Below are 230,686 nucleotides of genomic sequence, written 5' to 3' on the forward strand. Positions count from 1 at the left end.
ATCTTGACGGTCTGAGTGCTCTTGTCGATGAACACGTCATCGCTTGGCGCCGGGACGGTCACGGTGCCGACGGTGTCACCGGCCTTGATAGTGATGGTGGAACCGTTGTCGAGTTTCAGGGTGACGTCAGTACCCGCTTTGTTAGAAAGCGTGGCGGTGTACGTAATCTGACCGCCTTCATTAACTGCGCTTGGCGCAGTCAGCGTGACGGTGGTGGTGTCAGCAGTACCCGGAGTATCGGTAACGGTGGTGTTTACCGGCGTAGTGCCCGGCACCAGGTTCTCGAAGTGCTCGCCGCCGGTTACCGTTTTGATCGCGGTGGTAACGGTTTGGTCGCCGTTGTAGACATCGTTCGGCGCCACGGTGGTGACGCTGCCGCTCGACTGATTCACACCGATGGTGATGGTTTGGCCGTTATCCAACGTTACGGTCAGCGGGTTGGTGATGTTGGTCACCGGCGCACCGTTTTTATCCACAAGGCTGGCGGTGTAAACGATATTGCCGCCTTCGCCCACAGTGTTGGTCGCGGTCAGGACCACATCGACTTTGTCGATGGTGTCGTTGATCGTGGTGGTCGCGCCGTTGCCTGCAACTTCCAGTTTCTCGAAGTTGCCGCCGGTAGCGTCGGTAATCTTGACGGTCTGGGTGCTCTTGTCGATGAACACGTCATCGCTCGGCGCTGGGACGGTCACAGTGCCGACGGTGTCACCAGCCTTGATGGTAATGCTCGAGCCGTTGTCGAGTTTCAGGGTGACGTCAGTACCTGCTTTGTTAGAAAGCGTGGCGGTGTACGTAATCTGACCACCTTCGTTAACTGCGCTTGGCGCGGTCAGCGTGACGGTGGTGGTGTCTGCAGTGCTCGGAGTATCGGTAACGGTGGTGTTCACCGGCGTAGTACCCGGTACCAGGTTCTCGAAGTGCTCGCCGCCGGTCACAGTTTTGATCGCGGTGGTGACGGTCTGGTCGCCGTTGTAGACGTCGTTTGGAGCGACTACTGAGACAGAACCGCTGGATTGGTTCACGCCAATGGTGATGGTTTGGCCGTTATCCAGGGTGACCGTTAGCGGATTGGTGATGTTGGTCACCGGTGTGCCGTTCTTATCCACAAGGCTGGCGGTGTAGACGATGTTGCCGCCTTCACCGACGGTATTGGTGGCCGTCAGTACCACATCGACTTTGTCGATAGTGTCGTTGATGGTGGTGGTTGCGCCGTTGCCTGCAACTTCCAGTTTCTCGAAGTTGCCGCCGGTGGTGTCGGTGATCTTGACGGTCTGGGTGCTCTTATCGATGAACACGTCATCGCTAGGTGCAGGAACGGTCACGGTACCGACGGTGTCACCGGCCTTGATGGTAATGGTCGAACCGTTGTCGAGTTTCAGAGTGACGTCGGTGCCGGCCTTATTGCTCAAGGTCGCGGTGTAAGTGATCTGACCGCCTTCGTTAACTGCGCTTGGCGCAGTTAGGGTCACGGTGGTGGTATCTGCAGTACCCGGAGTATCGGTAACGGTGGTATTTACCGGCGTAGTACCCGGTACCAGGTTCTCGAAGTGCTCGCCGCCGGTCACAGTTTTGATCGCGGTGGTGACGGTCTGGTCGCCGTTGTAAACATCGTTCGGCGCCACGGCGGTGACGCTGCCGCTGGACTGGTTCACACCAATGGTGATGGTCTGGCCGTTGTCCAAGGTGACCGTCAGCGGATTGGTGATGTTGGTTACTGCCGCGCCGTTTTTATCCACAAGGCTGGCGGTGTAGACGATGTTGCCGCCTTCGCCGACGGTGTTGGTGGCGGTCAGGACCACATCGACCTTGTCGATGGTGTCATTGATGGTCGTTGTGGCGCCGTTACCGGCAACTTCCAGCTTCTCGAAGTTACCGCCTGTGGCGTCAGTGATCTTGACGGTCTGGGTGCTCTTGTCGATGAACACGTCATCGCTCGGTGCTGGGACGGTCACGGTACCGACGGTATCGCCAGCCTTGATGGTAATGGTCGAACCGTTATCCAACTTCAGGGTGACGTCAGTGCCCGCTTTATTCGAAAGCGTCGCGGTGTAGGTAATCTGTCCGCCTTCGTTTGCCTCAGTCGGCGCGGTCAGCGTCACGGTCGTAGTGTCGATCGAGTCCGTAATCGTGGTGACCGCCGGGGCCGTATTCGGCACCAGGCTCTCGAAATTGCCGCCGGTCGCCCCGGTAATGGTGGTGCTGACGGTGCTGCCATTGACGTAGACATCATTCGGCGGGGTGTCGACAACCACGCTGCCAACGGACTCGCCCGCCTTGATGGTGATCACCGAGCCATTGCTCAAAGTGACAGTCACTGGCGTCTGCGCGGGGTTGGTCAAGGTGGCGGTGTAGGTGATCTGGCCGCCTTCGACAACCGTTCCGGTAGCGGTCAGCGAAACGTTAGTGGTGTCGACCGAATCAACAATCGTGGTAACGGCCGGAGTCGTGCTCGGCACCAGATTCTCAAAGTTGCCGCCAGTCGCGCCGGTAATAGTAGTGCTGACGGTAGAACCGTTGTTGTAGACGTCGTTGGCCGGGGTATCGACAACCACAGTGCCAGTGGATTCTCCAGCCTTGATAGTAATCACCGAGCCATTGCTCAAAGTGACAGTCACTGGTGTTTGCGCGGGGTTGGTCAGCGTGGCGGTGTAAGTGATCTGGCCGCCTTCGGTCACGGTCGAGCCGGCCGTCAGGGCGACGGTGGTGGTGTCGACTGAGTCAGTAATCGTAGTAACGGCCGGAGTCGTGCTCGGCACCAGATTCTCAAAATTGCCGCCGGTCGCACCGGTAATAGTAGTGCTGACGGTAGAACCGTTGTTGTAGACGTCGTTAGCCGGGGTATCGACAACCACAGTGCCAGTGGACTCGCCCGCCTTGATGGTAATCACCGAGCCATTGCTCAAAGTGACAGTCACTGGCGTCTGTGCTGGGTTGGTCAACGTGGCGGTGTAGGTGATCTGGCCGCCTTCAGTGACCGTCGAGCCTGCCGTCAGGGCGATGGTGGTGGTGTCGATGGTGTCGGTGACCTGGGTCACTGCCGGCGTGGTATCGATGTTCAGCACCAGGTTGTTGCCGCCGGTGGTACCGGTGACGTTGACGCTGATTTGGCTTGGGTCGATGTACGGGCTGTCGTTCGGGGCCAGGGGCACGTTGACGGTGCCGGTCAGTTGGCCCGACGGGATGGTGATCACTGCACCGTTGGACAACGTGATGTTGAGGTTGCCGATCGGTGCCTGGGTCACGGTGGCGGTGTAGGTCAGTACGCCACCGGCTTCGGTAATGGTCGACGTGGCGCCCAATGTCAGCGTGGCGGTTTGCAGAGTCAGGCCACCGTTATTACCGCCAGGCTGGGCGCCGACGTTCTGGGTCAGTGCCGCGTTGGCCTGGCCCAGGCCCGCGGTCGGGAAGCCGATAGTCGGGTCAACGCGGCCGGCGGTCGCGTCCAGCACGACGAAGCTGTGGCCACCGCCTGCGGCGCCATTACCGGCAGCGGCTGGGCCTGCGGCAGCGGCTTCCAGGTCGGTGGTCGGGTCCGCGCCCGCGACAATGGCTTGTTGCAGCTCGGCAACCGACGGCGCCGCGTTCTCGGCGGCAGCTGCCAGATCGACGGTGGAGTCCGGCAGGTCGGCGCTCCATTGGGTTTCCCGGCCCAGGTCCAGCGTGCGGCCGTCGGCCAGTTCCAGGCTCACAGCGCCCGACATGCCGGTGTCGACCTGGTCGCCCGCAAACAGGCGGTCACCTTCTACTAATACACGCCGCGTTCCTTCCGGAGAAATAACGAAAACTTGACCAACAATGCTTTTGACGATGGCAACAACACTGCTCATTAAAATTTTCTCCGGCGATCCGTTTCTGATGATTTCCATGTGGCCGCTCGAGGGGGAGGGCCAAACAGGAGGGGCGTAGTCTGTAAAGATGGTTTCGTCAAATATTTGGCTAGATTTATTCGCGATCTAGTTTATGCCAAACTATTGACCTTATGACCGCCATCCTAAACAATTGGCCCCGTAATGTCACATTGATATTTATGCGGCGAACCGTCCTACATGTGTGAAGCAGTTCCGCTTTTTGAACTTTCCGACGTACGGTCATTACGGTAGCCATTATCCGACGCAGCGGCCTGAATCGCTGTGATTTGAGACAAGAAGTCCTGGGGAATTTTTTAATGCGTCTGCACCTGTTCAAGGCAATACCGTTCGTTCTCGCCGCCAGTTTCGTACAAGCCCAGACACTGCCCCAAGCCATGCAGCAGGCCTTGGACGTGCACCCGGAAATTCAAGCCGGTGTGAACAGCCGTATCGCCGCTGATTACCAGCTGCGTGCAGCCCAAGGTGGATATCTGCCTCGGGTCGACCTGAACGCCGGTTACGGCCGCGAAGGCACCGATAACTCCACTACTCGCGCCGCCAATGGCCCCAACGGCAACCACTGGGACACCCTCAACCGCGGCGAGTCCAGCCTGCGCCTGCAACAGATGATCTTTGACGGCTTCGCCACTTCCAGCGAAGTCGGTCGCCAGCAAGCCAACGTCAACTCCCGCGCCTACTCCTTGCTCGGTACCTCCGAGCGCACCGGCCTGACCGTTGCCCAGGTGTACCTGGATGTACTGACCCGTCGTGAGTTCGTGCGCCTGGCCGAAGAAAACCTGCGCAACCACGAACGCATCTACGATCAGATCAAACTGCGTACCCAGCGCGGCGTCGGCAACGGCGCCGACCAGGACCAGGCCGAAGCGCGTCTGGCCCAGGCCCGCAACAACCTGATCACCGAGCAGACCAACCTGGCCGACTCCGAGGTCAACTACCTCAGTGCCGTTGGCCAGATGCCCGACCAACTGGAGCGTCCGGCACCGTTCATGGCCATGCTGCCGGCAGACCTGAATGAGGCACGCCGCCAGATGCTCGACAACAGCCCGGTGCTGCGTTCGGCCGAGTCGGATATCTCCGCCGCCGAGAAGCAGTACGAAGCCGCCAAGTCCACCTTCTACCCGCGCTTTGACGCCGAACTTGGCACCAACGCCGACAACAACGTCTCGGGTGACGCCAGCCACAACAACGGTTGGGAAGCCATGGTGCGCATGCGCTTCAACCTGTTTGCCGGCGGCAGCAACAAGGCTGACCTGCAATCCAAGTCGTACCAGGCCAACCAGGCCCTGGATATCCGCAACAACGCCCTGCGCCAGCTCAACGAAGAACTGGGCCTGGCCTGGAACGCCCTGAACAACGCCAACGCGCAGCTGCCCGTGGCCCAGCAGTACGTTGACCACAGCACCCGGGTGCGTACCTCTTATCAGCAGCAGTTTAGCCTCGGCCAACGAACCCTGCTCGATTTGCTCGACAGTGAGAACGAATTATTCACCGCTTCCCGTCGTCTGGAAGAGATCAAGAACATTCAGTTATTTACTCAGTATCGAATCAAGGCGACCATGGGCGAATTGCTCAAGAGCCAGGGAGTGGTCCCACCGATGGCCTCCGTCGTGCAGACCGACGTGAAGCCTAACGTCCAACTGCCTGGGATGAATTGAGTCGTCCCCATAGCCCCATCTGTTAGTCGAGAGTGCACCGCGTGGAATCCGAAGTCAGTCGAGTTCATCTCAACCATGATCCACGCACGCTGCACGACGACCCGTTACTCGACGGGTTGCTTGCGCTCTGCGCCCTGCACCAGAAACCGGCCAGCGCGGCCATGCTCACCACCGGCCTGCCGCTGCCTTCGCAGCGGTTGAGTGCCGAGTTGCTGCCCCGTGCAGCCGCGCGGGCGGGCCTGCAGGGGCGGTTGCTGCAACGCAAGCTGGAACAGATCCCAACGATTGCCCTGCCGGCGTTGCTGCTGCTCAAAGAGGGGCGCAGTGCCGTGCTGGTGGGCTGGCAGGGCGAAGACGAAGCCCGCATCCTGCTCAGCGAAAGCGACGGCGGTGAAGTCATCATCAAGCGCGAGCTACTGGCCGGCGACTATGCCGGCAAGGTTTTCTTCGCCCAACCGCAGCACAAATTCGACGTCAACCACGGCACCCTGATTCCTCGGGCGCGTTCGTGGTTCCGTGACACGCTGATGCGTTCGCGCTGGCTCTACACCGACGCCATTGCCGCCAGCTTCCTGATCAACATCATTGCGATGGCCGCGCCGCTGTTCGTGATGAACGTGTACGACCGCGTGGTGCCGAACCAGGCCACAGCCACCCTGTGGGTGCTGGCAGTGGGCATCTGCGGTGCCTATCTGTTCGACCTGATCCTCAAAAGCCTGCGCAGCCTGTGCCTGGACCTAGCCGGTAAAAAGACCGACCTGATTATCTCGGCCACGCTGTTCGAGCGCATTGTCGGCATGTCCATGAAGTACCGCCCGGCACGGGTCGGCAGCTTCGCGCAGAACATCCACGAGTTTCAGAGCTTGCGCGATTTCCTCGCTTCGTTGACCCTCACCAGCCTGATTGACCTGCCCTTCACTCTGCTGATCTTTCTGGTCATCGCGATTCTCGGCGGGCACCTGGTGTGGATTCCGGTGCTGGCGTTCCCGATTGCCCTGGGCATCGGCTATGCCCTGCAGAAACCGCTCGTCGCGACCATGGAGCGCACCATGGCCCTGGCCGCCGAGCGCCAGTCGAGCCTGATCGAAACCCTCGCCGGACTGGACGCAGTCAAGGTCAATAACGCCGAGAGCGAGCGCCAGTACGGTTGGGAACAGACCATCGGCACCTTGAGCCGCCTTGAACTGCGGGTGAAGTTGCTGTCGGGCCTGTCGATGAACATGACCCTGCTGATCCAGCAACTGGCCGGCGTGATCATGATCGTGTTCGGTGTGTACCAGATCATCGACGGTAACCTGAGCATGGGTGGCCTGATCGCCTGCTACATGCTCAGCGGCCGCGCCTTGAGCCCGTTGGCTTCGCTGTCGGGCCTGCTGACCCGTTACCAGCAAGCCAAGGTCACCATGATGTCCACCGACCAGATGATGGAGCTGCCCCAGGAGCGCAATTTCGAAGAGCGCCCCATGAGCCGCCGCACCCTGCAAGGCGCCATCGAATGCCGGGGACTTAATTTCACTTACCCGAATCAACAGAACGCCGCGCTGAAAAACATCAACCTGGTGATCAAGCCCGGCGAGAAAATCGGCATCATCGGCCGCAGCGGCTCGGGCAAAAGCTCCCTGGCCAAACTGATCGTCGGCCTTTATCAGCCGGACTTCGGTGCCTTGCTGGTGGATGGCGTGGATGTGCGCCAGATCGACGTCAGCGAACTGCGCCACAACATCGGCTACGTGGCCCAGGACATCCAACTGCTCGCCGGTACGCTGCGCGACAACCTGGTGTGCGGTGCACGCTATGTCGAAGACGAAATGGTCCTGCAGGCCGCCGAACTGGCCGGCGTGCATGAGTTCGCCCGCCTGCATCCGCAGGGTTATGAGCTGCAAGTCGGCGAGCGCGGGCAAAACCTTTCCGGCGGCCAGCGCCAGAACGTTGCCCTGGCCCGTGCACTGTTGCTCAACCCGCCCATCCTGCTGCTGGACGAACCCACCAGCGCCATGGACAACACCGGTGAAGAGCGCCTGAAACAGCGCCTGCAAGCCGTGGTGCAAAACAAGACCATCGTGCTGGTCACTCACCGTGCCTCACTGCTCTCGCTGGTGGACCGCCTGCTGGTGGTCGACCGTGGGCAGATCCTCGCAGACGGCCCGAAAGCCGTGGTCATGGAAGCGCTGAAAAAGGGGCAGATCAGTGTTGCTTAACTCCATCAAAAGCGCGGTTGGCCGCTATTTCAAAGGTTCCGATTCGCTGCAGGGTCAGCCCCTGCCCGAAGTCAACAAAGCACTGGTCGAAGATGCGCCGCGGGTTATCCGCCTGACCATCTGGGCGATCATCGCGTTCTTCATCTTTCTGGTGACGTGGGCAGGCTTCTCCAGCATCGACGAAGTCACCCGTGGCGACGGCAAGGCAATCCCCTCGTCCAAGTTGCAGAAAATCCAGAACCTGGAAGGCGGTATCGTCTCCGAGTTGTACGTCAAGGAAGGCCAGGTGGTGGAAGCCGGCGCGCCGTTGATTCGCCTCGATGACACGCGTTTTGTTTCCAATGCCGGTGAAACCGAAGCCCTGCGCCTGGCCATGCAACTGCGCGTCGAGCGCCTGAGTGCCCAGGTGGATGACCGCCCGCTGAACATCCCCGACGATGTGCTCAAGGCCGCGCCCAACCAGGCTGCCAGTGAGCGCTCGTTGTATGACAGCCGCCGCCAGCAGTTGAAGGACGAAGTCGGCGGCTTGCAGGAACAACTGGTGCAACGCCAGCAGGAACTGCGTGAATTCACCTCCAAACAAAGCCAGTACCGCAGCCAGTTGTCCCTGCAACGCCAGGAAATCAACATGTCCGAACCGCTGGTGGCCCAGGGTGCGGTGTCGCCGGTGGAAGTGTTGCGCCTCAAGCGTGCCGAGATGGAAACCCGCGGCCAGTTGGACGCCACTACCCTGGCGATCCCCCGGGCCGAGTCGGCGATCAAGGAAGTACAACGCAAGATCGACGAAACCCGTGGCAAGTTCCGCAGCGAAGCGCTGACCCAGCTCAACGAAGCCCGCACCGAACTGAACAAGGCCGAGTCCACCGGCCGCGCCCTGGAAGACCGGGTCAGCCGCACCCTGGTCACCTCGCCCGTGCGCGGGATCGTCAAGCAATTGCTGGTCAACACCGTCGGCGGCGTGATCCAGCCGGGCAGCGACATGGTAGAGATCGTACCGCTGAACGACACGCTGCTGGTGGAAGCCAAGATCCGCCCGCAAGACATCGCCTTCCTGCACCCGGGGCAGGAAGCGATCGTCAAATTCACCGCCTATGACTACACCATCTACGGCGGCCTGAAAGCCAAGCTCGAACGCATCGGTGCCGACACCATCACCGATGAAGACAAGAAAACCACCTACTACATGATCACCCTGCGCACCGACCGCAGCCACTTGGGAACCGATGAGAAGCCGTTGTTGATCATCCCGGGCATGGTCGCGTCGGTGGACATCATCACCGGCAAGAAGAGCATCCTGAGCTACCTGCTCAAGCCGATCATCAAGGCGCGGGCCGAGGCGTTGCACGAGCGTTGACTTGTATCGCCTGAATGAGCCTCATCGGGAGCAAGCCCCCTCCCACACTTGACCGCGTTCCGGCATAGGAATGCGGTCGAGTGTGGGAGGGGGCTTGCTCCCGATAGGGCCATCAGCCTTCCCACACAACCCCGTACCTAATGCATATAGATATTCTTTAACGGTATTTAATCGCCAGTTCTTATATCTATAAAGTCACTCCCCAGTCCGACCGGGAGTGCCCACATGTCCGCCACCTCTACTGTTCCAACAGCGACCTCAACCGCCCAGCTCTTCGAGATCCGCCCACTCCCTGGCAGCGTCGGCGCCGAGATCATCGGCCTGGACTTGTCGCGCCCGGTCAACGACCAGGACTTCGCCCGCATCCACCGCGCACACCTAGACCACCATGTCGTCGTGTTCCGTGACCAACGCATCACCCCCGAACAACAGATCGCCTTCAGCCGCCGTTTCGGTGTGCTGCAGATCCATGTGCTCAAACAGTTCCTGCTGGCCAATCACCCGGAAATCCTGATCGTCTCCAACATCATCGAAAACGGCCAGTCCATCGGCCTGGGCGATGCGGGTAAGTTCTGGCATTCGGATCTGTCGTACAAGGAACTGCCTAGCCTGGGTTCGATGCTGCACGCCCAGGAGTTGCCGTCCGAAGGCGGCGACACGCTGTTTGCCGACATGCATAAAGCCTGGGACCAACTGCCTGAACATTTGCGCAAAGCGGTGGAGGGCCGCAGCGCCGCTCACTCATACACGGCGCGTTACAGCGAGACCAAATTCGAGGGCAACTGGCGCCCGACCCTGACCCCCGAGCAACTCGCTCAGGTCGCCGAAGTAGTGCACCCCATTGTGCGCACCCACCCGGAAACCGGGCGCAAGGCGTTATTTGTCAGCGAAGGCTTCACCACGCGCATTGTCGACCTGCCGGAAGACGAAAGCCGCGATCTGCTGGCCCAGTTGTACGCCCACAGCGTGCTGCCGCAAAACATCTACCGTCACCAGTGGCAGCCCCACGACATGGTGTTCTGGGACAACCGCTCGTTGATTCACCTCGCCGCCGGCTGCCCGAGCCACCTGCGGCGCAAGCTGTTTCGCACCACTATCCAGGGCGATGCGCCGTTCTGAATCCCATTCCCGGCAAGAGAGATGAAATGAACGCGCCCCTGCAAGGCCACGCGGCCAGCACTCTGAATACGGCTCAACCGTTGTTGGCGGTGGACAACGTCAGCCTCGAATACCGCACGCCCGAGCGTGTGGTGCGTGCCACTCACCAAGTCAGTTTCGAGATTGATCCGGCCGACCGCTACGTGTTGCTCGGCCCATCGGGCTGCGGCAAATCCACGTTGCTCAAGTCCATCGCCGGGTTTATCAAACCCTGTGAAGGCGAGATCCGCCTGCTGGGGCAAAAAGTCGAACAACCAGGCCCGGACCGTATCGTGGTGTTCCAGGAGTTCGACCAACTGCCGCCCTGGAAAACCGTCAAGCAGAACGTGATGTTTCCCTTGCTGGCGTCCAAAACCCTGAAGCGCCGCGACGCTGAAGAACGGGCGCTGCACTACCTCGAAAAAGTCGGCCTCAGTGCGTTCGCCGAGGCTTATCCGCACACCCTGTCCGGTGGCATGAAAGCCCGTGTAGCCATTGCTCGCGCCTTGGCCATGCAGCCGAAAATCCTGCTGATGGACGAACCCTTTGCCGCCCTCGATGCCCTGACCCGCCGCAAGATGCAGGAAGAATTGCTGCAGCTGTGGGAAGAAGTACGCTTTACCCTGCTGTTCGTAACGCACTCCATCGAAGAAGCCTTGGTGGTGGGCAATCGCATTCTGTTGCTGTCGCCCCACCCCGGGCGGGTGCGTGCTGAAGTCCACAGCCATCAATACGACCTGCACAGCCTTGGCGGTGTGGAATTCCAGGCATCGGCGCAGCGCATTCATCGCCTGCTGTTCGACGAAGCGCCTGAAGCCGAGCGCGAGTTGGGTTTCGCCGATATCCGCATCGCTTACTGAAAGGGGCTGCCCCATGCGTCAGGAATTTGAAATCAACCTCGAACCGCTGCTCAGCGTTTCCGTGGAGCGCGAGCTGCCGTTGCGGCAACGCCTGTGGCAACAAGGCTGGCTGCGCAAAGGCTTGATCCTGGTTGTGCTGGCGATCCTCTGGGAAGCCGTCGCGCGTTATCAGAACAACGACCTGTTACTGCCCAGCGTTCTGCAAACGACTCAGGCGCTGTTCGACGGCCTGCTCAGCGGTGAACTGCTGAGTAAGGTCAGCATCTCGCTGGCGGTGTTGATCAAGGGTTACCTGATCGGCATCGTACTGGCGTTTGCCCTGACCACGCTGGCGGTGTCGACCCAGCTGGGTCGCGACCTGCTGAGCACGCTGACCTCGATGTTCAACCCGCTGCCGGCGATTGCGCTGTTGCCGTTGGCGCTGCTGTGGTTCGGCCTGGGGCAGAACAGCTTGATTTTCGTGCTGGTGCATTCGGTGTTGTGGGCCTTGGCGCTGAACACCTATTCCGGTTTTCTCGGTGTCTGCGAAACCCTGCGCATGGCTGGACGCAACTATCGGCTCAAGGGCATGCGCTTCGTGCTGTTCATCCTGATCCCGGCGGCGCTGCCTTCGATCCTGGCCGGCCTGAAGATCGGCTGGGCATTTGCCTGGCGCACCCTGATCGCCGCCGAGCTGGTGTTCGGCGCCACCAGCGGCAAGGGCGGGTTGGGGTGGTATATCTTCCAGAACCGCAATGAGCTGTACACCGACAAGGTGTTTGCAGGGTTGGCCGTGGTGATCTTGATCGGCCTGTTGGTGGAAAACCTGGTGTTCAACACCTTCGAACGGCTTACGGTGAAGCGTTGGGGCATGCAGCGCTCCTGACCCTGCTAGGATTGCACCCCATTCACTCCCCACTGATCACGAGTGCTTGGCATGCAACTACCGGATATGAACCTGCTGGTCGCCCTCGACGCCTTGCTCGACGAGGGCAGCGTAGTGGGTGCCGCTCGCAGGATGAACCTCAGCCCCGCGGCCATGAGCCGTACCCTGACACGTATTCGCGAGGCCGTGGGCGACCCGATTCTGGTGCGCGCCGGACGTGGCCTGGTGCCGACGCCCAAGGCTATTGAGCTGCAAGGCCAGGTGCGCAACGTGGTGGAGCAGGCGGCGCTGCTATTCCGCTCGGCGGATCAAGTGGATTTGAGCACCTTGCGCCGCCGTTTCAGCGTGCGTGCCAATGACTTCTTTATCGGCGTGTATGGCGGTCGGCTGTTCGACACCATGGAACGCATGGCGCCGTTGTGCGAGCTGTGCTTTGTGCCCGAGGGCGACACCGACGACGAAGCGCTACGCGAGGGGCGGCTGGATCTGCGCGTAAGCAACACCATGCCCGCCAGTCCTGAGGTGAAAGTGCAGAACCTGTTCTCCACCACCTTCATCGGCCTGGCGCGGGAAGGTCACCCGCTGTTTGACGAAGAGATCACCGCTGCGCGCTTTGCCAGCTATTCCCACATCAGTATTTCGCGGCGCGGCATCTCCCGTGGCCCGATTGATACGGCGCTGAATGCGCAGGGCCTGGAACGCCGCGTATCGATGATCGCCCCAGGTTTTCATGGGGCCATGTTCATGTTGCCCGATTCTGACCTGATCCTGCCGGTGCCGAAGGAAGCGCTCTACAGCGCCAATCGCTTGAACCTGCCGTTGCGGGCTTTCCCGCTGCCGATCTCCCTGCCGACCTTGGTCTTGGCTCAATCCTGGCACCCTCGCTTCGACAAAGACCCGGCCCACAAATGGCTGCGCGAGACCATGCGCGCGAGTTGCCATGCCACGTGGCTGGAGGCCCAGCCGACCTGATTCCTGAGGCGGGAGGGATAAAACAGTGGCAGGGGGCTCCTGTGGGAGGGGGCTTGCTCCCGATAGGCCGCGCAGCGGCCTCAAAATGGGACTGCTACGCAGTCCATCGGGAGCAAGCCCCCTCTCACATGGATTGCGTCTGACGCACTTATAACCTTCCAACAAGTAACTTTTTGTCATGGATTTGCCTGATTAGACTGCTCCGGTATTTCTAATGCCGAGCTGCCTGTTCATGACTTCCCTCGCTGCCCCCGCTCTCCAGGCCGCAGCCAAACCGACCGCGCTTACGCCACCGGCGTTCGGCCCGCGCATCATCATCGGCCTGGTCGGCGTGCTGCTGGCGGTACTCGTATCTGGTCTCAACGAGATGGTCACCAAGGTTGCCCTCGCCGACATCCGGGGTGCGCTGTACCTCGGCTTTGACGAAGGCACCTGGCTGGTCGCCGCCTACACCGCGACCTCCGTGGCGGCGATGGCCTTTGCGCCTTGGTGCTCGGTGACGTTTTCCCTGCGCCGCTTCACGCTGTGTGCGATCGCTTTGTTTACGGTGCTTGGCATCCTGTGCCCGTTCGCGCCGAACTACGAAAGCCTGCTGGTGCTGCGCACGGTTCAAGGCCTGGCGGGTGGCGCGCTGCCGCCGATGTTGATGACCGTGGCGCTGCGCTTCCTGCCGGCCAACGTCAAGCTGTACGGCTTGGCCGGGTATGCGCTTACCGCCACCTTCGGCCCGAGCCTGGGTACGCCACTGGCGGCGTTGTGGACCGAATACGTCGGCTGGCAATGGGCGTTCTGGCAGATAGTCGCACCGTGCCTGTTGGCCATGGCCGCGGTGGCCTACGGCTTGCCGCAAGATCCGCTACGCCTGGAGCGCTTCAAACAGTTCAACTGGCGCGGCTTGCTGCTGGGGTTCCCGGCGATCTGCATGCTGGTGATCGGCCTGTTGCAGGGCAATCGCCTGGACTGGTTCGAGTCGGGCCTGATCACCTTCCTGTTGAGTGGCGGCAGTCTGTTGCTGGTGCTGTTCATGCTCAATGAATGGTCGCACCCGGTACCGTTTTTCAAGTTGCAGATGCTCGGCCTGCGCAACTTGGCGTTTGCCCTGATCGTGTTGGCTGGCGTGCTGGTGGTGCTGACGTCGGTGATCATTATCCCGTCGAGTTTTCTCGCCCAGGTCCAGGGTTATCGCCCACTGCAAACCGCGCCGGTGATGCTGCTGATGGCACTGCCGCAGTTGATCGCGCTGCCGTTGGTGGCGGCGCTGTGCAACCTGCGCGGGGTCGATTGCCGGTGGGTGCTGGGGATCGGTTTGAGCCTGTTGGTGCTGTGTTGCGTCGGCAGTTCGCACCTGACCTCGGCCTGGGTTCGTGACGATTTCTATGGCTGGTACCTGTTGCAAATCTTCGGTCAGCCGATGGCGGTGCTGCCGCTATTGATGCTTTCCACCGGCAGCATCCAGCCGATGGACGGGCCGTACGCTTCGGCCTGGTTCAACACCATCAAGGGGCTCGCCGCCGTGGTCGCCACCGCCGTGCTGGATACCTTGACCACACAGCGCCTGCATTTTCACTCGACCCTGTTGGTGGACCGCCTGGGCAACTCGCCCCTGGCCGACGGCGACTCACCGGGCCTGGCCCGGCGCCTGCACGAACAGGCCGTGGTGCTCACGTCTTCAGATCTCTACTACGTCATGGCCGCGGTCGCGGTGGCGTTGATCCTGCTGATTTTCTGGATGCCCACGCGGATCTTTCCGCCTCGCGCACCGACCTAGCCCAAAGGACTTCTCATGAAACGCAAAGACAAAATAGCCGTCTCCGTTATTGCGGTGTTCGCCGTGGGTGTGCTGGTTTACCTGGCCGTGCCGCAGCTTCTGGCCAACAAGCGCCAGACCACCAACGACGCTTTCGTCGCCGCCGACTTCACTTTGGTTGCGCCGCGCGTGGCGGGCTTCATCAAGGAAGTGCTGGTGGAAGACAACCAGCGCGTCAAAGCCGGCCAACTGTTGGCGCTGATCGACGACCGCGATTTTCGCGCCGCCGCCCAAGCGGCTGATGCGGATACCTTGGTGGCCCAGGCCCAATTGAAAAATGCCAACGCGACCCTGGAGCGCCAAAGCTCGGTGATCGCCCAGGCCCAGGCTACGGTGGCGGCTGATCGCGCCGAAATGGCCTTCGCCGAACACGAGTTGAATCGCTACAACCACCTTGCTGGTGTCGGCGCAGGCACGGTGCAGAACGCCCAGCAAGCCAAGACCCGCATCGATCAAGCCACCGCGCGTCTGGCCAAAGCCACGGCGGTGTTGGCGGCCGAGCGCAAGCAGGTGGAGATTCTCACCGCTCAGCGTGATGCCGCCGAAGGTGGACTCAAGCGTGCCCAGGCCGCGCTGGAAATGGCCAGTTACCAGCTGTCCTACACCCGCATCGTTGCGCCGGTGGATGGCATGGTCGGCGAGCGTGCGGTACGGGTGGGCGCTTATGTGACGCCGGGCAGCAAGATCCTGGCGGTGGTGCCGTTGGCCGAGGCCTATGTAGTGGCCAATTTCCAGGAGACGCAACTGTCGCATATGCAGGCTGGCCAGGCGGTGCAGGTCAGCGTCGACAGCCTCGACGGCGAGTTGCTCAAGGGGCATCTGGAAAGCCTTGCGCCCGCCACCGGAGTGACCTTTGCCTCGATCAAACCGGATAACGCCACGGGTAATTTCACCAAGGTGGTACAGCGGATTCCGGTAAAGATTGTCCTCGAACCCAACCAGCCGCTGACCGAGCGCCTGCGCGTCGGTATGTCGGTGGAAGCCAGCGTCGACACGCACGCAGTCGCGCAGCCGCGTGAGGTGGCCCAGCAATGAGACAGATGGCCTGGCTTACCTTGAGCCTTATCAGCCTGAGCGCGTGTACCGTTGGCCCGGATTTCCAACGGCCCCAAGGTCCACACGTCACGCAATGGAGCCAACCCCAGGGGCGTCAGGCCGCCAGCCGTGCAGTGACCGACCCGTTGCAGGAGCGCTGGTGGGACGTATTCCACGACGCACAACTGTCGGCGCTGACCCGGCGTGCGCTCACCGACAATCTTGACCTGAAACTGGCCAGCAGCCGTCTGCAACAAAGCCGCGCCGTGCGCCAGGTGACCACCGCTGAGCGTTATCCCAACCTCGTTGCAGCGGGCGGCTATCAGCGCAAACGCAACAGCGGCAAAGGCTTGAGTGACCCGTCCGGCGAGAACGGTCGCGCAGCGTTCAACCAGTGGGATGCGGGCTTCTCCGCCGCTTGGGAGCTGGACTTCTGGGGCCGGGTCAAACGCGAAACCGAAGCTGCCGACGCTACGCTGCAAGTCGCTGAAGACGACCGCCGCGCTGTGCTGCTTTCGGTGCTTGCCGAGACCGCTCAGGACTACATCCAACTGCGTGGCGTACAGAACACCCGCGCCGTCACCGAGCAAAACCTCGACGTCGCTCGCCACAGCCTCAAGCTCTCGCAATTGCGCCTGGCCGATGGTGTGGCCACGGATCTGGATGTCGCCGAAGCCGCTGCCCAGGTAGCGGCCATCGAAGCGCGCCTGCCGGAGTTGCAGCAACGCCAGGACCAGCTGATCAACGCCCTGAGCCTGCTGATGGGCGAGCCGCCACAGGCGCTGCATGCGCAATTGTCAAAGGACGCCGCTGTGCCACAAACCCAGCGGCAGGTCGCTATAGGCCTGCCGTCGGAACTCGCGGAGCGTCGCCCCGATATTCGTCAGGCCGAGGCCCGTTTGCATGCAGCCACCGCCAACATCGGTGTGGCCAAGGGCGACTTCTATCCGCGTATCACCCTGTCCGGCAGTCTCGGTTCGCAGGCCATGCAACTCGCCGATTTCGGCTCCTGGGGCTCTCGCGCGTTTGCCTTCGGTCCGCAGTTGAGCTTGCCGCTGTTCAATGGCGGGCGCCTGCAAGGCATGTTGAATTTGCGCGAAGCCCAGCAGCAGGAAGCGGCGCTGGCGTATCAGCAAACCGTGCTGCGGGCCTGGCACGAAATCGACGACCAGTTGACTCGCTACAACGCCAGCCAACTGCGGCGCGACAGCCTTGCCGAAGCCGTGCGCCAGAACCAGATCGCACTGACCACGGCACAGCAGCAGTACGTTGAAGGCGTGGTGGATTTCGTCAACGTGCTCACCGTGCAAAGCGCTTTGTTGGCGACGCAGGAGCAATGGGTGGAAAGCTCCACCGGCGTGTCGCTGGCGATGGTTGGCTTGTACAAAGCCTTGGGCGGTGGTTGGGAATCGGTGTACCCGCTGCAAACCGCGAAGCGCTGAATCACAAAGAGTTTTGTCAGTCGCGAAATAAGGTGTAATGATAATTGCTCTCAATAGTGTATCTGAGCTTTTCATGGACACCGCGACTGACGGCCAGCACCCGCTTCACCTCCTGTACCGCGATCATCATGGTTGGTTGCAAGGCTGGCTGCGCAAGCGCCTGGGCGACCGCGAGCACGCCGCCGACGTGGCCCAGGACACCTTCCTGCGCCTGCTGGTGTCCGGACGTTTCCCCGGTGACAAGGAGAGCCGCAGTTACCTGGCGCAGATTGCGCGCAACCTGGTGATCGATCAATGGCGGCGCCTGCGCATCGAGCGTGCCTACCTGGAAAGCATTGCGCACCTGCCTGAACCGGAGTCGCCGTCGCTGGAAACTCGCGCGCTGATCCTCGAAACCCTGCTGCAGATCGACGCCATGCTCGACCGCATGCCCGACAATGTGCGCCGGGCGTTCTTGCTGTCGCAATTCGAAGGCTTGAGCTACGCCCAGATTGCTGAGCGCCTGGGGGTTACCGTCAGCTCGGTGCAGAAGTACATGACCCGTGCCATCGTCGCCTGTTACCACGTGGCCTACGCCGAATGAAGCACGACGCGCCCATCGCCCCAGCCATTGTCGAGCAAGCCAGCGAGTGGCTGATGTTGCAATGGGGCGGTGACCTGCAGGGTGAACGGCGCGAGGCGTTTGCCCGATGGCAGGCGGCTGACCCGGAACATCGCCGCGCCTGGCAACGTTTGCAGCAACTGCAGCACACCCTTGGCGCAGTGCCGGCCGAGAGCGCCCGCGCCGTACTGCGCGACACCCCGGACACCCAGCGCCGTGCGGCCCTCAAGCTGCTCGGCCTGCTGCTGGTCGCCGGCGGCAGCGGCTATCTGGTGCAGCGCAGCGAACCCTGGCAAGCGGCTTTCGCCGAGCACCGCACCACCACGGGCGAGATCCGCCGCGTGATCCTCAGCGACGGCACGCGGGTCGACCTCAACAGCGACAGTGCGTTTGACCTGCGCTTCAGCGACAGCGAGCGGCGCCTGCGTCTGATTCGTGGCGAGGTCCTGCTGACCAGCGGTCACGACCCGCTGCGCCCGCTGATCGTGCAAACCCCGGCCGGTGATGTGCAAGCGTTGGGCACGCGTTTTTCCGTGCGCGAATTGCCCGATGGCAGCCGTGTCGATCTCTATGAAGGCCGCGTGCGCGTCAGCCCTTGGAAGGGTGCGGCGGTGCAGATGAATGCCGGTGACAGCCTGTGGTTCAACGAGCGCGAAAGCTCGGCCTTGCCTGCGGTGAATGCTAACGCCAGCAGTTGGACCGAGCATCGTCTGATCGCCGAACGCCAGCCGCTGGGTGAGTTTGTCGCGCAGTTGAGTCGCTATCGGCCGGGCGTGTTGCGTTGTGATCCGAACGTTGCCGATTTGCGGCTGACCGGTGTGTTTCCGCTGCGTAATACCAACGCAATCCTGGCAGCCTTGGAGCGTTCGTTGCCGGTGCGAGTGCAGACGGTGACGCGCTTCTGGGTGACCATCAAGGCCAGGGTCTGAAAATATTCTGGTCAGCGCTTGTCGGTTTGCGCGCCTCGCTCGGGATAGCTCTTGAAAGCCAATCAAGAAGCGTTCTCACGGGGAGTCCAGCCATGCCGCACCACCCAATCCAACCCTTGGCCCGCGCCCTGCGCCGCAGCCTGTTCGTCAGCCTGCTGGCCACGGTGCCCCTGGCGCCAACCCTGGTTCAGGCCCAAGAGGGCAGCGAAGCCCGGCATGCCTATAACATTCCGGCGGGGAGTCTTGATCAGGCGCTTAATCGCTTCGCCAGCGTTTCGGGGATCTTGCTGTCGGTGGACGCTTCGCTCACTCAAGGCAGGCGCAGCGCGGGCCTGCAAGGCCAGTACGCGGTTGCGGATGGGTTGGGGCAATTGTTGGCGGGCAGTGGGTTGGTCGCGGTGCAGTCCCAAGGCAGTTGGTCATTGCAGGCGATTGCCGAAGGCGGCGCGGTGCAGTTGGGCGCTACGCAAATCAGCGGCGAAGCGCAGGAAAGCGCGTGGGGGCGGGTGGACGGCATCGTGGCCACGCGCAGCGCCTCCGGCAGCAAGACGGATTCGGCGCTGGTGGAAATTCCTCAGACCATCAACGTGATCAGCGCCGCCGAAATCAAGGCGCGTGGCTCACAGAGCGTCACCCAGGCATTGCTCTACACCCCGGGCATGAGTGCCGGCGGCTTTGCAGACCGGGTCAAGTTATTCGACGAACCCACTTCCCGCGGTTTTGCTCCCGTGCCGTTGTACCTGGATGGGTTGCACTTGCCCTACGGTGGCGGCAGTACCGGTGGCGCGTTGCAGATCGAGCCCTATGGGTTGGAGCGTATCGAAGTGCTCAAAGGCCCGGCCTCGGTGCTGTATGGGCAGAACCAGCCCGGTGGCATCGTCAACATGGTCAGCAAGCGGCCCAGCGAAACGCTGATTCATCAGATCGTGCTGGAGGCCGGCACGTACGCGCATAAAAGCGCCGCCATCGACCTGAGTGGCCCGCTGGATGAGCAAGGGCAATTCCTCTACCGCCTGACCGGGCTGGCCAATGACGGGCAGGACGAAATCAACTACGTCAAAAACAGACGTCAGTTCATCGCGCCCAGCTTCACCTGGCGCCCCAACGACGACACCCACTTGACCCTGTTCGCCCAGTACCAGAAAGACAAAGGTGTGCCCGAAGCCCAAGGCTTGCCCGCGTCCGGCACGTTGTGGGCCAACCCCAACGGCAAGATCAAGCGCGACCTGTTTCTTGGCGAACCCGGCGTGAACCAATACAACCGCGAGCAGTACGTGCTGGGTTACGAGATCTCCCATCGTCTCAACGACACCTGGACCCTCAAGCAAAATGCACGTTATGCCGAGGTGGACGACCGCTATACCGCGCCACTGCACGGCTACGCCTTCGTTCCCAACCCGGTGACCGGTGTACAGGACCAACGCTATCTGCAACGTTTTGGCGTGGACTGGGCGCAAAACAACAAAGTGTATGGCGTGGACAGCATCGCCCAGGCTGAATTCGACACCGGTGTGTTGGCTCACACCGCTATCGTTGGCCTGGATTACTACCATTCCAACTCGCTATTCCACGGCCTGTATGACCGCAACCCACCGGTCATCGATTTGTTCAAGCCGGTCTATGGCCAGCGCCTGAATTTCGGCCAGCCTTACCGCTGGGATCGCTCCATCACCCAGACCGGCCTGTACGCGCAGGACCAGATCAAGCTGGATAAATGGACGCTGGTGCTGGGCGGGCGCTATGACTGGGCCAATGTGGTGAACAAGGAACCGCTGGCAGATACCCGCTTCGCCAGCAAGGACCAGGCGTTCACTGGTCGTGCCGGGTTGGTGTACCTGTTCGATAACGGCCTGGCGCCCTTCATCAGCTACTCGCAATCCTTCCTGCCACTGGCCGGCACCGACGCCACCGGCAAGCCGTTCGAGCCCTCGACGGGCAACCAATATGAAGTCGGCATGAAATACCAGCCGCCAGGGCAGAAGAGTTTTGTGCAGGTTTCGGTATATCAACTGGATCAGAAAAACGTACTGACCACCAACCCTGTGGACACCACCTTTAGCACCCAAAGCGGTGCCATGCGCTCACGGGGTGTGGAGCTGGAAGCCAAGGCCGCCCTCAGCGACGCCTGGGAAGTCATTGCGTCGGCTGCGCGCAACGACATCAAGTACACCCAGGACAACGACGGCCGCCAAGGTCGCCATCCTGCCGGCATCTCGCCGCTCACTGCGTCGATGTGGGTCAACTACAGCGTACTGGGCGACACGCCCTTGGCCGGCCTCGGCGCGGGCTTGGGCGTACGTTATGCGCGCCAGAGCCTGGGCGATTACTACGAAGGTGCCTTCAGCGTACCTTCATACAGTGTCTACGACGCCAGCCTGAGCTACGACTTGGGGCAGTCACCGCTGCAACTCAAAGGCGTGAAACTGGCGATGAACGTGCAGAACCTCACCAACAAGACCTACGTGTCGCAGTGCACCGGTGACCTGGACTGCTATTACGGTGAAGGGCGCACGGTGGTGTCGAGCCTGACCTACGACTGGTAGACGTGTGCTAGGTCCGCAATAACATAAAGGTGGCGTCATCTTCGGTTGAGTGCCCATCAAGGGTCTGCTCAGCGATAGCCTTGATCTGGTTTTCGACTGACAGCTCTGCCCAGAACCCATCGGTTGCCAGTATCCATGTTGTGTCTTTGATGATCTGCAGGGTTTGAATGTGAGGCTCATGCGCACGACGGTGGCTCATGCAGTTGAGCAGGGTTTTGCGCGCGGGGTTGCTGGCGATGGCTGAGTGGCTCAAATCACCTCTCCAGTTGGGACCACAGTGGGGAGCATTGAGCCAGTTCACCCGCTGATCGTCGTCCAAGTAGCCTATGCAGCAGTCCCCTGCGTGAATGGAAACGGCCGTTTGCCCCACTACCAGTAGCGTCAGGTAACTGGTGGAGGCAAATGGAAAGTCTGGGGAAAGGTTTGAATGCACGTCGTCGAGTAAGGTAAGTGCCAACCGCATTGCCTTGTCAGGACATGATGCGATGGAGGGCGCTGCACGGGTAAAGGACTCAAGAAGGTAGCGGGTCAGTGTTCTCGCCAATTCGCCACTGTTCGGCTTAGAGGAGCCATCGGCGATCACGTAGAGATAAGCGTCCGAGTTCTGTGCTGAGCCGCTGACATCGCAGTTTTCGGCTCTGTCAGCACCTTGACGGCTGAGGCTCAAGTACCGGATCAAGTAGGCACTCCGAATCCAACCAGGGTCGTTAATCGTTCGAGAAGCAACGCCTCTCGATCAGAGTCCTGAGCGGTGCTTTGGATCACGTCCTGAAATGCGGGTAACTTCAGAAACGCCTCAAACTGCTCGCTTACAAAACGGCGCAGTTCGATCGGTGCTCGCGCCACTTCTTGAATGAGTTCTTCCCGACCGTCCAGTAACGCGACGATGTCTTCAATATCATTGGACATCAGCATGTCACCCCGACCTCGTCCTTGATATGCCTGTAGTTTTGCGGCGAGAAACCACGGAGCGGCAAATGTCTTGATGAGTGTTCCGCTGGGGAGTTTGTAGTCGACGGCATTTTCTAATCCGCCGACAAACCAGCTATTGGAAAAGCCCAGTACCTTTTCATCCGTTGGCATGAAGTCGACCTTCAGATGACCTAGTCTCAGGCGGCAGGTGACGGAGTCCTGGCCGGTATTTTTGAAGCCTCGGGGTTTCAAATTTTCTTCCAGGCGATACCAGTCGGCGGTGCCAGTCAGATGAATGACTAGGTCAACATCATCCGTGCCGCGAATTGACTCTAAGGTGTATTCGTCAGTGATAAGCAAGATGGTTGTACATCCACCGACAAACGCTACATGCTCGCGTAGGTCACTGCCCAGCGCATCGGCGACTTCTTCAAGCATTTGCAACATCATTTCCCGGTTCGATGTCACAAGATCCACTCCCGTAGCATGGCGTCAGCGATTTTGGTTTCACGAGGACCACCGATGCGAATGGCGTCCACTAGTGCAAGGAAGTGATAGAGCAATTCATCTTTTTTGACTGCTACCGGTACGGTTTTGAATAAAGGCAGCACTTGCTGCCCTTTCCTCTTCCCGTTGGCGTCGGGCCAGACGGGGATGAGATCACCACCACTCATGATCTTGCCTGCCATTATTGGGGCGGCAAATGCGGTTGGAATGCCACGTACGATAGGGCCTGGCTTGGCGGGAAATACGTAGCGAATTGCATATTTTACGAAGTCCAGTAGAGCGGTGTTTCTGACGGTTGGTTTTCCACTCGATAAGTCGGTGAAGATAAGACCAATCTCCCGGCAGCGATTAAGCGAGTTGGATACTTCGCTCTTGCTCAGTGCGAGGGAAGCCGACAAGGCCCTGACTGAATAGCTTTCAAGGTTGGGTGGAGTAGTGGCGTCTTCGCTGTCCTCCCATCCTTCCCATTTCTCTACAGGTGAAAGTTCGATTTTCTCACTATTTCCTGTAAGGCGCAGATTGAGAACGTGATCCAAGTAGTCTGGGGATGCCTCCGGTGCAAGCAGCATCGCTTCCTCAAAGTCGCGTTTGAGCGTGAACTCTCGCTTCTTGACTCTCTCGCCTCTGGCCTGCAGGTCCAGACTGATCAGCTTGAAGAGTATTACAATGTCTTGACTTTTCATTCATGCTCGCATTCCAGTGTCCACCGTCCATGGACTGTGGACAAAACTTTCATGTGTGCGCTATCCATGTCAAGAAGTTTGTCAATTCCGCAAAAACACCACATACCCTCGAAACCACTCATTCCCTTGCAAATACCCCGGTGCTTCCCATTCCCCGCCTTGAATCAGCCCCACCTTGAACGACAACCCCAATCGATTCATCCGGGGTAAGTACGCTGCGTAATCCGGGATGCTATGGCGGCCCTGATAGGTCTGCACCACCACCTCATCCACCACGCCCTTGAGCTGGGCGATGGCGGCCGGGTCGGCGTTGCTGCTCCAGTCCATCAGGCCGGTGATGCTCAGGCGCAGGTCGGCGGGCAGGCGTTGGCGCAGGTCGCGCAGGAAGGCTGCGTATTCGTGCAGGTATTGGGTGCGGGCGTCGAAGTCGATCTGGATTCCGACCACCGGGTTGCCGGCGTCGCGCCAGCGTTGCACCTGGCCGAACACTTGGGTGTAGATCTGCTCCGGCCAATGCAAGGTGTGGGCACGGTAGACCACCCAGACCTCGCCTTGGGTGAGGCGCGGTACGCTGATGCCCTGGGCGATCAATTGCACGCCGCGCTGTGGCGCGCGGCGGGTGGAGTTGATCTGGCCCTGCAGGATGTACAGGGTTTTGGCCTGCTTGAGCACCGGCTGCGGCGTGACGCCGCTCCATAGCCAGAAGGCGTCATAGTCGCGGGCGTCAACAGCGCCAAAGGCCGGGCTTGCCAACAGCAGCAAGCCGAGCCACAGGTGCTTCACCAGTAGTACTGCAGAGACTTGCCCCACTCGGTGTCGGCAAAGCTGGTTTTGAGCTGGCGGAACCACGCCTTGCGCACGGCAGGTTCAACTTCATTGCCACCGCAGCTGTTATAGCCTGAAGGCGCATAGCAGTTGATGGCGCGGAATAGGGCATAGGCCTTGTCGTTCTTCGGAGCCTTGGCGTTGGCGATGACGAGTTTGTAGCCGTCGAGCCGCGAGAAGGTTTCGCCTTTGAAGTCCGACGCCGTACTGCCCAGGCTGCCGGCGGCGCGGGCTTGTTCCAGCGGCATGCCGTCCAGGCCGTTACGCAGGATGAACTCGCCGAAGCAATTCAGGCCCTGCGGGTTTTTCGCGTCGTTTTGCAAGGTTGCTGCGGTTTGCGCGATGCTCGGGCACGCATAGCCGGATTCGGCTTTGTCCCCGTTCCACTGGAACATTTTCAGGCTCTGGCCTGAGGTATAGACGTAGCCCAGGCTGGTGCCCAGCTTGTCTTCGGGCGCCGGGGCCGGCAGTTGCTTGAAGTCGGCGGCGAAGTCGGCGAACTGGCTGTGCAACAGGTCTTTATAAAGCAGCACGAATTGCGCGGTGTTGCGCTCCACGGGGTCACTGGCCTTGGCCAGTTGTTGGCGCAGCAGGTCCGGCCCGGCCACGTTGCGCAGCAGGATGTAACGCACTTGCTGGGCGCTGATCGGCGAGTCGGCGGCAAACACCTTGGCCAATTGGCCGCTGCGTTCGTAGTTCATGGCCAGGGCCAATTCCAGCTGGTCACGTTGCAGTGGCAGCTTGGCTAGCGGGAGCAATTGCAGCCACAGCGACTCGGCGGCTTTCCAGTCTTTTTTCTCCTCCAGGGCCAATGCGCGCAAGGTCTGTTGGCTGAAGGCGAAATAATCCAGGCTCGACGGCACTTCCTTGGGCAACAGCTTCAAGGCGTTGTCGGGCTGATGCTCGACGTACAGCGCGTAGGCCGCCTGTACGTAGTCGAACTGAGCCGGCTCATTGGCAAACACGCCTTTCTGCCCGTCGAGCTCTTCGCGAGTCAGTTCCGGCGGGGTATGGGCGCGCATCGCCATCAGGTCGGTGACCAACTGAATCATGGGGTTTTGCACGGTGCTGCGATTGACCATCAACAGTTTGAGGTCGGCTTCTTCCACCAGTTCTTCCAGCGACGCGTTGCGCTGTGTATCCGTCGCCTGGGTCAGTTGCCACGCATAGGCCTCGGCCAGTTTGTCGGTATCATCCGCCAGCCAGTACACCCGGCGCAGCAGGCCACGGGCCGAGGTGGCGTAAGCGCCCTGTGGATAAGTTTTCAGGTAACCGAGGAAGCCCTCTTCGGCGTTGCTCAGGGCCGACTTGTCCACACGTTCGAGCTTCGGCATGCCGTATTCGTCGAAGGCCTCGGCCTGTGCCTGGTTCAGCGATGTGCGGGCGGTCATGTACAGCGCGGTTTCTTTCAGCCAGGGCAAGGTGCTGCTGCTGGCAGCGGCAAAACCGCGTTCGGCGTCGCTGAAGCGCCCGCTGTAGAAGTCGGCGGCTGCTTGCAGATAGGTACGCAGCAGTTGGCCTTCGGGCGACTGAATCTGTTGCGGCTCCACGACCTGGCCATTCCAATCGCAGGTGGCGAGCAACTGCACACGGGCTTTGACCAGCACGTCGCGCTCGGCCGCCGGCATGTCGGCCTTGACGACTTGGCCGATAAACGCCGCGGCGCTGTCGTCATCATTGCTGCGGCAACGGCTGCCTTCACCGCTGAGGAAGGCTTGGCCGGCGGCCTTGCTATCGCCGCGCTGGATGCCCAATGGCGCCAGCAGTTCGTCAAGCCCGGGGGCCGAGGAGTCGTCTGCTTCTGCGGGCGGGGTGTCATTGGACGTCAGGCGATACACCGGGAACGGCACCGGACCGAAGCCTTGCTCCAGGTCGGTTTCATTCAGTGCGTTGGGTTTCAGCGGCATCGCCTGTTTGTCTGCCAGTAACAGGCGCAGGTTGACCCGGCTGTCATTGCCCGGGCTCAGGAAGGGCAGGTTGCTGCAGCCTTCAAGGCTGTCGCGTGATACCCGCCAGTCGGGGTAGCACGAATCATCGCCGCTGGCCTGGGCTTGGAAGGAAAGGCCGGCGAGCAACGCCAGACCCAGAGGAGGCAGAAAACCGATGCGCATGACGTGTCCTTTGATCCTGAGTCCTTGGAGGGTCGCAATCATAACGTACGCCTGCGAAGACGTCGGTAGCGCCCTACAATAAATTCAGATTTATCCGTTTTCGGTAGTGGCAATTTGATTTGCCTGCCCTAGACTGCCGACATTATCAGGGAGTAGTTACCGCATGGAGCCGTTACGTAGTTGGGTGTTTGGAGTTTCATGTCTGATGGGCCTGACGCAACTGGCCATGGCGGACGACCCGTTGTTGGATCACCCCCCTGCGGCGGCGACCGGCGCCGACGAGGCGCGTGGCGTGTTGCGTGCCCGCGACCAGGCAATGCTGGCCAGCGAGCTGTCGGGGCGGATCGTCGAGTTGCCCTTCAGCGAGGGCGAATCGTTCAAGAAGGGCGACACTCTGGCACGCTTCGACTGCTCGGCCTACCAGGCCCAGCTCAATGCCGCCCAGGCCGCCAGCCGTGGCGCCGGTGAGGAGCTTGCCCACAACAAACAACTGGCGGCACTCAACTCCGTCGGGCGTTTTGAAGTGGCCCGCGCCGAAGCCAAACTCACCGAGACCCAGGCTCAAACCCAGGTTTATCAAGTACAGGTCAAACGCTGCAGCGTGCTGGCGCCGTATGACGGCCAAGTGGTGCAGCGCAAGGTCCAGCGTTACGAAAGCGTATCGGCCGGGGCGCCGTTGCTGGAGATCGTCGATAACCACAGCCTGGAAATCCACCTGCGGGTGCCGTCGCGCTGGATGGGCAAACTCAAGCCCGGGCAAACCTTCAATTTCACTCCCGACGAAACCGGTCAGGCATTCACGGCCACGGTCAAGCGCCTGGGTGCTCGTATTGATGAAGGCAGCCAGACACTGCTGCTGGTCGCCACCTTGCCGAACGCTTCCGGGCTGCTGGCAGGCATGAGCGGTACTGCCCGCTTTGCGCAATTGCAATGAACGCACCGCTGGCGGGCCACGCCGAGCGCGTGTTTGCGCAGTTTCTCGATCTTGAGCGTCAGATTCGTGCGGCGCGTACCACCGAGCAACTGGCCTACAGCCTGGTCAACGATGGCCAACCACTGTTTGGCTATCGCCATGCCGCCCTGTTGATCGCCGGTAAGGTGCGGGCGGTGACGGCGGTGAGCAGCGTCGATCCCAACGCGCCGTTCGTGGCTTTTGTCGAACAAGCGGTGGCGCAGTTGCACAAGCTGGCGATGAGCCAAACCGCACGGGTGGTGCCGGCTGAGCAATTGAGTGGTGCGGTGCAAGCCGATTGGCAGAGCCTGTCGGCCGGGCATGTGTTCTGGTTGCCGTTGATTGACCCCCAGGGCCGAGTGTTCGGCGGCCTGTGGCTGGCGCGGGACACGCCGTGGAGCCCGGCCGAGCAAGTACTGCTGGCGCAACTGGGCGACACTTGCAGCCATGCCTGGCATGCGTTGCAACCGCGCCAGTCGTGGCGCTTGCGCCTGACCCGCAAACGCCAGATAGCGGCGGTGGTGGCGTTGCTGCTGACGCTGCTGATCCCGGTGCACCAGTCGGTGCTGGCGCCCGCCGAAGTGGTGCCGCTGGCCGGGCAAGTCGTCGCGGCGCCGCTGGATGGGGTGATCGCGGAGTTCCTGGTCAAACCTAACCAGACGGTGAAAACCGGCGACCTGTTGCTGCGCTTTGAAAGCACCACGCTGACGGCCCAGGCCGATGTGGCCGCGCGTGCGCTGGGCGTGGCCGAGGCGGAGCTCAAGGCCAATTCCCAGCGTGCCTTTGCCGATGCCGAGTCCAGCTCGAAGATTGACCTGCTGGCCGCCCGCGTCGAGCAAAAACGTGCTGAACGTGACTATGCACGTGAGCTGCTCAAACGTAGCGAAGTGCGCGCCGAACGCGACGGGATCGCCGTATTCGCAGATGCCGATCGCTGGACCGGTAAACCGGTGCAAACCGGCGAGCGGCTGTTGCAGATCGCCGATCCGGCCCAGGCGGAGTTGCGCATTGAATTGGCGGTGGGTGATGCGATTGCCTTGGCGCCCAATGCCCAGGTCGCGCTGTTTCTCGACAGCGACCCGCTGCAACGTCACCTCGCGACCCTGCAACGGGTCGCCTATGAAGCGCAGCCCACACCGGGTGGGCAGTTGGCCTATCGCCTCGATGCGCAATTCGATGATGCGCCGCCCCGTATCGGCCTGCGCGGTACCGCGAAACTCTATGGAGAGCGGGCGCCGCTGGCCCTGTACCTGCTGCGCCGGCCGCTGGCAGGCTTACGCCAGAGCGTGGGTCTCTGATGAGCCTGCCCAGGCTGCGCGAAGACCTGCAATTGTCCGCCGCCGGCGCCGCGTTGGACGGCTCGCCGCGCTGGACCCTGGCCGACCCGGTACGTGGGCGTTATTTCAAACTTGACGCCAGCGCGATTCGTTTGTTGCGTCACTGGTCGCTGGGCGATCCGGAAAAAGTCCTGCAGGCCGCCAACCGCGAACCGGGTTTGCCCCTGGAGGGGCGCGAAGTGGAGGAGCTGCTGAACTTTTTGCGTGCCCATGACCTGATCGCCGCCTTCGACCCGCAGCAGCGGGCGAGTTACCCCTATAAAGCGGCCGCGCAAAAGCGCAGCCTGTGGCAGGTGTTGCTGCATCAGTACCTGTTTTTCCGCATTCCGTTGTGGCGCCCGGATGCGTTTCTCAACCGTGTATGGCCTTGGCTGGCACGCTTTGGCCCGGGATTGTTGCGTTACGGCTTGCCGATCATCCTGGGCTTGGGCGTGTTTCTGGTCGCACGCGACTGGCAGCGTTTCCTGGCGACCTTCCCGCACCTGTTCAGCCTCGGCGGCGCCCTGGCATTCGGTGTGGCGTTGTTTTTCGCCAAGCTGTGCCATGAATTCGGCCATGCCTTCATGGCCAAGCGCGCCGGGTGCCGGGTGCAGAGCATGGGCGTGGCGTTCATGGTGTTGCTGCCGATGTTCTACACCGATGTGAGCGACGCGTGGCGGGTCAATGATCGCCGTGCGCGGTTGATGATCGGAGCCGGCGGGGTGATGGCCGAGTTGTTGCTGGCGTGCATTGCCCTGCTCGCATGGTCGTTGTTGCCCGACGGTCCGGCGCGCACGGCGGCGTTCATGTTGGCCAGCGCGACTTGGCTGACCACGTTGGCGATCAACCTCAACCCGTTCATGCGCTTTGATGGTTATTTTCTGATCAGTGACTGGTGGGGCGTGGATAACTTGCAAGGCCGCGCTTTTGCACTGTGCCGTTGGCGCCTGCGCGAACTGTTGTTCGGTTATGGCGAGCCGGCGCCGGAGCCGTGGTCGCCGACGATGCAACGACGCTTGCTGGGGTGGGGTTACCTGGCGTGGCTGTGGCGGGCGGCGCTGTTCCTCGGGATTGCGCTGGCGGTGTATCACCTGTTTTTCAAGCTGCTCGGGATCTTCCTGATGCTGGTGGAACTGGTGTGGTTCATCTGCTTGCCGGTCTTCAAGGAGTGGCGCGAATGGTGGAGTCGTCGCACCCAGGCACATGCCCCCCGGGTGTTGCTCAGCAGCCTGGGCCTGCTGTTGCTGCTGCTGGCGCTGGTGGTGCCGTGGCGCAGCGCCGTGGAGTTGCCGGCCATGCTCGAAGCCGGACGTGCCAGCGCATTGCATGCGCCCGTGGCGGCGCGGGTCAAGCAGGTACGGGTGGCCGATGGCGAGGCCGTCACCCAAGGCCAGGTATTGTTCGAGTTGGAGTCGCCGGATCTGGAAGCGCGACAAAGCATCGTGCGCCGTGAAGTGGAGATTCTGCAGTTGCAGATGCGTCGCCAGGCCGGGCGCACTGAAACGGCGGCAGATGCCGGGATCAACGATCAGCGTCTGTCCCAGGCCCTGGCCGAATACCGAGGCCTGGCTGCCCAGCGCGAGCGGTTGCTGTTGCGCGCACCCCATGCAGGCACGGTGCGCGATGTGTTGCCGCAATTGAGCGTGGGCCGTTGGCTGTCGCCCAAGGATTCGCTCGCGCAAGTGGTGGAAGAGGGGGCACGCCTGCGGGGTTACCTGGCCGAGGCAGAGTTGTGGCGGGTAGCCCCGGGCGCCACCGGGCGCTTTATCGCCGATGACCCGATGCATGCCGCTATCCCTGTCGAATTGAGCGATATCGACACCAATGGCGTGGCCTACCTGGACCAGGAGTCACTCACCTCCGACCACCATGGGCCAATCGCCGTACGCCGTGATGAAAACCAGCGCCCGGAGCCGGTCCAGGCCCAGTACGGCGCGCGGTTGAAAAGCGTGCAACCGATCCAAACACCCCGCCAGCCCCTGCGCGGCGTGGTGGTATTGCAAGGGCGCAGTGAGTCGGTGCTGGGCGTCGCCTGGCGTCGGGCGGCAGCGTTGGGGGTGCGAGAAAGCGGGTTCTGACAGGAGTTGAACGATGTTGAACAAGGATGGCGCCCTGGCGCAGGGCTTGGTGGTCCGCCCGTCACGCAGCAGCGATGGGCCGTTTTTGCAGAGCCTCTACCGTTCGGCGCGTGCGGATCTGCAATGGATCGATGGCGAGCAAGCGTTGGTGGAGGCGGTGATTGCCCAGCAGTTCCAGGTGCAGGAACGAGGGATGGACGAGCATTTTCCCGGCGCCCTGCATTATGTGATCGAGAAACTGGCCACGCCCATCGGTGCGTTGAGCGCCGACTTCGGGCCTGCTGAAATCCGTGTGTTGTACCTGGCTTTCGTCCCTACCGCCCGTGGGCAAGGCTTTGGTCGTGCGGTGTTGCAAGGGGTGCAGCAGGCCGCTGCCCAAGTGTGTTGCCCGGTGGCGACGGTGGTGTGGGCGAGTAACCCCCATGCGCGCCAGCATTATCTGGCGCTGGGGTTTGAGGTGGAGGAACAGACACCCGCCGCGCAGCGCCTGGTGTGGTACCCGTCTCAGTTGAAAACGATGCAGAAATAACCGCGCTGGGTGTCGCGGCCCATCGCGGGTTCGCGGGATACGAACACGTTTTCCAGGCAGCTGTCCCCCAGAGGCAGGCGGCAGAGGCCGTCGACGAAATCGGTCGGTACGAGGCTTTCGAGCAACACGCTGAACGCCGTGCGTGAGCCGCCAGGCAAGCTGGCCTTGGGGGCGTGAGTGAGGCGTTGGATCTGGATGGGCAGTGCAGAACCATCGGGCAGGTAAAGCACGCTGGTCTGGTTCAACAAAGGCTGGAAATGATTGAGGGTCATCAGGTTCAGCATAAGGCGGCTCCACTTGGGAAATGCCGAGACCCGTGGGCCTCGGCCAGGGGCTTAGCTGCGGGACGGAAAGATGCCGTTCAGCGCAATGCTGAAGTTGATCACCAGGAACGGGTTCATCGTGGCCATGGCCTGGCCTTGGCCGGCGGGGTCGATGGTGCCGGTCAAGGTGGTACTGACGCCTTTGAGCGTCACCGGGTTGGCGCCCTGTTGGTCCGAGTAGATCGTCGCGCTGCCCGGGCCGGGGCCGGAAGCGCCGATAAACGCGTTGGCGGCAGTGGGGACCGTGACCGGGTTGCTGGTGACACTGGTCAGTTGCACGGTGGTGGTGGAAGTGAAGGCCGCGGTGCCATGTGTGTGGGTCGGCAGGTTGGCCAGGGTGGCGGTGACGTTCTCGACCCCGGCGAACGCGCCGATGACTCGCGGCGACAGGTTCGCGCCGTTGCCTTGGCCGATGGGCAAGCGCCCCTGCAAATCCGGCAGCTTGAAGGACTGCACACCGTCGCCGCCGTACGTGGTGCTGATCAGGGCGAACAGCGCCTGGTACTGGCTGATGGACAAGGTTTGACCGGCGCACAAGGCCCAGTCTCTAGGGGCGAAATTAAACGCGAACGGTTGAATAGTGCCGATGAATACTTCCATGGATCGTTCATCCTTGCTTATGGCTCTATGGGTGTGTGACGCCAATTGATCTGGCGTCATCGCAGAGCGTAGACGCCGCTGATGCGCGGCGCCCGGCGGTCGCGAAACCGCGAGCGAAACCGGGGCTTTTGGCCTAGAGTGGCGCATGTTGACGCAACGGCGGGGTTTGCCCGGGAATCGGGCAGTGTCAGGGGAATTGAGGTGCGACGGTCTGTGGTAGAACAAGACAACAAAGTGGGGGTTTTTCCCGCAGTCAATCGCCTGTCGGCGGCTTGGGAAGGTGCCGGTTGGCTCAGCCGTTTATGGTGGGTGCCGATTCTGGCGCTGGCCATGGCCGTGCGTTTCTATGGCCTCACGGCCTCGGCGATCTGGGGCGACGAAGGATCGAGCCTGTTGCTGAGCGAATACGCCATCGATGACCTGTGGTTTCACGCGGCCCATGATGTGCACCCGCCCTTGTACTTTTTCATGTTGCGCGGCTGGATCGGGCTGTTTGGCGATGGCATCTGGTCGATTCGCGGTATGAGTGCAATCCCCGGCGTGGTCGCGGTGGGCCTGGGGATCTGGCTGACGCGGAAACTGTCCACCCGGCGCGCCGCGATACTGGCGGGGGTGCTGCTGGCGCTGTACCCCACTGCCGTGCGTTACAGCCAGGAAGTGCGCATGTACTCGCTGCTGGCCGTGTGGCTGCTGGCCGCCACGCTGGCGCTGGTGTACTGGGTACGCCGGCCCGAGCGCAGGCGCTACCTGGCGGCCTACGTGCTGCTGATGGTGGCTGGGTTCTATACCCATTACTTCACAGCCTTGTGTGTGCTGGTGCATTGGTCCTACCTGGGGCTGTTGTGCGCGACCCAGGCGCCGGGCCAGCGTCTGATCCTGCGCCCTTCGTGGTGGTGCGCCAATACCCTGATCGTGGCGCTGTACCTGCCCTGGTTGCCGAACCTGCTGGACCTGACCCAACACGTTGAACAGCTCAAGGTCGGCGGCGATATCGGTTGGGAAGACCCGGTCACGCTGATCTCCGTGCCGTCGATGGTCTGGCAGTTCATGCTCCAGGATGAGGGCATCGATTTCTGGAAACCGTTGTTCTGGCTGTTTCCGCTGTTGCTGATTGGCGTCGTGGTTGCGACCGCCTGGCGTGATCGTGAGGCCCATCGGCCGGCGGGCCTGCTGGCGATGTTTTTCCTGCTGCCGCTGTTGCTGGTGTACGCGGTGTCGTTTATTTCCCCGGTCTTTATCGAGCGCTACCTCACGGTGTATGCCCTCGGCTTGCCGATCATGGTGGCCTTGGCCATCGACCGTTTGCCCAAGCGGCTGTCACGTTGGGGCGTCGCGTTCCTGGTGCTGTTTGTCAGCGTGGAACTGCTGGGGGTGAAGAACAACGCCACCGTGGACGAGCATGACCAATTCAACGTGCCGGTGGAGTTCGTCAACCGTAACTATCAGGAAGACGACCGCATCGTTCTCAGTGACATGCTGTGGTACCTCAGCTACGTGTATTACGACCAGACCGACGCCCAACTACAGCTCTACACGCCACCCAAAGCCGACGGTACACCGACTCGGCCGACCGCCTACGGCTTTGGCACCCTGGTGGACCAGGACGGTGGGCGCATTTATCTCGACCGCCTGTCGGCATTGCCGGCGGATACCCGCCGCGTGTGGCTGATCAGCAGTGCCGAGCCGCCGGATGATTTCGCCCCGATACCCGCCGATTGGCGCGAACTCATGCGCCAGGATGGCGGCGGCGCAAGAGCGCGCCTGTTTGTCCTGTGTCGCGGGCCAGAGCCTTCGCAGCCTGAGGGCTGCCGCTAATTGCGAATTGGCATTAAGAAAATGTCTAAATAGTGGCAAATAACCACTAGTGAGCACCGCAATCCTCAGCTACGCTTCGGGCATAAATGGATTTGTCCTACAAAGTGGTGAAAGGATTGCGCTATCACTTTATCTCCGGTCTGCCGCGTTCCGGCTCGACCTTACTTTCTGCGATCCTGCTGCAGAACCCCCGTTTTCGCGCGGGCATGAGCAGCCCCGTAGGGACGCTGTTCAATGGCGTGCTGGCGCAGTGCAGCGCCGGCAGCGAGTTTGGCTCGGTCATTGATCCGGACACCCGCCGTCGCCTGTTGCGCGGCCTGTTTGATGCTTACTACGGCGACAAACCCTCCACCCCCGTGGTGTTCGACACCAACCGCCAGTGGTGCGCGCGCATGCCTGCCTTGCACGACCTGTTCCCCCAGGCCAAGGTCATCGCCTGCGTGCGCAATGTCGCGTGGATCATGGACAGCCTGGAACGCCTTTACCGCGCCAATCCGTTTGAGAACACCAAACTGTTCAACGACGATATCGAGCGCAACACCGTGTACAGCCGCGTCGAAACCCTCGGCCAGCGCAATCGCCTGGTGGGTTATGCCTGGTCGGCCCTCAAAGAGGCTTACTACGGCGAAAACGCCGGTTCCATGCTGATCGTCGACTACGACCTGCTGTCCCAGGCGCCGGAGCGCGTGATGCGGTTGGTCTACGCATTCATCGGCGAGCCGTGGTTCGAGCATGACTTCGACAACCTCAGCTACGACGCACCGGACTTCGACGAGGCGCTGGGCGTCAGAGGGTTGCACCGGGTCAAACCCAAGGTCGCGCTGCAACCTCGGCGTACGATCCTGCCGCCCGACCTCTTCGAGCAGTTCGCGCATATGGATTTCTGGCGGGATGGGAGCCTGAGCGCCGCCAATGTGATTCGCACTAAAGCCGATGCCGTGATCAATTGATCGCGGTTTTTTCATAGCGGGTATCTGCATTCGACAAGCGGGTGAGCAACATGTGGTGGAGCAAAGGTAAGGCACGGCAGGCAACGACAGGCGCCAACACCCTGGCGACGCCGATGATCATGTTCCTGGAGCCGCGCATGTTGTTTGACGGTGCGGTCGCGGCCACCGTAGCCGATGCCGCCCAGGCTGACAGCCACGCCACCGCCGATGCGGCGGCCAAGGCACCGACGGCCGAACATGCCTCCGTCAGTAAAGACACCCATGGCCAAACCGATGCGCCGGCGACACCGGCACCCGTGGCGGTACCGGGGCAGACCGTGGTGTTCGTCGACGCCCGGGTCAAGGACTCCGCCGACCTGCTCAAGGGGGCTGCTCCCGGCACTCAGGTCGTGCAACTGGATGCGAGCAAGGACGGCCTGCAGCAGATGGCCGATTACCTGGGCAGCCATCAGGGCGTGAGTTCGGTGCAGATTATCGCTCACGGCAACACCGGTGATCTGTGGCTGGGCAGTACCTATCTGTCGGCCGACAACGTTGCGGCTCGCAGCGAAGTGTTGGCGCAGATCGGCCAGGACATGAATGTGGGTGGCGACATCCTGATCTATGCCTGCAACACGGCGCAGGGCACCCAGGGGCTGAACTTTGTCGACTCACTCGCGCAATTGACGGGCCGGGATATTGCCGCATCCACCAACCGCACCGGCGGGGGCGGCGACTGGACGCTGGAAATTGCCACCGGCTCCATCGAGAGCCACACCGCGTTGTCGTACCAGGCGATGTCGGCGTACCAGTACGGCTTGGCCACGATTACGGTGACCAACAACGGCGACAGTGGCGCCGGTTCATTGCGCCAAGCCCTGAGCGATTCGGTGACGGGCGATACCGTGACGTTCAACTCAAGCATGACGGTTAACCTGAACTCTCAACTGGTGATCACGAAGAATGTCACGGTTGCGGGTGATTTGAACCACGACGGCGTGGCGGACGTTACCCTCAGCGGGCAGTACAAGACCCAGGTGCTGAGAGTTAATAATGGGGTGACCGCGACACTCGATGGCCTGGTCATCACCCAAGGGCTGGCGGTCGGGAATGGCGCGCAGGCAGGTGTCGACGGCACAGCTGCGATGGGCGGCGGTATCGTCAACTTCGGTAACCTGACCTTGAATAATGTCACGGTGACCAGTAATGCCGCCTCGGGTGGCGGTGGCGGTGGCGGGGTGACCGCGCCTTATGCCGGTGGCCCGGTCGGTGGTGGAGGCGGTGGCGGCGGTGCGCTTGGTGGGCAGGTCGGAGGCCACGGCGGTATCGCCGGCACTGGTACGGGGGTATACGCCGGGACCTCCGGTAGCGCCAACACCGGTGGCACGGGCGGCTCCTATAGCCCTACCTACATGGGCGGCAGGGGTGGCAGCAGCGTGGGTGGCGCAGGCGGTGTGGGCGCCGGTGGCTACAGTAACGGTGGCAGCGGCGGCACGGCGAACAACGGCACTATCAGTATCGGCGGCGGTGGTGGCGGCTCTGGATGGGACAGGCCGGGTCGTGCCGGTGCCTCGGCCAGTGGCGGTATCTACAACGCCACCAGCGGCACCCTGACCGTTGTCGGCACTTCGGTGATTTCCAATAACATCGCGGCCGGTGGCGGCGGCGGCGGCGGTGGAGGGAGTGGTGGCAGTGCCGACCCGGGCGGTGCGGGCGGCAAAGGCGTCGGCGCGATCTGGAACAAAGGCACGCTGTTGATGACCGCCGCCAACTTCGCGGCCCTGAGCGGTAACGTTGGTGGCAGCGGCTCCGGCGGCCAGGCGGCGGGCGGAGGCGGCACGGGCGCTACCGTGGCGGCCACGAACAATATCTTCAATGATGGCGGCACCCTGAACACCGCCTACGCACCAACGCCATCAGCAACCATTGTCGTCACCACCACGGCCCAGCACATTGGCAGCACTTCGTTGGTGACCATTACCTTCAGCCAGGCCGTCACCGGTTTCACCAACGCTGACCTGACCGTGTCGAACGGCACCTTGAGCGCTGTCAGTTCCAGTGATGGCGGCGTCACCTGGACGGCGACGTTCACCCCAAATTCGAGCGTGACCAGCGCGACCAACCATATCGTCCTGGATAATACCGGTGTCACCGGCGTGTCGAATGGCCTGGCGGGCAGCGGGACTTCTACCTCCAATAACTACACCGTCGATACGGTACGGCCGACCGCCACGGTTGCGGTAGCCAGCACGGGTTTGAATATCGGCGGCACCTCCGTGGTGAACATCACCTTCAGCGAAGCGGTCTCCGGCTTCAGCCTGGCCGACATGACGGCCTCCAACGGCACCCTGAGCAACCTGGCCACCAGCGATAACATCCACTGGACAGCGACCCTGACACCGACGGGCGGGATCACCAGTGGTACCAACGTCATTACCCTGGATAACACGCTTTACACCGACGCCTCGACCAATACCGGCACCGGCGTCACCACGTCCAATAACTACAGCGTCGACACCGTGCGCCCCACCGCTAGCATTGTGGTGTCTAACCCAGCGCTGAACATCGGTGGCACTTCTCTTGTGACCATCACTTTCAGCGAAGCCGTCTCCGGCTTTACCAACGCCGACCTGGTCGTCGCCGACGGCACGCTGAGCGCGGTGAGCAGCAGCGATGGCGGCATCACCTGGACCGCCACCCTGACGCCAAGCGCTGGGGTTAGCCATAGCGGTGACGTGATTACCTTGAGTAATACCGGGGTCGCCGACCTGGCAGGCAACGCCGGCAGTGGCACCACCAGTTCCAACGCGTATGCCGTCGACACGCTGCGACCGAATGCGACCATTGTGTTTTCCAACACTACCCTGGCTATCGGTCAGACCTCCCTGGTGACGATTACCTTCAGTGAGGCGGTGAGCGGTTTCACCAACGCCGACCTGACGATCACCAATGGTACCTTGAGCGCTGTCTCCAGCAGTGACGGCGGTGTGACCTGGACCGCCACTTTCACCCCGACAGCCAGTATCACCAGCCCGACCAACCACATCACGCTGGACAAGACGGGCGTGCAGGATCTGGCAGGCAACGCCGGCAGCGGCACGACCAACTCCAATAACGTGGCGATCGACACCCAGCGCCCGACGGCCACGATAGTGGTCGCCAACCCGATATTGGCGATTGGCCAGACTTCGCTGGTTACAGTGACCTTCAGCGAAGCCGTCACGGGTTTCACCAATGCCGACCTGACTATCGCCAACGGCACGCTGAGTGCGGTGAGCAGCAGTGACGGCGGTATTACCTGGACCGCAACGTTCACCCCGTCGGCGAGTACCACCAACGCCACCAACCACATCACCCTGGACAACACCGGCTACAGCGACCAGAGCGGCAACACCGGCACCGGCACGACAGACTCCAATAACTTCGCCATCGACACCCAGCGGCCGACGGCGACTATTGTCATCGCCGACCCGGTGCTGAGCGCCGGTGAAACCACATTGGTGACCATCACATTCAGTGAGGCCGTGAGCGGTTTTACCAACGCTGACCTGACCATCGCCAACGGCACCTTGACGGCGGTGAGCAGCAGCGACGGCGGTATCACCTGGACCGCTACCCTCACGCCGACGGTCGGTGTCAGCGATGCCACCAACGTCATTACCCTGGCCAACTCCGGTGTCGCCGACCTGGCCGGCAACGCGGGCTCGGGCACCACCAGTTCGGCCAACTACACGGTCGACACCGTGCTGCCCACGGCGACCATCGTTGTTGCGGACAGCGCTTTGAAAATTGGCGAAACCTCTGCGGTGACGATCACGTTCAGCGAGGCGGTGACAGGTTTCACCAATGCCGACCTGACGATTGCCAACGGCACCTTGACGGCGGTGAGCAGCAGCGATGGGGGGATCACCTGGACGGCGACCTTCACGCCGAGCAGCGCCATAACCGACGCGACCAACCTGATCACCCTCGACAACAGCGGCGTACGCAACCTTTCGGGCAATGCCGGCAGTGGTACCACCAGCTCCAACAACTACGCCATCGATACCCAGCGCCCAACCGCAACTATCGTGGTGACGGACACCGCCCTGGGTATCGGCCAGACCTCGTTGGTGACGGTGACATTCTCCGAGGCGGTCACCGGCTTTACCAATGCCGACCTGACGATTGCCAATGGCACATTGAGCGCGGTGAGCAGCAGTGATGGTGGCATCACCTGGACCGCGACGCTCACCCCGGCGGCCGGTATCACCGATACCAGCAATGTGATCACCCTGGATAACACCGGCATTGCCGATTTGGCCGGCAACGCCGGCGGCGGCACGACCGACTCCAACAACTACGCCGTCGACAGCCAACGGCCGACCGCGACCATTGTGGTTGCTGATTCGGCGCTGACAGCCGGTGAAACATCACTGGTGACGATCACCTTCAGTGAGGCGGTGACCGGCTTCACCAACAGCGACCTGAGTGTGCCCAATGGCACGCTCAGTGCCGTGAGCAGTACCGATGGCGGCGTGACCTGGACGGCTACCTTCAGCCCGAACGTCGGCACCCGGGACGCCACTAACCTGATCATCCTGGACAATACCGGCATCACCGACCTGGCCGGCAACGCGGGCTCAGGCACCACCAGCTCGGCCAACTTCACCCTCGACACCGTACGGCCGACCGCGACCATCGTGGTGGCGGACAACGCGGTGAAAATCGGTGATACCTCGCTGGTGACCATCACCTTCAGCGAGGCGGTGAGCGGTTTCACCAACGCCGACCTGACCGTTGCCAACGGCACCTTGACGGCGGTGAGCAGCAGCGACGGAGGGATTACCTGGACGGCGACCTTCACGCCTACCAACAACATCACCGACGCCACCAACCTGATCACGCTGGACAACAGCGGCGTGCAGAATGCCTCGGGCAACGTCGGCAGCGGCACCACCGACTCCAACAATTACGCTATCGACACCCAGCGGCCAACGGCGACCATCGTGTTGGCCAACAACAGCTTGAACATCGGCGCCACGTCGTTGGTGACCATCACGTTCAGCGAGGCGGTCAGCGGTTTCAGCAACGCCGACCTGACCGTCGCCGGCGGTACCTTGAGCAACGTGAGCAGTGCCGACGGAGGTATCACCTGGACCGCCAACTTGACGCCCACCCAGGGTGTAAGCCACACGGGTGACGTCATTACGCTGAACAACGCGGGCGTCAACGACCTGGCCGGGAACAGCGGTGCGGGCAGCACGCTGTCGAATGCCTACAACATCGACACCCAGGCGCCCACCGCCACGATCGTGGTCGCCAACCCGACTTTGGCCATTGGCCAGACTTCTGGGGTGACGATAACCTTCAGCGAGGCCGTCAGCGGCTTCGACAACAGCGACTTGAGCGTGCCCAATGGCACTCTGAGTACCGTGAGCAGCGCCGATGGTGGTGTGACTTGGACGGCGACCTTTACCCCTACCAGCAACATCCGCGACACCACTAACCTGATCACCCTGAATAATGCGGGCGTCAGCGACCTGGCCGGCAACGCGGGCTCAGGCATCACCAACTCGGCCAACTTCACCATTGACACCGTACGGCCGACCGCGAGCATCGTGGTGGCGGACAACGCGGTGAAAGTCGGCGATACCTCGTTGGTGACCATCACCTTCAGCGAGGCGGTGAGCGGTTTCACCAACGCCGACCTGACCGTTGCCAACGGCACCTTGACGGCGGTGAGCAGCAGCGACGGAGGGATTACCTGGACGGCGACCTTCACGCCGACCAACAACATCACCGACACCAGCAACCTGATCACGCTGGACAACAGCGGCGTGCAGAATGCCTCGGGCAACGTCGGCAGCGGCACCACCGACTCCAACAATTACGCTATCGACACCCAGCGGCCAACGGCGACCATCGTCGTTGCCAATAACGGCTTGAACATCGGCGCCACGTCGTTGGTGACCATCACGTTCAGCGAGGCGGTCAGCGGTTTCAGCAACGCCGACCTGACCGTCGCCGATGGCACGCTGAGCAACGTGAGCAGTGCCGACGGGGGTATCACCTGGACCGCCATCCTGACACCTGTCGCTGGTGTGACGCATGCTGCAGCCGTCATCACGCTGAACAACACCGGAGTCGATGACCTTGCGGGTAACAGTGGCGCGGGTATTACCCAGTCGAATGCCTATAGCGTCGATACCCAGGCGCCGACCGCCAGCATTGTGCTTGCCAACCCGACGTTGGCCATTGGCCAAACCTCGTTGGTGACCATTACGTTCAGTGAGGCGGTCAGCGGTTTTGACAACAACGACTTGAGCGTCCCTAACGGCACACTGTCGGCGGTGAGCAGTGTGGACGGCGGTATCACCTGGACCGCGACCTTCACCCCGACCAGCAACATTCATGACACCACCAACCTGATCACCCTGAACAACACGGGCGTTACCGACCTGGCCAACAACGCCGGCACAGGTGTCACCCTTTCGGGCAATTTCAGCATTGATACAGTGCGGCCGACGGCGAACATCGTGGTCGACCACAGCGCACTCAAGCAGGGTGAAACGGCTCGAGTCACCATCACCTTCTCCGAGGCGGTCAACGGTTTCACCACTGCCGATCTGAGCGTGGCCAATGGCACCCTGAGCAACCTGGCATCCAGTGATGGCGGTATGACCTGGACGGCGACGTTGACGCCAACGGCCAACATCACCGACACCAGCAACCTGATCACCCTCGACAACAGTGGCGTGCAGAACGCTTCAGGCAACGCGGGCAGCGGCACCACCGATTCCAACAACTACGCCATCGACACCCAGCGTCCCACCGCGACTATTTCCGTGGCCGACAGCGCCCTGAACATCGGGCAAACCACCACGGTGACCATCGCCTTCAGTGAAGCCGTGACGGGCTTCGACCTCTCGCAACTGAGTGTGGCCAATGGCGTGCTGTCCAACCTGGCGAGCCAGGACGGCGGCAAAACCTGGACCGCCACCCTGACGCCGACGGCCGCTATCACCGACGCAACCAACCTGATCGTGCTGGATGCCAGCCAGGTCAACGACGCCGCCGGTAACGCCGGCAGCGGCATTGCGATCTCCAATAACTACGCGATCGATGGCGAACGCCCCACTGCGACCATCAGTATTGCCAACCCAAGCCTGACCGTCGGCCAGACCACTGTCGTGACGTTCACCTTCAGCGAGAAAGTCAGTGGCTTCAGCCTGGATGACCTGAGTGTGGCCAACGGCGCCTTGTCCAACCTGGCGACCAGCGACGGCGGCAAGACCTGGACGGCGACACTGACGCCAACGGCCAATCTCAACGATCCGAGCAACTTCATTACCCTCGATAACCGCCTGGTGAGTGACCTTTCGGGCAACGTGGGCAGTGGTTTTGCCAACTCCAATAACTACGCGATCAATACCGTGGCATTGACTGGCGACCCACTGTTCCGCGTCACCAACCCGGCACCGCCTCAAGGCGCACCGAACGCTCCGTTGCAGCCGAGCGTGTTTGGCGCGCCGCTGGGCAACCTCGGCTCACCTATCGGCTTCCCGCCGTTGTTCGAGCAACGTCAGCTGGGTGCAGGCTTGCCACCGGTCGGCAGCATCTTTATCCACAACGGCGCGCTGGCACCCAGCTATATCGCCCAGGTGTTCGGCACCGATGGTGCCGGTGACGGCAGTGCCAACGGTTTCCTGGGTTTTGGTGGCGGCGATGGTGGGGTATTCGGCTCAAGCACCTTGTCGAGCCTGTTCAGCCATGAAACCCACGGCGATGACAGCACCCTCAAAGCGTTCGACAGCAAACCGATCAACGGCCAGGGCGACCCGGCCCAGGGGCTGCGCGGCGTGTTTGGCGCGCCGAGCCTCGGCCAGCAATTGCAGCAGCTCAAAGACACAGAACAGCGCCAGGTGATGGACCTGGCGCACGCACTGCAACAAGTCGGCATCAGCGAAATGCAGGCTTGAACATACTTAACTCCAGGCGCAGTAACAGGGGCAGTCCAAGGATGAAAACAAGTCATAAGTTGTTCGGCGCCAGCCTGCTGGCGCTGGCGATCAGCGGTTGTGCAGTCACCAGTGAACCGATTGAACGCAGTGTCAGTGAGCAGCGAGCCCGTAGCGATCTGCAAGGTATGTACAAAGGCCAGGAGCCGCTGAATGGCCCGCTTACCCTGCACCAGGCCATGGCCCGTGCGGTTAAGTACAACCTCGAAGGCCGCTTGAAGGTGATGGAAGAGGCGCTGGCCAAACGCCAATCCGACCTCTCCAGCTTCGACATGCTGCCACGCATGGCCTTGTCCGCAGGCTATGCCGGGCGCAACAACACCAACGCCTCCAGCAGCCAGAGTGTGCGCACTGGCACCCAATCCCTGGAGCCGTCGACTTCCCAGGACCGCGACCGCCGCGTAGCCGACCTGACCATGGTGTGGAACGTGCTCGACTTTGGCGTCAGCTATATCAGCGCCAAGCAGCAGGGCGACCAGCGCCTGATCATCCAGGAGCGTCGGCGCAAGGTGATCAACACCATCGTGCAGGATGTGCGCTCGGCCTATTGGCGCGCGGTAGCGGCCGAACGCTTGCTGACCCAGATCGACAGCCTGATGGCACGGGTCGACCAGGCCCAGACCAACAGCCAGAGCATGAGCGAACAGCGTATCGGCGACCCGGTGCAGGCGCTGGGTTACCAGCGCTCGCTGATCGAAGCCACGCGCCAGTTGCAGGAGCAGCGCCGCGCGTTGTCGCTGGCCAAGACCGAACTGGCCACGCTGATCAACCTGCCCATGGGCAGCGAGCTCAAGCTGGCCACACCGGATGACTACAGCGTGCCGCAGTTGAAGGTCAACCTGGCCAGCCTGGAACAGGAAGCCCTGGCCAACCGCCCGGAACTGCGTGAGCAGGACTACCAGACCCGTATCAGCGCCGCCGAAACCCGCAAAGCCATGCTGCGCCTGCTGCCGGGCCTGGAGTTTTCAGCCGGGGGGCATTACGACAGCAACTCGTTCCTGACCGACAACCGCTGGGCTGACTACGGCGCCAAGGTCACCTGGAATCTGTTCAACGTGATCTCCGCACCTGCCGCCATCGATGTGGCCAAGGCCGGTGAGGAAGTCGCCACTGCACGACGCCAGGCCATGTCCATCGCGGTGCTGGCGCAGATCTACGTGGCCAACGCCAACTATCAGGACGCGGTACGCCAGTTCAAGACCAACGAACAGTTGGCCAACATTGATGGGCAAATCCTCACCCAGCTGCGCAACCGACATGAGGCCGCAGGGCTCGGCGAACTTGACCTGATCCAGGGCGAACTCAACACCTTGCAGGCGGACCTGCGTCGCGACCTGGCCTACGCTGACCTGCGCAACGCCTACGGCCAGATCTTCGCCAGCGCCGGGCTTGACCCGCTGCCTGAACAGCTGGACTCCGACCGCGTGCAAACCATCGCTACGGCACTGGCCAGCCGTGAGTCAGCCTGGGCTGCGGGCAACATCACGACGCCGGTGCCGCGTGCCGTCGCCCAGTAACCTGGTGGCGCCGACGGCGAGCATCACGCGCCGTCAACGCGAGGCGCGCAATGGGCATCGCGGTGTGGCGATCTTGCTCACCGGCCTGCCGGCGTCGGGTAAATCCACCCTGGCCCAGGGCCTGCAAGCGGCGCTGTTCGAGCAAGGCAAACAAAGCCTGGTGCTCGACGGCGACGCCTTGCGCGGTGGCCTCAACCAAGACCTGGGCTTTGCCGACAGCGACCGTCTGGAAAACATCCGCCGCGCCAGCGAACTCGCGGCGCTGCTGGTGGACAACGGGCAAATCGTGATCCTTGCGATGATCGCGCCTCTGGCCGAACTGCGTGCGGTGTTTGCCGAACGCCTGGCTGCCGATTATCGGGAAGTCTGGTGCAGCGCCTCGCTGGCGGTGTGCGAAGGGCGTGACCCCAAAGGGCATTACGCCCGTGCACGGCGTGGGGAGTTGCCAGGGTTTACCGGGGTTGGCTCGCCGTACGAACAACCGTTGCACGCCTCGTTGGTATTGGATACCGGCGTGCTGTCGGCGCAACAGTGCGTCGAGCGGCTGTTGGCGTGGCTTGCGCCTGAACTAGACTCTGGGGAATCGTCTTTTTAGGAGGCTCCCATGGAATCGCCAGTGCATAGCTTGCCGTCATTGTTCAAGCAACTTGGGCTGCCGGATGACCCGGTGAGTATCGAGAAATTCGTGGCGGTGCATTCGCCGCTCAAGCGCGACCAGAGACTGGAAGATGCGTTTTTCTGGACCGACAACCAGAAGCAATTTCTGCGCAGCGAAATTCTGGATGACGCGGATTGGGCTGAGGTGGTGGATGAATTGAATCTTCTGCTGCACGGCGGAAGAGGGGTGCAAAAAACTTAGCAAAAACGTGAAAAGTTGAAAAAATCTGATGTGGGTTGAAAAAACTGGCCTGTAATCGTGTAAGTGAACTTTTTCTGAGGTTGATAGCTGTCTTTGCTGCGTTATGGCTATTTCGGCGCGGCGATAATCCAGGCCGCCACCCATCCGCAAATTTGTATCAAAACTTGACGACATTCGAATGATCCACCATATTGATAGTTAGCAAACTAACAGTATGCGAACTATCCAGTGTCCCAAGCCCTCGAACAACTCCAGATGAACCTCAGCAGCAGCATGGTGGTGGGCGCCCGTAATTGGCGCAAAATCTGCCAGACCACGCTGGTGAGCTATGGCATCTCCGAAGCCTGCGCCGTGCCGCTGTTGATGATCGGCCGCCTGGGTGACGGTGTGCATCAGGTCAAAGTCGCCCAGGCCTCCGGTATGGAAAGCCCGTCGTTGGTGCGCCTGCTCGACCAGCTGTGCAGCGGCGGCTATGTGTGCCGTACCGAAGACATTCACGACCGTCGCGCCAAGGCGTTGAGCCTCACCGAGCGTGGCCGTGAGTTGGTGGAAGCCGTGGAAGCGCAACTGGTCCGCCTGCGCCATGACGTACTGGCCGATATTCCCCACAGTGACATGGAAGCCGCGCTGCGAGTGCTGCGTGCCTTTGAGGCGGCGTCGCTTTGAACGGATTTTTTACCGGCATGCCGCCGGCCCGCGATTGGTTCTACGGGGTACGTACGTTCGCGGCATCGATGATCGCGCTGTATATCGCCATGCTCATGCAAATGCCGCGTCCGTATTGGGCGATGGCCACGGTGTATATCGTCTCCAGCCCGTTTGTCGGCCCCACCAGCTCCAAAGCCTTGTACCGCGCCATCGGCACCTTGATGGGGGCCGCGGCGGCCGTGTTTTTTGTGCCGATGTTCGTGCAGTCGCCCTATGTGCTGGTGGTGGTGATTGCACTCTGGACGGGCATTTTGCTGTTCCTGTCCATGCACCTGCGTACCGCGAATAACTATGCGTTGATGCTCGCCGGCTACACCTTGCCGCTGATCGCCTTGCCGGTCGTGGATAACCCGCTGGCGGTGTGGGACGTGGCTGAGGCGCGTACCGAAGAAATCTTCCTCGGTATCGCCGTGGCGGCGGTGGTGGGCGCGATGTTCTGGCCGCGGCGCCTGATGCCGGTGTTCGATGGTTCGGTGGCCAAGTGGTTTGCCGACGCCCAGGTCTATAGCCAGCGTTTTCTGACACGCAACGTGGATCCCGAACAGATCAGTACTTTGCGCAGCGGTATGGTTGCCACCTTCAACACCCTTGAATTGATGATCGGCCAGCTGCCCCACGAAGGCGCGCGGCCGCAGACGGTGCGCAACACCAAGGAGCTGCGTGGGCGCATGATCCACCTGCTGCCGGTGGTGGATGCCCTGGACGATGCGCTGTATGCCATCGAACACCGCGCCTCGGAGTTTCTCGAGCGCCTCACGCCCGTGCTTGAAGCGGCCCGCCAATGGCTGGAAACCACCCAGCAAAGCGCGCCCTTGGAAAGCTGGCGCGCCCTGCGTGATCAGATCGACGCTCAGCAACCCCAGGGCGACGCGCTGGATGACCGGCACTCGTTGTTGTTCTCCAACGCCCTGTATCGTTTGGCCGAGTGGGTCGACCTGTGGCAGGACTGCCGCAGCCTGCAAGCCGCCATCCAGTGCGAAAGCCAGGAGCCCTGGCGCGCCGTGTACCGCCACTGGCGCCTGGGCCGGCTCACGCCGTTTCTCGACCGTGGCCTGATGTTCTACTCGGCGTTCTCCACTGTCACCGCGATCATCGTCGCGTCGGTGCTGTGGATTTTGCTGGGCTGGACCGACGGCGGCAGCGCGGTGATTCTGGCCGCCGTGGCGTGCAGCTTTTTCGCCTCGATGGACGACCCGGCGCCGCAGATCTACCGGTTCTTTTTCTGGACCGCGATGTCGGTGCTGTTCGCCAGCCTCTATTTGTTTCTGGTACTGCCCAACCTGCATGATTTCCCGATGCTGGTGCTGGCGTTTGCCGTGCCATTCATCTGCATCGGCACGCTGACGGTGCAACCGCGTTTCTACCTGGGCATGTTGTTGACGCTGGTGAACACCTCGTCGTTCATCAGCATCCAGGGCGCCTATGATGCAGACTTCCTCAACTTCGCCAACGTCAACCTGGCCGGGCCCGTAGGCCTGCTGTTCGCCTTTGTGTGGACGCTGATCGCACGGCCCTTCGGCGCCGAACTGGCGGCCAAGCGCCTGACCCGTTTCAGCTGGCGCGACATCGTCAGCCTGACCGAGCCTGCGACCCTGGCCGAACACCGGCACATGGCCGTGCAAATGCTCGACCGCCTGATGCAGCACTTGCCGCGCCTGGCCCTGATCAACCAGGACACCGGCACCGCTCTGCGCGATTTGCGCGTGGCCCTCAACCTGCTCGACCTGTTGGCCTACGCGCCGCGTGTCTATGGCGTACCCCGGGTGTTGCTCAACCAGGTGGTGGAAGGCGTGGGCGGTTACTTCAAGGCCTGCCTGAAGGCCGGTGAACGCTTGCCCGCGCCCAGCGGTCTGCTGATGACCCTGGACCGCACGCGCCGCGCCCTCAACGGCCAGGGCCTGCAAGACGAAGACGACACCCGCTTGCATCTGCTGCATGCACTGGCCGGCTTGCGCCTGTCGTTGCTGCCCGGCGTGGAATTTATTGGGGGCAGCGAAATGCAAGCGCCGTTGCCTGATGGAGCGCCTTTATGATCGGTGATCTGGATATCAGCGGGGTGTTCCTGCCCACGCTACTGGTGCTGATGGGCATTACCTATGGGTTGTTCCTAGTGGTGCACGGGCTGTTGAACCGTGTCCACTTTTATCGCCTGGTCTGGCACCGGGCATTGTTCAATGTGGGGCTCTACGCGCTGTTGCTGGGCGCCGTGGACTCACTCAGTCGATACCTGATGACATGAAAAAACCTTTTTTGACCATCGGCCGTGTAGTCCTGACGCTGTTGATCGTATCGTTTGCGGTCGTCGTTGTGTGGCGCATGGTCATGTACTACATGTTTGCGCCCTGGACGCGTGACGGGCATATCCGTGCCGACATCGTGCAGATCGCTCCGGACGTGTCCGGGCTGATCCAGCAAGTCGACGTGCGCGACAACCAACTGGTGACCAAGGGCCAGGTGCTGTTCGCTGTCGACCAGGACCGTTTCAAGTTGGCTCTGCGCCAGGCCCAGGCGGCCGTGGCCGACCGCCAGGAAACCCTGGCCCAGGCCCAGCGCGAGTACAAGCGTAACCGCGGCCTGGGCAACCTGGTGCCGAGCGAGCAACTGGAAGAAAGCCAGTCCCGCGTCGCCCGCGCCCAATCGGCCCTGGCCGAAGCTCAAGTGACCGTGGACGCGGCCCAGCTCAACCTCGACCGCTCGGTGATCCGCAGCCCGGTCGACGGCTACGTCAACGACCGGGCGCCACGCACCCAGGAGTTCGTGACCGCCGGGCGCCCGGTACTGTCGGTGGTGGACAGCAATTCGTTCCACATCGATGGCTATTTCGAAGAGACCAAGCTCGACGGCATCCACGTCGGCATGGGCGTGGATATCCGCGTGATTGGCGACAACGCCCGTCTGCGCGGGCACGTGCAGAGCATTGTTGCCGGGATCGAGGACCGCGACCGCAGCAGCGGCTCCAACCTGCTGCCCAACGTCAACCCGGCGTTCAGCTGGGTGCGCCTGGCCCAGCGGATTCCGGTGCGGATTGCCTTTGATGACGTACCGGCGGATTTCCGCATGATCGCCGGGCGTACGGCCACGGTGTCGATCATCGGTGACAAACCTCAAGACGGAGCCAAGCCATGAAGCAGCTTCTGGCAACCGCTGCGTTGGGGGTGTTGCTGTCGGCCTGCCAAGCGGTAGGCCCGGATTACCAGCTGCCGGAACAATCGGCCGTCAACCGTAGCGACCTGCAAGGACCGCTCGCGGGAGACGGGCACAACGTGGTGTCGGCGCCGGTGCCGGCCGACTGGTGGAAACTCTACAAAGACCCGCGCCTGGATGAGCTGGTGCGTCAGGCCATGGCCTCCAACACCGACTTGCGGGTGGCTGCCGCCAACCTGCAGCGTGCTCGCTACCAGACCCAGGAGGCTGAATCCGCCGGTGGCTGGAATGCCGGGGTCAAGGCCGAGGCACAGCGCTTGCAGGAGTCCGGCGAGGCGTTTCTGCTCCCGGAAAAAGTCCCGGTGTCGAACATCGGCAGCGTCGGTATCACCACCTCGTATCAGTTTGATCTGTTCGGCACTCTGCAACGCGGCATCGAAAGCGCCCAAGCCAGCGCCGACGCGGCCCAAGCCGCCGCCGATATCGCACGCATTACCCTGGTGGCCGACGTGGTGCGTTCCTACACCCAGGTCTGTGCCGCCAACGAAGAGCTGGCGATTGCCAACGAATCTCTCGACCTGCAGGGCCAAAGTACCCAGCTGACCCAGCGCCTGCGCGACGCCGGGCGTGGCGATGAAACCCAGGTGACCCGTTCGCAGACCCAATACAAATCCCTGCGCGCCGACATGCCGCGCTATACCGCGGCGCGGCAGGCGGGCTTGTTCCGCTTGTCGATGTTGCTGGCCAAGCCGGTGGACCAATTGCCGGCCGGCACCGCCACGTGCGCCGAGCTGCCGCACATCGCCCAACTGCTCCCGGTGGGTGACGGCGCCGCGCTGCTCAAGCGTCGCCCGGATGTCCGCCAGGCCGAACGCCAATTGGCCGCCGCCACCGCACGGATCGGCGTGGCCACCGGCGCGCTGTACCCGGACATCAGTATCGGTGCCACCGTGGGCACCGTGGGTATTCTGGATGACCTGGGCACGGCGCCCACCAACCGCTGGGGCTTTGGCCCGCTGATCAGTTGGACGGTACCGACCAACGGCGCGCGGGCGCGCATTCACGAGGCCGAAGCCGCCACCCAGGGCGCTCTTGCGCACTTTGACGGTGTGGTGCTTAACGCCATCCGCGAAACCCAGACCGGCCTGGCGCAATACACGGCGCAGTTGCAACGCCGCGACGCCCTGGCCGATGCCGGCGCGTCGGCCAAGGTGGCTTCGGAGCAGACACACCGCTTCTTCCAGGCCGGTCGTGCATCGTTCCTCGCGGACCTGCAAGCCACCCGTACCTACACCGACGTGCGGGCGCAACTGGCGGCGGCGAACACTCAGGTTGCCATGAGCCAGATCGACCTGTTCCTGGCCTTGGGCGGTGGTTGGGAAAGCGGACGAACGCAAGCGGCGCCAGCCAGCAAACCCTGAGCAAATAGCTATGCTTTGACAGGCGGGCCCCCGTGGTTTTCCAACCAGGGGCGCCCGCGGCTCACTGCTCGCGTTTGCTCATGGGGATTCCAATAATGAAAAACCCTTATGCTCCCGCTTTCTGGTGCGTGCTCTTCGCGCTGGTGCTGTTATCGGCTGCCTATTTCTACGGTGTCATGCTCGCGCATCAACTCGACAAGGCCATGGTGTTCCTCGACAGCGCCTGCCTGGTGATCGGCACCTTGTCCATCGGCGTGGTGGCCTGGGCGTCGTACCAAGGCCAACGGGTGAAGCGAAAACTGCTCGAACAGGGTAAGACCCGCGTGGCGATCTGGGACACCAAAGTCGCCCTGCGCCGCGTCGAAACCGTGTTCGACCGCTATTTCTGGGGCAGCTACTGGCAGCCTGGGCGCACCTTCCAGGAAGTCATGGGCGAACTCACCGGCACACCCCTGGAAAAAAGCCTCGAAGCCCTGAAAAAACAGTGCGTGGTCCTCGACCGGCAGGTCGCCGACGGCAGGCATTGGCTGAAGAACGCCCGGGAACTATCGGACGTGGCCAACCAGATGGCCCGCGAGCGCTACCAGTTGGACTTCTGTGATCCCAAGGTCGACACCCCGGGCAATGCTGTGATCCACCGTGAATTCGAGGTGCTGGTCTACACCTGGACGGCGCGCCTGAAGAGCTTTGATCACCAACTCGATGAGATCGATATGGAGTACTCCTGAACCAAGTGCGGACTTGATCGCTCTGAGAAAACTGGGCCGTGCGCGGCCGCCAGTGCTAATCTTCCCCCGTTTTCGGCGGGCTTGAGCCAACCCCTGCGGGGTTCAAGGAAGACAGCCCACTTCTCACAGGATTTGATCAGGTCACTTCATGAATAAGCCAGCCGTTGTTTTCTTGGGTCTTGTTGTCGCGATCGGTGCCGTCAGTGCAGGCGGTGCCTGGTACACCGGTAAGCAATTGGAGCCGGTGCTGCAAACCGCGATCCAGAACGCCAACAAGGAACTGCAGACCGCCATGGCCGGCGTCGACGGCAACGTGAGCCTGGAGCTGGTGTCGCTGGAGCGCGGCGTGTTCAGCAGCACCGCGCACTACCGCCTCAAGGGGCAGGGCACGGTATTCGGCCAGGACAACCCGAACCCCGAGTTGCTGTTCGTTGACCATATCGAACACGGCCCCCTGCCGTTCTCGCGCCTGGTCACGCTGAAGTGGCTGCCGGTCATGGCGACCAGTCACTACGCTCTGGAAAAGAACGCCACCACTGAAAAATGGTTCGCTGCCAGCAAAGACGTGTCGCCGCTCAAAGGCGTGGCCAATATCGGCTACAGCCGTTCGGTCAGCGGTAACCTCGAGTTGCTGCCGCTGGAGATCAAGGACGATAAATCCTCGGTGAGCTTCTCCGGTGCCAACCTGGACTTCGACAGCACCGCCGAAGGCCAGAAGGTCAAGGCCAACGGCTACATGAACAGCCTCAAGGTCAGCGCCATCGACGGCAATGGCGAGCCGTTCGAAGCCGAGCTGGCCGGCCTGACCGTGGCCAGCAACCTGCAAAAGTCCACCTTCGGCTTCTACACCGGGCAAAACACGGTTGAGTTGACCGACACCAAAGTCACCTTCGGCCCGCAGAAAGCCGTGCTGACCCTCAAGGGCTTCGAGCAGAAAGACACCAGCGAAACCAAGGACAACAACCTGGCCGGCCGTGTCGACTACAAAATCGACGAGATCGGTTACCAGGGCAAACCTGTTGGTTCGGCGGCCATGGCCCTGAGTATGAAGAACGTCGATATCCCGGCGATGCTGGTGCTGACCAAGCTCTACCAGGACAAGATGCAGCCGGTGCAAGCCGCCGCCGCTGCCGGCCAGCCAGTGCCTGAACTGCAGTTGACCGAAGCCGAGCAGACCCTGGCTGAAACCAACGTCAACCAGGTGCTGGCCGCCAAGCCACAACTGGCGGTGGAAAACCTGTCACTGAAAACCACCCACGGCGAAAGCAAATTCAACCTGGTCGTGGACCTGGCCAAACCGGCCTCCATGGAGCTGCCGCCGGTTGAACTGGGCAAGCAGATGGTGGCCTTGCTGGATGCCAACCTGACCCTATCCAAGCCGATGGTGGCGGACGTGGCGGCGTTGCAGGCCCAGGTGGGCGGTGTCACTGACCCGCAAACCATCGAACAGCAATCGCAGATGACGGCCGAAACGGTCAGTGGCGTGGCCGTTGGGTCTCAGTTGGCGACCCTGGTCGGTAGCGACGTAGTCTCCAAGCTGCATTACGCCAACAATGAAGTGACCTTCAACGGCCAGAAGATGACCGTCGAGCAATTCATCGGCTTTGTCATGGCTAAATTCGGCACCGTCAACCGCGCTCAATAACCTTACAGGTTGCGAGCACGGTCAAAAAAATGTGGGAGGGGCGGTGCGACGATTCGACTTGCTCCCGATAGCGGTAGCTCAGCCAGTGCATTGGTGACTGGAGGACCGCTATCGGGAGCAAGCCCCCTCCCACCTGCACGGCTAATTCTGAACAATTGTTCCTGCCAGGTCTTTTCCTTACATTTCTGATGGATAGTTCCTACAGGAAAGCTAGGTCGGGTCACTAGACGCCGACACCCTGATGCAAACTGCTCAGGACCACCTATCGTTGTAGCTTTCCGTGTGTAAGGAAGCTCACGACATGCTGCGAAACCTCCCTCTCAGTGCGCCAGGCCGTCTACGTCTGCTTATCGGCGCCGCTTTGTGCAGCCAGTTGCTCATCCCCGCCTGCGCATTGGCCGATCCGGCCTACGATGCGCTGATCATCCAAGCGCGTAACGGCAACTTCACGCCCGCCCTGACCCAACTGCGCCAACTGCCCGTCGAGCGACAGACGCCGGGGCAGATCAGCGATCACCTGGTCATCGCCGGCTGGGCCGGGCAAGACGCCGAAGTGCTGAAGGTGTACGAAGCCCAAGGCAAACATCGCAACCTGACGACCCAGGCACTGGCCACGGTGGCCCGTACTTATCGCAACCAGAAGCAGTGGCCGCAGGCCCTGGCGGTCTACCAGCAGGCGCTGCTGCGCGAGCCGAATAATGTCGACCTGAAACTGGGCCAGGCCCTGACCCAGGCCGACGCCGGCCAAACCAACGAAGCGCTGTTGCGCACCCGTGCGCTGGTGGCCGCCAAGCCGGATGACGCCAACCGGCGCATGGCCTTGGGCTACGCGCTGACCCGCGCCGGCCTGAACTACGATGCCCTGAATGAATTCGACAAGGCATTCGTGCTCGCAGGTAGCAAGCCTGAGGTGATCCGCGAATACATGGTTGCTCTGCAAAGGGCCCGCTTGCCGGAACCGGCGTTGCGTCTGTCGGCCAAGCATCCGGGGGTGCTGGATGCGGTGACCCAGCGCCGCCTGGAAGGTGATCTCGCCGCCGAGCGCGTGCGGATGGCCGAGTTCGCCACGCGCAGCGAGAAAGAGCGTTATGTGATCGCCGACCGTGCCCTCAACGATTACGACCAACTGCTGGCCCGTTGGACGCCGGACGCCAGTGCCCATGACGATGTGGTGGGCTGGCGCATCGACCGCCTGGGAGCCCTCAAGGCGCGGGCACGCACCGCCGAGGTGATCCGCGAGTACCAAACCCTGCAAGGCGAGGGCGTGCAATTGCCGACGTACGCCATCCGTTGGGTCGCCGCCGCTTACCTCGACCAGCGCCAGCCGGAAAAAGCCGAGCCGCTGTACCGCCAGGCACTGGCTGCGCCGGATGCCGACCCGGCCGACCGTGTCGAAGACAGCACCGCGCTGTTCTACGCCCTGGTGGAAAGTGACAAAGCCCTGGAGGCCCGCGACGTCGCCAACAACCTGGCCAAGAGCCAGAACCCCCGCCAGGAACTCAAAGGCTTGCCCATCGGCAACCCCAACGACAACTGGATGGACGCGCAACAACTGGCCGCCCAGGCCAGCACCTTCACCGGCAACCTGCCGGACAGCGAAGCCGGCCTTGAAGCACTGGTGCAAAAAGCCCCCGGCAACGTCAGCCTGCAGCTGGCCCAAGCCAATATGTACCGTGCCCGCGATTGGCCGCGCCGCGCCGAGGCGGCGCTCAAGGAAACCGAAGCCCAGGCGCCGCGAGATATCGGCTTGGAAGTGTCCCAGGCCTATACCGCCATGGACCTGCAAGAGTGGCGGCAAATGGATGCGCTGACCGACGACGTGCTGGCGCGCAACCCGGACAACCGCCAGGTACAGCGCCTTGACCGTCTGCGTAATGTGCACCACATGGCCGAGCTGCGCGTGGAAGCCTACACCGGCAAAAGCTACGGCGGCGGCAATAATGGCGACGTTGGCGCCGTGAGCGGCAGCCGCGACTGGGGTATTGAAAGCGTGATCTACACGCCGCCCATCGATGAAGATTGGCGCCTGTTCGCAGGGGCCGGCTACGCCACCGCCGACTTCAGCGAAGGCACCGGCCAACACCGTTGGCAACGTGTCGGCGTGGAGCGGCGTACCCGCGACATGACCCTGCAAGCCGAGGTGTCCAACCACTCCTACGGCTTTGGTTCCAAACAAGGCGCGAGCGTGTCGATTGCTCGCGACATCAACGACAACTGGCAATACGGCGGCAGCCTCGGCTACCTCCTGGCCACGACGCCGCTGCGGGCGTTGAATGCCGACATCACCGCCAATGGCGGCAGCGGTTTCATCCGCTGGCGTGCCAACGAAAGCCGTGAGTGGAAGCTGGCCGTGAGCCCGTCCCATTTCAGTGACGGCAACGACCGTCTCGAAGCCTTGCTCACGGGCCGCGAGGGCCTCTACAGCTCGCCCCATGTGCAAGTCGACCTGGGCCTGGAAGTCGGCGCCAGCCATAACACCAAGAGCGACACGGTGTACTTCAACCCCAAGTCGGACTTCACCGTGTTGCCCACGGTCACGGTCAATCATGTGCTCTACCACCGCTATGAAACCCAGTGGAGCCAGCAATTCCAAGTCGGTGTCGGTACCTACAGCCAGCGCGATTATTCCACCGGCGGTATCGGTTTGATCGGCTACGGCCAGCGCCTGCTCTGGAACGATGTGCTGGAGGTCGGTGCCAACCTGAGCCTGATCAGCCGCCCTTACGACGGCGACCGAGAACGCGATCTGCGTCTGCTCGTCGACCTCACTTACCGATTCTAGAAAGAGCCGACCATGACCGTCCTCCGCCATTGCTTGTTGATCCTGGGTGTAATGCTGGCCGGCGCCTGCGCCCAGCAACCCGCGCCCTACACCCCGCCCGCCGAACGGCCGATAGCGCCCAACGAAGCGCCGTGGCCGAAAAACCACTTCCTGGGTATTGCCTACCACGACGTTAACGACCGCGACCCCGACCAGGCCGTGGTGGCGGTGCGTACCGAGCGTTTGATCGAACAATTGGCGTGGTTGCGCGAGAACGGCTATCAGGCGGTTTCCGTCGACCAGATCCTGGCGGCGCGCCGGGGCGGCCCCGAACTGCCGCCCAAGGCTGTCATGCTCAGTTTCGATGATGGTTATTCCAGCTTTTACACGCGGGTCATGCCGATCCTGCGCGCCTACCACTGGCCGGCGTTGCTGGCGCCGGTAGGCTACTGGATTGATACGCCGATGAATCAGCCGGTGGATTTCGCCGGGATGCCACGGCCGCGCGGAGAATTCCTCACCTGGCAGCAAATCCGGGAAGTGTCCCAGTCCGGGCTGGTGGAGATTGCCGCACACACTGACGCCAGCCACACAGGCATATTGGCCAACCCTCAGGGCAACCTGGAGCCGGCCGCGACCAGCTTGCGCTTTGACCCGGCCACGGGCCGCTATGAAACCCAGGCGCAGTTCGATGCGCGGATGCGTGCCGATATCGCCGCCATCTCGAAAAAAATCCAGACCGTCACCGGCAAGGCGCCACGGGTCTGGGTGTGGCCGTACGGTGCGGCCAAGGGCACTACATTGGCGCTCGTCGCAGAGCAGGGTTACCAGATGGCGCTGACCCTGGACGACGGCATCGATGACCTCGGCAAGCTGATGAACAGCCCGCGCTTCCTCGTCGCCTCCGACCCGGATGGCGAACACTTCGCCAACAGCATCGTCGCGGTACAGACCCCGGCGCCGTTGCGCGTGCTGCACGTGGACCTGGATAACGTGTATGACCCGGACCCGGCCCAACAAGCGCGCAACCTCGACCAGTTGGTGCAGCGCGTGGTGGACATGGGTGCGGGCACCGTCTTCCTGCAAGCCTTCGCCGACCCCAAGGGTGACGGCCTGGTGCGTTCGCTGTACTTCCCCAATCGTCACCTTCCGGTCCGTGCCGACCTGTTCAACCGCGTGTCCTGGCAGTTGCATACCCGCGCCCATGCCAGCGTCTATGCGTGGATGCCGGTGCTGAGCTTCGCCCTCGACCCCAAGTTGCCCCGCGTAACGCGTTGGGATCCGCAGACCGGCAAGGTCGGTCTCGACCCGGATCAATACAAACGCCTGTCGCCATTTGATCCCCAGGTGCGCAAGGTCATCGGTGAGCTCTATGAGGACCTGGCACGCAACAGTGCCATCGACGGCGTGCTGTACCACGATGATGCGGTGCTGTCGGATTTCGAAGACGCCAGCCCCGCTGCGCTCAAGACCTATGCCGCCAACGGCTTGCCCGGCAGCATCGCGGCCCTGCGCGCCGACCCTGCGGTGATGCAACGCTGGACCCGCTTCAAGAGCCGCTACCTGATCGACTTTACCAATGAACTGACGGCCAAGGTCCGCGCCATTGGCGGGCCGCAGGTGCTGACCGCGCGCAATATCTTCGCCGAGCCGATGCTTAACCCGCCAAGCGAAGCCTGGTTTGCGCAGAACCTCGACGACTTCCTCCAGACCTATGACTGGACCGCGCCGATGGCCATGCCGTTGATGGAAGGCCAAACGCAGAAAAACTCCAATGCCTGGCTGGAGAAACTGGTTGCCACGGTCAAAGCCCGCCCCGGCGCGCTTGAACGCACGGTGTTCGAGCTGCAAGCCAAAGACTGGCGTACTAAAGAGGCGACCGACATCAACGGTGCGCAAATGGCTGAATGGATGGGGGTACTCAAACGCCAGGGGGTCAAGAGCTTCGGCTATTACCCGGACAACTTCCTGGAAAACTCACCGGCCCTGAAAACCGTGCGTCCGGCCCTTTCCAACCAGTGGAATCCTTGATCATGTTCGACAGAATCCTGGCTTTATTCGTCCTGGCACTGGTATTGGGCGTGCCCCTGGGCTTGATCTTCCTGGTCACCGGGCAGTTCCTGATGGACTTCGTGTTTTTCTACCCGTTGTTCATGTCGGGGCTGTGGATTGCCGGCGGCTTGTACTTCTGGCTGCATTGGGAGCGCCACTGGGCCTGGGAGGAAGACACCCCGGCGCCGACCCTGGTCGGCAACCCGATGATTTCGATCATCGTCCCTTGCTACAACGAGGGCGATAACGCTGCCGAGACCATTTACGCGGCGCTGGACCAGCTGTACCCGAATATCGAAGTGATCGCGGTCAACGACGGCTCTAGCGACAACACCGCCGCCGTGCTTGATGCCCTCGCCCTGGAAAACCCGCGCCTGCGCGTGTTGCACCTGGCGCAGAACCAAGGCAAGGCCGTGGCCCTGCGCATGGGCGCCGTAGCCGCCCGCAGTGAATACCTGGTGTGCATCGACGGCGATGCGTTGCTCGACAAAAACGCTGCCGCCTACATGGTTGCGCCAATGCTCGATAACCCGCGCCTGGGCGCCGTGACCGGCAACCCGCGCATCCGCACACGCTCCACCTTGATTGGTCGGGTGCAGGTGGGCGAGTTCTCTTCGATCATCGGTTTGATCAAGCGTACCCAGCGCGTGTTCGGGCGGATCTTCACGGTGTCGGGGGTAGTGGTGGCGTTCCGTAAAAAGGCGCTGGACCGCATCGACTACTGGAGCACCGACATGATCACCGAGGACATCGATGTCAGTTGGAAGCTGCAGCTCGACCACTGGGCCATCTTCTACGAGCCTCGTGCCCTGTGCTGGATCCTGATGCCTGAAACCGTCGGCGGCCTGTGGAAGCAGCGCTTGCGTTGGGCCCAGGGCGGCGCCGAAGTGCTGTTCAAGAACATCCGTGGCATCTGGCAATGGCGCCATCGTTACCTGTGGCCGCTGCTGTTCGAATACTGCCTGTCCACCGGGTGGGCTTTCACCTTCCTGCTTTCGGTGATTTTCTGGGCCGTGGGTAAATTCATCGTGCTGCCCCCGGCGATTGCCGTGGACTCCCTGGTACCCCCGGCGTTTACCGGCCTGGTGCTGGCGATGGTGTGCCTGATGCAGTTTGCGGTGAGCATCCTGATCGACCGGCGTTATGAAAAAGACCTGTGGAAGACTCTGTTCTGGACCGTGTGGTACCCGATGGTGTTCTGGCTGGTCAGCTTGTTGACCACGCTGGTCAGCTTTCCCAAGGTGTTGTTCAAGCAACACCAGAAACGCGCACGCTGGGTCAGCCCGGATCGCGGTATCAAACCCAGCCCAGAGGAGGCGTGAGCATGAAACTGGTCAGAACCCGGCAAAACGCCGTGATGTGGTTCATCGATGTGCTGCTGACCCTGGCGGCTTGGGCCGGTCTGATCTGGCTGCTGGCGCGTGGCATGAGCGCCATGCTGGAAACCCATGGCGGCCCACGCCTGGAAGCGCCGATCTTCGCCGCACTCAATACCTTGCAGGTGTACCTGTGGATCGCCGTGTTCAACGCGCTGATCCTGATCAGTTGGGCGCGTTACCAACAACGCAAGGGCCGCAAGTTCGCCCAGCGCCGCGCCGAGGCCAATGCCCTGAGCGACAAGCTGCTGAGTGAAAGTTTCAAGTTGGGTGAAGGCGACCTGGAGCAGTTGCGCAAGCCGGGTGTGCTGGTGATCCACAACGACGAAGAGGGTGGCGTGGGGGAAGTGAAGCCCCACGTGTCCCGGGACGTGGAACGCCCGCCACTGACCCTGGTGCCCGGCCAGCCAAAAGACCAAGGCGCCGGTAATATGTAGGAGCGAGCTTGCTCGCGAAAAATGTCAACGATAACGCGTGCTTTCTGAAGGGGCGCGGTGCCTGTGAGTTTCTCGCGAGCAAGCTCGCTCCTACAAAAAAGCGGTGGGGGCAGTCGGTGGATGAATCCGATAAATGGGATCCAATTCACACTATGCCCGCGAACTTTTCCCCAAACCCTCGCACTAACCTAACGCGCCAAGAGCTTAGTGGCCTAATAATGGCAACTAATCGGTTCTTCGCCTTATCGCCATCAAAAAATCAGCCATCTGTCGGAATAATCCTTCACGGTATCGGCATGTTTGTTTTTTGATAGGTTTTAATTGTTATTAATCAATGGGTTGTGAGTTTAGCGCGGGCGAATGTGCAACTAGCCCAGTGTCTTTGAACGCTGGAAGTTCGATGTTAATTTGCCGCCCCTTGATTTTTCGATGGATCGAACATGTCTTTGTTACCACGGACTCGGTATTTACTGTGCACTGTCTTGCTCGCCTACTTGAGCCTGAACAGCGCCACCGCCGCCCCCACGCCGGGCGATCAAGACTTGATCCGTGACCGGCAGAATCGCCTGCTCGAAGAGCAGCAGCGACGCCTTGAAGAACTCAAGGACCTGCCCGGCAAAGAGGCCAAGCCCCAGGCCCCGGCCACGCCTGCGGACACCCGCTGCTTCCCGATCAAAGACATCGAACTCAAGGGCGCCGACAGCCTGTCCGCCAGCGACCGCACGCTGCTGCTCAAACCCTATGTCGGCCAATGCCTGGGCATCTCGCAGCTCAATGAACTGCTCAAGGTCATCACTGACTATTACATCGCCAAAGGCCGCGTCACCAGTCGCGCCTACCTGCCGCAGCAGGACCTCTCCAGCGGCCACCTCCAGGTGTTGGTGGTGGAAGGCAAACTCGAAGCGGTGCGAAGCGCAGACGGCAGCAACGTCACCGACCGCGAACTGGCCATGGCGTTTCCCGGCAAGGTCGGTCAAGCGCTGAACCTGCGCGAAGTCGAGCAATTGGTGGACCAGCTCAACCGTCTGCCGTCGAAGCAGGCGCAAATGGAACTGACCCCCGGCCAGCAGATCGGCGGCAGCGACGTGGTGGTCAAAAACACCCCGCAAAAGCCCTGGCGCGCCAGCCTGTCGCGCAATAACGACGGGCAACGCAGCACCGGTGAACAGCAATGGGGCGCGGGCCTGGAGTGGGACAGCCCGCTGGGCTTGGCCGACCAACTGGTGCTGCGCGGCGGCCACGACGCCATCAGCGACCACCAGAAAACCTCGAAAAACAGCATGCTTTATTACAACGTGCCGTGGGGCTGGTGGAACTTCACTTATACCTACAGCGAGAGCGATTACCGCGCCATTGGCTATTCCGACACCTTCAAGTTCAAGCAGTCGGGCGACAGCCAAAACCACCAATTGCGTGCCGAACGGGTGATCCACCGCGATGACGTCAGCAAGACCTCGCTCAACGTCGGCCTGGCTCACCTGCGCACCAACAACTACATCCTCGATAGCCGTGTCGACGTGAGCAGCAACCGCCTCAGTGAGTTGCAGTTTGGCATCAACCACGGCCGACGCATCGGCAACGCCTTCGTCAACGTCGACCTGGGCGTGCAGAACGGTATCGGCGCCTTTGATGCTCAGCGCGACGACCAGCATCGCGATCAGTTCGGCAACCTCACGCCTACCCCGGATTACCGCAAATACACGGCCACCATCAGCTACTTGCAGCCGTTCAGCCTGTGGGGCGAGTCGTTCAGTTTCACCAGCCTGGCCACCGGGCAGCGCAGTGAAGACGTGCTGTTCTCGCCGCAACGCATCAGCCTCGGCGGCTCGTCGTCGGTGCGCGGTTTCAAGGACCAGCAACTGTCCGGCGACAGCGGCGGCTACTGGCGCAATGAAGTGCGCTGGGCGCGCCCGGTCACCCTGGAATGGTTGCGCCCGGCCTTCGCCGAATACGGCACCAGCCTCGGTTACGACCAGGGCGTGATTCGCAACGACCGATACAACGGCGACAACCACGGCCGCGTCTCAAGCAACTCCGTGGAACTGTTCGCCCGTGGCAAATACGTCAGCACCAGCGTGACGTTTGCCCATTCGTTGGAAAGACCGGGGGTAGTGACCGAGCGCGAAGCGCCGATCTACTTCCGCATGGACTTCTTCCTGTAATTCAACGCCCGTTACATCGAGAATTTGACAATGGATGTTCGCCACTTTGCCTTTCTGGCCCGCCAACCTTCCGCTGCGCTGAAGCCGCGCGATTCGTTCCTTGGCTTGCCCAAGCGCGGCCTGGTGCTGATCCTGGCCAACGCGCTGTTCTGGCAGCCCTTGCTGGCCCAGGCCGAAGGCATTGTGGTCAGTAACCCGGCCACCAGCGTCGGCCAGGCCGGCAATGGCGTGCCCGTGGTGAACATCGCCACGCCCAATGGCGCAGGCTTGTCCCATAACCAATTCAAGGACTACAACGTCGGCCCCAACGGCGTCATCCTCAACAACGCCACCGGCGCGGTGCAAAACACCCAGCTGGGCGGCTACATCGTCGGTAACCCGAACCTCAAGGGCGGCGCGGCGAACGTCATCCTCAACGAAGTCAACGGCGGCAGCCCGAGCCAGTTGCGCGGCTACACCGAAGTGGCGGGGCAGTCGGCCAAAGTCATCGTCGCCAACCCCTATGGCGTCACCTGCAGCGGCTGCGGTTTTATCAACACCCCGAATGTCACGCTGACCACCGGTAAACCGGTGGTCGACGCAAACGGCCAACTGCAGCGTTACCAAGTCGACGGCGGCGCCGTGACTATCGATGGCCAAGGCTTGAACGCCAGCAACGTCGACCGCTTCGAGATCATCACCCGTTCGGCCAAGATCAACGCACAAATCAACGCCCGCGAGCTGGCCGTGGTTGCCGGGCGCAACGACGTCGACGCCCAAAGCCTGAAAGCCACCGCGCGTGCCGACGACGGCAGTGCCAAACCCGAGCTGGCGATTGACTCCTCGGCCCTGGGCGGCATGTATGCCGGCGCGATCAAACTGGTGGGCACCGAGGCCGGCGTGGGCGTGAAGCTCGACGGCACCCTGGCGGCCAGTGGCGGCGATATCCAGCTCGATGCCAATGGGCATTTGAGCCTGGCGCAGGCCGCCGCCAGCGGCGCCGTCAACGTCAAAGCCGCAAGCCTCGACGCCAAGGGGCCGGTGTATGCCGGCACCACCCTGGACGTACAAACCCAAGGCGATCTCACTAACCGTCAAAGCCTGGCCGCCCGCGACCGCATCGCGCTGTCCAGCGGCGGCACCTTGACCAATGGCGACATCATCGAAGCGGGCGTCAACGCCGATAACACCCGCAACGCAACGGGCGATGTGAGCCTGAGCGGCAAGACCGTCAACAACACCGGCACCAGTGTCATCGCCAGCCGCACCTTGAACGTGAATGCCCAAACCCTGAACAACCAGGGCGGCACCCTGAGTGCCAAACAGCACACCCAGATCACCGCCGCCACGCTCGACAACCAGAACAAAGGCCGCATTCTCAGCAATGCCGGCATGACCCTCACGGCTGATCACCTGCAGAACAGCCAAGGTGGGCTGGTCACCAGCAATGGCGCGCTGACTGCATCCGTCGGTGATGTGCAAAACCAGGGCGGTGAAGTCTCCAGCCTGGACACCGCAACGCTGACGGTCGCGACCCTCGATAACGTTGCGGGGCTGGTCACGGCCGGCAAGACGCTGAGCCTGAATATCGGTGCACTCAACAACCAGAACGGGCTGATCACCAGCCAAGGCAACGTCGCCCTCAGCGGGAACAGCCTGGATAACCGCCAGAAAGGTCTGGTCGCGGGTATCGGTGGTGTGCAGTTGAATGTCGTCAATATCTACAACCGCAACGGCGAACTGTCCAGCCGCGCAGGCGTGCAGGTCACCGGCACGCAACTGGATAACAGCGATGGCGGGCTGGTCATTACCGGCGGTGGCGGTGCCGGCCTGAATGTCGATCAGTTGCTCAACGGCAACCAGGGCCTGATCAGCAGCGAAGGGCCGCTGAGCGTCACGGCGCGCACCCTGGACAACAACGGCGGCACGCTGTCCAGCGCCGGCCCGCTGACCCTCAACGCGCTTGGCGCGGTAAGCAACCAGGGCGGGCGCCTGGTGACCGACGCCAGCCTGATCCTCAACAGCGCGAGTCTCGACAACAGCCAAAAAGGCACTCTGAGCGCTCGCCAGGCCGCGCAGATCGGCACCGCCGACCTGAACAACCAGCAAGGCGGCCAGATCACCAGCGCCCAAGCGCTGACCCTGGACCTCAACCGTGGCCAGTTCAACAACCAGGGCGGGCTGATCAACGCGCCGCTGTTGATGCTCAACAACCTCAAGGATGTGCAGAACCAAGGCGGAGAGCTCTCCAGCAGCCAAGCGTTCACACTTACCGCCGACAACCTGGACAACAGCGGCGGCAAGCTGCTGAGCAACACTGCGCTGACCTTGCGCATCGGCCAGGCCCTGGCGAACGTCAAAGGCATGATTGCCGCAGCGTCGGTCGACGCTCACGCCGCCAGCCTCGACAACAGTGGCGGCACGCTCACCAGCCGTGGTGACACCCTGCTCAACATTGATGGCCGCCTGACCAATCGCGACCAGGGCCTGCTCAATGCGGGCACTACTCTGACGCTGAACAGCGCCGCGCTGGACAACCAGGCCGGCTCACTGCTGGGCAGTGCGATTGCCTTGGACTTCGGCAGCGCCACCGGCGACCTGAACAACAGCGGCGGCCTGATCACCACCGCCGGCAACCTGAGCATCAATCATCTGCGCGACCTGACCAACCAGGGCGGCGAACTATCCAGCGCGCAAACCCTGAACCTCAGCGGCCGCACGTTGAACAACAGCAACGGCAAGCTGATCAGCAATAACCTGCTGGTGCTCAATGCCGACAACCTGATCAACCAGAATGGCCTGATGTCCGGCTGGCAGGGCCTGAACGTCAGTGGCGCGAACCTCGACAACCGCAACAGCGGCACCTTGTCGAGCCGTTACGGCGACCTGAATGCCACCTTGACCGCCGGCCTGCTAAATAGCGGGGCCGGTGCGCTGGTCAGCCAGAAAACACTGACCGTGAGCGTCGGCGAACTGGACAACAGCAATAAGGGCGTACTCTCCAGCGCTGCCGGCCAGAACCTCACTGTAGGTGGGTTGTTGAACAACACCCAGGGCGGCGTGATCGACAGCGGCGCAGCCCTGAACCTGAATGCGCAAAACCTGGATAACAGTGCCGGCAGCATCACTGGCGGCACCGCCACCACCCTCGACTTGCTGGCGACTCTGACCAACGCCAATGGCAAGTTGGCCAGCGGTGGCCCGCTGCTGATCCGCCGTGCCGCGCAGGTCAACAACCAGGGCGGCCAGATCGCCAGCCAAGGTCTGTTGACCCTGCTGACCGGCGGCCTGGATAACCGTAACCGTGGCACGCTGGCCGCTAACGACCGCTTGAGCGTCACCGCCAGCGGCCTGGTGCAGAACGGCAACGACGGTTTGATCTACAGCCAGAACGCTGACCTCAAGCTCAGCGCCAACCGGCTGGACAACGCCCAAGGCGCCGTGCAAAGCCAGACCGGCCTGACCCTCGACGTGGCCGACGCCATCGACAATCAGAGCGGCAAACTGATCGCCCAGACCGGCGACCTGAATGTCAACGCCGCTAGCCTCGACAGCCGTGGCGGCACCCTCGCCAGCCTCAAGGCCCTGCTCCAGACCCGCATCGTTGGCGTGCTGCGCAACGGCTATGACCTCAACAACAATCGCCAGGGTGGCGTGATGCAGGGGCAAACCTTGGACCTGCAAGCCGGCGCTGTGGACAACTATGGCGGGCGCATTTCTGCTCAGGGCGGCAACGGCCTGGTCACCACCGGTAATTTCGACAACCGCAACGGCGGGCTCTATGCCAAGGGCCTGATGCGCGTGGTCGGGCATGACTTCGATAACAGCGGCGACAACGACGGCCAGATTGCCGGCCAACAGATCGACCTGGATCTGAGTGGCGCACTCAACAACCGCCTGGGCATCATCGAAAGCGAATCCACCCTCAAGGTGCGCGCCGCCAGCCTCGACAACCAGACCGGGCGCCTGCGTGCACTGGGCACAACGGGCACTACCGAATTCGCCATCGGTGGGCTGTTCGACAACCGCAACGGTGTGCTTGAAACCGCCAACACCAACCTGACCCTCACCGCCGGCAGCTTCCAGAACCTGGGCGGCAACGTACTGCACGTGGGCACCGGCAACTTCGGCATTGCCCCCGCCAACCTCAACGACGTGGGCGGCAGCCTGGTCACGCGGGGTGACCTGACCGTCAGCCAAGGCAAATGGACCAACAGCAGTGTGATCCAGGCCGGGCAACTGACGGTCAACGTTGACACCCTCGACCAGACCGCCACCGGCCAACTGCTCGGCGCCCGACGCTTCATTGGCAGCGGCGCCAACTGGAATACTCAGGGCCTGATCGCCAGCGACGGCACGATCGACCTGACCTTGAGCGGCGCGCTTAACAGCACCGGCCGCATCAGCAGCCTGGGCAACCTGCACCTGAGCGCGGCACAGGCGACCCTGAGTGACACTGCAAGCATTGCCGGCGGCGGCATCACCACCGCCGACATCACTGGCACGCTCAACAACCGCGGGCGCATGACCGCCGCCACCGACCTGGTGCTCAACGCGGGCACGCTCAACAACTACGCGACCCTCGGCAGTGGCCAACGACTGGTCGCCACCACCGGCGCCTTGCTCAACGACCACGGCCTGATCTTCAGCGGCGGCGACATGAGCCTGCGCGTCGACGCGTTGAACAACAGCTACGCCGACCTCTACAGCATGGGCAACCTGAGCGTCGATCGCGACGGCAAGGGCAGCTTGGCCGACAGCATCATCAATAGCTCGTCGAGCATACAGAGTGATGGTGACCTGAGTCTGGCCGCGGCAGTGATGCGAAACGAGCGCGCGGTGCTGACAACCAACGACGGCGGCATCTATACCGCTTCGATCACCGAAATGCCCTGCCGACGTGGCGCCGAGTACGCTGGCGACTGCGAAGGCCCGAAGGTCAACCACTTGTGGGAGGTTGTGCAGCGCGACAAGCTCGAAGTACTCCAGGCCAGTGCGGCATCGCTCATCAGTGCGGGAAAAAACATCACCCTTACCGGCGGCCAGTTGCTTAATTCAAGCAGCAGCATCGGCGCTGCCGGTATGATTAACATCACGGTCAAGAACTTGACCAACACCGGCATCGAGACTGGCGAAACCGAAACCTGGCGCTTGTTCCGCTCCAAGCGCACCCGCGACGCGAGTGACTGGTATGCGTTGGCGGCAGACTTCAACCGCAAGTACTCGGTTGGCGGCGCCGCCTACAACCCCAATGATCTGGGTGGCCTGGAAGCAGCCATGGCCGCTTTCATCGGCACCACTGAACGGGAAAGCGTCTCGCTGCGCCGCGTCACCAAAATTGCTACGGGCGACCAACGTTACGCCGGTATCATCCAAGCCGGCGGCGCGGCCAGTGTAATAACCCAGAACAATATCGATAACACTGTGGTACGTCCGGGCTATACCTATGTGGGTGCGGGCGCCAAAACCGCGACAGATGCCACGGGCGCCAGTGGCGCCGCCGGTTACTCGACCCGCGTCACCCTCAACCAGCAACTGCCGCCTGACCTGGCCCAACAGCAGATCAACCCTTTGAGCCTGCCCGGCTTCACCTTGCCCAGCGGGCAGGGCGGACTGTTCCGCCTCAGTGGCGAAAGCGCCAGCGCACCAGCCAACACCGGCCCGCAAGGTTGGACCCTGGGTGGCGGCAGCGTAGACCGAGCAGCGGTTTCCGGCCCGGTCGTACCTGGCAGCGGCACCTCGGCCGACGGCGTGGTGATCAACCGCGTGCAAGGCCTGCCCGACAGCCAGTTTGTCTCCAACCCACAGAAATACCTGATCGAAACCAACCCACTGCTGACCAACCTCAGCCAGTTTTTAAGCTCCGACTACATGCTGTCCAAACTGGGCTTCGACCCGGACCAGACGCAGAAACGCCTGGGCGACGGGCTGTATGAACAACGGTTGATCCAGCAAGCGGTGATCGCCCGCACCGGCCAGCGCTTCATCGATGGCCAGACCAGCGACGCCTCGATGTTCAAGTACCTGATGGACAACGCCATCGGCAGCAAGCAGGCGCTCAACCTGGCGGTAGGCGTGAGCCTCACCGCCGAGCAAGTCGCGGCCCTGACCCACGACATCGTGTGGATGGAAAACGCCACCGTCGCCGGCCAGCAAGTGCTGGTGCCCGTGCTCTACCTGGCCCAGGCCAACAACCGCCTGGCGCCCAACGGTGCACTGATCTCCGGTAGCGACCTGAGCCTGGTCAGCGGCGCCGACCTCAACAACGTCGGCACCCTGCGCGCCACCAACAACCTCGCCGCCAGCGCTGGGCGCAACATGGTCAACAGCGGCCTGGTGCAAGCCGGCAACCGCCTCGACCTGCTGGCCGGCAACAACCTCACCAACCGCGCCGGCGGCCTTATCGCCGGGCGCGACGTCAGCGTCAGCGCGGTAAATGGCGATGTGCTCAACGAGCGCACCGTCACCAGCCACCAGAGCAGCAGCGGCTACCGCACCGAGCGCACCGACTTCGTCGACAACGCCGCCCGCATCGAAGCCGCTAATAGCCTGACCCTGCAAGCCGGGCGTGACGTCAACAGCACCGGCGGCACCCTCAAAAGCGGCGCCGATACACGGATCCAGGCCGGGCGTGACGTTAACCTGGCCACTGCCGAACAGCGTAAAGCCAACATCGTCAGCACCTACTCGCGCAGCAGCGACGTGGTCCAGTACGCCACCGTGGTAGAGGCGGGGCGCGACTTCCAGATCGTAGCGGCACGGGACATCAGCGCCATTGGCAGCCAGGCGAACGCCACGCGTGATCTGGCGCTGGTGGCTAAGGGCAATGTGAACCTGGCGTCGGCGGCGAATGAACAGCATTCGGCGTTTAATTCGAAGAAGGTCACCAGTGTTGAAGACCATGTTCAGCAGGTATCGACCGTGCTCAAGGCTGGCGGTGACGCCACCCTGAGCGCCGGGCAGAACCTGCAACTGGTGGCCAGCCAAGTGAATGCGGGCAAAGAAGCCTACCTGGTTGCGGGTAACGACCTGGCGCTGAAGGCGGCTGAAAATCAGGACTACAGCTTCTACAGCAAGACCAAGAAGACCTCGTCCGGGAAGAAATTCCGCCTGGATGAGACATCCGCCGTCAACAATGTTGGCAGCCTGGTCAGCGCGGGCACCAACAGCAACATTGTGGCGGGTGCAAACCTGTTGCTGGCCGGCAGTGCCGTCACTGCCGATAAAGGCGCAGCGCAACTGGTCGCGGGCCAGGACGTAAGCATTCTCGCGGTCACCAACTCCGACAGCGCCCGTCATGAACGCAAAGAAAGCAAGAGCAGTTGGGGCGGGTTCAAGTCGAGTAAGGTCGAGGACAAGGTCGACGAGAAGCGCACTACGGCCGTGGGCAGTATGGTGTCTGGCGATACTGTCACTGTCGCCGCCAAGCGCGACGCCATCGTTACGGGGTCATCCCTGGTAAGTACTGGCAACCTCGCCGTAGAGGCCGGTCGCGACCTGACCATTGATGCGGCGAAGAACACCTTTTCCCGTGTCGACATGCACAAGGAAAAGAACCGCGACCTCACGGGCGTGTTGACCGGCAATAAGCTGGGGCTGGATGACATCACCGGCAATCAACACCTTTCTATCAGCAGCCAGAAACACAACGGTACTGCCGATGAGATGACCTTGACCGGTAGCACAGTAGGGTCTAGTGCAGGCAATGTATCGCTGACGGCTGGCCGAGAGTTGACCGTGGTGGCAAGTGATTTGGTGAGTACCAAGAGCATGGCGCTCACAGGTGGCAACGTCACTATCACTTCCGGTACCGAAACGTCGAACCAGACCAGCAAGGACAGCGCCAAAAGCCTGGCGGTTGGCCGTGTGATCGGCGGCATGTTGGTCGATACGGTCAACAGCATTCGCGACGATGTTCGGGCGGCAAAAAATGCCGATGACAGCCGCTTGAAAGCAGTCAAAGGCGCTCAAGCATTGCTTTCGGCTTACAACGCCACGAGTGGCGATGACGGCGCTGCCAACGAGTCGGACGGCAAGCCCGCCAACAGCGGGGGCTCGGTAATCAAAATCGGCACCGAGTTGGCCTCTACTCGCAAGAAAAGCACCAGTGAATACCACGCTGAAACCGCCAAGCAATCCACGCTTAACGGTGGCGGCGGACTGGCGATCATTGCCACTGGGGATGCGGCCAATACGCAAGGCAACCTCCATGTCATCGGCAGCAGTATCAAAGCCGCAGATACGCTCTTGCTAGCGAAAAACAACATCACGCTGGAGAGCGCGCAGGACCGAAAAAACTGGGACAACCAGAACAGCAATAACAAAACGAGCATCGGCGCCAGCTTCAACATTGGTGACCAGAACGGTTTCACCCTCGATCTTGGCGCAAAAATGGCCAAGGGCATGGGCACCGGGCATGAGTTGACCCAGGTCAATACCACCCTAGACACCGGTTCGCTGGTACTTAAAAGCGGGCAGGACACTACGCTGGCCGGCGCCCAGGTACGGGCCGATGTCATCAAGGCCAACATCGGTGGCAACCTGGATATTGCCTCTCGACAGGACGAGGCGAGCCAGAAAAACAAGCAGACCAGTGCCGGTGTCGGCGCCAGCATTTGCGTACCGCCGTTCTGCTGGGGGTCGATGGTTTCTGCCTCGGGCAGCATCGGCGGCAGTAAGATGAATAGCGATTACAAAGCTGTGACTGATCAGAGTGGGCTGTTTGCCGGGAGCGGTGGCTACGACGTCTACGTCGGCAAAAACACCACGTTGCAGGGAGCCGTGATTGCTAGTGAAGCCAGCGCTGATAAAAACATCCTCAGCACTGAACGGTTGATTGTCAGCGATATAAAAAACAAGAGTGATATCAAGAGTCAGGCCGCCAGCCTGAGCCTGTCCTACACCAGCACCAAATGGGACAAGCCGGGAGGTCCGGTCACGCCAGACGACGAGCGTAAGTGGGCGCATACCGAGACTGGCGGTGCGATTCCGCTGCTGCTCAAAGAGTCCGACAGCAGCAAAACCCGCAGTGCGGTGAGCCCTGGCACCATCATCGTTCGCGATGCCGCAGGGACGTACGACGTCATCGGGCTTAATCGTGATACCGCAAACGCCAACCAGCATCTGGACCGCCCGGATGAAAAGGCTATGCAGGAGCGGATCGACCTGATCCAAAGCTCGGCGCAATTGGCGGGCAGCGTGATCAATACGGTCGCCAAAGCCAAGTCGGATGCGGCCAAGGCTCAAGCGAAGAAAGCTGAAGGTGGTACACCTGAGCAAGTGGCCGCCGCCAACCTGGCCTTGGCCGATGCGGCCAGTTGGGGGGTGGGCGGCGATAAACGAATCATGGCGGACATCGCTACAGGCTTGATCGCAGCTGGCTTGGGCGGTACGGGTGCAAGCACCACCATCGGTATTGTTGCGAACACCACGGCCAGCGATACGTTCAGCAAGATTGGTGATTACGCCAACCAAAGAGAGGTTGCGGCGACTAGCTCTTCGGAAAAGGCGGCTTGGGCCGAGGGGGGGGCTGCGCGAGTCTTGCTCCACACCTTGGCAGGCGCTGCCATGGGACTATCGAGTGGCAGTGTGCAGAGCTCCGCGCTCGGTGCGGGCGCTTCTGCCGCCTTGATGCCTATCGTCGCGGACGCGCTGAAAAACACTGTTCACGACCCCCACAACCTAGATGCCATCTCCACGCTGATTGCGGCAGGCGTTGGCGCAGGTGTTGGCTCCGTTGCGGGTGTGGCTGGGGCTGCGGTTGGTGGGAAAAGTGCAGCGAACGTCGATATGTTCAACCGCCAATTGCACCCTGCGGAGGTCATGGCGCTGAAGCAGCAAGTCAGCGCATTGGCCGCCGAGGCCAAAATCACCACAGCCGAGGCTGAGAAGCGCCTGGCCAAGGGGCTCGTGTACTACGTTGATGCTGATTGGAACAAGGTGGTCGCTGCTCATCAGGACCAGCCGGATGCACTGACACTTAAATACCTGGGTATTGCGTTAGCGCCTTTGGGGGACAATTACACTCGTCGCGCTGAGATGGGTGATGTACCGGTTATTGCCGACGCTGGAAGGACTTACACGCCAGACGAAACGGTTCGTTTGCTTCAGGACTATCGACTCAATCTTCCCAGCGAATACAACAACCGGCGTATCAACGAGGAGTACCTGGTCGGGAAATTTGATCCTGTCGTGAGTCAACACGATTTCTATCAGAACAACCTCCGTTATGGTGCATCGCTGGGAGAAACGATAGAAGGTCTGGGAACGGGACTTCCCCAGGGATTGGCTGACGGCGTTGTGAGTACCGGCCAGGGCATCTGGGCGCTCGGCAATGGCCTGATCACTAATTTCCCGGGTGTAAGCTCGCAGATGGCGAATGGGCTAGTGGCCCTGCTATCAGGACGTGGCCAGGAGGCGGATACCGAGAAACAAGCGCAGAGTTTCCTGTATATGCTCCAAGGAAACGAAATTGCCAGTGTCAGGATGGCAGCCAAGAGCTCCACTGAACTCGCATTGGCGATGATTCCCGCAGGTCGAGCGGGTGCGGTTGGAAAAGTAGGGGAGATTGCTAAAGGGGCTGAAGGCGCTGCGGAGGTGGGTGCAAAAGGCGGGTCTTCAGAAACTGTCACTTATTTCAGAGTTGAGGGCGGGGGATCTGGCACTAAGACCAGCCAAAATCGTATTACTGCCAATGAAGATGGGACTATTACCATTAACCCAGGTTGCACAGGGCAACTTTGCGTAAGTGTTGGCAATGCTGATCATTCCACGTACTACTTGACGAACAAACGACCTGATGGTTCCGTAGTGGTTTTTGACATTGATGCTAGCCTTCATAAAGAAATTATGGAAAAAGTAATCCCTCAGCGGCCTGTCGCTGGAATGACGAAGGATCCTAATGCGCCGAAAAGAGTAGACAAAGATCAGCCCGGTTACTCTCTTGAGTTACCTAAAGTTTGGGAGTCGCTTCTCGAAAAGAGCTCGAGTAACGCCCGTATTTATACGCAAGATGAGTTTTTAAAGGAATTCAAGAAATGACGGTGAGTCAGACAGTTTTTGATGATCTTTGGGATGGGGAAAAAAGTGTATGTTTTTTTGTGCATTCTGGAAAATGTTACTGGGTTGTAGATGAGAAATATAATTTTTCTCTTGATGCGGAAAAAGACTACCGTACCTATCTTGAAGATGGTGATATAACCCAAGAGCAATACGAGCAGTCATGTAAGATTTTTAGAGGTGGTATCCTAAAAATGACGGCGGAAAATTTTCCGCAGTACCTGGATATATCGAGTGAAAAAATACTTTCTCCAAACGATTTAGATAACTTTATAGGGGCAGATCCTGAGGTTTTTGAAAAAATTGAATATTATTTTTTAACCGGTGAGGGTTTGACCCCTGCTCTGTATAAACAGGCCAATATCATTCATTCCAGATTTCCTAGGTTCTACATAAACTTTGACAGGAAAATTTTTATGCACATGGATGATGTGCGCGCTCATGAAAGTCTTGCTTATCCAGATTGGACTGCTGAATGCTTTGATTTTAGCTTTCTGATTCCTGCGAGCGAGCGGTATTGGATAGTGGCGGGTAATGACTATTGGAAACTTCGATTTATATGAATGGGGATAGAGAAGAGAAGCGAAACAGGGGTCAGACCCTGAGGGATCCCCACAAATCTACTCCAAGCTCTGCGCTTGATGGTGCACTTGATCACGCAGGGCTTTTTCCAACATTTCCAAGTCTTCTCGCCCACCAAAATCGGTACAACTGCGCCAATATTCCATGCCTAGCCGCCACAATGACAGTACACGTTTCACCTTGAGGTTGTTGCTTTGATAGCGCCGTTCCAAATCACGTTCTCGCGCCTTAAGCCCGGTTAAAAAGAGGAGATAGTTGGCGAGGGCAGCAATCAACAGCAGCGCCTCTATTCGCTTTGGGCACCTGCTTCGATGCAGATTCAAACCCAACCCCAAGTGTTCACTTTTCACATCTCGGAAGCCTTCTTCAGTCTGCATACGCCGCTTATAAATTGCCACGATTTTTGCTGAATTCCACTCGCTTTGCTTCAGATTGCTTGCAAGCAACCACGGCTCTCGCTCTCGACTGGCGGACTGCCGGCTAAGCTTGCTTTTGGCAATTGACCCAGTGACTCGTTGATGTTTACGGCCCTTGGCAGAGTGGCGAACGCAGTACAAATCAATGAAGTGAGGCGCGCTGCGGGTCATCTCGACTCGACCCAGCGACTTGGGCGATGAGGTGGCCAGAGCATACAAATTCTTCACGGGTAACCATTCACTTTCTTCGCGACGATAAAGCTCACGATTACGTATGCGAGCCACGTAATACCAGCCTTGCGCGGCTACAACCTTCATCCATGGTCGCCGGAAGCCTGCATCAGTTACCAAGATTGGGATACAGCCATCAGGCAGCAATTCAGCCAGCGTTTTAATCAGGCGGCTTTGATACTTGTGGCAGCCTTCTCGCTCATGAACACTTTCATAAATAGGAAATGAACGACCTGCCAGCGGGATTGCGGCTCTCAACAAAAAAGCGCAACCAGGGGCATCAATTCGAGACCAATCGACCAAGATCAGCGGATGCTTCAATGAGCCCAGCAACGCTCGTAGCATCACCCAGTAGTACAACGGGCGCTCTAATCTCAGATGCTGATTTCCCAGCAATCGGTCGACGCGCTTGATGGCATGTTTGGGATAGGCCTGACCCGGCATGGAGCGCCCGAGGCCAGTCAGTGTTAGGCGACGGCCCTGCAGTAACGAACTGACACAACTCATCAGCGTTGTCAGGCGGCGAGAATGGATTGAGGGGAGTGCTTGAGCGAGTGCTCTGTGTAAAAATCGGATGGCCTGCATGGTTCGGGATCTTAGTTTTGTGTGGTGCAAACCAAGTTGCCGATCCATGCAGGTCTCTTCAATATTCCAACTTCTTGATTTTCGGTAAGAAAAATCGGGGATCCCTCAGGGTCTGACCCCTATTATCCCCGAAGCCTGGAAAAATCGAGCAGTTACAGAAACTGCAAAATAACACTATGCTCAACCCGGATCGTAAAGAAGTCATACTTTTTGCTCCGAACGTGGTTAAACCGCAGCAGATCAAAGCTTATGAAAATATAGGGGTTAAAGTTATTAATAGCGTCGACGAACTGTTTGAGTATGGTGCTAGAAAAGGAGGGTTGTAGTTGTGAGTGACTCAGCATTAATTATATCGGATGTGGAAATTGATGAAGGCGCGTTTGCTGATTTTCTCCGCTCTATAGGTGGAGTAGTTAGCGCCGGGAAACGTAATCGCGGAATGTTGAGCAGGGGTGACGCAGCTTTGTATGTTTCATTGCTCGCCACCGAAAAATTCATAGAGTTTTATGAGTTGCAAGATATTCTCGATTGGGAGAGTTTGTTAGGTGCCACTCCGAGGGCAATGGTTGAAATACAGTTGGGGCACTCGAAAGGTTCGATGGAAATGTACTTATGGCTGGCGTACGAGTTTGGTAAGAAATGGAATTGTGTTGTTGATGATGTTAGTTCGGTGACTATTAAGTATTCTGAGGTTTGTGAAAGATATAGAAGTTCGATTGTGGAATAGCAAGCGTGGAATAGTGGTCTGCCCCCTCTTTTCTTGGCTGGCTTTTCCCTGTTTTCATATGAGGTCGTGTTTTTTTTGAGTTTTTGATCCCAGCAGGGCCACCCCAGTCCCGCTGTCGCCAAGGAAAAATCCTTTATGAAGAAAGTTGCTTTCATCCTCGCAGCCCTGGCTCTTGCGGGCTGCCACTCCACTGCCCGCGACTCGTCGCCTAGCCTGTTGAAAGATGGCGTGCAGTTGCAGCAGAACAAAGTCGTGGCCGATGCCGAGCACGCGAAGGTGATCATGCGCGCCACCGGTTTTACCTACCCCGTGCAGTTTTCTGTGCGCCGTGGCGGCGATGTCGATCAGCGGCCGGAGATCCTAGGCACGGTGGTGGATTCGGGACGGGGCAAGGTGTTCGGCTGGATTGCCAAGATGAGTGAGGTGGCCAACAGTGCCGCGGTCAAGCGCTTCCCGCAGTTGGAAGTACTGGCTGATCAGGGGCAGACAATCGAGGTGCTGGGCGAGTCGCGGGTGTATGACTCGAATTACTACCGATACGCCGAAAAGATTGTCTACGCCTGCGGCCCGATGAGCTCGGCGTTCAAGCCCCAGAAGCAGAAGGTTTACTTGGTGGAGTTCGTGATCGTCGGCGCGGGCTGTGAGCAGCATGTGTATGACATCACCGACCCCGCACAGCGTATTCTCGTCCCCGCGCCCTAAACGCAAACCGTGTAGAACGGAATAGGGGTCAGACCCTGAGGGATGGGGGGCAGGCCACCTTGGCAACGAAATTTAGGTATTCAATAAATCACCCGTAACCGCTTGATATATGAGCCTAGGAGTCATCTTGAAGATCCTTTTGCTGGCCCTTTTTTCTGCTCTATTACTGAGTGGCTGCGGCTCTGCACGCTATGAAAAACCTATCCCCTACGACCAGGCCACCACTGCACGCATCCGTCTTTTTGGGAATAACGGTTTGCCTGTCGCCATCAACCCCGGACAAGACTGCGCGTCGAGTAAAGAACCTCTTTTTGCCTACGGTGATACCGTTGCGGATAAGGTCAACTCCACCTTGGGGCAACACACCAAGCGAAGTGTCGGAATGCCCGCTTCCTGGAGGAGCGAGCATCTGAGCTATGGCGAGTCTTATGCCGAGTTTGTGATCCCTGCGGGTGTGCCGTCTGTGGTCGTGATGAAGATGGTTGCCGCCGAGGCGTCTTGTGTGCCAGATGCACGTGTATTTGTTCCTGAAGCGGGTAAAGATTATGAGGCGTACCTACAGAGGCAAGACTGGCAGTGCGGTGGCGTGATTCGACTGCTCTCTGGTCTGGAGACGCCTGGTGCTATCGCACACGTTCCGTCGAATAGTTGTGGGAGAAAATAAAGGTAATTGGCGGTTTGGGCCGGCAGCTGCAACGCAGCGCCAAGGTTGTATAGGCGACAGGCCACTTTTACTGCCCAAGCGTGGCCCGCACCTACTTACTGCCTCACCGTTAACAGGGCAACTCGTCAGCCACCCTGTCACGGTCAGTTGGCGCTGTTGAGCCTGCGGCTGATGACATCCAGCAAATCACACCCATCGCGCAGCGGAATGGCCAACAATTGGGCGAAGTCTTGAAGCACCACAGCATCGCTGCTGAGTTGTTCTCGGAAGGCCAGGTTTTCCAGCAGTTGGGTGACGGCGCGAATCCGGCACACGGCGGCGTCGTGGAGGACATCGAGGGGCGCACGGGTGTCAATGAGTAGAGCAGGGACGGTGGAATCATGACCCGTGAGAGGCATGTATTGGTTCATTTTCAGTACTCTGTTAGTGGATTGAGCCACCACTCATTCGTCGCCAAACGAATGGGTGGCAGCTGTACGCAGGTTGGCGAACCGGCAACAGAGTAAACCGGCAGACCCGAAGGTCTCCCGCGTACAGCCGCCATAAAATGCACAGCTTTACGGGTGCAAAAACACCTGCATAGAAGCGGATTGCTTTTGCACTCTGTTGTCAGGTCGCCAAACCTGATCGCCATTTGGGCGACGGCCGGACTATAAGCCCCTCACCCAAACCCACGCAAGGCATCAAAGTCCCGACTCAAGTCCGTCTAGCCCCACTGACTTCAACGCCTCCCGACCTCTGCACACGGGTACAACGCAAATCCCCAGTAGTTTAGGGAATCTTCCTACCGCACAAGGAACCATTTCCTACAAAGCCGGGTCTTTACCCCGCCCACCCGCAACCGGTCGGGCTGCATGGACTGCAGCGTTTTAATTACATTAAGGATTAATGTGAACCTCGCTCCCCCATTCCCTCTTCTGCCACCACCGGCTGCGGTGCGTTTGCTCGCGCCTGCGTTTCAGGAAGGCGCCTGGGGGCATGCATACGGATCAAGTGATCCTTCGCTTAGCACACCTACGGCCGCCGGGCGTATTGGCGGCTTTGACTGTAGTTCATGGAGTTTGAAATGAAGCGTAAGCCGTTCCAGAAAACCCTGTTGGCCCTGATGGTCAGCGCCGGTGCCGCGCATGTTGCTGCGGTGGAGTTCGATGTCAGCACCGGCCAGAACAAATGGAAAGGGCAGGTGTTCAACGAACCGGTCACTTTGGTCGGTTCACGTAACGTGGTGGCTACGCAGCGTTACGTCGATGGGGCCAGTGTTGCCGAGACGGATATTCAGGGCTCGCTGACCAATCGCGCCGATTACACAATCGATGGCAGCGGCCTGAACATCCGCGGGTTTGTGGTGGATGGCGCGCTGGACTCTGACCTCCGGGCCCGAGGCGGTAATATCACGGGCGATGTGCTACAGGCCGGTACGATCCGGTTGACCAACCAGACCTGGGCCGAAGGGTTTGAGGTGGGGCCCGCAACCATCGGCGGCAGTGTGATCAACTCGGGCAATATCATCACCGTCGACGTACCGGGTTCCGGTCCGAATAGCGACGGTGAAGGCATTTACCTCAACGGCACCACCGTAGGCGGCGATGTCGTCAACTCCGGCCTGGTGGACGTGACGTCCTACTACGGCTACGGCTTGATCCTGGACACCCATAACAATATGCCGGTGACCATCGGCGGCAAGATTCTCAACTCGGGGACTATTCGCGTCACGGGTGAAGAGGCGTTGGGCATTGAGGTGGAAACCGATACCAGTGACCTGCGCATTGAAAACAGCGGGTTGGTGACGGTCAATGGTGGCCTTGCCCGAGCGGTGCGATTCGACTCCGGTACTTATGATTATCTGCTCAACAGCGGCACGATCGAAGCCAATGGCGCCAGCGCGGTCGCTGTCAATCTGCGCGGTGCCACCTTCACCCAAAACCCACAGGCGGGCGCACGAGGCATTATCAACCGTGGCCTGATCAAGGCTGACAGCACAGCGATCCTGGTCGACGCGCCGTACCAAACCTCGCCGTTCGAAATCAACCAGCAAGCGGGCGAAATTCGCAGCAACTCCGGCACCGCCATCGATGCCGCCTACCTCGCCACGCTGAACTGGACCGGTGGCCAAATCACCGGCGACCTGCTTAACCTGAATGCTGTGAATATCGGAGGCCAAGCTGATTTCACCGGCAAGCGCATCATCGCGTCGGTCTCGATCAACTCCGGCTCGCTGAACCTTTCGGCGCCCGGTACCACGCTCACCGGTAACCTCAACGTCGCCAGTGGTGCGGGTATCGACATGCGCCTGGCCGACAGCGTAGTGCCGACCACGCCGTACCTGACCGTCAACGGTGCAGCGAATTTTGCCCAGGCTTCGAAGCTGACCGTTAGCGCCAAACCGGGCGACTTCGCCAGCACCAACAGCGGCACGCAGTACACCCTGTTGCAAGCCACCAGCCTGCAAAACAACGGCCTGTCTGTGGCCAGTTCGTCATCGCTGCTGAACGTCCTGAGCTACTCGGCCGACGCGCAAACGGTCAAGGCCGTGGTGGCGGTCAAAGGCAACCAGCAAGTGCAGCAGGAACTCGCGGCGGTGGGCGCCAGCGCCGCGTCAGCGACCGCGGTGAACACCTTCAAGAACGACGTGCTGAGCGGTCTCAATCAGAACGACGCGGTGTTCCAGGCCCTGGCTAACGCCGGCACGGCGCAGCAGCTTGCTCAGGTGAGTGAACAGCTCAAGCCAGACGTCAACCGTGGTGCCCTGGATGTGGCGTTGTCGGGCCAGACTGTCGTCAACAGCGCGATCTTCAACCGCCTCACTGGCCAGCGCGACAGCCATCAAACCGGCGGCGTGTGGGTGCAGGGCCTGAGCAGCAACATGGATCAGGACGGGCGCGGCGGCAACAACGGCTATTCGGCCAACAGCAGCGGCATGGCCGTGGGCGTGGACGGTCGGGTGAATGAAACGACCACCTTGGGCGTGGCCTACAGCTACCTCAATTCCAACATCCATTCGGACCTTGGCAACAAGACCGACGTCGAAGGCCATGCGCTGTCGCTGTATGGCAACTGGGCGCTGCAGAACTGGTTCGTGGACGGCAGCCTCAGCTACGGCCATAACGACAACGACAGTAAACGCCATATCGCCGGCACCACGGCCAAGGGCAGCTACGACAGCAATGTGTTGTCGGCCAGCGTGATCAGCGGCTACAGCTTCAAACCGTCCCAGGCCGTGGTGATCGAGCCACGGGTGGCCGCGCGTTACTCCAACGTGCGCATGGATGGCTATACCGAGAAAGGTTCCTCGGCGGCCCTGAGCACTTCGTCGCAGCGTTATGAAGTGGGCGAGTTGGGTGCGGGCGTGCGCCTGGCCGGCAACTTGCCGATGGGCGCGGGCAACCTGCAGCCGGAAGCAACCTTGATGGCCTACCACGACCTGATGGGCGACCGCGTGGCGCAGACCTCCAGCTTCGTGACTGGCGGTTCGGCGTTCACCGTGACCGGCGCGTCGGTGGCGCGTGACAGCTATGAAGCCAGTGTGGGCGTGAACTACCAGGTGTCGGACTTCACGCTCGGCGCCAGCTACACCCGCCAGGCGCGCAGTGGTTTCGATGCCGACGGCGTGATGCTCAAGGCGCGCTACGCGTTCTAAGGCATACGGCAAAAAAGTGTGGGAGGGGGCTTGCTCCCGATAGCAGTGAACGAGTCAATGATGTGTTGACTGACTCACCGCTATCGGGGGCAAGCCCCCTCCCACATTTGGTTTGTGTGAAGCCGGAACGTTTGGGTCAGAACAACTTGCGCTGCACGGCCTCATCCAGCGTGCTGCGCGTCAACGCGTCCACCACATCGCGGGTGTTCGCCTGGAACGGAATACCCACGATCAGCACCAAGTGCATCCAGGTGCGTACCGACTCGCTCTTCTTGACCCGGCCCAATTCCTTGCCGTCTTTGTCTTTGAACACCGTTTCCAGGGTGAAGGTGTTCTTCGCTGTGGACGGAATGATGAAGAAGGTCGCACCGGTAATGATCGCCGAGGCCATGCTGAACTGTTCGTTGTTGTACAAAGTAGCGTCGGCGTAGATGTCCGAATCGACCTTATCGGTGCTCACCCGTGCAAAGCGGTTGGACTGGCGAAAGCCATCGGCCACTGCCTTTTCCCACAGGGCTGCGGGAGCGCCGGCAGCCGCGTTGGCGGGGCCGCCGTTAGTCTGGAAGAGTGCCGTGGTGCGCAGGTAGGCGCTGGGTTTCTGCGCAGGCGCGTTGGCGGTCGGCGGCCAGGTTTGAACCGGCGGCAGTTCATGTTGCGAGTAAGACACGCAGCCCGTCAGCAAGACTGCCGCGAGTACCAGGCCGAGCTTGATCAATCCTTTCATGGGGGCTTCCTGCAGTTATGGTTTGGCCAGTTTTGCGGTGGCGGTGTCGAGCAGTTGCGCGACCAGTTCGTTCAGTTGCTTGGCGCCCATGGTCGGGGCCCAGTATTCGCGACCGTAAAGGCCCACGTTGCGCTCGAACTTGACCTCTTGTTTGCTGCTGGCCAGCTCCTTGCCGTCACGGTCGACGATCGTCAGGTCGCCGGCCAGGTCGAAGGTGTCGACGTAGATCGGGCCGTTGACCCAGATCCAGATGGTCAGCGTCAGCAATGCGCCGGGCACATACCCTGGGTGCACGCCGCGATGGCCTTTGAGGGAGGTCATGTTGAATTTGAGCGATACATCCTGCTCACCCAGGCGCACCGGGTATTCGGTGACCTGCTTGAAATAACCGGCCGTGCGCACATACTCGTTGAGCTGTAGCGTCAAGGAGTGGCTGATAGCGGTTTTGTTGGCATCGTTGACACCGACGGCGTTGACCGTCACATCAGCGATTTGCGCACTGCGCGGGCTGCTGACGGAAGCCGGGTGCAGCGGGGCGCCAATCGGGCCGGTGACGGTGTAGGACACACAGCCAGTCATCGACAGAACGGCGATCAGGGCCGCAGCCCGCATGAGGATTTTCAACACGCAATATCCCTATAAATGAATAAACCAGGCCAGTGTCTCGACCGATTGGGCGTGAACTTGAGGGGCTTGGATGATTGAGGCGTCAGGTGCCGTACCGTTTCGCGTACGTCAGATTCATGCGTCTGCGGCGATTGCTGGCAGGATGATGGCTTGATGATATCATGCGCATGGCGTGTCTTTAAGCCCTGCCGTTTCAAACACTGCACATTTATGACTGGTGCATGCGGATTAACCCGAACCCTTATTAACTTGCGTCTGACCTTGTGAACGGATCATTCACTCACGAGGTTCAGCCCATGTCCCATCCTCCGCTCTTCTTGCGTCCTACCGCCCAAGGTTTTGCCGTTACCATGCTGGTAGCGCTGGCCGGCTGTGGGGGCCCGTCGTCCACCCAAGTGGCCACGCCGGATGAGTCGGCGCCCATTTCCGAGTTGCAAAGCGTGGCGCCCCAAGGGGCTTTGGCGAAAGCCGCGATTGCGCCCGCACCGATGACTGCGCGCTTGCAGATGCCGGAATCAGCGGCGGTGGACTATCGCAGCGAACCCCGCGAGCAATACGAAAACCTGCCGCAGAACCCGGTGCATCGCGTCGCCGAAACTCCGGTCTCCACCTTCAGCGTGGATGTCGATACCGGCAGCTACGCCAACGTACGACGCTTCCTCAACCAAGGCCGCCTGCCGCCCGAAGGCGCCGTGCGATTGGAGGAAATGCTCAATTACTTCCCCTACAGCTACGCACTGCCCACCGACGGCTCGCCCTTTGGTGTGACCACCGAAGTCGCTGCCACGCCGTGGAACCCGCATACCCAGCTGCTGCGCATTGGCATCAAGGCGTCCGATAAAGCCGTGGCGGAACTGGCGCCCGCCAACTTGGTGTTCCTGGTGGATGTGTCCGGCTCCATGGACCGCCGCGAAGGGTTACCGTTGGTGAAAAGCACGCTGAAATTGCTGGTGGATCAGTTGCGCGAGCAAGACCGCGTGTCGCTGGTGGTCTACGCCGGTGAATCCCGCGTGGTGCTCCAGCCGACGTCGGGTCGTGACAAGGTGAAGATCCGCAACGCCATCGATCAGCTCACCGCCGGCGGCTCCACGGCCGGTGCTTCCGGTATTGAAATGGCCTACCAGATGGCCCGCGAAGGTTTTATCGACAAGGGCATCAACCGCATCCTGCTGGCCACCGACGGCGACTTCAACGTGGGCGTCAGCGACTTCGACAGCCTCAAGCAAATGGCGGTCGAGCAGCGTAAAAGCGGCGTATCACTCACTACCCTCGGCTTCGGTGTAGACAACTACAACGAACACCTGATGGAGCAACTGGCCGACGCGGGCGACGGTAACTATGCGTACATCGACAACCTGCGCGAAGCGCGCAAAGTGTTGGTCGAACAACTCAGTTCGACCCTGGCCGTGGTAGCACGGGATGTGAAATTGCAGGTGGAATTCAACCCCGCCCAGGTCAGCGAATACCGCCTGCTGGGCTATGAAAACCGCACCCTCAAGCGTGAGGATTTCAACAACGACAAGGTCGATGCCGGTGAAATTGGCGCAGGGCACACGGTGACCGCGCTGTACGAAATCGTCCCCAAGGGCGAGAAGGGCTGGCTGGAGCCGTTGCGATACGCCGCTGCGCCTGCGGCCGACGGTCAGTCCACCGAGCTGGCGATGTTACGGGTGCGCTACAAGCCCGCTGCGGGCGGCAACAGCCAGTTGATCGAACGCCCTATCGCCAACCAGCCCACCCCGGCCAGCGACGACCTGCGCTTCTCGGCTGCCGTGGCCGCTTTCGCCCAACAGCTCAAGGGCGATGGCCGCTACACTGGCAGCATGAGTTTGCAGGACACCGCCAAACTGGCCCGCTCGGCTCGCGGCGATGACCCGTTCGGCCTACGCAATGAGTTCGTGCAACTGGTGGAGTTGGCCCAGAACCTCAAACCCTGATCTCGACCCCGTCCAAATCTGGGCGGCATGCCCTAACCTGTAGTGAGCGGGCTTGCCCCGCGCTGGGTGGCGCAGCCGCCCTAACAGGGACGCCGAGGTATTTCAGGAGGACCGAGGTGCCTGGGTTTGGGGCGGCTACGCCACCCGGCGCGGGGCAAGCCCGCTCACTACAGGTGATGTGTTCTGCAACTGGCGTACCGTTAGACCCGCTTCGATTGACAGAAAGGAGTTCGCCCACCCCATGGCCGTTTCACACGACTCACCCAGCGACGAATCGCTGCTGGCCCGTTACCGCGCCGGTGATGCCGCCGCCTTTGAAGGGCTCTATGCGCGGCACCGCCAGGGCCTGTACCGCTTTCTCCTATCCCTGAGCAACAAGGCTGAACTGGCTGAAGAAATCTATCAGGACACCTGGCTCAGCCTGATCCGCAGCACCACCCAACCCCAGGGCCGGGCAAGTTTTCGTACGTGGTTGTTTCAGATCGCCCGTAACCGCCTGATCGACCATTGGCGCAAGCACGGCATCCACAACCCGTTGCACGACAGTTACGATGAACAACTGCACGCCCAGGCCGACGACAGCGCCGGCCCCGAGCAGCAACTAAGCCTGAGCCGCGACCAGGCGCGGCTCGACGCCGCGTTGCAAGACCTGCCCGAAGACCAGCGCGAAGTCTTCCTGCTGCGCCTGCACGGCGACCTTGAAGTGCCGCAAATTGCCGCCCTCACCGGCGCCCCGCTGGAAACCGTAAAAAGCCGCCTGCGTTACGCCCAGCAGAAACTGCGCCGCCTGCTGGCCGAGGAGATACCTGTATGACCGACTCCCGACAGACCCCGGATTCCGACGACCTGCTGATCCAGCATGTGCGTCAACACAGCATTGGCGAGCCGCCTGCGTCGCTGGATGCCTTCATCCTGGCCACCGCGCGCCGCGAGGTGCCTGCGCCCAAGCTCAGCCTGTGGCAGCGCTGGAGCCGTGCCTGCCGTCAGCCGCGTTGGCAAATGGCGTTCGCCACGGTTGCCGGCGTGGCATTGATGCTCGGCGTGGTGATGCGTACCACCGAGCTCGACCTCGATACACAGGGGCCACAGGGCCCACAGGGGCGCCTGGCGGCGCCGGCGGCGCTGTCTGCGCCTGCGCCTATGAGTGCACCGCCCCAGGCCGAGTCTTACAGTGCCCCGCAGCGAAGTGAGGCGTTGCCCCAAGGCAAACTGGCCAAACGAACCGCGCCGCAGCCGCTGGAGCAGGGGCTGCTGGAAGTATTGCGCTTGCGTGCGGCAGGGGACGAAGCGGCTGCGACGGCAAAACTGGCCGAGTTGAAGCAACGCTTTCCCTCGCAAAATATCGAGGAGCAGCTAAAGGCATTGCAGTCTCGATGAGCCTGTGGCGATGGCATCTTCCGCGGCCATCGCCAGCCTCTGGGCAACGGGTCATAAGCATATGAATTTATAATTAGTCGCGGCGCTTACAATTGCTGCTAGTTTAATCAGCGAAAGACGTCATTGTTCCTGCTGGCCAACAGAGCGGGTCATGTTTCATAGGATGAAAAGTTGCATGCGGACTTCAAGGGATTAAAGTCTTCTCAGCATTCGCTACATGGCCACTGGGAAATCGCTCTACCTGTTGAAAGTCCATTCAATTGGATTGATAAACGGTGCCTTACATGACGGCTACGCTAAATGACTCGCTGGCAAACACGGTGGTCTCTGAGATTCAACAACCCCTGGATATTTTCGAGCGTAAAGAATCCAACGTACGCTCTTATTGCCGGGACTTTACCGACACTTTCCATACCGCTGAAGGCTCGACCCTGACCAGTGAACAGGGTCAGGTATTCATCGATTTTTTCAGTGGAGCCGGTGCCCTGAACTACGGGCATAACAACAAGGTGTTAAAGGCTGCGCTGCTGGAGTACATCGCCGACAATGGCATCACCCATGGCCTGGACTTCAAGACCACGGCCAAAAAGGCCTTCCTGACCGCGTTCGAGGAGCACATCCTGGCGCCGCGCAACCTGCGTTACAAGGTGCAGTTTCCTGGGCCAACCGGCACCAACGCGGTGGAGGCGGCCATCAAGCTGGCGCGCAAGTACACCGGGCGCCAGAACGTCGTGGCGTTCACCAACGCGTTCCATGGCATGTCCCTGGGCAGCCTCGCCTTGACCAGCAACCCACGCAAGCGCGCCGGGGCCGGGGTCACCCTGAACAACGTGACGTTCATGCCTTACGACCAGTATTTCGGCGACAACGTGGACACTTCGCACTACCTGGCCAACATGTTGCGCAGCGGCAGTGGTATCGACAAGCCGGCGGCGATCGTGCTGGAAACCGTGCAGGGCGAGGGCGGAGTGAACAGTGCCTCGGCCGCATGGGTGCAGGCTGTACAGCGCATCGCGCAGGCCCACGACATCCTGCTGATCATCGATGACATCCAGGCCGGTTGCGGCCGTACCGGTGACTTTTTCAGCTTTGAAGCCCTGGGGGTCACGCCGGATATCGTGACCTTGTCGAAATCCATCAGTGGCTACGGCTTGCCCATGGCCCTGGTGTTGCTCGCGCCGCATCTGGACGTGTGGGAGCCGGGCGAGCACAACGGTACGTTCCGGGGCAACAACCTGGCCTTCGTCACGGGCAAAGCGGTGATCGAGCACTACTGGGGCGACACCGGTTTTACCCAAGCGTTGAAAGCCAAGGCCGACTTCCTGCAAGCGTCGCTGGCGGCGCTTTCCCAACACTTCGCCGCCAAGGCGCCCAACCGTCTCAAGGGGCGTGGTTTCTTCAGGGGGCTCGAGTTTGAAGACAAGAGCCTGGCGCAACGAATCGCGGCCAAGGCCTACCTGCGTGGGTTGATCATTGAGACGTCGGGCATTGACGATCAGGTGCTCAAATTCCTCCCGGCGCTGACTATCACCCCGGCGCAGATTACCCAGGGCCTGCAGATACTGGAGCAAGCTTTCGCCGAGGTAACCGCGCCATGAGCCAAGCGATTGTTACCCGACATGCGTCCCTGGATGACGCGCAGGCCATCGCGCCGCTGCTGGACAAATACCGTGAGTTCTATGGTGAGGCCCCCGACTTGTCGCGGTCACTGGCCTTTATCCAGCAACGGTTCTTTTTGGGCGAGTCGATCATTATCGTGGCCGAGATAGATAACGAAGTGATCGGTTTTACCCAACTCTTCCCGAGTTTTTCCAGTGTCACGCTGGAGCGTCTCTGGATATTGAATGACTTATATGTAGAAGCTTCCAAGCGCAGTGCGGGAGTTGGGTTGGCCTTGTTGACGGCGGCGCGCAACTTTGCGCTGAGCACTCATGCCAAACAGTTGTTTATTGAAGGCGCCGAAGATAATCCACGGGCCAGAAACTTATATACGCGCTTTGGCTTTATCGAGAACACGGCCTACCACTATTACCATCTTCCACTCGCCCGCGCCCAAGGATAGGAGCTTTCCATGTCAGAGACTATTTACGATATCGTCGGGATCGGCTTCGGCCCCTCAAACCTGGCGCTGGCCATCGCGCTCGAAGAAGCCACCTCACCCTTGACCTACCGCTTCCTGGACGCCAAGCAGGCTCCGGACTGGCAGGATGAGATGTTGCTCAGCGGCTCGGATATCCAGAACAACCCCCTGCGGGATCTGGTGACACCCCGCAACCCACGCAGCCGCTATGGCTTCGTCAATTACCTGAAAGAAACCGGCCGCCTGTTCGACTACCTCAACTTGCCGCTGACCTATCCGCTGCGGCGCGAGTACGCCGAATACATCAAGTGGGTGGCCGGGCATTTTCTGGGCAGTGTCGAATCATCGGCGTTCGCCCGGCGCGTCGAGCCGCTGAACGTCAAAGGCGAGCCCGTGTGGAAGGTCACCTACAATGATCAGCGGGTCATCTACGGGCGCAGCCTGGTGCTGGGCACTGGGCGCACGGCGAACATTCCGGCGGTGTTCGATGGCCTGCCTGGCCCGCAGGTGTTCCACCTTAACCATTACCTGGAACGTATTCATGCCTTGCCGCCGACTGCGCAACGCATCGGCGTGGTGGGCTCCAGCCAGAGCGCGGTGGAAATTGTGCTCGACCTGACCGCCAGGTTTCCGGACAAGGACATCTATTCGTTGCACCGCAGCTTCAGCTTCCGCCTCAAGGACACCAGTCCGTTCAGCGACAAGGTGTATTTTCCGGAGTTCATCGACTATTACTTCAACCTGCCGCCCGAGGCCAAGGCACGGGTGGACAAGCAGCTGCGCGGGACGAACTACAGCTCGGCCGATGAGGATGTGATCAATGCGCTGTATGTGCGCATCCATGAAGAAAAACTGCAGGGCAAACAGCGCATCCACATTCTCAACAATGTTGCCATCGAGCAGGCGTCCATAAGCGCCTCCGGGCAGGTGGAACTGGCGCTCAAGGAGGTCAACCAGCTCACGCACTCGACCCTGGCACTGGACGCCGTGGTGCTCGCCACCGGCTTCAAGGACATCGCCGCCAAGGAAAACGGCGAGCTCTACCCACCGCTGTTGGCGCCTTATCACCGACGGTTTCGCACCGACACCCAGGGTGCGCTGGTGGTCAACCGCGATTACAGCCTGACCGCACTGGACGACTTGCCCGCCGTGTATCTCAACGGGCTGTGCGAAAGCTCCCACGGCCTGGGGGATGCCGGCTCGTTCAGCCTGATCTCCCTGCGGGTCGAGCACATCCTGGCGGCCCTGGAGGAGACGCTGGCGTTGACCGAGGCACCGGCACAAGCGCTGGCTTGATCCAACCCGGCAGCAGCCGTTGCCGGCTGCTGCTTCTTACAAGGAGTTCTCATGTTTACAGCGGCATTGATCTATATCCTGGCGGTGATCAGCCCCGGGCCCAACTTCATCATCGTCAGCCGGTTTTCCTCGCTGGGGTCCGTCTCCACCGGCATCGGCGCAACCTTGGGCATCTGTACCGTCGGCGTGTTCTTCTCGACCATTTCTTTGCTCGGCCTGGCGGCGTTGCTGCATCAGTATCCGGCGTTTTCCAAAGTCGCCACGCTGTGCGGTTCGGCGTACCTGCTGTACATCGCCTACAGCATTATCAAAAGTGTGCTGGCGAAAAACACCGGCACCGCCGAAAGCCCGGCGCCGGGGGTGACCAGTTTTGCCAAGGCTTATCGGGTGGGGGTCATCACCAACATCAGCAATATGAAAACCATCGCCTTCATGATCAGTATCTATGCAGGCTTTCTCTCTTCACCGCGTTCGGACCTGGATAAAGTCCTGGTCGTCATGCTGTGTTCGAGCCTGGAAATCATCTGGTACTCACTGGTGGCGCTGTTGTTCGGCCAAGGCCCGATCAAGGCACTGTTCCTCAAGTACACGCGGCAGATCGACGTCGGGCTGGCGGTCTTTCTCGTCGCGTTTTCACTGAACAACGCCATCCCTGTACTGATTGCCAGTCGATGAGGCTTTGTCATGGAATGGAACGAAGTACTCAGGGATGTAGGTGTGCGCTTCAAATACCGCAGCTGGTTGCTGATCGACCTGTCGCCGGATGAACTGGCCTTGCGCGAACCGCTGGCCACACCGGGCCAGGACTACTCGGGCATGGCCCTGATCCTGGATTGCAGCCTGGAGAGCATGTTCCAGATCGTCGATGGCCTGGGGCCGGGCATCAGCTATGCCGCCTCGCTGCAGGCCAGCAAGCGACCGGTGGTTGCGGTGCCTGCGAGGAGGGCGCACTTCCAGGATTTTCGATGGGCGTGCTGAGCACCCACAAAAAAGCCCCAGGTCTTTCGACCTGGGGCTTTTTCGTTCATATCTGGTGCCCAGCGCGCTTCTAACCTGGATCATAATCGATTGAAAAAACTAGATTATTTCTCCGTCATTGTTCGAAGGGATACTCCTTGGAGTACAGGCTAATCCTGCAGCGGCCACCCGAGGTTGATGAGCTCTGAGGGCTGTTGTAGAAGCAGCGCGTGACGCCTCTCGAAAGCCATTCCTGCCGTGTCTATGACTCTTTCACTTGAATAAGTCGCTTCGCAAAGTTGTATAAAGGCAAGTGGTTGGGGAAAGTAGTTGGCGGAGATTCTGAAATCATGTAGTCCGCTGAGCTGTAAGTGTGAAGGACTATGAGATTTAGCTTTTTGAGTCGCCCCGGATTTTCTAGACACCTTGGAAGCCGCTTTGGACTATCCCCGGCATCGTTTGACATCTCCAACCTATGCATTGCCAATGCGGTTTCACTAAGCGGCTTCGCTTGATCTCTAAACATTTCACGTCCCTGTATGCCCTGGGTTCTAGAGATACCGAAGGAAATACTGGGGGATACACAGAGCTGAAGTATGCGGAGAGATGACTGTAGATAAGCAGAAGCAACAAAGCCCGCACAGGGCGGGCTTTGTGGGGCATTTCGTAGTCATTGGAAGACAACCAGAAACATCATTTTGGTGCCCCGGCGTCGTTTGAACTGGAGGCTTTTGGTGCCGGTTTATAAGGGGCTGGCCGGTAGTGTTTCGGTTAGGCATACACGGTGCAGCGTACTGTTTCTTTTCATGTTCGTTGAGGGCGCTCGATTTAGCCACGATGATGAAGGACCGCGGACGCACCCTGGTAATTCCCCGCACTACGTATCCAACGCTGTTCGTCACAAAAGAAATGGGCTGTGAAGATCGCTTCACCGGGGCTCGCAGGCTTAAGTGTGCGAACCTCAACGACCCTCGACCCACTTCCCGTAAGCGCTCGTCCCCATCTTCTCAAGATCTGGAAAAACACCTGTTTCGACAGATTGGAAAAAGGCGAGGCAATGACTCCAATCAGAGTTGCTGGGCTCCTCCACTACCCAGCAGTCATAACCCAATGACTTCCAGTCAAGGGAAGGGTCCGAGTTGGATGCCCGCAGGAGTTCCTCAGCAATGCATTCTGACCACGCTATTGCCTCCCTCAACGTGGGGGCCGTGACGTAAACGCCGGTGGATGACTCGCAGTCTTCAATGATGCCTTTTTGAAACAACTCCCAGCGTTCGGGCTCGTGGTAAGTGAAGCCTATGAGGAATGTATTCATGTTGAATCCTTGTGGTTCCATCGCCACTAGCATCGCTACCGTGCTTTCGCGGACCTTAGTAATTGGGTGAACCTGGAAATCGCAAGATGTATGTCATCTTGGGTATCTCCGTCCCACTCCTCAACCGTTTCCAACTCGGCTCGTAACCTGGCAATACGCTGTTCGATCTCTGCAATTTCAGAGGCTCCGCATTGCTTAGCGATTGCTTGCCAATCCTCATCAGAGATTTTTTCCTGAACAGATAAGCCCGACTTGGCATTTTCTATCAGCTTCTGAAGGTTACTCATCGGTGGTCTCGGGCAGGTTGTGAAAAAAGTCGCTGGGGACCCTGAGGATATCTTGAGGACACGGGGCATGAAACCCGCGGGATCGAGTTAGTGGGAGGCATTGGAAGTTACTGAAATTTCAATCGTTGAAATTGAAAGGAACTTGAAGAAAAAGGGCCATCGTTACAGCGTCGGTAAAGGTGGCTGTATCTGTTGCTGATAGTGAACACCTGCATAGCGTCAACCATGGTGAGGAGTGTCAGGCCTGCAAGCGTGGTGTCTGATAGGGGCGGCGTTTGATTTCAGTGCGCCTCACTTCCTGTATGCCTCCAGTTATAGGAATGAAAGCAAACACGTGGGCACACAGGCGGGAAGTTATAGGGATAGACAGGGACGTATAGCCAGAAACAAGAAAGCCCGCACGGGGCGGGCTTCTTGGGGTGTTTCGTAGACTGTCTGAGACAGCCCGAGACTGCTATATGGTGCACCCGGCGGGATTCGAACCCACGACCCCTGCCTTCGGAGGGCAGTACTCTATCCAGCTGAGCTACGGATGCTTGTGCGGGCGACATCATACCCATGTCGGCCAGATGCGTCCATGCCGGTGTTTTCACTGGCGATCGTAGGCAGTGTCAGGGCCAAAAGCGGCTATTTGCCATTATCTTTCACAACTCTTCCTACCGTACGTCCCTTTGTTTGCTTTGCTCTTGTGGCTCCAGCACCGCTGTGGCGCCGCAATTCCCTCCCCCCTGGCCAGGTGAACGCATGCATTCCAAAGGAACCGTGATGCTCGATCTCCCGCTGAGACTGACCTTGCTCGCCCGCTCCGATTTATTCCGTGGGCTGCCGGAGCCGCTCTTGTGCTACGTCGCCACCCATATGGTGGAGCGCACGCTGGTTGATCGTGAGCTGCTTTATTTCAAGGATGACGCTCTCGAATTTATTGCGTTGGTGGTGGAGGGCCGGATCTATTCGGTGGTTCACGGGCCGGATGGCCGCGAGCAGATCATCGGCAGCATGGTTGCCGGGCAGGTCGTGGGCGAGACGGCGTTGATCAATGACCATGGTCGTGAGTCTTCGACCTTTGCCGGCGGCCCAACGCGCTTGCTGCAACTGGGGCGTCGACATTTTGCTCCGCTGTTTGAGGAACCGGTGTTTCTGCGGCGTCTGTTGATGCTGATGATGGTGCGCCTGCTGCATGCCATCGAACTGCTCGAATTGGTCTGCCTGCATCGGCTGGAGTCGCGGCTGGCGCGGTTTCTTTTGGCCAATATGGATGAGATCGACCTGGCTCTGGCCATGCCCAGCGTGTCATTGCCCGCCAACCAAGGAGTGTTGGCGGCCATGCTCAATACCAGTCGCCCCAAACTCAATGTGCAACTGCAGTTGTGGCGCCGCAGTGGCCTGATCAGCGGCAGCCTGGAGCGGATGGTGATCAACGACCTGGAGCATTTGCGGCGCAAGGCATCTGCCTTGAATTAGCCCTCGCGGTGTTCCCCAGGTAACAGCGCGCGCCTGTTTGCGCCTCGCACACTGGCCCTTCATCAAGGATGCACAGGAGTGCTTGCGATGGGGATGACTGTTCCGTTCAAGGATCAATGGGTGGCGGATGACCGCTTGTTTGAAGCGAGTTGGCGCGCCGTCCAGGGCGAGTTGAAGCGGCGTGCGCTGCGGCGTGCCAAGGGTAACCGGGATCAGGGCCAGGAATGGTTGTCGGCAACGGCGATCAAGGCCCTGCTGTTTTTTCGGCGCTCGCCTGAGCGTATTCGCGACCCTCAGGGGTTTCTGTTTCTCGTGCTCGACCATGTGTTTCTCGACAGCCTGCGGCGTGGCAAGCGTGAGGGGCAACTGTTCGATGACTCGGTCGATCTTGAGCACGATCACCTGGCCGCGCTCGCAGCCCCCTGCGCCTCGGTGCTGGAGTGGGTGGAGCGTTATGAGCGCCTGGAGCAAGTGACGGCGCATGTGGCGCGCTTGCCTGTCGCACAGCAGCGGTTGTTCGAGATGCGCTTTGTCGATGACCTGCCTTACCCCCAGATCGCCGCTGAACTGCAGGTCAAGCTGCCATTGGTGCGCAAGCGGGTGCAATTGCTGCGCAGCGCTTTGCGCTGAATACCGTTCACAGACATCGGCGTGAGGCGTTCTAGTTTAGGAGCGCGTCACGCCACCCCCACCCCGATCGGGTGAATTCCATCAAGGAGAGATGTATGACAGAGGTCAACAGCCAGATCACCGACGCGGTGACCCAAACCAACGTCAAGGTGGTCGCGGAGGCGCCGGCGCAGGCCATTGCGTCGTTGTATCAGGTGGCTAGCAGTGCAGCAGGCTTGTCGTTGCAGAACGCCGTCAACAGCCAGCAGGCGATGAACCAGATTTCCAACGCGGTGATCTCCAAGGCCGTTGCGTTGATCATGCAGATTGGCGAGAAGGGTTAAACCCTGGGGAGACTTGCCATGTCATGGTTCAGCAGAAAAAAGCCCAGCCCCGCGCCTGAAACACCCGCCGCGCAACCCCCGGCGGCCGCCCCGGCAGCGTCACCCACGCGCTCGATCATGGCGCGCATGAACGAGCATTTGCTCAACCAGGCGAGCACGCCCTCATCTGACAGTACCGCCGCGCTCAACAGCCAGATCGTCCAGGCGGTGCAGTTCACCAATGCGCAGAATTTCGCCTACGCCCCGGCGCAGATCGCCGTGCCGGCCGACATGATGATCAGCCAGGCGGCGGGGTTGGTCGCGCAATCGGCGGCGGGCTATTTCGATGGGGTCAGCAAGATCGCCTTGGCGGCCCAGGCTGTGCTGTTGCAGCAAATGACCGAGAACATCGTCAAGGACAACTTGCCGGCCGCCGCCGAGGATGCCTTGGGCGCATTGGCCACCGACCTGCTGGTGGGCGCGGCCGCCGCCGTGGCTGCCGCAGCCGGTGCGATGGAGGCCGAGGCTGCCAGCGTGGCCATCGACAAGATCGACCAGAGCATCGCCAAGTACGCCGACACCTTGGCCAACCGGGCAGCGCCAGCGGCCTGAACCGAGCACAGCGTTCCGGCGTTCTGCTGGAACGGTGCAACAGCAACTTTTCTTGAGTGAGGAGCGACATCATGGACGTTGGAGATCTTATTTTTTCGGTGAAGCAAGAAGACGACAGTACGACACGGGCCTTTATCAAGGCCGGTCAGTTGGTCAAAGCCAAAGTGTTCTCCCAGGACACGACGTATCTGAATGTGGTTCACCCGGCGATTGCGGTGAGCAAGACGATGGTGATCGAAAGCGTTGGCAGTGGCTTGGCCTTGACTGACGTGAGCCTGGAAAAACCACCTCGCACCGCCATGGTGTTTTCCTGCCGTGACACTGAACTGGGGTTTGCGGCGGCGGTAGCGGCCAAACAGTTCTATTTCGACAAGCTCGGTGGCGAAATTGACGGTCGCTACAGCATGTGGAACGCGATGCTTTCGGCGTTCAAAGCTTGGGAGTCCGATACTTCGCTGCAGGATCGAATCAATGAATCGGTAGCCATTGGCAGCAGTTCCTTTTGCTCACAATTCGCGGCCAACGCTTATGAGGTGGGCAACCTCTACAACGCGGCTAACCTGGTGCCGCCACCGCCTGCCATTTTCAATCGGCGGCCTTCGGCGATTACGCCCGCGGAACTCGCGACGTTCTGTGATTCGTCGCCGCGCTTCTACTTTGCGGGCTTCTGGGAAGACGGTCAGGAGGTGCGGCTTTAGCGGGCCTGCCGCCAGCCCTACATTGCCCAAGGAGACCGACATGGCCCACCCATCCATCCCTTCAGTGCTATCGAGCGATGACCGTCAACGGCTGGAAGCGATGCTGCGAAATCCGCAGATGTTCTCCGGAACACCCCAGGCCATCGTCGATGAAACCCTCAAGCGCGCCACCCAGGTGCTTGAGCAATCGAGGGTCAACGAACAGGCGATCCGCAAGGCCGCCGAGCAAAGTGAAGAGGCGGTACGCCAAGCGTTGAACAGCACGCCTGAGGACAGCGCCGGTCGGGCGCAGCTCAAGCGTGAAGTGAACGCCGAGATCCAGAAGTTGATTGCGCAGATCGAGGCCGCCCTGGCCAAGGCTGCCGGCTCCTGAAACCGCACACTTCACAGCGCCTGTTTCGCAACGTTCATTCATGAACACGGAATGCACCGTGTACTCAATAAGGAAGTTAATCATGGCATTTGTTAACGAACAAATTACCGACGCGGTCACCCAGACCAACGTCAAGGTCGTGGCCGAGTCGCCGGCGATGGCGATGAGCACCATTTATCAATCGATGGCGCAGGCCACGGCGATTCTGTTCCAGAACGCCGTGTCCGCGCAGCAGCAGCAAAACACCCTGGCCCAGGCCGCCACCAACCAGGGCGTGATGCAGATCTACAGCGTCGACACCACGGCGGGTGCGGCGGCTACCGAGAAAGTCGCCCAAGGCGGCGTGTCGGATAACCTCACCAGCCTGTTGACCGTGCTCAAGTCTTTCCAGTCTTAAGCACTGAGCGATAACGGATGTTGTTCTTTCTTAACAAAGGAGTTTCACCCATGAGTACTGTCAGCCCGCAAATCACCGATGCCGTTACCCAGACCAACGTCAAGGTCGTTGCCGAGGCACCGGCGATGGCCATGAGCACGATCTACCAATCGATGGGCCAGGCCACGGCGATTCTGTTCCAAAACTCGGTCTCGGCCCAGCAGCAGCAAAACACCCTGGCCCAGGCCGCCACCAACCAGGGCGTGATGCAGATCTACAGCGTCGACACCACCGCAGGCGCTGCCGCCACCGAGAAAGTCGCCCAGGGCGGCGTGGCCGACAACCTGACCAGCCTGTTGACCATCCTCAAATCGTTCCAGCCTTAAACCGCAACCGCTTCAGGCACCCCCGTCGCCCAACAGGCGCCGGGGGTGTTGTCGTTTGCACGCTTGATCCGAAAGGTGCGGTAAATGCGCGGTTTTCGTTCTTTTTTTCGAAGAGACTATTGCCCTGCCCCCCCATTGATCCTAGGATTCGTTTGAGATTTCAAACGCTCTGTCTCCCGTGCGCTTTCTGATCATCGTGCGCGCTGGGGCTGATTTCCCTGACGGCAGCCCACAAGGCGCCTTTCAACAACTCTAATTCGCTCCGCGTGCGCGCGGTGCTGTTAAGGAAAGCCGACATGCAGCTCAAAGATACCCAGTTGTTCCGCCAGCAAGCCTTTATCGATGGCGCTTGGGTCGATGCGGACAACGGTCAAACCATCAAGGTCAACAACCCGGCCACGGGCGAAATCCTCGGCACCGTGCCGAAGATGGGCGCTGCGGAAACCCGCCGCGCCATCGAAGCCGCCGACAAGGCCCTGCCGGCCTGGCGTGCGCTGACGGCCAAGGAGCGCGCCAACAAGCTGCGCCGTTGGTTCGAGCTGCTGATCGAAAACCAGGACGACCTCGGCCGCCTGATGACCCTCGAACAAGGCAAGCCGCTGGCCGAAGCCAAGGGCGAAATCGCCTACGCCGCGTCCTTTATCGAGTGGTTCGCCGAAGAAGCCAAGCGCATCTACGGTGACGTGATTCCCGGCCACCAGCCCGACAAGCGCCTGATCGTGATCAAGCAGCCGATCGGCGTGACCGCTGCCATCACCCCGTGGAACTTCCCGGCCGCCATGATCACCCGTAAAGCCGGCCCGGCCCTGGCCGCTGGCTGCACCATGGTGATCAAGCCCGCTTCGCAAACCCCGTTCTCGGCCCTGGCCCTGGTTGAGCTGGCGCACCGTGCCGGTATCCCCAAAGGCGTGCTGAGCGTGGTGACCGGCAGCGCCGGCGATATCGGCGGCGAGCTGACCAGCAACCCGATCGTGCGTAAATTGTCCTTCACCGGCTCCACCGAAATCGGTCGCCAGTTGATGGCCGAATGCGCCAAGGACATCAAGAAAGTCTCCCTGGAGCTGGGCGGCAACGCGCCGTTCATCGTGTTTGACGACGCCGACCTGGATAAGGCCGTCGAAGGCGCGATCATCTCCAAGTACCGCAACAACGGCCAGACCTGCGTCTGCGCCAACCGCCTGTACATCCAGGATTCGGTGTACGACGCGTTTGCGGAAAAACTCAAGGTGGCGGTGACCAAGCTCAAGATTGGCAACGGTCTCGAAGAAGGCACCACCACCGGTCCGCTGATTGACGAAAAAGCCGTGGCCAAGGTCCAGGAGCACATTGCCGATGCCCTCGGCAAAGGCGCCAAGCTGCTGGCCGGTGGCAAGGTGATGGAAGGCAACTTCTTCGAGCCGACCATCCTGGTCGATGTGCCGAAAGACGCCGCCGTCGCCAAGGAAGAGACCTTCGGCCCGCTGGCGCCGCTGTTCCGCTTCAAAGACGAAGCCGAAGTGATCGCCATGTCCAACGACACAGAGTTCGGCCTGGCCTCCTACTTCTATGCCCGCGACCTGGGCCGTGTGTTCCGTGTGGCCGAGGCCCTGGAATACGGCATGGTGGGCGTCAACACCGGGTTGATCTCCAACGAAGTGGCACCGTTCGGCGGCATCAAGGCTTCGGGCCTGGGCCGTGAAGGTTCCAAGTATGGGATCGAGGACTACCTGGAAATCAAATACCTCTGCCTGGGCATCTGACCGGCAGGAGCATGCGGTAAACGCAGAGGGCACGAGAGCGCTGACCCTTTGCGTGTTTCACCCCGTTATTCGTAGTGGCCGGGAAAGCTGTGGCAGTCGATCATCGCATGCTGCCGTAGTTGCCTCCCGCCACGTATGCCTTGGACCACGCCACCCGATGAGTGGCGAATGAGGACTTTATGAGCAAGACCAACGCCTCCCTGATGAAACGCCGCGAAGCCGCTGTACCCCGCGGTGTCGGCCAGATTCACCCGATCTTCGCCGAATCCGCGAAGAACGCCAGCGTCACCGACGTTGAAGGTCGCGAGTTTATCGACTTCGCTGGCGGTATCGCCGTGCTGAACACCGGCCACGTGCACCCGAAAATCATCGCGGCCGTGACCGAACAACTGAACAAGCTGACCCACACCTGCTTCCAGGTTCTGGCCTACGAGCCTTACGTGGAACTGTGCGAGAAAGTGAACGCCAAGGTGCCAGGTGATTTCGCCAAGAAAACCCTGCTGGTCACCACCGGTTCCGAAGCCGTCGAGAACGCCGTGAAAATCGCCCGTGCCGCCACCGGCCGTGCCGGCGTGATCGCGTTCACCGGCGCTTACCACGGCCGCACCATGATGACCCTGGGCCTGACCGGCAAAGTGGTGCCTTACTCGGCCGGTATGGGCCTGATGCCAGGCGGCATCTTCCGTGCGTTGTACCCCAATGAGCTGCACGGTGTGAGCATCGATGATTCGATCGCCAGCATCGAACGCATCTTCAAGAACGACGCCGAGCCCCGTGATATCGCGGCCATCATCATTGAGCCGGTGCAGGGCGAAGGCGGCTTCTATGTCGCGCCTAAAGCCTTCATGAAGCGCCTGCGCGAACTGTGCGACAAGCACGGCATCCTGCTGATCGCCGATGAAGTGCAAACCGGTGCCGGGCGTACGGGTACTTTCTTCGCCATGGAACAGATGGGCGTCGCTGCCGACCTGACCACCTTCGCCAAATCCATCGCCGGCGGCTTCCCGTTGGCCGGTGTGTGCGGCAAGGCCGAATACATGGACGCCATCGCTCCGGGTGGCCTGGGCGGCACCTATGCCGGTAGCCCGATCGCTTGCGCCGCGGCCCTGGCCGTGATGGATGTGTTCGAAGAAGAGCACCTGCTGGACCGCTGCAAGGCCGTGGGCGAGCGCCTGGTGACTGGCCTGAAGGCGATTCAAGCCAAGTACCCGGTGATTGGCGACGTGCGTGCCCTGGGCGCGATGATTGCGGTCGAGCTGTTCGAAGATGGCGACAGCCACAAGCCGAACGCCGCCGCCGTGGCTTCGGTGGTGGCCAAGGCGCGTGACAAGGGCTTGATCCTGTTGTCCTGCGGTACCTACGGCAACGTGTTGCGCGTACTGGTGCCGCTGACCTCGCCGGACGAGCAGTTGGACAAAGGCTTGGCAATCATCGAAGAGTGCTTCTCCGAGCTGTAAGCGGACGCTGAACTGTTTGACGGAAAAAACCCGCTTCGGCGGGTTTTTTTACGCCGGTTACCTAACAGACGCCCGAGTTGAAATGTGGGAGGGGGGCTTGCCCTAATATCAGTCAGTTAAGGATTAACGCGGTCACTGTGGGAGGGGGCTTGATCCCGATGGCGGTGTGTCAGTCACGGTTTCTGAACCTGACACACCGCCATCGGGAGCAAGCCCCCTCCCACAATTTATTCATCGTCCGCTTTATCGCTTAACTGACTGGCATTAGGGCTTGCCCCGATAGCGTCGTGTTAGCCAATCATCTGGTGCCTGGCACGCCCTCCGCCGAGCTTCAGCCCGCTACCACGCGGTTCTTGCCCTGGCGTTTGGCTTCGTACATCGCGGCGTCGGCCCGGGCAAACAGGCTGTCCAGGGTCGAGTCGTCTTCGCGCAGGCCGGCCAGGCCCTGGCTGATGGTCACGGTGAACTCACGGCCCTCATAGCTGAAACCCAACGCCTGGATTTCCTTGCCCAGCCGCTCGGCGACCTGCAACGCCATCTCGGGCGCACAACCGGGCAACACTGCGGCGAACTCTTCGCCGCCAATGCGTCCGAACAGATCGCCACGGCGCAATACCCCTCGACCGCTTTCGGCGATGCGCCGCAGTACCTGATCGCCCTCCAGATGGCCGTAGGAGTCGTTGATGTCCTTGAAATCATCGATGTCCAGCAACAGGAAAGCCAGCGGGGTGCCTTGGGCACAGGCGCTGTCGAACGCCTGGTTGGCGCACTCGAAGAAGTGCCGGCGATTGCTGCTCTGGGTCAGCACGTCGGTGGTGGCCAAGCGATGCAGCTCAAGCTCCAGCTGCTTTTTTTCGGTGATGTCCTCGGCTATGCCGACCACGATCACCGGCTTGCCCGGCTCGACCTGTTGGTTGATATAGCACTTGTCGCTCAGCCAGCGGATGTGACCGTCGGCGGTGATGATGCGGTACTCGCGGTCTTCCACGGCGCCTTGTTCGAGCACGCGGGCCAGGCTTTGTTCGGCGTAGTCGAGGTCTTCGGGGTGGACGCTGTTGCGCCATTCGCGGTGGTCGGCCAGCAGCAGGCTGGCGGAGCGACCAAATATCCGTTCATAGGCCGGGCTCACGTACAGCACGCGGCGGCTTTCCCAATCGATGGACCACAGCACGGCATTCACGCTGACCAGCAGCGAGCTGAGCAGCTGTTCGCGCTCACTCAGCCGCTCGACCTCTCCTTGGGCATGCATCAACGCCAACAGGGTTGATGCCGCAGCCGGGCGGGGGTGTTCGGCCGTCGGGGTATTGGGTGCAAAGGGCTTTTCGTGAACCATCGGCACAACTCTCTCTGGGCACGCTGCCGGCATCGGGCAGCGGTCACTACAAGGGCCACCATGATGGCGAAGTGTTGATTGAGAGAGGGGATTTGCGGTGAAGTTCCATGATCCGGTTGACTAAGAAATGACGTCAGAAACCGGTGGCAAGCCAAACTCGGCGTGCTGTCAAGTCAAGGCGAGCGCTCTACCTTGGGCGATCGAGCTTGCTCGGGTTGGACTGCGCAGCAGTCCCAGCCAAACCAAAGGCTGGGGCCGCTTTGCGGCCCAGCGGGAGCAAGCGCCCTCACCACAGGAGGGCTTTGAGTACCGGTCAGGCCGCTGCAGGGCGCAGCGAATAGGTCTTGAGCTGGTGAGCAAAATCGCGCAGGGATTGGATGCCGCTGGCCTCGGCCTCGTGCACCCATTCCTTGATCGCCGCCAGCATGTCGTGGCCATTGGAACTGGTCTTCACCCAGATCTGCTGCAACGCCAGGCGCTTCTCGTAGATCACGGTCAGCGCATGGCTGTGCTCCAGCATGTTCTGGATGCGCAGGTGGTGACGGTCATCCAGCAGGCTGGTTTCCCGCGAGAGCAGGCGCTTGGCACGGTGGAACTGGTGACGCACCGAGTGATCGACCTTCTCCAGCTCCTGCTTGACCAGCGGCCCGATCACCAGCTTGCGGTACTGCGCCATGATCTGGAAGCGGTTGTTGAGGATCGCCATGGCGGTGTCCATGTCCAGGTGGCCCTTGCCCTCGACGCGGTGCGCGATAGGCGCAACGCGTTGCACCTTGGCCAGGCGCAGGAAGCTGAATACCTTGATCCACGCCCAGCCCAGGTCGAACTCCCACTTCTTGACCGACAGCTTGGCCGAGTTGGGGTAGGTATGGTGGTTGTTGTGCAGCTCTTCGCCGCCGACGATGATGCCCCAGGGCACCAGGTTGGTGGCCGCGTCACGGCATTCGAAATTGCGGTAGCCCACGGCATGCCCCAGGCCGTTGATCACACCGGCGGCCCAGAACGGAATCCACATCATCTGGATCGCCCAGATGGTGATGCCGATAGTGCCGAACAGCAGCAGGTCGATCACGCCCATGATCGCCACGCCCAGCAACGGGTAGGGCGTGTAGATTTTGCGTTCGATCCAGTCGTCCGGGCAGTTCTTGCCGTAGATGCGCAGGGTCTCGGGGTTTTCAGCCTCGGCCCGATACAGCTCGGCACCTTTGCGCAGCACTGTGGACAAACCTTTGATGACCGGGCTATGCGGGTCGTCGACGGTTTCGCATTTGGCGTGGTGTTTGCGGTGGATGGCCGTCCACTCGCGGGTGTTCTGCGCCGTGGTCAGCCACAGCCAGAAGCGGAAGAAGTGTTTCAGGCCGGCATTGAGCTCCAGGGAGCGATGGGCCGAATAACGGTGCAGATAGACGGTGACCCCGACAATGGTCACGTGGGTCATCAACAGCGTGACTGCCACCAGTTGCCAGGCTGACAGGTCAAGAAAACCGTTGTACCACATAGGCTGTATGGCCCTCAGATAAAGAAAAAGACAGCTCACGCATTATCACTAAGCCAACAGAGAAAACCAGCCACCGTTTCAGATAGGAGTGACTGGATGTTTCTTATTCTATAATCCTCAGCCTTTGTAGGGCGATTCTGTTTTTTTGGTAAGGATTACTGAAGATATGCTGTATTCATACCGAGGAGCCCTACGCGTAGGGCTGGTGTACCTGCTGGTTTCCGTTGTGTGGCTCCAGCTCAGCAACCACCTATTGATCAACTTTCTCGATAACCCGTGGGAGTTGGGACGCTGGCTGCAGGCGCGCGGCTACGTGTGGGTGGGCCTCAGTGCGCTGGTGATCTACCTGATCTGTGCGCGCTTTGCGCGTACACACCAGGTGCAGCAGCCCTTGAAGGAGAATCACGAGCGCCTGCAACAGGCTGCGGCGGTGTTCGATTGCACCCGCGAAGGAGTACTGGTCACCGACGCTCGGGGGTTGATCGTGCACGTCAACCGCGCCTTCATGGCGATCACCGGCTACAGCGGCGAAGACGTCATGGGCAAGCGGCCGAGCCTGTTCAAATCGGGGCGCCATTCGTCGAATTTCTACCAGCAGATGTTCCAGACCCTGGAGCGCACCGACGAATGGAGCGGTGAAATCTGGAACCGGCGCAAAAGCGGCGAGATTTATCCACAGTGGCAAACCATCCGCGTGATCCGCGATGACCAAGGCAAGGCCACTCACTACGTGGCGGTCTTTTCCGATATCAGCGCCATCAAGGATTCCGAGCACGAACTGGCCCGCCTGGCCCATCATGACCCACTGACCGACCTGCCCAACCGCCTGCTCTTCAGCGACCGTGCCCACCAGGCACTGGCCTCGGCTCAAGTGCATAAACGTGGCTGTGCGCTGCTGTTGATGGACCTGGACCACTTCAAGATCATCAACGACAGCCTCGGCCACACCACCGGCGACCAATTGCTCAAGGCGGTGGGGGAGCGCTTGAAAGGCCTGTTCGGCCCCGGCGTCACGCTGGCGCGCCTGGGTGGGGATGAGTTCGCCGTGTTGGTGGAAAGTTGTCCACAGGTGGTTCAGGCGGCCGCATTGGCCCAGAGAATCCTCGATGCGATGAAAGAGCCGTTCGTGTTTGACGGCAACCAGCTGTTTATCAGTGCCAGCATTGGCATCAGCCTGTTTCCCAGCGACGCCCTCAGCGCCGAACAGCTGCTGCGCAATGCCGACTCGGCCTTGTTCAAGGCCAAGAGCGCCGGGCGCGAAGGTTACGCGCTGTACACCGAAGAACTCACCGCCCATGCCCAGCATCGGGTGGAAATCGCCGGTGAATTGCGCCGCGCCCTTGAGCAGCAAGAGCTGCGTGTCTACTACCAACCCGTGCATGACCTGCAAGACAGCCGCCTGATCGGTGTCGAAGCCTTGGTGCGCTGGCAGCATCCGGAGCGTGGCCTGGTGCCGCCGGGCGAATTTATCCCGATCGCCGAGCGCACCGGGCTGATTGCCGACATTGATGCCTGGGTGATGCACGAAGCCTGTCGCCAGATGTGCCAATGGCTGGCTGAAGGCGCGCCGCTGAGTTTTATTGCGGTCAACGTGTCCAGCCGTTTGTTCGCCCGACGCGAACTGTACGAACAAGTTGCCCAGGTCCTGCACAGTACTGGCCTGGCGCCGGCGTTCCTGGAGCTGGAAGTCACGGAAAGTGCGGTGATGGATGACCCTGAGGTCGCCCTGGAGCAACTGCACCGCCTGCGTGAACTGGGCTTGCGCCTGGCCATCGATGATTTTGGCACCGGCTATTCTTCGCTGCTGCGCCTCAAGCGCCTGCCGGTGCAGAAGCTCAAGATCGACCAGGGCTTTGTCGCCGGGTTGCCGTGGGATGAAGACGATGCGGCCATTGTGCGCGTGGTGATCGCCCTGGCGAAAAGCATGGGCATGCAAGTGCATGCCGAAGGGATTGAGCAGGTGGAGCAGGCAAGGTTTCTGTTGGAGCAGGAATGCGATATGGGCCAGGGGTATTGGTTTGGGCGGCCCATGCCGGCGGCGGAAATCGACTGGTCCCGGGCGCCTGCGATCCGCCCTTGAAGATGGCCAAGTGTGGGAGGGGGCTTGCTCCCACATGTGGAACGTCACTGGGCTTGATTTCAGCGAGTGAAGATAAAAAACCTTTGCAACTCCAAGTCTTGCCAGAAAATTCTTTCTGGTTATATAAACATTCTTAAATAGTATTTTTAAGAATATCCGCGCTTATCTACTATCGCTCTCACGCCGCAAGCAGTGCCGCCACTGCGAGGCACTATTCATTTCAGGAGCGAGACCATGAGCGCATCTCTACGTAGCGTCGACGGCCAGGACGAAGCAGCCATTTTGCGTGAGATCCAGAGCGCCCTGCGCGATCTGCGGTTTGGCGCGGTGGAAATCACCGTGCACAACGCTCAAGTGGTACAGATCGAACGCAAGGAAAAATTCCGTTTGCAGAACCCGGGTAACAAACCGAACTAAGCAACTACGGCGATAGACCCCGCAACTATAAGAAAAAGCCAACACCCCGAATTTCAGGAGCCTTCTATGTCGTCGATTCGCCGTTATGCCTTGGCCGCCCTGGCCAGTGCCGTGTTTGCCGGTTCCGCCGTTGCCAAGGACTACGAGTTGCTCAACGTCTCGTACGACCCGACCCGTGAGCTGTACCAGGACTACAACGCTGAGTTCACCCAATTCTGGAAACAGTCCCACCCGGATGACAACGTCAAGATCCAGCAATCCCATGGCGGTTCGGGCAAGCAGGGCCGGGCGGTGATCGACGGCCTGCGCGCTGATGTTGTGACCCTGGCGCTGGCCGGCGACATCGACGAAATCGCCAAGCTGGGCAAGACCCTGCCGGAAAACTGGCAAACCCGCCTGCCGGACGCCAGCACCCCGTACACCTCGACCATCGTGTTCCTGGTGCGCAAGGGCAACCCCAAAGGCATCAAGGATTGGGGCGACCTGATCAAGAAAGACGTTTCGGTGATTACCCCGAACCCGAAAACCTCCGGCGGTGCTCGCTGGAACTTCCTCGCCGCCTGGGCCTACGGCCTGAAGGCTGGCGGTAGCGAAGCCAAGGCCCAGGAATACGTGAAAGAGCTGTTCAAGCACGTTCCTGTGCTGGACACCGGCGCCCGCGGCTCGACCATCACCTTCGTCAACAACGGTCAGGGTGACGTGTTGCTGGCCTGGGAAAACGAGGCGTTCCTGGCGTTGAAAGAAGACGGCGGCGCCGATAAGTTCGATATCGTCGTACCGTCCCTGTCGATCCTCGCGGAGCCGCCGGTGGCCGTGGTCGACAAGAACGCCGAGAAAAAGGGCAACACCGAGATCGCCACCGAATACCTCAAACACCTGTACAGCCCGGCTGGCCAGGAGATTGCGGCGAAGAACTTCTACCGCCCACGCGATGAGAAAGTCGCTGCAAAATACGCCCAGCAGTTCCCGAAACTGGACCTGGTGACTATCGACAAAGACTTCGGCGGCTGGAAAACTGCCCAACCGAAATTCTTCAATGACGGTGGTGTGTTCGACCAGATTTACACGGCGCAATAAGCCAAATTATCTGTTGGAGCCCGCTTTCCGTGGCGAGGGAGCTTGCTCCCGCTGGAGCGCGAAGCGCTCCCAAACCGGCAACTCAGTCGCCTGGTTTTGGGGCCGCTGCGCAGCCCAGCGGGAGCAAGCTCCCTCGCCACGATAGGTTCGCTACCGCAGTGGTATGTCACCGCTAACCAAGGACTCTTATGTCGCGTCGTATTTCCCCCGTCATACCCGGCTTCGGGCTGACGCTGGGCTACACCGTGGTGTACCTCAGCCTGATCGTACTCATCCCCCTGGCGGCGATGTTTGTACACGCCGCTCAACTCACCTGGGATCAGTTCTGGAACATCATCAGCGCACCACGGGTGCTGGCGGCGTTGAAACTCAGCTTCAGCACCGCGCTGTATGCCGCCCTGATCAACGGCGTGATCGGCACGCTGCTGGCCTGGGTGCTGGTGCGCTACACCTTCCCCGGACGCAAGATCATCGATGCGATGATCGACCTGCCGTTCGCCCTGCCCACCGCCGTGGCCGGTATCGCGCTGACTGCGCTGTACACGCCTAATGGCCTGGTTGGCCAGTTCGCCGCAGACCTGGGCTTCAAGATCGCCTACACCCCGTTGGGTATCACCCTGGCGCTGACCTTCGTCACGCTGCCATTCGTGGTGCGTACGGTGCAGCCGGTGCTCGCCGATATCCCCCGGGAAGTTGAAGAGGCCGCCGCCTGCCTGGGCGCCAAGCCGCTGCAGGTTTTCCGCTACATCCTGGTGCCTGCGTTGTTGCCTGCCTGGCTGACCGGCTTCGCCCTGGCATTTGCCCGAGGCGTGGGTGAATACGGTTCGGTGATTTTCATCGCCGGCAACATGCCGATGAAAACCGAGATCCTGCCGTTGCTGATCATGGTCAAGCTCGATCAGTACGACTACCGCGGCGCCACTTCCATCGGCGTGTTGATGCTGGTGGTTTCCTTTGTCTTGTTGCTGCTGATCAACTTGTTGCAGCGGCGCATCGAACGTCCATAAGGAGGCGCGGAACATGTCCCAATCGTCTATTTCCGCCGCGTCCTCGGCCAACGCTGCCCGGCGTGGCAGTGCCGTATCGCGACGTATCCTGATCAGCCTCGGCTGGCTGGTGTTTGCACTGTTCCTGCTGTTGCCACTGTTTATCGTGGTGTCCCAGGGCTTGAAGAATGGTCTCGGTGCTTTCTTCACCGCGATCCTCGAACCCGACGCGCTGTCGGCGCTGAAGCTCACGGTGATCGCGGTAGTGATTTCGGTGCCGCTCAACCTGGTGTTCGGCGTCAGCGCGGCATGGTGCGTAAGCAAATATTCGTTCCGTGGCAAAAGCATCCTGGTGACGCTGATCGACCTGCCGTTTTCGGTTTCACCGGTGATCGCGGGCCTGGTCTATGTACTGATGTTTGGTGCCCAGGGGTTTTTTGGCCCATGGCTGCAAGCGCATGACATCCAGATCGTATTCGCCTTGCCCGGCATTGTGCTTGCCACCATCTTCGTCACCGTGCCTTTCGTGGCGCGTGAGTTGATCCCGCTGATGCAGGAGCAGGGCACCCAGGAAGAAGAGGCTGCGCGCCTGCTCGGCGCCAATGGCTGGCAGATGTTCTGGCATGTGACCGTGCCGAACATCAAATGGGGCCTGATCTACGGCGTGGTGCTGTGCACCGCCCGGGCCATGGGCGAGTTCGGCGCGGTGTCGGTCGTGTCCGGCCACATTCGTGGCGTGACCAACACCCTGCCGCTGCATGTCGAGATTCTCTACAACGAATACAACCACGTTGCCGCGTTTGCGGTGGCCAGCCTGTTGCTGATCCTGGCGCTCTTCATCCTGCTGCTCAAGCAGTGGAGCGAGAACCGTATCAACCGCCTGCGCAAAAGCGCCGGTGAGGAATAAGTCATGTCGATCGAAGTCCGTAATGTCAGCAAGAACTTCAACGCCTTCAAGGCCCTGAACAGCATCAATCTGGACATCCAGAGTGGCGAGTTGGTGGCGTTGCTCGGCCCGTCCGGCTGCGGCAAGACCACCTTGTTGCGCATCATCGCGGGCCTTGAGACCCCGGACGCCGGCAATATCGTGTTCCACGGTGAAGACGTGTCCGGCCACGACGTGCGGGATCGCAACGTCGGCTTCGTGTTCCAGCACTACGCGTTGTTTCGCCATATGACGGTGTTCGATAACGTCGCCTTCGGCCTGCGCATGAAGCCGAAAAACCAACGCCCGAGCGAAAGCCAGATCGCGAGCAAGGTGCACGAGCTGCTGAACATGGTGCAGCTCGATTGGCTGTCCGATCGCTACCCGGAACAACTCTCCGGTGGCCAGCGCCAGCGTATCGCCCTGGCCCGTGCCCTGGCGGTGGAGCCCAAGGTGCTGCTGCTGGATGAGCCTTTCGGTGCCCTCGACGCCAAGGTGCGCAAGGAACTGCGCCGCTGGCTGGCGCGCCTGCACGAAGACATCAACCTGACCTCGGTGTTCGTGACCCACGACCAGGAAGAGGCCATGGAAGTCGCCGACCGTATCGTGGTGATGAACAAAGGCGTGATCGAGCAGATCGGCTCACCGGGTGATGTCTATGAAAATCCGGCCAGCGACTTTGTGTACCACTTCCTCGGTGACTCCAACCGTCTGCATCTGGGCGAGGACCAGCACGTGCTGTTCCGGCCGCACGAAGTGTCGCTGTCACGGCATGAGCTGGAAGACCACCACGCGGCTGAGGTGCGCGATATCCGTCCATTGGGGGCCACCACGCGGGTAACCCTGAAGGTTGAAGGCCAGAGCGAGCTGATCGAGGCCGAAGTGGTGAAGGATCACGACAGCCTGATCGGCCTGGCGCGGGGCGAAACGCTGTTCTTCAAACCCAAGGTCTGGCAAAAAGCCTGACAGGCTCGCAAACCCAATCTGAATGGGGCCAATCTGAGATAGGACCAATCTGAAATGGGGCCAATGTGGGAGGGGGCTTGCTCCCGATAGCGGTGGGGCAGCGGCAGATAAGCTGGCTGATCCACCGCCATCGGGAGCAAGCCCCCTCCCACTTTTAGACTTCTCTCGGTTTCAGATCGCGGCGTGCCACAGGGCCTGAGCGCTGTTCGATCTGCTCTTTCAGGCCATGGCGCAACCCCAGCAAAAACGCCAACTCCGCCATCACAAACAACGGCCCGACGATCAGCCCCGACACATCATCCACAAACGCAGGCTTGCGGCCTTCGTAGTAATGCCCGACAAACTGAATCACCCAGCCCACCACAAACAGACCGATGCCACTGCTCAGCCACACCGTCGTGCTCTGCGCTGCGAGTGCGTGCCCGGCCCACACCGACAAGCCCATCAGCGCCGTCATCAACACGCCCAGCGCCAGCTCCAGGCGCAGGTAAAACCACGCCGAAAACAACGCCAACAACACCGCAGGTGATAACCACAGCCCGCCTACCGCCCACTCGGGGCGTGACAGCAGCACGGCAACCGCCACCACGATGAGTGGGATACCGATAAAGTGGCTGGCGATATTGCGCGGGTCGCGATGGTAGGCGGCGTATTGACTGAGGTGGTCGACGAGGCTTTTCATTGTTGTTCCTCCTGTAGGATGTTTGATCATGCCCTGTCAGCCAGCGACTGACTGTCAACTGGCCGACAATCTTCGGAGTTCTCATGGACACAGAGCAATGGCACTCACTGCTGGCCGCCGGGCATTGGTTCAGCCATTTGCCTGAGCCTTTTCAGCATAGCCTGCTGGCCCATGCCCGGTTGCGGCAGCTGGAGGCCGGGCAATACCTGTTCAAGCGTGGTGACCCGCCTTGCGGCCTGTATGCGGTGCTGGACGGCGCGGTACGCATCAGCGCGGTGAATGCCCAAGGCAAGGAAGCGGTATTGAGCCTGGTTGAAACGCCTTACTGGTTCGGCGAAATCTGCCTGTTCGATAACCTGCCGCGCACCCACGACGCCCTGGCCATGGGCGCCTGCATGCTGTTGCAGGTGCCGCAGATGGCGCTGCTTGGCGTCCTCGAACACCATCCGGCGTATTGGCGCGACCTGGCCTTGTTGATGAGCCACAAGCTGCGCCTGTCGTTGATCAATATCGAACAGATGAGCCTGATGCCCGCGTCCGCACGCCTGGCCCACCGGCTGCTGATGATCGCCGAGGGCTACGGTGAAACAGACCAGGTGCGGCGCACCCTGCAACTGCCCCAGGAGGATCTTGCGGCGATGTTGGGCCTGTCTCGCCAGACCACCAACAGTCTGCTCAAGGCCCTGGAACAGCAGGGCACCATCGGCCTGAGTTACGGCGCGATTGAAGTCCTGGATTTGCAGGGCCTGCGGCGCGCCGCAGGCGTCTGAGTGAGGAACTACGAGCCGCGATAGGTGGAGAACCCGTAAGGGCTGAGCAGCAGCGGGATGTGGTAATGCTGGTCGGCCTGCTTGACCTGGAAAATCACCGGTACCTCGGGGAAGAATGTCTCGCGGTTGGCCTTCTTGTAATAGTCGCCGGTCTTGAACACCACGCGATACTCACCCGGCGTCATGCTGCGGTTGGCGGGGAACAGTTCGGCGATACGGCCCTGCTGGTTGGTGACACCTTCGGAAAGTGGCTGCCACTGATTGCCGACCTGCTGCTCCAGGGTCACGCTGACGCCGGCGGATGGCAGCCCATTTTCCAAGTTGAGTACATGCACGCTCAACGGGTTGCCATCGGCCAGGGCCAGGTTGCACAGGCCACTGAGGCTGAGGGCGGCGAGGGTGATGCTGAGGGTTTTCATCGAGAACTCCTTGTCAGGGGAAAAATCAGAGGGAAATGCTCAAGCCCAGTTGTTGGGCGGCCTGCACGGCGCAGGTTTCGTCCTGCGCCGCGCCACCGGCCCCGGCAACGCCCAGCGCACCGACCAGTTGTGCATCGGCAAACAGCGGCACGCCACCACCGAGCAACAGCAGCTCGGGCAAGCTATTGAGGTTGGCGGCCTCGGGGTTGTTGCGCGCCCGTTCGGCGAACAGCCGGGTCGGGGTTTTGGTCGAGAGCGCCGTGTACGCTTTGCGCTGGCTGGCGAGGCTATTATGCGGGCCGACGCCGTCGGCGCGCAGGCTCAGCAGCAGGTTGCCGCCGCGGTCCACTACGGTCAGCGCGGCGTTGCAGTGCTCAAGGCCGGCGTCGGCCAGTTGACGTGCAGTATGCAGATCAAGATCGGCATGGCGGGGCAACGGCGGGGCGGCCAACGCCCCGGTGCAGACGGCAAGGCTCAAGAACAAGGCATGGCGAGGCATAAGGACGACTCCGGAAAACAGGTCGCCACTCTAGGCGGTGAACAGGGTCAGAAACCGCACAATTTAATGACAGGTTTGTAATCAAACCCGGCCGCAACCGGCACGGCATCCTCTAGCGCAAGCCCTCGCGAAACTGCCCCGGTGTCATCCCCGTCCAGCGTTTGAACGCCCGATTGAAACTGCTGGTATCGGCAAACCCCAGCAGGTGGCTGATTTCAGCCAGTGAACAGTGCGGGTCGCGCAGGTGCAACAACGCCAGGTTCTCCCGGCAGTCGTTGAGCAAGGTATCGAAGCGGCAGCCTTCATCCGCCAGATGGCGTTGCAAGCTGCGCAGGCTCAAGTGCAGTGCCTGGGCGATCCGTTCGGCACTCGGCTCACCGTCGGGCAACTGTGCCTCGATAGAGGCCCGCACCTTGCGCTCCCAGGTCAGCGGTTGCAATTGGGCGAGGGTGCGTTTGAGCACGGTTTCGTTGTGTTCGGCCAATTCGGGGTTGGCATCGTCCAAGTGGCTATCGAAATCGTGGGCGGCGAATTCCAGGCGGTCTTCTGCGGCGCCGAAAAACAGCGGCGCGCGAAACACCGTGTGCCACGGCTTGGGGTCGGCCGGTTCGGGCCGCCGCAAGTACACCGCCAAGGGAGCGTAGTCACGGCCCAGGCGATTGCGGCAGGTGCGCACATAAATCGCCGCAAACGCGTCAATGGCTTCAAACGCCGGTGCCGGGCTGCCTGGCGGCTGCAACAGACGGAAGCGGTAGCGCTCGCCATCGCCGCTCAACTCCAGGGTCAAGGCATCGCTGACCACCTGGTGATAACGCACGATGCGCTCGAATACCTCGCGCAAGCTGCCGCTGGCCACCAAGGCATAGCCCAGTGCATGAAAGGTGGTGGGGCTGACGAACCGCGACACCCGCAGGCCAATCGCCGGATCACCGCTGGCCTGCACCGCCAGTTGCCACAGGCGCGTGGTCGCCGACAGTGGATAGCGCGCATTCGGGTCGTCCATCTGCTGCGGGTCGAGGCCGGCCTCCGCGCACAACGCGGCACTGTCGAGGTCCAGGGCGTCGAGCTGTTTGCGCAAGGCGCGGGTCCAGCTGGCGAGGGAGGTGGGTTCAGTCATGGCGATTGGCGCTTGCGGTCAACAGGTTGGCGTGTGGGGCTGATGCCCTGGCGCACCGCTTGGGCCAGGATGCACCTATCCATAGACAAGAGGATGGAAGCATGGACGGTACTTCTGCAAGTCCCCAACAGATGAACGCACAACAACGCTCGGCGCACATCCGTGACGTGGTGCTGGCCGAAGGGCTGCGGCTGCGCCGGCGCCACCCCTGGTTGCTGCATCAGGATGCACTGGGCGCGGGCATCCTGGCGTTTGCGCTGGTCGGCATGCTGGGTTCGGCGGCGCTCTACATCAACGGGCACATAGCCTGGTGGGTGTGCCTGCTGCTCAATGCTTTTCTGGCCTCATTGACCCATGAGTTGGAGCACGACCTGATCCACAGCATGTACTTTCGCAAGCAGCGCCTGCCCCACAACCTGATGATGGGCCTGGTGTGGCTGGCGCGGCCGAGCACGATCAACCCCTGGATACGCCGGCACCTGCACCTCAATCACCACAAGGTCTCCGGTACCGAAAGCGATATGGAAGAGCGCGCCATCACCAATGGTGAACCCTGGGGGTTTGCGCGATTGCTGATGGTGGGCGACAACGTGATGTCGGCGTTTATCCGCATGCTGCGCGCCAAGACCTGGAACCACAAATTGAAGATTCTGAAACGTTCGCTGCTGGTCTACGCACCGCTGGCGCTACTGCATTGGGGGGCGTGGTATGTGTTTCTGGGCTTCCATGCCGCCAACGGCATTGCCGGCCTGATGGGCACGCCGATTGGCTGGTCCGACGGTACTTTGCAGATGATGCAGGTGATCGACATCGCCGCCGTGGTGATCATCGGCCCCAACGTGCTGCGCACCTTCTGCCTGCACTTCGTCAGCTCCAACATGCATTACTACGGTGATGTGGAGCTGGGCAATGTGATCCAGCAGACCCAGGTGTTGAACCCCTGGTGGTTGTGGCCGTTGCAGGCGTTCTGCTTCAACTTCGGCAGCACCCATGGCATCCACCATTTTGTGGTGAAGGAGCCGTTTTACATTCGCCAGATGACGGCCAAGGTGGCCCACAAGGTCATGGCCGAGATGGGCGTGCGCTTCAATGACTTCGGCACGTTTGCCCGTGCCAATCGCTTTGAGCGCCAGGAGCGCCCCGACGCCGCGCTGTCTTTCAGCAAGCAATAAAGGCCAGGGGCAGATCGCGGATCTGCTCGCGCACGGGCGGCTGGTAATGGCCATCACTGGTCAGTTCGTGCAACAGCTCTTCGCGCAACTGGTGGAACTCGAAGCTGCTGCGCTGGCGCGGATGCGGCAAGGCGATGTCCACCACCTGCTTGATCCGCCCTGGCCGGGGCTCCATCACCACTACGCGGTCGGCGAGGAAAATCGCTTCTTCCACATCGTGGGTCACCAGCACCGTGGTGATCCTGGCACGGGTGCGGATAGCCAATAACTCGTCCTGCATCTGTTGGCGGGTCAGTGCATCCAGGGCGCCGAACGGTTCGTCCAGCAACAGGATGCGCGGGCTGGCCACCAGGCCACGGGCGATGGCGACCCGTTGCGCCATGCCGCCGGACAATTGGTGAGGATAGGCGCGGGTAAAGTCAGTCAGGCCGACCAGCGCGATAAAGTCGCTGATGCGCCGGTCGCGTTCGGCTTCGCTCAGCGCTTCGTTGACCAGGCCCAGGCCGATGTTTTGCGCCACCGTCAGCCAGGGGAACAAGCGGTGCTCCTGGAACACGATGCCGCGCTCCCCGCCGATGCCGCGCACGGCTTTGCCGTCGACCTGGATCTCACCGCGAAACTGCGTGTCGAGCCCCACCAGCAGGCGCAGCAGGGTGGATTTGCCACAGCCGCTGGAACCCACAATCGCCACAAACTCGCCTTCGGCGATGTCCAGGTTGAATTCGCGGATGGCTTCCAGCGGGAAGCCGTCCACATCAAAGGTTTTGCCCACATGGTTGAAGCTGACGATAGCTGTGTTCATACGTGTCTCCAGCGGGTGGCGCGGGTTTCGATGCGTTGGCCGATCAGGTTGAGAGTGGCGCCCGTGAGGCCGACCAACAGCATGCCGCTCATGATCAGGTCCATGCGCAACAGCTGCTGGGCGCCGATCATCAGGCTGCCGATACCGCCGTTGGAAGGCATGAAGTATTCCGCGCCGATGGTGCCCAGCCAGGCGTAAATCAGGCTCAGGCGCAGGCCGGCGAAAATGCCCGCCGCCGCCCCCGGCAGTACCAGGTGGCGCAGGCGTTGGAACAGGTTCAGGCGCAGCACCTGCGTGGCTTCGCGCAGCTGCGGTGACAGGTTCAAGACGCTGCGTTGGGTGGCAATAAACAGCGGGAAAAATGCCGCCAGCGCGATAAACACCGACTTGGCCGCTTCACCCAGGCCGAACCAGGCGGTCAACAGCGGCACCCAGGCGAAAATCGCGATCTGGCGCAACGCGGCCAACGATGGGCCGAGCACTCGCTCACTACGTCGCGACAAGCCCAGCCACAGGCCCACGGCAAAACCCTGGCCGCCGCCCAGCAGCAGGCCGGCGAGCGTGCGCCCCAGGCTTTTGCCCAACGCACTGCTCAAGCTGCCATCCAGCACGCCGGCGATCGCGCTGTGCAGCACGGTCCACGGGCTGACCAGAATGTTCGGGTCTACCCACGCCTGTTGCGTCGCGACTTGCCACAACGCCAATAACAGGAGCGGCAACAGCCACGGTTGCAGGCGCTGCCAGCCGGTATAGCGTGGCCCGCGCCGGATCTGCGCGGTGGCCGGGTGGGGCCAGTGCACCCAGAGGCGATCCAGCCAGCCGACGCCACGATCCATCACCACACCCAGCACGCCGATGACCACGATGCATACGAAGACGATATCGAGCATGAACAACTGGCGCGCCCAGACCATCAGGTAGCCGATGCCTTCGCTGGAGGCCAGCAGTTCCACCGCCAGCAACGATGTCCAGCCGGCTGCCAGCGCCAGGCGCACCCCAGCCATGAACGCCGGCAGCGCGGCGGGCAGGATCAGTCGGCGGATCAGCAGGTGAGCGGGCAGGCGCAGCACGCGGGCCGCTTCGCGCAACGTGGGCTGGGCGTCGCGTACGCCGACCAGGGTGTGCAGGGTGACGGGCACCACGATCGCCTTTACCAGCACCACCAGTTTCAGGGTTTCGCCGATGCCGAAAAACACCATGAACAACGGAATCCAGGCCAGGGTCGGCACTTGTGACAGCGCACTGAAGGTGGGGAATACCAGGCGCTCGGCGCGGGCACTGAACCCCAGCAACGCGCCCAGTAAAGCCCCGGTGCCGATACCGGCCAGCAACCCCCAGAACAGGCGTTGCAAACTGATCGCCAGGTGGCTCCACAGCTCGCCTCCAGCCAGTTCCACTGCGCTGCTCCACACCAGCGCAGGCGGCGGCAGGATCTGCTCGCTCATCCAGTGATTGCGGCTGGCCAACCACCACAGTGCGAATAACGTCAGGGGCAGCAGCCAAGGCAACAGGCGTTCGCCAAGGTTCGGCCAGCGCCGCGCCGCACCTTTGGCCGCATCGGTGGAGGGGGCCGCGAGCGGTAGGCTCAAGAGTGAAATCCGGGCCATGGAGGACCTCCGTTGTCGCCGAGGGCTTTATGTGATTTTGATCTTACAAAAACTCAATCAAGATGATTGGGGGATAAGAAAATCATTTAAAGCTTCCGCCCGACACGCATCCAATGCATTCGAAGAATATTTTCGATGCTGTTGATGCATAGCCCTCTGGAGCCGGCGGTTTAGCTTGCATAGTTCTAAAAGCTATTAAATTGTGAATTTATAGTATTTAAAGTTTTGATCGGCCTATGCCTACTTTCTGCTCCCCAGGCGACCTACGCCCACCAGGAGCTGAGCTTATGAAACTGCCTTTCAAACGACTGATCACGCTGTTCGCGGGCACCGCGTTGGCCGGCCTGGTGCACGCCGCCGACCTCAAGGAAATCCGCATCGCCGTGCCTGACCTGAGTGCCGGCAGCCAGCACAGTGGCGGTGGCATTACCGACGTACTGCACAGCCAGCAGATTTTTGAAAAGGCTTTTGCCGACCAAGGCATCACGATCCAGTGGAATTACTTCAAGGGCGCCGGCCCCGTGATCAATGAAGCGTTTGCCAATGGCCAGGTGGACCTGGCTTACCTGGGCGACCTTGCAGCGATCATCGGACGTTCCAATGGCCTGGATACCCGCCTGCTCAGTGCCTCGGCGCGAGGTGTGAAGCACTACCTCGGCGTGGTGCCGGGTTCGGGCATCAAGACCCTGCAGGATCTCAAGGGCAAGCGCGTTGCAGTGTTCCGGGGCACGGCCAGCCAGTTGTCGTTCGACGCTGCCTTGGCCAGCCAAGGCTTGAGCGAGAAAGACCTGAAGGTCATCAACCTGGACTTCAATGCCGCCGTGGCGGCGCTGGCGGCCAAGCAGATCGACGCCACCTGGGGCAGCTCGGGCCTGAGCGCGCTGCAGGCCAAGGGCCTGGCTGAGATCCCCTTGACCACCAAGGACCTGGGCGGCGCGGGCAGTGTCCAGGCGGTGCTGGTGGGCAGCGGCAAATTTGTCGACGAGCACCCGCAGGTCGTGGCGAAGTTGCTCAAGGCCCAGCAGCAGGCCGTGCAGTGGTTGACCGATGACAACCACAAGCAGGCTTACATCGAGCTGATGTCGGAACGCGCCAGTTACCCCGCCGTGATCCTGACCAACGATTTGAAGGACCAGAAACTCAGCGAGATTTTCCCTTCGACCCTGGACCCGGTGTTCCTTGGCAAATTACAGAATGCGGTGGACTTGGCGTCGAAGGAGCGGCTGATTCGCAAGCCATTCCAGGTGAGTGATTGGGTGGTGCCGAATCTGGCGGCGGCGGGGCTTTGAGGTTTTGGGGGTCTGGGCTATCGCCATCGGGAGCAAGCCCCCTCCCACAGTTGAAGGTATTCACAGATCAACTGTGGGAGGGGGCTTGCTCCCGATGAGGCCCTCAAATCGCTAAACGAACGGCCTGACTGTCCACTTCCACCAATGTCTCGATCATTGCCTTCGCCGCCGGTGATAACCGCGAGCCGGTGCGGCTGACCACGCCGCATCGCGCACTCATGGTTTCCATGTTCTGCGGCAGATTGCGCCAGTGCAGCAGCACCAGGGTGCCCCGGGCGATGTCTTCGGCAAACGCTTCCTCGGTGCCCACCCCTATGGCATTGGACTGCAGCACGATCTTCACCAGCGCCGGGAAATGCTCGGTCTGGATACTCGGTGAAAAGTCCATGCGCCCACTGAGGTTCGCCAGCAGCTTGCGGATGCCTTGGGAGATCAGTGGGGAGGCGAGCGGGTAGTCGAACATGTCGTTGGTCGACAGGCTGTCCTTGGCCAGCAGCGGGTGGCCCGGACGGCAGAAAAATACGCCGCGCTTGGGCGTCAGTGCGCGGGTCTGGAAGTTCGGGTCGGCTTCGAACTGACGAATGTCGGCAATGAAGAATTCGATCTCTTCACGGCTCAGGGCGCGGCTGAGTTTTTCCCAGTTATCCACCTGGAAATGCGTGCGGATTTTCGGGTGGTCGGTGATAAAGCGCGCCACCGCATCGGGTACCAGTTTCACGGCCGGGGCCGGGCCGCAACCGAAGCGCAGGTCGCCGGCGTCAAGCTTGGTCATGCGCGTCACTTCACTGCTCAACAAGGCGGCGCCATGCACCAGGCTCAGGGCATGTTGCAGCACCACCTGGCCTTCCGGTGTGGGGCGCAAGTCTTTGTGGCCACGGTCTACCAGCACACAGCCGAACTCTTGTTCCAGCCCCTGGATGCTGCGGCTGAACGCCGGTTGGGTGATACCCATGGCGTCTGCTGCGCGCACGAAACTGCGGTGTTCGTTGAGGGCGATGAAGTACCGAAGTTGGCGAAGATCCATATGCTTTCCCGGCATCTGAAAAATAGGTCGAAGGCATTTGCGACCCTGGGAGCTGAGGTTTTAAATGCAAGCTCTTATTCCGTCAACGAAGCATCTGTTGATTTGCTAGATCTAAATTGCATATCAATAGAGCGCACAAGAGGGTCGTCACCATGAGCAACGCCGCATTCGCTGTTCAACCCGTTTCCCAGGCACTGGACATCCACCCGGTCGCCGGGCGTATAGGGGCCGAGATCCGTGGCATCAAACTGTCTGGGGAGCTGGACGCCGCGACGGTCGAGGCCATCCAGCAGGCCCTGGTGCAGTACAAGGTGATCTTCTTCCGCGAGCAGACCCACCTGGATGACCAGAGCCAGGAAGCCTTCGCCCACTTGCTCGGCGAACCGATCGCGCACCCGACGGTGCCGGTCCGTGACGGCACGCGCTTTCTGTTGGAGCTGGACGGCACGCGCGGCCAGCGCGCCAACTCCTGGCACACCGATGTGACCTTTGTTGACGCCTACCCCAAAGCCTCGATCCTGCGTTCGGTGCTGGCCCCCAAGGCGGGTGGCGATACGGTCTGGGCCAATACGGCCAGCGCCTACAACGACCTCAGCGTCGAACTGCGGGCCCTGGCCGACAACCTGTGGGCGGTGCACAGCAACGAATACGACTACGCCGGGCGCAAGCCGGATGTGTCGGTGGAAAAGCTTGAGGAATACCGCAAGGTGTTCACCTCCACGGTGTACGAAACCGAACACCCGGTGGTACGTGTGCATCCGGTCAGTGGTGAGAAAACCCTGCTGTTGGGGCACTTCGTCAAACGCCTGAAGGGGTATTCCCAGGCCGACTCGACACAGCTGTTCAACCTGCTGCAAAGCCATGTCACCCGCCTGGAGAACACCGTGCGCTGGCGTTGGAACACCGGCGACGTGGCGATCTGGGACAACCGCGCCACCCAGCATTACGCGGTGGATGACTACGGTACCCAGGAGCGCATCGTGCGTCGGGTGACGCTCAAGGGCGACGTGCCGGTGAGTGTGCAGGGGCAGCGCAGTCAGACGACAAAGGGACTTTGAGCGGCAAGTTTTCAGCGACAAGCTACAAGTAAAAGCCACCTGGCTCTTACTTGTAGCTGCTCCCGAAGGCCTACCAAACCCCGATTTGAACCACTTTTTCCGCCTCCGGCTCACCGTATCTGAACTGCCGGCCACGCACGTCGATCTCCGTGTGGCTGATGGTGGTGCGCCGCTTCAAGCCGCGCAGCCACTCGAACAGATAACCCCGGTGCGTTTCGCGCACCGCCGCATAGGCGGGGTCGGCACCCAGGTCGTGCACTTCCTGCGGGTCGTTTTCCAGGTCGAACAGTTGTGCGCGAAAGCCGTCATACGCCAGGTATTTCCAGCGTTCGCTGCGCACCATGGTCATGCGGCAGCGGTCGATAGGCTGCGCCAGGCGTTCGCGGGCGGGGGCCTGGAACGCGTAGTCGTATTCGGCGATGGCGTAGTTGCGCCAGCTCACGGGGGCGCCGTGCAACAGCGGGATCAGCGAGCGGCCTTCGAGGCGATGGTCGGCCGCAGGCAAGCCCAGGGCGTCGAGGAAAGTCGGTAGCGCGTCGATGGTCTCCACCAGGCGTTCGTCCACTGAACCACGGGTGATATCGGCGCTTGCGCGTGGGTCGCGCACGATCAAGGGCACGCCCACCGCCGGCTCCAGCAGGAACTCTTTTTCCCCGAGGAAGTGATCGCCCAGAAAATCGCCATGGTCACTGGTGAAGAGGATCAAGGTGTCGTCCCAGCGGCCATTGCTTTGCAAATAATCGAACAGCCGGCCGAGTTGATCGTCGATCTGTTTGATCAGGCCCATGTAGGTTGGAATGACCGTGAGCCGCACTTCGTCACGGGAAAAATTCACGCTCTCCTGGTGCTGACGGAACGCCTGGTATACCGGGTGATCGCTGGTGTGCTCCGGCTGGATCGGCGCCTGGATATGCTCGGCGCCGTACAACGCGTGATAGGGTGCCGGGGCGATATAGGGCCAGTGCGGCTTGATGTAGGACAGGTGCAGGCACCACGGCTGCTCGGCTTGCTCGCGAATGAAGTCGATGGCGCGGTCGGTGGTGTAGACCGTTTCCGAATGTGCTTCGGCGACGCGCGCAGGTAGCCCGGCGTTGCGCATCTTCCAGCCGCTGAGCACCTCACCGTTTTCACCGGCGGCGGCATTAGCCCATTCATGCCAAGGGTTGGTGCCGTCGTAGCCTTTTTCGCGCAGGTAGTGGGTGTAAGGCGCTGACTCGCGCTTGTCTTCGAACAACGGGCTGTCGGGGTAGATGCCGTCGTGCCGGAAGTAGGCGTCGAAGCCGACCTCATTCAGCGGCTCGGCCTGTGCGCTGTCGGGGTCGATATGCAGGCGCTGCAAGGCTTCCAGGTTTGGCGTGGCGTGGGTCTTGCCGACCAGCGCGGTGCGGATGCCGTGGGGGCGCAGGTAATCGCCGATGGTCAGTTCTTCCAGGGGCAGCGGCACGGCGTTCCACGCCACTTGATGACTGCTGACATAGCGCCCGGTGTACGCCGACATCCGCGACGGCCCACAGATGGTGCCCTGGGTATAGGCCCGGCTGAAACGCACGCCGGCTGCGGCCAGACGGTCGATATTCGGCGTGTGCAGGTGGGCATGGCCGTAGCACGACAGGTAATCGCGACGTAGTTGGTCGCACATGATGTACAGCACGTTGCGCAGGGGTTTTGGCTGAGGCATGGCAAGGGCACCAAACGGAGGAAAGGCTTACGTTTTCGCCGTTCGGCTGGGTGATCGGCAAGTGCATTTGGCGAATGGTTTTTATGCAGCGCACGCATCGTGGTTACTGGGGGGCCGCCGACGCTTCGGATGACAGCGAATCGGGATTGATGCTGTCAACAGCTCGGACTTATTTGCTGTCGGCAACTGTGGATTTCTGAGCAAGCAAGTTACATCGGCAATTGAATCAGGGCGGTGTGACACCGCCCCGATTGCTTTACACGGTTACCGATCAAGCGTTGGGGATGCTTTGCAGGTCGCGGATCATCTGCTCGATGACCTGTTCTGCGTGTTCGCCATAGCTATCGGCGTCCATGTCGATCCGCCCTGAAATAAGCTCGTTATGCTCATCCAGAGTGATCTCGAAAGCGACCCGGCAGGTATCGTTCGGCAATAGCTGCAGGCTCATCCACTGGTTGTCACCCAGATCGATGCGTCTGCCTTCGCTGCGTGAGTTCCAGGCGTTGAACAATTGGGGAAACGGCAGTTCAAAGCCGGCGGTACGTGTAGACATACCTTCGGGATACAACGCTGCCGGTTCGATGTGCTGCCGCGTCGCGGCATTGATCACCGCCCGCTGCACCCGCTTGACCACTGTTGCCAGCGGTTCGTCGGGTTCATGCCGGGTACTGACCGGGACGGTATTGGACAACGGCCCCACCACAGTCTGAGCCGTAGCATCCGGGCGATTGGCGAAGGGCACTCCCGTCACCACAGTCGAGACTCCACTGACGGCACTGATTGCCCGTTGATAGATGGCCAGCAGCAGCGCAAACGGCGTCACGCGCAAGGTTTTGGCATAGTCCGATACCAGGCTGCGGGCAACGGGGGCCGTGAACTTCAGACTCTGCATGCGCCCCTTGCCGATTGTGTTTTTGCTGCGTACTGCATCAAGTCCGTAGGGGCCTGTTCCCGGGTAGATCTCCAGCTGCTGCGCTGTGCTCACGGGCTGTTCCGGCAGGTGCAGCGCCTGGCAATAGTCGTTCCATTCCGTGCAGGAAACCGGGGGCAGGCCCCGGTAACACCGGGTGATGTCGTCGATCAACAGATCAATCGACGCACCATCGCAGGTATAGATCCAGAAGCCGATCCAGACATGCAGGCCAGCCGCGTCGACCGCCGAGGCGATGCGCAGCCCGGGTTCGCCGGCGTGCCGGGCGCGATAGGCGAGAAAGTCCTGATCGCTGAGCGTGGCCTGCACCTGGCCCAATTGCTCACGTAACGCCTGACGCAATGCCTGCTCAGTGGGGGCGCGGCCGATCAGGTGTTCCTGTTCCAGCTCGAACCGTGCCGCGAGGATTGGATGTCGCGCCAGGGTATGGGCCACGGCATCGAATACTTGTGGCTGGTCACACTCTGCGCTGAAGTCCAGACGCAGGGCGCCGCAATAGGCGCGCCCTGTCTGGTCAAGCATCGCCCCGGTCCATTTTTCCCGCAGTCCCGCGACGCTGGACAGCGTCGTGAGGGGGCCCTTGAAGGGCGGGATCAGGTAGTTCTGATGCATGACGGTTTCCTAAGGCTGGGGGCTCGACGGGGTTGGCTCGAGCGCCAGGGCATTGCGTCCGGCCCAGATCAGCAAGGCACCTCCGAACATGACCAGCGCCGACACGGCGAAGGCGGCCACGAAACCGTTCGCGTCGATGGTCGGCACGCCACTGTTGTCGGAGACCGCCAGTGCCAAGGCTGCCAGCAGGGTGACTCCGAACACCTGGAACAGTTGTTGAAGGGTGGTGGTGATGCCCGACCCTGCACCGGCGTCGGCCTCGCTAAGGTCGCTGGTGGCCAACGACTGGGCGACCGGGGCGACACAGCCGAAGCCGATGGAGGTCACCAGCATCGCCGGAAGCATTCCCAGCCAGTAGCTGTGCAGGGGTACGCCGAAGGCAAACAAGGCGAACCCCAGAGCCGAAACTGCCAGGCCGACCACGGCGGCGGCCTGCGAATTCCAGCGCTGCATGACGAACTGCGAAAGGAAGATCCCAGGGAAGAAACCCAGGCAGAAGGGCAGCCACGCCAGGCCCGTCTGCATCGGCGTCAGGCCGAGATAGTCTTGCAGCAACAGCACGCCCAGATAAAACAGAGCGCCGGAGGTCGCAGCGAGAATAGCGACGATGGCGTAACCAGCCATGCGCGGAGAGCGCGTCATCAGGCGTGCCGGAATAATGCCGTTTTCCGAACGCTTGCAACGAAGCAGTACGACCGCGATCCCCGACATGCCAAGCAGCAGAAGCGCCATGCGCTGGCCAGAAAGATGCTCAATGCCAGAACCCATGACGGCCATGACGGTCGCGGCCACGGCCACGACCAGGATCAGCGCGTTGCCCAGATCCAGAGAGGTGGAGCTGCGGTGGCTGAACTTGGGAATCATGACGGCGGCAGCTACGATCAGGAGCATGACAATCGGTACGTTGATCCCGAAGACCCAGCGCCACGACAGATAGTGCGTCAATACACCGGAGAGCAATACGCCGATGATCGAGCCCAGGCCGCCCAGCGCTGCCCAGATGCCAAACGCCTTGCCGCGTTCGGGGCCGGAAGGAAACAGCAGTGACACCATTGCCAGTCCGGTGGCTGACGCCAGAGCCTCACCGAGCCCCTGACCGGCACGGCTGATGATCAGCACGGTGGCATCTTGGGCGAAGGTTGCCAGTAAGGAAAATCCGCCAAAAATCACTACGCCGACCTGAAAGGTGCGGCGCACCCCGAAGGCATCGCCGATCCGTCCGCCCAGCAGCAACAGCGAACCTGCGGTAATGAGGTAGGCATTGACAATCCAGGTCAGGGATCCGTCCGTGAGTCCCAGGTCGTGTTTGATCCGTGGCAGGGCGACGTTCACCACGGTGGCATCCAGCAGCAGAATCAACTGGATGATCGAGATGACAGCCAGTGCCTGCCATCGTTTTTCGTGCAGCGTTGTGTTGGTTGGTGTGTGCATCATGTTTATCCAATCCTTAGATTTAAAGAGGTGTCGACCAGCATCCGGTCGGCACCCAGGGCTTTCTTCTTGAGCGATCAGCCCATGGCGTGGACGTTGGCCAATGCCAATGAGTTACGGATCATTTTGATCCCGTGGGCGGTGCCGACGCTCTCGGGGTGAAACTGCACGCTTTCGATCGGCCGGGTACGGTGCCGTGCCGCCATGTTGACGCCATCGTCCGAGTACGCTGTGGCCACCAATGGGCTTGATGCTTGCGGCTCGGTGATGGCCAGCGAGTGGTAACGCACCACAGTGACGGCCGACGGTACATCCTGGAACACGCCACGACCGTCATGATGCACCTGGGCGTATTTGCCATGCTGGGTGGTCGGTGCACGGCTGAGCTTCCAGCCGAAATGTTCGCCCAGTGCCTGATGCCCCAGGCAGACACCGAAAATGGCCTGCTGCTCATCCATCGCGCGAATGATCTGCGGGTAGCCATGATCTTCGGGAGTGCCCGGCCCCGGACCCAGAACCAACAACTGCGGTTGCCACTGTCGGTATTGGGCGATCGGATCATCGTTGACGCGAACGACCCGGGTTTCTGCACCCACGGCCGAGTAATACTGCTCGATGACATACACAAAGCTGTCGAAGGCGTCGATCAACATCACTTTCATGCGCAGGCTCCCATCGCTCGGGAAAACGACTTGATCTTCGCTCCCGCTTCATTCCATTCATCCTCGGCCTCGGAGTCAGCGACGACTCCCGCCGCCGACTGCAACACATAGCGTCCGGCGTTGCCGACAATCGTGCGGATCGTCAGTGCCAGCACCGCGCTGTTGGCTCCGGTGATATAGCCGACACAACCGGTGTACAGCCCGCGTGCGGTGCCTTCCAGCTCGGCGATTATTTCCATTGCGCGGACCTTGGGTGCGCCGGTCATGGTTCCCGCCGGGAAATTGGCCACGATCAGATCCCATACGTCGCATTGCTCGCGTACTTTGGTTTCCACAGTGGACACAAGGTGCAGCAAGGACCCGTAAGTGTCCTGCTGCATGAACGAGCTCACCTGGACGCCCCCGGGAACCGCGCACCGAGCCAGGTCGTTGCGCGCCAGATCGACGAGCATCAGGTGCTCGGCTGCTTCCTTGGGAATCTTGTCCAGCGGACTGCCGCGCTGATCCTCCCGGCTCATGGTGCCGGCGATGGGCCGGACCTGGGCCACGCCGTCCTGCAGGCGGATCATCAGTTCAGGACTGGATGACACGACATGCAGGTCGGCAAGGTCGAGGTAGTACATGTAGGGCGCCGGATTGACCGTTGCCAGACGCTCGTAAAGATCGACCGGAGCAATCGTCGCGCTGCACACGGCACGCCGGCACAACTGCACCTGATAGATGTCACCGGCTCGGATGTACTCCTTGGCCCGTAAAACGGCGGCACAGAAGTCCTCGCGATCAGTGACGTCTTCGATCACCGCGACTTCAGTGCCGAATCTTGCAACAGGTGCCGTCACCGGAGGATTGCGCAGCACGGCGAACAGGGCATCCAGTTGCGCTGCCGCGTTGTCGCGGGTATTGAGTACGTCGATCCGCGCCGGACCTTCGGGAGCTTCGTAGCGGACGACATGCCGATAGACCCGCACCACTACCTCAGGGACATCTGGCTCGATGGCAATCTCCGGCAGGTTTTCGACAAACCGCGCGGCGCTGTAGCCCAGCGCCAGCACCAGCGGAAAGCCCTCCGGCAGGGCCAGGGTCTGGGTGACGCGTCGCAGGCGTTCGCACAGGCTCGCTTGCGAATTGTTCAGCAGCTGCTCGCACGCGGCCTGGGCCCACTGGAACGGGGCACCGGTCGAGATGTGCCAGGTGTCGTTGATCAGTTTCAACTCCAACAACAGGTCGATCATGAAGGTGGTCTGGTTGCCGTCGACCGGCAGAAAACCCGCACCGGTCTCGAACAATGCCGGGCACGGATACAGCCCCAGCAGGCCTCGCCGCACCTGGGCAAGCGGCGCGGCATCGCTGATTTCGTGGTGCTCCACGCTCCACAGCGGGATGGGTTGTAATGAGCTCACAGGACGGGCTCCCGTTGATCGCGGATACGTGCATGCTTCCAGGAAATGTAGGCACCGGTCTCGGTCCTCGGGTCCAGGCTCTGCGCCAGTTGCAATTGGACCGAGGTGCCGAAATGGCCGGCCATCTGCTCCTGTACCTCGGCCAGCGAACGCTCACCGATCCCTGCCACCATCGACACCTCGACCTGGTCGCTGCCGTCGCTGGCGGAACAGATCCTGACCTCGTAGCCGGAGACCCACTCGGCCGCCGTCAGCACCGCCGACTCGATCAGAGCCGGGAGTACCTGGCGACCGGCCAGGGTCATCACATCACTCACCCGGCCAAAGACCCGCAGGCAACGCGAACGATTGCCGCACCCGCATTCTTCGGCAGAATGCAGGCGCGCCAGGTCTCCGGTGCGGTAGCGGATCAGCGGTTTGGCGCCGGGTACGAGCATCGTCAGGCACAGCTCGCCGATATCGCCGTCCATCCCGGGCACCGGAAGAATCTCCGCCAGATAGTTGGTCTCGGAAAAGTGCAGGTTGCCGTTCGGGCAACCGGTGGCCACTGCGTGGGCTTCCTGAGAGCCATACAGGCCGTGGGTGCAATGCGCATCCCAGACCCGGGTAATATTGCTCAGCATCTGCGGCGTGCACAGTTCGCCCAACACCATGATCTGCCCGACTGCTGTGGCGCGCGGATCAATCCCCTGACTCACATAGAGGCGGGCCAGGGCCAGCGCGACGGCGGGTGAACAGATCAGCGAGCGGACACCGAGGTCGTTGATCAACTGGGCGGCTTTGACCAGGCCGACCCGAGGGCTTTCCGGCCATAGCCGTACGTAAGGAATGCCCAGATTGCGGCAGACCTCGCCATAGGTATCACCGAACGCGTAGAGCTCCGATGGCCCCATGATCGCGGTGAGGGCATCAGTGGTGCCGAAGGTCGACTGATACAGGTCGGCAACAGCTTTCTGCACATAGGCGCCGCTGGTTTCGACATCGATCGCCGCGCGCGGGCAGGGGGTTGGCAGCCCGGTGGTCCCAGTGGTCTCGTAGTACACCGCGATCTGATCGAACGGTAGGCTGCAGACTGAGCGGCCCACGGCGCGCAGGTCGTCCTTGGTGGTGAACGGTACGCCGTCCAGCGCCGGCAAGGCGCTTGGACTGCCTGCTTGCGAGCGCAGGTGATCGGCATAGAACGCCGAGCGTTGCGCGACATAGCGCAAGACTTCCCCGGCCCGTTGCTGCCCGTTGGCCTGCAGCGCCTGCGGCGTCGTGCGTCCATCCAGGTAAGCGTCCACATCATCCAGCCATTGCTGGTGCAGGTTGTCTCTGATCATGACTCGGTCTCCGAGCTCAGGCACTTGGCGAACTCACCGATGGTCTCGGTGAGCATGAGGTCCTCCAGCTCAATGGGCTGTGACAACTTGGAGCCAAGTTCGACCTTGATCTTCATTGCCGACAGCGAGTCGCCGCCCATGTCGAAGAAGTTGTCGTCGGGCAGTACTGGCTGTCCGAGATGCTGGCTGATCACACCAATCACGATGCGCAGGGTGGATTGCGAAGCCTTGCCATTGGGTTCTTTCATGTCATTTCTCATGGTTTCTCTCAGGGCCAGCACATCCACCTTGCCGTTCTTCGACAGGGGCAAGCGGGGCAACGACTGGACAGTTTTCGGCACCATGTACGCGGGCAGCCGTTGGCTCAAGGTCAACGTGATTGCAGGCGCCAGTCCGGGCTCGCCGACATACACCAGGGCAATTTGTTTGGGATGCCCGTCAGGCCCCGGCAGTGCTATCGCACAGGCCCGCGAGACGCCGGCGCAGGACTCTGCGACGCTCTCGATTTCTCCAAGCTCGATGCGCAGACCATTGAGCTTGATCTGGTTGTCAATACGTCCGAGGATCTCGATTTCGCCGTTAGGCAGGTAACGCCCAAGGTCGCCGGTGCGGTACATGCGCCGTCCGCTGCGCGGGTGCTGGACAAAGGCCTTGCTGGTCAGTTCCGGCTGGCCGATGTAGCCACGGGCCAGGGAAACATCGCTCTCTACCAGCATTTCCCCGGGCACCCAATCCGGGCAATCGGTCCAGTCGTCGGCCACGATGTGGTAGGCAGAGTTACGCATGGGCGCGCCGTAGATCACCGAACGCACTCGCTGGCCTTCTTGTTCGTCGATCTCGTGCAACACCGACCAGTTGGTGGTCTCGGTGGGACCTCCGCAGGAATACAATCGCGCGTTCGGATACAGCGCCCTGGCGCGTGGCAACAGTGGCAGTGGAATCCAGTCGCCTGCCATTACGATGTTGGCCAGCGAATCCACCGCGCAGAAACTCCGTGCAGTTTCGGCAACACTGCACAGCAGGTCCATGATCGCCGGAACACAGGCCCAGAAGGTCACGCCGTTACGCCGCTGGAGTCGTAGCCAAGCATCGGGGTCCGGGCCCGCCGCCTGAGCCGGCACCACCACCGAGCCGCCGTGCAGCAGGGGGCCGAAGATATCGAAGACCGACATGTCGAAATGCAGGGCTGCAGTGGCCAGATGGCGAGTGGAGGCATTCAGGCCAAAGCGCTCGACGACGTCATAAACGTGGTTGACGACTGCGGCCTCCGGGATCTCGACACCCTTGGGGTTACCGGTAGAGCCGGAGGTGAAGATCACATACGGCGAGTAGTCCGCAGCCAAAGGTGGGAGAGTCAGCTCCGTGTTCTCGGCAGTCCAGTAATGCAGGTCCTCATCGGTCAGTACCAGCCGCTTGACCTGCTCCGGCAACGGAGTATCAATATCGGCGATAACCGTGTGCACTCCGGCCTGCGACAGCACAGAACGAATACGCTCGGACGGCAGATCGATATCCACCGGCACATAACCGACCCCGGCCAGCAGGCAGCCATAGACAGCCGCGTAGTGGCCGCTACCCTTGGGCAGGACGATGCCGACAAAACGTTCATCAGGGTTACGTGTGTGTTGGATCATCTTACTGATCCTTGCCGCGGCCCGGCCGATTTCACCCCAGCTGTAGCTCCTCCGGGTATCGATCACTGCGGTTTCCCCGGCGCGCTCGGCAATCCGTGCCAATAGCAGGTCACGCAAGTGAACCTGCGGCACGGGGGCCTGAGTCGCGTTTACGGTGCGACGTATGTCAATCTGCGCGGCGGGGCGCAGGTCAAGCCAGGTGCGTTGCCAGATCTCACTGTCGTCGGCCAGTTGCTGCAGCAATGTGCTGAATGCGCCGAACATCGACTCCACGACTTCGGGGCGAATGACCCCGGTGAGGTAATCCCATTTGAAGTACAACGTGCCTTTGGATTCGCGCAGTTGCACATCGAGGGTGACTTGCGGTGTCTGCGAGACGCCGTAAACCTCTGGCCCAAGCAGCGCCACATCATGGCGTCCTGGGTGCCCGAGCAGGCTGGTGAGTACGATCGGCATCAGTGGTGCGCCGCCACTGCGTCGGACCCGGGCCAGCTCGCGCAGCACCTCTACACCGTTGAACAGGCGATGATCCAGCGCCTGCCAGATGGCGCCCTGCAGTTGCTGGCCACGAACCTCGAGGGTGTCGGCGGCCGCGGTTTCATAGGGCACCAGCAAGGTGTTGGTGAAGTCACCGACAACCTGGTCGATATCGGTAGTGACGGGCATCCGGTCGGAGACCGGGAAGTTCAGGGTGAAACGGTCTTCTTCGCTCCAGCAGCGCAACACTTCGCACAAGGCCAGCGCGACCACGCCGGACGGCGATATGTTGCGCGCCTGCGCCCGGGCCTGCAGTCGCTCCCAGGCATCCACGGCGAGGGTGCCTTCGTGTCGCTCGAAGTGCGACGTGCCGCTGAACTCTCCAGGCTCCAGTTGAGGCAGTCGCGGGGCTGCCGGCAAGTGATTGATCTTCTCCAGCCAGTATTCGCGGTCGGCCTGGTACTGGGCGCTCTTGAGCACTTTTTGCCGGTAGGCGACGTAGTCATGGAAGCTGGTCTGCAGCGCCGGAAGTTGTGGATCATCTTCCAGATACAGATCAATCAGGTCGGGAATGATCACCTGGAAAATCGACCAGGCGTCGGCGATCAACATGTCGATGCACAGATGCACTCGGCTGGCGCTGGCACTGATGCGGCTGATGCGGAACTGGAACAGCGGCCATTGCGTGGTGCCGATTTCTTCGTTGGCCATGCGGTCGCGAACCGCATCGATCTCGCGCTCGATCTGCGCGCCGTCCAGAGCACTGAGATCGACGTATTTCACCGCTTGCGTGCCGTCGACGTCGCCGATGCTCTGGCGGCCGCTGGCATCGATGGTCATGCGCAGCATTGGATGTCGCTGCACCAGCAACCCCACGGCACGGGTGAAACGCTCGCTATCGAGGGCTTGCACTTCCCACTCGAAATACCCCTGGCAGCCGACGCCGCCGTAGTCGTAGAACGAACCACGACCGATCCACAGCGCCTGCTGGCTTTCGTTCAGCTCGAACGGCAGCTGTTGCTGCTCTGCCGGTAAGTGCTCGAACGTCGGCAACTGAGTGTTGTGCGAGGCATTGGCCAGGCGCACCAGATTCGCCAGGACCGGCTCCTCCAGGAATGCCCCCATTTGCACATGAATGCCATGCTTGCAGGCCAGTTCGCCGACCATGCGCAAGGCGCGCAGGGAGTCGCCACCGGCGTCGAAAAAGCTCGCCTCCAGCATGGCTTCGTCACAGAGCGTCCAGGCCAGCCAGCAGTCACGTACCGCGTGGTCTGCCGGGCTCTGCGGGACAAAAACGGTCTGGTCCGCATCGCGCTCGATCGGGCTGACCTGCAACGCGCTGTAGTCCACCTTGCCATTGCGCCCGAGGGGCAGGGCGCCGGTCACGATCTGGCTGGGTTGGGCTGCCGGATGCAAGCGCGCGGCCAAGTGCTGGCGAACCCGGGCGACCACTTCGTTGGCATCGGGAGCCAGCTCCAGGAACAATGCCAGCGTCGCGCCGAGGTCATTGCTCAAGCAATTGGCCGCGGCCTTCACCACGCCCGGAACTTGCAGCGCGGTGATCTCCAGTTCAGTCAGGTCGACCCGGTGGCCGCGGATCTTGACCACCGAGTCGGTACGGCCAAAGATTTCCACAGTGCCATCGGCCGCCATGCGCGCCCGGTCGCCGGTGCTGTATTGCAAGGCCGACGTGGCGTCCAGAGTGTTGCCACGAAAGGCTTTCCTGGTGTCCTCGGGATTGACATAGCCCACCGACAGCGTTTCGCCGGTGATGATCAACTCACCGACACAACGGGCCGGCAGTTGTTGGCCATTGCGGTCGACCACGTACATCCGGGCGCCAGGAATCGCGCGGCCTACCGAGGGTAGCAAGGTGCGGCGCGGGGCGCTCAGGTCTTCGATGGAGACTACGGCGGCTTCTGCGGAGCCGTAGACATTGATCACCCGGTAGCCGAGGTCGCTCGGCGGCCATTGCTTGCAGCGTTCACCGGCGATCAGCATGGTGCGCAGACCGGTGCGGGTGTTCGTTGCCCACAATGCTTCGGCAATGGAAGTCATGGCCAGTGTGTGGTTCATGTCGCCTTCAAGTAGCCAGCGTGCCAGCAGGTTGACGTCCTGCAGCACCTGGGGCGCTGGGATGCATACCGTGCCGCCGGCACACAGAACCGGCAGGGGGTCGACTTCGACCATCCCGTAGCCGGGCGACGACAGCCATGAGCCGCGGCTATGCTCGCCAAGTCCGGCCTGCTCGATGACAGCGTCGAGGGTTGCGGCCATCCCTCGATAGGACAGGCAAACGGCTTTGGGCCGTCCGGTACTGCCGGAAGTCCCGGCGATAAAACAGGCTTCATTGGTGCTGTCGACCCACTTGCCGTGCTCCCAATCGACGAGGGTAGGACGGACCTGCATCTTATCGATATCCAGCAGCGGAAAGGTCAGCAGATCGCACGCGCGTTCGGTGGTGCTGCCAGCGGTCAACACCGCATGCGGGCTGCACTCTTCGATGAAGGCACGGATGCGTTCATCGGGATGCGCCGGGTCGATCAGTACGCAGGTACCGCCCATGCGTTGCACGGCGACGATCGCGACCAGATGCTGCCAGCCGCGTTCCAGGAATAATGCCAGGCGCGGGCTCGAACGGCGGGAGGTGACGCGTTCGCGTATGTGCTGGACCAATGCCTCGGAGGCGTTCCAGAGTTCGGCGTAAGTCAGGGTGCGATCGCTGTTGTCGTCGACGATTGCCGCAGCCGAGGGTTTGCTCTGCACATGCCGGTAAATGCGTTCCACGAGAAACTGGCGCTCGACAGCCTCGGCCGGGGCCGGGCAGCCCGGTTGGAGCGCGGGCGCCGGCAGGGCCTTGGAATCAAGCACACGGGCGCAGGCGAAGGCCACCAACTCCAGTAATTCCAGGCTTACCGCTGGGGTCATGTAATCGCTGCGTACCGACAGTTGGCAGCGACCCTCGTGCACCAACAGCCAGACCGGTGTTTGCGCCGCTGGCAGGTGCTTGCCATCGCTGATCTCGATATCGGCTCGCAATTGCGGCTCGCCATGGGACGCTTCGGCACTGTTGCGCAATTGTGAGATGTAGTCGCGAGCGTCTTCTGCAAGGTTCAATGTCATGCAATCGACGCTGAGCAGTGACGGCTTGGCTTCATCATGTATTGCCAACGTCAGCCGGCCTTCCGGACTGAGCAGGGAGCCCAGAACCGCAGCGACCGTGACCAGGTCATCCATGGTGGCCGTCAGGCCAGCGGGCAAGACGATCTCTTGCTGTTCTCGGGTGTTGTCCGCTGATTGCCCGGCCTGTGGTTGCGCAAAGGCGTCCCACAGGCTGCGCTCACTCCCTGACAGCGATTGTGGCGCTTGGGGTACTGATGTCATGTCGTCCCTCATCTTGTTCATGCTTCCCTGTTTTCACGCTGTGAGTTCGTTTTCGATCTGGTGAATAGCCCCGATCTGCTCCGCCAGAACCGTGGCAGCCTCAAGCACGGCTGCACGTTCCTGGTCAGTCAGTGTCGAGGCATCGACTGCGATGACGCGTTTGCTGCCCTTGGCCGCCGTGTGCCAGGTCGCGGCAGCCCGGCCACCGATGAGCACCACCGGCCGGCCGTTGCCGGCCGTGTCGTAGCCGCCGATGCGTTCCAGTTCAAGGCAGTCGCGCTGCCTGGAACCGGGCGCATAGCCCATGACCAACGGGTCCCAGGCCGGCAGAAAGCGGATCTGCTTGCTCGCGGGTTTCTGCTCGCGTTGCAGGAACTGCTCAAGACGCGCTTTCCCGGCCTCGCTATGCCACATCTGATCGGCGACCCGGCAGGCTGCACAGCCTTGAAGCAGCGCGCGTGCGGTCTCCTTTGAAACACCGAGCCACCAGGCAAGGTCATCGACCGTGACCGGTCCATAGTGCTCGACGTAACGCCCAGCGATGTCACGCAGCAACGAGTCGCGGTCCAGTGGCGCACCGTCACCCGGCAACAGCCCTTCAGGTGCAGCTGAATACAGCCAGCGGTTCGACCAATGATTGGCCGCTGGTATGCGAACCAACGCGCCGTCATAGGTCGCCACTGACGTCAACGCCCGCGCCTGGGGCGCCGGCAGTTCGAGTGCACTGGCAATGTCTTGCAGACGCACGGCGGCACCTGTGCTCAAAGTGATCAGCGCCGGCAGCAGGCGTCGGTAATCGTCCAGGCCAAGCCCGACGTCCCGTAGCCGCCACTCGTGGCCTGCCAACGGCAGGCGAGTGGCCGCAAAGACGTTGCCTGCCAGCTCGCCGGGCAGCAGGAACTTGGAGCGCCGCATACCCGGGATACGCAACAACTCGCTGTCGTTTTCTTTCGCCAGTACGCTCTTGCGATCGAGGTTTTGATTGCGTGCCATGACCGCCAGCCAACTGGTGGGTCGCGCCGAATAAACGCCGACATAGGCCTGTGCTATCTGTGTCACCGTTGCTTGTGCCAGGCGCTCGAAATGCTCCGACACCATCCATTCCCGCAGGAGAATGTCAGTGAGGCCATTGCAGGCAGTTCTAATGCTCATATGATTCTCGATTGGCTCTGTGGCTGCGCTGTTCAGTCGCCGACGACATCGAAGTTGCAACTGCGAGTGGCCTCGACCTGGTACATGTCGGACTTGGTCGGTACGAAGAACTTGCCGTCGTTACCCTCGCGATGGCGTTCCCCAGGCACCGAGACCGGCAGCGCCGGCTGCCCGGTGAGCTGCTCGTAGTCGCGGATCAGACGCGTCATGGACACCATGCGATCAAGCATCCGACGCAGCATCTCCATGCCTTCCTTGTCACCCAGCACTTCGCCTTTCTTGTCGCCTACGAGCATCGCCGGGAAGCCGTAGCCGACCATGATCATGCGGTTGAGCAAGGCGCACTGGAGCATCTGGTTGTAGACCTCGACATGGCCCATGCGCCGACCAGTGACCATGACCCCGGCCACTTTGTTGGTGAGGGTGCGGTCGTGGCGCAGGAACCCGGTGCCGACCCGTTCCAGGAACGCCGACATCAGAGGGGTTGCGCCAAAGCCATGCACGGCACAGGCGAAGATCACGCCATCGCTGGCTTCCATGAGGCGCACGGCGCGCGCGGCGTCATCTTTCTGGGCGCAGGGTTCGTTGCGAAAATTGCAATCACCGCAGGCCCCGCAAGGGTCGATTTTGGCGTTGGCCAATGAGAAAACTTCGAGAATGACATCCTGTTTTTCCAGGTACTCGGCCGCCCACTCCAGCGCCCTGGCATTGTTGCCATCCACCCGTTCCGAGCCATTGATGGCGACATACTTGATCTTGTCCGTCATGATGCTTCTCTCTCCTTAGAGTTTTGCCTGTTCCCAGGCACGACGATCGGCGGACCGTCGTGCCATGCCTCCAGCGCTGCCGGAGACTGTTTTAGCGTGCGAGGTAATCGGCGATCGGATACTTCGCGCAAAGCGCCTCGGCCTCTGCGCAGAATTGCTGGCGCAGGAGTGGATCGAGGGTGAACTCGCTGTCACCGAGCGGCGTTACCTCGTCCAGGATCCGGCAGAGCAGGTCGACGATCTCCCGGCAACCTTGCGGGTCGACATGACGCTGGGCGAGGGCGCCGGTACCTATGCGCAGGCCGCTGGTGACGAAAGACGAGCGGGTTTCGCCGGGCACACGGTTCTTGTTGACGACGATTCCACAGTGCTCCAGCGCGGTCTCGGCGATAGCGCCGGTCATCGCAGCACGCAGGCGGATCAGAATGGTGTGGTTCTCGCTGCGACCACCCACCACTTCATAGTCCCTGGCCTGGAATTCGCTGGCCATTACGTCCGCTGCAGTGCGGATGCGCTGCATCTCGGCATCGAACTCAGGGGTCATGGCGTACCCCAGTGCCGCGGCCTTGGCAGCCATCATGTTGACGGCCGGTGCGCCTTGCATCCGCGGGAACACCGCCAGTTCGAGCACGCGGCTGAACGTCGCTTCACGGCCAGGGACTTTTTCGTGGGCGTCACGGCCGGAGAGAATCAGCCCACCACGCGGGCCGGCGAGCTGCTTGTGGGTACAGGTGGTGGTGACGTGCGCAGCGTTAATCGGGCTTGGATGCCGCCCGGTTGCCACCAGACCGGCAATGTGCGAGATGTCGGCCATCAGGATGGCACCGGCTTCGTCGGCGATCCGGCGGAAGCGCTCGAAATCCACGACTCTGGAGTAGGCCGTGGCACCGCAGATGATCAGTCGCGGGCGATGTTCCAAAGCCAGCCTGCGGACTTCGTCGTAGTCGATCAGGCCTTCCTTGGTGGTGCCATAGCCAATGGCGTTGTAGTAAGTGCCCGAGAACGTCACGGGACTGCCATGGGTCAGGTGGCCGCCGTTATCCAGAGCCATGCCCAGCAGCGTGTCGCCAGGTTCGAGCAAAGCCGCGAGTACTGAATAGTTGGCGCTGGAAGCCGAGTGCGACTGCACACCGGCGTACTGCGCAGAGAACAGCTCGCGGGCGCGTTGGATTGCCAGAGACTCGACCAGGTCGACGTTCTCGCAACCGGCGTGATAACGGCGTCCGGGCACACCTTCGGCAGTCACGTTGACCAGTACGGAGGACGACGCGGCCAGGGTGCGCGGCTTGACCGCGCAGCAAGAGGCCACCAGCGAGAGCGTGCGTTGCTGGCGAGCGACCTCGGCGTCGAGAATCCGCGCCAGTGCGGCATCATGTTCCTGCAGATCGGCCAGGCCCCGCTTGAGCAGATCAGCCTGGGTCAGAAGTGGTTGATGATTGACTGTCATGACTTGCTATCCCTTCCTTTGGTGTTGTGTGCTGTAAAAGCCAGTACGGTTTCCTCGACCTCGTGCGCATGGGTACGCACAAAGTAGTGCCCGCCACCGGCGAGGGTGGCGGCTTGGGTGACGTTGATGAACTTGCCCCATTGCGCCAATACGACTTCAGGCTCGGCGGTGGCCGGGTCCTCGTCACCCAGCAGCACCAGTGCAGATACGCCGTTGGCCGGGTACTGTGTCAGGTAGCGATAGGCTTCGCAGGCGATCAGGTGGTCTCTTCGACCGCGAGCCAGCATGCTCTCGACCTGAGTGTCGAGCAGCCCGGTGAAGGCCCCCAGCGATCGCAAGTAGTCGGTCCAGATCTGGTCCGAAGTGGTTTCAGCAGCACGAATCGCGGCGTCTGCATCCAGCACCGGGCGTGAGGCGGCCACCACCAGAGCGAGATGGTTGTGGTGGGCGGCCATGCTTGATGCGATGCACGCAGCGGTCGCCGCGCCTGCGCAGTGGCCATAGATCACCAGATGGGCAGCGCCGATTTCTTCGATGTCGCTGGTAAGGCCGTCGAGCAGACTTTGAAAATCCTCGGCGTTCTCCACCTCGGTATCACCGAAGTCCACGCCGAACACCTGCACATCCGGATTACCTTGAAACAGATTTCGGTAGGCCGTGGCGTCTCCGCCGCCGAAAGGCACCGCAATCACCGCAGTCGAACCCGCGGCTGCTTGGACGTCGCCAAAACAGACCAGACGTGCGGCTTGTCGGGCGGCGGCGCGGACAATGCGTTGAGCAAGGCCCGCTGCCGTCGGGTGCTCGAAAAGAGTCACTATGGGCAAATTGCAAGACAGCCGCGACATTACGCGAATCGCTTCAAAGGAGTCGCCGCCAAGGTTGAAGAAGTTGTCCTCGTGGCCGACACTCGGCAGGCCGAGCACCTCGGCAAAAGTGGCGCAGACGCGAGCCACTTCATCAGCCAGAGCGTGTTCATCAAGCTGGATGTTTTCAGTCATTCCATTCACTCCTATCCATAAATACATCAGCGAGTTCATTGAGCAGATTGGTGGCTGCGCTGGCGTCGCAAAACGGTCCCTCGAGTTCCAGGAGCAGTTGCGAAGCGCCGGTACGCCGTATGTCGATGCCGACCGGAAAAGTTGCACTCATCACGTGTGAAGCCGGTATGCCGCGTCGACCGGCACCATTGATGAACAGCTCGGACGCGCGGCAGCAGGCCAGCGCCTGGCGCGCCGCCTGCGAGCGACGGGCGCATGCTTCAAGGCTGATTTGCCCGGGAAGCACAAGCGCTCCAGGGGTCGCCACAGAGCGTGGAACAAGACCCGTCATCATGCCGATGGCATCCTGCTGGTGAGCCTCGCGCCAGTTGTGCGACGAACACAGGATGTCGCCTTCGGCGATGACAGCGGCCCGCTGCAGGCAGTCCAGGAGTTTCGCTACGGGCGGCTTGTCGGTATTGATTGATGCGATGTCCAGGGTGCGTTGCAGGCTGATGCGCTGGCGTTGGATGTCGAAGGCCAAGCGCCCGGTTTGCAGCAAACGCACGGGGGTCATGGCGTGCGCCGCAGCGGTCAGATGCGCGCCATCAACTTGCGCGAGCTGTGTTTGCGCCCGGACGTATTCGCCATGGCGTTCGCGCCCTCGACGCATGCACATCAGGGCCGAGTCGATATCTTCTGTTTGTAGCTGTCGTGCCAGCACCTCAAGGCTATGTTCGTCGGCCAACCCATGATGGATCGAGACCAGGCAGTGCACTCCAGCGCGGGTGGTCAGGCTGCCGACGGCAAATAGCGCAGTGCCGGATCTGACAGCCAACTGAACCTTGCGCAAGGCTTCTGGAACGCCGTCTTCCCCCAGATCAAGCACTGCAAGATACTGGCCGAGCGCTTCGCCCCATCCAGCGATCACCAACTGACGCAAAAGTCCAAAATCCGGATGGGTCGCGGTTTTGAAAGGTATGACGATGGAAACTTCCTGAGCGACCCCGGCATAGATGCCTTGGGCGACCAGGGCCTTGGCCTCGACACTCAGACTGTCATCGGCAAGTGCTTGCGTCATGCTCATCTGCTCGGTCGATTCTTTGTTCGAGCGTTCAACTGTTATTTTTGACACGTCAGGTCCTCGACGCATAGGCAGCAGCCAGCGGCGATCTCAATCCATTGAGGAGTACATTCCCGGGCACTCGCATCTCTCCCGTTCAGCGGGAAAGACATAGAACGCGCACAGGTTTTTGTACGACAGACTCAGTCAGTCATGTCGTAAAAATGTGTCGGTTATTTGCTGACTATGAGCGGGCCAATCAATTTCTAAGGCGCACGCTAAGGAGAGAGCCTGACGTCATCTCGGGCAGGGCTCTGAGGGTATGGGAAATATTACTTACAGCATTTCGCTCATGGGATGAGGTGCTGAAAGCTGGAGACACAGGCGAGTGCGGCAGGCATCGAGCCACAGTCATGTCGGCAGAGAAAAACATTTAGCCATTCCTTAGCTTTGGTCGAAAAGTGTCGCCTCTTGGCGAACTCAACAATGCATCCTTTGACGCGGCTCCAAACTCGTCCTGATGGAGCCAAGGAAACCCCCTACGCGTCATGTGGGTAACTTAAGTCGGAAATGTCGTAATCGCAAGTAAGATTTCTCCGATTTTAAAAAAATTGTCGGACGATCTGAAACTGCAGTTCGGCAGTGAAGAACAAAAAGGGGCTTTTGTCAGCGCAGTATTGGAGGAGTGGTTCAACGGTGAAGTGCGCTGCGGTAACAGGCCGCAGCGCCGAGGTGAGAGGAGAGATAGAGGGAAAGGGTTTAGCCGTGAATATGTTCAGCCGCATGCATGGCCAGGTAGGCATCCAGCTTCTTGTCGTTCAAACCCAAGGTGTCGAGAATTTGCGCCATGAAACTGACCGGCGCGCTGCCGGGAGCCGTGACCACACCCTGGTCGGCAACAGCGTACGGTACGTCCTGGTAATAATCTGCTCCGCGATAATGCACCTGCTTCAGGTTGTCAACGCAATTAGAGGTGTGCTGCAAGTGATCCAGCACTCCAGCCTTGGCCAGTACGCGGGTACCGTCACAGATTCCCGCCACGACAATGTTTCTGTCGTGGGCCTCACGGACCAACGCCTCGATGGCGGGCGCCTTGTCTGTTTTCCAGATCGGGCCTCCCGTCACAATCAGCAAGTCGACATCGTCCAGCCGAATGACCTCGATGGCCAGGTTGGGGATGATGGTCATGCCTCCGGATGATGTCACTTGCTTGCCACCGGGAGCGGCAAAACAAGTCTCGAAGCCATAGTAGGCTCGGCCCGTGGAGTTGATCAGCGCGGGCTCCCAGTCAGAAAAATTTTCGGTGAGAATAGTAACGGCGCGTACCATTTGAGTGTCCTTCTCAAGTTTCCATGATAATCAGCAGCAACCTGCCCAGCAGGGTTTTCCAGGTGGGCATGGCCGTCGAGTGTAGATGCAAGCGGGGCTGATGAAATGATGTGGCTGAGTTTTGGCAGTGTGTATTTCAACTGACAATGACAGTGATCAACGCGGCGGCATATTCAGCCGCTGGAGAGAAACTCCGTCCCTTCATCTGATGCCGACTGCGAATTGGCAACAGCAACGGATGACCCTGACTCCTTACTAGGCAAGTGCTCGATATCGAGGTAGCGCAATAGAAATCAGAGCCACCAGCAGTACAAAACGCTGGAACAGGCTGGCGGTGGGGGGATGCCCCACAGCAAGCGATCTGGTATTGCTGCGTTGCGAGGGGGTGGCCTGAAGCATCAACGCATTACGACCTATCAAACAGCTAAATTTTCCAATGAACATACGTCCTTATCCTGTTCATCCACTTCTTTGATCTGTTCGATCATCGCCTCCGCCAGCGGCGACAGCCGATAGCCCGCCCGGCTGACAATGCCGTAGCGGGTGTAACGCTCCTCCAGGTCCTCCGCCAGCCCATCGATTGTCAGGCACACCAATTCGCCCCGGGCCATGTGCAGCACGTCGCTGTTGGCACTGACGATACCGATGGCGTCCGAGCGCAGTACCACACCCATCAGGCTGTAGCCGTTTTCACATTCCACGTTGGGCAGGTAATCCGGGCGGCCGCTGAGGTCGACGATGACTTTGCGCAGGTTCGGCGGGCGGATGGTCACGGCCAGGGGGTAACTCATCAGCTCGGCGGCGCTCACGCTCTCGCGCTGGGCCAGCGGGTGCCCGGCGCGGCAGCAGAAGTACCAGCGGCGTGGGCGCAAGCGGTGGGTGTGGTAGTCCGGGTTGGCTTCGAAGTGGCGGGTGTCGGCGACGAAGAACTCGAACTCTTCGCTGAGCAGGCGTTTGCTCAGGCTTTGCCAGTCATCCACCTGGAATTGCACGCGGGCCTTGGGGTAGCGCCCGATAAAACTGCCGATGGCGCGGGGGACCAACCCGCCGGCCGGTGCCGGCCCGCAACCGAAGCGCAGTTCACCGGCCTCCAGGCCATTGAATTGGCTGATCTCGTTGGCCAATTGCTGTGCGCCGCTGACCAGGCGGCGTGCATGTTCCAGCAGGACCTGGCCCTGTTTGGTGGGCGCCAGGTCCTTGCGCCCACGATCGACCAGTTGGCACCCGGCGCTGTGTTCCAGCGCCTGGATGCTACGGCTGAACGCTGACTGCGACAGGCTCACGGCCAACGCCGCGGCGACAAAACTGCGGTGTTCGGCAAGGGCGATGAAGTGGCGAAGCTGGCGCAGGTCGATATGCATTTTTCACATCAAAAATATCCGGGAAATGCATTGGCTATGCATCAGGTCGACTCCTTATAAAGGCAATCTCTTATGCAGTAAATGTCCGTTAAACCATAAATAAATAACTTTAGGGAATATGCGTTGTTGGATATTTCCGCTTGGGGAGCCGCTTATGAGTCTGTTGAAGTCCTTGCCCATGGCCGTATTAGTGGCCGGTAGCAGCAGTTGGTCACCAAGCCAGGCCGCCGAAGTAGCCGCGCCGGCAAGCAAGGGCGAGAACGCCAGCGGCCAACTGGAGACCGTCACGGTCACCGCCAGGCGGCGTACCGAAAGCGCCCAGGATGTGCCGACGCCGATGAGCGTGATCGGTGGCCAGGCCCTGGAAAGTCAGCGGGTGTATCGGATCCAGGATCTGCAGCAACTGGTGCCCAGCGTCAATGTCGCCTATATGCATGCACGCCAGTCCAGCGTGTCGATCCGCGGGCTGGGCAACAACCCGGCCAGCGACGGCCTGGAAGGCAGCGTGGGGCTGTATATCGACAACGTGTACCTTGGGCGGCCGGGCATGGCGGTGTTCGACTTGATGGACATCGAGCAGCTTGAAGTATTACGCGGCCCGCAAGGCACACTGTTCGGCAAGAACACCACGGCGGGGGTGATCAACATCAGCACCCGCGCACCGAGTTTCACCCCCGAGCGCAGTATCGAGACGTCGTTGGGCGAGGACGGTTACTTCCAGACCAAGGGCACGATCTCCGGCCCGCTCAGCGATGACTTGGCGGGGCGTTTCTCGGCCTATCGCACGCGCAGCGACGGCGACATCAAGAACCAATACGACGGCCACGACCTCAATGGCGGTTCACGCCAGGGCTTTCGCGGGCAACTGCTGTACAAGCCCAGCGAGACGTTCAACCTGCGTTGGATCGGCGATTACAACGAGGAAGATTCCAGCGCCGGCACCCGTGTGTTGTACAGCACCGGGCCGACCATCAATGGCACCAACCTGTATGCGTCGCGGGCCGCTGCCGCGGGGGCAACGCTGGTGGACGGCACGCATCGCAAGGTCAACCTGGACAGCGACCAGCACGTCACGGTGTTCCAGGGCGGTACATCGCTGGAGGCCAACTGGACGTTGCCGAGTGACTTCACGCTGACGTCGGTCAGTGCCTATCGCTGGTGGAATTTCACCCCGCGCAACGATGACGGACTCAACGTGCCCGCATCGTACAACGCCGGCGTATCGGTGGAAGATAAACAGTGGTCCCAGGAGTTCCGGCTGGCCTCGCCCACGGGTGGCTTCTTCGACTACGTGCTGGGCGCGTATTACTTCGGCTCCGACCTGGATAACAAGTCCTTCGCCTACTACGGGCCCAAGGCCGATATCTGGAACGGCACACCTGCCGGTGCGTTGAACAATGTCAGCAGTGTCGGCAACGGGCATATCCGCACCGACAGTTTTGCGTTGTTCGCCCAAGGCACCTGGCACCTGACGGAGCGTCTGGATTTCACCGCCGGCCTACGCGGCACCTATGAAGAGAAAAGCGCCTGGGTCACGCGTAATGCGCCGCTGGGTGGTGCTGCGGTGGCCGGCGCCGCTGCTACGGCGCGACGCGGGCGCACGGGAGTGTATGACTCGGGCGACCTTAATCAGTACAGCGCCACGCCCTCGGGGCTGCTCAACCTCACCTATCACTTCAATGAAAACCTGTTGGGTTACGCGACGCTGTCCCATGGCGAAAAATCCGGTGGGGTCAATTTGGCCGTGGGCTCCGCGCCAACCGCCGGGGCCGACTCCTTGCTGATCGGCACCGAGCGTGCCAACAACGCCGAATTGGGCTTCAAGAGCACGCTGTGGGATCGCCGCCTGCAGCTTAACGCCAACCTGTTCTGGACCCAGGTCAACGGCTACCAGACCAACGCCTATGACCAGGACAACCGCGTGCAGTACCTGACCAATGCCGGGTCCGTACGCTCGCGTGGTGTGGAAGTGGAAAGCACCCTGGTGCCGGTCAAGGGCCTGACGCTGAACCTCAACGGCTCGTTCAATGATGTGAGCTACCTGTCTTACAAGGATGCGCCATGCCCGCCGGAAGTCAGCTTGCGCCCCGGTGCGCCGGCGTCGTGCGACCTCACGGGGCATCAAGTGGTCGGCGCGTCCAAGTGGATCGCCAACGCCAATGGCGAATACAAATGGAACCTGGATAACGGCTTCGAGCCCTACGTGACCGCCAGCTATGCGTTCCGCTCCAAAGCGGTGGGCACCGTGGAAGACTCCGATTACGGACAGATTCCCGCCTATGCCGTGGTCAACCTGTCTACCGGCCTGCGCGGCAACTACCCGCAGGGGCAGTGGGATGTGTCGTTGTGGCTGAAAAATGCCTTCGACAAAACCTACTACACCACGTTGTGGACAGGCGGTAACGGCGGCTATGAAGGCTTGTTGGGGACGCCCCGCACCCTAGGCGTGACTGGCCGCTACGACTTCTGAGCCGCTGCGATAGGTGGCCGGGCTGAATACTCGTGTCACCACCAGCATCGCCACCACGGTAACGGCCAGTACCCACCAGGCGCTGACAAAAGTGCCGGTGAGTTCACGTAGCCAGCCCGTCAGCCATGGCGAAATGGCGTTGATCAAAAAGCCCACGCCTTGTACGAAGGCCGCCAGTTGCCCGGCCTGGCGCGGGTCGCGGTGGTGGTCGAGGGTCAGCAGCAAACTCAAGGCGAAGCAGGCGCCCAGGCCGAAGCCGATCAGCGCCACCCACACATGGGGGAACTGCTGCGGTGCCATCAACAGGCCGAGGTAGCCCACGGTCTGCGCCAGCAGACTGATGCCGAGCAGGGGGCGTCGGTCGATGCCGCGCTGGGCCAGCACCGGCATCAGCAGCGCGGCGCTCACTTGGAAGAGGGTCATGAAGGCCAGCAGCGAACCGCTGGGCAGTACGCCCCAGCCCAGTTGCTGATAGTACGCAGGCAGCCACGCCACCATGCTCATGTAACCGCAATTGACCAGGCCGAAATACACGGCCAGCAGCCACGCCCGACGATTGCGCAGGCCCTTGAAGGTGGGGATCACGGTTGCGCTTCTCGCCGCACCCAGCGGTACAAACCCCCACAACAACAGTGCAGCGATTGCGGGCAGCAGCCAGACCCCAAGGCCCGCCTGCCATTGCTGAAAATGCGTGGCGACTACCGGGCTCAGCAGGGCCGCCAGCCCGCCACCGGCCATCAATGACGCCGAATACACGCCCATCGCCACCGGCACGCGGTGGTGGAATTCGCGCTTGATCATCGCCGGCACCAATGCCTGGATCAGCGCCACGCCGGCACCACCCAGCAACGCCGTGGCCAGCAGTGCCGAAGCCTGGCCCATCAACCAGCGTGCCAGGCAGGCCAGCAGGATCATTATCAAGCCCAGGGCGATGCCGCGTCGTTCACCCAGGCGGGCCTCCAGACGCACACCCACCAGTGCCACCAGGCCCATGCAAATCACCGGCAGGCTGGTGAGCAGGGCGCTGCTCTGGAAGCTCAAGCCGGTAGCCTGGCGAATGTCCGCGAGCAACGGGCTGATGGAGCTGAGGATCGGCCGCAGGTTCAGGCCCAGCACGACCAGCAGGCCCCAGCCGGCGAGGGATGTTTGGCGGGTCATGCAGTGCCCTTACGCTCAATCGACGAGGCGTGAGTATGGCGAGCGTCGCAGGTATTCTGAAATTAAATATAACCATGCCAACCAGTGGCAAATGCAATGGTGACGCCTATGTTCGATCCCGTGTTATTGCGCAGCTTTGTGACCGTGGTGGATTGCGCCAATTTCACTCGCGCCGCCGAGCGCCTGCACCTGACCCAATCCACCGTGAGCCAGCAGATCCGGCGCCTGGAAGACGCGGTAGCGTGCCAGTTGCTCGACCGCGACCAGCGCCGGGTGGTCGCTACCGCCGAAGGTGAACGGTTGCTGGCCTATGCACGGCGCATCCTCGCGCTGCATGAAGAAGCCGCCGATGTGTTGGTCAATCAGCAAAACGACGGTGTGCTGCGCCTTGGGGTGCCGGAGGATTTTGCCGCCGAGCGCCTGATGCCATTGCTCTCGGCCTTTGTGGTGAGCCATCCCCGAGTGAGGCTGGAGGTCACCAGCGGCCTCGGTCCCGAATTGCAGCGCCAGTACCGCAGCGGTGAGTTTGACGTGCTGCTGGTCAAGCAGATGGGCCACAGCGATGACTGCCTGGCTTCCTGGCCGGAACCGTTGTGCTGGGTCGACAGCCGCAGCACCCCGTGCCTGGGGCGCGACCCGCTGCCGCTGGTGGCGTTTCCGGTGGGTGGGTTATACCGCAACGAAATGTTGCATCACCTGGAAGTGGGGGGCTGGCGCTGGCGTATCGGCTATTCCAGCGCCAGTTTGGCCAGCGTGTGTTCGGCAGTGTCGGCGGGGTTGGGGATCAGCCTGTTGCCGCGACGGGTGCTGCAACCTGGGCATGCGGTACTCGGCGAGGAGAGTGGTTTGCCGACGGTGCAGGGCGTGCGGCTGGCGGTATACGGCCGTAGTGGCTTGGGGGCGCCAGGGCAGACGCTGCAGCGTCAATTGCTCGATTTGTGTGCAAACAGCCCAGGCTGAGCCATACCTTTTCTGAATATTTTGTATGCCTGAAAAGCATTGAAAAATAACGTCTTCGCTCAAAGCCGCAGTGGGCGGGGGTTTGATGATTCAGGATATTTCTTTTATTCGGTTTAGGTATATGTATAACTTTAAAGATTACTTTAAGAGATAAGCGTCTAACCCCGATGATTCAGCCCTCGACGGCCACTTTGGCTGGCCTGTCGGTTTTTTTGTGTGAAAACCGTAGGGAGTGAATCCATGGGCAATGTCCAGACCGCCGCCAGTGCACACGAGGCGCAATGGCGCCAGGCACCGGGTGGTGAGTTGGTCGACCTTGGCCGGCCGCACCGCGCGCCATTGGGGCAACTGCGGCTGCAGAAGGCTCCCAAGCGTTTTTCGAGTCGCCGCGAAGGGGTTCTGCTGGGGCTGCTGGTGTTGGCCTTGCACGGTGCGGTGGTTTATTGGGTGAGCCAGAAACCCACGCCGGTGCTGCCGATTGTGCCGCCGGAAATACCACCGATGACCATCGAGTTTGCCCAGCCGGCACCGCCGGTGGTCGAGCCGCCACCGCCTGTGCCGCCGCCTCCACCGCCGCCCGTGGTTGAGCCGCCGCCACCGGTGGTGGATGAGTTGGCAGCCAAGCCTGCGCCGCCAAAGCCAATCCCGAAACCTGTGCCCAAGCCGCAGCCCAAGCCCAAGCCGAAACCTGAGCCGGCCCCGAAGGCGGTCGAGCAGCCGCCCGCGCCACCTGTGCCTGCGCCGCCCGCTCCGGCAGCGCCCGTCGCAGCGCCTGCACCGGTTACACCGGCTTCGGCCAACGCCGCTTACTTGAAGAACCCGGCGCCCGAATACCCGTCATTGGCCCAGCGTCGTGGTTGGGAAGGCACGGTACTGCTGCGGGTACACGTCTTGGCCAGCGGCAAGCCGGGCGAGATCCAGGTGCAGAAAAGCAGCGGCCGCCAGCAACTCGATGATGCCGCACTGGCTGCTGTAAAGCGCTGGAGTTTTGTACCGGCCAAACAGGGCGATGTCGCCCAGGACGGTTGGGTCAGCGTACCGATCGATTTCAAGATTCACTAACTATTGCGCTGCGGTGTGTCGCGCACGCCGCAACCTGTACAGAGGGAAAACATCATGGCATTGGCATCTCCACTTGAATCCATCGAAAGCGCGGTGATCTGGCTGCTGGTGGCCTTTTCGGTCGTCACCTGGGGCTTGGCATTGTTGAAGGGCGTGCAGTTCGCTCGCCTCAAGGCCCAGGACCGCAAGTTCCACCAGCAGTTCTGGGCGGCGTCGAGTCTCGACTCTGCCGCCGAGCTGGCCGAAACCCAGCCGGGTGCCGCAGCCCGAGTGGCCCAGGCCGGTTATGCGGCGATCCAGGTGGGTGATTCTGCCCATGCAGCGGATTTGAGCCAGGCCATCAACCATCAGGACCGCCTCGAACGTGCCCTGCGCCAGCAGATCGTGCGTGAGCGTCGTTCACTGGAAACCGGCCTGGCCGTGGTTGCCAGCATCGGCAGCACCTCGCCGTTCATCGGCCTGTTCGGCACCGTGTGGGGGATCATGGAAGCGCTCAAGGGCATCAGTGCTGCCGGCTCCGCCAGCCTGGAAACCGTGGCTGGCCCGATTGGTGCGGCGCTGGTCGCTACGGGTGTGGGGATTGCCGTGGCCGTGCCGGCGGTGTTGGTCTACAACTATTTCCTGCGCCGCCTGAAGCTGACGGCGGCCGATCTGGATGATTTTGCCCACGACTTCTACAGCCTGGCGCAGAAGCATTCCTTCCGCGTGCTGCTCCACCCCTCGCTGACCAAGAGCGCGGCCGGCAACCCGCAGAAAGTGAAGGAGGCGTCCTGAGATGGCTTTCTCCACGCAAGACAGCGATGAGGTGCTGAGCGAGATCAACGTCACACCGTTGGTTGACGTGATGCTGGTGCTGCTGGTGGTGTTTATCGTCACTGCGCCGCTGTTGACCAACGCGATTCCGATCAACCTGCCCAAGACCCAGGCCGTGGCGCCGGTGGAGCAAAAAGATCCGCTGGTGGTGAGCATCGACGGTGCCGGCAAACTGTTTATCAACAAGGACGAAATCCAGCCGGACCTGCTGGAGTTCAACTTGCAGGCGGCCAAGGCCAAGGACCCCGATGTGCGGGTGCAACTGCAGGCTGATGATGGTGTGAACTACGGCGAAGTGGCGCGAGCCATGGCGTCTATCGAGCGCGCGGGGATTACCAAGCTGTCGGTGATAACCGCTCGTTAGTTGCAAAGCCTCGACGATTTTTTGGCCGTTTCCTTGGCAGGGTGCGGCCTTTTTTTTGCCTGAAATTCACACATCACCAAAATCTCAGTTTGGAAAACGGTCAGGGTGGGAGGGGGCTTGCTCCCGATGGCAGTGGTTCAGCCAATAAATTGGTGGCTGACAGATCGCTATCGGGAGCAAGCCCCCTCCCACTTTTGATATTGAGTGGTTATGTGATTTTGGTTATTAATAAATAGCTTCTTATTCCTTAACGAATATAAACCCTGTCCTTATACTGCTCAGCAACGTTAGACGCTGCAGGAGGGCACACCCATGCACAGCGAGTTGATTCGTTACCTGATCGTGCCGGGCTGGCAAGGATCGCCAGAAGATCATTGGCAGAGCCATTGGCAGAACAGCCTGCCCAACAGTACGCGCGTGGAGCAGGCCGATTGGCTGACTCCCCGTCGCGAAGACTGGGTGGCTGCGCTGGCCGAGGCGATTGCCGCCGACAGTACGCCGGTGATTCTCATCGCCCACAGCCTGGGCTGCATCACGGTCGCGCATTGGGCGGCCACGGCACCGCTGGCGTTTTTGCGTCAGGTGCGCGGCGCCTTGCTCGTGGCTCCGGCCGATGTCGAGCGCCCGGCCTGTGCCCCCGCCCTGCGCAACTTTGCACCCATCCCCACCGACTTGCTGCCGTTTCCCAGCCAAGTGGTCAGCTCCGACAACGACAGCGCCGTCAGCGCTGCGAGAGCCTTGGAGCTTGCGCGCCATTGGGGCGCCGAAGCCGGCATTTTGTCAGGGGCCGGTCATATCAATGTGAAGTCCGGCCACCAGCGATGGGAGCAGGGTTTCGCCTACCTTTATCGCTTGCAAAGCCGTCTCGAACATCACGCCCGGCGCACTGCCTGATATTTTTTCAACGCCCCGTCCCTTGAGCGGATTGGGGGCGGGAGCCTGCCATGAGTCATGAAACCTACGGCCAGCCACTGCTGACCTTCCCCGATTCTGAAAAAAGCCCGCTGAGCATCCGTGCCAAGGCGTTGGTGTTTGTCGACCCGCGTTCGCGGCAACTGCGCGAAGACCTGGAAAACCTCGCCCCGCTGGCCCTGCCCGTGTTGATTCGCGGCGAGACCGGTACAGGTAAAGAGCTGCTGGCGCGGCAGATTCACCGTGGCAGTGACCGCACCGGGCTGTTCGTGTCAGTCAATTGCGGTGCGATCAGCCCCACCTATGCCGATGCCGAGTTGTTCGGATACGCCGCCGGCAGCCACAGTGGCGCGGCCAGTAGCCGTGCTGGGTGGTTTGGCTCGGCCAATGGCGGCACGTTGTACCTGGACGAGATCGGTGACTTGCCCCTGCCGATCCAGGTGAAACTGCTCGCCGCCCTGGAAAACCATGAGGTCACCCGCGTCGGCGCCCATCAGCCAAGCCCGGTGGATGTGCGCCTGGTGGCCGCGACGAGCATCGACCTGGCCCAGGCGGTGGCGGCCGGCAAGTTCCATGAGCGCCTGTTCCATTACCTGAGCGAGGGCCAACTCGAGCTGCCGGCCTTGCGCGAACGCGTCGGCGATATCCTGTCCCTGGCCGAATATTTCCTCGGCATCTACAGTCAGCGCCTGGACCTGCCGGTGCCGCTGATCAGCGACGCCGCCCAGCGTGTGCTGGAGCGCCACAGTTGGCCGGGCAATACCCGTGAACTGGAAAACGTGATCCATTTTGCGCTGCTGGTCAGCAGTGGCGATGAGATTTTGCCCGAGCATTTGAACCTGCCGGTGGCCGGCTCACCGCTGGAACAGGTGCAGCGCCTGTTCAGCACTGCCACGCCAGCGGAACAGGAAACCTTGCGCAAATGGCTACATGAACAAAATGGAATATCAACGTGAATAAAAGATATTGTTCGGGAATAAAAAATCTAGGTATTGTCCCTTCCACGCCGCGATAGCACTTCGCTGGCACACCACATAAAAACGGTCGTCAGAGACGCCCCGGAATTTCGATAAGGACACTGCATGAAAAAGGTTCTGTTGTTTACCGCACTGGCGGCTGCCCTGACTGCAAGCCTGGCCCAGGCCAACGAGAAGCTGGTGGTCGCCGCGACCCCGATCCCGCACGCCGAGATCCTTGAGCTGGTCAAGCCGACCCTGGCCAAGGAAGGTGTGGATCTGGACATCAAAGTCTTCACCGATTACGTGCAGCCAAACGTGCAGGTGGCCGAGAAGCGTCTGGACGCCAACTACTTCCAGACGCTGCCGTACCTGGAAAACTTCAACAAAGGCAAGGGCACCAACCTGGTCACCGTGGTCGGTGTGCACGTCGAACCTTTCGGCGGCTACTCGAAGAAGATCAAGAACATTTCCGAGCTCAAAGATGGCGCCACCGTTGCCATTCCCAACGAAGGCTCCAACAGCGGCCGTGCCCTGTTGCTGCTGCAGAAGGCCGGTGTGATCACCCTGAAAGACCCAAGCAACGCCCTGGCCACGCCGAAAGACATCGCCAGCAACCCCAAGCACCTGAAATTCAAAGAGCTGGAATCGGCGCTGTTGCCACGCGTGCTGGACCAGGTTGACCTGGACCTGATCAACACCAACTACGCCCTGGAGGCTGGCCTGAACCCAGCCAAGGACGCGCTGATCATCGAGGACGCCAAGTCGCCGTATGTGAACTTCCTGGTGGCTCGCCCGGACAACAAGGACAGCGATGCTATCCAGAAACTGTCCAAGGCCCTGACCAGCCCTGAAGTCAAAGCCTTCATCGAGAAGAAGTACAACGGCGCGGTCGTGCCTGCGTTCTGATCTAAGCCAGACCCCCTTCAAGGTTTGAATTGTGGGAGGGGCAAGCCTTAATGCCAGTCAGTTAAGGCTTAACGCTGTCACTGTGGGAGGGGGCTTGCTCCCGATAGCAGGGTGTCAGTCACCAGATTTATTGGCTGATTCACCGCTATCGGGAGCAAGCCCCCTCCCACAATTTGTTTCTGCCTCTCACTGTGACTCTTCAGTGTTTTAGAGAGCGCGGCTGTTGATCGCGCGGCGCAACGCCACCAACCACTTCACCAGCTCCTGCGGATCCATCGGTTTCGCTTCATTCATTGTTCGATCCCTCGAATCTTTCGACCCCAAAACCATAGTTGCCGCTGGCCAAACCCGCGAGTTCGAGGGTTATCTTTTTGGGTGATATCAATATGCTATTTTGGTATTTAAATTTTATTTTTTATACCTTTAAAGTTCGTGCTACCCGACGTTACCCACGTCGATATGGATTGCACTCGCCGCCTTACCCTGCGGCGTCACGGACTCACGATGACCTTCGATTTCGCATTTATCCTCAGCACCTTGCCGGCGTTTCTCCGCGCCGTGGGGGTGACGCTGCAAGTGGGCCTGATCGCCATCGCCACCTCACTGCTGGTGGCGCTCGTCAACGCAGCGCTGCTGGTGTTTCGCACGCCGTATTTGTCGCGCCTGGTGGCGCTCTATGTGGAGTTGGCGCGTAACACGCCGCTGCTGATCCAGCTGTTCTTCGTGTACTTCGCCTTGCCGGCCCTGGGTTTCAATATCTCCGGGTTCTGGGCAGCGATCATCACCATGACGTTCCTCGGCGGCGCCTACCTCACTGAAGTGCTGCGCGCCGGTGTAGAAGCGGTGCCACTGACGCAGATCGAGTCGGGCAAGTCCATCGGCCTGTCCGACTGGCAACTGTTGCGCTATGTGATCCTGCCTCAGGCCGGCATTCTCAGCCTGCCGGCGTTGTTCGCCAATTTCATTTTCCTGCTCAAGGAGACCACGGTGGTGTCAGCCGTGGCGGTGCCGGAGATTCTCTACACGACCAAGAGCTACATCGCGCTCTACTACAAGACCTACGAAATGCTTGCCGTGCTGACGCTGATTTGTGTGTTGCTGTTCTTGCCGCTGTCGTTGCTGCTCAGCCGCCTGGAAAGGAGGCTCCAGCATGGCCAGTTCGGGTCTTGAGTTGTTGTGGGTGTCGTTGCCGCAACTGGGCAAGGGCGCTGCGCAAACCCTGTCGATATCTTTGTTGAGCATTGCCTTCAGCACCGTCGGCGGCGTGGTGTATGGCGTGTTGCGCATGCTGAACAACCGGGCGCTCAACCGGGTGCTGCGGGTTTACCTGGAGCTGTTCCGGGCGATTCCGGTGCTGGTGTGGCTGTACCTGCTGTTTTTCGGCCTGCCGATTTTCTTTGGCCTGAGCATTCCGAGCTTCTGGTGTGCGGTGTTGGTGCTGTCGCTGTGGGGCGCCAGTGAAGTGGGCGAAGTGGTGCGCGGCGCGTTGCATTCGTTGCCCCGGGGCCAGCGCGAAGCGGGCTTGTCGATTGGCCTGTCCACGCCCCAACTGTACGGCTACGTGCTGCTGCCCCAGGCCCTCAAGCGCATGACGCCGCCGACCATCAACGTCTACACGCGGATCATCAAGACCAGCTCCCTGGCCGTGCTGATTGGTGTCGTGGATGTGATCAAGGTCGGCCAGCAAATCATTGAACGCACCTATGAGTCGGTATTGATCTACGGCGTGCTGTTCCTGTTTTTCTTCTTTATCTGCTACCCGTTGTCGGCCGCCTCCAAGCGGCTGGAACGGCGCTGGGCCCAAGCATGAGCGCATTGATCGAGTTCCAGGGTTTCAACAAATACTTTGGCGAGGCGCAGGTGCTCAAGGGCATCGACCTCTGCGTGCAAAGCAGCGAAGTGGTGGTGATCCTCGGCCCCAGCGGCTGCGGCAAGAGCACCTTGCTGCGCTGCCTCAACGGGCTGGAAGTTGCGCATAGCGGCAGCCTGCGTTTTGCCGGCAGAGAGCTGTTGGATAAATCCACGGACTGGCGCCAGGTACGCCAGGACATCGGCATGGTGTTCCAGAGCTACCACCTGTTCCCGCATATGAGCGTGCTCGACAACATCCTGCTCGGCCCATTGAAAGTACAAAAACGCGACCCCCGTGAAGCTCGCGAGCAGGCGGAAAAACTACTGCAACGCGTGGGCCTTGCCGACAAGCGGGATGCCTTCCCGCGCCAGCTCTCCGGCGGCCAGCAGCAACGCATCGCCATCGTGCGTTCGTTGTGCATGAACCCACAGGTCATGCTCTTTGATGAGGTCACCGCAGCCCTCGACCCGGAAATGGTCAAGGAGGTGCTGGAGGTGATCCAGGACCTGGCCCGCGATGGCATGACTTTGCTGATCGTCACCCACGAAATGGCCTTCGCCCGCGCCGTCGCCGACCGCGTGGTGTTCATGGAGGCCGGTCGCATCCTCGAACACAACACCCCCGAAGAATTCTTTACGAACCCGCAAACCGCACGCGCGCAGCAGTTCCTGGAGAAGTTCTCCTTTGTTTCAACACTGCCCAAAAAGACCAAGGAACTGGAGCTGATATGAAAAAGTTACTGCTGCCACTGTTTGCCGTCGCGTTGCTGGCCGGCTGCGATAAAAAGGCCGAAGAGCCTGCCAAACCTGCGGCCGCCGCCGCGAGCTACATCGACAAAATCAAAGCGCGCGACAAGCTGATTGTTGGCGTATTTACCGACAAGCCGCCGTTCGGCTTTGTGAATGAGGCGGGTCGCTACGTCGGCTTCGATACCGACATCGGCCGTCAATTTGCCAAGGACCTGCTGGGCGATGAGAACAAGGTCGAGTTCGTTGCCGTCGAGCCGGCCAGCCGTATTCCGTTCCTGCAAAGCGACAAGGTCGACCTGATCCTCGCCAACATGACCGTCACCCCGGAACGCAAGGAAGCTGTGGATTTCACCAACCCCAACCTGAAAGTCGCGGTACAGGCCCTGGTGCCCAATGACAGCGCGGTGAAGAGCCTGGATGACCTGGCGACCCGCACCACTATCGTGACCACCGGCACGACCGCCGATATCTGGCTGACCAAGAACCATCCGGACTGGAAACTGCTCAAGTTCGAGAAAAACTCCGAGTCGCTGCAAGCGCTGTCGGCCGGCCGGGGCGATGCGTATGCCCAGGACAATCTGGTGTTGTTCAGCTGGGCCAAGCAGAACCCTGGCTATCGTGTGCTGCAAGAAAAACTCGGTGACGAAGCGCCGATTGCACCGGCGGTGAAGAAGGGCAATACCGAACTGCGCGATTGGGTGAATGCCGAGTTGGCGAAGCTGGGCGAAGAGAAGTTTTTGCTCAAGCTGTATGACCAGTATGTGCGTAAGGAACTGAGCGATGACACCTCGCCTGAGAGCGTGATTGTCGAAGGCGGGAAGTGGCAGGGCTGATAGCCTTACCCCTGTAGGAGCGAGCTTGTGTGGCGAGGGAGCTTGCTCCCGCTGGAGTGCGAAGCACTCCCAGACCGGTTGACGAAGTGTATCTGACACATATCGATCGCACGGTTTGGGGCCGCTTCGCAGCCCAGCGGGAGCAAGCTCCCTCGCCACGACAAGCTCGCTCCTACGGGGGATATACCTACTCCGGCCAATGCCAGGCCGGGGCATCCAGAATCCCCTGCCCGACGATCTGGGTCTCCCCCAACACCTTCTCCAGCACAATCGAATTGCACCCCTCATCCTGCTGCAACGCTGCAATCAAGCGGCTGGCATGGGACACCACCCACACCTGACACTGCCGGGACGCCTGGATGATCAAGCGGGCCAACGCCGGCAACAAATCCGGGTGCAGGCTGGTTTCCGGTTCGTTGAGCACCATCATGGTCGGCGGCCGTGGCGTCAGCAGCGCCGCGATCAGCAGCAGGTAACGCAAGGTCCCGTCCGACAGCTCCGCCGCCGACAACGGCCGCAGCAACCCTTCCTGATAAAACTCGATGGCAAAGCGCCCGCCCTGCAACGGCTGGATATTCAAGCGTGCACCGGGGAAGGCATCGCTGACGGCACACTGCAACGCCTCGGGGTCGCCAATTTCGCGGATGGTCTGCAAGGCCGCCGCCAAGTCCCGACCATCGTGGTGCAGCACGGGCGTGCGGGTGCCTAATTGCGGTTGGCGCACGGGGGCGTCCACGTCGCTGCGAAAGTGATCATAGAAGCGCCAGCCACGAATGCTTTCGCGCAGCAACAGCACCTCTGGCGAGCCACGCAGGCTGCCGACCTGATCGAACAGGCTGTGGTAGTTGGGTGTATGTTGGGCGAGTACGTCCCAGGAGCGGCCGTCACGCGCCCGCACCATGGGGCCGGAACGCTGCACCAGCAGGCTGGCCGGGCGATAGATAGGGCCGGCCCAGATGCATTCCTTCTTGACCTGCGGGTCGAGGGAAAATAACGACGTTGTCGGCTCAGGCAGCCCCAGTGAGATGGCGTAACTGAAGTCCTCCCCGGCAAAGCCCAGGCGCAAGCGTTTCACGCCTTGGCGCACGGTGGATTCAATCGGTACCTCGCCGTTGCGCATGCGCCGGCTGATGTTTTCCGGCCCGGCCCAGAACGTCGAGTCCAACCCGCCCTCGCGGGCCAGTGCGTTGATCACCCCGCCCTGGGCGGTTTCCGCCAGCAGGCGCAGGGCGCGGTACAGGTTGGACTTGCCGCTGCCATTGGGGCCGGTGATCAGGTTGAGCCGGTCCAGGGGCACCACCAATTTATTGATTGAACGGTAATTGGCGACGGCGAGGGTTTTCAGCATGGGTCAGTAACCGGTAGGGGAACCATTGGAGTATGGGAGCCTCCATGCAGATAAGGAACCCTCAACTAAGCTCACAGTCGCATACACTCTGGCAAGTCGGCATCACGCAAAAGGAGCCTGCATGGGCGGTCGTATTTCCACCTGTATCATCGGCTTGGGCCTACTGACGCTATTGAGCGGCTGTGGCGAGGAAAAGGCCGAACCCAAGCAACATTCCAGGGTCTTCGTGCAGACCGTGCAGCCGGCGGAATTTGCCGCAGCCGTCACGCTCACCGGCGATATCCAGGCCCGGGTGCAAACCGACCTGTCCTTTCGCGTGGGGGGCAAGATCATCCAGCGGATGGTGGATGTGGGTGACCGCGTGAGCGCCAGGCAAGTGCTGGCCAAGCTCGACCCCAAGGACTTGCAGACCAACGTCGACTCCGCGCAGGCCCAGGTCGTGGCGGAGCAGGCCCGGGTCAAGCAGACGGCCGCCGCCTTTGTGCGTCAGGAAAAGCTGCTGCCCAAGGGCTATACCAGCCGCAGTGAATACGACGCCGCCCAGGCCGCGCTGCGCAGCAGCCAAAGCGCGCTGACCGCGGCCCAGGCTCAATTGGCCAATGCCCGCGAACAACTCGGCTACACCGCGTTGGTCGCCGACGCCCCTGGCGTGATCACCGCGCGCCAGGCCGAAGTCGGCCAAGTGGTACAGGCCACCGTACCGATCTTCAGCCTGGCCCGGGACGGCGAGCGCGACGCCGTGTTCAACGTTTACGAATCCCTGCTGGTGGAACCGCCGCCGGAGGCTCCGATCACCGTCAGCCTGTTGGATAACCCCAGCATCAAGGCCGTGGGCAAGGTGCGTGAAGTGACCCCGGCCGTGGCCGCGAATACCGGCACCGTCCAGGTCAAGATTGCCCTGCAGAACCTGCCCAAGGGCATGGAGTTGGGCTCGGTGGTGAGCGCCACCGCCAATGGCCCGGCCAAGGCCAGCATCGAATTGCCGTGGTCGGCCTTGACCAAAGACCTAAACGAACCTGCTGTTTGGCTGATCGACGCTGACGGCAAGGCGCAACTGCATAAAGTCAGCGTGGCGCGTTACCTCACCGGCAAAGTGATCATCGGCGACGGCCTCAAAGGCGGCGAAAAAGTCGTGGTAGCCGGTGGGCAATTGCTGCATCCCGGCATGCTGGTCGAGATCGCCCAGCAAGGAGCCCAGCCATGAAGCGCCTGACGGCATTACTCGCCGCCAGCCTGTTGCTGGCGGCTTGCTCCAAGGAAGAGGCGCCGCCCGAGCCTGTACGCCCGGTGCTGTCTATGCAAGTGAAGGCCGAGGACCAGGAAAACCTTGGCCGCTTTGCCGGCACCATCCAGGCTCGTTATGAGAGCAACCTGGGGTTCCGTGTGCCCGGGCGTATCGCACGGCGTGCGGTGGATGTGGGCGCCGAGGTGGAGCAGGGCGCTCTGCTTGCCGTGCTCGACCCCACCGATCAACAAAACCAACTGCGTGCGGCCCAGGGTGACCTGGCTCGGGTGCAGGCGCAGTTCATCAACGCGCAGGCCAACGCACGTCGCCAGCAAGAGTTGTTCAACCGTGGGGTGGGCGCCCAGGCCCAGCTCGACGCGGCCCAGACCGACCTGAAAACCACCCAGGCGTCCCTCGACCAGGCGCGCGCGTCGGTCAACCAGGCCAAGGATCAGCTCAACTATGCTGAGCTGCGCACCGATCATGCCGGTATTGTCACCGCCTGGAATGCCGAAGCCGGCCAGGTGGTGAGTGCCGGCCAGCAGGTGGTGACTCTGGCCCGTCCGGATATCAAGGAAGCCGTGATCGATCTGCCTGCCGGCCTTGCCGAGCGGCTGCCCGCCGATGGGGTGTTCGTGGTTGCCGGGCAGCTTGACCCTAGCGTACAGACCACCGCCACTGTGCGTGAGATCGAACCTCAGGCCCAAAGCGCCACGCGCACCCGGCGTGCGCGCCTGACATTGGCCGAGACCCCGCCCGCGTTTCGCCTCGGTACGGCAATCAGCGTGACCTTGAGCACCGCCATTGCGCCGCGTATCGAAGTGCCGCTGAGTGCCTTGCAGGAGGTCGACGGCAAGACCCGCCTCTGGCTGCTCGATACCCAGAGCCAGACGGTGCAGCCGCGTGACGTCACGGTGCTCAGCCGTGACGCCGACAGCGCCTTGCTCAATGGCGGGGTCACACCCGGCGAACGCATTGTCACCGCTGGCGTGAACAGCCTGAAACCCGGGCAGAAAGTCAAAATCGATGAGGACAGCCCGCGATGAAAGGGAGCTTCAACTTATCCGACTGGGCCCTCAAGCATCAGTCCTTCGTCTGGTACCTGATGTTCGTCGCACTGCTGATGGGCGTGTTCTCGTACATGAACCTGGGCCGCGAGGAAGATCCCTCGTTCACCATCAAGACCATGGTGATCCAGACCCGTTGGCCGGGGGCGACCCAGGAAGAAACCCTAAAGCAGGTCACCGACCGCATTGAGAAGAAGCTCGAAGAGCTCGATTCCCTCGACTACGTGAAAAGCTACACGCGCCCGGGTGAGTCCACGGTGTTCGTGTTCCTCAAGGACACCACCAGCGCCAACGCCATCCCCGATATCTGGTATCAGGTGCGCAAGAAGATCGACGACATTCGCGGCACCTTCCCCCAGGGGTTGCAAGGCCCATCGTTCAACGATGAGTTCGGCGATGTGTTCGGTTCGGTGTATGCCTTTACCGGCGACGGCCTGTCGATGCGCCAGTTGCGCGACTACGTCGAACAGGTGCGTGCCGAGATTCGTTCGGTGCCGGGCCTGGGCAAGGTCGAGATGATCGGCCAGCAGGACGAAGTGATTTACCTGAACTTCTCCACGCGCAAACTCGCGGCGCTGGGTATCGACCAACGCCAAGTGGTGCAAAGCCTGCAATCACAGAACGCGGTGACGCCTGCCGGGGTGATCGAGGCCGGGCCGGAGCGGATTTCCGTGCGCACCTCGGGGCAGTTCGCCTCGGAAAAAGATCTGGCCAACGTCAACCTGCGGCTCAATGACCGCTTCTATCGCCTGGCGGACATCGCCGACATCAGCCGTGGCTACGTCGACCCGGCGCGGCCGATGTTCCGGTTCAATGGCAAGCCGGCCATCGGCTTGGCGATTGCCATGCAGAAGGGTGGCAACATCCAGTCCTTCGGCAAGGCGTTGCATGAACGCATGGATGAGCTGACTGCGGACCTGCCGGTGGGCGTCGGCGTGCATAAGGTCTCCGATCAGGCCGAAGTGGTGGAGGAGGCCGTGGGCGGTTTCACCAGTGCGCTGTTCGAGGCGGTGGTCATCGTCCTGGTGGTGAGCTTTATCAGCCTCGGCATGCGCGCCGGGCTGGTGGTGGCGTGCTCGATCCCGTTGGTGCTGGCGTTGGTGTTCGTGTTCATGGAATACAGCGGTATCACCATGCAACGGGTGTCGTTGGGTGCCTTGATCATCGCGCTCGGCCTGTTGGTGGACGATGCGATGATCACCGTGGAAATGATGATCACGCGCCTGGAAAAAGGTGAAACCAAGGAGCAGGCGGCCACCTACGCCTACACCTCCACCGCGTTCCCGATGCTCACGGGCACGCTGGTGACCGTCGCAGGCTTCGTGCCGATTGGCCTCAACGCCAGTTCGGCGGGCGAGTACACCTTTACCCTGTTCGCGGTAATTGCCGTGGCCATGCTGGTGTCATGGGTGGTGGCGGTGCTGTTTGCGCCGGTTATCGGCGTGCATATCCTCAGTGCCAACGTGAAGCCGCACAATGCCGAGCCAGGACGGATCGGCCGCGCCTTCAATGGCGGCATGTTGTGGGCCATGCGCAACCGCTGGTGGGCGATCGGTATCACGGTGGCGCTGTTTGTGGCGGCGGTGTTCTCGATGCAGTTTGTGCAGAACCAGTTCTTTCCGTCGTCGGACCGCCCGGAAATTCTCGTCGACCTCAACCTGCCGCAGAATGCCTCGATCAATGAGACCCGCAAGGCCGTCGACCGCCTTGAAGCGATCATCAAGGATGACCCGGACATCCAACGCTGGAGCACCTATATCGGCCAGGGCGCGATTCGTTTCTACCTGCCCCTCGACCAGCAACTGGAAAACCCCTACTACGCGCAGTTGGTGATCGTGAGCAAAGGCCTGGAAGAGCGCGGCGCCTTGATTGCGCGCCTGCAAAAGCGCCTGCGCGATGACTTCGTCGGCATCGGCAGCTATGTGCAGCCGCTGGAAATGGGCCCGCCGGTAGGGCGGCCGATTCAGTATCGCGTGTCCGGCAAAGACACCGACCAGGTGCGCAAGCACGCTATCGAACTGGCCACTTTGCTCGACCAGAACAGCCACCTGGGCGAGATCATCTACGACTGGAACGAGCCGGGCAAAGTGTTGCGCGTGGACATCGCCCAGGACAAGGCGCGGCAACTCGGGCTGTCGTCGGAAGACGTGGCGCAGTTGATGAACAGCGTGGTCAGCGGCGCCTCGGTGACCCAGGTGCACGATGATATCTACCTGATCAACGTGGTCGGCCGCGCCGAAGATGCCGAGCGTGGCACGCCGGAAACCCTGCAGAACCTGCAGATTGTCACACCCAACGGCACCTCGATTCCGCTGCTGGCGTTCGCCACCGTGCGCTATGAGCTGGAGCAGCCGCTGGTATGGCGCCGCGACCGCAAACCGACCATTACCGTCAAGGCTTCGGTGCGCGATGAGATACAACCCACCGACCTGGTCAAACAGTTGGCGCCGACCATCGAGAAATTCAGCGCCGGGTTGCCGGTGGGCTACAAGGTCGCCACCGGTGGCACCGTGGAAGAAAGCGGCAAGGCCCAAGGCCCGATCGCCAAGGTGGTGCCGCTGATGCTGTTCCTGATGGCGACCTTCCTGATGATCCAGCTGCACAGCGTGCAGAAGATGTTCCTGGTGGCCAGTGTCGCGCCGTTGGGGTTGATCGGCGTGGTGCTGGCGTTGATTCCTACGGGTACGCCCATGGGGTTCGTGGCGATCCTGGGGATCCTGGCGCTGATCGGCATCATCATCCGCAACTCGGTGATTCTGGTGACCCAGATCGACGAGTATGAATTGGCGGGCTATACGCCCTGGGATGCCGTGGTGGAAGCCACCGAACATCGACGCCGGCCGATCTTGCTCACGGCAGCGGCGGCGAGCCTGGGCATGATCCCGATTGCGCGTGAAGTGTTCTGGGGGCCGATGGCCTACGCGATGATCGGCGGGATCATCATCGCAACATTGTTAACACTTTTGTTTTTGCCTGCGCTGTATGTGGCTTGGTACAAGATCCGGGAGCCCAAACCAGAACAGAACTGAACATGAGTCATGCCCTGCGCCACGTGTTGTTGATGTGCACCCTGTTGCTGGCACCCGTCGCCTTTGCCGGCACGGTATTGGAAAATTCCCTGTGGCGGGTCGAACTCGACCCGGCCACCCTGGCCATTCGCGTCACACCCAGCGGCCAGCCGCCGGTGCAGGCCTCCAGCGGCGTGGCCGCCCACGCCGTCAGTCAACTTTCACACAATGGCCAGCAAGCCAGTTGGCAGTGGGATGCGGGCGCCTTTCCGGTGAGCGCCACGCTCGAACAACGCGACCTGGCGTTGTCCATCCGGGCACGTGACGCCGGTACATGGCCGATTCTTCAGCAACCGGCCAGCGCCATTGGCAATGGTGTGATGTGGCCTTTGGCTGAAGGGCACTACGTATCCGCCGCTGATCCCGTATGGAGTGCTTTCCTGCTGCAACAGGGTGAGATCAATACCACCCAGGACTTGAGCTTGCCGTTGTGGGGCACGGATCACGGCGGCTTCACCTTGAACTGGCTGCTGACCAACCCCTATAACAACCGCCTGCAATGGCAGCAGGGCATGGCATTGTCCCTGGCCCATGAATTCACTGCGCTCGAGCCCTCGGCACCGATGACCCTGTTATTGCACCTGGGCGACGCCGACCCCTTGGCCGGTGCCAAGCGCTACCGCCAATGGTTGGTGGAGCAGGGGCGCTATGAACCGTTGGCGGACAAACTGCGGCACACGCCCGAGGCGCAAAAGCTGCTGGGCGCCAGCCATGTCTACCTGTGGGGCAATGACCTGCTGGCCGTGCAGGATGTGCGCGACTGGCCGCTGTTGCTCAAGCGCCTGCGCGCTCATGAACTCAAGGGTCTGTTGGACAAGGAGTCCACCCAGGTGCTGGCGCGAACCACGGCATTGAATCGCTATGAGCAAACCGTGCTGTTGCGCGGCCTCAATGCGGCAATCAACAGAAAAGCCCGGCAGAGCTGGCAGGTGGATGCACCCGATATGACCCGACTCGCCGCCCGCTATGGCGAGCTGCGCAACGAGCTGGCCGTGGCGTTTGCCGGCGCCTTGCGCGACCACCCTGAAACCTGGGGCAACCAGACGGTCCGGGCGCTGCGCGACGCCGGGCTGCAACGCGTGTTGCTGACCCTCGGCGAAGGCTGGGAAGGCGGTCTCTGGCATCCTGAAACGATGCGTGCCGGCGTCGACGCCGGTTACCTGATGGCGCCGTACGACTCCTATGAAACCGCCTTGTCAGCCACGGAAAACCCGGACTGGACCACCGCCCATTTGGGCAACAAGGCCTACCGCGACTGCGCGATTGTGTTGAAAAGCGGCAAACTGAAAACCGGCTTCCAGCAATCCGGCCACTACACCGACCCGCGCTGCGTTCGGCCTTTGCTGGAAGCCCGAGTGAAGGCCATCCAGGCCAAGGCCGGGTTCAATGCCTGGTTCCTCGACGCCTATGCCACCAGCATGGTCTTCGACAGCTACCGCGATGGCGCCACGATGACCCAGGCGCAAAATGCCGAAGGCAATATCGACGCCTCACGCTGGCTCAACACGGTGCTCAAACTGCCTGCCGGCTCCGAAGACGGCAATGCCATTACCGCACAGGGGATCCTGTTCGCCCATGGCATGCAGACGCCGGTGATCGGTTGGGGGGACCGCCAGATGACCCAGGACAAACAGTCGCCTTATTACGTGGGCAACTGGTATCCACCGGAAGAACCGACGGTGTTCTTTAAACCAGTGCCGCTCAACGAGCCGTTGCGCAGCGTATATTTCGCGCCGACCATGCGCCTGCCGTTGTATCAGGCGGTATTTCACGGCTCGGTGATCACCACCCATCACTGGCTGTTCGACAGCTTGAAACTGAGCAATGTCAGGGCTGAGAACGAGCTCACCCAACTGCTCTACAACGTGCCGCCGCTGTATCACCTGAGCGCCTCGACGGTTAAACAGCGGTTACTGGTGATGGTGCGTCAGGATCGGTTTTTTCGGCCATTGCATCAGCGCCTGGCGACTCAGGCCCTGACGGATTTCCATTGGCTGACGGCGGACCGGCAGGTGCAGCAGACCACCTTTGCGGATGGGACACGGTTAGTGGCCAACTTTGCCGCCGAGGAAAAGGACGGGTATGCGGGGCGCAGTGTGACGGCGCTGGTGGCGGGCGAAAAACCGGTGGTGTATCAGGTGTATCAGGTGGATCAGGGCCGCCTGTGAGGCCATCGGGAGCAAGCCCCCTCCCACACTTGGCTGTGTTCACACATCTAAATGTGGGAGGGGGCTTGCTCCCGATAGCGTCAGATCCGGCAACAAAAATCTATCGCTTGCGCCACACACTCGCCAACCAAGGCTGCTGCTCCCGAGGCAACCCCGTCGGCCGGTAGTAATGCTCCAGCTCCACAAAGCCCGCCGCCGTCAGCAACGCCCGCCATGCCTCCAGGTCGTGATAAGACCCATACCGTGGCCCATTCCAGCCCTCCTGGTTTTCACCCCGAGGGTTGGAGCTGAACAGCACGCCCGCCGGCTTCAGCGCGGCATGCAGTTGCTTGAGCACACGAGGCAGTTCCTGCTTGGGAATATGGAACAGCACGGCATTGGCAAAGACCCCATCGAAGCGTTCGGCGGGCAGATCCAGCTTGAGGAAGTCCTGCTGCAATACCTCACAGCCGCTGTCTTGCCGCGCCATCTGCGCAAACCGCTCGGAGCCATCGAGCCCTACGGCGATATGGCCCAAGCGCGTGAAGGTCTGCAGATCCCGCCCCGGCCCGCAGCCGAAGTCCAGCACGGTAAACGGCGCCGTGCCCTGGAGATGCCGCAGCAAGGCATCGGTATTCTGGCTGACATCGTGATCGCGGGTGCCTTCACGGAAGTCTTCGGCCACCTTGTTGTAGTGGCCGAGTGTGGTGGAGGTGATCTGGTCGAGGTCGTCGGGCTTGAGGATCATGACAGGCAATACCGAATGCTGGGATACGCCGACTATACCTCACCGTTTGTTGAGTACCCGCGCCAGGCGATCTCCACCCAATTGAATCACTGCCACCAGTACCACCAGCAATACGATCACCGTCAGCATGATCTGCGTGTCAAAACGCTGATAGCCATAGCGGTACGCAATATCCCCCAAGCCCCCTGCGCCTATCGCCCCGGCCATGGCGGACGAGTTGATCATGGTCACCAGAGTGATGGTGAACCCGCCGACAATCCCCGGCAGTGCCTCGGGCAACAGCACGTGCCAGATGATGTGCCAGCGCCGGCAGCCCATGGCCTGGGCGGCTTCGATCAAGCCGTGGTCGACCTCGCGCAGGCTCACCTCGGCGATGCGCGCAAAGAACGGCGTGGCGGCGATGGTCAGTGGCACCACGGCCGCCCACACGCCATAGGTGGTGCCGACAATCAGCCGGGTGAACGGGATCAACGCCACCATCAGAATCAGAAATGGAATAGAGCGGAACAGATTGACGAACGCGCCCAGCACGCGGTTCAACGCCGGTGCCTGGTAGATTCCGCCCTTGTCGCTGGTGACCAGGAATACCGCCAGCGGAATCCCCACCAGCAAGGCGATCAACGATGACACACCCACCATCAACAAGGTGTCGATGGCGCCCTGCAACAAACGATCAAACCACATAACCCAGCACCTCCACCTGTTGCGCCCAATTCCCGGCACGCTGGCGCAGCTCCGCAGCGTTGTGGGGCGAGCCACTCACCGCCAGCAGCAGTTGCCCCAGGGCATGCCCTTGAATACGTTCCACGCCGCCTTGCAGCAAGCGCACACGCCCGCCGAGAGCGCCAAACAGCGCGGCCAGGTCGGGTTCATCGTGGGCGCTGCCGGTGAACTGCAAGCGCAACACCAGTGCAGCGTCAGCCGAGGCCTGGGTGGCTTGCAAACGATCCTGCAGTTCTTGCGGCAGCCCGTGTTGCAGCGGCTCCAACAGGGTTTTGCTGACCTCGTGCTGCGGGTTGCCGAACACTTGCCACACCGGGCCTTGTTCGACGATGCGCCCGTGTTCCAGCACGACCACGCGGTCGCAGATCTCGCGGATCACCGCCATCTCATGGGTGATCAACACAATGGTCAGGCCCAGGCGCTGGTTGATCTCGCGCAGCAGGCCGAGAATCGATTGGGTGGTCTCCGGGTCGAGGGCCGAGGTGGCTTCGTCGCACAGCAGAATCTCGGGGTCGTGCACCAATGAACGGGCGATGCCCACGCGCTGTTTTTGCCCTCCGGACAGTTGCGCCGGGTAGCTGTGGTGTTTGTCCTTGAGGCCCACCAGTTCCAGCAGCTCGCGGACCTTTTGCTCACGCTGCGGCTTGGGGATGCCGGCCACCTTGAGCGGCAACTCGACGTTCTGCCAGACGGTCTTGGCCGACATCAAATTGAAGTGCTGGAAGATCATGCCGATGCGCCGACGCAGCGCCACCAGTTGGTCCTCGTCGTACCCGCCGATGTCCACCTGATCGATCAGCACGCGCCCGCTGCTGGGTTGCTCCAGGCGGTTGATGGTGCGGATCAACGAAGATTTACCGGCGCCGCTGCGGCCGATGATGCCGAACACTTCGCCGCGCTGGATGGCCAGGTCGATACCTTGCAGGGCATGCACGCTGCCGTCATAGGTTTTGCCCAAGTTGATAAAACGCACATGGGCGCGGTTCAGGTCGGGGTGCAGTACGGTCTGGCTGGCATCCCTGGGCGGTGTGCCCAGGTCGCGCAGCTGGCGGTTGGCGGCGGTCATCTTCAGCCTTCCCAGCCGACTTGGTAGAGCTTGCCGAGGGATTTATCCAGGGCGGCGCGCACGACCGGCGAATGTTGGTAGATATCGACGAATTTGATCACCCGTGGATCGGTTTTGCTTTTCGGCTGGATCACAAACTGGATCACGTATTCCGGGTGGTCGAGGCCGTCGAACAGCAAGGCCGATTCGGCATCGAAGGTCTTGGACAGGCGGATATACGCCGGGTAGCCCTGTACCAGATCGGCGTCGTCATAGGCGCGCACCAGTTGCACGGCTTCCACTTGCAGGATCTTGATCTTTTTCGGGTTGGCGATGATGTCTTCTTCGGTGGCCTTGTAGCCCACGCCCGGCTTGAGGGTGATCAACCCGGCCTTGGCCAGCAGCTGCAGGCCCCGCCCGCTGTTGATCGGGTCGTTGGCGATGGCCACGCTGGCGCCCTGGGGCAGGTCATCGAAGCGTTTGTACTTTTTCGAGTACAGGCCGACGTTGTTGATGATGCCCGGCGCATAGGGCACCAGGTCAAAACCGGCGGCGGCCTTGGCATTTTCCAGGAACGGGATGTGCTGGAAGTAATTCACGTCGATATCACCGGCAGCCAGGCTGACGTTGGGCGCGATCCAATCGGTGAACTCGACCAGTTCGACTTTCAGCCCCTGCTTGCCGGCTTCGGCCACGGCGGCCTCGAGGGGAATCGCGAAGGCGGCGGTGGTGCCGATTTTCAGCGGTGCATCGGCGGCGAACACCGTCGCGCTGAACAGGCCGAAGGCCAGGGCCAGTGCTTTGACTGGGTGGGTGAGCAGTGTTTTTTTCATAAGATGTTTCCAGTCATAAGGTATGGGTGCAAACCATGGAGACTCAGTGTGGGAGGTGGCTTGCTCCCGATTGCGGTGGCTCAGTTGATAAATCTGGTGGCTGATACATCGCTATCGGGGGCAAGCCCCCTCCCACACTGTTTGCTCACATTTTTGGTTCAGTGGCGGTAGGTGGATCCTGTGTGTTGTTCGGGTAAGCGTGGCGTGCCGTGGAACACCTTTTCTCTTAGCGTTCCAGCCTCGTACGCGGTTTTGTAGGACCCACGCCTTTGCAACTCCGGCACCACCAGATCAATGAAATCCACATAGCTTTCCGGCGTCACAATCCGCGTCAGGTTGAAGCCATCCAGCCCGGTTTCGCTGATCCAGGATTCCAGTTCATCGGCGACCTGTTCCGGCGAGCCGACCAGGGTGATGTAGCGGCCACCCAGGGCGTGTTGCTCGAGCAATCTGCGCCGTGTCCAATCGTTGTTCTGCAGATTCTTGGTCGCCGACTGGATGGCATTGCTCTTCACGTACTGGATCGGTTCGTCGAGTTCGTATTGGGCAAAATCAATCGCGGTGGACGCCGAGAAATGCGCCACGCCGGCTTCCGCGCTGGCGTAGCTCAGGTATTCGGCGTGCTTGGCCCAGGCCTGCGCTTCGGTGGCGCCAACGATCACGTTGAGGCCCATGAAAACCTTGATGTCATCCGGGTTGCGCCCGGCCTCGACCGCGCTGGCGCGCACCTTGTCCACCTGGGCCTTGGTCGCCGGCTTGTTCTGCCCGCTGATGAACACGCACTCGGCGTGACGCCCGGCGAACAGCAAACCACGCTCGGAGCTGCCGGCCTGGAACAGCACCGGCGTGCGCTGCGGCGAGGGTTCGCACAAGTGATAACCCTCTACCTGATAAAACTCGCCGTGGTGCTCGACCTTGTGCACCTTGCCCGGCTGCGCATACACCCGCGCCTGCGGATCGTTAAGCACGGCGTCATCCTCCCAACTGCCTTCCCAGAGCTTGTAGAGCACCTCCAGGTATTCGTCGGCCTGGTCGTAGCGCCGGTCATGCTCGGCCTGCTCGGTGAGGCCCATGGCCTTGGCGGCGCTGTCGAGGTAGCCGGTGACGATGTTCCAGCCCACCCGGCCCCGGCTCAGGTGGTCGAGGGTGGACATGCGTCGGGCGAACAGGTACGGCGGCTCGTAGGTCAGGTTGGCCGTCAGGCCGAAGCCGAGATGGTGCGTCACGGCGGCCATGGCCGACACCAGCAACAGAGGGTCGTTGACCGGTAGCTGAATCGACTCTTTGAGCGGCACATCGATGGAGTTCTGGTAGACGTCGTACACGCCGACGATGTCGGCGATGAACAAACCGTCGAACAGACCGCGCTCCAGGGTCTTGGCCAGTTCGGTCCAGTACTCGAGGGTTTTGTACTGCGTCGAGTTGTCCCGTGGATGCGTCCACAGGCCGTGGTTGATATGCCCGATGCAGTTCATGTTGAAGGCATTGAGCAGGATTTTCTTTTTCACTGTTTCAGGCGCGGGCATCAGATCGTCCCCCGCAATGGCGGGTTTTCATCATTGAGGTAGTAATTGCCCACCGCGTGATACTTCCAGCGCACCGGGTCGTGCAGGGTGTGCACGCGGGCGTTGCGCCAGTGCCGGTCGAGGCCATGCTCGGCCAGTGTGGCCTGGCTGCCGGCCAGTTCGAACAGCGTGCTGCCGGCGGCCAGGGAAATCTCGGTGCTCAAGGCCCGCACTTCGGCGACGGCGATGGAGGCGGCGGCAACGCTCTGGGCATTGCTGTCGGCCTGGGCGCGGTCAAGAAATTCGCCCGAGCGCTCCAGCAGTGCCTCGGCGGCGTGCAGGCGGGTGCTCAGGTGGCCGAAGCTTTTCAGGGTCAGCGGGTCTTCGCTGGCCTTGTCGTTGCCGGAGTCGATCCACGGCCGGGTCTTGGTGCGCACAAAGTGCAATGCATCTTCGAAGGCGGCGCGGGCGATGCCGGTGTCGATGGCCGCATGCAGGATCTGCGCGAGCGGGCCGACGGCGGTCGGGCGTTCGAAGGCGCTCTGGAACGCGACCACATCTTGCGCCGCGACCCACACGTTATCGAATACCACCGAACCGCTGCCGGTGGTGCGCTGGCCGAAGCCGCTCCAGTCATCAATCACGCTCAGGCCTTCGCTGTCGCGGGGGACAAATGCCAGTTGCTGTACGCCGTGTTCATCCACTACCGAGGTGGGAATGCGCTGGGCGTAGATCGCGCCGGTCGAGTAGAACTTGCGTCCGTTGATGCGAAAGCCTTCACCGTCGCGGGTGAGGCTCGTCACGCGGTCATGCGCGGTCTTGGTGCCCAATTCCGCCAGGGCGTTGCCAAACCGCTGGCCGGCCAGCACCTCGGCGTACAGGCGTTTTTGCTGGGCCGGGCTGCCGTTCACCCGCAGCACTTCCAGCGCATAGAAATGGTTCTGCGGAATCTGGCCCAGTGACGCATCGGCCTGGGCTATCAGCGCGATGACCTTGGCCAGGGTGACGTTGGACACGCCCGCGCCACCGTAGGCCTTGGGTACGCTGATACCCCACAGGCCGGAGCGGGAAAACACGTCCAGTTCGGGCAAGGGCAGGCGGCGTTCACGGTCGCGCTGGGCGCTGTCGCGGCGAAAGTCTTCGGCCAGGTCGCTGGCGACAATAAGGGCTTGTTCATCGCTGGTGATAACCGCGACGTTTGTAGAGACAGTCATGTGTGTTCTCCAGAAGCTCGTGGAAAAAGTGTTCTGGTCGGTCAAATCCAGGAGTGACGAGCAGGCAAGGTGCCGTTCAATCGATAGGCGCCGATCGCGTGATATTTCCAGCGCACCGGGTCATGCAGGGTGTGCACCCGGGCATTGCGCCAGTGGCGATCGAGGTTGAATTCGGCGAGGGTGGCGCGGCTGCCGGCCAGTTCGAAGAGTTTTTCGCTGACCAGCAGCGACACTTCGGTGGTCAGCACTTTCGCCTCGGCCACGGCAATCGAAGCCCGGGCAGCCGATTGCGCGGTGATCGGCGCGGCACTCACTTCATCCAGCACTTTGCCGGCCTTGCGCAGCAGCGCTTCGGCGGCGTGCAGTTCGATTTTCAGCTTGCCGATATCGGCGATCACGTACAGGTCATCGCTGGCGCGCTCGACCTTGGCATCGATCCACGGGCGTGAGCGTTCGCGCACGAAAGCCAGGGTGTCGTCGAGTGCACCCCGGGCAATGCCGGCGTCGATGGCGGCCTGGATCAACTGTGAAACAGCGCCCTGGATATTCGGCTTCTCGCCGATGCGCCAGTTGTCGACCACCAGCTCTGCGTCCACCGGCACCCGGTCCAGCAGCACCGTGCCGCTGGCGGTGGTGCGTTGGCCGAAGCCCGACCAATCATCGACGATACGCAGCCCTTCGGTGCCGCGGCGCACGAATGCCATGACCTGTTTGCCGTCTTCGTTCAGGGCTTTGATCGCGACCCAATGGGCAAACAATGCGCCGGTGGAATAGAACTTCTGGCCGCTGATGACGTAACCCTCGCCCTCGGCGGTGATGCGCGCCTTGAGTTCCAGGGTGTTTCGGGTGCCACGTTCCGGGCCGCCATTACCGATGCGCCAGCCGTCGAGCACGCTTTGGAACAGCTGCTTCTTCTGGCGCTCGGTGGCGGTGCCCTGCAACAGATACAGGATGCCGAAGTGGTTTTGCGGGATCTGCCCGAGGGCCGGGTCCGCCGCGCTGATGATCGCGAACACCTCGGCCAGGGTCACGAATGACACCTGCGGGCCGCCGTATTCACGGGGAATGGAAATACTGCCCAGCCCACTGCGGGTGAACTGTTCGATCTGCGCCCATGGCAACTGGCGCTGCCGGTCGCGCTTGGCGGCCTGCAGGCGTGCGGCCTCGGCCAACTCGTGGGCTGCCTCCAGCGCCTGGGCGTCGCTGCGCAGCACGGTGGCCGGCAACAACAGTGGGGCTACGTCCAGATCACTCTGGAGGGGTGTTAGAGCCAAATTAGACATCAGCGCCGCTCCTTGGCTGCACGTAATGCCCTGGCGTTATGCACCGGGGTAATTCTGACCATACCGACCTCGCATTCAATGAAATAAAAACAGAAAAATCAGAGATGTCCGGTGGTCCGGTGCATATACCCTAAGCGCCTTTATTTTTTAAATAAACTAACTTTTAGGAATATGCATAGAAGGGCTGTCACCCAGGCTCGCAGGGTGAGCCGGGGTGACGCGGTTGATAGATCGTCGCAGCCCTGGCCGGGCGGGCCGGCGCCGGTGCGGCACAGGCGGCAATGTTCAAGGTGCGGCTCGGGGCCCAGCGTGAATTATTGCCGACGCGATCGAGAATGCAGTAGGTCACCTCCAATCGGCTGTCATCACCCGCTTCGACAATCACGGTTGAAGGCACCCAGACTTGCACCGCCAGGCCAATGCCTTTGGCCTGGATTTTCGGCAGGTCCATCCGTACGTCGCCCCAGCGCAGGGTAATGGCGTCGCCGCAGGCCATGTTCAGGTAAGGCTCGATGGCCAGCGGGATGCCACGCCGGACCTGGCTTGGGTTGACGCCGTAGCGGCGGATGGTATCGGGCAGCCCGACGGGGGCGAGGTTTTGGTTCTCGTCGCTGAACAGCGCCGAAGGCAGGCCGCCCGGGTAGTTGGTCTTGACCCGTACATGGGTGATCGCAGAGCGTGCTGGGCCGTAGCCGACTTGCATGACTTGGTAATGAACCTGGGCCTGGCCATCCAGCACAAAGCTTTCCGGAACACGCAGGTGGGTTGGCGTACCCACCTTGCAGGCGGTGATGCGCCGTGAGGCGGTAAAGCAGTTGTTCCAGAACAATTCGATCAGGTCGCCTTCCTCCATCCCGGGGTAGGGCGCGATGTCCACCTGCAATTGGGCGGCGGCGAGGGCGTTGATGCCATGCCGTTGCGCCTGAGGCAGGGTCGGAGCGGTGAGCATGGCCGGGGTTGCAGTGCGCGTCATAAGTAATCTCCTTGATGCAGCCAGCAGCAATCGTTCCAGCACCGATGACGCGGTTGCGCGCAGGGTGCCGAAAGGAACGATTCAGTGAATAGCCGGGATAGGATCCAATCCTCTGGGCGCTAGATAAGAGGGTTGGCCAGGAGGCGTCAATGGCGGCACAGGGCTAAACGGCGGGTTGGAGCAGATTCAGAAAGGGCTGACCGGGGGAGGGATTTTAAGAGGCGGACGGCGGGGTGTTTTGCCGTTGTATTCAAGCCGCCTTTGTAGGCTCCGCTGACCTGTAGTGAGCGGGCTTGCCCCGCGCTGGGCTGCGTAGCGGCCCCAAATTTTTGGGAGCGCTGCGCACTCCAGCGGGGGCAAGCCCCCTCACTACAGGTGTTGCAGTGTCAGTGGGCGAGAAACTTGCTCAGGAACTGTTTGGTGCGTTCTTCCTTGGGGTTGGCAAACAGCGCTTTGGCTTCACCTTGTTCCACGATCACGCCCTTGTCGAAGAAGATCACTCGATTGGCCACGTCCCGAGCAAAACTCATTTCGTGGGTGACGATCACCATGGTGCGGTTTTCTTCGGCGAGGCTGCGGATAGTCGCCAGTACTTCGCCCACCAGTTCCGGGTCGAGGGCCGAGGTGGGTTCATCGAACAGGATCACCTCCGGCTCCATGGCCAGCGCACGGGCAATCGCCACGCGCTGCTGCTGGCCACCGGACAAACGTCTGGGGTACGACGCTTCCTTGCCCGCCAGGCCAACCCTGGCCAATAGCTTGCGACCCAACTCGGTCGCCGCTTCGCGTGGCATCTTCTTGACCACTATCGGCCCTTCGATGACGTTTTCCAGCGCTGTGCGGTGGGGGAACAGGTTGAAGTTCTGGAACACAAAACCCACGTGCTGGCGCAAACGTCGCACCAGGCCCTGTTGCTGGTTGAGCGGCTTGCTGCCGTCGATCTCGATATCACCGACCTTGATGCGGCCGCTGGTGGGTTCTTCGAGGAAGTTCAGGCAGCGCAGGAAGGTGGTCTTGCCGGAACCGCTAGGGCCGATGATAGCGACGACTTCGCCTTCCTTGACCTCAAGGTCGATGCCGTTGAGCACCACCTGACCGTTGAATTGTTTGGTCAGTTTTTCAACCACGATCATGCTTCAAGACTCCAGGTCATGCCGGTTGACCCGGTCTTCCAGGCGATTTTGAAAATGCGCCAGGATGCTTGCCAGTATCCAGTAGATCAGGGCTGCGGACAGGTACATGGTGAAAATTTCGAAGGTGCGCGCCGACACCAGTTGTGCCTGGCGAAACAGCTCGGGCACCTGGATGGTGGCGGCCAGCGCCGTGTCCTTGACCAGCGAAATAAAGCTGTTGCCCAACGGCGGTAGCGCCGTGCGCATGGCCTGCGGCAGGATGGCCCGGCGCAGCGTCTGTGCACGGGTCATGCCGATACTGGCGGCCGCTTCCCATTGGCCGCGCTCGATGGAGGCGATGGCGGCACGCAGGATTTCACAGGCATACGCGGCCATGTTCAGCGAAAAGCCGATCAGCGCCGCCGGGATCGGGTCCAGCTCGATGCCCACTTGCGGCAAGCCGTAGTAGATCAGGAACAGTTGCACCAGCAAGGGCGTGCCGCGAAAGAACGAGACATAGACCCGGGCGGTCCAGCTCAACAGCTTGAAGCGCGACAGGCGCATCAAGGCCAGGCCGAAGCCCAGCAGCAAGCCGAAAAACATCCCGCCGAGGCTGAGAATCACCGTGTAGTACGCGCCCTTGAGCAGAAAGGGCGCGGAGTCCAGCGCGAGTTGGAAACCTGCTTCCATTATTCGGTGACGTCAGCGTTGAAGTATTTCTCGGACAGCTTCTTCAAGGTGCCGTCGGCGCGCAGCTTGTCGAGGGCCTTGTTCACGGCGTCGAGCAATTCAGGCTCACCTTTGCGCAGGGCGATACCGGCTTCCTGACGGGAGAAAGCAGGGCCGGCAGCGGCGGTGTCCGTGGCTTTCTTGGCGTACTCCAGAGCGGCCAGACGGTCGATCAGGATGGCGTCGGTACGGCCGATGCGCAGGTCCTGGAACTTGGTCGGGTCATCGTTGTAGGTCTTGATGATGGCTTTGGGTTGGTTGTCCTTGAGCCATTGCTCGTAGTTGGTGCCCAGGCCCACACCGACTTTCTTGCCGGCCAGGTCGTCGGCGCTCTTGATGGTGTCGACATTTTTCTTCAGGGTCAGCGCCTGGATACCTGAGACGGTGTAGGGCTTGGAGAAGTCGTACTTCTTCTTGCGCTCTTCGGAGATGGTCACTTGGTTGACCACAGCGTCAAGGCGCTTGGATTCCAGGGCGGCGAGGATGCCGTCCCATGGGGTGGCTTGCAGCTTGACCTTGACGCCCAGCTCCTTGGCCAGCGCTTCGGACAGTTCGACTTCGAAGCCGCTGAGCTTGCCGCTTTCATCGACAAAGCTGAACGGCGGGTAGGTGCCTTCCAGGCCGATCTTGATCTCGCCCGCTTTCTTGATGGTGTTCAACTGCTCGCCGGCAACCGCCTGGCCCATCCAACCGGCGCCCAGCGCCAGACCTAAAGTGCCAACCAGCAACGTGCGACGCAATACGGAAATAGTCATGAAGAGCCCCTGTGTTTTTATGTTGAGCGAAGCAGGTGACGCAGTAGGCGTATCGTGCCTTAAAGCGCACTGCGCGTCTTCGCCTGCGGCGCGACTATAAAGTCTGTTTTTAAGACTTGAAAATAATATAAATTTAATTTGATATTCTTTTTTTGAATATGAGGCTGTTTTAAAATGTGGGAGGGGGCTTGCTCCCGATACCAGTGTGTCAGTCAGCACATATCTGTCTGACAGACCGCTATCGGGAGCAAGCCCCCACATTTAGCCCACATTCGGTCCGCGTTTATTCAGTTGAACACCGCGTCATAGGCAAACAACGCCGGCGCCCCACCGGTATGCAGGAAAATGATCGGCCCGTCCTCGAAGCGCTGACGCCCGATGCCGTCCAGCAAACCTGCCATGGCCTTGCCAGTGTAGACCGGGTCCAGCAGCAGGCCTTCCTGGCTCGCCAATAGCTTGAGCGCTGAAAGGGTGCCGGCGTTCGGTTCGCCATAACGGGGGCCGAAGTATTCGTCCCACAGAATGACCTTGAACGCTTCGGGAATACCCACACCAAGCAACTCGGCAGTGCGTTCGGCCAAGCCCTGGACTTTGGGGCGCTGGGCTTCGTCGGTGCGCGATACGGTGACGCCGACTACCGGCAAATCCGGCAGGGCTTCACTCAACGCCAAGGCCAGGCCGCTGTGGGTGCCTGCGCTGCCTGAGGCCAGCACCACGGCGGCGAATTTTATGCCGCTGTCTTCAATCTGCGCAGCCAGTTCCAGCCCGGCACGTACATAACCCAGTGCGCCGAGGGCATTAGAGCCGCCAATGGGCACCAGGTACGGCTTCTTGCCGTTGCTGCGCAGGCGCTCGGCGAGGGCGTCGAGCTGTTCGTCGGCGTGGTCGAGGTTCTCCACCAATTCGACTTTGGCGTCGAACAGGTCCAGCAATAGCCGGTTGCCGTTGCCCAGGTAGTTGGGGTCTTCGGTGCCGGTCGGGTTTTCCAGCAAGGCCACGCAACCCAGGCCCAGTTTGGCGGCGAGAGCGGCGGTCTGGCGTACGTGGTTGGACTGGATGGCGCCGGCGGTCACCAGGGTGTCGGCGCCTTGGGCGATGGCATCGGCTGCCAGGTATTCAAGCTTGCGCAGCTTGTTGCCGCCCATGGCCAGGGGCGTCGTGTCGTCGCGTTTGACGTAGATATCCCTGCCCAGCCAGGCCGACAGCCGCTCGAGTTTTTCCAGGGCAGTGGCGCCGCCCAGCAGTTCCAGACGGTTAAAGCGGTCGAGCTGTTGTTTGATCATGGCTACGCACGGTGGCTAAGTAATGAGGCGACTATAGGCAGGCACTTTTCAACGGGCAACCGTCAATCGCTTATGCCGTATGGTTCTTAGTATCGCACCATTGGTTCTTAAGGGCGGCCAGGGTGCATATCGTAAAGTGAGCGCCATTACGTCAGGAGTGAATACCGTGAGTGAGCGTTCCAGTCATTGGCAATTGCAGACCATCGTCAGCCAGCTGCGTAGCGCCCGGGACCAGTGGCGCACCCGCAATGGCCGGCTGAGCGGCGAGCATGGCGGCCGCGAATTACCTTCCCGCGACGCCGTGGCGCAGATCCTCGAAGCGCTGTGCGGTGCGCTGTTTCCCATGCGCCTGGGGCCGGTGGATCTGCGTGAGGAAAGTGAAGATTTTTACGTCGGCCATACCCTGGACGTCGCGCTCAATGCCTTGCTTGCCCAGGCCCGCCTGGAGCTGCGCTATGCCGCGCGCCAAGGCGGCCAGGATGACAGCCAGGTCGACGCCCTGGCCATCCGGTTGATCCAGGATTTCGCGCTGGCCTTGCCGTCCCTGCGCAGCCTGTTGGACACCGATGTGCTGGCCGCTTACCACGGCGATCCAGCCGCACGCAGTGTGGACGAAGTACTGCTGTGCTACCCCGGCATCCTGGCGGTGATTCACCACCGCCTGGCGCACCATCTGTACCGCGCCGGCCTGCCTTTGCTGGCGCGCATCAGCGCCGAGATTGCCCACTCGGCCACCGGCATCGATATCCACCCCGGCGCGCAGATCGGCCCGAGTTTCTTTATCGACCATGGGACCGGGGTGGTGATCGGCGAGACCGCGATCATTGGTGAGCGTGTGCGCATCTACCAGGCGGTGACGCTGGGAGCCAAGCGCTTTCCGGCGGATGAGGATGGGCAATTGCAGAAGGGCCATCCGCGTCATCCGATCGTCGAGGACGATGTGGTGATCTATGCCGGGGCGACGATCCTTGGGCGTATCACCATCGGCAAGGGCTCGACCATTGGCGGCAATGTGTGGCTGACCCGCAACGTGCCGGCCGGGGCGAACATCACCCAGGCCAATCTGCAACATGATGACGGCTCGCAGAAATAAGCCGCACTTGGACTGAATGTGGGAGGGGCGGTGCGACGATTCGACTTGCTCCCGATAGCGGTCTGTAGTCAGTGCATGTGTTGGCTGACCCAGCACTATCGGGAGCAAGCCCCCTCCCACATGGGGAATAACATTCCAATTCACTCTGCAGTCGCTGAACGAATTGTCTCGCCTGAGCGTCATACCGATCCCTGAGATAGTGTAGGAATTACCTACCACTCAGCCCTGCGATTAGTCCCGGACCGCCGATTCATGTTTAACTTGAACGTTCGTTCAAGTTAAAACCGGTGGTTCGCTGCCCGCTCACAACAGGAGGCTTACCTTTGCTGAGTCCGTTATTTCCAGCCACAACCCGTGTCGCCGGGGTGCATCGTTCATGAGTGCATCGTCCACCCCATCCAGTGGCCTGGTGCGCATGAATGCGCCCGTTTTCTACTTTGCCGCAACCGCCATTCTGCTGTTTGGCGTCACTGTCATCGCTATCCCGCAACAGGCCGGTGCCTGGTTGCTGGCGGCGCAAAACTGGGCGGCCAACACGGTCGGCTGGTACTACATGCTGGCGATGACGCTGTATCTGGTCTTCGTGGTGGTCACCGCGCTATCGGGCTACGGCAAGATAAAACTCGGTGCCGACCACGACGAGCCCGAGTTCAGCTACCTGTCCTGGGCCGGCATGCTGTTCGCCGCCGGGATCAGCATCACGTTGTTCTTCTTCTGCGTGTCGGAACCCTTGACGCACCTGGTGCAACCGCCGCAAGGCGCGCCGATGAATGCCGATGCCGCGCGCCAGGCCATGCAGATCCTGTTTCTGCACTGGGGCCTGCATGGCTGGGGCGTGTTCGCCTTTGTCGGCATGGCCCTGGCGTATTTCGCCTACCGGCATAACCTGCCGCTGGCGTTGCGTTCGGCGCTGTATCCGCTGATCGGCAAGCGCATCAACGGCCCCATCGGCTACGCGGTGGATGGCTTCGGCATCATCGCAACGGTGTTCGGCCTGGGGGCCGACATGGGCTTCGGGGTGCTGCACCTCAACTCGGGCCTGGACTACCTGTTCGGCATCGCTCACACCCAGTGGATTCAGGTCGGCCTGATCACGCTGATGATGGGCGCGGCGATCATCGTGGCCGTGGCCGGTGTGGACAAGGGCGTGCGCGTGATGTCCGACATCAACATGCTGCTGGCCTGTGCGCTGCTGCTGTTCGTGTTGTTTGCCGGGCCTACCCAGCACCTGCTCAATACGCTGATCCAGAACGTCGGTGACTACCTCGGCGCGTTGCCGACCAAGAGTTTCGACGTGTATGCCTACGACAAGCCCAGCGACTGGCTGGGCGGTTGGACGGTGTTCTACTGGGCCTGGTGGATTGCATGGTCGCCCTTCGTGGGCCTGTTTATCGCACGGATTTCCCGTGGCCGGACCATTCGTGAGTTTGTGTTCGGTGTGCTGCTGATCCCGTTGGGTTTCACCCTGGCCTGGATGTCGATTTTCGGCAACAGCGCCATCGATCAAGTGCTCAACCACGGTATGGCGGCGCTCGGTCAGTCGGCCATTGATGAGCCCTCGATGAGCCTCTACCTCCTGCTGGAAACCTACCCGTGGAGCAAAACCGTCATCGCCGTCACGGTGTTTATCAGCTTCGTGTTCTTCGTGACCTCGGCCGACTCCGGCACCGTGGTGCTGTCGACCCTGTCGTCCAAGGGCGGCAGCGCCGATGAAGACGGGCCGAAATGGCTGCGGGTGTTCTGGGGCGCGATGACCGCGCTGGTCACCAGTGCCTTGCTGTTTGCCGGCAGTATCGATTCGCTCAAGTCGGCAGTGGTGCTGACCTCGTTGCCGTTCTCGTTGATCCTGCTGCTGATGATGTGGGGGCTGCACAAGGCCTTTTACCTGGAGTCGCAGAAGCAGATCGCCCAGTTGCATTCGCTGGCGCCGGTGTCGGCGGCGCGTAAAGGCCGGGGGGGTTGGCGCCAGCGCTTGAGCCAGGCGGTGCACTTCCCATCACGAGATGAGGTATACCGCTTCCTCGACACCACCGTGCGCCCGGCCATTGAAGAAGTGACGGCGGTATTTGTCGAGAAGGGCTTGAACGTGGTCACGCAGCCGGACCCGGCCAATGACAGCGTCAGCCTGGAGATCGGTCATGGCGAGGAGCGCCCGTTTGTTTACCAGGTGCAGATGCGCGGCTACTTCACGCCGTCGTTTGCCCGTGGTGGCATGGGCAAGAAAGAGATCAACAACCGCCGCTATTACCGCGCCGAAGTGCACTTGAGCGAAGGCAGCCAGGACTACGACCTGGTGGGCTATACCAAGGAGCAGATCATCAACGACATCCTCGACCAGTACGAGCGACACCTGCAGTTCCTGCATCTGGTGCGTTAGCCTGAAAGTCCAGAGGAGTCCCCGCAAAGCCCCGTTCTACGGGGCTTTCTTAAACTTAATTTCATCCGTCAAAGCTGCATTTTGACTCCGAACTGTCATCTCGCCACTGCGTAATTGTGTGAAGCGTTTGACGCTTTCATTTCAGAACAGTGACGGAGACAGGTACCGATGAAGACGTTATTAAGCCCCATGGTGGGTGTCGCCGTGGCGAGCTTTATGCTGTCCGCCCATGCCGATTTTGTCGATGACAGCCACGCCGATGTGACCCTGCTCAACCGCTATCTCAACCAGCAGGGGCGTGATGTGGTGAACAGCAATGCCAAGGCCCATAGCATTCGCGATTGGGGCCAGGGGTTCGAGTTCAACTTCAAGTCCGGCTACACCGAAGGCCCGGTGGGTTTTGGCCTGGACCTGCAGGCATTCTACGGTTTGAAGCTGGACTCCGGTGGTGACCTCAACGACAAGGATCACCAGGGCCGCTACCCCGGCAGTATGTTCCCGCTGGACAACGGCAAGTCCGCCGACCAGTTCGGCGTGTTGAGCCCGACGTTCAAGATGCGTTTCGCCAAGGATGAACTGCGCGTCGGCACGCTCTACGGCAACAACCCGATACTGGCCAACACCGACGGGCGCCTGTACCAGCAGACCAATACCGGCGTGCAACTGGTGTCCAAGGACCTCAGCGACTTTACCTTCACCGGCGGCGATATCTTCAAGACCAAGATCCGCAATGAAACCGGCGACCAGGGCATGATCACCGCCGGCGGTACCAAAGAGAGCGATCGCTTCCTGTTTGGCGGTGCGGACTACACCGGCATCCAGAACACCACGGTCAGCCTGTGGTACTCCAACCTGGAGGATTACTACCAGCAGTTCTTCCTCGGTGCCAAGCGCCATGACGCGTTGTCGGTGGGCGCCATCGATACCGATGTGCGCGTGTTCCGCAGCCTGGGTGTGGGCGGCAATGCCGATGGCGACAACGACTACGCCGCGAGCGGTCTCTATGGCGATGGCGTGAACAAAGGGCGCATCAACCAGACCACCGCCAGCTTGCTTGAGAGCTACAGCCTTGACGGGCATACCGTCGGCCTGGGTATCCAGAAGAACAGCGGCGACAGCGACTTCCCGTACCTGGATTCCGGCCTGAATAGCGGTGACAACCGCCAGGGCCCAGGCTCAGGCGCCGACACCCCGGCACTCACCAACATGCAGTTGAACAAATTCCAGCACGCCGGCGAGCGCACTTGGCTTGCGCAGTACAAATATGACTTCGGCAAACTCGGTCTCACCGGCCTGACGTTCTCCGCCGCCTACGCCCACGGTGATGACATCCGCACGGCGCAAGGCACGACCAGCGAATGGGAACGTAACGTCGCCGTGGCGTATCAAGTCCCGACCGGTACCCTGAAGGGCCTCGGCGTTACCTGGAAAAACGCCCACGCCAGCCCGGACATCAGCGGTGCGACCGTGCAAGATGAAAACCGTTTCTATGTCAGCTATGTCGTTCCCCTCTGGTAGGAAATTGCTGTAAAACGGACAGGCAGACTTAAGCGATTCAGCTGGTTAAAAGGCCTGGGAATAAGCTTATTTCCGGGCCTTATTTGCCTACGTCCAAGAGAGGATTCGATGACTTACATTGCTGCCGAAAACCGCTATGAATCTATCCCGTACCGCCGCGTAGGCCGCAGTGGGCTGGTGCTACCGGCACTGTCCCTGGGCCTGTGGCACAACTTTGGCGACAGCACCCCGATCGACGCCCAGCGCGCCCTGCTGCGCACCGCGTTCGACCTGGGCATCAACCACTTCGACCTGGCCAACAACTACGGCCCGCCCTATGGCAGCGCCGAGATCAATTTCGGCCGTCTGCTGCGCGAAGATTTCAAGCACTACCGCGACGAGCTGATCATCTCCAGCAAGGCCGGCTGGGACATGTGGCCCGGCCCTTATGGCCAGGGTGGCGGTTCGCGCAAATACGTCCTGGCGAGCCTGGACCAGAGCCTGCAACGCCTGGGCGTCGACTACGTGGATATCTTCTATTCCCACCGTTTTGATGCCGACACCCCACTTGAAGAAACCGCCAGCGCCCTCGCCACTGCCGTGCAACAAGGCAAGGCGTTGTACATCGGTATCTCGTCGTATTCCGGCGTGAAGACCCGCGAAATGGCCGCCCTGCTCAAAGAGTGGAAAGTGCCGTTGCTGATTCACCAGCCGGCGTACAACCTGCTCAACCGCTGGGTGGAAAAAGACCTGTTGGAGACCACCGAAGAACTCGGCGCCGGTGTGATTGCCTTCACGCCGCTGGCCCAGGGGCTGCTCACCGACAAGTACCTCAACGGCGTGCCGGCGGATGCGCGGGTCAACCGTCCGGGGGGTGGTTCGTTGCAAGCCAAGCACTTGTCTGAAACCAACATCGCCCATGTGCGTGCGCTGAACGAAATCGCCCAGCGCCGCGGCCAGAGCCTGGCGCAATTGGCGCTGGCCTGGACCTTGCGCGACCCTCGAGTGACCAGTGCGTTGATCGGCGCCAGCCGGCCGGAGCAGATCATCGAAAACGTCGGGGCGTTGAAGAACTTGAGCTTCAGCGCGCAGGAGCTGGCGGAGATTGATCGGTTTGCGCAGGAAGGCGGGATTAACTTGTGGGAAAAGCCATCCACCGCTGAATAACCTGGCAGCACAGGGTCAATGTGGGAGGGGGCTTGCTCCCGATGGCGGTGGATCAGCCAATGCATAAGTTGACTGATTCACCGCTATCGGGAGCAAGCCCCCTCCCACATATGTTCTTTGTCAGGCTTTAGAAAGGAACGTCGCCCAGGATTGTCGCCCGGTGCATCACCCGCCGTTGCGGCCGGTAATCGTCCACCGCGTAATGCTGCGTCACTCGGTTGTCCCAGAACGCCACGTCATTCTCCTGCCAGCGCCAGCGAATGGTGAATTCCGGGCGTGTGGCGTGGGCAAACAGCAGCTTGAGAATCGCCTCGCTTTCCGCCGGTTCCAGTTCATTGATCCGGGTGGTGAACCCCTCGCTGACAAACAGTGATTTGCGCCCGCTCACCGGGTGCGTACGCACGACTGGGTGCGACAGTGGCGGGTTTTTCTTGCGGGTTTCTTCCCAGCGCAGCAGGTCTTCGGCGCTGTTGCCAAAGCGCTCCAGCGGGAAAGACTTGGTGAAGTCGTGGGTGGCGGTCAGGCCGTTGAGTAATCGCTTCAGCGGTTCGGAGAGCGCCTCATAGGCGGCAATGCCACTGGCCCACAACGTATCGCCGCCAAACGCAGGCAGCTGCTTGGCGCTGAGTACCGCACCGAGTGCCGGGGTGGGCAGGAATGTCACGTCGGTATGCCAGACGGCGTTGTCGCGCACATCGGTGACGGCGGTATCGAGGATCAGCACTTCGGGCTGTTCCGGCACGTTGGGGTAGATCGGGTGGATGTGCAGGTCGCCAAAATTCGCCGCGAAGCGTGCTTGTTGCTGTGGGGTGATCGGCTGGCCACGGAAGAACAGCACCGAGTGGCTGAGTAACGCCTGCTCGATGGCATCGCGGTGTTCGGTGCTCAGCGGCTGGGTAATATCCACGCCGCTGATCTGTGCGCCCAGGGCAGTGCTTAGTGGGGTAACGGTCAGGCTGCTCAATTCAGTTCTCATCACTCAGTGTGCCTGGCCATGCCAAGGCACTAATTTACGCTGCAGGGCGCGCAGGCCCATTTCCATGGCGAAGGCGATCAGGGCGATCACCAGAATCCCCAGTACCACCACATCGGTGACCAGGAACTGCGCCGCCGACTGCACCATGAAACCCAGGCCGCTGGTGGCGGCGATCAGCTCGGCGGCGACCAAGGTCGACCAGCCCACGCCCAGGCCGATGCGCACACCGGTGAGAATGTCGGGCAGTGCGCTTGGCAGGATCACGTGGCGAATCAACTGGGCGCGGGTGGCGCCCAGCGATTGCGCGGCGCGTAGTTTGGCCGGGTCGACGGTGCGCACGCCGGTCGCCGTGGCGATGGCGATCGGCGCAAAGATCGCCAGGTAAATCAGCAGTACCTTGGACAACTCGCCGATGCCGCACCAGATCACGATCAACGGCAGGTAGGCCAACGGTGGGATAGGCCGGTAGAACTCGATCAGCGGGTCGAGAATGCCGCGAGCGATACGGTTGGCACCGATGGCGATGCCCACCGGCACGGCGGTCAGCACCGCAAAGCCCAGGCCCAGGCCGATACGACTCAAGCTCGCGGCCAAGTGCTGCCACAAGGTAGAATCCATGTAGCCCGTGGTCGCCAGCAGCCAGCCTTTTTGCAGCACCGCAGACGGTGGCGGCAGGAACAGCGGTTCAATCAGGCCAGTGGCGGTGACGGCCCACCAGAGCGTCAGCAGCGCGACCAGGGTCAGCACACTGATCCAGCGCGTGCTCAGGCTGCGACGCACCGCGATAACCGCATGCGCCGGACGCTTGGCGGTGGTGGTGGAGGAAAGTTCGTAACTGCTCATGCGCGCACCTGCCGTTGCGAGAACACTTTGCCCAGCACGTGCTCACGGGTTTCGATAAAGCGTGGGTCAGACTTGATGGCTCGCGCCGATTCGCCGGCGGCGTAACGCTGGCCAAAGTCCAGGTGCAGGCGTTCGACGATCTGGCCAGGGTTGGGGGCCAGCAGGATCAAATCAGTGGCGAGGAACACCGCTTCTTCGATGTCGTGGGTAATCAGGAACACCGGCTTGGCCGTGCGCCGCCAGACCTGCAGAAGCAGTTCCTGCATCTGTTCGCGGGTGAAGGCATCGAGGGCGCCGAAGGGTTCGTCCATCAGCAACACACGAGGATCGGCCGCCAGGGCACGGGCCAAGCCCACGCGTTGTTTCTGGCCGCCGGAAAGTTGCCAGATACGGCGCTTGTCGAAACCCGCCAGGTCCACCAGGGCCAGCATTTCCCGGGCGCGCACTTCACGTTGTGCCTTGGGCACACCGGCCAGTTCGAGACCGAAGCCGACATTGGCCAGCACGTCCTGCCAGGGCAGCAGCGCGTCATCCTGGAACACCACGCCACGTTCGGCGCTGGGGCCTTTGACCGGCACGCCGTCCAGGGTGATGCGCCCGGCGCTGGGTTCGACGAAACCGGCTATCAGGTTCAACAGCGAGGTCTTGCCACTGCCGGACGGGCCGAGAGCGACCAGCAACTGCTGGGGCCCCAGGTCCAGTGAAATGTCAGCCAGTACCGGTGATGTGGCGCCTGGGTACTGTGCGCTGATGCGCTCCAGTTGTAGCAAGGCCATCGCTATGGACTCCCGATCAGTGGGTGATGAATTTGGCGCTGACGTAAGGTGCGTAGTCCGGCAGTACGGCGTCGACCTTGCCTTGCTCCTTGAGGAACACCGCCGTGTCGGTCACGGCCTGGGTGGTCGGTGCGCCCAGCAGGGTCACCTGGTCAGCGGCCAGCGGGTAGACATTGCCTTGCAGCAGCAGGGGGATATCACTGGCCTTGGCGCCGGAGAGCTTCACCAGCTTGTCGACGTTGCCTTTATCGGCCAGCCAGGCTTGTGGGTCTTTGCGGTAGGCGGCGTAGGCATCCAGGGTGACTTTGGCGAACGCACTGACGATTTCCGGGTGCTTTTCGGCGAAGTCTTTGCGCACGATCCACGCATCGAAGGTCGGTGCGCCGAGCTTGGCCAGTTCGCCGGAGGTGATCAGCACCTTGCCGTTTTCCTTGGCTACGCCCAGGGCTGGGTCCCAGACATAGGTCGCGTCGATGTCGCCACGCTTCCAGGCGGCGATGATTGCCGGTGGCGCGAGGTTGAGGATGGTCACTTTGGACGGGTCGATATTCCAGTGTTTCAGCGCCGCCAGCAGGCTGTAGTGTCCAGTGGAGACAAACGGCACGGCGACCTTTTTACCGATCAGGTCCTGCGGGCTGTTGATCCCCGAACCATCGCGCGCCACCAGGGCTTCGGCGCCGCCGATCTGGGTGGCGACGAGGAAGGTTTGCACCGGCACTTTGCGGGTAATGGCTGCGGTCAGCGGGCTCGAACCGAGGTAGCCGATCTGCACGTCACCGGAGGCAATGGCGGCGATGATGTCGGCGCCGTTGTCGAATTTGCGCCAGTTGATCTTGGCCTGGGTGGCTTTCTCATAAGCACCGTCGGCCTGGGCGACTTTGGCCGGGTCTACGGTGGTCTGGTAAGCGATCGTCACATCCGCCGCCTGGGCAAACAGGCTGGCACCGGCCAGGGACAACGCCGCCAGAAGGCGCAGTGGGATTAAACGTTTCAAAGGGGATGCTCCTCAATCAGGCGGCCGAGGGTCGGCGTGTGAGGAGACTAAATGATCTAAGAACTCTAAAATAAATAACTTATTAGAATTAGCTTATGAGAAGAACGCTGACCTGTAGTGAGCGGGCTTGCCCCGCGCTGGGGGGCGCAGCCGCCCCAAATCCAGGCGCTGCGGTCTTTCTGAATCACCGCGGCGTCCTTGGTTAGGGCGGCTTCGCCACCCAGCGCGGGGCAAGCCCGCTCACTACTGAAGTCTCTTTAGTTGCTGATGGCCAGGATGCTGGCCTGGTACGAGCCAACAAACACATCGAAGTCGCCCACTTCGTTCTGTTCCAGCTCCGCCTGCTGTGCCAGCGATGTGCGTGCCAGCTCCTCAAAGCGCGCCTGTTCTTGCGCCGGCAGCGGTTCTTTGCGGAAGTGCTCAGCGTGCAGTTGGCTCTGGTGCAGGGAGAACTGCGCAAAACTCTCTTTACGCTCGGCCATTGCCGCCAACACTTGGGCCGATGGCGTCAGGGACGAATCCTTGACCTTCGCCAACTGGGCGTCCAGCGCCTGGCTGTGCTCGGTGATGCCGTGGCTCTCATCCAGCAGCGCGGCCAAGGGGGCGATCTTTTCCAGCAATTCGGTGGCCCATTGCTTCATGTCCACCGCCGCCCCGTCACGTTGCAACTGCAGGCCAGGGCGACGACCTTCCTTGACCACACTGAGGAAGTTGGACGTGGCGTTGCCGCAGGCGTTGTTAGCGAACAGCGGGCTGTCGTTCAGGGCGCAGTACAGCAGGAAGGCGTCGAGGAAACGCGACTCCGGCAGGTCAATACCCATCGGCAGGAACGGGTTGATGTCCAGGCAGCGCACTTCGATGTACTGGATACCACGGGCCATCAGCGCCTGGATCGGCCGCTCACCGGTGTAGGTCACCCGCTTGGGGCGAATGTTGGAGTAGTACTCGTTTTCGATCTGCAGGATGTTGGTGTTGAGCTGAACCCACTCACCGTCCTTATGCGTGCCGACTTCGACATACGGCGGGTAGGGCGTCGCCACCGCCGTGCGCAGGCTATCGGTGTAGCTGGCCAGGTCGTTGTAGCACGGCGTGAGGCCGGCCTGGGCGTTGCTCTGGTAACCCAGGTCGCTCATGCGCAGGCTGGTGGCGTAAGGCAGGTACAGGGTGTCGGCGTCCAGCACTTCCAACTGGTGCGAGCGACCGCGCAGGAAACCGGCGTCCAGGGCCGGCGAGGCACCGAACAGGTACATCAGCAGCCAGCTGTAGCGGCGGAAGTTGCGGATCAGCGCGATGTAGGCATCGGACTGGTAGTCACGGTCGGTGCCGACGAAACCTTCGGTCTCCTTGAGCAACGGCCACAACGCTTCCGGCAGGGAAAAATTGTAGTGGATGCCGGCAATGCACTGCATGGTCTTGCCGTAACGCAGGGCCAGGCCCTTGCGGTAAACGTACTTGAGCTGTCCGATATTGGAGGTGCCGTAGTAGGCAATCGGAATGTCTTCCTCGGCCGGCAACGGGCACGGCATCGAGGGGCTCCACAGGTATTCGCTGCCGAGCTTGGTGTAGGCAAACCTATGGATCTTGTCGAGGCTGCTCAGGGTGTCGGCCGGGTCGGGCAGGGCGGGAGTAATGAACTCCAGCAGCGACTCCGAGTAGTCGGTGGTGATCTGTTCGTGGGTCAACGCGGCGCCCAAGGCTTCAGGATGCGGTGTTTGCGCCAGGCGACCTTCAGCTGTGACACGTAGGCATTCGCGCTCGATGCCGTGCAAGCACTGCTCTAGCAGGGAGAGGTGTTCGCGCTTGCCGAGCAAGGCCAGGCGGCGGTTGAGAAGTTCGCTCAAGTTGGATTCCTTCACGCGTCAGTCGCCCCAATATGGGGGTGGGCAGGACGGTCTACAAGGGTGAAGTTAAAACTGGCGTGATCGCCTGGTTTAGAGTCGATATGACCCGATCAGTAAAAGCCGACTTCACTCCATGAATTGGGCTATAGCGCAGCAAGAAAATTCCGACGCTGTTATCGCAGCGCCGAAATTAACTCAAATCGAGGGTGGGGAGCTATAGGGCAGCGAACGTGCCTTGTGCTTTTGCGACTAATCGTTCGTCCTGATACACATCGGCTTCGACCACCAATGTGCGTCGACCCGCGTGGAGCACCCGGGCGGTACACAGCACGTCACCGTCAGACACGGCACGGATGTAGTTGATCTTGCACTCGATGGTCGCGCTCTGCTGGTCAAACCCATGGGAGCTGGAGCAGGCCAGCCCCATCGTAATGTCCACCAGGCTGAAAATCGCCCCGCCATGGAGCTTGCCCGCGCGGTTGCGCAGTTGCGGCTCCAGGGTCAGGGCCACCTCGGCAACGCCCTCGTCCAGGCGTTGCAGGCGGCAGCCGATCAGCTCGCTGAACGCGCTTTGGGTCAAGCCGGCCGGGATTTCCATCAGCGTTTCTTCAACTGTTTGGCATTGGCGAACAGTGAGGCCATGGCGTTGTTGCTCGGTGTGGCAGTCGCGGTTTCCTTGCGTGGCGCGTTGTTCTGCGACTGGCGCGGTGCCGAGCCCGGGCGGGCACCACGGGCGCCGTCGATTTTCTCGCCTGGGGTGTCGCTCATGCGCATCGACAGGCCGACGCGCTTGCGTGGGATGTCGACCTCCATGACCTTGACCTTGACCACGTCACCGGCTTTAACCGCTTCGCGTGGGTCTTTGATGAACTTCTCCGAAAGCGCGGAAATATGCACCAAACCGTCCTGATGCACGCCGATATCCACAAAGGCACCGAAATTGGTCACGTTGGTGACCACGCCTTCGAGGATCATGCCCGGCTGCAGGTCCTTGAGGTCTTCGACGCCCTCCTGGAATTCAGCGGTCTTGAACTCGGGGCGTGGGTCGCGGCCAGGTTTTTCCAGTTCTTGCAGGATGTCGGTGATGGTAGGCACGCCGAAGGTTTCATCGGTGTACTTCTTCGGGTCCAGGCGCTTGAGGAAAGCGGCGTCGCCGATCAGCGAGCGGATGTCGCGGTCGGTCTCGGCGGCGATGCGCTGTACCAGCGGGTAGGCTTCCGGGTGGACTGCGGAGGCGTCCAACGGGTTATCACCGTTCATCACGCGCAGGAAGCCGGCGGCCTGTTCGAAAGTTTTTTCACCCAGGCGTGCGACTTTTTTCAACGCGGCGCGGGTTTTGAAGGCACCGTTTTCATCGCGGTGGGTGACGATGTTCTGGGCCAGGGTGGCGTTGAGGCCGGAAATACGCGCCAGCAACGCTACGGATGCGGTGTTTACGTCCACGCCCACGGCGTTCACACAGTCTTCTACCACCGCGTCCAGGCCACGTGCCAGTTTCAGCTGCGACACGTCGTGCTGGTATTGGCCGACGCCGATGGATTTAGGGTCGATCTTCACCAGTTCGGCCAGCGGGTCCTGCAAGCGACGGGCGATGGACACCGCGCCACGGATTGACACGTCGAGGTCCGGGAATTCCTTGGATGCCAATTCCGACGCCGAGTACACCGAAGCACCGGCCTCGGAGACCATGACCTTGGTCATCTTCATGGCTGGGTATTTTTTGATCAGTTCGGCGGCCAACTTGTCGGTTTCGCGGCTGGCGGTGCCGTTGCCGATGGCGATCAGGTCCACGGAGTGCTTGGCGCACAGGGCGGCCAGGATCGCCAGGGTCTGGTCCCACTTGTTGTGCGGTACGTGGGGGTACACGGTGGCGTGGTCGAGCAGCTTGCCGGTGGCGTCGACCACGGCGACCTTGCAACCGGTGCGCAGGCCCGGGTCCAGGCCCAGGGTCGCGCGCGGGCCTGCCGGGGCGGCCAGCAACAGGTCGTGCAGGTTGTGGGCGAACACGTTGATCGCCTCGGTTTCAGCGCCGTCGCGCAGCTCGCCCAGCAGATCGGTTTCCAGGTGGGTGTAGAGCTTGACCTTCCAGGTCCAGCGCACGACTTCACCGAGCCATTTGTCCGCAGGACGATTCTGATTCTGGATGCCGAATTGCTGGCCGATCATGCCTTCGCACGGGTGCATGGTGCCCGGCAGTTCGTCACCGACTTTCAGTGAGGAGCTGAGAATGCCTTCGTTGCGGCCACGGAAAATGGCGAGCGCACGGTGGGACGGCATGCTTTTGAGCGGTTCGTCGTGTTCGAAGTAGTCGCGGAACTTGGCGCCTTCTTCCTCTTTGCCGGCGATGACGCGGGCGCTAAGCGTGGCTTCCTGCTTGAGGAAGGTGCGCAGTTTTTCCAGCAGGCTGGCGTCTTCGGCGAAGCGCTCCATCAGGATGTATTTGGCGCCTTCGAGGGCGGCCTTGACGTCAGCGACGCCTTTGTCGGCATTGACGAAGCGGGCCGCTTCGGTGTCCGGGGTCAGCGATGGGTCGTTGAACAGGCTGTCGGCCAACTCACCCAGGCCGGCTTCCAGGGCGATCTGGCCCTTGGTACGGCGCTTTTGCTTGTATGGCAGGTAGAGGTCTTCGAGGCGGGTCTTGGTGTCGGCGAGCTTGATGTCGCGTTCCAGTTGTGGGGTCAGCTTGCCCTGTTCCTCGATGCTGGCGAGGATGCTGATGCGCCGTTCGTCGAGTTCTCGCAGGTAGCGCAAGCGCTCTTCCAGGTGGCGTAGTTGGGTGTCGTCGAGGCTGCCGGTCACTTCTTTTCGGTAACGGGCGATGAAGGGCACCGTGGAGCCTTCATCCAGTAGAGCGACGGCCGCTTCGACCTGTTGTGGGCGTACACCGAGTTCCTCGGCGATGCGGCTGTTGATGCTGTCCATAAAACCACCTGAAATTCTTGAAAGCAGCTTGCAGGCCCGGAAAACAAGGCTTGCAAGGCTGGTTGAGCGGCCCGTCTGGCGCCGCTGCCTGGGTCAAGAGGCAGCCTATTGACCCTCGAAATTGAAAAAATCACGACAAGCGGGTGAAAAAAAGCCCGGCAGTAAACGGTAACGATCTGACGTTGCCCTGCACGAAGGCGCCGCATTATAACCAGCGTTCCGACCTTGGGTGGTATTGCGCCGGTGGTCGCCGCACGCGGGTTCGCTGGCGGCAGAGGAAAAATCTGCTAACAATGCACACGGTGCGTATAACGGCACCTAAGCCATAATGCGCGCCGAGATAAGAGGAGCATCCAATGAGCAGCACTGTACAAACTGCTGAAGGCGAAAAAATTCTCATCGTTGATGACGATCCAGGGCTGAGCAGCCTGCTGGAGCGCTTCTTCAACTCCAAGGGCTACCGTGCCCGCGCGGTGCCGAACACCGAGCAGATGGATCGCCTGTTGGGGCGCGAAGTGTTCAACCTGGTCGTACTCGACCTGATGCTGCCCGGCGAAGACGGCCTGACCGCGTGCAAGCGCCTGCGCGGTGCGAACAACCAGATTCCAATCATCATGCTGACCGCCAAGGGCGATGAGCTGAGCCGCATCAAGGGCCTTGAGCTTGGCGCTGATGATTACCTGGCCAAGCCATTCAACCCGGACGAATTGATGGCCCGGGTCAAGGCGGTATTGCGTCGCCAGGCTCCGCCGGTACCGGGCGCGCCAGGCAGCGAAGACGAAAGCGTCACTTTTGGCGACTACGAATTGTCGCTGGCCACCCGTGAACTCAAGCGTGGCGATGAAGTGCACATGCTGACTACCGGCGAATTCGCGGTCCTCAAGGCGTTGGTAATGAACGCGCGCCAGCCATTGACCCGCGACAAGCTGATGAACCTGGCCCGTGGCCGGGAGTGGGATGCCCTGGAGCGCTCCATCGACGTGCAGATTTCCCGTCTGCGCCGGATGATCGAGCCTGATCCTTCCAAGCCGCGGTATATCCAGACGGTGTGGGGCGTGGGTTATGTATTCGTGCCGGATGGCAATAAAACCAGTTGATCCATGATTTGCAGGGGCGGGTATTTCGGTGTTTGGCTCCATGAGAGTCAACGGGATGCCCGGCGTCTGCAATTCTGCGAGCGCCCCTCGTTCCTGCAAGGTATCTAGCTGTCCTCTATGAAAACCCCGCTGTGGTTCCCGCAAAGTTTCTTTTCCCGCACGCTCTGGCTGGTGCTGATCGTCGTTCTGTTTTCCAAGGCCCTCACGCTGGTTTATCTGCTGATGAACGAAGACGTGCTGGTTGATCGGCAATACAGTCACGGCGTCGCCCTGACCCTGCGCGCCTATTGGGCTGCCGACCCGGAGAACCGCGAGAAGATCGCCAAGGCCGCGACGCTGGTTCGCGTGGCGGGTGCGGGTGTGCCGGAGGGCGAACAGCATTGGCCCTACAGCGAGATCTACCAGCGACAGATGCAGGCCGAGCTGGGGGACGACACCGAGGTGCGGCTGCGCATGCATGTGTCGCCTGCGCTATGGGTGAGGGCGCCCAGCCTGGGCCAGGATTGGCTGAAAGTACCGCTGTACCCGCATCCGCTGCGGGGGCAGAAGATCTGGAACGTGTTGGGATGGTTCCTGGCCATTGGTTTGCTTTCTACCGCATCCGCCTGGATTTTCGTGCGCCAGCTCAACCAGCCCCTGAAACGCCTGGTGTTCGCAGCCCGCCAACTGGGGCAGGGGCGTAGCGTGCGCCTGCCGGTCAGTGATACGCCCAGTGAGATGACTGAGGTGTACAGCGCGTTCAACCAGATGGCGGAGGATGTCGAGCAGGCGGGTCGCGAGCGCGAGCTGATGCTGGCGGGCGTATCCCATGACTTGCGCACGCCATTGACGCGTTTGCGGTTGTCCCTGGAGTTGATGGGCAGTCATAACGATCTGACGGATGACATGGTCCGCGACATCGAGGACATGGACGCGATTCTCGATCAGTTCCTGGCGTTTATCCGTGATGGCCGCGATGAAGTGGTTGAAGAGGTAGACCTCACGGACCTGGTGCGTGAAGTCGTGGCCCCCTATAACCAGAACGGTGAGCAGGTGCGCATGCGTCTGGAGCCGATCCAACCGTTTGCGCTGCGTCGGGTGTCGATGAAGCGTCTGCTGAACAACCTCATCGGTAACGCCTTGCATCATGCCGGTTCAGATGTGGAAGTGGCGGCCTACGTGTCCGGCGACAGCGCCGCACCCTATGTCGTGTTGAGTGTGATGGACCGAGGTACGGGGATCGACCCGGCGGAACTGGAAGGTATCTTCAACCCCTTCACCCGTGGCGATCGTGCCCGTGGGGGCAAAGGCACGGGCCTGGGGTTGGCGATTGTGCGGCGGATTGCCTCGATGCACGGAGGCAATGTTGAGCTGCGTAATCGTGAGGAAGGTGGCCTGGAGGCTCGTGTGCGCCTGCCGCTTGGCTTGATGCTGCCTAGAGATGCGGTATAGGTATAGGAGCAGCTGCAAGCTATTAGCTACAAGCCACAAGAAGAAGCAGCCTGCCTTCTCTTGCAGCTTGCAGCTGCTTCATTAGCCCTTGCCTTTGGTCCGGGTCATATTCGGGCCGCCATTCTTCTCTAGATGCTGAATGATGATCCCCGCCACATCCTTGCCCGTGGTGGTCTCGATGCCTTCCAGGCCCGGTGACGAGTTCACCTCCATCACCAGGGGGCCATGGTTGGAGCGCAGGATATCCACACCCGCCACGCTCAACCCCATCACTTTGGCGGCGCGCAGCGCGGTCATGCGTTCTTCCGGGGTGATCTTGATCAGGCTGGCGCTGCCGCCACGGTGCAGGTTGGAGCGGAACTCCCCTGGTTTGGCCTGGCGCTTCATCGCCGCAATCACTTTGTCGCCCACTACGAAGCAGCGGATATCCGCGCCACCGGCTTCCTTGATGTATTCCTGCACCATGATGTTCTGTTTGAGGCCCATGAATGCCTCGATCACCGATTCTGCGGCCGTTGCCGTTTCACACAGCACCACGCCAATGCCCTGGGTGCCTTCCAGCACCTTGATCACCAGCGGCGCGCCGTTGACCATGTCGATAAGGTCAGGGATGTCATCCGGTGAGTGGGCAAAGCCGGTAACCGGCAGGCCGATCCCCCGACGCGAGAGCAGTTGCAGCGAGCGCAGCTTGTCCCGCGAGCGTGCGATGGCTACCGATTCATTGAGGGGGAATACCCCCATCATTTCGAACTGACGCAACACCGCGCAGCCGTAGAAAGTGACCGACGCACCGATGCGCGGGATCACCGCATCAAAACCCTCCAGCGGTTTGCCCCGGTAATGGATCTGGGGCTTGTGGCTGGCAATGTTCATGTAGGCCCGCAACGTGTCGATCACCACCATTTCGTGGCCACGTTCGGTACCGGCCTCAACCAGGCGGCGGGTGGAATACAGACGCGGGTTTCGCGACAGCACAGCGATCTTCATGCAGCACCTGGGGCAGAAATAGTTGAGACCGGGAACACCGGCTTGTCTTGAACGTACTTGACGCCGGGATTGACCACCAACTGGCCGTCAATCAACGCCTTGGAACCGAGCAACAGGCGATAACGCATGGCCTTGCGGCAGGCCAGGGTGAACTCCACCCGCCATACCCGGTCACCCAGCGCCAACGTAGTGCTGATCACGTATCGCACCTGCGCATGCCCGTTGGAGCTCTTGATGGTTTTCATCGTCACCAGGGGCGCTTCACAACGGCGGTGACGCAGTTGCACAACGCTGCCCAGGTGCGCGGTAAAGCGAACCCACTTTTCACCGTCACGCTCAAAGGGCTCTATATCGGTGGCATGCAGGCTTGAGGTGCTGGCGCCGGTGTCGATCTTCGCGCGCAGGCCCGCTACCCCCAAATCAGGGAGGGCCACCCACTCGCGCAGACCCACAACGGTCAAATGGTCAAATGTCTTCAATATAGGTAACCGGTCAATTCGCCCAGGCGTGAGGGGAAACCTCGGCCAGGGCTTTGAATGCAGGCTTGGCGAACCAGAAGCCTTGCATCAGAAATATTCCGCAGTCGGACAGGAAGTCGCGCTCGCCGGCACTTTCAATGCCTTCGGCGATGACGGTAACGCCCAACTGCTCACAAATTGTGACAATCCCCTGGACGATCACCTGACGGACACGGTCCTGATCGACATCGCGGATCAGCGCCATGTCGAGTTTGATCAAGTCAGGTTGGAAATCGGCCAGCAGATTCAGCCCCGAATAGCCCGCGCCGAAATCGTCGATGGCGGTCTTGAAACCGAATTCGCGATATTCACGCAGAATATTCGTCAAATGGCGATAGTTATCTACATGCTCGTTTTCAAGTGTCTCGAAAATCAGCTGGTCGAGCGGGAAGTTATGTGCCCGAGCCGCCTCTAGAGTGCTGCGGATACACAGCTCTGGCCGATAGACGGCATTGGGCATGAAGTTGATGGACAGGTGGGTTTGCATCCCCAATGCCGCTGCGCCGGCGATCGCCTGGGTGCGGCAACGCTGGTCGAAGCGGTAACGGTTGCTCTCGTTGACTTGCGCCAGTATCGATAGCGCCCCTTCGCCATTGACCCCCCGTACCAGGGCCTCGTTGGCGAAAATGGAATGATCGCGAAGGTCTACGATAGGCTGGTAGGCGAAAGCGAAGTCGAAACCCAGCGGCTCGCTTTGCTGGCAGCCCACGCAGCGTTGGCCAGGCGAGGTGAGTGAAACGGGGAAGTCGGTCACGGCGTATCCTCGCGAAAACAGGGTGCTACCTGGCGTATCTTAGGTGAGCCTTGGGGTTTATGCGTCGAAGGGGTTCAACGGTTAAGTTGCGACATTTTTCAGCGAGAGGAATTCAAGTGGCTCAGAAGCAGGAAGAGGACGAAAAAGTCCGTTTGGACAAGTGGCTATGGGCCGCACGTTTTTACAAGACCCGTGCCTTGGCCAAGGCAGCCATCGAGAGTGGCAAGGTGCATCACCGGGGCGAGCGCTGCAAACCGGGCAAGGAACCGCGCGTAGGGGATGAGTTCCAGATTCGTACCGGCTTTGATGAAAAGACCATTGTGGTTCAGGCTCTGTCGATTGTACGACGTGGCGCTCCCGAGGCTCAGACGCTGTATGCCGAGACTGATGCGAGTATCGCCAAGCGTGAGCATGCAGCAGCCATGCGCAAGGCGGGGGCTCTGGGGGTCAGTACCGATGGGAAACCGAGCAAGAAGCAACGCCGCGATCTGTTCAAGTTCCGTGGCAGTGGCGGTGACGAATAAAGTCGCCGGTAATCGCTTGGGGCTTCACTTGGCTTGGAACAAAACCGGATTGTTCATAAACTGCGTCATCTTCGCGTCAATATTATTCAACTCAGATACCCAGACCTATGACTGATCTACCGGATACCGACTTCACCCAACGCTTTATCTTCGACGAGACCGACGCCCGCGGCGAACTGGTCTCGTTGGAGCGCAGCTATGCCGAAGTCCTCGCCAAGCACCCCTATCCGGAGCCGGTCGCGCAACTGCTCGGCGAGCTGATGGCGGCGGCGGCGCTGCTGGTGGGTACGATGAAATTCGACGGTTTGCTGATCCTGCAAGCGCGTTCCGAAGGGCCGATTCCGCTGCTGATGATCGAGTGCTCTAGCGAGCGCGACATCCGTGGCCTGGCCCGCTACGACGCTGACCGGATTGCCGCGGACGCGTGCCTGGCCGACCTGATGCCCAATGGTGTATTGGCGCTCACCGTTGACCCGACCGAGGGCCAGCGCTATCAGGGGATTGTCGACCTTGACGGCGAAACCCTGTCGGACTGCTTCACCAACTACTTCGTGATGTCCCAACAAGTCGGTACGCGTTTCTGGCTTAAAGCCGACGGCAAGCGTGCCCGTGGCCTGTTGCTGCAACAACTGCCGGCCGATCGCATCAAGGACGACGACGAGCGTGCCGAAAGCTGGCGCAACCTCACCGCACTGGCCGGCACCCTGACCACCGAGGAGTTGCTGGCGCTGGACAACGAAACCATCCTGCACCGCCTTTATCACGAAGAAGCTGTGCGGCTGTTCGATGCCCAAAGCCTGCGCTTCCATTGCAGTTGCTCGCGCGAGCGCTCGGCCAATGCTCTGGTCAGCCTGGGCCTTGAAGATGCACAGAGTCTGGTGGTGGAACACGGCGGCCATATTGAAATCGACTGCCAGTTCTGCAACCAGCGCTACCTGTTCGATGCCGCTGATGTAGTCCAGTTATTCGCCGGCGCAGGCATCGACACCCCTTCCGACACCCGCCACTAAAACGTTTAAGCACAGGTAAATCACCTGACAAACGCCGGATTAGCGCAGTTCTGACGGGAGGGCCCTACTCTTTTTGGGCTTTTCTGGCATAATCCGGCCCACTTTTTTCGCGGTAGTAGTGCGCAACTTTCTACTACAAAACGTTTGGAGCACTCGGCTACAGGCCGACGGGGAACCTCATGACGCAAGCCAATAACGCTGTATACACCGATCTGAGTGTTGATGATCTGGTCAAAGAAGCCCTGCAGCGCGGTGAAGGCGTGCTTGCCGATACTGGCGCGCTGGTCGTAGAAACCGGTCACCGTACCGGCCGTTCGCCAGTCGATCGTTTCATCGTTGAAGAGCCTTCCACCCAGGACGCCATCGCCTGGGGCCCGATCAACCGCAAGTTCCCGGCCGACAAGTTCGACGCCCTGTGGGCGCGTGTCGAAGCCTTCAACAATGCGCAAGAGCATTTCGTTTCCCACGTTCACGTCGGTGCTGCGCACGATCACTACCTGCCCGTGAAAATGACCACCCAGACTGCCTGGCAGAACCTGTTCGGTCGTTGCCTGTTCATCAACCCGGCCCAGTACAACCCGGCCGGTCGTGAAGAGTGGCAGGTGCTTAACGTAGCCAACTTCGAGTGCGTGCCAGAGCGTGACGGCACCAACTCCGACGGTTGCGTGATCCTCAACTTCGCACAGAAAAAAGTGCTGATCGCCGGCATGCGTTACGCCGGTGAAATGAAGAAAGCCATGTTCTCGGTGCAGAACTTCCTGCTGCCGGCCGCCGACGTACTGCCGATGCACTGCGCCGCCAACATCGGCGAAGCCGGCGACGTGACCCTGTTCTTCGGTCTGTCGGGCACCGGTAAAACCACCCTGTCCGCCGACGAAAGCCGTTACCTGATCGGTGACGACGAACACGGTTGGGGCGAAGGCGTGGTGTTCAACATCGAAGGCGGTTGCTATGCCAAGTGCATCGACTTGTCCGAGAAGAACGAGCCGGTAATCTGGAAAGCCATCAAGCACGGTGCCGTGCTCGAAAACGTCGTGATCGACGACGCCAAGCACGCCGACTATGCCGATGTCAGCCTGACCCAGAACAGCCGCGCCGCCTACCCGCTGGAACACGTTGCCAAGCGTTCCGAGAAGAACCTGGGCGGCGAGCCAAACGCTGTGATCTTCCTGACCTGCGACCTGACCGGCGTGCTGCCGCCAGTGTCCATCCTCAGCGAAGAGCAAGCGGCCTACCACTTCCTGTCCGGCTACACCGCTCTGGTGGGCTCGACCGAAATGGGTTCCGGCAGCGGCATCAAGTCGACCTTCTCCACCTGCTTCGGCGCGCCGTTCTTCCCACGCCCGGCCGGTGAATACGCAGAACTGCTGATCAAGCGCATCCGTGGCTTCGGCTCCAAGGTCTACCTGGTCAACACCGGCTGGACCGGTGGTGGCTATGGCGTCGGCAAGCGCTTCAACATCCCGACCACTCGCGGCGTCATCGCAGCGATCCAGAGCGGCGCGTTGATTGGTGCGCAAACCGAGCACCTCGACACCATCAACCTCGACGTGCCACTGGCCGTACCGGGCGTTGAAACCGGCCTGTTGAACCCACGTAACACCTGGGCCGACAAAGCTGCATACGACGAAGCGGCGAAGGCACTGGCCGGCCTGTTCATCGAGAACTTCAAGAAGTTTGAAGTGAGCGATGCGATCAAGGCCGCGGGTCCCAAGTTGTAAGGTTCGAACGTTGTAAAAAAGCCGCCCCCTAGTGGGCGGCTTTTTTATTTTTGAAGTTTTGGGGCTTCTTCGATCAGAGACCTTCAATCTCTTGCTGCCTGGATCTATAGGTGCAAGATAATCGCCCCGACCAGCACTAACGCAACCCCTGACACCTGCACCGCCGACAGCCGTTCCTTGAAGAACACAAACCCCAGAATCGCTGCAATCCCGCCCGACAAAGTACTGATCACCGTCACCACTGACACCGACCCCGCCATCGCTCCCCACGAAAACGCCGAGAAACCGCCCAGGTTCATCAAACTCGCCCCGGTCAATGTCGCGCAGTTTTTTAGCGGCGGGATTTTCAAACCGTCCTTGATGTTAAGCACCATAACCACCAGCACGCACAGACCCACCAGGTAGCCGAGCCACAGCATAATGATTGGCCCCAGCACCGGCAGTGTGTAGCGGCCTTGCAGCCAGAAACTAGTGCCATACAGCAACGCGGCGAGCATGGCGTAGGCGATGGAAAGGCGTGGGTTGTTGTGGGGGAGGTCGTTGTCCTTGTGGATGCTGGAGAGCATCACGCCGACCACGCACAAGGCGATGCAGCCCAGTTGCGTCAGGCTGATGTGCTCACCGCTGGCCCAAGACAGCAAGGTGGTCACTACGCCGTAGGACGTCACCAGCGGCGCGACGATGGCCGCTTTGCCGAGGGCGAAGGCCTTGGACAGCGCAAGGGCCCCGGAGACAGTGAGCAGGGCGGCGGCGATGCCCAGGAGCCAGATGCTCAGCGGGGCATCCAGGGATTTGAACAAGAGGCTGGGGAGAATGACCAAAAACAGCGTCATGATCAGGAAACCCAGGGCTTGGCCGAAATAGACGGCGCGTTTAACGCCCACGGCTCGGGCGTTGAGACCCACGAGAAAATCCGTGCCGCCCCAGAGCAGAGCTGCCAGCAGGCCCATTATTACGTCCATGTAAGGTCCTTGTGTTTCAGCTCAGGTTTTCCAGCGTCTGCGTGTCCCAGCTTTGGGTCTTGATAGCCAGGTACAGCATACCGATCGTCAGCGGCACTTTGTCACCTCGTCCCTTGGCTCGACGTTTGAGAAACACATCAAACACCGGCGGGTTGAAGTAACGATAAGTGTCGAAGTCGCCCAGGTCGAGCGCGAATTCCTGTTCCAGTGCTTCCATCAGTAGTTTGGCTTCTCCACCGTCGCAACCCAGGTCGAGGTTGATCGAGGTTTCCAGGCGAAGGGTCTTGTGTTCCGGCAGGCCGATTTCTTCGTGCAGCAGTTGCAGGAGATGCTGCATAACGACGTCTTCGGGGAAGTTGGGGGCGAGGTTCATTGGTAGGGGCACGCAGAAGTGGGTGAGGACAGGCGTTATGAGCCTGGCAAGAATAGAAACAGAGGAAATCGCTGAAGACAATGGCAACGTCGGGAAGACGAAATATCCAGGGCATTGCACACGGGCATCAAGGCTTGGCAGTGATTCAACAGGCAACACTGGTCTTTGTAGGAGCGAGCTTGCTCGCGAAAAACCAAAGGAGGCCGCGCGCCTTCTGGTTTACCGCGTCATCGTTGACGATTTTCGCGAGCAAGCTCGCTCCTACACAGGGTGTCGCTCTTAGATTTGCGATTGTGCGGGTTGCAGTTGAACGTGTTGCGCAGCTTCCAGCAGATCCGTGGCTGCGCGAATGCGTTGATGGGCGGCGGACTGTGAGCGGGTTGGCCAGCCGGAAACAGCACTCCGACACGTCCGAAGACGTCCCCTACACAGCCGCCATAGCACTGCGATACATCAGCGAGCAGGCGGGATAAAAACCACGTCACATTCTGTATAAAAAAAACGCAAGCAGTCTGAATTCAGCGTATGTTTCACCGCAAAATCTCGTAGGGCGATTCCGCCCACCACTTAAAGGGAGTTAAGCATGGGTTTGCTTCGTGTCGCCTCGGCGATGTCATTGTGTGCAGTGGCGTTTTCAATTCAAGCCGAGCAATTGCCGATTGAGGTGCTCAGTGCGGTGGTCAAGGACCAGAAGATTGCCGATGCCGAAGTGCTGTTGCAGCGTAATGGTGCGCAAAACGTCGTGGGCCGTACCAACGCCCAGGGCCAGGTGACACTGACCAGCGAGGCGGCCGACGATGCGTCCAACCTGCTGATCATCAAAAAAGCCGGCTACTCGAATCTGGTGGTGAAGTGTCCTTGCGCAGGGATGACCTACGCCATCAGCCCGGTCATGGAAAATCTCGACGGCCTGCGGGTCGTGCTGACCTGGGGCAAAACCCCGGAAGACCTCGACTCTCACATGATCTTCCCTGGTAACAATATCTTCTTCGGCAACCAGAAAGGCACCGACGCCGAACTGGATGTGGATGACACCGACAGCTACGGCCCGGAAACCATCACCCTGCAGAAAAAGCACTACGGCGAAAGTTATGTCTACGCCGTGCATGACTTCACCAATAGCGGCAATCCAGGCTCTCGCCAGCTGTCCAACAGTGAGGCCAAGGTGTTCGTGTACATGGGCCAATCCCTGGTACGCACCTACTACGTGCCGAAGAACCGTAGCGGTAACTTGTGGACGGTGTTCCGCATGACCGGTAGCGGTGATTTCCAGGACATCAACAATTTCAGTGGTGTGCAAGTCGATGCTCCGAACGTCCTCAACGAAGTCAAAGCGTTGCTGGATGACAGCGTTGCAGTGACCGCGGTGGCCGTCAGCTCTTCCGCACAAACCGATGCGAAGCGTCTGAACGTGCAGGGTGAAGCAGCCTACCAGGCAGGTAATCTGGACCAGGCCATCGAGCTGTTCCGTCAAGCCATCGAGTTGGATAACGGCTTCGGTAAAGCCTATGGCAACCTGGGCCTGGCGTATCAGAAGGCCGGTAACACCGCCGAGTCGATCTGGGCCAACCGCAAGGCTATCGCCCTGGCTACCGGTGCGAATGCTGCAACCGTGCGTGCAGGGGCCTACTACAACATTGCGCGCATCTACGAAGCTGCAGGGCAGTTCCCGGACGCCTTGCGTCACTACCAGTTAGCCAAGGAGCAGAAGGCCAACCCGGTGTATGACACGGCGATCGAGCGGGTACAGAACCGCTGATTCAGCCCCTGCTGTAGAACCAAGAATGTGGGGTGGGGCTTGCTCCCTCCCACATTTGGATCTGTATCTTTCCTGCCAGCACCTCGGATTATTCCCCCCCTTCGGCCCTGGGCCATCCCTGACCCCATGTATCATCCTGTCTCTTTTTACTTGCGACCTTTCTCGATTCGCTGAGATTCACAGGCTATGTTTTTGAGCCAACTCAGCAGTCAATGGAGTGACAGCCTATGCACGACACCCTCCAACAGGTCTTCGGTTATCCACAGTTCCGCCCGGGCCAGGAACAAACGGTCAGGGCCGTGCTGGCCGGCCGTTCGGCAGCCGCGATCTTCCCTACAGGGTCGGGCAAGTCCTTGTGTTACCAGCTATCGGCCGTGCTGCTTCCGCATCTGACGTTGGTGGTGTCACCTTTGTTGGCGTTGATGCAGGATCAATTGGGCTTTCTGCAGCGTCATGGGATTTCAGCCGGCAGTATCGACTCGGCCCAGAGCCGCGATGAGGCCAATGAGGTAATGGCCCGTGCCCGCTCGGGCGAGCTGAAAATCCTGATGATTTCCGTGGAGCGCTTGAAGAACGAGCGTTTTCGTAATTTCCTGCAAAGCGTGCAGATCTCTCTGCTGGTGGTGGACGAAGCGCACTGTATTTCGGAGTGGGGCCATAACTTCCGCCCGGACTATTTGAAGCTTCCAGACTACCAACGGCAGTTCAACATCCCACAGGCGCTGCTGCTGACGGCCACGGCCACGCCCAAGGTGATTGCCGACATGCAGGCCAAGTTCAGCATTGCACCGCAGGATGTGGTCGCCACTGGCTTCTACCGGCCCAACCTCAATCTGCTGGTGGAGCCGGTAAGCGGCCCCGACAAGCGTCGGCGTTTGGTCGAGTGGATGGGCGAGCGCGCCAACCAGCCGAGCATCGTCTATGTCACCCTGCAGAAGACCGCCGAGCAGATTGCCGAGCACCTGAATCGCAATGGCATCCAGGCTGAGGCCTACCATGCCGGTTTGCCCCACGATAAACGTGAGGGCATCCAGCAACGCTTCATGGGCGGACGCTCCAATTGCATCGTCGCCACCATCGCGTTTGGCATGGGCATCGACAAAAGTGATATCCGCAATGTGGTGCACTTCGACTTGCCCAAGTCCATTGAGAACTACAGTCAGGAAATCGGCCGTGCCGGGCGCGACGCTCAAGCCTCCGACTGCCTGGTACTGGCTAACCGCGACAGCCTCAACGTGCTGGAAAATTTCGTCTACGGTGATACACCCGAGCAAGAGGGCATTCTGCGTGTGCTGGAGGCATTGCAGGCGGCGCGGCCAGAGGGGCAATGGGAGTTTTTGCTGAGGTCATTGTCTGAGCACAGCAATATCCGCGAGTTGCCGCTCAAGACGTTGCTGGTGCAGTTGGAACTCAAGGGCGTGATTGCGCCGCGCTACGCGTTCTATGCTGAATACCGTTTCAAATACCTGGTCGAACCTGAGGCGTTGCTGGCAAGGTTTTCGGGGGAGCGACAACAGTTCGTCGCAGCGATCATCGAGGTGTGCAAGCGTGCGCGAACCTGGGCGACGGTGGATTTTGACGCGCTGTATCAGCAGCACAACGCCGAACGCAATCGAGTGGTGAAAGCCCTGGATTACTTTCAGGAGCAAGGCTTGATCGAACTCGAAAGCAAGCAGATGACCGAGGTCTACAGCCTGCTCGATACCGACTTTGATCCACAGGCCTTGAGCGCCGAGTTATACACAGGCTTCAAGCAGCACGAGGTTACCGAGGTGGCGCGGATTCACGCCATGCTGGATCTGTTCGCCACCGAACGCTGCCTGGGGCAGCGCCTGGCCGAATATTTTGGCGACGAAAACGCACCTCAACGTTGCGGGCACTGTTCGGTATGCCACGGCCGTGTGGCGCACCTTCCGCCACCGCCAAGCTTACCGCCCCTTGTGGATAAAAATTTCATGGAGCTGTGCGGGGATTTTATCCACAGGCATCATGCATTGACGGGCCAATTGCCCGGCTCCGAGCGGTTGACGCGGTTTCTCGGTGGTATCAGCGTGCCCTTGTTCAATTCATTGAAGGCGCGGGGTATCCCGGGGTTTGCTGCGCTGGAGGATTACCCTTACGCCGAAGTGCGCGAATGGGCCGAAGCCCATCTGAAGCACCTGTAAATTCACTTCACGAGACCCGCCCATGCCTGATTCAGTGCCAACACGTGCCGACTACCCACACTTGCAACCGATTATCACGCGTTGGCACGACAACGATGTGTACGGCCATGTGAACAACGTCACCTATTACAGCTTCTTCGACACCACGGTGAATACCTACCTGATCGAACAGGGAGGGTTGGATATTCATGACGGTGAAGTGGTGGGATTTGTGGTGAGTTCTGCGTGCGACTATTTCGCGTCGGTTGCCTTTCCCGAACGCATTGACGTCGGCTTGCGGGTGGGCAAGTTGGGCAATAGCTCAGTGCAGTATGAATTGGCGGTGTTCAAGGCGGGCGAGGAGGACGCCTGCGCGGCGGGGCGTTTTGTACATGTGTTCGTGGATCGAGGGTCGAACCAGCCGGTCACTATTCCGGCGATGTTGCGCGAGGCGTTGCAGCGTTTGGTGGTGTAGGCGCGCACGCCTACACCCAGGACGAAGGCTTCAGGCCTTATCAATCATCATAACGGTGGTGATGCTTGTTCTTGCGATGCCCATAAGCGTGACCGCGCCCGCGATGGTCATCACGGTCGTAGCGACGGTTGTCACGGCCACGGTAATGGCGGTCTTCGTCATCGCTCTTGTTGCCCATGTAGTTGCCCAGTGCGCCACCTGCGCCGCCGCCGGCTGCTGCGCCGATCAGGCTACCGGTGCTGCCGCCGACACTGCGGCCAACCACGTTGCCGCCTGCTGCGCCCAGTGCACCACCAATGGCGGCTTCGCCACGGCTGCGTTTGTCGGCGCCGACCGCACTGCCACCCGCGCCGCCCAATGCCGCACCGATGGTCGAACCGGTGTTGCCGCCTAGCTGCTGGCCAACAACTGAACCTAGAACCCCGCCCAATGCGCCGCCCACGCCTGCTTCGGCGGTGCCACCGGCCATGGCTGCGCCACTGACCAGGCCAAGGGACAACAAGAGAATCGAGGAGAACTTCATTAGGGAGACCTCAAGAGGATGACGGCGCGATCTTGGGGCTGTATCGATACTGTGACAATAGAAATCCGACCAGTAGCACGAGTTGTACACAATTCTATAACTTACTGTTTTTACTGGGGAACTTAAGTCTTTTTTGTGAGTCTTTAGCTACTTGGGAAAGGCCGCTTTTATGCAAAAGCGGCCTTTTTTGTGCCTGGAATTTACGCCGAGCGCGCCATGATCAGGCCGTCGTCACTCGCCGCCTCCAGGCAAATAGCCACGAACTTCGATGTCGGTGTATGGCTGCCATCCCCGGTGCTTTCCAGTGGCACCAGCGGGTTCACTTCCGGGTAGTAAGCGGCTGCCTGCCCTGCCGGAATATCAAATGCGAGCAAGGTGAAGCCCTTCACACGGCGCTCACGCCCGTCTTCCCACAGCGACACGATGTCGGCCTTCTGCCCGGGCTTGAAGCCCAGGCGGATGATGTCGGCTTCGTTGACAAAGAGCACGTCACGCTGGCCTTTCACCCCACGGTAGCGGTCATCCAGGCCGTAAATAGTGGTGTTGTACTGATCATGGGAACGCATTGACTGCATGATCAGGTCCGGCACGCGGCCGGTCGCATGGGTGCGCTCGTGAATCAGGTCTTCAGGCAGGATATTCGGACGGAAATTGGCGCGCCCCGAAGGGGTGTTCCAGCGACGCGCGCCGGCAGCGTTGCCCAGGTAGAAACCGCCCGGATGCTTGATGTTTTCGTTGAAGCCCTTGAAGCCCGGGATGGTGTCGGCGATCAGGTCGCGAATGCGTCCGTAGTCAGCCACCAGCCAGTTCCAATCCACCGGCTTGCTGCCCAGGGTAGCGGCGGCGATACCGGCCAGGATCGCAGGTTCGGATTTCATCAACTTCGACAAAGGTTGCAACTGGCCATTAGAGCCGTGAACCATGCTGAACGAGTCTTCCACGGTGACCGCTTGCGGGCCGTTGGCCTGGATGTCGATATCGGTACGGCCCAGGCATGGCAGGATCAGCGCATCCTTGCCGTGCATCAGGTGGCTGCGGTTGAGCTTGGTGCTGATCTGCACCGTCAGGTCGCAGTTGCGCAGGGCCTGGAAGGTACGCGGGCTGTCTGGCGTGGCTTGTGCGAAGTTGCCGCCCAGGCCGATAAACACTTTGGAACGGCCTTCGAGCATGGCGTGGATCGCTTCGACCACGTTGTGACCGTTGGTGCGTGGCACCTGGAACTGGAAGCGGCGCTCCAGCGCATCAAGGAAGGCCACCGGCGGGCGTTCGTTGATGCCCATGGTGCGGTCACCCTGCACGTTACTGTGGCCACGCACCGGGCACAGGCCGGCGCCTGGACGACCGATGTTGCCGCGCAGCAGCATCAGGTTGGCAATTTCCTGGATGGTGGGTACCGAGTGGCGGTGTTGGGTGATGCCCATCGCCCAGCACATGATCACGTTCTTGCCTGTGGCGTACATTCGCGCCGCTTGCTCGATTTCCACCAGGGTCAGGCCGGACTGCTTGACGATTTCATCCCAGGAGGTGTCGTCGATCTGGCCCAGGTAATCGAGCACGTTGGCGGTGTGGGCGTTGAGGAAATCGTGATCGAACACGGCTTCCTTACCTTCAGCCTGGGCCTGGCGCTCCCACAGCAGCAGGAACTTGGCCATGCCGCGAAGGATGGCCATGTCGCCGCCCAGTGCGGGGCGGAAATAGGCGGTGTTGGTCGGCTTATCGCCGTTGGTCAGCATTTCCAGCGGATGTTGCGGATGCTGGAAGCGCTCCAGGCCGCGCTCCTTGAGCGGGTTGATGCACACCACCTGAGCGCCACGCTTGACGGCTTCGCGCAGCGGTTCAAGCATGCGCGGGTGGTTGGTGCCGGGGTTCTGGCCCCAGACGAAAATCGCGTCGGCATGTTCGAAGTCATCGAAGGTCACGGTGCCTTTGCCCACGCCGACGCTCTGCGCCAAAGCCACGCCGCTGGCCTCGTGACACATGTTCGAACAATCCGGGAAGTTGTTGGTGCCGTAGGCGCGCACGAACAGCTGATACAGGTAGGCCGCTTCGTTGCTGGCACGGCCCGAGGTGTAGAACTCGGCCATGTCCGGACTGGGCAGTGCGTTGAGATGTTTGCCGATCAGCTCGAAGGCGGCTTCCCAACTGATGGGCTTGTAGCGGTCCGTCTCGGCGTCATAGCGCATCGGCTCGGTGAGGCGGCCTTGGTACTCCAGCCAATAGTCACTCTGTTCCAGCAACGCGCTGACACTGTGCTTGGCAAAGAAAGCCGCGTCGACACGGCGTTTGGTGGCTTCCCAGTTAACCGCCTTGGCGCCGTTCTCGCAGAACTTGACCATGCCGCTTTCCGGCGAATCGCCCCAGGCGCAGCCTGGGCAGTCAAAGCCGCCGTTCTGGTTGGTCTTGAGCATCATGCGCAGGTTTTTCAGCGCGTTGTCGCTGGTCAGCCAGGCTTGCGCCACGCTGATCAGTGCGCCCCAGCCACCGGCCGGGCCTTTATAGGGCTTGTAGCGCGGGGTAGGGGTTTGGTCGGCTTGGTGATGATTGCTCATGGCGGGTCTCCATCGCAGGGCTGTAAACCCGCGCGTACTACTCTGCGGCAGTGCTACCAGCGGATTGATCTAGGCTTAGACTAGGCGCGACAAAGGGTCGCGTCTAATTGCCAGTATTGATCTATTGATAGATGGCGTCGATCACGGGTCTTTGGTCGGCGTGGAACCCAAGTCTGTAGGACTGGTCTAGTCTTGGGCATCTGGAAACCAAATCCCAAGGAGAGCGCACTATGAGTATTCTCAGTTTTGTTAAGGAAGCAGGCGAAAAGCTGATCAATCTGCTGACGCCCGGTAATGCCAGCGCCAGTGATGAGCTGAAAAAGCATATCCAGGATGTCGGGCTGGGTAATCCGAACGTGCATGCCACCGTTGACGGTGACAAGGTCACGATTACCGGTGAAGTGGCCAGCCAGGAAGAGAAAGAAAAAATCATCCTGGCGGCAGGCAATATTGCCGGCGTAGCCAGTGTGGATGATCAAATCACTGTATCCGGGCCAGCTGTTGCGGCTGCCCGTTTCGTCGTAGTGAAAAAAGGTGACACCCTCAGCGCGATCTCGCTGGCGGTGTACGGTAATGCCAACCTGTACAACAAGATCTTTGAGGCCAACAAGCCATTGTTGTCGCATCCGGACAAGATCTACCCAGGGCAGACGCTGCGTATTCCTGAGTAACAGGCTGGGCCTGATGAGGGAGGGGGGCAACCCCCTCCCTCATTGCGTTAAAGGCCGGCAATCAGATCACGGTAGTCTCCGACGGCGGCAAACTCTGCGGTGTCCTTGGGGCCTTTTCGGCTGTCCGGTTCCCTCACTGCCAGCAAATGGCTCACCCCGAAATCCCGAGCGCTGCGCAGGATCGGCAAGGTGTCGTCGATAAACAGGCTGCGTGCCGGGTCGAAGCCGATGTCGGCGTGCAGGGCGTGCCAGAACTGCGGGTTTTCCTTGGCGAAGCCATAGTCGTGGGAACTGATCAAACGCTCGAAATACGGCGCCAGTTCAATGCGTTCCAACTTCAATGACAACGAATCACGATGAGCATTGGTGATCAGGATCACGCGCTTGCCGGCCTGTTTGATCGCCGCCAGAAAAGTGTCCGCATCCGGGCGCAAGGCGATCAGGTGGGCGGTTTCCAGCTTGAGCTCACGCACCGGAATGTTCAGCTCCGTGCTCCAGAAATCCAGGCAATACCATTGCAACTGTCCGGCGTTACGCTCGAACAGAGGCTGCAACTCCATCTCGGCCATGGCGCGGCTCACCCCATGCAGCTCGGCATAGCGCTGGGGCAGGTGCTCCATCCAGAAGTGGTTGTCGTAATGCAGGTCGAGCAAGGTGCCGTCCATGTCCAGCAAGACGGTGTCGATGGCGTGCCAGGGCAAAGAGGGCATGGGGCGGTCTCATGTAAGTAAAGATATCCGACACAGACAATCGGAAAAGCCACGGTATAGTAACCCGATCACGCCAAGGAGCCGCTTATGCGCCAGAAACCCACCGTTCTCGCCCGAGAAATAGTCGCCAGTAGCCGTTTGTTCCGCGTGGAGGAAGTGCAATTGCGCTTTTCCAATGGCGTTGAGCGCACCTACGAACGCCTGGTGGGGCGCGGTACCGGTTATGGGGCGGTGATGATTGTGGCGATGATTGATGCCGATCATGCGTTGCTGGTGGAAGAGTACTGCGGCGGTACCGATGAATATGAGTTGTCCCTTCCCAAGGGCTTGATCGAGCCCGGCGAAGACGTGCTGGCGGCGGCAAACCGCGAACTCAAGGAGGAAGCCGGCTATGGCGCGCGTCAACTGGAACACCTCACCGAACTCTCGCTGTCGCCTGGTTATATGAGCCAGAAAATCCAGGTGGTATTGGCCACCGATCTCTACGAAGAACGCCTGGAAGGCGATGAGCCAGAGCCGATGCGGGTGGACCGGGTCAACCTGCGCGAGCTGTCGAAGTTGGCGCAGAACGAGCAGTTCAGCGAAGGCCGTGCCCTGGCCGCGTTGTATCTGGTGCGAGACCTGTTGACCCAGCGTGGAGCGTTTATCGTATGAGCGAACTGTTTCTGGGCCATCCGTTTATAGCTCCTGTGATCGAGCTGGCCCGCCAGGCCGGTGAGGTCATCCTGCCTTACTGGCGGGCCGATGTTGCCGTCACCTCCAAGGCTGACGACTCCCCCGTGACGGCGGCGGACCTGGCCGCTCACCATCTGATTCTGGCCGGCCTGACCGCGCTGGACCCGAGTATTCCGGTGCTGTCCGAAGAGGACGCGAATATAGACCAGAGCGTACGTGCCGGCTGGCAGCGGTGGTGGCTGGTGGACCCGTTGGATGGCACCAAGGAATTTATCGGCGGCAGTGAAGAGTTCACCGTCAACATCGCGCTGGTTGAACAGGGCCGCGTGGTATTTGGCGTGGTCTCCATGCCGACCAGTGGTCGCTGTTATTTCGGTGGCGCGGGCCTGGGCGCCTGGCGTTCCGATGTAAACGAAGCGCCCAGGCAGATTCAGGTGCGCGAGGCACCAGCAGTCGGCGAACCCTTTACGGTGGTTGCCAGTCGTCGCCATACCAGCCCTGAGCAGGAGCGCCTGCTGGACGGTTTGAGCGCCGGGTTGGGCGAGCTGAAGCTGGCCAATATCGGCAGTTCGTTGAAGTTTTGCCTGTTGGCCGAGGGCAGCGCCGATTGTTACCCGCGGTTGGCGCCGACATCGCAATGGGACACCGCCGCTGCTCAAGGTGTGCTGGAAGGCGCAGGCGGTGAAGTGTTGGAGTTGAGTGGCGAGCCGTTCAGTTACCCGGCCCGGGAATCATTGCTGAATCCGTTTTTCCTGGCTCTGCCGGCCAAGGCAGCCTGGCGCGAGCGATTGCTGGCCCTGGCCCGCCGTTAAGATCCCACACGCCAAAATGTGGGAGGGGGCTTGCTCCCGATACCGGTGGGCCAGTCGACATATTCGTTAACTGACACAGCGCTATCGGGAGCAAGCCCACACATTCAGTTTTGCGTCGTAGCATCTAGCGGTGCAGGACGTACTGCCCAGTGAAGGCCACAGCGTGGTCTGCACTGCCCTCGTTCACAATCCACGTCTCCAGCATCAGGCGTGCACGGCCATAGCGCTTGTATGTCGCCAAGAAGCGCTTCCATACCTTCTCTTCGGGGGCAGGGCACACTACGGTGGCATCCCGTGTGACCGGCAGCGGATAACTGATCTGTCCTTCCTGGATGACGATGTGCCCATCCTCAACCCCTTCTTCACGCAGCTTCAAGTGCAACCAGCCCCAGCCGGCCAATACCGCGCCGCAGTAGAGACTGCCGCCAAACATGGTGCTCTTGTGGTTGATGTTGGCCTGCAACGGCAGATGCAGCGCCAATTGGCCCTGTTGCCAGTCGAGTACCTTGAGACCCATTTCCCGGGTGAGGGGGATGTCATGGTGCAGCACGGATTCCAGGTAACGGCTGTCGCGGTTCATGTGGGCCTCTTGGTGTGTGTGGATCATTCTTCGTCGGTACTCTGGTTGGCGAAGATCAAGCCGTGCTTGCGCAATTTGTCGTGCAGGGTTTTGCGCGGGATGCCGAGCGCCTCGGCGAGGCTGCGCACGGAGCTGTGGGGGCGAGTCAGTTCGGCGGCGATCAGGCTTTTTTCGAACTGTTCGACTTGTTCGCTCAAGCCGCCCGGTGTGGAGGTGAGCACGGCCGTGGAAGGGCTGTCCTGGGTGTTGTCCAAGGCCAGTTCCAGGCCCAAGGCGAAGCGCTCGGCTGCATTCTGCAGTTCGCGCACATTGCCCGGCCAGCTGTGGCGCAACAGCAGCGCACGCTGGCCCGGTTGCAACTCCTGCAATGGCAGGCCGTGGCGGCTGCCGGCTTCGTCCGCGAAGTGTTGGAACAGCATCAACGCATCTTCCCCTCGTTCACGCAGCGGCGGAATGCGCAACGGAGCGACGTTTAGCCGGTAATACAGGTCGGCACGGAAGCGCCCTTGGTCGGCGGCCTGGCGCAGATCTTCCTTGGTGGCGGCAATGATGCGGATATCGAGCGGGATCAGTTGGTTACCACCCAGACGCTCGACCACGCGCTCCTGCAGCAGGCGCAGCAGCTTGACCTGGACATCCAGGCTCATGCTTTCGATTTCATCGAGGAACAGTGTGCCGCCGTTGGCAAATTCGAACTTGCCGATACGGCGCTTCTGCGCGCCGGTAAAAGCACCGGGCTCGTGGCCGAACAGTTCGCTTTCCACCACCGATTCGGCCAGGGCGCCGGCGTTGATCGCGACGAACGGCCCGCTGCGCCGGCTCGACAAGTCATGCAGCGCACGCGCCACGACTTCCTTGCCGGCGCCGGTTTCACCGAGGATCAGTACGTCGGCCTTGGTCGCCGCCAGGGCACCGATCTGCTCGCGCAGGCGCAGCATTTGTGGCGAGTGCCCCACCAGGCGTGTGCTCAGTTGCTGGCGGTCGCTGAGGGCCAGGCGCAGGCTGCGGTTGTCCAGCACCAGGCGGCGCAGCGCCAGGGCGCGGCGCACGCTATCGAGCAGGGCGTCGCTGGCGAAGGGTTTTTCCAGAAAGTCGTAGGCCCCGGCACGCATGGCTTGCACCGCCAACGGCACGTCGCCGTGGCCGGTGATCAACAGCACCGGCAGGTCCGGGTCCTGGCCGTGCAGTTCGGCGAGCAGCTCCAGGCCGTCCATGCCGGGCATGCGGATGTCGCTGACCACTACCCCTGGCCAGTCCCGCGTCAGGCGCGCAGTGAGGCCGGTCGCTTCACCCAGCGTCAGGACAGCCAGTCCGGCCAGGTCCAGGGTCTGGCACAGGGCCTGACGCAGGTGTGGATCGTCGTCGATCAACACCACCTGAATCTGGTTATCGATACTCATACACTGCGGTCCTCGGACGGTTGCAGACTGACGCCCGGCGAACCGGCACGCAATTTCAAGGTTAACAACGCGCCGCCTTCCTTGTGGTTGGCAAATAGCAGTTCGCCGCCAAAGGCACGCATCAGGGTTTCGCAGATCGCCAGGCCCAACCCCAAGCCCTGGGTGCGGGTCTTGGTGGTGTAGAACGGTTCGCTGGCGCGGCCCAGGGCTTCCATGCAGAACCCGGGGCCGTTGTCGCGAATGTACAGGTTGACGCCCTGTTCAGTGGTTTGGGCACTCAACCAGAGTTTTCGCGGCGGGCCTTTTTCGGTGAGGGCGTCCAGGGCGTTGGCCAGCAGGTTGCCAAGCACTTGGCGCAAGCGGGTTTCCCCGGCTTGCACCCATAAGGTCGCCTCCGGCAGATCGCGGATCAGTTCGACTTCCATCGACCGCCGCCGCTTGGCCAGCAACGCCAGTGCATCATCCAGCGCCGGCTGCAGGGCCACGCTTTCCGGTGCATGGCGGTCGCGCCGGGCGAACGCACGCAGGTGCGCGATGATCGAGGCCATGCGCCCGGTCAGTTCGCTGATCAGCTTGAGGTTGCCCCGGGCGTCGTTGGTACGTTCATGGTCGAGCAGGATCTCGGCGTTTTCTGCATAACTGCGGATCGCTGCCAGGGGCTGATTCAGTTCGTGGCTGATGCTCGCCGACATGGTGCCCAGGGCTGACAGCTTGCCGGCTTGCACCAGGTCATCCTGGGCGCGCACCAGTTCCTGCTGGGCGTGCTCGCGTTCCAGTACTTCCTGTTTCAGACGCCGGTTAAGGCCCTCCAGATCGCTGGTACGCTCGGCCACGCGTGCTTCCAGCTCGCGGCGCGCCTTGGCTTCGAAGGCAATGCGCTCCAGGTAATGCCGCCGACGTTGCATCATCAGACCCAGCAACAGCATCAACACCAACAGCGTCGCGCCACCGACGGCGACCACCGTGCGCACCGGGCGATTGATCAGTGAGCGTGGCGCGAGAATCTCCACATTCCAGCCGGTTTCGGCGATGGCCGTGGATTGACGCAGCCATGCCGTGGCACTCAGCGCCAGCGGCTGTGGGTCGCGGGTGGGGTAAGGTTGGATCGCGATAATCGCCTCACGCTCTGCGGCGGTCAGTGGCCGGGTGGCACGAAACCGCCATTGCGGGCGCGAGGTCAGGATTACCACGCCATTGTGGTCGGTCACCAACAGCTGTTCCGGTGTATTGCCCCACAGGCTTTCGGTATGGTCCAAGTCGACCTTGACCACCAGTACGCCGATGATCTTTTCGCCATCGCGCACGGCGGCGGCAAAGAAGTAGCCGCGCTTGGCCGAAGTGGTGCCCAGGCCGAAAAAACGCCCCAGACGCCCAGCCATGGCCTCGCTGAAATACGGTCGGAACGAGAAGTTACGGCCGACGAAACTGTCTTGCTTGTCCCAGTTGGAAGCCGCCAGGGTTTTGCCGGAGGTATCCATCAGGTACATCACTTCCGCCCCGGCCTGGGCGGCGACGTCCTGGAGCAACTGGTTGGCGTTGGCCAGGTTGGTGCTCACCTGAGGCGCGTCCAGGGCCGTGCGCAGGGCGGGCAGGTCCCCCAGGATCTGCGGCAAGACTTCGTAGCGGTGCAGGGTGCCCAACAGGTTGGCCACGTACAGGTCGAGGGTTTGCCGGTTCTGACCCGCCAACTCGCTGCCGTAATAGCGCTCGGCCAAGTGTTCCAGCGGCCACAGCAGTGGGGCCAGGCATAACGCCAACAGGGCGAGGCTGCGCCAGCGAGGTCTTCGTGGAAGGGGTGGAGTCATGGAAGTCATGCGCCTGTGGGTACAGGCGCATTATGCCTAGTGCTGCCCTGCAAGACACTCGCGCAATGCGTCTTGCCAACGCGGCTGGCTGACCTGCCATTGTTGCTGCAGGCGGCTGCAATCCAGACGCGAGTTCAGCGGGCGCTGGGCGGGCGTCGGGTAAGCGCTGGACGGGATCGCTTCCAGCTCGGCGCAAGGCTTGCCTTGCGCACGCAGGTGTTCGCCAATCGCCTGGGCAAAGCCGAACCATGAGGTCTCGCCCTGGGCGGTCAGGTGATACACCCCCCATTCACCCGCTGCGCCAGCCAACCAGCGCTCGATCAGGGCGCGGGTACTCTCGGCGATGCTGCCGGCCCAGGTCGGCGCGCCGATCTGGTCAGCGACGATGCGCATGTGCGGTTTTTCTTGCAGCAGACGCTGCATGGTCAGCAGGAAATTCTTGCCGTGGCTCGAATACACCCAGCTGGTACGTAAAATCAGGTACTCCCCGCCCACCGCTGCAATCGCCTGCTCGCCCGAAAGCTTGCTCTGGCCATAGACGCCCAGCGGGTTTGGCGCGTCGTTTTCGGTATACGGCGCCGGCTTGGCGCCATCGAACACGTAGTCGGTCGAGTAGTGAATCAGTGGGATGCCCAGGGCCTTGGCTTCTTCGGCAAGGATGCCGGGCGCGGTTGCGTTGATGGCAAACGCTGCATCCGGTTCGCTTTCGGCCTGATCGACAGCGGTGTGAGCCGCAGCATTGATGATCAGGCCGGGGCGATGGGTGCGAACCTGTTGGCGGATCTGCTCGACGTTGGCCAGGTCGAGTTGGTCGCGGCCCAGTACGATGAGTTCGCCCAAGCCCAGGAGCCGCTGTTGCAGCTCCTGGGAGACTTGGCCGTGTTGCCCGGTGATCAAGATTTTCAGACGGGAGGTCACGAGAACACGTCCGCGTCTTTGAAACTCTTGCCGTTCTGGTCTTTGGCGGACAGGATCGGCGGGCCATCGAGTTGCCAGTCAATGTTGAGCGTGGGGTCGTTCCAACTGATGCAACGTTCGGCTGCCGGCGTGTAATAGTCGGTGGTTTTGTAGAGGAACTCGGCGTAATCACTGAGTACCACAAAACCATGGGCGAACCCCGGTGGAATCCACAGTTGGCGACTATTGCCGGCAGACAGGCGCACGCTGGCCCATTTGCCGAAGTTGGGCGAACTGCGGCGGATATCCACCGCCACGTCCAGAACCTCACCGGCTGTCACACGCACCAGTTTGCCCTGGGCGTGCTCGACCTGATAGTGCAGGCCCCGCAACACGCCCTTTTGCGAGCGTGAGTGGTTGTCCTGCACAAACTGCTGTTGCAACCCGGTGGCTTGTTCAAAATGCCGGGCGTTGAAACTTTCATAGAAAAAACCGCGATCATCGCCAAAAACCTTCGGTTCGATGATCAATACACCGGGCAATTCAGTCGCGGTTACATTCATTTAGTGTCCTCGTCGGCCAGTGAGTACAGGTATTGACCATAGCCGGTTTTTCCAAAGTATTTGGCGCGCTCCAGCAGATAGTCGCGGTCGATCCAGCCGTTCTGATAGGCGATCTCTTCCAGGCAAGCAACTTTCAGGCCCTGGCGATGCTCGATGGTCTGCACGTAGGTTGAAGCTTCCAGCAGGCTGTCATGGGTGCCAGTGTCGAGCCAGGCGAAGCCGCGGCCGAAACGTTCAACGTGGAGGTCACCTCGCTTGAGGTAGGCGTTGTTGACATCGGTGATTTCCAATTCGCCACGCGGCGAAGGCTTGACCGCCTTGGCAATCTGGATCACGTCGTTGTCGTAGAAATACAGCCCGGTCACGGCATAGCTCGACTTGGGCTTCGCCGGTTTCTCTTCGATGGACAGGGCACGGCCGTCCTTGTCGAAGTCGATCACGCCGAAACGCTCAGGATCCTTGACCCAATAGCCAAACACGGTGGCGCCGGACGGGCGTTGGGCCGCGGTGCGCAACTGCTCGCCGAAGTGCTGGCCGTGGAAAATGTTGTCGCCCAGGATCAGGCACACCGGGTCTTCACCGATGAATTCTTCACCAATAATGAAGGCTTGAGCCAGTCCGTCCGGAGACGGCTGTTCGGCATAGCTGAAGCGCACGCCGAACTGGCTGCCGTCACCCAGCAGGTTACGATACTGCGGCAAGTCCGTTGGTGTAGAAATCACCAGGATGTCCTTGATCCCCGCCAGCATCAGCACCGAGATCGGGTAGTAGATCATCGGCTTGTCGTAAACCGGCAACAGTTGCTTGGACACGCCCAGGGTGATGGGGTGCAAACGGGTGCCGGAACCGCCGGCCAATACAATACCCTTCATCATGCGATCAGATCCTTTGCGTCAGTGTTGCCGAGTCGTTCACCTTGATAACTGCCATCCTGGACCCTGCGGCACCATTCCAGGTTGTCGAGGTACCACTGCACGGTCTTGCGCAGACCGGTTTCGAAGGTTTCTTGCGGAACCCAGCCCAGCTCGCGTTCGATCTTGCTGGCATCGATCGCGTAGCGCTGATCGTGGCCTGGGCGATCCTTGACGAAGGTGATCAGGTCGGTGAATTTTTCCACGCCGGCCGGGCGTTGCGGCGCCAGTTCTTCGAGCAGGGCGCAGATGCCGCGCACCACATCGATGTTCTTCTGCTCATTGTGACCACCAATGTTGTAGGTCTCGCCGACTACGCCGGTGGTTACCACCTTGAGCAGGGCACGGGCGTGGTCTTCGACGAACAGCCAGTCGCGCACTTGCAAACCATCGCCATAGACCGGCAGTGGCTTGCCCGCGAGGGCGTTGAGGATGACCAGCGGGATCAGCTTCTCGGGGAAGTGGAACGGCCCGTAGTTGTTCGAGCAGTTGGTCAGCAACACCGGCAGGCCATAAGTGCGCTGCCAGGCGCGTACCAGGTGGTCGGAGGCTGCCTTGCTCGCGGAATAAGGTGAGCTGGGTGCGTAAGGCGTGGTTTCAGTGAAGAGATCGTCTACACCGTGCAGGTCGCCGTATACCTCATCCGTGGAGATGTGGTGAAAGCGGAACGCGCTTTTGGCCGGTTCTGCCAGCTTCTGCCAATAAGCCCGTGTGGCTTCCAGCAGGCTGTAGGTACCGACGATGTTGGTCTGGATAAAATCCGACGGACCGTCAATGGAGCGGTCGACATGGGACTCGGCCGCCAGGTGCATGATCGCCTGCGGCTCGAAGCGCGCCAGTACGGCACTGACGGTGGCCTGGTCGACGATGTCGGCCTGGACGAACTCATAGCGGCTGTTGGACGCGATGCTGGTCAGCGACTCAAGATTGCCGGCGTAGGTGAGTTTGTCCAGGTTAAGCACTTCGTGCTCAGTGTGTTCTATCAGGTGGCGAATCAGGGCGGAGCCAATAAATCCGGCACCGCCGGTGATGAGAATGCGCATGTCGAGGGCCTTTTCCTTAGACGGACACTGGGCGAAAGAAGCATAGCTTGAGTTGTGAGGCGGGCTGGTGCAAGCACGGCGAGCATGAGGGGTTGATTAACTGCCCATAACAATGGCGATATATACGCCTGAAAAAACAGAGGGCGTCACAATGTTGCTTGCCACATTGATCCATCGTGCCAGTTTGCCTTGCCCACAAGTGAGCCCTGACCAAGCGGCGCAATTACTCAAGCAGCATTATGGCCTTGATGGTTCCTTGCAGTCATTGGGTAGCCAACAAGACGTCAACTACAAGATCGACAGCGAGCGAGGCCGGTTTGTTCTGAAAATCAGCCGGGGCGATTACGCCGCCATTGAATTACAGGCCCAGCATGCCGCCCTCAAGGACCTGCAGGGACGCGAGCACCTACGTGTACCGAAGGTCATCCAGAGCCTCAAGGGCGACGAGCTGCTGACGGTAAGCCTCGATGACCAAACCCTGCATCTGCGGCTGTTGGAGTATATCGACGGCCGGCCCCTGACCGATTTGCCGCACCTGAGCCGCGAAGTGATCCAAGGCTTCGGAGCGCTGTGCGGGCGGATGAGCCAGGCCCTGGCGGGCTTCGAACACCCGGGCCTGGAGCGTACCCTGCAGTGGGACCCGCGCCATGCACAGGAACTGATCACCCATTTGTTGACGACTCTGCAGGATCTGCCTCAGCGCGCCGCCCTGGCACAGGTGGCCCGGCAGGTCGAAGCGTACGTGAAGCCTCTGGCGCAACGGTTGCCATGGCAGGCGGTGCATATGGACATCACTGACGACAATGTCGTGTGGCAGCGCGACGCCCAGCGGCATTGGCAATGCCAGGGCGTGATTGATTTCGGTGATCTGGTGCACACCTGGCGCATTGCCGACCTGTCAGTCACCTGCGCGGCGCTGCTGCACCATGCCGAAGGGGATCCGTTTGCCATTTTGCCGGCGATCCAGGCGTGCCACGCAGTCACGCCGTTGCAACGCGAAGAGCTGCAAGTGCTATGGCCGTTGATCGTCGCCCGTGCGGCGGTGCTGGTGCTGAGCAGCGAACAGCAGCAACGCCTGGACCCGGACAATGCTTACCTGTTGAAAAACGCCGAGCACGAGTGGGAAATCTTCCATGTGGCGACATCGGTACCGTTCGAGTTGATGGAGGCCGCGATCTTCAGTTGCCTCGGTGACACGTTGCCGACGATTGCCGAGCAGGACTTTGCCCCTTTGCTGCCTGGCCTGGTAGGACGTGAGTTTGCGTTGATCGACCTGGGTGTACTCAGCCCGCATTTCGAGGCCGGCAACTGGGAAGTGCCGGGTATCGACCACCGGCTGCTGGATGAGGCGGCGGCGGTGCATGGGCTGGCGGCCAGCCGATATGGGCAGTATCGGTTGTCGCGCACGCGCCCCGACAGCGCCGCCGAGCCGGAAACCTTTGCCCTGCATGTGGAGCTGCATCTTCCCCATGGCAGTGTCGTACAAGCGCCTTTTGCCGGGACATTGCACGCGGGCGCCGACGGTTTAGTGTGTTTGCAGGGTACGCCATTGAGCCTGCGCTTATGGGGCGTGAAGACGCAGTTGACGCCTGGCTCGGCACTGGTCAAAGGGCAGGTCCTGGGGCAAGTGCAGGCGCCGCTCACGGTCCAGTTGTGCCGGGCGGAGCTTGAGCCGCCGTTGTTCTGCACGCCCTCCAGGGCGCCGGCCTGGCAGGCGCTTTGCCCCTCACCCGCAACACTGTTGGGCCTGGCCTGTGATGCCGAGCCGGAACTGGACCCCGAAGCCCTGCTGGCGCGACGTGACGCCAGTTTCGCGCGTTCGCAGAAGCACTATTACGTCGATCCGCCGCGTATCGAGCGGGGTTGGCGCAACCACCTGATCGATATGCAGGGCCGTTCCTACCTGGACATGCTCAACAACGTGGCGGTGCTGGGCCATGGTCACCCGCGTATGGCCGCAGTGGCGGCGCGGCAATGGTCGTTGCTCAATACCAACTCGCGCTTTCACTACGCGGCGATTGCCGAGTTCTCCGAACGTTTGCTGGCGCTGGCGCCGGATGGCATGGACCGGGTATTCCTGGTCAATAGCGGCACCGAGGCCAACGATCTGGCGATCCGCCTGGCATGGGCCTACAGCGGCGGGCGCGACATGCTCAGCGTGCTGGAGGCGTACCACGGTTGGTCGGTGGCGGCGGATGCGGTGTCCACTTCGATTGCCGACAACCCCCAGGCATTGAGCAGCCGCCCGGATTGGGTGCACCCGGTGACCGCACCGAATACCTATCGAGGTGAGTTCCGCGGGCCGGACAGCGCGCCGGATTACGTACGAAGCGTGGAGCATAACCTGGCGAAAATCGCCGCGAGCAAACGCCAGTTGGCGGGCTTCATCTGCGAGCCGGTGTACGGCAATGCCGGTGGAATTTCCCTGCCGCCGGGCTATTTGCAGCAGGTATATAGCCTGGTACGTGCCCAGGGCGGTGTGTGTATCGCCGATGAGGTGCAAGTGGGCTACGGCCGCATGGGGCATTTTTTCTGGGGCTTTGAGGAGCAGGGCGTGGTGCCGGACATCATCACTATGGCCAAAGGCATGGGCAACGGCCAGCCGCTGGGTGCGGTAATCACCCGACGGGAGATCGCCGAGGCGCTGGAGGCCGAGGGCTATTTCTTCTCGTCGGCAGGGGGGAGCCCGGTCAGTTGCCGTATCGGCATGGCGGTACTGGATGTGATGGAGGAAGAAAAGCTGTGGGAAAACGCCCAGGTAGTGGGAGGGCATTTCAAGGCTCGCCTGGAGGCACTGATCGACCGTCACCCATTGGTAGGGGCTGTTCACGGCTCTGGGTTCTATCTGGGATTGGAGCTGGTTCGTGATCGGCATACCTTGGAGCCCGCCACTTTCGAGACCGCGCTGTTGTGCGATCGTCTGCGCGAGCTGGGCATCTTCATGCAGCCGACCGGCGACTATCTCAACATCTTGAAGATCAAGCCGCCGATGGTCACGTCCAGGCGCAGCGTGGATTTCTTCGTCGACATGCTGTCGAAGGTGCTGGATGAGCAATTGTAAGTAGCCGATTTTTATCGGCCAATTTATGTAATGTCTTCCTTGTATGATCTTTTATTGCTTTTAAAGTCGATTTTTATCCGCTATAAAGTCGGCCATTCCCCCATTCGGAGTCCTGAACGCCATGACCACCCTGCACAGCACACCTCGCGCCGATGGCTTCTATATGCCCGCCGAATGGGCGCCACAGACCCAAACCTGGATGATCTGGCCCGAGCGCCCGGACAACTGGCGCCTGGGCGGCAAACCGGCGCAGGCGGCTCATGTGGCGGTGGCCAAGGCGATTGCGCGTTTTGAGCCGGTGACGGTTGTTGTTTCCGCCGGCCAGTACGAAAACGCCCGCGCACGTTTGGATGTGCCCAATATCCGTGTCGTGGAAATGTCCAGCGACGACGCCTGGGTGCGAGACACCGGCCCGACTTTTGTCATCAACAACAGCGGTGAGGTGCGTGGGGTTAACTGGGACTTCAACGCCTGGGGCGGTTTTGACGGGGGGTTGTATGCGCCGTGGAACCGTGACTCGCAGGTGGGCGGCAAGATCCTGGAGATCGAGCGCGCACCGCGTTACCGCACCGAAGGGTTCGTGCTGGAAGGCGGTTCCATCCATGTCGACGGCGAAGGCACGCTGATCACCACCGAAGAATGCCTGCTGAACCGTAATCGCAACCCGCATCTGGACCGCGCGGCCATCGAGTCCGTGCTGAGCGTCAATCTGGCTGTGGATAAGATTATCTGGCTGCCGGACGGTCTGTTCAACGACGAAACCGACGGCCATGTGGATAACTTCTGCTGCTACGTACGCCCAGGCGAAGTGCTGCTGGCCTGGACCGACGACCCGCAAGACCCGAACTATGCGCGCTGCCACGCGGCCATGGATGTGCTGCAAAGTAGCACTGACGCACAGGGACGCTCGTTCATCGTGCACAAAATGCCGATCCCGGGGCCGCTGTTCGCCACCGAGGAAGAGTGCGCAGGCGTGGACCCGGTGGATGGCAGCCAGGAGCGTAACCCGAGCGTTCGGTTGGCCGGTTCCTATGTCAACTTCCTGATCGTCAACGGCGGCATCATCGCGCCGAGCTTTGACGATCCGATGGACGGCCAGGCCAGGACCATCCTGCAGCACCTGTTCCCGCAGCACGAAGTGGTGATGGTGCCGGGCCGTGAACTGTTACTGGGTGGCGGTAATATCCATTGCCTGACCCAACAACAGCCCGCCCCGCACAAAAACTGAGTGCAGTTGTAACAGCGCTGGCATCAGCGCTGCGCGCTACCTCTTTAGAGCGCCCATAGCAAGCCCGCGGCCCAGCAAGGTCGCGGGCTTTTTTATGCTCTAAAGCCTGCAAATACGGGACATTGGCATAGCTCTTGTATCGGTGTTGTCACCATGATCAAGGTTTGATGACCGCGCAGTTCTGTCACAAACCTTGAGTAAGTTAGCCGCTCACGCAGTAGGAGAGAGCGCTGAAATGAATGCCGATATCAACCTGATCTACACGCGCCCGTTCCACCCGACGCGGGTCAACGGTGATGCGATCCACGCATTGGCGCTGTGGTTGAAGGCAAATGGTCCGCGACCAGCCAGGCGGGCAGACCTGCGCAGTGTGGTGATGCAGCGCTATCCGGTGGGGTTGTTCAGTGACGATGAAGTGCAAGCATTGTGTGATTTATTGAAGAACTGAAGAGCGCCACGCGCAGTTGCCGGTTTGTGCATACCTGTCCACAGTGGGCGCAGTAGGACGCTGCTTAGAATTATTTCGCCTAAATACAGACGATTCACGAAATTGACACATAGTTCAACGGGCGCATAGGATTGCGCCCAACGCCTGTGGCTAACCGCCATGACTTACTCCAATAAAAAAAGGCCCGCGGCAGTTCAGTCGTCCGCGGGCCTTCTTTTTTCCGGAAAAAGCCGACACCAGAAAAGCGACACGGAGCCTGGTGTCACAGCGCGTACTCAACCAGTAATAAGGAATATAAGAATATGTTGAAGCAACGGATGAGTTTGATCGCTCTGGGGATTTTGAGCGCATCGACAGCCATGGCAAACGACCAGGAGCAATCCAAGGGTTTTGTTGACGACAGCCACCTGAACATTGCTGCCCGTAACGCCTACATCAGCCGCGACTACAAAAACGGCAAGCAAGACAAAGCCGAATGGGGCCAGGGTTTCATCGGCAAGTTCGAGTCCGGTTTCACCCAAGGCACAGTCGGTGTGGGTGTGGACGTGATCGGCCAGTACGCCATTCGCCTGGATGGTGGCAAAGGCCGTAGCGGCGCTGGTGGTATCGACTTCTTCAAACAAGGCGACAGCGGCGAAGCCGCCAACGACCTGGCCAAGGGTGGCGCAGCCGTCAAGGCGCGCATCTCCAATACCGTGATCAAATACGGTCAGCAGATGCCAGCCGTACCGGTCCTGCAGTACGACAACTCCCGCCTGTTGTCGGAAACCTATGAAGGCACCTCGATCGTCTCCAAAGAGATCGCCGGCCTGCAACTGGACGCCGGTCACTTCACCAAGGAAGCTCGCAAGAGCGCCGAAGGCAGCGACAGCGGCCGCCTGAAAAGCATCGACTACATCGGTGGTAGCTACAAATTCACCGAAAGCCTGTCGGCTGCACTGTATGCCTCCAACATGCAGGACGTGCTGAAGAAGCAATACGTCAACGTCAACTACGTGCTGGCCCTGCCAGAGAAACAGTCCCTGACGTTTGACTTCAACGGCTACAAAACCAAGCTGGACCGCAGCTTCGCCCTGGAAAACCAAGGTGATGCGGACGCTCGCGACAACAAGATCTGGAGCCTGGGCGCTACCTGGGCGGTCGGCCCGCACAGCTTCACCGTCGCTCACCAGCGCAGCACCGGCGACACCGGCTACCTGTACGGCGGCTACCGCAACGCCGGCGGCATCGGCGACGGTGGCAACACCATCCTGCTGGCCAACTCCTACTGGTCTGACTTCAACGGCAAGGACGAGCGTTCCTGGCAGGTTGGCTACGGCATCGACTTCGCCACCTTCGGCGTACCGGGCCTGACCTACAACGTTGCCTACGTTCGCGGTACCAACATCGACGACGGTAGCAACCGTGGCGACGGCACCGAGCGTGAAATCTGGAACCAGTTCAAGTACGTCGTACAGAGCGGCCCAGCCAAAGACCTGAGCCTGCGTGCGCGTGCGTCCTGGTTGCGCGTCTCCAACAACGCCAGCAACTACAACGTAGGCGGTAACGAAATCCGTCTGTTCGCCGACTACCCGATCAACGTTTTCTGATTGATCGCAAGTCGCGCCTGATCCCAGGCGATAAAAACCCCGACTGGTTCGGGGTTTTTTTATGTGCAGGCGATCACTTATCGGGTGCGTGTCGGGCGTGGTCATCCCGAGGCGAACGCCCGAAAAAAGCCTTATAGGCCCGGCTGAACGCTGCCTCGGACTCATAGCCCACCGCAAACCCAACCTCGCCGATGCGACCTCCCTGCCGGGAAAGCATGGTTTTTGCCAAGGTCAGCCGCCACTCATTCTGATAGCGCAACGGTGAGCGCCCGACCAACGTACTGAACCGCTCGCAGAAATTGGAACGCGACATGCCGGCAACTTCCGCCAGCGCATCAATGCGCCACTGCTGGCCGGGCGTTGCGTGGATAGCCCGCAGCGCCCGGGCGATACGCGCATCCGATAACCCGCCGAGCCATCCCGACGCACCACCCTGTTGAACCCAGGTGCGCAGGATGCGAATCACCACCAGATCGATCAGGCGCGAAATCATCAACGCACCGCCGGGCTGCGTGTCATGGGCTTCGAGCAACATGAAATGCAGAATACCTTCGGCCCAGGCCGCCGCTTCGGTCTGTCGGATGTGGATCAACTGCGGCAGGGCAAACAGCATCGCCTGGAAACTGCTCGCATCGAACCAGAATCGGCAGACCACCACCGTGGCCGGCCCACTGCATGCCGTAATCCTGCTACCTGTGGGGTCGTGAGGGAGTAGCAGCACATCGCCCTGTTCCAGCATCACCGGTGGTTGACCACCACTCTCCAGTTGCAACCCGCCTTGCTGGACTACGCAGATATGCGCGCTCTTTTCATCAAGCTTGAGCGGCTGCCCGATGGTCAGCTCAGAGGCATAAACGCGGTCGCCCGTCAGACGAATCTGCGCCAGTACCTGAGACAAAAGGTCGCCCTTGGCCAGGCCCTCCAACTGCATTTCCGGATGAATGATCAAATGTTCGAGGGGATTGGTCATGTCTGCACGGCCATGCCTTTAATAAGCTGATTACCGGATCATAACGCGCTGAGGCGATCTGGATGAGCGTTTCCAGCGCAGGTCGTTTATGCACATCTTCCAATCACACGGGAAACGCAAAATGTTCGGAATCTCCACCCTCGGCTGGATCCACACCCTCGGCAGCCTGCCCGCCATTCCACTGGCGGCCTACATGTTCATCCGCTCCGGGCGCATCGTTCCCCGCTCAACACCGGGCAGGTTCTATCTGGCCTCGATGCTGATCGGTGCTTTCAGCGTGTTCCTGGTCGCCAAACAACCGGTCAGCAACCTCATTGGCGTCATCACGATTGCCTTGCTCGTGGCCGGTTATGGCGTTGCGCACCTGGCCTGGCTGGGCCGTGCGCGGATTTATCTGGAAACCATCTTCCTGAGCCTGACGGCGTTTTTCCTGATGGTGCCGACGGTGTCCGAGACATTGCGTCGGGTGCCTGATGGTCATCCTTTTGTTACCGATTTGAAATCGCCGGTGCTGATCGGTGCGCAAGCGGGGATAGCGCTGTTGCTTGTTATTGGCGTTACTGTGCAGATGATCTACTTGCGTAGGAGAGGGGGGCGGGTTGCTTGATTGTCTGCCGAGTATGAGTCGTGTGTGGGGGGGTTGGGCCTTGCGCAGAAAATAGGCAGGAATCCACCGGAAGCAGCCGTTTTCAACCAGTCGACGGAACAATATGGCTGCTTCACCCAACCCCTTCTCGTATCATCAGCGCCTTCGCATCTGGAACGAACTGTGTGAAATCGCTAACTGGAAAAACTCCGGCTGCCCCTGATGGGACGAAGTGGGACGTAGGCGAGGCTGTCAATCAGCTCTCGTGGGACGACTTGCGCATCATCAAGACGCTCAGTGATTGCGGCAATCGTTCGGCTACGGCCAAGAAGCTTGGCATCAACGTATCCACCGTTTCGCGCCGAGTTGCTCAAGTTGAGCGAACGCTCGGCATCGCGTTGTTCGACCACCGCAAATCCGGGTATCTGCTCACCGCCGAGGGCGCTGAATTGCGAGCACTTGCCGAGCGAGTGGAGTTGGATATCGTCAGCGTCACGCGGCGTGTTTCACGTTCAGGCCAGGGCCCTCTCGGCAAACTTCGAATTACCACCAGCGACTCGCTGCTGCTGTACTTCTTCACCCCCATCATCGCGGATTTCAAAGCCCTGAACGAGGGCATCACCATCGAGGTGCTGGTGGGCAATGAAACCCTCAGCCTCGCACGGGATGAATCGGATATCGCGATTCGAGCGACCAGAAAACCTGCGGAAAGCCTGGTGGGACGCAAGCTGGCGAATATTGCCTGGGCACCTTACTGCTGCGCCAAACAGGTGACTGCCGCGCCCCTTTTCGAAGAGGGCCAGGCATGGGTGTCATACTCAGCAGCGCTCTTCGGTTTGAAGGCGACAAGCTATGTCGAAAACCGAGTCGCTGTTGAGCGCATCGCGTACCGCACCGATTCAGTTGCAGCAGCAAGCGCTGCAATTGCGGCGGGTCTGGGGTTTGGATTCCTTCCCTGCATGTTGGGCGACATAACCCCAGGGTTGGTACGCGCCGGCCCGGTGGTGCCAGAGCTTCAGGATGAGTTGTGGTTGCTGACTCACCAGGACATTCGAAAATCGTGGCGAGTCAAAGCATTCATGACCTTCTGCGCCGCTGCCGTGGCCAGTCAAAAACCCTTGGTCGAGGGGCAGTTGATACTCCCGGTCGTCTAGATCGAAACCGGGAGTGCAGCTCAGATGTCTCGGGCGCCAATCACGGCCTTGCACACGATCTCAATCAACTGCTGGCGCTGGGCAAGTCTCGACACCCCAATGATATTGCTCGCGCACTGCGGCCGCTCAGTGCCATAGGCCGCCTTGCGCACTTTGCCGACCACGGCAAACGCAGCGTCCATATCCAGCACATAAAGGGTTTCCTCGACAACATCTTGCAGAGTGGCGCCATACAAGGCGAGCAGCTTCGAAATGTTGTCATAAGAGACCCGCATCTGCTCTCCCATCGAAGAGAAATCACTGGGCTTGCCGTCGGCGTTCAGCGGTGCAGGGGCTACCAGATTACCTTCCTCATCATGGTTGAATTGACCTGATACGTAGATCTCGTTTCCTACCCGCCGTGCCTGCGGATAGCCATATGCCTCCTCCCAGGAAACGCCCCAGTAGGCGGTCTGCTTGTTGAACGGTTGTGACGCTGCCATTGCATTCTCCTGCACATGACGGATCGGTTTGATCCGAATGGGTGGGCGAATGCTAACAGCGCGATCGCGTAGATGATGGCGCATAAATGAGCCAATACAGGCGCAAAAGTGCGCCACCAAGAAGTGTCTTGATTGGTTATCTTTTGCTCGTCCTCAAGCCATGACGCTGAGGAGTGCGCTCATGGCTACGGTGATGCCTGCAAGGTGCCGGACCCGAGACGTGTGCGATAGAACTTCATCCAAGCCGAAAGGAAAACAAAAAATGAGCAATCCTAAAACTGAAGTCCTGACTCCGCTGAACAGCCAACTGATCTTCATCGATCAGCAGCCCCAGATGGCTTTCGGCGTTCAGAGCATTGACCGGCAAACGCTGAAAAACAATAGCGTTGCCTTGGCCAAGGCCGCGAAGATTTTTAATGTCCCCACCACCTTCACCACGGTTGAGACAGAAAGCTTCTCAGGTCACACCTACCCTGAGCTACTCGCTGTATTCCCGGACGCCCCGCTGCTGGAGCGCACCTCCATGAATTCCTGGGATGATCAGAAAGTACGCGACGCCCTCAAGCGAAATGGTCGCAACAAGATCATCGTCTCCGGCTTGTGGACCGAGGTATGCAACACCACCTTCGCCCTGTCGGCAATGAACGATGCCGGCTATGAAATCTATATGGTTGCAGACGCCTCCGGCGGCACCACCAAAGAAGCCCACGATTACGCCATGCAGCGCATGGTCCAGGCCGGCGTGGTACCGGTAACCTGGCAGCAGGTGCTGCTGGAATGGCAGCGGGACTGGAAGAACCGCGACACCTACGACGCCGTAATGGAACTGGTCAAGGAACATTCTGGCGCCTATGGCATGGGCGTCGACTACGCCTACACCATGGTGCACAAGGCGCCTGAGCGCGTTCAGCACGGCCCTACTTTGGCGCCTGTCGCTGCATCTGTCTGAGCCATCGCCAGCCCCTGCCCCGGGGGCTGTTCACAGACTTGCGAAGGGTGCGCAGTCGACTGAACCGAGTCAAACGAGCCTGGCCTGGAACCTCTGGGGGTTTCCAGTGCCCAGTGCTGTTCGAGTCAGGCGCTTGCACCCGGTTACCCGGATTAATAGATGTGTATGAACATGGACAAATCTACCGTGCTTGCGACTCTCACACTGGCTTCGACAGAACCGCTCAAATCCTGGCAGATCAGCACTGCCAAACAACTGATGCTGGGCAGACTGGATACCGGCATTTCAGTGACTGAACTCGCTGAAGCCTGCGCATTGTCGCGCAGTCACTTCACCCGCATGTTCAAGGAAAGCACCCGGATGCCCCCGCAGCGATGGCTGCGTGAACAGCGGGTCATGAAGAGCAGAGAGTTATTGAAGACTTCCACGATGTTGCTCACAGAGATCGCGCTGGAATGCGGCTTCAGCGATCAATCTCACTTCTGCCGTACCTTCGTGAAAACCGTAGGCATGACACCGACGGCTTGGCAGCGACAGGCAGTCTGCCCGACTCCGGTCGTGGCTTGAGACGGTAAGGCACCCGAAGACATTCAAAAGTGAGGAAAACCATGAAAATTCTCTACACCGCAGTCGCCACCGCAACCGGTGGTCGTGATGGCCGGGCCATCTCCAGCGACAACAACCTTGACGTGAAACTGGCCACTCCGAATGAGTTGGGTGGCGCCGGTGGTGAGGCCACCAACCCTGAGCAACTGTTCGCCGCCGGTTACTCGGCCTGCTTCATCAGTGCACTGAAATTCGTCGCCGGCCAGAGCAAACGCAGCATTCCGGTCGACGCCACGATCACGGCGCAGGTTGGCATTGGCCAGATCCCAGGCGGCTTTGGCCTGGATATCGACCTGAACATCAACCTGCCGGGCCTGGAGCAAGCCGATGCACACGCGTTGGTGGAGGCGGCCCATCAAGTGTGCCCGTATTCCAACGCCACCCGTGGCAACGTCGATGTGCGTTTGCACGTCACCGTCTAAATTTCCGAGATCTACGCCTCGCCGCTGCGCGCTACCACTGAGCAGTTGAAAGGCCTGCCAGCTGGCTTTCAAATAGCGTTACCTACTTTGCAGGTACGGCGCCATCAAGCTGGCAAACCACTCGATGAAGGCACTGAGGCGGCGAGAGCGTTGGCGACGATCCGGATACAGTACAGACACGGTCATCGACGGCGGCCGGTAAGCTGCCAGCACTTCCACCAACTCGCCGCTATCGAGTAGATGCTGCACATCGAACAACGGCACCTGAATCAAACCGAGGCCTGTGCGGCATGCGGTGATATAGCTTTCCGCACTATTGACCACCAAGCGACAGGGCAGTGGCAACGAATGCCGGACGCCGTCGAGACAGTATTCCCACTGAACCTCCTGCCCGCTCGATCCCGCCACATAGCCGACGCATACGTGCCGCTCCTGCAACTCGGCAAGGTCGGTGGGTACGCCAAACTCGCTCAGGTAAGCGGGACTGGCACAGTTGATCGTCAACACCTGCCCTAACGGTTTCACTACCAGGCTGCTGATCTGCGGCGTGCCGAAACGAATCACACAATCGACGCCCTCCTGCACCAGGTCTATCGAGCGGTCGGTGGAACCCAGGCCCAGTTCCAGGTGCGGGTAACGCTGGAGAAAATCGGGCAGCGCAGGAATGAGCAGGCGCCGGGCGATACGACTGGGCACATCGACCTCCAGGCGCCCCATCACCTGCTCTTGATGGGTGTGGAACAGTTGGTCGATCTCATCGATCTCGACTAATACCTGGCGTGCGCGCTGCAGTAACTGGCTGCCATCGGTGGTCAACGACACCTTACGCGTGGTGCGGTGCAGCAAGCGCGTTCCGGTATTGGCTTCCAATTGTTGAATCGCCGCCGATACCGTGGCACGCGGCAGTTTCAGCAGGCGTGCGGCCTGGATGAAGCTGCCGAGCTCAGCCACCTGAACGAAAATTTGGTACTGGTCGATGCGGTCCATGGGTTATCAGTGCTCGACGACGGCGTTAGCCTGTTTCGCTCGAACCGGCGGGTGATGTGCAGACTGATCGACGCTCATAGCAACCCCACGGCCTGGTTTGTCGGGAAAAGTGTCAACGCCGCATTACGGGGTTGCAATCGCTTTTCGCCCGTTACTTGGTGGTATACCCGCCGTTGATCAAAATCGTCTGGCCCGTCACCCACCAGCCATCACTTACCAGGTTGCGAATGAACGGGACCACATCCTCGATATCAGTCAGGCCCGTGCGTGAGAACGGCGAAAGCGCCGCGGCGGTCTTATGATAGTTCACCGCATCCTGACCTTCGGCCGGATAAAAAAACGGTGTATCCATCGGGCCCGGGCCCACTGCCGTCACCGAAATACCACGCGCGCCGAGTTCTTTTGCAGCCGCTCGGGTGAACTGCTCCACCGGCGCTTTACTGCCGGCATACGCCGCGTAGAACGGCGTGAACGCGCCGAGCAGCGAGGTGACGATGGTGCAGATCTTGCCGTTGTCGTTGAGGTGCTTGCCGGCTTCCTTGAGAAAGAAAAACGCGGTTTTAGAGTTAACCGCCATCATCTCGTCGTACTCAGCTTCAGTGATCTCAGCTATGGGTTTCTTCAACACCTTGCCCACGGTGTTGATCGCAATATCCGGACGCCCGACTGCAGCCACGGCATCGCTGAACAGCTTTTCCACGGCCCCGGCTGTGGTCAGGTCTGCCTGCAACACCACCGCCTGAGTTCCCAGCGCCTCGAGAGCCGCCGCAGTGGCGTTGGCATCGCCCTGGCTGGAGGCGCTGTTGTAATGCACCACTACCGCCTTGGCACCCTGCAGGGCGAGATCGCGGGCGAGCAAACCGCCGAGATTTTTCACACCGCCGGCGATCAGTACGACCTTGCCATTGACTGAATGTTTGGACATGACAATGCTCCTTGGGCTGGGAAAGGTACGACCCAGTCTAGAGAGGCAGGGGGCAAAGATAAGCACGCTGATGCTGGATGCACTGTTCAGTGTTTTCGGCCAATAAGCGTGAAGTTACTTAGTTTGTGTTGGTGTATTGGCTGGAAGATTGTCAGTGGGTTGACGGAAAAATGGACGTTCCAGAAACAACAAAGCCCTCGCATTTCTGCGAGGGCTTCGTTTTGTATGGTGCGGCACCAGGAGTCGAAAAACTGCATAACTATATGACATATAATTATTTTATTTTTAGGGGTACCTTGTTCTATCTCAAAAACTATTCTCAGGCACTTCCCTCATAGTTCGCAGGAGCAAGAAAACACCACACCAGGATCGTAAAAAACGCCTTACCCTCGATGTATTGCAGCGTCTTGTGCTCGGCATCAGCCAGCATTCGCAGCGCTGCATTTCCACGCCGCCGCTATATCCAACTTCAGGCTTAAGCATAAGCGCTATGCCCAAGAGAGCCTCTCGAACACCGGTATTGCGGTCCATCACCAACGCTTGCCTATCGAATTGCCAATGGAATATGTATTTCAGCACTTATATAATTATCGCTTATATCTAGTTTGGGAGTTTTTTATAAGACTGGTTTTGGCATTGAGTTCATATTGCAATGCATCGGGATGTTCGATTGTATACTATCTAGTACAAAATCTTGGTCGCCAGCGCACAGTGAAATTTTTAGGCATTGAATTCGTCGTTAAGGGTGGGGTAGATTTTCAGGGATTTGTGTTGCATTTTTTATTGTATGAAAATTATACTGCGCCATCATTGTGATATTGCAGAGGGAATTGACGGTGCTGCCGAAAGTCTTTGTGTACCCTGAAGGACAGCGCATATGGTTGGTTAGGGCTTCCGGCGGAAAGCATTTTCAGAATTTCCTGAAGCATGGCGTTGTTGCAATAGCTCATATCGACAAGCTGATCAAAAAACATGCGCTTAAAGAGATTCCTTCGAGGGAGGTTTTGCGCGGGTATCTCGAAGCCGAGTCTGATAATTTTTTTGACTCCCAATTAGCAGCGCTAAAGAAGCTCGATGATACGAGTCCTGATCTTGAGCCGGATGTTGAGCTGGCCGAGGAAGAGTACTTCGAAAGTAAAATGTCTCTAGCCAATCGCGAAGCGCAAGTTAATAAATTTGCGCAAGAAATGCGCGTAGGCGATCTGGTTGTAACTCTATGTAAGAGTCATATAGCTATTGGTCAGTTCACGTCGGAGTCTTATATCGACGAAACTGTACTGAAAAATACAATATATCGAGGTGCGAAAGAGTCAAAGGTTGAGTATTTGGACTCTAAGTTGCGTAGAAATGTGGCTTGGGGGAAACCAATTTCGCGTGAGCTTCTTAGCGCCGGTCTGAAGAAGCCTCTTTTAGCCAGAAATACAGTATCTAGTTTGGATGAGTATTGGGATAAAATTTATTCCTTGATTTATCCTGTTTTTGTGCGTCACGACGTTGTTTATTTTTCAAATCGCGTTGCAAGAAGTGGCCCCGTCGGCACTCGTAATATGTGTAGGTTGCTTGACTTTGTAGTTTGCACGCAG

The 230,686-nt window shown here is 60.7% G+C and carries 187 protein-coding genes and 1 tRNA gene (1 of these 188 cut by a window edge); 110 read left to right on the plus strand and 78 right to left on the minus strand.

The window, feature by feature from the left end:
- Nucleotides 1–3,827, minus strand: a 3,827-nt coding sequence (locus DK870_RS00005) for a retention module-containing protein (protein ID WP_161547535.1), incomplete at its 3' end; no start/stop codon positions are given.
- A gap of 338 nt (nt 3,828–4,165) precedes the next feature.
- Between DK870_RS00005 and DK870_RS00010 the strand changes: the two genes are divergently transcribed.
- The 13 genes from DK870_RS00010 to DK870_RS00070 all read left to right on the plus strand — a co-directional run bounded on the left by DK870_RS00010 (nt 4,166) and on the right by DK870_RS00070 (nt 21,267).
- On the plus strand, nt 4,166–5,524 hold the full coding sequence (locus DK870_RS00010; RefSeq protein ID WP_060755470.1) for a TolC family outer membrane protein: 1,359 nt from the start codon (nt 4,166–4,168) through the stop codon (nt 5,522–5,524).
- A gap of 41 nt (nt 5,525–5,565) precedes the next feature.
- The gene (locus DK870_RS00015; RefSeq protein WP_161547537.1) at nt 5,566–7,722 is read left to right on the plus strand and encodes a type I secretion system permease/ATPase; all 2,157 of its coding nucleotides are present in this window, start codon (nt 5,566–5,568) and stop codon (nt 7,720–7,722) included.
- On the plus strand, nt 7,712–9,076 hold the full coding sequence (locus DK870_RS00020) for an HlyD family type I secretion periplasmic adaptor subunit (RefSeq protein WP_060755471.1): 1,365 nt from the start codon (nt 7,712–7,714) through the stop codon (nt 9,074–9,076). Before DK870_RS00015 ends, DK870_RS00020 begins: the two co-directional genes overlap by 11 nt.
- Before the next feature lie 225 nt (nt 9,077–9,301).
- Nucleotides 9,302–10,195 (plus strand): TauD/TfdA family dioxygenase, encoded by an 894-nt coding sequence (locus DK870_RS00025; protein WP_060755472.1) that lies wholly within the window; start codon nt 9,302–9,304, stop codon nt 10,193–10,195.
- A 26-nt stretch (nt 10,196–10,221) separates the two neighbouring features.
- Complete coding sequence (locus DK870_RS00030; RefSeq protein WP_090367672.1) at nt 10,222–11,073, plus strand: ABC transporter ATP-binding protein; 852 nt, start codon at nt 10,222–10,224, stop codon at nt 11,071–11,073.
- Between the two features lie 13 nt (nt 11,074–11,086).
- Complete coding sequence (locus tag DK870_RS00035) at nt 11,087–11,938, plus strand: ABC transporter permease (protein ID WP_161547539.1); 852 nt, start codon at nt 11,087–11,089, stop codon at nt 11,936–11,938.
- A gap of 51 nt (nt 11,939–11,989) precedes the next feature.
- Complete coding sequence (locus DK870_RS00040) at nt 11,990–12,910, plus strand: LysR family transcriptional regulator (protein ID WP_060755475.1); 921 nt, start codon at nt 11,990–11,992, stop codon at nt 12,908–12,910.
- A 232-nt stretch (nt 12,911–13,142) separates the two neighbouring features.
- Nucleotides 13,143–14,678 carry an MFS transporter gene (locus DK870_RS00045; protein ID WP_161547542.1) on the plus strand — a complete coding sequence of 512 codons (1,536 nt, stop codon included), beginning with the start codon at nt 13,143–13,145 and terminating at the stop codon, nt 14,676–14,678.
- A 15-nt stretch (nt 14,679–14,693) separates the two neighbouring features.
- Nucleotides 14,694–15,752, plus strand: coding sequence for an HlyD family secretion protein (locus tag DK870_RS00050; protein ID WP_161547545.1), 1,059 nt, complete (start codon nt 14,694–14,696; stop codon nt 15,750–15,752).
- On the plus strand, nt 15,749–17,194 hold the full coding sequence (locus DK870_RS00055; RefSeq protein ID WP_104995136.1) for an efflux transporter outer membrane subunit: 1,446 nt from the start codon (nt 15,749–15,751) through the stop codon (nt 17,192–17,194). Before DK870_RS00050 ends, DK870_RS00055 begins: the two co-directional genes overlap by 4 nt.
- Before the next feature lie 73 nt (nt 17,195–17,267).
- Nucleotides 17,268–17,777 (plus strand): sigma-70 family RNA polymerase sigma factor, encoded by a 510-nt coding sequence (locus tag DK870_RS00060; protein ID WP_161547548.1) that lies wholly within the window; start codon nt 17,268–17,270, stop codon nt 17,775–17,777.
- Nucleotides 17,774–18,724 (plus strand): FecR domain-containing protein, encoded by a 951-nt coding sequence (locus DK870_RS00065; protein WP_161547550.1) that lies wholly within the window; start codon nt 17,774–17,776, stop codon nt 18,722–18,724. The genes DK870_RS00060 and DK870_RS00065 overlap by 4 nt, the downstream gene beginning before the upstream one ends.
- Before the next feature lie 92 nt (nt 18,725–18,816).
- Entirely contained in the window at nt 18,817–21,267 is a 2,451-nt protein-coding gene (locus DK870_RS00070; RefSeq protein WP_161547552.1) for a TonB-dependent siderophore receptor, read from the plus strand.
- A 7-nt stretch (nt 21,268–21,274) separates the two neighbouring features.
- Here the strand turns inward: DK870_RS00070 and DK870_RS00075 are convergent, their stop codons facing one another.
- The 5 genes from DK870_RS00075 to DK870_RS00095 form a co-directional block, all read right to left on the minus strand.
- Nucleotides 21,275–21,934 (minus strand): protein phosphatase 2C domain-containing protein, encoded by a 660-nt coding sequence (locus DK870_RS00075; RefSeq protein WP_232965934.1) that lies wholly within the window; start codon nt 21,932–21,934, stop codon nt 21,275–21,277.
- Between the two features lie 8 nt (nt 21,935–21,942).
- A complete protein-coding gene (locus DK870_RS00080; protein WP_372241625.1) occupies nt 21,943–22,617 on the minus strand; it encodes a hypothetical protein in 675 nt (224 codons plus the stop codon).
- A gap of 26 nt (nt 22,618–22,643) precedes the next feature.
- Nucleotides 22,644–23,369, minus strand: a complete 726-nt coding sequence (locus tag DK870_RS00085; RefSeq protein ID WP_161547558.1) for a hypothetical protein — start codon at nt 23,367–23,369, stop codon at nt 22,644–22,646.
- Between the two features lie 81 nt (nt 23,370–23,450).
- Nucleotides 23,451–24,152 carry a DUF3142 domain-containing protein gene (locus DK870_RS00090; protein WP_161547561.1) on the minus strand — a complete coding sequence of 234 codons (702 nt, stop codon included), beginning with the start codon at nt 24,150–24,152 and terminating at the stop codon, nt 23,451–23,453.
- Nucleotides 24,149–26,305: an outer membrane assembly lipoprotein YfiO gene (locus tag DK870_RS00095; RefSeq protein ID WP_161547564.1), complete on the minus strand. Its 2,157-nt coding sequence runs from the start codon at nt 26,303–26,305 to the stop codon at nt 24,149–24,151. The genes DK870_RS00090 and DK870_RS00095 overlap by 4 nt, the downstream gene beginning before the upstream one ends.
- A 163-nt stretch (nt 26,306–26,468) precedes the next feature.
- Here DK870_RS00095 and DK870_RS00100 point away from each other — a divergent pair, with 163 nt between their 5' ends.
- The 4 genes from DK870_RS00100 to DK870_RS00115 are packed head-to-tail and all read left to right on the plus strand — an operon-like array spanning nt 26,469 to nt 31,180.
- Complete coding sequence (locus tag DK870_RS00100; RefSeq protein WP_104995139.1) at nt 26,469–27,239, plus strand: efflux RND transporter periplasmic adaptor subunit; 771 nt, start codon at nt 26,469–26,471, stop codon at nt 27,237–27,239.
- Nucleotides 27,236–28,555 (plus strand): efflux RND transporter periplasmic adaptor subunit, encoded by a 1,320-nt coding sequence (locus tag DK870_RS00105; protein WP_161547566.1) that lies wholly within the window; start codon nt 27,236–27,238, stop codon nt 28,553–28,555. The genes DK870_RS00100 and DK870_RS00105 overlap by 4 nt, the downstream gene beginning before the upstream one ends.
- Entirely contained in the window at nt 28,555–30,651 is a 2,097-nt protein-coding gene (locus DK870_RS00110) for an HlyD family efflux transporter periplasmic adaptor subunit (RefSeq protein ID WP_161547569.1), read from the plus strand. The genes DK870_RS00105 and DK870_RS00110 overlap by 1 nt, the downstream gene beginning before the upstream one ends.
- A 13-nt stretch (nt 30,652–30,664) precedes the next feature.
- Nucleotides 30,665–31,180: a GNAT family N-acetyltransferase gene (locus tag DK870_RS00115; protein ID WP_060755487.1), complete on the plus strand. Its 516-nt coding sequence runs from the start codon at nt 30,665–30,667 to the stop codon at nt 31,178–31,180.
- Here DK870_RS00115 and DK870_RS00120 read toward each other — a convergent pair.
- Together DK870_RS00120 and DK870_RS00125 are read right to left on the minus strand one after the other, a co-directional pair.
- Entirely contained in the window at nt 31,156–31,464 is a 309-nt protein-coding gene (locus DK870_RS00120; RefSeq protein ID WP_060755488.1) for a hypothetical protein, read from the minus strand. The genes DK870_RS00115 and DK870_RS00120 overlap by 25 nt on opposite strands.
- A gap of 51 nt (nt 31,465–31,515) precedes the next feature.
- Entirely contained in the window at nt 31,516–32,103 is a 588-nt protein-coding gene (locus tag DK870_RS00125) for a phage tail protein (RefSeq protein ID WP_161547572.1), read from the minus strand.
- A gap of 201 nt (nt 32,104–32,304) precedes the next feature.
- Between DK870_RS00125 and DK870_RS00130 the strand changes: the two genes are divergently transcribed.
- The 20 genes from DK870_RS00130 (at nt 32,305) to DK870_RS00225 (ending at nt 73,257) form a co-directional block, all read left to right on the plus strand.
- Nucleotides 32,305–33,918 carry a glycosyltransferase family 39 protein gene (locus DK870_RS00130; RefSeq protein WP_161547573.1) on the plus strand — a complete coding sequence of 538 codons (1,614 nt, stop codon included), beginning with the start codon at nt 32,305–32,307 and terminating at the stop codon, nt 33,916–33,918.
- A gap of 86 nt (nt 33,919–34,004) precedes the next feature.
- Entirely contained in the window at nt 34,005–34,868 is an 864-nt protein-coding gene (locus tag DK870_RS00135) for a sulfotransferase (RefSeq protein ID WP_104995143.1), read from the plus strand.
- A 50-nt stretch (nt 34,869–34,918) separates the two neighbouring features.
- Complete coding sequence (locus DK870_RS00140) at nt 34,919–42,808, plus strand: Ig-like domain-containing protein (protein ID WP_161547576.1); 7,890 nt, start codon at nt 34,919–34,921, stop codon at nt 42,806–42,808.
- 41 nt (nt 42,809–42,849) lie between these two features.
- Nucleotides 42,850–44,364 (plus strand): TolC family protein, encoded by a 1,515-nt coding sequence (locus tag DK870_RS00145; RefSeq protein WP_090367642.1) that lies wholly within the window; start codon nt 42,850–42,852, stop codon nt 44,362–44,364.
- Nucleotides 44,348–44,959 (plus strand): adenylyl-sulfate kinase, encoded by a 612-nt coding sequence (gene cysC, locus DK870_RS00150; protein WP_161547579.1) that lies wholly within the window; start codon nt 44,348–44,350, stop codon nt 44,957–44,959. The genes DK870_RS00145 and cysC overlap by 17 nt, the downstream gene beginning before the upstream one ends.
- A gap of 9 nt (nt 44,960–44,968) precedes the next feature.
- Nucleotides 44,969–45,223, plus strand: a complete 255-nt coding sequence (locus tag DK870_RS00155; RefSeq protein ID WP_161547582.1) for a DUF2789 domain-containing protein — start codon at nt 44,969–44,971, stop codon at nt 45,221–45,223.
- A gap of 255 nt (nt 45,224–45,478) precedes the next feature.
- Nucleotides 45,479–45,889 carry a MarR family winged helix-turn-helix transcriptional regulator gene (locus tag DK870_RS00160; protein ID WP_161547833.1) on the plus strand — a complete coding sequence of 137 codons (411 nt, stop codon included), beginning with the start codon at nt 45,479–45,481 and terminating at the stop codon, nt 45,887–45,889.
- On the plus strand, nt 45,886–47,964 hold the full coding sequence (locus DK870_RS00165) for an FUSC family protein (protein ID WP_161547585.1): 2,079 nt from the start codon (nt 45,886–45,888) through the stop codon (nt 47,962–47,964). Before DK870_RS00160 ends, DK870_RS00165 begins: the two co-directional genes overlap by 4 nt.
- Nucleotides 47,961–48,170 (plus strand): DUF1656 domain-containing protein, encoded by a 210-nt coding sequence (locus tag DK870_RS00170; RefSeq protein ID WP_060755497.1) that lies wholly within the window; start codon nt 47,961–47,963, stop codon nt 48,168–48,170. Before DK870_RS00165 ends, DK870_RS00170 begins: the two co-directional genes overlap by 4 nt.
- The gene (locus tag DK870_RS00175; protein WP_060755498.1) at nt 48,167–49,057 is read left to right on the plus strand and encodes an efflux RND transporter periplasmic adaptor subunit; all 891 of its coding nucleotides are present in this window, start codon (nt 48,167–48,169) and stop codon (nt 49,055–49,057) included. The genes DK870_RS00170 and DK870_RS00175 overlap by 4 nt, the downstream gene beginning before the upstream one ends.
- Entirely contained in the window at nt 49,054–50,496 is a 1,443-nt protein-coding gene (locus DK870_RS00180) for an efflux transporter outer membrane subunit (RefSeq protein ID WP_161547588.1), read from the plus strand. Before DK870_RS00175 ends, DK870_RS00180 begins: the two co-directional genes overlap by 4 nt.
- A gap of 95 nt (nt 50,497–50,591) precedes the next feature.
- Nucleotides 50,592–51,224: a hypothetical protein gene (locus DK870_RS00185; protein ID WP_060755500.1), complete on the plus strand. Its 633-nt coding sequence runs from the start codon at nt 50,592–50,594 to the stop codon at nt 51,222–51,224.
- A gap of 148 nt (nt 51,225–51,372) precedes the next feature.
- Nucleotides 51,373–52,869 carry a YdgA family protein gene (locus DK870_RS00190; RefSeq protein WP_161547590.1) on the plus strand — a complete coding sequence of 499 codons (1,497 nt, stop codon included), beginning with the start codon at nt 51,373–51,375 and terminating at the stop codon, nt 52,867–52,869.
- 301 nt (nt 52,870–53,170) lie between these two features.
- Nucleotides 53,171–55,651, plus strand: coding sequence for a poly-beta-1,6 N-acetyl-D-glucosamine export porin PgaA (pgaA, locus tag DK870_RS00195; protein WP_161547593.1), 2,481 nt, complete (start codon nt 53,171–53,173; stop codon nt 55,649–55,651).
- Between the two features lie 12 nt (nt 55,652–55,663).
- On the plus strand, nt 55,664–57,661 hold the full coding sequence (gene pgaB / locus DK870_RS00200) for a poly-beta-1,6-N-acetyl-D-glucosamine N-deacetylase PgaB (RefSeq protein ID WP_161547595.1): 1,998 nt from the start codon (nt 55,664–55,666) through the stop codon (nt 57,659–57,661).
- Nucleotides 57,662–57,663: 2 nt separating this feature from the next.
- A complete protein-coding gene (gene pgaC / locus DK870_RS00205) occupies nt 57,664–59,004 on the plus strand; it encodes a poly-beta-1,6-N-acetyl-D-glucosamine synthase (RefSeq protein WP_060755504.1) in 1,341 nt (446 codons plus the stop codon).
- Between the two features lie 2 nt (nt 59,005–59,006).
- Nucleotides 59,007–59,495 carry a poly-beta-1,6-N-acetyl-D-glucosamine biosynthesis protein PgaD gene (gene pgaD, locus DK870_RS00210; RefSeq protein ID WP_104995152.1) on the plus strand — a complete coding sequence of 163 codons (489 nt, stop codon included), beginning with the start codon at nt 59,007–59,009 and terminating at the stop codon, nt 59,493–59,495.
- Between the two features lie 440 nt (nt 59,496–59,935).
- Nucleotides 59,936–61,657: a ShlB/FhaC/HecB family hemolysin secretion/activation protein gene (locus tag DK870_RS00215; RefSeq protein ID WP_161547597.1), complete on the plus strand. Its 1,722-nt coding sequence runs from the start codon at nt 59,936–59,938 to the stop codon at nt 61,655–61,657.
- Nucleotides 61,658–61,687: 30 nt separating this feature from the next.
- Nucleotides 61,688–72,676 carry a hemagglutinin repeat-containing protein gene (locus tag DK870_RS00220; RefSeq protein WP_161547600.1) on the plus strand — a complete coding sequence of 3,663 codons (10,989 nt, stop codon included), beginning with the start codon at nt 61,688–61,690 and terminating at the stop codon, nt 72,674–72,676.
- On the plus strand, nt 72,673–73,257 hold the full coding sequence (locus DK870_RS00225; protein WP_161547602.1) for a hypothetical protein: 585 nt from the start codon (nt 72,673–72,675) through the stop codon (nt 73,255–73,257). Before DK870_RS00220 ends, DK870_RS00225 begins: the two co-directional genes overlap by 4 nt.
- A 57-nt stretch (nt 73,258–73,314) precedes the next feature.
- On the opposite strand, the gene DK870_RS00230 is transcribed toward DK870_RS00225, so the two are convergent.
- On the minus strand, nt 73,315–74,508 hold the full coding sequence (locus DK870_RS00230) for an IS4 family transposase (RefSeq protein WP_161547834.1): 1,194 nt from the start codon (nt 74,506–74,508) through the stop codon (nt 73,315–73,317).
- A gap of 328 nt (nt 74,509–74,836) precedes the next feature.
- Here DK870_RS00230 and DK870_RS00235 point away from each other — a divergent pair, with 328 nt between their 5' ends.
- The 3 genes from DK870_RS00235 to DK870_RS00245 all read left to right on the plus strand — a co-directional run bounded on the left by DK870_RS00235 (nt 74,837) and on the right by DK870_RS00245 (nt 76,601).
- Nucleotides 74,837–75,235, plus strand: coding sequence for a hypothetical protein (locus DK870_RS00235; RefSeq protein ID WP_161547604.1), 399 nt, complete (start codon nt 74,837–74,839; stop codon nt 75,233–75,235).
- 135 nt (nt 75,236–75,370) lie between these two features.
- Nucleotides 75,371–75,937, plus strand: coding sequence for a hypothetical protein (locus DK870_RS00240; protein WP_161547607.1), 567 nt, complete (start codon nt 75,371–75,373; stop codon nt 75,935–75,937).
- Between the two features lie 127 nt (nt 75,938–76,064).
- Nucleotides 76,065–76,601 carry a hypothetical protein gene (locus DK870_RS00245; RefSeq protein WP_161547610.1) on the plus strand — a complete coding sequence of 179 codons (537 nt, stop codon included), beginning with the start codon at nt 76,065–76,067 and terminating at the stop codon, nt 76,599–76,601.
- Between the two features lie 143 nt (nt 76,602–76,744).
- Here the strand turns inward: DK870_RS00245 and DK870_RS00250 are convergent, their stop codons facing one another.
- Nucleotides 76,745–76,999, minus strand: coding sequence for a hypothetical protein (locus tag DK870_RS00250; protein ID WP_161547612.1), 255 nt, complete (start codon nt 76,997–76,999; stop codon nt 76,745–76,747).
- A 668-nt stretch (nt 77,000–77,667) separates the two neighbouring features.
- On the opposite strand from DK870_RS00250, the gene DK870_RS00255 reads away from it, so the two are divergent.
- Nucleotides 77,668–80,238 carry an autotransporter outer membrane beta-barrel domain-containing protein gene (locus tag DK870_RS00255; RefSeq protein ID WP_161547615.1) on the plus strand — a complete coding sequence of 857 codons (2,571 nt, stop codon included), beginning with the start codon at nt 77,668–77,670 and terminating at the stop codon, nt 80,236–80,238.
- A 136-nt stretch (nt 80,239–80,374) separates the two neighbouring features.
- Here the strand turns inward: DK870_RS00255 and DK870_RS00260 are convergent, their stop codons facing one another.
- Nucleotides 80,375–80,962, minus strand: coding sequence for a hypothetical protein (locus tag DK870_RS00260; protein WP_104995159.1), 588 nt, complete (start codon nt 80,960–80,962; stop codon nt 80,375–80,377).
- Between the two features lie 15 nt (nt 80,963–80,977).
- Nucleotides 80,978–81,589, minus strand: a complete 612-nt coding sequence (locus DK870_RS00265) for a hypothetical protein (RefSeq protein ID WP_060755517.1) — start codon at nt 81,587–81,589, stop codon at nt 80,978–80,980.
- A gap of 296 nt (nt 81,590–81,885) precedes the next feature.
- On the opposite strand from DK870_RS00265, the gene DK870_RS00270 reads away from it, so the two are divergent.
- The 8 genes from DK870_RS00270 (at nt 81,886) to DK870_RS00305 (ending at nt 89,257) form a co-directional block, all read left to right on the plus strand.
- A complete protein-coding gene (locus DK870_RS00270) occupies nt 81,886–83,526 on the plus strand; it encodes a VWA domain-containing protein (RefSeq protein WP_161547617.1) in 1,641 nt (546 codons plus the stop codon).
- 241 nt (nt 83,527–83,767) lie between these two features.
- Nucleotides 83,768–84,340, plus strand: a complete 573-nt coding sequence (locus DK870_RS00275; protein WP_161547620.1) for an RNA polymerase sigma factor — start codon at nt 83,768–83,770, stop codon at nt 84,338–84,340.
- On the plus strand, nt 84,337–84,903 hold the full coding sequence (locus tag DK870_RS00280; protein ID WP_161547622.1) for a hypothetical protein: 567 nt from the start codon (nt 84,337–84,339) through the stop codon (nt 84,901–84,903). The genes DK870_RS00275 and DK870_RS00280 overlap by 4 nt, the downstream gene beginning before the upstream one ends.
- A gap of 344 nt (nt 84,904–85,247) precedes the next feature.
- On the plus strand, nt 85,248–86,501 hold the full coding sequence (ectB, locus tag DK870_RS00285) for a diaminobutyrate--2-oxoglutarate transaminase (protein ID WP_218580370.1): 1,254 nt from the start codon (nt 85,248–85,250) through the stop codon (nt 86,499–86,501).
- Nucleotides 86,498–86,965: a GNAT family N-acetyltransferase gene (locus tag DK870_RS00290; protein ID WP_161547626.1), complete on the plus strand. Its 468-nt coding sequence runs from the start codon at nt 86,498–86,500 to the stop codon at nt 86,963–86,965. Before ectB ends, DK870_RS00290 begins: the two co-directional genes overlap by 4 nt.
- A gap of 9 nt (nt 86,966–86,974) precedes the next feature.
- A complete protein-coding gene (locus DK870_RS00295; protein WP_104995164.1) occupies nt 86,975–88,279 on the plus strand; it encodes a SidA/IucD/PvdA family monooxygenase in 1,305 nt (434 codons plus the stop codon).
- Nucleotides 88,280–88,330: 51 nt separating this feature from the next.
- On the plus strand, nt 88,331–88,954 hold the full coding sequence (locus DK870_RS00300) for a LysE family translocator (RefSeq protein ID WP_060755521.1): 624 nt from the start codon (nt 88,331–88,333) through the stop codon (nt 88,952–88,954).
- A 9-nt stretch (nt 88,955–88,963) separates the two neighbouring features.
- Nucleotides 88,964–89,257, plus strand: a complete 294-nt coding sequence (locus DK870_RS00305; RefSeq protein ID WP_161547627.1) for a hypothetical protein — start codon at nt 88,964–88,966, stop codon at nt 89,255–89,257.
- Nucleotides 89,258–90,197: 940 nt separating this feature from the next.
- On the opposite strand, the gene DK870_RS00310 is transcribed toward DK870_RS00305, so the two are convergent.
- From DK870_RS00310 to DK870_RS00320, 3 genes are all read right to left on the minus strand, one after another.
- Nucleotides 90,198–90,551, minus strand: a complete 354-nt coding sequence (locus DK870_RS00310; protein ID WP_158683653.1) for a hypothetical protein — start codon at nt 90,549–90,551, stop codon at nt 90,198–90,200.
- 35 nt (nt 90,552–90,586) lie between these two features.
- Nucleotides 90,587–90,838 (minus strand): hypothetical protein, encoded by a 252-nt coding sequence (locus DK870_RS00315; RefSeq protein WP_104995167.1) that lies wholly within the window; start codon nt 90,836–90,838, stop codon nt 90,587–90,589.
- Nucleotides 90,839–91,297: 459 nt separating this feature from the next.
- Nucleotides 91,298–91,374: transfer RNA gene (locus DK870_RS00320), tRNA-Arg, on the minus strand.
- Nucleotides 91,375–91,582: 208 nt separating this feature from the next.
- Between DK870_RS00320 and DK870_RS00325 the strand changes: the two genes are divergently transcribed.
- The 10 genes from DK870_RS00325 (at nt 91,583) to gabT (ending at nt 98,872) form a co-directional block, all read left to right on the plus strand.
- Nucleotides 91,583–92,299, plus strand: coding sequence for a Crp/Fnr family transcriptional regulator (locus DK870_RS00325; RefSeq protein WP_161547628.1), 717 nt, complete (start codon nt 91,583–91,585; stop codon nt 92,297–92,299).
- Between the two features lie 87 nt (nt 92,300–92,386).
- Nucleotides 92,387–92,929: an RNA polymerase sigma factor gene (locus tag DK870_RS00330; RefSeq protein WP_060755523.1), complete on the plus strand. Its 543-nt coding sequence runs from the start codon at nt 92,387–92,389 to the stop codon at nt 92,927–92,929.
- A 95-nt stretch (nt 92,930–93,024) separates the two neighbouring features.
- Nucleotides 93,025–93,252 (plus strand): RebB family R body protein, encoded by a 228-nt coding sequence (locus tag DK870_RS00335; RefSeq protein ID WP_003187543.1) that lies wholly within the window; start codon nt 93,025–93,027, stop codon nt 93,250–93,252.
- 18 nt (nt 93,253–93,270) lie between these two features.
- Entirely contained in the window at nt 93,271–93,843 is a 573-nt protein-coding gene (locus DK870_RS00340; protein ID WP_104995180.1) for a hypothetical protein, read from the plus strand.
- Between the two features lie 71 nt (nt 93,844–93,914).
- Complete coding sequence (locus tag DK870_RS00345) at nt 93,915–94,541, plus strand: hypothetical protein (RefSeq protein WP_060755525.1); 627 nt, start codon at nt 93,915–93,917, stop codon at nt 94,539–94,541.
- A gap of 40 nt (nt 94,542–94,581) precedes the next feature.
- Nucleotides 94,582–94,914, plus strand: a complete 333-nt coding sequence (locus tag DK870_RS00350) for a hypothetical protein (protein WP_104995181.1) — start codon at nt 94,582–94,584, stop codon at nt 94,912–94,914.
- An 82-nt stretch (nt 94,915–94,996) separates the two neighbouring features.
- Nucleotides 94,997–95,311, plus strand: a complete 315-nt coding sequence (locus DK870_RS00355) for a RebB family R body protein (RefSeq protein WP_060755527.1) — start codon at nt 94,997–94,999, stop codon at nt 95,309–95,311.
- A 50-nt stretch (nt 95,312–95,361) separates the two neighbouring features.
- On the plus strand, nt 95,362–95,676 hold the full coding sequence (locus tag DK870_RS00360; RefSeq protein WP_090367596.1) for a RebB family R body protein: 315 nt from the start codon (nt 95,362–95,364) through the stop codon (nt 95,674–95,676).
- Between the two features lie 296 nt (nt 95,677–95,972).
- Entirely contained in the window at nt 95,973–97,415 is a 1,443-nt protein-coding gene (gene gabD, locus DK870_RS00365) for an NADP-dependent succinate-semialdehyde dehydrogenase (RefSeq protein ID WP_060755529.1), read from the plus strand.
- Between the two features lie 179 nt (nt 97,416–97,594).
- A complete protein-coding gene (gene gabT / locus DK870_RS00370; protein ID WP_090367592.1) occupies nt 97,595–98,872 on the plus strand; it encodes a 4-aminobutyrate--2-oxoglutarate transaminase in 1,278 nt (425 codons plus the stop codon).
- Nucleotides 98,873–99,203: 331 nt separating this feature from the next.
- On the opposite strand, the gene DK870_RS00375 is transcribed toward gabT, so the two are convergent.
- Both DK870_RS00375 and desA read right to left on the minus strand, forming a co-directional pair.
- The gene (locus tag DK870_RS00375; RefSeq protein ID WP_161547630.1) at nt 99,204–100,205 is read right to left on the minus strand and encodes a sensor domain-containing diguanylate cyclase; all 1,002 of its coding nucleotides are present in this window, start codon (nt 100,203–100,205) and stop codon (nt 99,204–99,206) included.
- Nucleotides 100,206–100,518: 313 nt separating this feature from the next.
- Nucleotides 100,519–101,703: a delta-9 fatty acid desaturase DesA gene (gene desA, locus DK870_RS00380; RefSeq protein ID WP_060755532.1), complete on the minus strand. Its 1,185-nt coding sequence runs from the start codon at nt 101,701–101,703 to the stop codon at nt 100,519–100,521.
- Between the two features lie 166 nt (nt 101,704–101,869).
- On the opposite strand from desA, the gene dibA reads away from it, so the two are divergent.
- The 6 genes from dibA to DK870_RS00410 all read left to right on the plus strand — a co-directional run bounded on the left by dibA (nt 101,870) and on the right by DK870_RS00410 (nt 108,154).
- Entirely contained in the window at nt 101,870–103,783 is a 1,914-nt protein-coding gene (gene dibA, locus DK870_RS00385; RefSeq protein ID WP_161547632.1) for a phosphodiesterase DibA, read from the plus strand.
- Between the two features lie 234 nt (nt 103,784–104,017).
- The gene (oscA, locus tag DK870_RS00390; protein ID WP_060755534.1) at nt 104,018–104,200 is read left to right on the plus strand and encodes a sulfur starvation response protein OscA; all 183 of its coding nucleotides are present in this window, start codon (nt 104,018–104,020) and stop codon (nt 104,198–104,200) included.
- Between the two features lie 66 nt (nt 104,201–104,266).
- Nucleotides 104,267–105,277, plus strand: a complete 1,011-nt coding sequence (locus DK870_RS00395) for a sulfate ABC transporter substrate-binding protein (protein WP_060755535.1) — start codon at nt 104,267–104,269, stop codon at nt 105,275–105,277.
- A gap of 188 nt (nt 105,278–105,465) precedes the next feature.
- On the plus strand, nt 105,466–106,284 hold the full coding sequence (cysT, locus tag DK870_RS00400; protein ID WP_104995186.1) for a sulfate ABC transporter permease subunit CysT: 819 nt from the start codon (nt 105,466–105,468) through the stop codon (nt 106,282–106,284).
- 13 nt (nt 106,285–106,297) lie between these two features.
- Nucleotides 106,298–107,170, plus strand: coding sequence for a sulfate ABC transporter permease subunit CysW (gene cysW, locus DK870_RS00405; RefSeq protein WP_060755537.1), 873 nt, complete (start codon nt 106,298–106,300; stop codon nt 107,168–107,170).
- Between the two features lie 3 nt (nt 107,171–107,173).
- A complete protein-coding gene (locus DK870_RS00410; RefSeq protein ID WP_060755538.1) occupies nt 107,174–108,154 on the plus strand; it encodes a sulfate/molybdate ABC transporter ATP-binding protein in 981 nt (326 codons plus the stop codon).
- Between the two features lie 154 nt (nt 108,155–108,308).
- Here the strand turns inward: DK870_RS00410 and DK870_RS00415 are convergent, their stop codons facing one another.
- Nucleotides 108,309–108,836: a DUF962 domain-containing protein gene (locus DK870_RS00415; protein WP_161547634.1), complete on the minus strand. Its 528-nt coding sequence runs from the start codon at nt 108,834–108,836 to the stop codon at nt 108,309–108,311.
- 83 nt (nt 108,837–108,919) lie between these two features.
- Between DK870_RS00415 and DK870_RS00420 the strand changes: the two genes are divergently transcribed.
- On the plus strand, nt 108,920–109,606 hold the full coding sequence (locus tag DK870_RS00420; RefSeq protein ID WP_161547636.1) for a Crp/Fnr family transcriptional regulator: 687 nt from the start codon (nt 108,920–108,922) through the stop codon (nt 109,604–109,606).
- Nucleotides 109,607–109,614: 8 nt separating this feature from the next.
- Here the strand turns inward: DK870_RS00420 and uraH are convergent, their stop codons facing one another.
- From uraH to DK870_RS00435, 3 genes are all read right to left on the minus strand, one after another.
- Nucleotides 109,615–110,025, minus strand: a complete 411-nt coding sequence (gene uraH, locus DK870_RS00425; protein WP_090367577.1) for a hydroxyisourate hydrolase — start codon at nt 110,023–110,025, stop codon at nt 109,615–109,617.
- A gap of 25 nt (nt 110,026–110,050) precedes the next feature.
- Nucleotides 110,051–110,524 (minus strand): heme-binding protein, encoded by a 474-nt coding sequence (locus tag DK870_RS00430; protein WP_161547638.1) that lies wholly within the window; start codon nt 110,522–110,524, stop codon nt 110,051–110,053.
- Between the two features lie 112 nt (nt 110,525–110,636).
- Nucleotides 110,637–111,641 (minus strand): AraC family transcriptional regulator, encoded by a 1,005-nt coding sequence (locus tag DK870_RS00435; protein ID WP_104995190.1) that lies wholly within the window; start codon nt 111,639–111,641, stop codon nt 110,637–110,639.
- A gap of 101 nt (nt 111,642–111,742) precedes the next feature.
- Between DK870_RS00435 and DK870_RS00440 the strand changes: the two genes are divergently transcribed.
- Complete coding sequence (locus DK870_RS00440) at nt 111,743–112,813, plus strand: fatty acid desaturase (protein ID WP_104995191.1); 1,071 nt, start codon at nt 111,743–111,745, stop codon at nt 112,811–112,813.
- Here DK870_RS00440 and DK870_RS00445 read toward each other — a convergent pair.
- Together DK870_RS00445 and DK870_RS00450 are read right to left on the minus strand one after the other, a co-directional pair.
- Nucleotides 112,800–113,615 (minus strand): ABC transporter ATP-binding protein, encoded by an 816-nt coding sequence (locus tag DK870_RS00445; RefSeq protein WP_104995192.1) that lies wholly within the window; start codon nt 113,613–113,615, stop codon nt 112,800–112,802. The genes DK870_RS00440 and DK870_RS00445 overlap by 14 nt on opposite strands.
- Nucleotides 113,612–115,222 (minus strand): ABC transporter permease, encoded by a 1,611-nt coding sequence (locus tag DK870_RS00450; protein WP_161547640.1) that lies wholly within the window; start codon nt 115,220–115,222, stop codon nt 113,612–113,614. The genes DK870_RS00445 and DK870_RS00450 overlap by 4 nt, the downstream gene beginning before the upstream one ends.
- A gap of 287 nt (nt 115,223–115,509) precedes the next feature.
- Between DK870_RS00450 and DK870_RS00455 the strand changes: the two genes are divergently transcribed.
- Nucleotides 115,510–116,511, plus strand: a complete 1,002-nt coding sequence (locus DK870_RS00455; RefSeq protein ID WP_161547641.1) for an ABC transporter substrate-binding protein — start codon at nt 115,510–115,512, stop codon at nt 116,509–116,511.
- Between the two features lie 103 nt (nt 116,512–116,614).
- On the opposite strand, the gene DK870_RS00460 is transcribed toward DK870_RS00455, so the two are convergent.
- Nucleotides 116,615–117,535 (minus strand): LysR family transcriptional regulator, encoded by a 921-nt coding sequence (locus tag DK870_RS00460; protein ID WP_161547643.1) that lies wholly within the window; start codon nt 117,533–117,535, stop codon nt 116,615–116,617.
- Nucleotides 117,536–117,687: 152 nt separating this feature from the next.
- Here DK870_RS00460 and DK870_RS00465 point away from each other — a divergent pair, with 152 nt between their 5' ends.
- Nucleotides 117,688–118,593: a TauD/TfdA family dioxygenase gene (locus DK870_RS00465; protein WP_161547644.1), complete on the plus strand. Its 906-nt coding sequence runs from the start codon at nt 117,688–117,690 to the stop codon at nt 118,591–118,593.
- A gap of 70 nt (nt 118,594–118,663) precedes the next feature.
- Here DK870_RS00465 and DK870_RS00470 read toward each other — a convergent pair whose 3' ends face one another.
- From DK870_RS00470 to DK870_RS00535, 14 genes are all read right to left on the minus strand, one after another.
- Nucleotides 118,664–120,271 carry an alkaline phosphatase family protein gene (locus DK870_RS00470; protein ID WP_161547646.1) on the minus strand — a complete coding sequence of 536 codons (1,608 nt, stop codon included), beginning with the start codon at nt 120,269–120,271 and terminating at the stop codon, nt 118,664–118,666.
- A 271-nt stretch (nt 120,272–120,542) separates the two neighbouring features.
- A complete protein-coding gene (locus DK870_RS00475) occupies nt 120,543–121,814 on the minus strand; it encodes a condensation domain-containing protein (protein ID WP_161547647.1) in 1,272 nt (423 codons plus the stop codon).
- A 9-nt stretch (nt 121,815–121,823) separates the two neighbouring features.
- The gene (locus DK870_RS00480) at nt 121,824–123,248 is read right to left on the minus strand and encodes an MFS transporter (protein WP_104995197.1); all 1,425 of its coding nucleotides are present in this window, start codon (nt 123,246–123,248) and stop codon (nt 121,824–121,826) included.
- Between the two features lie 74 nt (nt 123,249–123,322).
- The gene (locus DK870_RS00485; RefSeq protein WP_104995198.1) at nt 123,323–123,907 is read right to left on the minus strand and encodes an aminodeoxychorismate/anthranilate synthase component II; all 585 of its coding nucleotides are present in this window, start codon (nt 123,905–123,907) and stop codon (nt 123,323–123,325) included.
- Nucleotides 123,904–125,307, minus strand: a complete 1,404-nt coding sequence (locus DK870_RS00490; RefSeq protein ID WP_161547648.1) for an anthranilate synthase component I family protein — start codon at nt 125,305–125,307, stop codon at nt 123,904–123,906. The genes DK870_RS00485 and DK870_RS00490 overlap by 4 nt, the downstream gene beginning before the upstream one ends.
- Nucleotides 125,304–126,629 carry a phenylacetate--CoA ligase family protein gene (locus tag DK870_RS00495; RefSeq protein WP_161547649.1) on the minus strand — a complete coding sequence of 442 codons (1,326 nt, stop codon included), beginning with the start codon at nt 126,627–126,629 and terminating at the stop codon, nt 125,304–125,306. Before DK870_RS00495 ends, DK870_RS00490 begins: the two co-directional genes overlap by 4 nt.
- Complete coding sequence (locus DK870_RS00500; protein WP_244384659.1) at nt 126,626–132,124, minus strand: non-ribosomal peptide synthetase; 5,499 nt, start codon at nt 132,122–132,124, stop codon at nt 126,626–126,628. Before DK870_RS00500 ends, DK870_RS00495 begins: the two co-directional genes overlap by 4 nt.
- A 33-nt stretch (nt 132,125–132,157) precedes the next feature.
- Nucleotides 132,158–133,276 carry a DNA glycosylase AlkZ-like family protein gene (locus tag DK870_RS00505; protein ID WP_104995202.1) on the minus strand — a complete coding sequence of 373 codons (1,119 nt, stop codon included), beginning with the start codon at nt 133,274–133,276 and terminating at the stop codon, nt 132,158–132,160.
- A gap of 32 nt (nt 133,277–133,308) precedes the next feature.
- Nucleotides 133,309–134,043, minus strand: coding sequence for a flavodoxin family protein (locus tag DK870_RS00510; protein WP_104995203.1), 735 nt, complete (start codon nt 134,041–134,043; stop codon nt 133,309–133,311).
- A gap of 91 nt (nt 134,044–134,134) precedes the next feature.
- Nucleotides 134,135–135,490: a serine hydroxymethyltransferase gene (glyA, locus tag DK870_RS00515; protein ID WP_104995204.1), complete on the minus strand. Its 1,356-nt coding sequence runs from the start codon at nt 135,488–135,490 to the stop codon at nt 134,135–134,137.
- Entirely contained in the window at nt 135,487–136,488 is a 1,002-nt protein-coding gene (locus tag DK870_RS00520; protein WP_161547651.1) for an alpha/beta fold hydrolase, read from the minus strand. The genes glyA and DK870_RS00520 overlap by 4 nt, the downstream gene beginning before the upstream one ends.
- On the minus strand, nt 136,481–137,602 hold the full coding sequence (locus DK870_RS00525) for a hypothetical protein (RefSeq protein ID WP_161547652.1): 1,122 nt from the start codon (nt 137,600–137,602) through the stop codon (nt 136,481–136,483). Before DK870_RS00525 ends, DK870_RS00520 begins: the two co-directional genes overlap by 8 nt.
- Before the next feature lie 687 nt (nt 137,603–138,289).
- Complete coding sequence (locus DK870_RS00530) at nt 138,290–138,859, minus strand: DJ-1/PfpI family protein (RefSeq protein ID WP_104995207.1); 570 nt, start codon at nt 138,857–138,859, stop codon at nt 138,290–138,292.
- Nucleotides 138,860–139,275: 416 nt separating this feature from the next.
- On the minus strand, nt 139,276–140,220 hold the full coding sequence (locus tag DK870_RS00535; protein ID WP_161547653.1) for a LysR family transcriptional regulator: 945 nt from the start codon (nt 140,218–140,220) through the stop codon (nt 139,276–139,278).
- A gap of 154 nt (nt 140,221–140,374) precedes the next feature.
- On the opposite strand from DK870_RS00535, the gene DK870_RS00540 reads away from it, so the two are divergent.
- Complete coding sequence (locus DK870_RS00540) at nt 140,375–142,690, plus strand: TonB-dependent receptor (protein WP_161547654.1); 2,316 nt, start codon at nt 140,375–140,377, stop codon at nt 142,688–142,690.
- Here DK870_RS00540 and DK870_RS00545 read toward each other — a convergent pair.
- Nucleotides 142,661–143,848 carry a CynX/NimT family MFS transporter gene (locus DK870_RS00545; protein ID WP_161547655.1) on the minus strand — a complete coding sequence of 396 codons (1,188 nt, stop codon included), beginning with the start codon at nt 143,846–143,848 and terminating at the stop codon, nt 142,661–142,663. The two genes, DK870_RS00540 and DK870_RS00545, sit on opposite strands and share 30 nt — an antisense overlap.
- 108 nt (nt 143,849–143,956) lie before the next feature.
- On the opposite strand from DK870_RS00545, the gene DK870_RS00550 reads away from it, so the two are divergent.
- From DK870_RS00550 to DK870_RS00600, 11 genes are all read left to right on the plus strand, one after another.
- The gene (locus tag DK870_RS00550; protein WP_104995211.1) at nt 143,957–144,808 is read left to right on the plus strand and encodes a LysR family transcriptional regulator; all 852 of its coding nucleotides are present in this window, start codon (nt 143,957–143,959) and stop codon (nt 144,806–144,808) included.
- A 240-nt stretch (nt 144,809–145,048) separates the two neighbouring features.
- A complete protein-coding gene (locus DK870_RS00555; RefSeq protein ID WP_161547656.1) occupies nt 145,049–145,870 on the plus strand; it encodes an energy transducer TonB in 822 nt (273 codons plus the stop codon).
- A gap of 51 nt (nt 145,871–145,921) precedes the next feature.
- On the plus strand, nt 145,922–146,644 hold the full coding sequence (locus DK870_RS00560) for a MotA/TolQ/ExbB proton channel family protein (RefSeq protein WP_161547835.1): 723 nt from the start codon (nt 145,922–145,924) through the stop codon (nt 146,642–146,644).
- A gap of 1 nt (nt 146,645) precedes the next feature.
- A complete protein-coding gene (locus DK870_RS00565) occupies nt 146,646–147,047 on the plus strand; it encodes a biopolymer transporter ExbD (RefSeq protein ID WP_060755558.1) in 402 nt (133 codons plus the stop codon).
- A 312-nt stretch (nt 147,048–147,359) separates the two neighbouring features.
- Nucleotides 147,360–147,941, plus strand: coding sequence for an alpha/beta hydrolase (locus DK870_RS00570; RefSeq protein ID WP_060755559.1), 582 nt, complete (start codon nt 147,360–147,362; stop codon nt 147,939–147,941).
- Nucleotides 147,942–147,991: 50 nt separating this feature from the next.
- Nucleotides 147,992–148,915 carry a sigma 54-interacting transcriptional regulator gene (locus DK870_RS00575; RefSeq protein ID WP_060755560.1) on the plus strand — a complete coding sequence of 308 codons (924 nt, stop codon included), beginning with the start codon at nt 147,992–147,994 and terminating at the stop codon, nt 148,913–148,915.
- Between the two features lie 126 nt (nt 148,916–149,041).
- The gene (locus DK870_RS00580; protein ID WP_060755561.1) at nt 149,042–149,824 is read left to right on the plus strand and encodes a MetQ/NlpA family ABC transporter substrate-binding protein; all 783 of its coding nucleotides are present in this window, start codon (nt 149,042–149,044) and stop codon (nt 149,822–149,824) included.
- Between the two features lie 504 nt (nt 149,825–150,328).
- The gene (locus DK870_RS00585; protein WP_161547657.1) at nt 150,329–150,994 is read left to right on the plus strand and encodes an amino acid ABC transporter permease; all 666 of its coding nucleotides are present in this window, start codon (nt 150,329–150,331) and stop codon (nt 150,992–150,994) included.
- Nucleotides 150,975–151,634: an amino acid ABC transporter permease gene (locus tag DK870_RS00590; protein ID WP_060755563.1), complete on the plus strand. Its 660-nt coding sequence runs from the start codon at nt 150,975–150,977 to the stop codon at nt 151,632–151,634. The genes DK870_RS00585 and DK870_RS00590 overlap by 20 nt, the downstream gene beginning before the upstream one ends.
- Nucleotides 151,631–152,407: an amino acid ABC transporter ATP-binding protein gene (locus DK870_RS00595; RefSeq protein WP_060755564.1), complete on the plus strand. Its 777-nt coding sequence runs from the start codon at nt 151,631–151,633 to the stop codon at nt 152,405–152,407. The genes DK870_RS00590 and DK870_RS00595 overlap by 4 nt, the downstream gene beginning before the upstream one ends.
- On the plus strand, nt 152,404–153,258 hold the full coding sequence (locus DK870_RS00600) for a transporter substrate-binding domain-containing protein (RefSeq protein ID WP_060755565.1): 855 nt from the start codon (nt 152,404–152,406) through the stop codon (nt 153,256–153,258). The genes DK870_RS00595 and DK870_RS00600 overlap by 4 nt, the downstream gene beginning before the upstream one ends.
- Nucleotides 153,259–153,445: 187 nt before the next feature.
- On the opposite strand, the gene DK870_RS00605 is transcribed toward DK870_RS00600, so the two are convergent.
- On the minus strand, nt 153,446–154,606 hold the full coding sequence (locus DK870_RS00605) for an AAA family ATPase (protein ID WP_104995216.1): 1,161 nt from the start codon (nt 154,604–154,606) through the stop codon (nt 153,446–153,448).
- 121 nt (nt 154,607–154,727) lie between these two features.
- On the opposite strand from DK870_RS00605, the gene DK870_RS00610 reads away from it, so the two are divergent.
- Genes DK870_RS00610 through DK870_RS00625 form a run of 4 tightly spaced genes read left to right on the plus strand, consistent with a single transcriptional unit; the run spans nt 154,728 to nt 162,134 of the window.
- Complete coding sequence (locus DK870_RS00610; protein WP_090367544.1) at nt 154,728–155,810, plus strand: efflux RND transporter periplasmic adaptor subunit; 1,083 nt, start codon at nt 154,728–154,730, stop codon at nt 155,808–155,810.
- A complete protein-coding gene (locus DK870_RS00615) occupies nt 155,807–156,877 on the plus strand; it encodes an efflux RND transporter periplasmic adaptor subunit (RefSeq protein ID WP_060754691.1) in 1,071 nt (356 codons plus the stop codon). The genes DK870_RS00610 and DK870_RS00615 overlap by 4 nt, the downstream gene beginning before the upstream one ends.
- Complete coding sequence (locus tag DK870_RS00620) at nt 156,874–159,927, plus strand: efflux RND transporter permease subunit (RefSeq protein ID WP_060754690.1); 3,054 nt, start codon at nt 156,874–156,876, stop codon at nt 159,925–159,927. The genes DK870_RS00615 and DK870_RS00620 overlap by 4 nt, the downstream gene beginning before the upstream one ends.
- Before the next feature lie 2 nt (nt 159,928–159,929).
- Complete coding sequence (locus DK870_RS00625; protein WP_161547658.1) at nt 159,930–162,134, plus strand: glycoside hydrolase; 2,205 nt, start codon at nt 159,930–159,932, stop codon at nt 162,132–162,134.
- Nucleotides 162,135–162,234: 100 nt separating this feature from the next.
- On the opposite strand, the gene DK870_RS00630 is transcribed toward DK870_RS00625, so the two are convergent.
- From DK870_RS00630 to DK870_RS00685, 12 genes are all read right to left on the minus strand, one after another.
- Nucleotides 162,235–162,861 (minus strand): bifunctional 2-polyprenyl-6-hydroxyphenol methylase/3-demethylubiquinol 3-O-methyltransferase UbiG, encoded by a 627-nt coding sequence (locus DK870_RS00630; protein ID WP_161547659.1) that lies wholly within the window; start codon nt 162,859–162,861, stop codon nt 162,235–162,237.
- Between the two features lie 39 nt (nt 162,862–162,900).
- Nucleotides 162,901–163,545 carry a methionine ABC transporter permease gene (locus DK870_RS00635; RefSeq protein ID WP_056858169.1) on the minus strand — a complete coding sequence of 215 codons (645 nt, stop codon included), beginning with the start codon at nt 163,543–163,545 and terminating at the stop codon, nt 162,901–162,903.
- Nucleotides 163,535–164,650 carry a methionine ABC transporter ATP-binding protein gene (locus DK870_RS00640; protein ID WP_161547660.1) on the minus strand — a complete coding sequence of 372 codons (1,116 nt, stop codon included), beginning with the start codon at nt 164,648–164,650 and terminating at the stop codon, nt 163,535–163,537. The genes DK870_RS00635 and DK870_RS00640 overlap by 11 nt, the downstream gene beginning before the upstream one ends.
- A 2-nt stretch (nt 164,651–164,652) precedes the next feature.
- Entirely contained in the window at nt 164,653–165,462 is an 810-nt protein-coding gene (locus DK870_RS00645) for a MetQ/NlpA family ABC transporter substrate-binding protein (RefSeq protein ID WP_090367531.1), read from the minus strand.
- Nucleotides 165,463–165,620: 158 nt separating this feature from the next.
- On the minus strand, nt 165,621–166,988 hold the full coding sequence (locus DK870_RS00650) for an LLM class flavin-dependent oxidoreductase (protein WP_161547661.1): 1,368 nt from the start codon (nt 166,986–166,988) through the stop codon (nt 165,621–165,623).
- Complete coding sequence (locus DK870_RS00655; RefSeq protein WP_104995224.1) at nt 166,988–168,181, minus strand: SfnB family sulfur acquisition oxidoreductase; 1,194 nt, start codon at nt 168,179–168,181, stop codon at nt 166,988–166,990. The genes DK870_RS00650 and DK870_RS00655 overlap by 1 nt, the downstream gene beginning before the upstream one ends.
- Before the next feature lie 41 nt (nt 168,182–168,222).
- The gene (locus DK870_RS00660) at nt 168,223–169,464 is read right to left on the minus strand and encodes an SfnB family sulfur acquisition oxidoreductase (RefSeq protein ID WP_090367525.1); all 1,242 of its coding nucleotides are present in this window, start codon (nt 169,462–169,464) and stop codon (nt 168,223–168,225) included.
- Between the two features lie 187 nt (nt 169,465–169,651).
- On the minus strand, nt 169,652–170,437 hold the full coding sequence (locus tag DK870_RS00665) for a hypothetical protein (RefSeq protein ID WP_161547662.1): 786 nt from the start codon (nt 170,435–170,437) through the stop codon (nt 169,652–169,654).
- A gap of 386 nt (nt 170,438–170,823) precedes the next feature.
- Nucleotides 170,824–171,570: an L-cystine ABC transporter ATP-binding protein TcyN gene (tcyN, locus tag DK870_RS00670; protein WP_104995226.1), complete on the minus strand. Its 747-nt coding sequence runs from the start codon at nt 171,568–171,570 to the stop codon at nt 170,824–170,826.
- A gap of 3 nt (nt 171,571–171,573) precedes the next feature.
- The gene (gene tcyL / locus DK870_RS00675) at nt 171,574–172,239 is read right to left on the minus strand and encodes a cystine ABC transporter permease (protein WP_060754680.1); all 666 of its coding nucleotides are present in this window, start codon (nt 172,237–172,239) and stop codon (nt 171,574–171,576) included.
- Nucleotides 172,239–173,033, minus strand: a complete 795-nt coding sequence (tcyJ, locus tag DK870_RS00680; protein ID WP_104995227.1) for a cystine ABC transporter substrate-binding protein — start codon at nt 173,031–173,033, stop codon at nt 172,239–172,241. Before tcyJ ends, tcyL begins: the two co-directional genes overlap by 1 nt.
- A gap of 287 nt (nt 173,034–173,320) precedes the next feature.
- A complete protein-coding gene (locus tag DK870_RS00685; RefSeq protein WP_161547663.1) occupies nt 173,321–174,316 on the minus strand; it encodes a D-cysteine desulfhydrase in 996 nt (331 codons plus the stop codon).
- A 166-nt stretch (nt 174,317–174,482) separates the two neighbouring features.
- Between DK870_RS00685 and epsC the strand changes: the two genes are divergently transcribed.
- The 4 genes from epsC (at nt 174,483) to mgrA (ending at nt 180,450) form a co-directional block, all read left to right on the plus strand.
- Nucleotides 174,483–175,409 (plus strand): serine O-acetyltransferase EpsC, encoded by a 927-nt coding sequence (epsC, locus tag DK870_RS00690; RefSeq protein WP_060754677.1) that lies wholly within the window; start codon nt 174,483–174,485, stop codon nt 175,407–175,409.
- A 415-nt stretch (nt 175,410–175,824) separates the two neighbouring features.
- Nucleotides 175,825–177,786 (plus strand): choline transporter BetT, encoded by a 1,962-nt coding sequence (betT, locus tag DK870_RS00695; protein WP_162843546.1) that lies wholly within the window; start codon nt 175,825–175,827, stop codon nt 177,784–177,786.
- 189 nt (nt 177,787–177,975) lie between these two features.
- Complete coding sequence (locus DK870_RS00700; RefSeq protein WP_081087016.1) at nt 177,976–179,304, plus strand: OprD family outer membrane porin; 1,329 nt, start codon at nt 177,976–177,978, stop codon at nt 179,302–179,304.
- Between the two features lie 108 nt (nt 179,305–179,412).
- Nucleotides 179,413–180,450 (plus strand): L-glyceraldehyde 3-phosphate reductase, encoded by a 1,038-nt coding sequence (gene mgrA, locus DK870_RS00705; RefSeq protein WP_161547664.1) that lies wholly within the window; start codon nt 179,413–179,415, stop codon nt 180,448–180,450.
- Between the two features lie 127 nt (nt 180,451–180,577).
- Here mgrA and tauD read toward each other — a convergent pair whose 3' ends face one another.
- The 7 genes from tauD to DK870_RS00740 all read right to left on the minus strand — a co-directional run bounded on the left by tauD (nt 180,578) and on the right by DK870_RS00740 (nt 188,802).
- Nucleotides 180,578–181,426 (minus strand): taurine dioxygenase, encoded by an 849-nt coding sequence (tauD, locus tag DK870_RS00710; RefSeq protein WP_090367509.1) that lies wholly within the window; start codon nt 181,424–181,426, stop codon nt 180,578–180,580.
- Between the two features lie 3 nt (nt 181,427–181,429).
- Nucleotides 181,430–182,269 (minus strand): taurine ABC transporter permease TauC, encoded by an 840-nt coding sequence (gene tauC, locus DK870_RS00715; protein WP_161547665.1) that lies wholly within the window; start codon nt 182,267–182,269, stop codon nt 181,430–181,432.
- A complete protein-coding gene (gene tauB, locus DK870_RS00720; protein ID WP_060754671.1) occupies nt 182,266–183,045 on the minus strand; it encodes a taurine ABC transporter ATP-binding subunit in 780 nt (259 codons plus the stop codon). Before tauB ends, tauC begins: the two co-directional genes overlap by 4 nt.
- Nucleotides 183,046–183,061: 16 nt before the next feature.
- Entirely contained in the window at nt 183,062–184,039 is a 978-nt protein-coding gene (tauA, locus tag DK870_RS00725) for a taurine ABC transporter substrate-binding protein (RefSeq protein WP_104995230.1), read from the minus strand.
- Nucleotides 184,040–184,296: 257 nt separating this feature from the next.
- A complete protein-coding gene (gene gshA / locus DK870_RS00730) occupies nt 184,297–185,880 on the minus strand; it encodes a glutamate--cysteine ligase (protein WP_090367503.1) in 1,584 nt (527 codons plus the stop codon).
- Between the two features lie 214 nt (nt 185,881–186,094).
- Nucleotides 186,095–186,478 (minus strand): PaaI family thioesterase, encoded by a 384-nt coding sequence (locus DK870_RS00735; RefSeq protein ID WP_060754668.1) that lies wholly within the window; start codon nt 186,476–186,478, stop codon nt 186,095–186,097.
- On the minus strand, nt 186,478–188,802 hold the full coding sequence (locus tag DK870_RS00740) for a Tex family protein (RefSeq protein WP_161547666.1): 2,325 nt from the start codon (nt 188,800–188,802) through the stop codon (nt 186,478–186,480). Before DK870_RS00740 ends, DK870_RS00735 begins: the two co-directional genes overlap by 1 nt.
- Before the next feature lie 356 nt (nt 188,803–189,158).
- Between DK870_RS00740 and ompR the strand changes: the two genes are divergently transcribed.
- Entirely contained in the window at nt 189,159–189,899 is a 741-nt protein-coding gene (gene ompR, locus DK870_RS00745) for a two-component system response regulator OmpR (RefSeq protein ID WP_090367501.1), read from the plus strand.
- A 117-nt stretch (nt 189,900–190,016) separates the two neighbouring features.
- A complete protein-coding gene (locus DK870_RS00750; RefSeq protein WP_060754665.1) occupies nt 190,017–191,330 on the plus strand; it encodes an ATP-binding protein in 1,314 nt (437 codons plus the stop codon).
- A gap of 81 nt (nt 191,331–191,411) precedes the next feature.
- Here DK870_RS00750 and rimK read toward each other — a convergent pair whose 3' ends face one another.
- From rimK to DK870_RS00765, 3 genes are read right to left on the minus strand one after another with little or no spacing between them, the layout of a single operon-like run.
- The gene (gene rimK / locus DK870_RS00755; protein ID WP_010214091.1) at nt 191,412–192,317 is read right to left on the minus strand and encodes a 30S ribosomal protein S6--L-glutamate ligase; all 906 of its coding nucleotides are present in this window, start codon (nt 192,315–192,317) and stop codon (nt 191,412–191,414) included.
- Entirely contained in the window at nt 192,314–192,763 is a 450-nt protein-coding gene (locus DK870_RS00760) for an ATP-dependent zinc protease (RefSeq protein ID WP_169868620.1), read from the minus strand. The genes rimK and DK870_RS00760 overlap by 4 nt, the downstream gene beginning before the upstream one ends.
- Nucleotides 192,764–192,809: 46 nt before the next feature.
- On the minus strand, nt 192,810–193,589 hold the full coding sequence (locus DK870_RS00765; RefSeq protein ID WP_161547667.1) for an EAL domain-containing protein: 780 nt from the start codon (nt 193,587–193,589) through the stop codon (nt 192,810–192,812).
- A 116-nt stretch (nt 193,590–193,705) separates the two neighbouring features.
- Here DK870_RS00765 and DK870_RS00770 point away from each other — a divergent pair, with 116 nt between their 5' ends.
- The 3 genes from DK870_RS00770 (at nt 193,706) to DK870_RS00780 (ending at nt 196,844) form a co-directional block, all read left to right on the plus strand.
- The gene (locus DK870_RS00770; protein ID WP_060754663.1) at nt 193,706–194,113 is read left to right on the plus strand and encodes an RNA-binding S4 domain-containing protein; all 408 of its coding nucleotides are present in this window, start codon (nt 193,706–193,708) and stop codon (nt 194,111–194,113) included.
- Between the two features lie 107 nt (nt 194,114–194,220).
- The gene (gene hslO, locus DK870_RS00775; RefSeq protein WP_161547668.1) at nt 194,221–195,123 is read left to right on the plus strand and encodes an Hsp33 family molecular chaperone HslO; all 903 of its coding nucleotides are present in this window, start codon (nt 194,221–194,223) and stop codon (nt 195,121–195,123) included.
- A 179-nt stretch (nt 195,124–195,302) separates the two neighbouring features.
- Nucleotides 195,303–196,844 carry a phosphoenolpyruvate carboxykinase gene (locus DK870_RS00780; RefSeq protein ID WP_060754661.1) on the plus strand — a complete coding sequence of 514 codons (1,542 nt, stop codon included), beginning with the start codon at nt 195,303–195,305 and terminating at the stop codon, nt 196,842–196,844.
- A 104-nt stretch (nt 196,845–196,948) separates the two neighbouring features.
- Here DK870_RS00780 and DK870_RS00785 read toward each other — a convergent pair whose 3' ends face one another.
- Nucleotides 196,949–197,806 (minus strand): DMT family transporter, encoded by an 858-nt coding sequence (locus DK870_RS00785; protein WP_256679789.1) that lies wholly within the window; start codon nt 197,804–197,806, stop codon nt 196,949–196,951.
- Between the two features lie 16 nt (nt 197,807–197,822).
- Entirely contained in the window at nt 197,823–198,179 is a 357-nt protein-coding gene (locus tag DK870_RS00790; protein ID WP_104995235.1) for a DUF1493 family protein, read from the minus strand.
- A gap of 583 nt (nt 198,180–198,762) precedes the next feature.
- Here DK870_RS00790 and DK870_RS00795 point away from each other — a divergent pair.
- The 3 genes from DK870_RS00795 to DK870_RS00805 all read left to right on the plus strand — a co-directional run bounded on the left by DK870_RS00795 (nt 198,763) and on the right by DK870_RS00805 (nt 202,557).
- A complete protein-coding gene (locus DK870_RS00795) occupies nt 198,763–199,938 on the plus strand; it encodes a tetratricopeptide repeat protein (RefSeq protein ID WP_060754658.1) in 1,176 nt (391 codons plus the stop codon).
- 227 nt (nt 199,939–200,165) lie between these two features.
- A complete protein-coding gene (locus DK870_RS00800) occupies nt 200,166–202,103 on the plus strand; it encodes an ATP-dependent DNA helicase RecQ (protein ID WP_161547669.1) in 1,938 nt (645 codons plus the stop codon).
- A 22-nt stretch (nt 202,104–202,125) separates the two neighbouring features.
- A complete protein-coding gene (locus DK870_RS00805; RefSeq protein ID WP_104995237.1) occupies nt 202,126–202,557 on the plus strand; it encodes a thioesterase family protein in 432 nt (143 codons plus the stop codon).
- A 40-nt stretch (nt 202,558–202,597) separates the two neighbouring features.
- Here the strand turns inward: DK870_RS00805 and DK870_RS00810 are convergent, their stop codons facing one another.
- The gene (locus DK870_RS00810; protein ID WP_060754655.1) at nt 202,598–203,080 is read right to left on the minus strand and encodes a glycine zipper domain-containing protein; all 483 of its coding nucleotides are present in this window, start codon (nt 203,078–203,080) and stop codon (nt 202,598–202,600) included.
- Nucleotides 203,081–203,280: 200 nt separating this feature from the next.
- Nucleotides 203,281–205,629 (minus strand): FdhF/YdeP family oxidoreductase, encoded by a 2,349-nt coding sequence (locus tag DK870_RS00815; RefSeq protein WP_161547670.1) that lies wholly within the window; start codon nt 205,627–205,629, stop codon nt 203,281–203,283.
- A 230-nt stretch (nt 205,630–205,859) separates the two neighbouring features.
- On the opposite strand from DK870_RS00815, the gene lysM reads away from it, so the two are divergent.
- Nucleotides 205,860–206,300: a peptidoglycan-binding protein LysM gene (lysM, locus tag DK870_RS00820; RefSeq protein WP_060754653.1), complete on the plus strand. Its 441-nt coding sequence runs from the start codon at nt 205,860–205,862 to the stop codon at nt 206,298–206,300.
- A gap of 47 nt (nt 206,301–206,347) precedes the next feature.
- Here lysM and yrfG read toward each other — a convergent pair whose 3' ends face one another.
- Nucleotides 206,348–207,010 carry a GMP/IMP nucleotidase gene (yrfG, locus tag DK870_RS00825; protein WP_090367477.1) on the minus strand — a complete coding sequence of 221 codons (663 nt, stop codon included), beginning with the start codon at nt 207,008–207,010 and terminating at the stop codon, nt 206,348–206,350.
- An 87-nt stretch (nt 207,011–207,097) separates the two neighbouring features.
- Here yrfG and nudE point away from each other — a divergent pair, with 87 nt between their 5' ends.
- Together nudE and cysQ are read left to right on the plus strand one after the other, a co-directional pair.
- Nucleotides 207,098–207,664, plus strand: coding sequence for an ADP compounds hydrolase NudE (gene nudE, locus DK870_RS00830; protein WP_161547671.1), 567 nt, complete (start codon nt 207,098–207,100; stop codon nt 207,662–207,664).
- Nucleotides 207,661–208,497: a 3'(2'),5'-bisphosphate nucleotidase CysQ gene (gene cysQ, locus DK870_RS00835; protein WP_060754650.1), complete on the plus strand. Its 837-nt coding sequence runs from the start codon at nt 207,661–207,663 to the stop codon at nt 208,495–208,497. The genes nudE and cysQ overlap by 4 nt, the downstream gene beginning before the upstream one ends.
- 124 nt (nt 208,498–208,621) lie before the next feature.
- Here the strand turns inward: cysQ and DK870_RS00840 are convergent, their stop codons facing one another.
- The 7 genes from DK870_RS00840 to rfbB are packed head-to-tail and all read right to left on the minus strand — an operon-like array spanning nt 208,622 to nt 215,696.
- The gene (locus tag DK870_RS00840) at nt 208,622–209,077 is read right to left on the minus strand and encodes a YiiD C-terminal domain-containing protein (RefSeq protein ID WP_104995241.1); all 456 of its coding nucleotides are present in this window, start codon (nt 209,075–209,077) and stop codon (nt 208,622–208,624) included.
- Nucleotides 209,078–209,100: 23 nt separating this feature from the next.
- Nucleotides 209,101–210,477, minus strand: coding sequence for a sigma-54 dependent transcriptional regulator (locus DK870_RS00845; RefSeq protein WP_090367471.1), 1,377 nt, complete (start codon nt 210,475–210,477; stop codon nt 209,101–209,103).
- Nucleotides 210,474–212,282, minus strand: coding sequence for an ATP-binding protein (locus DK870_RS00850; protein ID WP_060754647.1), 1,809 nt, complete (start codon nt 212,280–212,282; stop codon nt 210,474–210,476). The genes DK870_RS00845 and DK870_RS00850 overlap by 4 nt, the downstream gene beginning before the upstream one ends.
- Before the next feature lie 36 nt (nt 212,283–212,318).
- Nucleotides 212,319–213,200, minus strand: coding sequence for a dTDP-4-dehydrorhamnose reductase (gene rfbD, locus DK870_RS00855; protein WP_244701534.1), 882 nt, complete (start codon nt 213,198–213,200; stop codon nt 212,319–212,321).
- A complete protein-coding gene (gene rfbC / locus DK870_RS00860; RefSeq protein WP_090367467.1) occupies nt 213,197–213,742 on the minus strand; it encodes a dTDP-4-dehydrorhamnose 3,5-epimerase in 546 nt (181 codons plus the stop codon). Before rfbC ends, rfbD begins: the two co-directional genes overlap by 4 nt.
- Nucleotides 213,739–214,617, minus strand: coding sequence for a glucose-1-phosphate thymidylyltransferase RfbA (rfbA, locus tag DK870_RS00865; RefSeq protein WP_161547672.1), 879 nt, complete (start codon nt 214,615–214,617; stop codon nt 213,739–213,741). Before rfbA ends, rfbC begins: the two co-directional genes overlap by 4 nt.
- Nucleotides 214,614–215,696 (minus strand): dTDP-glucose 4,6-dehydratase, encoded by a 1,083-nt coding sequence (rfbB, locus tag DK870_RS00870; protein ID WP_090367463.1) that lies wholly within the window; start codon nt 215,694–215,696, stop codon nt 214,614–214,616. Before rfbB ends, rfbA begins: the two co-directional genes overlap by 4 nt.
- A gap of 151 nt (nt 215,697–215,847) precedes the next feature.
- On the opposite strand from rfbB, the gene DK870_RS00875 reads away from it, so the two are divergent.
- From DK870_RS00875 to DK870_RS00890, 4 genes are all read left to right on the plus strand, one after another.
- On the plus strand, nt 215,848–218,757 hold the full coding sequence (locus DK870_RS00875) for an aminotransferase (RefSeq protein ID WP_161547673.1): 2,910 nt from the start codon (nt 215,848–215,850) through the stop codon (nt 218,755–218,757).
- Between the two features lie 121 nt (nt 218,758–218,878).
- Complete coding sequence (gene aguA, locus DK870_RS00880) at nt 218,879–219,985, plus strand: agmatine deiminase (protein WP_161547674.1); 1,107 nt, start codon at nt 218,879–218,881, stop codon at nt 219,983–219,985.
- A 235-nt stretch (nt 219,986–220,220) separates the two neighbouring features.
- Complete coding sequence (locus DK870_RS00885; RefSeq protein ID WP_161547675.1) at nt 220,221–220,433, plus strand: hypothetical protein; 213 nt, start codon at nt 220,221–220,223, stop codon at nt 220,431–220,433.
- Nucleotides 220,434–220,735: 302 nt separating this feature from the next.
- Entirely contained in the window at nt 220,736–222,022 is a 1,287-nt protein-coding gene (locus DK870_RS00890) for an OprD family porin (protein ID WP_104995247.1), read from the plus strand.
- Between the two features lie 73 nt (nt 222,023–222,095).
- Here DK870_RS00890 and DK870_RS00895 read toward each other — a convergent pair whose 3' ends face one another.
- The gene (locus DK870_RS00895) at nt 222,096–222,992 is read right to left on the minus strand and encodes an AraC family transcriptional regulator (RefSeq protein WP_161547676.1); all 897 of its coding nucleotides are present in this window, start codon (nt 222,990–222,992) and stop codon (nt 222,096–222,098) included.
- 121 nt (nt 222,993–223,113) lie between these two features.
- Here DK870_RS00895 and DK870_RS00900 point away from each other — a divergent pair, with 121 nt between their 5' ends.
- Both DK870_RS00900 and DK870_RS00905 read left to right on the plus strand, forming a co-directional pair.
- On the plus strand, nt 223,114–223,599 hold the full coding sequence (locus DK870_RS00900; protein ID WP_161547677.1) for a hypothetical protein: 486 nt from the start codon (nt 223,114–223,116) through the stop codon (nt 223,597–223,599).
- Nucleotides 223,600–223,763: 164 nt separating this feature from the next.
- Complete coding sequence (locus DK870_RS00905; protein ID WP_178126848.1) at nt 223,764–224,732, plus strand: LysR family transcriptional regulator; 969 nt, start codon at nt 223,764–223,766, stop codon at nt 224,730–224,732.
- 20 nt (nt 224,733–224,752) lie between these two features.
- Here the strand turns inward: DK870_RS00905 and DK870_RS00910 are convergent, their stop codons facing one another.
- Nucleotides 224,753–225,214, minus strand: a complete 462-nt coding sequence (locus DK870_RS00910) for a RidA family protein (protein ID WP_104995250.1) — start codon at nt 225,212–225,214, stop codon at nt 224,753–224,755.
- A 262-nt stretch (nt 225,215–225,476) separates the two neighbouring features.
- On the opposite strand from DK870_RS00910, the gene DK870_RS00915 reads away from it, so the two are divergent.
- The 3 genes from DK870_RS00915 to DK870_RS00925 all read left to right on the plus strand — a co-directional run bounded on the left by DK870_RS00915 (nt 225,477) and on the right by DK870_RS00925 (nt 227,191).
- Nucleotides 225,477–226,163 carry a hydrolase gene (locus DK870_RS00915; RefSeq protein WP_161547678.1) on the plus strand — a complete coding sequence of 229 codons (687 nt, stop codon included), beginning with the start codon at nt 225,477–225,479 and terminating at the stop codon, nt 226,161–226,163.
- A gap of 165 nt (nt 226,164–226,328) precedes the next feature.
- Nucleotides 226,329–226,730, plus strand: a complete 402-nt coding sequence (locus DK870_RS00920; RefSeq protein WP_104996195.1) for a helix-turn-helix domain-containing protein — start codon at nt 226,329–226,331, stop codon at nt 226,728–226,730.
- 41 nt (nt 226,731–226,771) lie between these two features.
- Entirely contained in the window at nt 226,772–227,191 is a 420-nt protein-coding gene (locus DK870_RS00925; RefSeq protein ID WP_161547679.1) for an organic hydroperoxide resistance protein, read from the plus strand.
- Between the two features lie 78 nt (nt 227,192–227,269).
- On the opposite strand, the gene DK870_RS00930 is transcribed toward DK870_RS00925, so the two are convergent.
- Together DK870_RS00930 and DK870_RS00935 are read right to left on the minus strand one after the other, a co-directional pair.
- Nucleotides 227,270–228,178, minus strand: coding sequence for a LysR family transcriptional regulator (locus DK870_RS00930; protein ID WP_161547680.1), 909 nt, complete (start codon nt 228,176–228,178; stop codon nt 227,270–227,272).
- A 151-nt stretch (nt 228,179–228,329) separates the two neighbouring features.
- The gene (locus tag DK870_RS00935; protein ID WP_161547681.1) at nt 228,330–229,103 is read right to left on the minus strand and encodes an SDR family oxidoreductase; all 774 of its coding nucleotides are present in this window, start codon (nt 229,101–229,103) and stop codon (nt 228,330–228,332) included.
- Nucleotides 229,104–229,939: 836 nt separating this feature from the next.
- Here DK870_RS00935 and DK870_RS00940 point away from each other — a divergent pair.
- Nucleotides 229,940–230,686 carry the 5' portion of a hypothetical protein gene (locus tag DK870_RS00940; RefSeq protein ID WP_161547682.1) on the plus strand. It continues 552 nt past the right edge of the window, so the window shows 747 of its 1,299 coding nt (coding positions 1–747); the start codon lies at nt 229,940–229,942; its stop codon lies off the right edge, out of view.

It is taken from the genome of Pseudomonas sp. Q1 (assembly GCF_009935975.1).
Classification (GTDB): Bacteria; Pseudomonadota; Gammaproteobacteria; order Pseudomonadales; family Pseudomonadaceae; genus Aquipseudomonas; species Aquipseudomonas palleroniana.

What these genes read in the sequence shown, in the direction of transcription:
- DK870_RS00315 (WP_104995167.1), bottom strand. Translation starts at nt 90,838, where the DNA reads ATGAGTAACCTTCAGAAGCTGATAGAAAATGCCAAGTCGGGCTTATCT.
- DK870_RS00900 (WP_161547677.1), top strand. Translation starts at nt 223,114, where the DNA reads ATGTTCGGAATCTCCACCCTCGGCTGGATCCACACCCTCGGCAGCCTG.
- dibA (WP_161547632.1), top strand. Translation starts at nt 101,870, where the DNA reads ATGCTGTATTCATACCGAGGAGCCCTACGCGTAGGGCTGGTGTACCTG.
- tcyN (WP_104995226.1), bottom strand. Translation starts at nt 171,570, where the DNA reads ATGATCGTGGTTGAAAAACTGACCAAACAATTCAACGGTCAGGTGGTG.
- DK870_RS00875 (WP_161547673.1), top strand. Translation starts at nt 215,848, where the DNA reads ATGTTGCTTGCCACATTGATCCATCGTGCCAGTTTGCCTTGCCCACAA.
- DK870_RS00120 (WP_060755488.1), bottom strand. Translation starts at nt 31,464, where the DNA reads ATGCTGAACCTGATGACCCTCAATCATTTCCAGCCTTTGTTGAACCAG.
- DK870_RS00330 (WP_060755523.1), top strand. Translation starts at nt 92,387, where the DNA reads ATGGGGATGACTGTTCCGTTCAAGGATCAATGGGTGGCGGATGACCGC.
- DK870_RS00660 (WP_090367525.1), bottom strand. Translation starts at nt 169,464, where the DNA reads ATGTCTAATTTGGCTCTAACACCCCTCCAGAGTGATCTGGACGTAGCC.
- DK870_RS00840 (WP_104995241.1), bottom strand. Translation starts at nt 209,077, where the DNA reads ATGAACCGCGACAGCCGTTACCTGGAATCCGTGCTGCACCATGACATC.
- DK870_RS00750 (WP_060754665.1), top strand. Translation starts at nt 190,017, where the DNA reads ATGAAAACCCCGCTGTGGTTCCCGCAAAGTTTCTTTTCCCGCACGCTC.
- DK870_RS00220 (WP_161547600.1), top strand. Translation starts at nt 61,688, where the DNA reads ATGGATGTTCGCCACTTTGCCTTTCTGGCCCGCCAACCTTCCGCTGCG.
- lysM (WP_060754653.1), top strand. Translation starts at nt 205,860, where the DNA reads ATGAGTATTCTCAGTTTTGTTAAGGAAGCAGGCGAAAAGCTGATCAAT.
- DK870_RS00275 (WP_161547620.1), top strand. Translation starts at nt 83,768, where the DNA reads ATGGCCGTTTCACACGACTCACCCAGCGACGAATCGCTGCTGGCCCGT.
- mgrA (WP_161547664.1), top strand. Translation starts at nt 179,413, where the DNA reads ATGACTTACATTGCTGCCGAAAACCGCTATGAATCTATCCCGTACCGC.
- DK870_RS00910 (WP_104995250.1), bottom strand. Translation starts at nt 225,214, where the DNA reads ATGGCAGCGTCACAACCGTTCAACAAGCAGACCGCCTACTGGGGCGTT.
- DK870_RS00735 (WP_060754668.1), bottom strand. Translation starts at nt 186,478, where the DNA reads ATGGAAATCCCGGCCGGCTTGACCCAAAGCGCGTTCAGCGAGCTGATC.
- DK870_RS00135 (WP_104995143.1), top strand. Translation starts at nt 34,005, where the DNA reads ATGGATTTGTCCTACAAAGTGGTGAAAGGATTGCGCTATCACTTTATC.
- DK870_RS00810 (WP_060754655.1), bottom strand. Translation starts at nt 203,080, where the DNA reads ATGAAGTTCTCCTCGATTCTCTTGTTGTCCCTTGGCCTGGTCAGTGGC.
- DK870_RS00450 (WP_161547640.1), bottom strand. Translation starts at nt 115,222, where the DNA reads ATGGCCCGGATTTCACTCTTGAGCCTACCGCTCGCGGCCCCCTCCACC.
- DK870_RS00555 (WP_161547656.1), top strand. Translation starts at nt 145,049, where the DNA reads ATGGGCAATGTCCAGACCGCCGCCAGTGCACACGAGGCGCAATGGCGC.
- DK870_RS00650 (WP_161547661.1), bottom strand. Translation starts at nt 166,988, where the DNA reads ATGCCCGCGCCTGAAACAGTGAAAAAGAAAATCCTGCTCAATGCCTTC.
- DK870_RS00095 (WP_161547564.1), bottom strand. Translation starts at nt 26,305, where the DNA reads ATGCGCATCGGTTTTCTGCCTCCTCTGGGTCTGGCGTTGCTCGCCGGC.
- DK870_RS00060 (WP_161547548.1), top strand. Translation starts at nt 17,268, where the DNA reads ATGGACACCGCGACTGACGGCCAGCACCCGCTTCACCTCCTGTACCGC.
- DK870_RS00455 (WP_161547641.1), top strand. Translation starts at nt 115,510, where the DNA reads ATGAAACTGCCTTTCAAACGACTGATCACGCTGTTCGCGGGCACCGCG.
- DK870_RS00585 (WP_161547657.1), top strand. Translation starts at nt 150,329, where the DNA reads ATGACCTTCGATTTCGCATTTATCCTCAGCACCTTGCCGGCGTTTCTC.
- DK870_RS00545 (WP_161547655.1), bottom strand. Translation starts at nt 143,848, where the DNA reads ATGACCCGCCAAACATCCCTCGCCGGCTGGGGCCTGCTGGTCGTGCTG.
- yrfG (WP_090367477.1), bottom strand. Translation starts at nt 207,010, where the DNA reads ATGCCCTCTTTGCCCTGGCACGCCATCGACACCGTCTTGCTGGACATG.
- uraH (WP_090367577.1), bottom strand. Translation starts at nt 110,025, where the DNA reads ATGAAAACCCTCAGCATCACCCTCGCCGCCCTCAGCCTCAGTGGCCTG.
- DK870_RS00345 (WP_060755525.1), top strand. Translation starts at nt 93,915, where the DNA reads ATGGACGTTGGAGATCTTATTTTTTCGGTGAAGCAAGAAGACGACAGT.
- DK870_RS00290 (WP_161547626.1), top strand. Translation starts at nt 86,498, where the DNA reads ATGAGCCAAGCGATTGTTACCCGACATGCGTCCCTGGATGACGCGCAG.
- DK870_RS00885 (WP_161547675.1), top strand. Translation starts at nt 220,221, where the DNA reads ATGAATGCCGATATCAACCTGATCTACACGCGCCCGTTCCACCCGACG.
- DK870_RS00465 (WP_161547644.1), top strand. Translation starts at nt 117,688, where the DNA reads ATGAGCAACGCCGCATTCGCTGTTCAACCCGTTTCCCAGGCACTGGAC.
- DK870_RS00110 (WP_161547569.1), top strand. Translation starts at nt 28,555, where the DNA reads ATGAGCCTGCCCAGGCTGCGCGAAGACCTGCAATTGTCCGCCGCCGGC.
- pgaC (WP_060755504.1), top strand. Translation starts at nt 57,664, where the DNA reads ATGTTCGACAGAATCCTGGCTTTATTCGTCCTGGCACTGGTATTGGGC.
- DK870_RS00520 (WP_161547651.1), bottom strand. Translation starts at nt 136,488, where the DNA reads ATGACTGAAAACATCCAGCTTGATGAACACGCTCTGGCTGATGAAGTG.
- gabT (WP_090367592.1), top strand. Translation starts at nt 97,595, where the DNA reads ATGAGCAAGACCAACGCCTCCCTGATGAAACGCCGCGAAGCCGCTGTA.
- DK870_RS00375 (WP_161547630.1), bottom strand. Translation starts at nt 100,205, where the DNA reads ATGGTTCACGAAAAGCCCTTTGCACCCAATACCCCGACGGCCGAACAC.
- DK870_RS00895 (WP_161547676.1), bottom strand. Translation starts at nt 222,992, where the DNA reads ATGACCAATCCCCTCGAACATTTGATCATTCATCCGGAAATGCAGTTG.
- DK870_RS00915 (WP_161547678.1), top strand. Translation starts at nt 225,477, where the DNA reads ATGAGCAATCCTAAAACTGAAGTCCTGACTCCGCTGAACAGCCAACTG.
- DK870_RS00700 (WP_081087016.1), top strand. Translation starts at nt 177,976, where the DNA reads ATGGTGGGTGTCGCCGTGGCGAGCTTTATGCTGTCCGCCCATGCCGAT.
- DK870_RS00535 (WP_161547653.1), bottom strand. Translation starts at nt 140,220, where the DNA reads ATGCATATCGACCTGCGCCAGCTTCGCCACTTCATCGCCCTTGCCGAA.
- DK870_RS00355 (WP_060755527.1), top strand. Translation starts at nt 94,997, where the DNA reads ATGGCATTTGTTAACGAACAAATTACCGACGCGGTCACCCAGACCAAC.
- rimK (WP_010214091.1), bottom strand. Translation starts at nt 192,317, where the DNA reads ATGAAGATCGCTGTGCTGTCGCGAAACCCGCGTCTGTATTCCACCCGC.
- DK870_RS00470 (WP_161547646.1), bottom strand. Translation starts at nt 120,271, where the DNA reads ATGCCTCAGCCAAAACCCCTGCGCAACGTGCTGTACATCATGTGCGAC.
- DK870_RS00435 (WP_104995190.1), bottom strand. Translation starts at nt 111,641, where the DNA reads ATGACTGAACCCACCTCCCTCGCCAGCTGGACCCGCGCCTTGCGCAAA.
- DK870_RS00740 (WP_161547666.1), bottom strand. Translation starts at nt 188,802, where the DNA reads ATGGACAGCATCAACAGCCGCATCGCCGAGGAACTCGGTGTACGCCCA.
- rfbB (WP_090367463.1), bottom strand. Translation starts at nt 215,696, where the DNA reads ATGCGCATTCTCATCACCGGCGGTGCCGGATTTATTGGCTCCGCCCTG.
- DK870_RS00480 (WP_104995197.1), bottom strand. Translation starts at nt 123,248, where the DNA reads ATGATGCACACACCAACCAACACAACGCTGCACGAAAAACGATGGCAG.
- DK870_RS00420 (WP_161547636.1), top strand. Translation starts at nt 108,920, where the DNA reads ATGGACACAGAGCAATGGCACTCACTGCTGGCCGCCGGGCATTGGTTC.
- DK870_RS00190 (WP_161547590.1), top strand. Translation starts at nt 51,373, where the DNA reads ATGAATAAGCCAGCCGTTGTTTTCTTGGGTCTTGTTGTCGCGATCGGT.
- DK870_RS00230 (WP_161547834.1), bottom strand. Translation starts at nt 74,508, where the DNA reads ATGCAGGCCATCCGATTTTTACACAGAGCACTCGCTCAAGCACTCCCC.
- DK870_RS00635 (WP_056858169.1), bottom strand. Translation starts at nt 163,545, where the DNA reads ATGTGGTTTGATCGTTTGTTGCAGGGCGCCATCGACACCTTGTTGATG.
- pgaA (WP_161547593.1), top strand. Translation starts at nt 53,171, where the DNA reads ATGCTGCGAAACCTCCCTCTCAGTGCGCCAGGCCGTCTACGTCTGCTT.
- DK870_RS00590 (WP_060755563.1), top strand. Translation starts at nt 150,975, where the DNA reads ATGGCCAGTTCGGGTCTTGAGTTGTTGTGGGTGTCGTTGCCGCAACTG.
- DK870_RS00030 (WP_090367672.1), top strand. Translation starts at nt 10,222, where the DNA reads ATGAACGCGCCCCTGCAAGGCCACGCGGCCAGCACTCTGAATACGGCT.
- rfbC (WP_090367467.1), bottom strand. Translation starts at nt 213,742, where the DNA reads ATGAATGTAACCGCGACTGAATTGCCCGGTGTATTGATCATCGAACCG.
- DK870_RS00510 (WP_104995203.1), bottom strand. Translation starts at nt 134,043, where the DNA reads ATGACGGACAAGATCAAGTATGTCGCCATCAATGGCTCGGAACGGGTG.
- DK870_RS00530 (WP_104995207.1), bottom strand. Translation starts at nt 138,859, where the DNA reads ATGGTACGCGCCGTTACTATTCTCACCGAAAATTTTTCTGACTGGGAG.
- DK870_RS00790 (WP_104995235.1), bottom strand. Translation starts at nt 198,179, where the DNA reads ATGAACCTCGCCCCCAACTTCCCCGAAGACGTCGTTATGCAGCATCTC.
- DK870_RS00440 (WP_104995191.1), top strand. Translation starts at nt 111,743, where the DNA reads ATGGACGGTACTTCTGCAAGTCCCCAACAGATGAACGCACAACAACGC.
- DK870_RS00080 (WP_372241625.1), bottom strand. Translation starts at nt 22,617, where the DNA reads ATGCTTGAAGAAGTCGCCGATGCGCTGGGCAGTGACCTACGCGAGCAT.
- DK870_RS00800 (WP_161547669.1), top strand. Translation starts at nt 200,166, where the DNA reads ATGCACGACACCCTCCAACAGGTCTTCGGTTATCCACAGTTCCGCCCG.
- DK870_RS00630 (WP_161547659.1), bottom strand. Translation starts at nt 162,861, where the DNA reads ATGATCCTCAAGCCCGACGACCTCGACCAGATCACCTCCACCACACTC.
- DK870_RS00475 (WP_161547647.1), bottom strand. Translation starts at nt 121,814, where the DNA reads ATGCATCAGAACTACCTGATCCCGCCCTTCAAGGGCCCCCTCACGACG.
- DK870_RS00600 (WP_060755565.1), top strand. Translation starts at nt 152,404, where the DNA reads ATGAAAAAGTTACTGCTGCCACTGTTTGCCGTCGCGTTGCTGGCCGGC.
- DK870_RS00925 (WP_161547679.1), top strand. Translation starts at nt 226,772, where the DNA reads ATGAAAATTCTCTACACCGCAGTCGCCACCGCAACCGGTGGTCGTGAT.
- DK870_RS00795 (WP_060754658.1), top strand. Translation starts at nt 198,763, where the DNA reads ATGGGTTTGCTTCGTGTCGCCTCGGCGATGTCATTGTGTGCAGTGGCG.
- DK870_RS00445 (WP_104995192.1), bottom strand. Translation starts at nt 113,615, where the DNA reads ATGAACACAGCTATCGTCAGCTTCAACCATGTGGGCAAAACCTTTGAT.
- DK870_RS00655 (WP_104995224.1), bottom strand. Translation starts at nt 168,181, where the DNA reads ATGACTGTCTCTACAAACGTCGCGGTTATCACCAGCGATGAACAAGCC.
- DK870_RS00140 (WP_161547576.1), top strand. Translation starts at nt 34,919, where the DNA reads ATGTGGTGGAGCAAAGGTAAGGCACGGCAGGCAACGACAGGCGCCAAC.
- pgaB (WP_161547595.1), top strand. Translation starts at nt 55,664, where the DNA reads ATGACCGTCCTCCGCCATTGCTTGTTGATCCTGGGTGTAATGCTGGCC.
- DK870_RS00050 (WP_161547545.1), top strand. Translation starts at nt 14,694, where the DNA reads ATGAAACGCAAAGACAAAATAGCCGTCTCCGTTATTGCGGTGTTCGCC.
- DK870_RS00845 (WP_090367471.1), bottom strand. Translation starts at nt 210,477, where the DNA reads ATGAGTATCGATAACCAGATTCAGGTGGTGTTGATCGACGACGATCCA.
- DK870_RS00620 (WP_060754690.1), top strand. Translation starts at nt 156,874, where the DNA reads ATGAAAGGGAGCTTCAACTTATCCGACTGGGCCCTCAAGCATCAGTCC.
- glyA (WP_104995204.1), bottom strand. Translation starts at nt 135,490, where the DNA reads ATGACAGTCAATCATCAACCACTTCTGACCCAGGCTGATCTGCTCAAG.
- DK870_RS00850 (WP_060754647.1), bottom strand. Translation starts at nt 212,282, where the DNA reads ATGACTCCACCCCTTCCACGAAGACCTCGCTGGCGCAGCCTCGCCCTG.
- tauD (WP_090367509.1), bottom strand. Translation starts at nt 181,426, where the DNA reads ATGAGAACTGAATTGAGCAGCCTGACCGTTACCCCACTAAGCACTGCC.
- DK870_RS00300 (WP_060755521.1), top strand. Translation starts at nt 88,331, where the DNA reads ATGTTTACAGCGGCATTGATCTATATCCTGGCGGTGATCAGCCCCGGG.
- DK870_RS00040 (WP_060755475.1), top strand. Translation starts at nt 11,990, where the DNA reads ATGCAACTACCGGATATGAACCTGCTGGTCGCCCTCGACGCCTTGCTC.
- DK870_RS00410 (WP_060755538.1), top strand. Translation starts at nt 107,174, where the DNA reads ATGTCGATCGAAGTCCGTAATGTCAGCAAGAACTTCAACGCCTTCAAG.
- DK870_RS00065 (WP_161547550.1), top strand. Translation starts at nt 17,774, where the DNA reads ATGAAGCACGACGCGCCCATCGCCCCAGCCATTGTCGAGCAAGCCAGC.
- DK870_RS00395 (WP_060755535.1), top strand. Translation starts at nt 104,267, where the DNA reads ATGTCGTCGATTCGCCGTTATGCCTTGGCCGCCCTGGCCAGTGCCGTG.
- DK870_RS00310 (WP_158683653.1), bottom strand. Translation starts at nt 90,551, where the DNA reads ATGAATACATTCCTCATAGGCTTCACTTACCACGAGCCCGAACGCTGG.
- DK870_RS00360 (WP_090367596.1), top strand. Translation starts at nt 95,362, where the DNA reads ATGAGTACTGTCAGCCCGCAAATCACCGATGCCGTTACCCAGACCAAC.
- pgaD (WP_104995152.1), top strand. Translation starts at nt 59,007, where the DNA reads ATGAAACTGGTCAGAACCCGGCAAAACGCCGTGATGTGGTTCATCGAT.
- DK870_RS00495 (WP_161547649.1), bottom strand. Translation starts at nt 126,629, where the DNA reads ATGATCAGAGACAACCTGCACCAGCAATGGCTGGATGATGTGGACGCT.
- DK870_RS00145 (WP_090367642.1), top strand. Translation starts at nt 42,850, where the DNA reads ATGAAAACAAGTCATAAGTTGTTCGGCGCCAGCCTGCTGGCGCTGGCG.
- tcyL (WP_060754680.1), bottom strand. Translation starts at nt 172,239, where the DNA reads ATGGAAGCAGGTTTCCAACTCGCGCTGGACTCCGCGCCCTTTCTGCTC.
- DK870_RS00640 (WP_161547660.1), bottom strand. Translation starts at nt 164,650, where the DNA reads ATGACCGCCGCCAACCGCCAGCTGCGCGACCTGGGCACACCGCCCAGG.
- DK870_RS00645 (WP_090367531.1), bottom strand. Translation starts at nt 165,462, where the DNA reads ATGAAAAAAACACTGCTCACCCACCCAGTCAAAGCACTGGCCCTGGCC.
- tcyJ (WP_104995227.1), bottom strand. Translation starts at nt 173,033, where the DNA reads ATGACTATTTCCGTATTGCGTCGCACGTTGCTGGTTGGCACTTTAGGT.
- DK870_RS00890 (WP_104995247.1), top strand. Translation starts at nt 220,736, where the DNA reads ATGTTGAAGCAACGGATGAGTTTGATCGCTCTGGGGATTTTGAGCGCA.
- DK870_RS00595 (WP_060755564.1), top strand. Translation starts at nt 151,631, where the DNA reads ATGAGCGCATTGATCGAGTTCCAGGGTTTCAACAAATACTTTGGCGAG.
- DK870_RS00055 (WP_104995136.1), top strand. Translation starts at nt 15,749, where the DNA reads ATGAGACAGATGGCCTGGCTTACCTTGAGCCTTATCAGCCTGAGCGCG.
- nudE (WP_161547671.1), top strand. Translation starts at nt 207,098, where the DNA reads ATGCGCCAGAAACCCACCGTTCTCGCCCGAGAAATAGTCGCCAGTAGC.
- DK870_RS00540 (WP_161547654.1), top strand. Translation starts at nt 140,375, where the DNA reads ATGAGTCTGTTGAAGTCCTTGCCCATGGCCGTATTAGTGGCCGGTAGC.
- DK870_RS00180 (WP_161547588.1), top strand. Translation starts at nt 49,054, where the DNA reads ATGAAGCAGCTTCTGGCAACCGCTGCGTTGGGGGTGTTGCTGTCGGCC.
- DK870_RS00485 (WP_104995198.1), bottom strand. Translation starts at nt 123,907, where the DNA reads ATGAAAGTGATGTTGATCGACGCCTTCGACAGCTTTGTGTATGTCATC.
- DK870_RS00170 (WP_060755497.1), top strand. Translation starts at nt 47,961, where the DNA reads ATGATCGGTGATCTGGATATCAGCGGGGTGTTCCTGCCCACGCTACTG.
- DK870_RS00270 (WP_161547617.1), top strand. Translation starts at nt 81,886, where the DNA reads ATGTCCCATCCTCCGCTCTTCTTGCGTCCTACCGCCCAAGGTTTTGCC.
- DK870_RS00780 (WP_060754661.1), top strand. Translation starts at nt 195,303, where the DNA reads ATGACGCAAGCCAATAACGCTGTATACACCGATCTGAGTGTTGATGAT.
- tauB (WP_060754671.1), bottom strand. Translation starts at nt 183,045, where the DNA reads ATGGCCTTGCTACAACTGGAGCGCATCAGCGCACAGTACCCAGGCGCC.
- DK870_RS00605 (WP_104995216.1), bottom strand. Translation starts at nt 154,606, where the DNA reads ATGCTGAAAACCCTCGCCGTCGCCAATTACCGTTCAATCAATAAATTG.
- DK870_RS00185 (WP_060755500.1), top strand. Translation starts at nt 50,592, where the DNA reads ATGAAAAACCCTTATGCTCCCGCTTTCTGGTGCGTGCTCTTCGCGCTG.
- DK870_RS00505 (WP_104995202.1), bottom strand. Translation starts at nt 133,276, where the DNA reads ATGAGCATTAGAACTGCCTGCAATGGCCTCACTGACATTCTCCTGCGG.
- rfbA (WP_161547672.1), bottom strand. Translation starts at nt 214,617, where the DNA reads ATGATGAAGGGTATTGTATTGGCCGGCGGTTCCGGCACCCGTTTGCAC.
- DK870_RS00920 (WP_104996195.1), top strand. Translation starts at nt 226,329, where the DNA reads ATGAACATGGACAAATCTACCGTGCTTGCGACTCTCACACTGGCTTCG.
- DK870_RS00615 (WP_060754691.1), top strand. Translation starts at nt 155,807, where the DNA reads ATGAAGCGCCTGACGGCATTACTCGCCGCCAGCCTGTTGCTGGCGGCT.
- cysT (WP_104995186.1), top strand. Translation starts at nt 105,466, where the DNA reads ATGTCGCGTCGTATTTCCCCCGTCATACCCGGCTTCGGGCTGACGCTG.
- DK870_RS00785 (WP_256679789.1), bottom strand. Translation starts at nt 197,806, where the DNA reads ATGGACGTAATAATGGGCCTGCTGGCAGCTCTGCTCTGGGGCGGCACG.
- tauC (WP_161547665.1), bottom strand. Translation starts at nt 182,269, where the DNA reads ATGAGCAGTTACGAACTTTCCTCCACCACCACCGCCAAGCGTCCGGCG.
- DK870_RS00225 (WP_161547602.1), top strand. Translation starts at nt 72,673, where the DNA reads ATGACGGTGAGTCAGACAGTTTTTGATGATCTTTGGGATGGGGAAAAA.
- hslO (WP_161547668.1), top strand. Translation starts at nt 194,221, where the DNA reads ATGACTGATCTACCGGATACCGACTTCACCCAACGCTTTATCTTCGAC.
- gabD (WP_060755529.1), top strand. Translation starts at nt 95,973, where the DNA reads ATGCAGCTCAAAGATACCCAGTTGTTCCGCCAGCAAGCCTTTATCGAT.
- DK870_RS00295 (WP_104995164.1), top strand. Translation starts at nt 86,975, where the DNA reads ATGTCAGAGACTATTTACGATATCGTCGGGATCGGCTTCGGCCCCTCA.
- desA (WP_060755532.1), bottom strand. Translation starts at nt 101,703, where the DNA reads ATGTGGTACAACGGTTTTCTTGACCTGTCAGCCTGGCAACTGGTGGCA.
- DK870_RS00430 (WP_161547638.1), bottom strand. Translation starts at nt 110,524, where the DNA reads ATGCCTCGCCATGCCTTGTTCTTGAGCCTTGCCGTCTGCACCGGGGCG.
- DK870_RS00035 (WP_161547539.1), top strand. Translation starts at nt 11,087, where the DNA reads ATGCGTCAGGAATTTGAAATCAACCTCGAACCGCTGCTCAGCGTTTCC.
- DK870_RS00665 (WP_161547662.1), bottom strand. Translation starts at nt 170,437, where the DNA reads ATGACGCGCACTGCAACCCCGGCCATGCTCACCGCTCCGACCCTGCCT.
- DK870_RS00240 (WP_161547607.1), top strand. Translation starts at nt 75,371, where the DNA reads ATGAAGAAAGTTGCTTTCATCCTCGCAGCCCTGGCTCTTGCGGGCTGC.
- cysW (WP_060755537.1), top strand. Translation starts at nt 106,298, where the DNA reads ATGTCCCAATCGTCTATTTCCGCCGCGTCCTCGGCCAACGCTGCCCGG.
- DK870_RS00685 (WP_161547663.1), bottom strand. Translation starts at nt 174,316, where the DNA reads ATGATCAAACAACAGCTCGACCGCTTTAACCGTCTGGAACTGCTGGGC.
- DK870_RS00340 (WP_104995180.1), top strand. Translation starts at nt 93,271, where the DNA reads ATGTCATGGTTCAGCAGAAAAAAGCCCAGCCCCGCGCCTGAAACACCC.
- betT (WP_162843546.1), top strand. Translation starts at nt 175,825, where the DNA reads ATGAATGCGCCCGTTTTCTACTTTGCCGCAACCGCCATTCTGCTGTTT.
- DK870_RS00175 (WP_060755498.1), top strand. Translation starts at nt 48,167, where the DNA reads ATGAAAAAACCTTTTTTGACCATCGGCCGTGTAGTCCTGACGCTGTTG.
- DK870_RS00625 (WP_161547658.1), top strand. Translation starts at nt 159,930, where the DNA reads ATGAGTCATGCCCTGCGCCACGTGTTGTTGATGTGCACCCTGTTGCTG.
- DK870_RS00415 (WP_161547634.1), bottom strand. Translation starts at nt 108,836, where the DNA reads ATGAAAAGCCTCGTCGACCACCTCAGTCAATACGCCGCCTACCATCGC.
- DK870_RS00570 (WP_060755559.1), top strand. Translation starts at nt 147,360, where the DNA reads ATGCACAGCGAGTTGATTCGTTACCTGATCGTGCCGGGCTGGCAAGGA.
- DK870_RS00815 (WP_161547670.1), bottom strand. Translation starts at nt 205,629, where the DNA reads ATGAGCAATCATCACCAAGCCGACCAAACCCCTACCCCGCGCTACAAG.
- DK870_RS00580 (WP_060755561.1), top strand. Translation starts at nt 149,042, where the DNA reads ATGAAAAAGGTTCTGTTGTTTACCGCACTGGCGGCTGCCCTGACTGCA.
- DK870_RS00935 (WP_161547681.1), bottom strand. Translation starts at nt 229,103, where the DNA reads ATGTCCAAACATTCAGTCAATGGCAAGGTCGTACTGATCGCCGGCGGT.
- DK870_RS00155 (WP_161547582.1), top strand. Translation starts at nt 44,969, where the DNA reads ATGGAATCGCCAGTGCATAGCTTGCCGTCATTGTTCAAGCAACTTGGG.
- DK870_RS00260 (WP_104995159.1), bottom strand. Translation starts at nt 80,962, where the DNA reads ATGAAAGGATTGATCAAGCTCGGCCTGGTACTCGCGGCAGTCTTGCTG.
- DK870_RS00100 (WP_104995139.1), top strand. Translation starts at nt 26,469, where the DNA reads ATGGAGCCGTTACGTAGTTGGGTGTTTGGAGTTTCATGTCTGATGGGC.
- DK870_RS00335 (WP_003187543.1), top strand. Translation starts at nt 93,025, where the DNA reads ATGACAGAGGTCAACAGCCAGATCACCGACGCGGTGACCCAAACCAAC.
- DK870_RS00500 (WP_244384659.1), bottom strand. Translation starts at nt 132,124, where the DNA reads ATGACATCAGTACCCCAAGCGCCACAATCGCTGTCAGGGAGTGAGCGC.
- DK870_RS00010 (WP_060755470.1), top strand. Translation starts at nt 4,166, where the DNA reads ATGCGTCTGCACCTGTTCAAGGCAATACCGTTCGTTCTCGCCGCCAGT.
- DK870_RS00105 (WP_161547566.1), top strand. Translation starts at nt 27,236, where the DNA reads ATGAACGCACCGCTGGCGGGCCACGCCGAGCGCGTGTTTGCGCAGTTT.
- DK870_RS00350 (WP_104995181.1), top strand. Translation starts at nt 94,582, where the DNA reads ATGGCCCACCCATCCATCCCTTCAGTGCTATCGAGCGATGACCGTCAA.
- DK870_RS00025 (WP_060755472.1), top strand. Translation starts at nt 9,302, where the DNA reads ATGTCCGCCACCTCTACTGTTCCAACAGCGACCTCAACCGCCCAGCTC.
- DK870_RS00610 (WP_090367544.1), top strand. Translation starts at nt 154,728, where the DNA reads ATGGGCGGTCGTATTTCCACCTGTATCATCGGCTTGGGCCTACTGACG.
- oscA (WP_060755534.1), top strand. Translation starts at nt 104,018, where the DNA reads ATGAGCGCATCTCTACGTAGCGTCGACGGCCAGGACGAAGCAGCCATT.
- DK870_RS00250 (WP_161547612.1), bottom strand. Translation starts at nt 76,999, where the DNA reads ATGCCTCTCACGGGTCATGATTCCACCGTCCCTGCTCTACTCATTGAC.
- DK870_RS00070 (WP_161547552.1), top strand. Translation starts at nt 18,817, where the DNA reads ATGCCGCACCACCCAATCCAACCCTTGGCCCGCGCCCTGCGCCGCAGC.
- DK870_RS00460 (WP_161547643.1), bottom strand. Translation starts at nt 117,535, where the DNA reads ATGGATCTTCGCCAACTTCGGTACTTCATCGCCCTCAACGAACACCGC.
- DK870_RS00160 (WP_161547833.1), top strand. Translation starts at nt 45,479, where the DNA reads ATGAACCTCAGCAGCAGCATGGTGGTGGGCGCCCGTAATTGGCGCAAA.
- DK870_RS00930 (WP_161547680.1), bottom strand. Translation starts at nt 228,178, where the DNA reads ATGGACCGCATCGACCAGTACCAAATTTTCGTTCAGGTGGCTGAGCTC.
- DK870_RS00045 (WP_161547542.1), top strand. Translation starts at nt 13,143, where the DNA reads ATGACTTCCCTCGCTGCCCCCGCTCTCCAGGCCGCAGCCAAACCGACC.
- DK870_RS00280 (WP_161547622.1), top strand. Translation starts at nt 84,337, where the DNA reads ATGACCGACTCCCGACAGACCCCGGATTCCGACGACCTGCTGATCCAG.
- cysQ (WP_060754650.1), top strand. Translation starts at nt 207,661, where the DNA reads ATGAGCGAACTGTTTCTGGGCCATCCGTTTATAGCTCCTGTGATCGAG.
- DK870_RS00325 (WP_161547628.1), top strand. Translation starts at nt 91,583, where the DNA reads ATGCATTCCAAAGGAACCGTGATGCTCGATCTCCCGCTGAGACTGACC.
- DK870_RS00550 (WP_104995211.1), top strand. Translation starts at nt 143,957, where the DNA reads ATGTTCGATCCCGTGTTATTGCGCAGCTTTGTGACCGTGGTGGATTGC.
- aguA (WP_161547674.1), top strand. Translation starts at nt 218,879, where the DNA reads ATGACCACCCTGCACAGCACACCTCGCGCCGATGGCTTCTATATGCCC.
- DK870_RS00125 (WP_161547572.1), bottom strand. Translation starts at nt 32,103, where the DNA reads ATGGAAGTATTCATCGGCACTATTCAACCGTTCGCGTTTAATTTCGCC.
- ompR (WP_090367501.1), top strand. Translation starts at nt 189,159, where the DNA reads ATGAGCAGCACTGTACAAACTGCTGAAGGCGAAAAAATTCTCATCGTT.
- DK870_RS00215 (WP_161547597.1), top strand. Translation starts at nt 59,936, where the DNA reads ATGTCTTTGTTACCACGGACTCGGTATTTACTGTGCACTGTCTTGCTC.
- DK870_RS00115 (WP_060755487.1), top strand. Translation starts at nt 30,665, where the DNA reads ATGTTGAACAAGGATGGCGCCCTGGCGCAGGGCTTGGTGGTCCGCCCG.
- DK870_RS00085 (WP_161547558.1), bottom strand. Translation starts at nt 23,369, where the DNA reads ATGAAAAGTCAAGACATTGTAATACTCTTCAAGCTGATCAGTCTGGAC.
- DK870_RS00305 (WP_161547627.1), top strand. Translation starts at nt 88,964, where the DNA reads ATGGAATGGAACGAAGTACTCAGGGATGTAGGTGTGCGCTTCAAATAC.
- DK870_RS00565 (WP_060755558.1), top strand. Translation starts at nt 146,646, where the DNA reads ATGGCTTTCTCCACGCAAGACAGCGATGAGGTGCTGAGCGAGATCAAC.
- DK870_RS00575 (WP_060755560.1), top strand. Translation starts at nt 147,992, where the DNA reads ATGAGTCATGAAACCTACGGCCAGCCACTGCTGACCTTCCCCGATTCT.
- DK870_RS00805 (WP_104995237.1), top strand. Translation starts at nt 202,126, where the DNA reads ATGCCTGATTCAGTGCCAACACGTGCCGACTACCCACACTTGCAACCG.
- DK870_RS00255 (WP_161547615.1), top strand. Translation starts at nt 77,668, where the DNA reads ATGAAGCGTAAGCCGTTCCAGAAAACCCTGTTGGCCCTGATGGTCAGC.